Here is a 229156-nt window from a genome sequence, read left to right on the forward strand (position 1 = left end):
CGGGTTTGAGACGGATCGGCTTCGGGTGTTGGAGATCGAAAGATGGAAATGAAGTTCCCGACGCCGGGTGGAGCACCCACCCAAGAAGGTCGGCCGGGACATTTGCGGGACGAGCTGTATCGCCTGATCGGCTTCGTCCGGCGGCAGGCCCTGCTGGTTGCGATCGGCGCGGGCCTCGCGGCCCTGCTCGCCGCGCTGATCCTGTTCAACACCGTGCCGACCTACCGCTCGCAGATCCGGCTTCTGTTCTCCGAGCCGCCGAACTTCCTGCAGAACGAGCGGGAGCGCGACGCGCTGACGCAGGCCGACGAATATATCGCGACGCAGATGGCGCTGATCGAATCGCGCTCCATCGCCAATCGTGTCGCAAAGGACCTGAAGCTGACCGACCGCCTGGACGAGTTGAGCCAGCGCCATGGAATTGTCAGCTCCATCCGCTCGCTCTTTGCCGGTAGCGACGCGGAACCCGCCGATCCGAGCGTGCCCGACACGGCCGAAGAGCGCGCCATCAGCTATCTCCAGAACAATCTGACCGTTTTCCGAGTGGCGCGAAGCTACGTCATCGAGATCGGCTTCGATTCCCCCGACCCCGTCCTGTCCCGCGAAGTCGCGGACGCCTATGGCAGCGCCTTCCTGGCCGATCAGGTGGCAGGGCGGCTCGACGGGCTCAATCGCATCAGCAACTGGCTGGAAGTCCGAATCGAGGAGATCGGTCGCGGCTCGCGTCAGGCGGCCGAGGCAGTGGCGCGCTTTCGCGCCGAGAACGGGCTTGTGGCGGCTGACGGACGCCTTGTCACGGATCAGCAGCTCGAGGGCTTGAACCAGCAGCTCATCAATGCGCGCGCTAGCGTTTCGGCCGCCCAGGCGCAGGTCGAAATCTATTCCGCCGCGATGAAGGACGGCAATATCGAGACGCTGATCGGCCTGCGCCAGCGAGCCAACGGCTCCAACACGCCGGCCAACGGCGACATCGCCAGCGACTATCTCCTTGCCGCCGAGCGCGAGCGGGCGGTGGTAGCGCGCTGGGGCGCCGAGAACGAGCAGGCGCGCGCCATCACCGCCGAAAAGCAGCGGCTGGCGAACCAAGTGCGCGCGGAAGCGCAGCGCACGCTCGACGCCTATCAGTCGGAACTCGCCCGCGCGCAGTCCGAACTCGCCGCCATCAACACCAATCTGGAAGCGGCCGCGACCAAGAGCGAAGGCGTCGGCTCCACCATGGTAACGCTTCGCACGCTGGAGCAGCGCGCGCAGTCCTTCCAGTCGCTCTACCAGAACTATCTCGGCCGGTATCAGGAACTGATCCAACAGCGCTCGCTGCCGATCGACACCGCGCGCATCATCACGACGGCGGTGCAGCCGGATTCGCCGCTCTTCCCCAAATACAAGATCGTCATGGCCCTCTCGCTCATCCTGGGCGGGGCGATGGGGGCGGTGGTGGGCGTCGGCCGCGAGTTCTTCGACCGGTCGCTGCGCAGCCGCGCCGACATCGAGGCGCATGGCGTCCCGTTCCTGGGCTACATTCCCGCACGCGGCTCGCTGCGTCGCCTCGGCTCCGCCGGGCGGTTCTCCGAGCTTTCGGATCGCGTGGCCGAGGCGCGGCACCGGTGGCTTGGACAGCGCACCCCGTCTTCGGCGAAGAAGGCCGACCGTATTCTCAACGGCACGCTGCAGCGCGTGTTGCTGGCGACCGACGCGATGCGTCTGGAGCCGATGGTGATCGCGATCTCGCCCGTCGACGGGGATCGTGCGGAACAGCAATCCTTCATCGCCCGCGCCTATGCCGAACAGCTTGCTGCCCTCGGTCATGAGGTTCTTCTGATCGCCAAGACGGGAGAGCGCACGACGGCCGGCGGCGAATCCAGCGCTCTCATGCGCCGGGGCGTCGGCACTTCCGTCGCGCCAGAGGCGGGGCCGCAGAACCCGACCGTGGTTCAGGCGGGCAACCTGCCGATGTTCAGCCAATCCACCAACCGCAACGGCGTCCAGGCGCTGGGCTCGGGCGTCGCGGGCCTGTCGGGCCGCTTCGACCGCGTCGTGATCGAAGGCGCGTCGCTGGACCAGCCCTTGAACATCTCCGCGCTGATCTCTTCGATCGACCGCTTCGTTCTGGTGGCGCGCTGGGGCGCGGTGCCGCGTCAGTCTCTGGGCGAGGCCGTTCGCGCCATCCATGGGCTGCGCGCCAAATGCGCCGGCGTGATCCTGGACGAGGCGGAGGTCGGCAAGATCAACTGATCTCGCCCGTTTCAAGGCTCAATCCAAAGCCCGCGTGTTGCGAGACACGCGGGCTTTTTCGTGCGGGGTGTTCTTTTGGATAGAGCCTTTCGAGGCGTTTGCGAAAGGCTGCGTTCAGCAGCGTCTTGAGACGGCGACCCAAATAGAAACGCCCCGGCAAGTCGGCTTGCCGGGGCGTCGGGAAGTTGGGTTCAATGCCTGGCCGCCTTGCAGAGAGGGTCCGGGCGAACGGGCAAAACCCTTACCGGAAGAACGTCTCGCGCACCTGCTGCGAGAACATCTCGCGCTCGCCGGAGACGAAGTCGCGATAAGGCGCCTGGGCTGCGAAATGCGTGTCGAAATCCCCGAACACCTCGCCCACCAGCTTGCCGAAGCGCTGCTCGAGCGAAGGGTCGATGGCCAGCTTGTACTGGTCCTGCAGGGGCATGTCCTCGGCGAAGGCCGCCGAGCCGCGGCGTCCCGCGATCACCACCGTGCCGAGCGAGGCCGCCTCGCGCGGCAGGCGATCCTTGCCGGGATGCTCGCCGAAATCGATGTAGATCTTGGCGCGGGAGAAGGCGTCCTCCACCTCGGCCTTGGTCATGTTGATGATAGGCTTGAAGGTCAGCCCGGGATGGGCGTGCTGCAGCCGCTCGGTGATCGGCAGGCCCTTTTTGGGATTGTAGAGGATGATATCCTCGCGCGCCGGTCCGCCCGACTGCGGCGGCACCACGGACAGATAATCCGACAGGATGCCGCCCGACACGCCCCAGCGCTCCAGGCAATTGCGGGCATAGTGGGACTGGAAGAGATGGCGCGTGCCCGACAGGGTCTGCGCCTTGACGAGCGAGCGCTTGTAGGTGTTGGCGGCGATCCGCTTCGCGCCCGAACGCTGCGACAGGAAAAAGTCGAAGCTCAGCCACCAGATGAAGCGCTCGGCCTTGCTAAAGAGCGGGAACTGGCGAACCATCGTCTCGGGACCGACGAGACAGTCGTTCTTGCCGAGCTTCAGTTCCTTCATCGGCGGCGTGTCGTAGACGCGGTAGCGCTCGGGGACGGGCGCTTCCGGGTCGGGCACATAGTGGATATAGGCGTCGCCGCCCTGGCGCCGGATTTCGTGCACCAGCTGGTGAAGCAGTTCCGGGCCGCCCGTTTGAACGCCGGACGGCGCAAGAACCGCGATCTTGCCATAGGCGCAGGTGGTCATTCAGAAGCTCCGGGACGAGGGGTCGAGACAGAAGGCTTGGAAATCATCGTGCCGGCGGAGCCGGCGCGGCGGTGGTCGCCGTGTGGGCGTCCTTGGGCGTGATGGCGTCGACCGGCAGCCGGCAAACGCCGATCAGAAAATCCTTCAACAGCACGTTGCGGCCAAAGCCGGTCTCGCCGGCATAGGCTCTTTCGGCCTGAAGCCGGCGGAAGGTGGAAAGACGGTCGCCCAAGCGCGGCGCGCGGTAGATCCGGTCGCGATCGGCGTAGAGACGCGCCAAGCGGTCCCAGTACTGCGCAGCCGCATGGGCGTGCGAACGGATTGAGACGTCCTGCGCCGCGCTTTCCACCTCCCGCAGGAGGGCGGCGCGATGGGCGGCGATCGTGTGGTGCATCGCCATGATCTCGGCGGAGGCCACGAGCTTGCCGCGCAGGCGCAGCAGGAGGCCCTTGCGCAGGCCCCCATAGGCGTTCTTGCCATGCTGGCGGTAGCGCACGAGGCGAGCGGGCAGCGCCACGGTGGAGCCGAAGCTGTCGCCTAGGAAATGCGCCCAGCGGTCATGAGACAGGGGCGAGCCGACCGCGTGATTGTCGAGCCCACGTCGCTCGGACGGGATGAGATCGAGCAGATAGCGGCGGAACACCTGGGTCAGGCCGAAATACACGTCCCACGGGGGCAGCGAGAGGGAGGGACGCAGCTCGAACTGGGATATGCCCTGGTCGAACGTGCCGATCTCCCGCGACTCGCCGTCGATCAGCGAGGCGGCGTGAACGCAGAGAACGGCATTGTGCCGCTCCATCTCGTCGATGCAGGTCTTGAGCTTTTCCGGCAGCCACTCGTCGTCCTGATCGCAGAAGGCGACATAGTCGCCCCGGCACAGCTTGGTGGCGGAGAGGAAGTTCTCGCCATAGCCGAGCCGGGTCTGGTTCTGCTTGATGCGGACCTCGAAGGGCGCGGAGGCGGCGAAATCGCGCACGATGTCGAGCGTCTTATCGCTCGACCCGTCGTCCGCGACGATCAGCTCCATCGGCGTCAGCGTCTGCGCGCGCAGGCTCTCCAACTGGGCGCCGATATATCGAGCGCCGTTGTAGGTCGCCATCACGATCGAAACCGATGCCATCGAAGCGTCTCCGCGCGCCGCCGAACTCACGCCGCGCTGGCCGGCGCGAGCTGCTTCTCGAACAGGGCCAGGGCGCGGCCGCAGGCCTGGTCCATGTTGTAATAGGCATAGTCGCCGAGGCGCCCGGCGAACCAGACCTTGCCCGCCAGATCCCGCGCCATCTGCTGATAGGGCTGGAGCGCCTGCGAAGTGCCTTCGGTCGGGATGGGATAATAGGGCTCGTTGGTGCCCGGCACATAGGCTTCCGGGTATTCCTCGACCAGCACCGAGCCTTCGCCCTTCTGGCCGGTCAGATGCTTGAACTCGGTGATGCGCGTGAAGCCGAACTCGTTGGGGTAGTTCACCGTGCCGACGGCCTGGGCAAAACGCTCTTCCGATTCCACCAGACGGAAGCGCAGGCTGCGATAGGGCAGGGCGCCGTGCTCGTAGCGGAAATACTCGTCGATCGGCCCGGTGAAGACGGTCTTGGCATCGGGATAGGAAGCGCGCACGTCGTCATACTCCGTGCCGAGCGAAACGGTGATGTTGGGATGGTCGAGAATGCGCTTGAACATGGCGGTGTAGCCGTCCACCGGCATCGCCTGGAACCGGTCCTGAAAGTAGCGGTCGTCGCGGCTGACATGAATCGGCACGCGGGCGCTGACGGAGGGCGCCAGATCCTCCGGCTTCAAGCCCCATTGCTTGAACGTGTAGTTCTCGAAGACGCGGGAATAGACATAGTCGGCAAGGAAGGTCAGTTCCGGGTTGCCGTCCTGGCGCATCTTCAGGATCGGAACCTTAGTGCCGTAGCCATAGGCGTCGATCAGCGATTCGCTGAGGCGCTCCGCCATCTTGGCGGGGAAAAGGTCGACCAGCGTGTTCAAGTTGAACGGGATCGGCGTGTAGCGCCCGTCCACATGAGCCAGCACGTGGTGGAAATACGGCCGCCATTCCGTGAAGCGCGACAGATAGGTCCAGATCGCCTCGCTATTCGTATGGAAGATGTGGGGCCCATACTTGTGGACGAGAACGCCGTAGGCACCGGGGTAGTCATAGGCGTTGCCGGCAATGTGGTCGCGCCGGTCGATCACCAGAACCTTCTGGTCCAGGACGGAGGCGATCCGCTCGGCTAGGACCGCGCCGGTAAAACCCGCACCGACGATGACCCATTTGGGCTTGCTCAAGGATAGCATCTGTCCGCTCATATCGCTTCGATGGTGCAAGGCAACATCGTGGTTACTGTAAGTCAAGCAAGGATTATTTTTATTCCTGGTAAACAGGAAGACGAAACACTTCAGGCTGGTGAAATGCCGCCTCGATCGACCTGATTGTAGGAAAGGGAGTGCGTGCCGAGCGACGACATGTATGGCTCGGTGCGCGGCCGCCCGACGGCCAGCATCATGCCCAGCGTCATCGCCGTGATCGGCCCGAAATCGGGGCTCGTGCCGATCAGGATGCCGATCAGAAAGGTGGGCAGAAGCGCCCAGCGGCCAGAAGTGAGAAGCGCCGCGCCTTGCTTGTCCCCCAGGGGGCGCCGGCGCAGGTAGCAGCAGATCACGAAGGCCGCGAACAGGAAGGCGCCGAGATAGCCTGTGTTGCTGGCGAGCGCGACCCAGAAGTTGGAGGCGCGCGCGCTGCCGACGCCGATCCCCAAGCCCCAGGACGAGCCGAGCGCCTCCCAGGCCGTGCGCGTCCACATGCTGCGCTCCTCGAAGGAACTCGAGGTCGTCTTCGACACGAGAATGTCGTCGAGAACGAAGCCGATGCGATCGATCAGCGCCGGCTGAAACAGGACCAGCGCGACGACCACCACGACCGCCAGAAGCGCCACGATCGCCTCCACCGTCAGGTGGTCCATCGTGCCCGGATCGAAGCGCACCAGCCGCCAGAGCCATTCCAGCCCCACCGCGCCCATGAAGATGCCGAGCCCGGCATAGGCCGCCGAGGACGAGGACAGGACGGCGAAGACGGCGAGAATGGCGCAGGCCGGCAGCGCCAGGACCCGAAGCGGGTCGCCCGGCGAAAAGGCGCGGCGCGCGAAGAACAGGAGCGCCAGAAGCACGACGCAGGTGCTGCCGAAGGCCGAGGCCTCTGGCATCAGGCCGACGACGCGCCGCGCCCCGAGCACCTCGGCGTCCACCAGCAGCGCATAAGTCGCGGTGCGGAAGGCATCGAGCAGCGCATCCAGCGGAACGAAGCTGTTGGCGAAATCGAGAATGCCGGTGCCGATCGTGACCAGGCAGCCCATCAGGATGGCGCGCGGTAGAAGCGAGCGGCTGCGCGCGTCGCGAAGGCCGACCGAGACCGTCAGCGCCGTCACGATCGAGATCGTGAGATAGGCGAGCTGCGAGACGTTCTGCGTGCTGGGATAAAGCGGGGCGAGCGGCCCCTCGATGGCGCGGACCGGGACCACTAGGATTTCGCCCGCGAAAAGGCGTGGCATGATCAGAGTGGTCAGGATGCAGACGAGAAGAAACAGGAATAGGAAGGCCTGCGACCGGGGCCGCAGCATGAGATGGAGCAGGAAGCCGGTCTGCCCGGGCGCCATCAGGATGCGCAGGGACAGAAGCGCCGCGACGATCGGCAAGGGCGTGAAGGTCAGCCCCGCCGTCAGCGCCGGTGGAACGGCGGCAAGCGAGCCGAAGGGGATGGCGCAGAAGAACAGGGTGACCAGTGCCGGCACCCCGCGAACGAAGGCGATCGAGACGAGAAGCCAGAAGACGAGAAGAACGAGGGCCGCCATCGAACGCCGCGCTCCCTGTCAGGCCGAGGCCGTCGTCAGGCCTGCATGCCAGTGGCCTTTGAAATAGCCGGTCTTCAACACGTAGACCACCATGCACAACGAGACGAAGCCCTCCACGAGAAGCAGCGTCATCGCCGCGCCCTCGGCGCCGAAGGCGCGCGTCAGCGGCGCGATCAGGATCAGGCTGAGAACGCCGCCCGAGATCAGAATGATGTTGAAGGGCTTGGTGCGCTTGTTGGGCAGCAGGATCTGCAAGCCGAGGAAGGTGGAAAAGGACATGACGATCGGCAGCAGCGACAGCCAACGCAGAACATCCGCCGCCGGGGCGAACTGCTTGCCGCCGATGATGGTGACGAAATGCGGAGCGAAGAGCCAGAGCGCCGCGCTGATGCCGGCCGAGATCACCACGAGGCCGATGCCGGAGATCTTCAGGAGCGGCGCAGCCGCGCTGGGGTCCGAGGCCACGAGACGGCTGATCCGCGGAAAGAGGGCCGTGGAAACGGGCTGGAGAACCGACTGCGCGGCCTGCCGGATGCGGTCGGCAAGGGCGAACTGGCCGACGGCCACGGGACCGGCGAGGAAGCCGAGGATCACCGGCGTCAGATTGACATAGACGCCGATGGCCGTGGTCGACAGGAAGATGGTCGACCCTTCCTTCACCTCGACATAGATGTCGTGCAGCGTCGGACGGCGCCACATGAGGATGCCGTCGTGGTGCAGAAGCCAGACGCTGACGGAACCCGCGATGAGCGAGACCGCGCCCTGGATGGCGATGATGAGCGGAGCGTCGGCCGGGGAGTGGACGAAGAGCACGATGAAGACGAGCGTCAGGATGCGCCCGCCGATCTGGATGGCGGAGAAGGCGCGCATGCGCTCCAGCCCGGTCAGCAGCCAGTTCGGAAACAGGGCCGTGCCGGCGATCACCAGCAGCCCCCAGAAATAGAAGGGCGCGGCGTCCCGGAAGAAAGGAACGGTCGCGATCAAGGCGAGGAGCACGAGGCCCATCGCGCCGGCCAGGAGAACCTGACCGAGGATAGTCGCGATCGCCACCTTGGACACTTCCACCGGGTCGTCGCCGATCGCAGCGATCTTGCGGGTCGCGCTCCAGGAAAAACCCCAGGACACGAAGAGGCAGAAGAAGCCGAGCACGAGCTGCGTCATCGCAACGTGGCCCCAGTCCTCCAACCCGAGCACGCGAGTCGTGTAGGCCGCGATCGCAAGCGGGAGAACATAAGCGGAAATCTGCAGGAAGCCGAGAGCCGTGATGTTGCCGATCAGGCCGGCGCGCGCCGAATCGTCCCGCGAGGGCGCATCGGCCCCGGCGGGATCGGGCTGTTTGCGACGCAGAAAGGCCGGGCCGGGCATGCGGAATCTCCTCGCCGATCGGCAGGCAGGGTTCAGGACGAGTCGCCGATAGGTTTGCTGCGCTGCACGAAAAACCGGCAGTTCAAATCATTATGCATTGACTTTTGCGGCACGTCCAGCAAGAAAATCCAATTGTGGGTTACCGCACTGCGGAATCCGATAGTTAAGATCCTATCCATCCGAACCCGTTGCTTGCCTTATCTCGCTCTCGCATCTCCATATTGTGGCTGAAATGTGAGCGGGAGCGTCAGTATGCAGTTGTCATGGGGTGATGGGGCGGTTTCTTGTCGGGTTTCGTGGCGTAAATCAAATGTATGGGGCGGGCGTGGAGCGGATGTTGGACGGCGTATCGAAGTTTCCGGTCTTCGTGGCGATTGTTACCTCCGGTCGTGCGGCCGTTCTGAATGAAACGCTTCGCTATCTCGGGCGTCAGACCTCGCTGCCCGAGCGCGTGTTCGTCTGCCCCGCACAGCCGGCCGACTTCACCTTCCCCTCGGATGAGCGCTTGCCCTTCGCTGTGGAGGTCGTGACATCTCCGCAGGGCGCCTGCGTCCAGCGTAACGCGATTCTGGACCAGCTCACCGGGGAGACTTCGGGCGCGGTTCTGTTTCTCGACGACGACTTCTTTCCGCGCGCCGACTACGTCGCGGAAACGGCCGCGCTTTTCCAGCTTCATCCCGACATCGCCCTGGCGACGGGCACGGTTCTTGCCGACGGGGCGCCGGGGCCTGGGCTAACGGTCGCCGATGCGATCGAGACTCTGGCCGCCGACACGCTACACCCTGAGGAAGACCTGCAGCCCGTCTACAACGGCTATGGCTGCAACATGGCCGTGCGGCTCGACACGGTGAACCGCCGGACGTTGCGCTTCGACACCGAGCTTCCGCTTTACGCCTGGTTGGAGGATGTCGATTTCAGCCGTCGGCTGGCCACCGATGGTCGGCTGGTTCAATCGACGCGGCTGCGCGGCGTTCACATGGGCGTCAAGCGCGGGCGCAGTTCCGGGCTTCGCCTGGGCTATTCGCAGATCGCCAATCCCTGGTACCTCATGCGCAAGCGCACGATGCGCCCGGACCTTGCCGCCAAGCAGGCCCTGCGCAATATCGCAGCCAATCTCGCCAAGGTGGGGAAGCCGGAACCTTGGGTCGACCGTCGCGGTCGGGTGAAGGGCAATCTTCTGGCATTGCGCGATCTCCTTCGAGGCCGCCTCCACCCCAAAAATATCCTCATGCTCGGTTAGGGCGGTTCGGACCCGATCGCCAGAGGGCCGGTTATCCAGTCCGCCGGTAGCCAAGGAGACACGATGCCCATTTTCCGCTCCCTTCGTCTGACGACGTCGTTCGCCCTTCTCACCTTCGGCGCTCTCGCCGTTTTCGGTCCGCGCTTTGCCGCCGATGCCGAAGAGCAGAAGCTCGACCTCAGCGGCTACGAGGTCACCTTCGCCGACGAGTTCGACACGCTGGATGTCTCTGCCTGGGGGCCGCACACGCGCTGGATCGCCCACACGCCCTGGCATGGCGATTTCGGCGACGCGCAATTCGTCGATCCTCGTCCCGGCTTTCCCTTCACGGTGGAAGACGGAATGCTGACCATCACTGCCGCGCGCAACGAAAACGGCAAGTGGGAAGCCGGCCTCCTGTCGGGCCACGATCTGAAGGGCAACGGCTTTGCGCAGACCTACGGCTATTTCGAAGTGAGGGCCAAGCTGCCGGCCGGCGAGGGCGTCTGGCCGGCCTTCTGGCTGATGGGGACCGAGCGCTCGAAATACGCGGTGGAAGTGGATGTCATGGAATTCTACGGCCACGAGCCGACGAAATTCCAAAGCTACTACCATCTCTGGCAAATGGACGGAAAATCGCCGGAGAAGCACATCGGCCACATGCAGCAGACCGATATTGATCTGACGAAGGACTTCCATCGGTTCGGCGTCATGATCGAGAAGGACAAGACGACCTTCTATCTCGACGGCGTCGCCTATTGGTCCTTCGACACGCCGCCCGAATTTGAGCAGCCCTTGTTCCCTCTGGTCAATCTCGCGCTCGGCAGCGGCTTTTCCGTCGAAAACACGCCCGATCCTTCGAAACTCCTCGTGGACTATGTCCGCATCTACGCGCGAAAGCAGGGCTGATGCGCATCCTCCATCTCGCCAACCACTGCCGCATGGGCCATGGCAACGTTCATCTCGCCGTGGACCTTGCCTGCGTGCAGGCCGAGAAGGGGGATCACGTCTTCTATGGTGGGGAGGGCGGCGAGTTGGAGCCGACCCTTGCCGCTTCGGGCGTCACGCATGTGCCGCTGGTCCAGCGCACGCGCAGGCCGCAGGAGCTGCTGGGTTCTCTGGCGCGCCTTCGCGGCCTCATTCGTCGCCACCGCATCGACGTCGTCCATGCGCACATGATGTCCGGCGCGGTGCTGGGCTATGTCGCGACGCGCGCGAGCCGAGCCCGGCTCGTGACCACCGTGCACAATTCCTTCGATTCCCATTCGCGCATCATGCGCCTGGGCGATCGGGTCGTCGCCATCAGCCGGGCCGAGCATGCCACCCTGCGCGTCGCCGGGTTCTCCGAGCGGCAGCTTTCGATCATCGTCAACGCCACGCTCGGCGGCGCGCGCATGCGCATGTTCGGCACGAACGAGACGCTGACCCGCCCGGTTCCCATCCTCTGCACGGTCTGCGGGCTGCACGAGCGCAAGGGCGTCGCGACCTTGATCGATGCTTTCGCCTCCATCGCGGCCCTGTATGAGAGCGAGTTGCACATCGTCGGCGACGGTCCGGACCGCGCCGCACTGGAGGCGCGCGCGGCGCAGACCGGCTTCGGGAACCGGATCGTCTTCCACGGTTCGCTGGAAGATCCCGGCCGCGTCCTGCGAGGCGCCGCCATCTTCGCCCTGGCTTCGCATGCCGAACCCATGGGCCTCGTCAATATCGAGGCGCGTCAGGCGGGCTGCGCCATCGTCGCTTCCGATGTCGGCGGCATTCCGGAAGTCCTGGACGAAGGTCAGGCCGGCCTTCTCGTCCCCCCTCGCGACGTCGCCGCCTTTGCCGCAGCCTTCGACCGCCTCCTCGGAGATCCCGCCTATCTCGCCGAGATGCAGCGTCGCTCCGCCTCCAATCTCGAGCGCTTCGGCGTCGACCATCTCTGGTCCGAACACGATCGCCTCTACCGCGAACTGGTCGGAGCGCCAAAGTCGGTCTCGGCAGCGATCGCTTCCTGATCGAGCGATAAGCCTCAACTTTCGATCGCGTGCTTCGCCGAAACGCGAAGCCGACGATCTGAACAAACGCGATTGTTCTTGGGCTTGGACAATGCCTTCGCGGACGACGAGCAAGGGCATCTTCCGATCGTCACGCGATAGCAGACGGTAGGATTTCAACGTCTAATGTGCGTTTCCCAACCGCCGTTATGGGGCTAAGCTCGAAGCAAATTAAAATTTGCAAATTTGTATCTCAAGAAGAGATGGTGCCGCTTAGGTGACTCGAACACCTGACCCCATCATTACGAATGATGTGCTCTACCAACTGAGCTAAAGCGGCTTGGCTCGGCTATGGCAGCCGGCCGTGAGCGGGTTACTACTCAATTCTCCGGGGCCGCGCAACAGGAAAAATGCGCGGCTTTCGCCGGGAAGCGGAGCGGCGCCGGGTCGGCCTAGACGCGGCGGGATTGGACCGGTGTGGCGCCCAGTTTCGAACAAGCTTCGGCATACTCCCGGGCAAGGCGATCGATCAGGGCGGCGGCGGGGAGGACCGAATCGACCGCGCCGATGCCCTGGCCGGCGCCCCAGATATCCTTCCAGGCCTTGGCGGCTTTCTCGCCGCCGAAATCCATCTTCGACGGGTCGGACTGGGGCAGGTTGTCGGGGTCGAGACCGGCGGCCTGGATCGAGGCCTTGAGATAATTGCCGTGAACGCCGGTGAAGAGGTTGCTGTAGACGATGTCCGCCGCGTGGCCGGCAACCACCGCGTCCTTGTAGGCGGTGGCGGCATTGGCTTCGTCGGTGGCGATGAAGGCGGAGCCGATATAGGCGCCATCCGCGCCCATGGCCTCGGCCGCGAGCACGCCCGCGCCGGTGGCGATTGCGCCGGACAGGAAGAGCGGTCCGCCGAACCAGCGGCGGATCTCCGACACGAGGGCGAAGGGGGAGAGCGTGCCGGCATGCCCGCCGGCGCCGGCCGCCACGGCGATCAGCCCGTCGGCACCCTTTTCGATCGCCTTGTGGGCGAAGCGGTCGTTGATGACGTCGTGCAGCACCACGCCGCCATAGGAATGAACGGCCTGATTGACCTCCTCGACGGCGCCGAGCGACGTGATGACGATAGGAACCTTGTGATCGACGCAGACGCGTAGATCGGCGTCGAGGCGCGCATTGGAGCGATGGACGATCTGGTTGACCGCGAAGGGCGCGGCGGGCTGGTCTGGATGCGCCGCGACGTGTTCGGCGAGCGCGGCCTGGATCTGCTCCAGCCAGTTCGCCAGATTTTCCGCAGGCCGCGCGTTGAGCGCGGGGAAGGCGCCGACGATGCCCGAGCGACACTGCGCGATCGTCAGGGCAGGGTTCGAGATGATGAAGAGCGGCGCGGCGATGACCGGCAGCCGAAGGCGGCCCTGAAGGATCTCCGGCAGTGACATGGCACTCTCCTCTCTTTGACGTAAACGTAAGACAGAGTTAGCGCAGGTGGTGCGACCTGCCAAGCCGTTTTGGCGCTCAACCGGCCGATCCGGAAATCTGGATCTGCAAGAGGGCGCTGTCGCTCCAAAGGAATGTCATGCGTCCATGTTCGATCAGCTCGCCCGAGTCGCGCATATGGCCCGACCGCCGTCGCCTTGGCACGACGCGGGCGCGCCGGATTAACCATCGTTGCCGCTCTGCAACGCAGCAAGGGAATCGTCGAAGGGATGGCACCGGAAACGGCGGATTCGCGTTGGACTGGTTTGACGGTCGAATTCGGAAGGTGCCGCCCATGATGTCCCGGTCCACGCGCTTTGCTTTGGCGGCTCTCGGCACGCTTGGATTCTGCGGCCTCGGCGCGTTTTGGGGCGGAATGTCGATAGCGGCGGATGCCGACAGCCCGGCGGTCGGGGTCGTGGCGCCGCCCCCGTCCGAGGAAGTGGACCTGCCGGCGGTCCCCAAGACGCAGGATCTGGCCGCGCCCTTCGGTGGCAGCTGCTCGGAAGAATGCGAGACGAGCCTGTCGATGCTGTCGGACGGGGACCGCGAAGGGCTGATCGATCTGCCGGCGCGGGTGCAGCGCACGCTGGCCGCTATCGGTCCGATCAAGGGCGACGGGGGAACCAAGGCGGCGGCTGAAGTGGCGCGACGGCTGACCGACACCGACGCCACTGGCACGGTGGCGCAGCCGGGCGCCGAACAGACGCTGGCTGCGCCGATCGACGTGCAGACCGGCGAGGCCGACTGCACCTTGCGCTGGTTCGGCTTCATGGACGAGACGGTCAAGACCGTTGGCACGCATCGCTGCCGAATCGGCAAGGCGGCGGATGGAACGGTGACGATCGAGAAGCTGACGGGCGAGCGCATGCTGGTTCATCTCGCGCCGCTGAACGACCGATTTTCCGCCTATCTCGGGCGCTCCTTCCTGCCCGAGCAGGCGGAGCGCGAATATGACCTGAAGACCCCGCTCAACGCCGGGAACGGCAATTTCGGCAATGTTTCCGGCCTCGCGACCTTGAGCGGCGGGCAGATCGTGCTGATCGGCGGAGCGGAGCTTGGCATGTCGCCGGCCGACGACACGTTCTTCTCCGTGCTCACCATCTCGGGAAGCTGATCGGATTGCCGCATGGGGCTTGCGATGCGCGGCGCGCCGGACGATCTTGATCCCGCATGGATCCGCTCTTCCCCCATTCACCCGTTACCCCGCATCTGTTTCCCGAGGCCGCGCCCACGATCGTCCGTGTGATCGACACGGAGACGGCCGGTCATCGGCTGGAGGAGGACGCGGTGATTGAGATCGGCTCGGTCGATCTCGATCTCGCTACGGGTCGCATCTTCAACCCGATGCAGACCCTGGCCGATCCCGCCGGTATCGAGATCAACCCGCATGCGCGGCGCGTCCATAAGATCAGCGACGAGATGCTGGTGGGCGCACCGCCCTTCGGCGAGGCCGTGCAGCCTTTCGCGACGAGCCGTCTTTTCGCTGCCCAGCGCGCGAGCTTCGACCGCTCGCGGCTTCGCCTGGCTGGCACCTGGCTCTGCACCTACAAGCTGGCGCTGCGGGCATTCCCGGACGTGCGGGCACATGGGCTGCAGTCGCTGGTCAAATACGTGCCGCTCGACCTGGCCGACGTTGCCGCGGATCTCGAAGGGCTTCACCCGCACCGCGCTTTGTTCGATGCGCTCTGCACGGCGGTGCTCCTGCGCCGCATCACGGCCGAGCTGCTGCCCCGCTGCCGCGACCTTTCGGATTTTCTGGAGCGAGCCGAGCGCGTGTCGAACGAGCCGGCCCTCCTGGCGCGGCTTCGCTTCGGCCGGCATCGCAATGCCCTCCTGCGCGATGTGCCGACCGACTATCTGGAATGGCTGGTGCGCGAGCCCGGCATGGAGGCCGACGCCGTCTATAGCGCGCGCCATCACCTGCAGCAGCGCGCGGAGAAGGCGCTGTCGGCCTTCGCCCGGCCTTTGCCTGCGGCCTGCTAGGCTTCCGGGACGAGCCCTCGGCCCTAGTTAAAGCGGTCGACCAAGGGCCTTCCACCGGAGCGAGCCGCCTTGCAGCGCTTTGCCGAACTTCTCGACCGCCTCGTTCGCACGCCGTCGCGCAACGGCAAGCTGAAGCTGATGGTGGACTATTTCCGGGTCGTGCCCGACCCTGAGCGGGGCACGGCGCTGGCAGCGCTGACGGGCGAACTCGACATCCGGTCGGTGAAGCCGGCCATGCTGCGCGAACTCATGGCCAGTCGGATGGACGAAGTCCTGTTCGGCTATTCCTACGATTATGTCGGCGATCTCGCCGAGACTATCGCGCTCGTCTGGCCCTCGCCGCATGACGGCGAGGCGAGGGGGCGCAATGACATTCCCAGCCTCTCTGAGGTGGTAACAGTGCTGGATGCGGCGACGCGCGCGGAAGGGCCGAAGCTGGTGGAGGACTGGCTCGACCGGCTGGATTCCTCGGGCCGCTACGCGCTCTTGAAACTCGTCACCGGCTCGCTGCGCATCGGCGTCTCGTCCCGCCTCGCCAAGCAGGCCCTGGCCGATTTCGGCGCCAAGGAGATCGCCGAGATCGAGGAGCTCTGGCACGGGCTGCGCGCGCCCTACGCGGATCTTTTCGCCTGGTTGGAAGGCGAGGTCGATAAGCCGGTCTCGGCCGCCGCCGCGCCGTTTCGGCCCGTTATGCTGTCGCAGCCGCTGGAAGAGCCGGACTACGGCCGGATCGACCCCTTGACCTACGCCGCCGAATGGAAGTGGGACGGCATCCGCGTTCAGGCGACCGTCGAGCGCGGGGTGCGCCGGCTTTATTCTCGGACCGGCGACGACATTTCCGGCGCCTTTCCCGATCTTCTCGACTTCATGACCTATGATGGCTCGCTCGACGGGGAGCTTCTGGTGGCCCGCCCGGCCGATCGAGGGGGCGCGCCGAGGGTTGAGCCGCACGAGGACGCGGTGCGGGACGACATTGTGGTCGGCACCTTCTCGGACCTACAGCAGCGGCTCAACCGCAAGACCGTCTCGGCCGCGGTGCTGAAGAAGCATCCCGTCTTCTTGCGGACCTACGACCTCCTGCAGGATGGCGCGGAGGATTTGCGCAGCCTGCCTTTCGCGGAGCGGCGCCAGCGGTTGAACCGGTTCGTGGCGGCGCTGGAGCAGACGCGCTTCGACATCTCGCCGTTCGTCGCCTTCGACGATTTCGAGGCGCTGGCGGGGCTTCGCGCTTCGCCGCCCCATCCCGTGATCGAAGGCCTGATGCTGAAGCGCTGGGACTCGGCCTATGTGCCGGGCCGGCCCAAGGGCCCCTGGTTCAAGTGGAAGCAGGACCCGCATCTTATCGACGCGGTGCTGATGTATGCCCAGCGCGGCCACGGAAAGCGCTCCAGCTTCTATTCCGACTACACGTTCGGCGTCTGGACCGGGCCGGAGGACCAGCCGGAGCTGGTGCCGGTGGGCAAGGCCTATTTCGGGTTCACCGACGAGGAGTTGAAGCAGCTCGACAAATATATCCGCGACAACACGATCAGCCGCTTCGGCCCGGTGCGCTCCGTACGCGCCGAGCCCGACCATGGGCTTGTGCTGGAGGTCGCCTTCGAAGGACTGGCGCGCTCGACACGCCACAAGTCGGGCGTTGCCATGCGCTTTCCCCGCGTGTCCCGCCTGCGCTGGGACAAGCCGGCCTTCGAGGCGGACCGGCTGGAGACGTTGCAGGCCATGCTGGCCTGAGGAGACGGGGGCCAGCTACGAGCGAGACGATCGGGGCCACAGAGGCAGGACTTTCTCGCCGCGCGCTTGCAACGCCACAATCGCGCCTTTACCTCAACGGCCACGAAGCGGGTCGAGAAGAGGTGCCATGTCTGGTCGTATGACGAGTTTTCTGGGCGGTTCGCCACTGGGCGTCGCCGCGCGGCTCCTGGTCATCTCGCTACTTGTGGGTGTCGTCCTGTCCTGGCTCGACCTTCGCCCGGCGGAGATCCTCGACAGCCTCGGGAACCTTATCCATTGGGCCTGGGTCAGCGTGTTCGGCTCGCTCAACCGGGCGATCGACTATGTCCTGATGGGCGCGGCGATCGTGGTGCCGATCTTCCTGATCTCGCGTCTGATGAAGACGCGGGGCCGCTGACCGGTCTTCGCTTCAGATGAACTCCGCCGCCGTGCGATGCAGGATCGTGTGGCGGCGAGCGAGCCTTTCGATATCGCGGGAATAGCCGCCGCCGATGACGCCGACCACAGGAACGTCCCGCTCGCGGAAGAAACCGATGACGCGTCGGTCGCGCTCCGCGAGCCCGGCGTCGGAGAGCGACAGGCGACCCAATCGATCGTCGCGGTGCGGATCGACCCCGGCATTGTAGAAAACGAGATCGGGCCGGGCCGCCGAAAGGCCGTGGGCGAGAAGATCGGGGAGGAGGGCGAGATAGGCCTCGTCCTCCATCCCGTCCGGCAGCGGCACGTCGCAGTCCGAACGCGCCTTTTCCATCGGATAGTTGCGCTCGCCATGCATGGACAGCGTGTAGACCAGCGGATCGTCCGCGAAGATGCGGGCCGTGCCGTCGCCCTGGTGAACGTCGCAGTCGAAAACGAGGACGCGGCCGATCGTGCCTTCGTGCAGCAGCGTCGCGGCGGCGACGGCCACGTCGTTGAACACCGAGAATCCGGCGCCGCCTTCGCGGTTCGCGTGATGGCTGCCGCCCGCCGTGTTGCAGGCAAGGCCCCCGTCCAGCGCCAGCCGGGCGGCAAGCAGCGTGCCGCCGGTGGCGCAGCGTGAGCGGAGCGCCACGCGCGCGTCCACGGGAAAGCCGATGTTTTTCTCGATGGCTGGCGAGACGGTCTGCGTCAGCACCGCCTCGACATAGGCGGCGTCGTGCGCCAGCTCCAGCGCCTCTACCGGGGCCGGAGCGGGCACGTGGAAGCCGCCCTGCACCAGCCCGTCCTCGACCAGGATTTCCGCAAGCCGCGTGAACTTGCGCATGGGGAAGCGATGCGCCTCGTCGAACAGCGCGTCGAAGGCGGGATGGTGGACCAGAGGCAGGGGCATGGGGCGCGGCGCCGGGATCAGGCCCGCGCCTGCTCCCAGCCGACCGGCGGATCGCGGGCCAGGATTTCCTCGACCTTCGAGTCGCGCAGATGGCGGATCGTATCGAGGCCCGTCTTGTCGAGGAAGCGGATCATGTCCTTGAGGATGCGGATCGGCAGGTCCGGGCCGCCATAGACCATGGCCGAGTAGAGCTGCACGAGGTCGGCCCCGGCTTCGATCTTTCCGAGCGCGGTGCGCGCGTTTTCCACGCCGCCGGCGCCGATCAGCGGAAACTCGGGGCCGAGCGCCCTGCGGAAGGCGGCGAGCACATAGGTCGAGCGGCCATAGAGCGGCCTGCCCGACAGGCCGCCGATCTCGTTCACCAGCTTGTGCCCCTCGATGCCGTGGCGAGATAGCGTCGTGTTGGAGACGATCAGCCCGTCCACCTTGCGCCGCTTGGCGGTCTCGGCGATCGCCTCGACCTCGTCCAAGCTCAGGTCCGGCGCGACCTTCAGGAACAGGGGCTTGCGCTCGCTCGCCGTCAGCGCCGCCGCGCCGTCGCGCGCCGCCACCGCATGGGTCAGGAGATCGTCGAGATCCGACCCCTTTTGCAGATTGCGCAGGCCCGGCGTGTTGGGCGAGGAGATGTTGATGGTGAGGTAGCGGGCGAGCTCGGCGAAGCGATGAATGCCGGTGACGTAATCGGCGATCCGGTCCGCTGAATCCTTGTTGGCCCCGATATTGACGCCGACGATGCCGGGCTTGCGCGCGCGCTTCTCCAGCCGCTCGGCCACCTCGGCATGGCCCTCGTTGTTGAAGCCCAGCCGGTTGATGACGGCCAGGGCCTCGGGCAGGCGGAAGATGCGCGGCTTGGCGTTGCCCTCCTGCGGCAGCGGCGTCACCGTGCCGATCTCGACGAAGCCGAAGCCGAGCCGCAGCATGGCGTCCGGCACTTCGGCGTTCTTGTCGAACCCGGCGGCGAGCCCCAGCGGATTGCCGAAGGAAAGACCGACGAGATCGACGCGCAGGCGCGAGTCCAGCGGAATGTCCTGCCGCTTGACGAGGCCCCGCTTCAAAGCCTCGATGGCCAGTCCATGCGCGCGCTCCGCGTCCAGTCGGAAGACGAGCGGGCGCGCGAGATCGTAAAGGCTCATCGAATGCTTTCCGGAAAGAGATGCGTGCCGCCCTCTGAGAGCGGGATATCCTGCACGTAGAGAACCGCGTCGAGCGACAGCGGCGCGTAGAGATGGGGGAAGAGCGCGCCGCCGCGCGAGGGCTCCCAGCGCAAGGCGTCCCCCAGCGCGCCCGGGTCCACCGCCACCAGAAGCAGAGCGTCCTCGTTCGTGAAATGCTTGGCCGCCGTCTCGCGAACCTGCTCGCCGGTGGAGAAATGGATATAACCGTCGGCGAGGTCTACCGGCGCGCCATCGAAACGGCCTGCCACCTCGGCTTCGAGCCAGGCGCTTCGCGGGGTCAGCTTGTAGATGGGGGCTTGCGTGCTCATGATCGTTCCGCTGCCAGAGACGGCCAGCAAAATCAATTTCCCTCCCGTGCGCAATCCGCAAACGCATGGGAAAAGCCCCTTGCGCCGTCCTGCCGCGCCAGGCCGCTTCCCCTAGAACCCGCGCGACCTATCGTAGGCGAAGCAGCCAGCGAGGGGACGAGCATGCAGAAAGCGGACCAACAGTTCATCGAAACGCTGACCTTCGAGACGCGGGGGCGCGGTTTCACCGACATTTCTCGGCGCGTCGGCGAACGATTGAGTGCGCAAGGGGCGGGGGACGGTCTCGCCACCCTTTTCATCCGCCACACCTCGGCCTCCCTGACCATTCAGGAGAATGCCGACCCGGACGTGCGGACCGATCTCCTGGCGGCCTTCGACCGTCTGGCCCCCGAAAGCGCGCCCTATGTCCATACGATCGAAGGGCCGGACGACATGCCGGCCCATATCAAGACCGCGCTGACCGATACGAGCTTGTCCATCCCCGTCTCGCGCGGGCGGCTGATGCTCGGCACGTGGCAGGGCGTCTACCTCTTCGAGCATCGCGCCCGGCCGCATCGGCGCGAGATCGTGCTGCATTTCCTGGGGTCGAGCACGCAGTAGGCCGTTTCAGCCGCTGCGAACGAAACTGAAGGCATCTTGTCGCGCCGCGTGTTGGCCACACTTCTTCCGAGCGAAGGGTCAGCGTTGGGGGACGGGCATGCTCAAGGAATTTCGGGAATTCGCCCTGAAGGGCAACATGGTCGATCTCGCAATCGGCATCATCATCGGCGCGGCCTTTTCCGGCCTCGTCAATTCCGTGGTGGCCGATCTCTTCATGCCCCTGATCGGTCTCGTCACCGGCGGCGTCGACTTCACCAACAAGTTCCTTGCGCTCAGCTCCAACGTCACCGCGACGAGCTTGGCCCAGGCGCGCGAGCAGGGGCCGGTTCTCGCCTATGGCAACTTCCTGACGCTGACGATCAATTTCGTGATCGTCGCCTTCGTGCTCTTCCTCGTGGTGAAGGGCATGAACCGGCTGAAGCGTCGGGAAGACGCCAAGCCGGTGGAGGAAAAGAAGGTTCCGCGCGAGGAGGAGCTTCTGGAGGAGATCCGCGATCTCCTCGCCTCGGGCCACAATGTGCGGCCGGGACAGGTGCCGGGAACCGGGTTCTGAGCTTGGGTCTGGCTGCTTTGGCCACACGAAGGGGTTGACGCGCGAAGCGGAAAGATCGACTCCCCCGCTGTCGCCCGCATGATCGTCAGCGGCGCGGAGCAGTTGGGTGAGTTTCGCGAAGTGAGCCATCTTCATCGTCTTCGAGCGGGCGCGCTGGCCGCGCCCGAAAGCGGCATCGTGGCCGTGATCAATCATGCGCGCGGCCGCGAGGGGCTGATCCCGCTCTGGGCCGGCGAGGGAGACCTCGCGACCCCTGCCTTCATCGCGGAGGCGACGGCCGAGAGCCTGAAGGCAGGCGAGACCTTCTACACCTGGCAGCGCGGCATTCCCGAGCTGCGCACCGCACTCGCCGGCTATACCGAGCGCCTCTACGGCCGCCCGACCTCGCCCGAGCGAATTTTCGTCACCGGCTCCGGCATGCACGCGATCCAGACCGTGGTCGCGGCGCTGGTCGGCGAGGGAGACGAGATCGCCTTCATCGCGCCGCTTTGGCCCAATTTCGAGGCCGCCGCCGCCCTGTCTGGCGCCCGGCCCGTGCCGGTGGAGCTGCGCTTCGACGGAACGGACTGGCGCTTCGATGTCGAGCGGCTGCGCGCGGCGATCACGCCTCGCACCCGCGCCCTTTTCGTCAACACGCCCAACAACCCGACCGGCTGGGTGGCCGATCGCGAGACCATTCGCGCCATTCTCGAGGTCGCGCGCGAGGCGGGGATTTTCGTCATCGCCGACGAGATTTATTCCCGCTTCTTCTACGAGGGCGGCCGCGCGCCCTCGTTCCATGACGAGATGCGCGACGACGACCCGCTGATCTTCGTCAACTCCTTCTCCAAGAATTGGGCGATGACGGGCTGGCGCGTCGGCTGGATCGAGGCGCCCAAGGAGTTCGGCGCGCTGTTCGAGAACCTGATCCAATATTCCAACAGCGGCGTCGCGACCTTCATGCAGCGCGGCGCGGTCGCGGCCATCGAACGGGGCGAGAGCTTCGTCGAGGAGCAGGTGGCCCGTGCGCACAAGGCGCGGGATATCTTCACGCAGACCCTTCTCGCCACCAACCGCGTTCGGCTGGCCCCGCCCTCTGGCGCCTTCTATGCCTTCTTCGCGGTGGACGGGATCGACGACGGCTACAAGGCCGCCTTCCGCATCGCCGACGAGGCGGGCGTCGGGCTCGCGCCTGGCACCGCCTTCGGCAGCGGCACGCGATCCTACCTCCGGGCCTGTTTCCATCGCCGGCTGGACGAGGTGGAGGAGGCCGCCAAGCGGCTGGCGCATTGGATCGGAAACGAGGCTTGAGCCCGGCCGGGGCCGCCGCGAAACTGGCCCTGACCCTCGCGCTCGGAACACTCGGCGGCGCGATCGCCAATGCGGCCGGTCTGCCCGTCGCTTGGCTGCTCGGTGCCACGATCGCCATTGCCGCGGCCAGCCTCTCCGGCGTGCCGGTCACCATCCCAACGCGGCTGCGGGACGCGACCTTCTTCGTGCTCGGCATCCAGGCCGGCTCCGGCGTCACGCCGGAGGTGGTGAACCAGCTGGCGCTCTGGCCGCTCTCCTTTCTGATTCAGATGATCGGCGTCGTCTGCGTCGCCGCGACCACCAACCTGTTTCTCCAGCGCGCCTTCGGCTGGGATCGGGAAACCGCGCTCTTCGCCTCGCTGCCCGGCGCCTTGTCCTTCGTTCTGGCGGCGGCGTCCGAAACCAAGGCGGACATGACGCGCATCATCGTCGTCCAGTCCACGCGGCTGCTTCTCCTGATCGGCGCGCTGACGCCGCTGCTCGGCTGGCTGGAGGGGGGCGACGCCGTCAACACCGGGCTGCGCGGCGGCATCGTCGGCTCGCCGCTTCAATATGCTCTTCTGATCGGCTCGGCGCTGCTGCTGGCCTGGATCGGCATTCGTTCGCGCGTGCCGGGCGGGCTGATTCTCGGCGCACTGCTCGCCAGCGCTTTCATGCATGGCACCGAGATCGCGCCGGTCGCCATTCCCGCCTGGGTCGCGACGCCGGCTCTCGTTGTTCTCGGCTGCACCATCGGCGGGCGCCTGCGGCGGGAGGACAGGGACGCCATGTTCCAGCTCCTACCGGCCTCGCTCGGCGCCTTCGCCATCGGCATCGTCCTGTCGGGCCTTGCCGGTGTCGCGGCGCTCCTCCTGCTCGGCATGACCTTCGGCAAGATCGCGCTGGCCTACGCGCCGGGCGCGCTGGAAGCGCTGACGGTTCTGGCCTTCCAGTTCAATCTCGATCCGGCCTATGTCGCCGCGCATCACGTCGTGCGCTTCATGTGCCTGGCGATGATCGTGCCGATCCTCGCCCGTCAGCTGCCGCGCCAGCGGACCGAGCGCAACATCGTCGAGCGCGAGGCCGCGCCCGAGGCGGACGCGCACGACACGAGCGGACCGGACGCGCCGAAATAGGCGAGCACCACAACGCAAAACGCCGAGCATCGCGCCCGGCGTTTTGCGTTGTGAGCGAGCGTGAAAGTGTTCAGCCGCCCGCCTGGGCGACGAGCAGCGAAGTGATGTCCTCGCGCCGATCCTCGCTCGCCGGCTGGGAGGAGGCGAAGGGAATGCCGAGCGCCGTCCAGGTCTCGACTAGGGCGTCGCGAAGGCCGGCAATCAGCGCGTCGGTGTGAAGCGGCGTCGGCGTGATGCGCAGGCGCTCCGTGCCGCGCGGCACAGTCGGGTAGTTGATCGGCTGGATATAGATGCCATGCACCTTCAAGAGCCGGTCGCTCGCCTGCTTGCAAAGCTCGGCATCGCCCACCAGCACGGGCACGATATGCGTGTCGGACGGCATGACGGGCAGGTCGGCGGACGCGAACTCCGCCTTTGCCCGCGCGGCCTGGCGCTGCTGGCCATCGCGCTCGGCCTGCGAGGTCTTGAGATGGCGGATCGAGGCCGCCGCGGCCGCCGCCAGCGCGGGGGGCAGGGCGGTGGTGAAGATGAAGCCCGGCGCGTAGGAGCGAACGGCGTCGATCAGGGCGCGGCTCCCGGCGATGTAGCCGCCGAGAACGCCGAAGGCCTTGGCGAGCGTTCCCTCGATCACATCGAGCCGATGCGCCACGCCGTCGCGCTCGCAAATGCCACCGCCGCGATGGCCGTACATGCCGACCGCGTGAACCTCGTCGATATAGGTCATGGCGTTGTAGCGGTCGGCCAGATCGCAGATCGCGGCGATCGGCGCGATGTCGCCGTCCATGGAATAGACGCTCTCGAACACGATGAGCTTGGGGCGCTCCGGGTCGGCGGCCTTCAAAAGCTCTTCGAGATGCTGGAGATCGTTGTGCCGGAACACGTGCTTGCGCGAGCCGGACTTGCGCACGCCCTCGATCATCGAGGCATGGTTCAGCTCGTCGGAGAAGATCAGACAGTCCGGCAGGAGCTTGGCGATGGTCGAAATCGACGCCTCGTTGGACACGAAGCCCGAGGTGAAGACCAGTGCCGCTTCCTTGCCGTGCAGATCGGCAAGCTCGCGCTCCAGCTCGACCAGCGGATGATTGGTGCCGGAAATGTTGCGCGTGCCGCCGGCGCCCGAGCCCATGCTCGCGGCCGTCTGTGTCATCGCATCCAGCACGCTCGGGTGCTGGCCCATGCCGAGATAGTCGTTGGAGCACCAGACGGTGATCTCCCGCGCCGTTCCCTCGTTGCGCCAGATCGCAGTGGGGAAGCGTCCGACGATGCGCTCGAGATCGGCGAAGACCCGGTAGCGCCGTTCGGCGTGGAGAGCTTCGATCGCGGATTCAAAATGGGACTGATAGTCGATCATCCGGAACTCCTTCGTGAGAAGGTTTCTAAGGTTCCGGACCTTCAAAGTCCACCTGTCGAAGACCTGTCAGGGCGGACGAAACGGGACCGTCCCATGCACGAATGCATGGCCCGCCTTACTAACAATCGGAGTAGGATCTCACTCCTCCTCGTCGTCCTCGGTCTCCATGACGCCTGGCCGCGCCGGTGCCTCGCTGCGCGCGCGCGCCTGCGCCTTGCGGCGGCGCAGGTTCTCCTTCAGCGTTTCTTCCAACCGCTTCTGGCGTTCGATCTTGGCGGGGTCGACGGGGGTGTGGGCGCACATGCCGCACAGTCTACAGAAGGGCGCCCCCTCGCATCAAGGTCACGTCAGCCCCGGTCCGAGCCGGCGAGGAAGCGTCGCAGGCCTTCGTCCAGCGTTTCCGGCGGCGTCCATCCGGCGCGGCGCAGTTTGGCGCCGTCCACGGCCAAGCCGGCGAACAGGCGCTGATAGGTCGCGCCCTTGCCGAGCGCTCGCGCCAGCTTGGCCGCCAGCCCCTGCGGAAGATCGAGCACCCGCGCCCGCCGGCCTCGAAGCCTGCGCACGCGCGCTACGATCTCACCTAGCGAGAGTGCTTCGCTATCGGCGACGAGAAAGGTTTCGCCCGCAGCCCTGTCGCTGGCGAGGGCGAAGGCAAGAGCGCTGGCGGCATTGCCCAGCGACAGGAGGCTGCGGGGCGCGCCGCCGCCGAAGGGCAGCGGCAAGCCGCCTTGCGCCAGACGAAGCAGCGCCTGCACGCCGCCGCGCCCGCCCGGCCCATAGACGGGCGCAAGGCGCAGCACGCAAGGCTCGGTCCCTGTTTCGGCGAGCGCCCGGGCGAGGGCTTCCTCCGCCGCGAGCTTGGAGCCGGCATAGGCGTTCTGCGGCGCGGCCGCGTCGCTCTCGCGGATCGGGCGGGGGGAAAACGGGTGCACGAGCAGCGTGGAGGCCAGAACGAAGCGGCGCACGCCCTCGCGCGCGGCGCGCTCCGCCAGCGCCTTGGTGCCCGCGACATTCGCCCGCATCAGCGCCGCGTCGTCCTGCGCGGCAGCCGCGCCCCGCTCCGGGTTCAGCGCCGCCAGATGCACCACCGCATCGATGTCCACCGGCCAGCCGTCCCAGCTGCCCAGGGTCACCAGATCGGCAGGGAAGCCGTTTTCGCCCCGGCGCGGCGCGAAGACCTCGTGTCCCTGCGCCTCCAGAAGCGGGACGAGCGCCCGGCCGATGAAGCCCCGGCCGCCGGTGACGAGTATGCGCATGGGTTCGACTTTCCCTGGTGCTCCGCCGCGCGCCGCTTGCCCTGACGCGCAAGTTGCGGCAATCGCTGCGTCATGAAGCGTGTGTTCGACATTCTGGCAAGTCTCGCGGGTCTTCTCGCGCTCAGCTGGCTGATCGGTCTTCTCGTCATCCTGGTGCGCCGGGACAGCTCGGGGCCGGGCCTCTTCGCGCAGGAGCGGGTCGGGAGGCACGGCCGGCCCTTCATCTGCTACAAGCTGCGCACCATGCGCCAGGGCACGGCCTCGGTCGCCACGCATGAAATGTCGGCCTCCGCCGTGACGCCGCTCGGCGAGAACCTACGACGGTGGAAGCTGGACGAGTTGCCCCAACTCTGGAACGTCCTGCGCGGAGACATGAGCTTCGTTGGCCCGAGGCCGTGCCTGCCGATCCAGCACGAGGTGATCGAGGAGCGGCAAAAGCGCGGCGTCCTGGCGCTTCGGCCGGGCATCACGGGCCTTGCGCAGGTCAGCGACATCGACATGTCGACGCCGGTGCGGCTCGCCGAGGCGGACGCCGCCTATCTCGCCCAGCGCACGTTCGTCGGCGATCTCGTTTTGATCCTGAAGACGGTGACCGGCAGCGGGCAGGGGGATCATGTCCGATAGGGCCGCGCTGCGCGTCGCGACCTGGAACATTCACGGCTTCCTGGGCGAAGGCAAGCGGCCCGATTTCGAGCGCACGCTGCGCCTCTTACGCGTCATCGACGCCGATCTTCTGGCCTTGCAGGAGGTCGATGCCCGCACCCATTTCGGGCGCGAGCCCTTCGCCTTCGAGCGGCTGCGCGAGGCGCTCGGCGACCATTGCGTCGAGGCGCGCCTGTTCGGCCCGCCGGGCCGGGACTACGGCCATCTCCTCTGGTCGCGCTATCCGCTGGAGCAGGCGCAGGTCCGCCCGCTGCCGGGACCCGGCTTCGAGCCGCGTGCGGTGATCGACGCGATGGCCGCGACGCCGCTCGGCCCGGTGCGGGTCCTCGCCACGCATTTCGGCTTGCGTCCGGTCGCGCGCCGCCGGCAGGCCGCCCTCCTGGCCCAACTCGTGCGGCCGGGCGAGACGAGCCTCGCGATGGGAGACTTCAACGAATGGCGCCTATCCGGCATGGTCGACCGGACGCTTCGCGCCGTGCTGACGCTCGCGGTGCAGCCGGCGAGTTGGCCGGCCAAGCGACCCCTGGTGCCGATGGACCGGCTCTATGCGAGCGCGGACCTGGCTCTTGCCCGCGCCGATGCCTTCCGCGAAGCCGCGCCGGCCTCGGACCACCTGCCGGTGGTCGCCGAGTTCCGGCGCGCGGGTTGACTCCGTTTAGCGGACCCAGCGCACGTCCGTCAGGTCGTTGGCGGGGATCGGTTCATTGCGCCAGAGGCCTTGCAGATCGGCGTTCCAAAGGCCGAGCTTTGGCATGACGAAGAGAAACAGCGCGGGCAGATCGCGCGCCAGGATCTCCTGCGCCGTGCCGTAGAGCGCGAGGCGGGCCTTGTCGTCCATCGTGCGCTCGGCCTCGTGGATGACCTTGCTGAACTCCGGGCTGGCATAGCCGAAATAATAATCGGGCCGGGCGTAGATGCCGATGTCCAGCGGCTCGGCATGGGCGACGATCGTCATGTCGAAGTCGTGGCCCTTCAGCACCTGATCCACCCAGACGGCGGGAAATTCGGTGGGCACGATGCGAAGCGTGACGCCGATCTCGGCGAAGAAGGCCTGGAGGATTTCGGACGAGCGGGTGGCATAGCTCATCTGCGGCATGCGGATGGAAAGCTCGAACCCTTGGGGATAGCCGGCCTCGGCCAGAAGCACCTTGGCACCGGCGGGGTCGTAGGGCACTTCCGCCGACAGATCGCGATAGCCCGGATCGTTCGGTGTGTAATGGCTGCCGATCGGCGTGCCGAAGCCGCCCCAGGCGCCGTCGATCAGCGTCTTGCGATCCACCGCCATCATCAGAGCGCGCCGCACGCGCGCGTCGTTTAAGGGCGTGCGCCGGTTGTTGAGCCCGGCCACGACCTTCAGCTCCGTATTGCCCACGGCCTGTGTGAATTTCGGGTCGTCCTTGAAGCCGTCGTAAAGTTCCGGCGCGCCGAACTCGGGAAAGGCGTCGACATCGCCCGCGCGCAGCGCCGCCGCCTGCGCGCTCGGGTCGCTGATGAAGCGGAAGGTGGCGCTCGCCAGGGCGGGCCGGTCCTCGCTGTTCCAATAGGCGTCGAAGCGCTCCAGCCGCAACCGGTCGCCCGGGCGCCACTCGGCGAAGCGGAACGGGCCGGTGCCCACGGGCTTGGTCCGGTTTGTCTCCGCGCTGCCGGGTTCCACCATCACGGAGGACGGCCAGCCCAGCCAGTAGAGAAGATTGCCCGAGGGCTCTGCGAGCGTCACAACCAGCGTGGTCGGGTCGGGCGTTTCCACCCGTTCGATCACCGAGAAGAACGCCTTTTGGGGATTGGTCGAGCCTTCGCCACGCGCTCGGTCGAGCGAGAACTTCGCGGTGCCCGAATCGAAGGCCGCGCCGTTTTGGAAGCGCACGTTCGCCCGCAGCTTGAAGGTCAGCGTCCGTTGGTCCTCGCTCATGGTCCAGCTCGTGGCGAGCTGCGGCAGCACCTTGCCGGTCTCGTCGATCCGCGTCAGCCCTTCGAAGACGTTTTGCCAGACGACCTGGCCGATCGCCACCGGCGCGGCCACGGTCGGATCGAGGCCGGCGGGCTCGATGCCCATTCCAATGGTCACGTCGTCGCGTGGCGCGGCACTCGCCAGCCCGCCCGCGCCAAGTATGAGCGCGGCGGCGAGGAGGGCAGGCCGGAAGATCGGACGGCGCAGAGACATGAGGCGAGTTTCCCTCGTCTGAAAACGGACCACGAGGCCGCAGGCGGGGGCCCCGGCTTGGGCGTGCAACGCAACACAAACCGGCACGAAAGTCGAGCCGCGCGCCAGTTTAGAAACATGATAATCTAAGTCAGCTTTATTGACGAGGTGAGGCCGGGCGAGCTAGTCCAACCGCAGTTGAAACTCTGCGATCAACTTCGCGCATAACCCAGGCGCGAAGTCACGACGAGCGGGAGCCTTATGACATCAGCTCTTCTGGCGCGACTTTCCCTGCCCCTGGACGATCCGCACTGGTTCTGGGCGCAACTGTCCCGCCGCCTGCAGGACGACGTGCCGGAAACCTTCGATCCCGAAGGCGAGACCCTGTTGCCGGTCTACGGCTCGCTGGCCCGCATCCGCTTCGCGGACCGAGGCGTGACCATCGCGTTGGAGGGTGATGACGCTGCCCAGCACGGCGTCGCCAAGGGCATCGTCTCCTACTACATGCAGGCGGTGTTCGGCGCGGACTGCCCGCCGCTGGAATGGACAGGCGACGGCGCCGGCATGACGGAGCTGCCGCATTTTCGCGAGCTCCGCGTCGTCTCGGCCGAGAATATCTCCCCCAGCATGCGCCGCGTTCATCTGGCGGGCGAGAAGCTGGAGCGCTTCGCCAGCGGTGGGCTGCATGTGCGCCTCCTGCTTCCGCCCGAAGGCCGCGAACCGGTCTGGCCGAAGGCCGGCCCTGCCGCGCTGCCGATCTGGCCCGAGGGCGAGGATGCGTTGAAGACCCGCGTCTACACCGTTCGCAGCGTCGATCCCGCTGCGGGGCGTCTGGCGGTGGATGTCGTGCTGCACGATCCGCCGGGCGTCGGCTGCCGCTGGTCGCGCCTCGTGCAGCCGGGCGACCGGGTCGGGATGCTCGGCCCCGGCGGCGGGGATATTCCGCCGTCAGACTGGGTGCTGGTGCTCGGCGACGAAAGCGCGCTGCCCGCCATCGCCCGCTCGCTGGAAGAGATGCCGATCGAGGCGCGGGGGGAGGTGTTCATCGAGGTGGACGGCCCGTCCGACGAGCTGGCGCTCCAGAAGCCCGACGGCATCCGGCTTCATTGGCTGCATCGCACGGGCCGCCCGGCGGGCACGACCACGCTTCTGGTCGACGCGGCACGCGCCGTCACCTGGCCGGGTGGGCCGAATGTCTTCGTTTGGGCGGGGTCCGAGTTCAACTCCTTCAAGGACATCCGGCGCTTCTGCCGCAAGGAGCGCGGCCTGAAGCGCAACCAGCATCTCGTCGTCGCCTATTGGCGTCGCGGCCTGACGCAGGACGCCGAAAGCGAAGACACGCAGGAGAGCTGACGCGCCGATCGCGCGCTGGCCAAAAGACGCTTGTGGTCGGTCGGGGCAGGAGCTGTCGGGAAAGTGCGCTCGCCCGAAAGCCGCCGGCAATAGGCTTTGCGCTTCAAGACGTTGACAGGCGAAGTCCTGATTTCTACAGCCCGGTACGGGATGATTGCGCCTCCGGCGCCCATGTCGCCGAATGGCCCATCCATCCCCGATCATGCCGAAAGGACGAAGGCCGATGTTGTCGCGCTTCTTCAGCTATTACGCGCCCTGGCGCGGGCTGTTCATTCTCGATTTCTCCTGCGCGGTGCTGGCCGGCCTACTCGAACTCGGCTTTCCCGTCGCCGTGAAGGTTTTCGTCGACACGCTTCTGCCGAGCGGGCAGTGGGGCCTCATCGTCCTCGCCTCGCTGGGGCTTCTCGTGATCTATGTCCTCAACACCGGTCTCAACGCGATCGTGACCTATTGGGGGCACATGCTCGGGATCAACATCGAGACGGAGATGCGGGCCAAGGCCTTCGACCATCTGCAGAAACTTTCCTTCTCTTTCTTCGACAACCAGAAGACCGGCCATCTCGTCGGCAGGCTGACCAAGGACTTAGAGGAGATCGGCGAAGTCGCCCATCACGGGCCGGAGGATCTCTTCATCGCCGTCATGACCTTCGTCGGCGCCTTCCTGCTCATGCTCTGGGTGCATCCGCAGTTGGCTCTGATCACCGCCGTGATCGTGCCGATCGGCACCTGGGCGACGACCCATTACGGCGCGCGGATGACCCGCACTTGGCAGTCCATCTACATGAGCGTCGGCGACTTCAACGCCCGCATCGAGGAGAATGTCGGCGGCATTCGGGTGGTGAAGAGCTTCGCCAACGAGGCGCACGAGCGCTCGCTCTTCGCGGTCAACAATCAGGGATATCGCGCGCGCAAGCTCGATGCCTATCGCATCATGGCGGTCAGCCAGTCGCTGAACTACCTCTCGATGCGCCTGACGCAGATCGTCGTGATGGTGGCAGGCACCTGGTACGTCATCTCGGGCGATCTGTCCTATGGCGGCTTCGTCGGCTTCCTGCTGCTCGTGAACGTCTTCTTCCGCCCGGTGGAGAAGATCGCGGCCGTTCTGGAGTCCTATCCCAAGGGCATCGCGGGCTTTCGCCGCTATCTCGATTTCATCGACACGCAGCCCGACATCGCTGACGCGGCGGATGCCGTGCCCCTGCCGGCCGGCCCGGGCGCGGTGGAGTTCCGCAAGGTCGAATTCGGCTATCCCTCGCGCGGCGCTGTCCTGAAAGGCATCGATCTCAGCATTCGGCCGGGCGAGACGGTGGCCTTCGTCGGCCCCTCGGGCGCCGGCAAGACGACGATCTGCTCGCTCGTGCCCCGTTTCTACGACGTGTCCGCCGGCGCCATCCTGATCGACGGTCTGGACGTGCGCCAAACCACGCTGGATTCGCTGCGCCGGCGCGTCGGCGTCGTCAGCCAGGACGTGTTCCTGTTCGGCGGCACGGTGCGGGAGAACATCGCCTATGGCCGGCTCGGAGCCTCGGAGGAGGACATCGCGCGGGCCGTGGAGCGCGCCCATCTCGGCGACACGATCGCCGCCCTGCCACAGGGACTGGATACGGTGGTCGGCGAGCGCGGCGTCAAACTCTCCGGCGGCCAGAAGCAGCGCCTGTCAATCGCGCGCATGTTCCTGAAGAACCCGGACATTCTGATCCTGGACGAGGCGACCTCGGCGCTCGACACCGAGACCGAGCGCATGATCCAGGCCTCGCTCGGTGAACTGGCAGAAGGGCGCACGACAATGGTGATCGCCCATCGCCTGTCCACCATCCGCCATGCCGACCGGATCGTCGTCGTCTCCGACGGGCGCATTCTGGAGGAGGGGAGCCACGCGGCGCTGCTGGAGCGAAAGGGAGCCTATGCCAGGCTCGTGGAAGCGCAGAACGGCATTTTCAACGACGAGCGCGAAGCTGCCGAATGAAGGTCGGCTTGCGACGCTGGGGCAAGTCCTAAGCCGCCAGAGTGCAGACCGGCGGGGCGTCCATCGATGCGCCCGCTTGCGCGACGTCCGACGCTGTCGCCACGCGGTTTCGGCCGAGCTCCTTGGCGAGGTAGAGCGCTTTGTCCGCCTGGGCGAACAGGGCCGTCCGACTGGCCGTACCCGCACCATCGGAAATCGCGAGGCCGACGCTGGTCGAGACGATGATTGTTTCGCCCTTCCAGCGGATCTGCTGCGTGGACAAAGCCAATCTGATTTCCTCCGCTAGACGGAGCGCATGCTCCGTCCGACCGGGCGGAATGTAGAGAACGAACTCCTCTCCGCCGATCCGGGCCGGGATTTCGCCTTCGCCGACGAAGCGCTCTAACAGCCGGGCGAACGTGATCAGCACATGATCGCCGGCGGGATGCCCGTAGCGGTCATTGATCTGCTTGAACAGGTCAAGGTCGAACAGGGCGAGCGCCCCACCCGCCGGAATGGTGGAGGGAACCAGAACCCGGAACCCCTGCCGGTTCAGGGTGCCGGTCAGAGCGTCGGTCAGGGACGAGCGCCGATAGAGTTCCTCGCGGCGCTCACGCACGAAGGACACGACCAGGGCGGCGATAGCGAAGTTCAGCATCATCGTCGCGGCGAAGACGATGGAAATCGTGTCGGGCGTGGCGAGGCCCAGCGCGAGCAGGGGCATCTGACCGCCATACAAGGCGGCGCAGGTCAGGAAGGAAGCCGCCAGCGGCATTCGAGACGGCAAGGGTTCACTGCGGCGGTTGGTGAGAAGTCCCAGGCCGGCGAAGAGCGAGCCGGCGGCGGACGTGCCGTGAAAGATCAGGGCTCGGAACACGTCGTCCGCAAAAACGGAGGTCAGGAGGCCGACGCCCAGCATGAGAGGCGTGAGAAGGAAAGCCCAGCAAAGGGCGCCGACGCGCCGGTCGAGCCGCCGCGTTCCCAGGCAAAGGAGCGTGTAGGCGCAGACGCCGAGGGCAATGCTCGTGTCGCGCCAAAGGGTGGGGGGAATGAGATTGTGTTCGCCCAGCCCCGCTAGCAGGGCACCGATGGCGAGCGTGGCGAAGGCGGAGGCGATCATCGCCACGGCGGGAGGCCGATCCACCCGAAACCAGAGCAGAAGCAGCGTTCCGCTTCCCGCCAGCAGCGAGGTTTTGTGGAGGAGGATCACGGTCCCAAGGTCAAGCGATGTCAAAACGGCCCCGTCGCAATAGGACGTATGCGACCGACGGCAAGACCCGGGCTCGCATCAAGATGAGCGAGATATGATCGTTGTCTCCCTAAGAAAGCCCTAAGCGGCATAAACCGGAGATTGCGGCTGCGCCGAAAAGGCGAATGACGGCGCTGCAGAGCGCAGCCGCCGTCGCCTCCACAGTCTGTCCCTGGAGACCTTTCATGTCGCCGCGAAAGGAATTGGGATGGCCTCCGCCAGAGAGACGGAGACCACGCACTCAGAAGTTGAAGTGCGCCTTCAAGAGGCCCGAACGGCCTTCAGCATAGCCGCAGCTGGCGGAGGTTTGGCAGCCGGAGACGTATTTCTTGTCGAAGACGTTATTCACGTTCAGCGACAGGCCCCAATTCTCGCGGTCGTATCGCACGGCGGCGTCGAAGACAGTGGCGTCCGGCACTTTCAGCGTGTTGGCGTTGTCGGCGTAACTGTCGCCCTGGTAGCGGATGCCGCCGCCGAGCGAGAGTCCGTCGAGCTGGCCGCCCTTCACCGTGTAGTCGAGCCAGAGCGAGGCAAGGACTTCGGGGATGAGATAGGGGCGCTTGCCGATGACGGCCGAATCCGCATCGTCCTCGATCGTCAGATCGTAGGCGGTGAAGGCGCCGGTGACGCGCCAGTTCTGGTCGAGATTGACCTTGGCTTCCAGCTCGACGCCGCGCGAATTGATCTCGCCCACCGTCCGGGGCGTGAAGAGCGGGGCGACGGACTGGAGCGTGTTGCGGCGGGTCAGGTCGAAGAGCGAGGCGGTAAACACGCCGTCGATAAAGGTCGGGGCGTATTTGATGCCGACTTCGTACTGCTCGCCTTCCTCCGGCACCACGCCTTGGCCGCTGGCGTCCGTGCCGATCTGCGGGTTGAAGAAGCGCGAGGCGCTGACATAGGGCACGAGGCCGTTGGCGAACTCGTAGGCGAGACCGGCTCGGCCGCTGAGCGCGCCGTCGCGGTTGTCATAGTCCGAGTTGAAGCTCGAACGGTCGTCGCGGTCGATCCAGACGCCATCGTAACGTCCGTTCAGCGTCAGGATGAAACCGTCGCCGAACTTGGCCTGCTCCTGCGCGTAGACGCCGAGCTGGTTGAGATCGATGGTCTCGTTGAGATAGGGCGCGTAAAGCGCCGCCAGCTGGTTGGTATAGACCGGGTTGGTGGGGCTCAGCGGCGGCGCGGCGCCGACCGCCTGCACTTGGTCGATGCGGAAGAACTTATAGTCGATGCCGGCGAGCAGCGTGTGGTCGATCGCGCCCGTCGCGAATTCGAAGCTCGCGCGGTTGTCTGTCGTGAACGTGTCCACTTGCGTGTCGTGCGCGAAGTTCAGACGGTTCAGGAGATAGCTCGGGCCGATCGGCTTCTCGAAGCCGCCGAAGCCGGACGCGCTGTCGTACCATCCGAAGAAGTACGGGCCGTATTCGTTGCGCTGGGCGTGGCCGTAGCGCGTGTTCGACGTGAGCGTGACGCCGTCCTCGGTCTTGTGCTCGAACTCGTAGCCGAAAAGCACCTGGCGGTTCAGGAACTTGTCGAGATCGGGCTCGGAATAGAAGAGATGCTCGCTGATCCGGCCGAACGGCGCGGGCACGACGCTGCCGTAATAGGGCAGAAACCCGTTGACGTGGTTCTGGTCGTCATACTGGTAGTTGAGGTAAAGGTTCAGCCGCGTGTCGGCATCCGGCGCATAGGTGAGGTTCGGCGCGATCAGGCCGCGGAAGTTCTCGGCATAGTCCGTGTCGGTGTCGCCGCCCTTCACCTTGCCGAGCAGGCGATAGCTCCAGGCGCCATCGGCGCTCAGCTTGTCCGCGAGATCGAAGGCGACATAGCCGTTCGGATCGTTGTCGACGCCCGCTTCGAGGTAGCGGATGCGGTCACCCGTGGCGCGCTTGGATACGGAGTTGACGAGCCCGCCCGGATTGCTGCCGCCGTAGAGAACCGAGGCCGGCCCGCGCAGCACCTCGATCCGTTCCAGAAGGAACGGGTCGATGATGAAGCCGCCGAAGGCATAGGAATAAAGGTTCATCCCGTCGAGATAAACGCCGGTCTGCGTGGCGTTGAAGCCGCGAATGTAGATCCAATCCGTGTCGGTGTCCTTGCCGAAGGGCTGGGAGAAGACGCCGGGCGTATAGCGCAGGGCCTCGTCCACCTTCTGCACGCCGCGATCTGCGAGCTCTTCCTGGCCGAGCACGGAAACCGACTGCGGCACCTCGATCAGCGGCGTGTCGCTCTTCGATCCCGTCGCGGTCTCCTTGGCGACATAGCCGTTCACCGGGCCTGTCGCCGCGCTCGAGCCGCTGCCCGTTCCGCCGCCGCTACCCTCGACGGTCACGGTGTCGAGCACGACCGTATCCTGCGCAAGTGCTGAGGCTGGCAGATGAAACAGCGCGCAGCCGATCAGGAGCGCGCGGCGAAGAGGAAGCGGGGAACGCATGATGGACTCCGATGAAACTCGGAATTCTGCTTAGCGCGCTCAACATGATAGTTGGAGTCATGTTTTGCGCGCGACTTTTCTTCCCGCCTCCGATGTGACGAAATCAGCACGCGATTTCGAGCCGTTCCAAACTGTGATCGCGCCGGGCCGTTTTGATTCGGTTCGGCCCGCCGGGCATGATGCGAGGGTGGGCGAGGGACGGCGATGTCTAATCGGTTCGATCGCGACCCGCGCCGGGAGCGCGGCTAACCCAAACCGATTTTTGTGCCCTGCGAGCCGTTTTTCACGGTTTTCGTCATGGATCGGCAAGGTCAATCGCGCTAGTGCCTGCCCAGACCATGCGGTCCCCTATTCGGAGCGAAAGGTATTCCATGACGCAGCCCAAACGCATCGCCGTCACCGGCGCGGCCGGCCAGATCTGCTACTCCCTGCTGTTCCGCATCGCCAATGGCGACGTCTACGGCAAGGACACGCCCGTCGTGCTTCAGCTCCTCGACCTGCCCCAGGCCCAGAAGGCCGTGCAGGGCGTCGTCATGGAACTTGAGGACTGCGCCTTCCCGCTCCTGCAGGACGTCGTGATCACCGACGATCCGACCACCGCCTTCCGCGACATCGATGCCGGCTTCTTCGTCGGCTCGCGTCCGCGCACGCAGGGCATGGAGCGCCGCGATCTCCTGTCGGCCAATGCCGAAATTTTCCGCACGCAGGGCCGCGCTCTGAACGAGGCGGCCAAGCGCGACGCGAAGGTGATCGTGGTCGGCAACCCGGCCAACACCAACGCCATGATCCTGGCCGCCAACGCCAAGGATTTCCCGACCGAGAACGTCACGGCCATGCTGCGGCTCGACCACAACCGCGCCCTGACGCAGTTCGCCAAGAAGGCGGGCGTCTCGGTCGACGCGATCGAGAAGTTCGTGGTCTGGGGCAACCATTCGCCCACCATGTTCGCCGACTGGTCGAACGCCACCGCCAACGGCCAGCCGCTCGCGCAGGTGATCGGTGACGAGGCCTGGTACAAGGAAACGCTGATCCCGACCGTCGCCAAGCGCGGCACGGCGATCATCGAAGCGCGCGGCGCTTCCTCGGCGGCCTCTGCCGCCAACGCCGCGATCGACCACATGCGCGACTGGATCTCCGGTTCGGACGGCGACTGGGTCTCGATGGGCATCTCGTCCGACGGCTCCTACGGCATTCCCGAGGGCATCATGGCCGGCGTGCCGGTGATCTGCTCGAACGGTTCCTACGAGCGCGTCCAGGGCCTCAAGGTCGAGGGCTTCGCCCGCGAGATGCTCGATCGCACCGTGGCCGAGCTGGTGGAAGAGCGCGAGGCTGTGTCCGCGCTGCTCTAAACCGACCCGCCTTTTAAAGATGCCGAGGGCGCCCCGCCGAGCAGGGCGCCCTTTTTCGTGACGGGTTTGGATACGAAGCATTAAGCATGGGCTGCGAGAGTCGCGGCCAAGACCCACTGCCTTCGGACATGTCATGCCGTCCAGCCGCTTCGTTCTGACCTCCCTGGCGCTGGGAACCCTGGCCGTCGTGGGCGGCTGCGCCAGCGTGCCCCGCATGAGCTCGGAGGAATGCCTCGCCCGCGCGATGTATTTCGAGAGCAACCGTTCCAGCGAGGAGGGGATGCTCGCGGTCGGAACGGTGGTGATGAACCGACTGGAATCGGGACGCTATCCCAAGTCCGTCTGCGGCGTGGTCGGCCAGCCCAACCAGTTCGCGCCGGGCGTCCTGTCCAAGTCCATGGGCAAGGGGCGGGACCTCGCCGCCAAGACGGCGCGCCGCGTGCTACGCGGCGAGCGCCATCCCCGGGTGGAAAAGGCCATGTTCTTCCACACGGCCGGCTATTCCTATCCCTATTCCAACATGCAGTACCTCACCATCCAGGGCGGGAACGCCTTTTACGACAAGCGACGCGGCGCCACCGTGACGCAGCGCATGGTGGCGGAACGCGAGGAGGCCGAGCGGGCCGGGCGCTTGCCGTTCAACCCGCCCCAGCGCTCGGAAGCCGCCGCCCAGGCCGTACAGACCCCGGCTCCCGCCATTATGCGCACGCCCGTGCAGTCGAGCCGCATCGCGCGCCAGATGACCGGAGGGAAGGCTCCCAGCCTGCCGCCTCCGCCCGGCCGTCCGGCCGGGCTGGATTCGATGTCGATCGAGGACCTGATCCAGGAGAACGGCGGCTGACGGTTTACTCCGGGAAGTCGGCGGATAGGCTCTCGCTCTTCAGGCCTTCGATCTCGGCCAAACGCTCGCGCAGCTTCGCGGTGACGCCGTCATAGGCGATGCGCCCGAGCACGAGATGACGCGGCGGGTTTTCCATCTCTGTCACGCGGATCATCGCCTCGCCCGCGCGCACCGGATCGCCCGCCTGCTTGCCGCTGATGTCAGCCGTTCCCTTCAGCCGCACGCCAGCGGTCGGTGCATAGGCCTCGATCCGGTTCGGCGTCTGGCGAAGCGAGCGGCCCGCCCAGTCGGTGCGGAACGGGCCTGGAGCGACGCAGGTGACGTGAAGCCCGAGCGGCTTCACTTCGGCCAGCAGCGCGTCGGAGAAACCCTCCACGGCGTGTTTCGTCGCGGCATAGTAGCCCGAGCCGGGAAAGCCGACGAAGCCGGCCTGCGAGGTGAGGTTCAGAATATGGCCCTTGCCCTGGGCGCGCATGATCGGCAGCACGGCGCGGGTCATGGCGAAGAGGCCGAAGACATTGGCGTCGAACTGGTCGCGGATCTCGTTCTCGTCGCCTTCCTCGATTGCGGCCTGGTAGCCGTAGCCGGCATTGTTGACGAGCACGTCGATCCGGCCGAAGCGCGCGTCGGCTTGCCGGACCGCCGCGTCGATCTCGGGCTGCTCGGTCACGTCGAGCGAGACGGCGAGGGCTCGGTCCTCGTGGCCCGCCACCAGATCGTCGAGGCGCGATTTGTCGCGGGCGGTGACGACGGCCCGCCAGCCGCGCTCCAGAACCAGCTTGGCGAGGTCGTGTCCGAAGCCGGTGGAGCAGCCTGTGATGAACCAGACGGGCGTTTCTTGCGATGACATCGAGAAGTCCTTCTGCGGGTGGGCGAGCCTGTCGACGGTGTCCGACATACGCTATGGCTCCCTGCCCATCGTCCGGCTTAACTGGAACGAAACCAAGATGGGACCACCCTCCGGACCTATCGCGCCCCCTCGGCCACCGGGGTGCGGACCTTTTTTCGACGCGCGCCCTCGCAGCGCTTCTCAGGCATCGGACTGTTCCTCGTGTCGCTTTCCTTCCTCGCCTCGCGCTCGCGCGTCTCGTCCCGCATCCTCGCCGCGTTTCTGGCCCTCGGGCTGGCGGGTTGCCAGAGCGTCGACCTGTCGCGAAACGATCTGGCGGCGGGGCTGGCCTCGGGGACCAAGGCGCCGGCCTTTTCCGTTTCGAATGGCGAGATCGTGCCGGTGCGGGCGAGCGCGGCGATCGTGGTGGATGCCGATTCGGGGAACGTTCTTTATAGCGAGGACCCGGACGGGCTGCGCCATCCCGCCTCGCTGTCCAAGCTCCTGACGCTCTACCTCCTGTTCGAGGCGATCGACGGCAAGCGGGTGACGCTCGACACCGAGCTTGTCGTGTCCACCAACGCCGCCTCCAAGCCGCCTTCCAAGCTCGGCCTGCGGCCGGGCTCGACCATCCGCGTGCGCGACGCGATGTATGCCTTGGCGGTGAAGTCGGCCAACGACGTGGCGACGGTGGTTGCCGAAAATCTCGCCAACGGCTCCGAGGAAGCCTTCGCGCGGCAGATGAACTTGACCGCGCGCAAGCTCGGCATGAACCGCTCCAACTTCGTCACGCCCTCCGGCCTGCCGGATGATCTGCAGATCACCACGGCGCGCGACATGGCTGTGCTGGCGATCCAGATCCGCAGGCGCTTTCCCGGCTTCGTGCCGCTCTTCTCGACGGAGAGCTTCGACTATGCGGGCCGGCACTATGTCTCGACCAACAAGTTGCTCGGCCGCGTGCCGGGCGTGGACGGGATGAAGACCGGTTTCGTCAACGCCTCGGGCTTCAACCTCGTCGCTTCGGCGCGCCGCAACGGGCGCGGCGTCATCGTGGTGGTGATCGGCGGGCAGACGGGCCGGGCGCGAGACGCGCGGGTCGAGCAGTTGATCGACACCTATCTCGGCCCGGCCACGTAACGGCTGGGATCAGACGGTGCGCAGCATGCCGCCATCCACGAAATAGGTGGAACCGACGCTGTAGCTCGCCTTGTCCGAGCAGAGAAACACGAAGAAGTTGGCGAGTTCCTCCGGCGAGCCGAAGCGCTTGATCGCGGCGTGCTCGTCGGCGACGCCCTGGAGATAGCCCTCCCAGTCGCCGCCCGTGCCTTCCGTTAGCTGGCGGGCGGTCTTCTTCCAGTCGGGCGTCAGGATCAGGCCGGGATTGATGCAGTTGACCCGGATGTTGTCGGGGATCAGCTCAGTCGCCAGGCATTTGGAGAACATCATCAAGGCGGCCTTGGTGACGTTGTAGATCGGCTCGTACCAGAGCGGCTGGACGGCGCAGATCGAGGCATTGTGCAGGATCACCCCGCCGCCGCGCCGCTTCATCTGCGGCGCGAGACCCCGCGCCAGCCGCACGGCGGCCATGACATGCAGGTCCCAATAGCTCTGCCACTTCTCGTCCGGCGCCTCCATCACCGTCTCGTTGGAGCCGGTGCCGGCATTGTTGACGAGGATGTCGGCGCCGCCGAAGCGCGACTCGGCCGCCTCGATCACCGCCGCCGTTCCCTCCGGTGTCGCCACGTCCGCCGCCACCCCGACGGCTGTCACGCCGTATCGCGAGGCGAGGCGGGCGGCCTCTCCTTCCACCCGTTCGGCGCCGCGCGCTACGAGCACGAGATGCACGCCCTCGGCCGCCAGAGCTTCCGCCACCGCCAGCCCGATGCCCACCGAACCGCCCGTCACCACGGCGACCTTGCCGCCAAGACCCATGTCCATTCCGCGTCTTCCTCCCGAAGGCCGACTCTTTGGCCGGCCGGGAGGGAGTGTGGCGCGTGGGGCCGGCTCTGGCTAGCGCCGGATCAGTCGGAATAGCGCTCCTCGGCCCAGGGATCGCCGCGATTGTGATAGCCACGCACCTCCCAAAAGCCGGGCTGGTCGCGCGTGCGAAACTCGATGCCACGCAGCCATTTCGCGCTTTTCCAGAAATAGAGATGGGGCACCATCAGCCGCATCGGGCCGCCATGCTCGGGCGTCAGGGGCCGGCCCTCCCAGCTGTGAACGAGCATCGCGTCGTCAGCGGCGAAGTCCTCCAGCGCGAGATTGGTCGTGTAGCCGTCATAGGACGAGAGGACGACGAAGGCGGCGTCCGCGCGAGGCTGAACCAGCGCGAGGAGATCGCGCGTCGAGACCCCTTTCCAATGGTTGTCGTAGCGCGACCAAGTGGTGACGCAGTGAATGTCCGTCACCTCCTCGCTCTGCGGCTGCGCCTGGAAGGCCGACCAGTCGAAGCTCTGCGGGTGCTCCACCGCGCCTTTGACGTCGAGCCGCCACTGGCTTTCGCGGATCTCCGGCAGCAGGCCGAGATCGAGCACCGGCCAGTTTTTCACGAGATGCTGGCCCGGGGGCAGTCGCTCCTTGTCCAGCCGGCCATGGCGGCCGGTGAGGAAGCGGCCTTCGCGGGCCCAGCTTTTCTTGGTGCGGGTGAGCTTGGTGTCGGGATGGGCGGGATCGGTCGGGTCCGTCATGGCTCCAAATCTCCTGTTCGGCCCAGACGTGGCGATTTTCCGCTGTTAGGCAAGGGCCGAGGGACACGGCGCTTCGGTTACGAAGAGGCGTTTTCCGCCGGCCCGCTTGATCTTGGGAGGTGCGCTCGCATCTCTGTCGGCATGACGCGCGTCCGCCTCCAAAGCCGATCCCATCATACCCGCTTCGGCCTTGCCGCCCGGCTGCTGGTGCTCGGTCTTCTGCTGGCGCTCGGCCTGACGCTTGCCGGCGGCGTGCCGAGCGCCGAGGCGGCAATGTCCTCGGCCGCCCCCTGCGACCACGCCGCAATGGGGCTTTCGGGCAAGCACGGACAGAGGGGCAAGGCGCCCGAGGGCGGCCACCATGGCGACCTCTGCTGTTTGTTTCACTGCGTTCCGATCGCGCCGTTCGCGCTTGTCGGCGCGCCGCCCGTGGCGCGGACTTCCGAAGCGCTGCCGCTGACCCTTTCCGTCCTGGCGCAGGGCGTCACGCCGACGGTTCGCACGCCGCCGCCGCGAGCGGTCTGAACCTTAGGCATTCACACATAGTTGCGCAGCGAACAGCCGTTCCCGGTCCGCCTCCCTGCGCATTGCCGATAGACGCGAAAGGATCACCCATGGACACCATGCACCACGACATGCAGGCCTGCATTGATGCCTGCCTCGACTGCTACCGCACCTGTTTCTCCACGGCGGCGCAGCATTGCCTGGAGGCCGGCGGCAAGCACACCGAGCCCGCCCATTTCCGCCTGATGCTGGCCTGCGCCGAGATGTGCCGCGCGAGCGCCGCGATCATGCTGACCGGCTCTCCGGCCCATAAGCATTCCTGCGCGGCCTGCGCCGAAATCTGCGCGGCCTGCGCTGCCGATTGCGAACGGGTGGGCGATATGGAACGCTGCGTCGCGGCCTGCCATGCCTGCGCCGAGGAATGCCGGAAGATGGCGGCCTGACCCATGAAGCGCTTCACGTTTTCCCTTTTTGCTCTCGGCCTGCTGGTCGCTTCTCCCGCGCTCGCGCAGGACCATTCCGGCCATGCCGCCGGCATGGCGCATGACAAGACGTCGGCGGCCTACATGGAGGCCATGAAACGAATGGACGCCGCGATGGCGTCCGCGCCCATGTCCGGCAAGCCGGGCGTCGATTTCGCCGAGATGATGATCCCGCATCACCAAAGCGCCATCGATATGGCGAAGGCCTATCTCGAAAGCGGCGAAAACGATCCGACGATCACCAAGATCGCGCGCGATGTCGTGGCCTCGCAGGAGCGCGAGATCGCCGAACTGCGCGATTGGCTGAAGGCACACGGTGGGCAATAAGCGCAAGACGACGCCAAGGGGAAGCCGGCCGAAAGGCCGGCTTCCCCCTCGCCAGACTTTTGGCTGGCCATATATCGGCGGGAATGAGTGATCGACCGACCGACCGCCTCGCGGCGCCCGTTTCCCGTTTTCGCCGCCTGCCGATCCTCGGCCGCATCGAAGCGCAGCTTCTGCTCTGGCTCGTCGGCCTGTCCGGCGCGTTGCTGGGCTTCGTGTCCATCGCCGGCGAGGTGATGGAGGGCGACACGCACGCCTTCGACGACGCGATCCTTCTCGCCCTGCGCCAACCCGGCGATCCGCACGATCCGATCGGCCCGTTCTGGGTCGAGGCCGCGCTGCGCGACATCACGGCGCTCGGGGGCTATACCGTCCTCAGCCTCATTCTGGTGGCCGCAGTCGCCTATCTCCTGCTCAACGGCAAGCGTGTGTCCGCGCTGCTCGTCATCGGCGCCGTGGTGGGCGGCACGGCTTTGTCGAATGTTTTGAAGGTCTTCTTCGATCGGCAGAGACCGGATGTCGTCGGCCATCTCGTGGACGTGCACAGCCTGTCCTTCCCGAGTGGCCATGCCATGCTTTCGGCCGTGACCTATCTCACGCTCGGCGCGCTTCTGGCGCGAACGGAAAAGCGCTTCGTGATGCGCGCCTATTTCATCGGAGTGGCGGTGGCGCTGACGCTCCTGATCGGCGCGAGCCGGGTCTATCTCGGCGTGCATTACCCGACCGACGTTCTGGCCGGCTGGTGCGCCGGGGCGGCCTGGGCGTTTCTCTGCTTGCTCGTCGCACGCTGGCTTCAGCATCGCGGTGATGTCGAGCCGTCGGACTGAGCGGGGAACGGCGCGGCCCTAAAGAGCCGCGCCGCGTCTTGATTAGAAATCGAAATTGTTGATGTCGGCCTTGGTGAAGATCTTCGGCGCGCCGAGCAGGATCTGGCTCTGGTTGACGACCTGCAGGTCGCCTAGGCGCCCGGCCTTGAAGCTCGTATCCCCCGGCTTCAGCGTGCCGTCTGCGACCGCGCGCATGGCAAGACCGGCGGCATAGCCGAGATCGACGGTGGACCAGAGCACGGTGGACTTGATGCAGTCGCCGTTGATGTAGGGCTTCATCGCGTTGGGCAGGGCGAGGCCCACCACCGAGACCTTGCCGCAGAGCTTGTTCTGCTGAACCGCTTCGGCGGCGGCCGGCGTCGCCACCGAGGTCATGCCGAGAATGCCCTTCAGCTCGTCGCCATATTTATTGATGAGCGTCTGCGCCTGGTTGAAGGACAGGATGTTGTCTTCCTGCGCTTCCACCGTCTCCAGGAATTTCAGCTTCGGATGGCACTTCTCGGCATAGCCCTGCATCTCGCTGATCCAGCGGGACTGGTTGGGCGTCGTGAAGGTCGAGGTGACGATGGCGAAGGACGCGTCCTCGCCGACTTCCGAGGCGAGCTGGTCGAGCAGCGCCTTGGCGACGCCGTTCGGCTGCGCCTGGTTGACGAACCACTGGCGTGCGTCGGCTTCCGCGTCCGCGTCGTAGCCCACCACGTTGATGCCCGCTTCCAGCGCGCGCTTCAGAACCGGCGCGATGGCGACCGGGTCGTTGGCGGCGAACAGGATGCCGTCGACGCCCGACGTGATGTAGTTGTCGATGAAGGTGATCTGCTCGTCGATATTGGCCTTGGTCGGACCGTCCGTGGTGACGGTCATCGAACCCGTCTCCTTGGCCGCTTCCTGAATGCCCTGCGAGGTCGAGTTGAAATAGCCGACGCCGACGAGCTTCGGAATATCCACGACCTTGAGCGGCTTGCCCTTGCGGTCCGGCGCGCCGGTCGGCGAGCCGCCATTGTACTCGCCGGGCGGAACCGGCGTCACCGAGGCGTCGCAGGCCAGCGGATTGGCCGGGGCGCCGTCGCCGCCGGTCCAGGCGCTCTGCGCCATGGCCGGGGCCGAGAGAAGGCTGGTGCCCAGAAGAAGGGCGAGAAGCGTGCGCATGGGTTGAGTCCTCCCTGTTGATGTCATGGCTCCGACCCTTCTCCCAAAGGGCCGGCATTCGGTCTCTCAATCGCTGGAATAGCGCTTGAGGAGATTGGAGATCAGAACGGCGGCGATCAGCACGAAGCCTATGATGACGATCGTCCCGTCGCCCTTCACGCCCGAAAGTGCGAGGCCGTTCTTGAGAACCTGCACGAGGCACAGGCCGATCAGCGTACCGACCACGAGGCCGCGCCCGCCGAAGATCGAGGTGCCGCCCAGCACCACGGCGGTGATGACGTCGAGCTCGATGCCGGTGCCCATGTCCGAGCGCGTGGTGGAGACGCGCGAGACGAAGACGAGGGCGGCGAGCGCCGAGACGAAGCCCGAGGCCGAATAGATCAGGAGCTTGGTGCGGGTGACGTCGATGCCGGAAAACTCCGCGCCCATCTCGTTGTTGCCGATCGCGTAGGTCGCGCGGCCGAAGGCGGTGAAGCGCAGGATGAAGAAGCCGACGATCGCGACGAGGGCGAGGAGCCAGAGCTGCGTCGGGATGCCGAGAAAATTGCCCTGTCCCAGGACGAAGAACCAGGAGGGATAGCCCCGGATCGACTGCGCCTGGCTGATGCCCTCGGCAAGGCCGCGATAGAGCGCGAGCGTGGCCAGCGTCGCGATCAGCGGCGGCACGCGAAAGCGCGTGATGATCCAGCCGTTCAGAAAGCCCGCCACCGTGCCGACCACGAGGCAGAGCGCCATGGCGACCGGCAACGGCAGGCCCAGCGTCTTCCAGAACACGCCGACCAGGATGGCGCAAAGGCCGAGGATCGAGCCGACCGAGAGATCGATGCCTCCGGTGATGATGACGAAGGTCATCACGACGGCGATCAGCCCGACCTCCGTCATCAGCCGGCCCTGATTGAGGAGGTTGGCGGCGGTGAAGAAGCGCTCGTTGTCGATCGCCAGCACCGCGAGGGCGAGGGCGAGGATGAGCGCCAGAAGCGCTTCGTGGCGAAGAAGGGAGCGAAGGGTCATGATCGGTCCTCCTCAGCCGGTTCGCCCGCGCCGCGCCATGTCGATGAGCACGGTGCCGAGGATGAGAATGCCTTGAACGGCGCGCAGCCAGTAGGCCGAGACGTTGAGGAAGATCAGCGAGGAGCCGATCGCCGCGAACAGGATGGCGGCGAGCGTCGAGCCCGTCACCGTGCCGATGCCGCCCAGGATCGAAACGCCGCCGACGACGGACGCGGTGATGATGATGAGCTCCAGCCCGTTCGGCACGGTGGACTGGATGACCTGCAGCTGCGTTGCGAACAGGATGGCCGCGACGCCGGCGATCATTCCGTGGATCGTGAAGACCTTCACGATGGTCCGGTTGTAGGGAATGCCCTCGGCCTCCGCCGCCTCGCCATTGCCGCCGACCGCATAAATCGAGCGTCCGAAGGCGGTGCTGCGCAGGAGGAAGGCCGCGACGATCGTCATGCCCACCATGAACCAGACGGGGGAAGGAATGTCGAAAAGCCGGAACTGGGCGAGCTGGTAGCCCGGCGGCAGGCCGGAGATCCAGGCGCCGCCGGTGGCCGTGATGAGCCCGCCGCGCAGGATCGACAGCATGGCAAGCGTCGCGATGATCGATGGCACCTTGAGATAGGCGATCACCGCGCCGAGCACGGCGTTTACGGCGCCGCCGATCAGGACAGGCAGGAGCCACGCGAGCCAGATGGGATAGCCGTTGGTGACGAGAAGGCCGCTGATCGTCGCGAGAACGCCGATCAGCGCGCCGACCGACACGTCGATATGGCCGGAGATGATGACCATCGACATGCCGATCGCGGCCACCGCGATATAGGCGTTGCCGACGAAGATCGAGGTGAGGTTGTTCTGCGATACGAAGCGCGGGTTGACCCAGCCGACCACCAGAAACAGCACTACGATGGCGAGGAGCAGCAGGATTTCCTGGCCCGAGCCGGACAGGCGGCGCGACAGCGACGGCCCGTTCATGCCGCATGCCCTGTCATCATGGCCGCGCCCACGGTTTCGGGGGTGGCCTCGGCGCGCGGCAGGATGGCAGACATGCGCCCCCCGTTCATGACCAGGACCCGGTCGCTCATGCCCAGCACCTCGGGCAGTTCGCTGGAGATCATGACGATGGCGAGCCCTTGGGCGGCGAGTTGGTTCATCAACTTGTGAATCTCGGTCTTGGCGCCGACATCGACGCCGCGCGTCGGCTCGTCGAGAATGAGGATGCGCGGATCGGTGGCGAGCCATTTGGCGATCACCACCTTCTGCTGGTTGCCGCCCGACAGCTGGGCGACAATTTGGCCCGGGCCCCGCGCGCGGATGGCGAAGCGGCGAATGGCGTCGCTGGCGATCTCGGTCTCGCGCGCCGTGTCGACGATGCCCCGCCGCGTCAAGCGGTCGATGATCGCCATGGAGACGTTCTCGCGGATGGTCTGCGGGCGCACCAGCCCATGCTGCGCGCGGTCCTCCGGCACATAGGCGATGCGATGGGCGATGGCCTCGCGCACGTTGGAGACGGTGACGGGCTTGCCGTCGATCAGGATCTCGCCCGCCGTCGCAGGCGTCACGCCGAAGATGGTCTGGGCGAGTTCCGTCCGGCCCGAGCCGACGAGACCGGCAATGCCGAGGATTTCGCCCGCCCGGACAGAAAAGCTCACATCCTGGATCTTGCCGGCATGGGCGAGGTTGCGCACCTCCAGCACTGTCTCCCCGGGGATGATCGTGTCTTTTGGAAAGAGCTGATCGATGTCGCGGCCGACCATCATGGAGACGAGCGTGGCTTCCGTCGCCTCGCTGGCGGCGCGCGTGTCGATCGTCTTGCCGTCGCGCAGAACCGTGATGCGGTCAGCGATCTCGAAAATCTCGTTCATCCGGTGGCTGACATAGACGATGCCGACGCCTTCGCGGCGCAACGAGCGTACGACGTCGAGCAGGCGGCGCACGTCAGCCTCGGCCAGCGCCGCCGTCGGCTCGTCCATAATGAGGACGCGCGCGTCGCGCGACAGGGCGCGGGCGATCTCGACGCGCTGACGGTTGGCGACCGAGAGGCGCGAGACCTTTTCGTCCACGTCGAGATCGGGGCAGTCGAGCCGGTCGAGAAGGGCGCGGGCGCGCTGGCGCATCTCGTTCCAGTCGAGAAGCCCCGCCCTGGTGCGCGGCGCATGGCCGAGAAAGATGTTCTCCGCCACCGTCATGGCCGGGAAGAGGAGGAGTTCCTGGTGCACCACCGCGATGCCCGCCGCCTTGGCCTCGCCGGGGCCGGAAAAGCGCACCGGGGCGCCATCCACCTCCACGGTGCCCTTGTTGGGCTGGTGGGCGCCGGACATCAGCCGGATCATGGTGGACTTGCCGGCGCCGTTCTCGCCCATCAGCGCATGGACCTCGCCGGCGAAGAGGTCGAAATCGACCCCGCGCAACACGGCGACCGGGCCGAAGCTCTTCTCGATGCCGCGCAGCGCGACGATGGGGGAGGCCTCAGTTGGCAAGGAAGCCTCCGTCGATCGGCAGCGTCACGCCGGTCAGCATGGCGCTGGCATCGCTCAGGAGGAACAGGATCACCTCGGCGACGTCCCCCGTCTCGGCGAAGCGGCCGAGCGGCGTGCGCGCCAGCATGGGGCCGCCCTTTTCCGGCGCCTCCCAGGCGGCGCGGGCTAGATCGGTCAGCGTGATACCGGGCGCCACGGAATTGACGCGGATGCCGAGGGGGCCGAGCTCGTTGGCCATGACGCGCGTCAGCCCGTCCATCGCGCCCTTGGAAGCGCAATAGGCGGCATGGTCGCGAAAGCCGAGGAAGGATGAGATGGAGGAGACGTTGACGATCGCGCCCGGTGCCTTGCGGGCGACGAGGTCGCGCGCGAAGACCTGCGAGACGATGGCCGCCGCGCGCACGTTCACCGCCTGGACCGTGTCGAAGGACTCGTCCTTCATCTCCAGGAAGGGCTCGAGAATGTTGATGCCAGCGCAGTTGACGAGCAGGTCGGCCGGCAGAGCTTCGGCCAACGCAGCGCGCGTGGCAGTTGCGTCCGCCAGATCGACGACCAGACCCCGCGCGCCGGTCTCGGATGCGAGCCGATCGAGATCAGCCTGCGAGCGCGACAGGGCGACGACCTTGGCGCCGCGCTCTGTGAGAAGCTCCACGGTGCGCCGCCCGATGCCCTTGCCGGCCCCGGTGACGATCACCGTCTTTCCTTCGAAACCCATCCTTGCTCCTCCCAAAGCTTAGACATCCGATCGTGGTGGGAAAGCGCCCTATTCCCCGGGCAGGCCCATGGTGATCTGCATCTTCACCTGCCCCTTGGGGGCGGAGGCGGCGTCCTTGAAGGCTTCGACGCTCTGCTCGAACGGATAGGTCCGGGTGATCAGAGGCGACACGTCGATGGCGCCCGAGGCGAGCATGGCGACGCAGCGCGGGAAGACATGGGCGTAGCGGAAGACGTGCTCGACCCGCGCTTCCTTCAGCATCGCGGCCGACACGTCGTAACTCGCCGGCTTCAACGGGATGCCGACGAAGACCACCACGCCGCCGGGGCAGAGCGGCTCGAAAATGCTTGCGATGGCCCGTTCCGACCCCGCGCATTCATAGATCACGTCGGCACCCCAACCGTCGGTGCGCGCCTTCACCGCCTCTGCCAGATCCTCGCGCGCGACGTTCACGGTCGAGACCGAGCCGAGCGTGCGGGCGATGTCGAGCTTGGTGTCGTCGACGTCGGAGACGATCACATGGGCGCAGCCGCCGGCCAGCGCGGCCAGAACGGTGACGAGGCCGATCGGGCCCGCGCCGACGACCACCGCGACATGGCCCGGCGCGGCCTTGGCCTTGGTCACGGCGTGAACGCCGACGGCCAGCGGCTCCACCATCGCGGCGGCGGCGAAGGAGACATTGTCCGGCAGCTTGAAGGTGAAGGCTTCGGGGTGGACGACGCTCGGGCGCAGAACGCCATGGATCGGCGGCGTCGCCCAGAAACGCACGTCGGGGTCGAGATTGTAAAGGCCGAGGCGGGTCGCGCGGCCGTTCGGGTTCGGGATGCCGGGCTCCATGCAGACGCGGTCGCCGGCTTTCAGCGTCGTCACCGCCGAGCCGGTCTCGGTCACGATCCCGGACGCCTCGTGCCCGAGGATCATCGGCTCGCGCACAACGAAGGGGCCGATGGCGCCGTGCGTGAAGTAGTGAACGTCCGACCCGCAGATGCCGACAGTGTGGATCGCGATTCGCACGTCATGGGGCCCGAGCGGCTCGTCCACGGGAAAGTCGCGAAGCGACAGCCGGTCCTTCTCTTCGAGAACCAGCGCGCTGATGTTGGAAGGGTCGATCGTGGGAATGGAAGCGGCGGACGACATCCGAAGACCTCTCGCTGTCATGCGTTACTGGAATGGATGCTATGCAGTGATGGCGCAGCAGGCGACGCGGAATCCGGCGAAGTTCCAAACTTTCTTGGCATTTCTCGTATCATGCTGCCTCCGCCTCGCGAAACGAGGAGCGCTGGATGCGGCGTGCGCCGGCGCGGTAGGCGCTCGGCGTCTCGCCGCAGACCACAGCGAATCGGCGGTTGAAATTGGCCGTGTTGTTGAAGCCGGTCTCGAAGCAGATCTCGGTCACCGATTTGTCGGTGGCGGCCAGGAGCTGGCAGGCGGCCTGCACGCGGAGATGGTTCACATAGGCCGAAAAGTTGTGCCCGGTCTGATGCTTGAAGAAACGTGAGAAGGCCGTCGCCTCCATCGTGCAGATGTCGGCCGCTTCTGCCAGCGTGATGTCGCGGCGAAACTCCGTCGCCAAAAAACCGATCACCCGTTCCAACTTGCGGGAGGCCGGGGTGTGCAGCCCCAGCGCCGGGGCGCAGCGCGACAGGGTGCGCCGATCGCTTCGGCCTGTCGCAAGCGTCGCCATTAGATCGAGAAAAGCGAGAAGCCGACGCGGCCCGTCCAGCGTTCCGATCTCGCAAAGTTTCTTGCGCCCTAGCGTTGCCGTCTCGCCGGTGAACTCCACGCCGAAGGCTGCCTCCTCCAGAAGCGCGCCGACCTCTGCGAATTCTGGGAAGGCATGCGACAGCGTGTCGGCGATCTCGCCGGTGAACTGCACCAGCACGTCGCGCTCGCGCAGGCTGGCGCCCGGCTCGATGGCGCTCACCCAATTGTGCGGCAGGTTCGGTCCGGTCAGGATCAGGCTTCCGGGCTCGAATGCGCCGACATGGTCGCCGATCATCATCCGCCCGGTGCTTTCCCGGATCAGATGCAGCTCGTATTCGGGATGGCAGTGCCATTTGGCGAGGTGGTGGGGATAGTCGTGCGTTGCCCATCGAAAGGACTCGCGCGGGCCGCACAGGATGAGTTCCAATGCCGGTCCGCTGGCGGGCAGAGGCTCAGCCAAAAGAGGGCGCGGGCCGGGAGCGGGATGGGTCATGGCAGCGCGTCTCCCTGTTCGGCCAGTGCGTTTCGCCACTTGGCGACATAGGCCTCGAGGCCCATGATCGGGGCGAGATCGACGGGCTGCTCAGTGGGACGGCCAGCGACCGCGACCTCCGGCCCCAATGCAAGAAGCGCCGCGCCCGCGCTGGTGCCCGTGCCGTCGGTCGGCGCGAAGATCGGGCGGCCGGTCAGCTGCCCCAGCGCGCGAAGGAAGGGCAGGTTGCGCGCGAACGGACCTTCCACCACGATCGGCCCGTTCGCTCCGATCAGGGCCAGACTCTCCGTCGTCATCAGCGCCACGTAGAGGCTGGCCGCAGCCGTTCGCTCCATCGCCGAAAGATCTTCCGCCGGCTCGCTCCAGCCGCCTTGCTCTTCCGGAAACGGACCGGTGTTCGGCACGATGGGCGGCCGAACCATCAGCCCTTGCTCGATCACGCGAGCGAGGGCGGCTTCGTCCGGCGGCGCGGGCGCCCGGTTGGTCAGAATGTCAAACTCGCGGCCCCCCATGAACAGCGCCGATGGAACGGGCCGCCCGAACGCGTCGACATAGGCCAGCATGTTGCGTGAGGCATCCAGCGCGGTCTTGCGACCGCCGATCGAGAAGCTGACCACCCAGGTGCCGGTGGACACGACGGCGAAGGGTGCGGGCAGCGCGAGGAGATGCGGCAGAAGCGACGCGTTGGAATCGTGAATGCCGCAGAGCACGGGAATTTCGCGCCCGGCCAGTCCGATCTGCTCAGCCCATTCCGGCTTGAGGGGGCCGAGCACGTCGAACGGGCGGCGCACTGGCGCGAAGAGCTCTCGCCAGCCGGCCCGATCCGCGAGCGAGGAGAAGTCGCCTTGCTCCGGCGCCCAGAGATCGGTGTGGCAGCCGAGCGAGCTCGGCTCGCAGGAGGCGATGCCGGTCAGGCGGAAGGCCCAGTATTGAGGATAGGTGAGGATGTGCCGGGCCTCGGCGAAGCGCTCGGGAAAGCGCGCCTGGAGCCAGAAGAGTTGGCGGCCGACATTGAGCCCGTTCGCCATCGGCGGCGAAAGCGTTTCGGAGAACGGCGGCCGCAACGCCTCGTAGCCCTCCGCGCCTTCCAACGCCGCCTCGTAGTCCAGGACGGGGAGCGCGAGGTCGTGCTCGCCGATCAGCACGGCGGAGGCGCCGTGGGCCGTAATCGAGATCGCGTCGATCGGATGGGCCGCCGCGAACTCGGTCAGGCTCTCCAGGATAAAGGCGAAGAGAGCGTCCGTGTCGTAATGCGGATAGGGCCCGTCCCGGCGCGGCGCGTTGGCGAGCGAGCGCACGGTAAGGTCGTGCCGTTCGTTAAGATCGTGCAGGACCATCTTGGCATTGGTCTTGCCGATGTCGACCACGGCGATGAAACGGGGCACCTCGCTCATGGCTCAGTCCATATGGAACATGGCGACGAGCGGAACGCTGACCGGCTCGTTGCTGGGATGGGTGTCCATGATGTCGGCCATGCCCGCCCACCAGCGCTGCATCGCCGGATGGCTCGGCAGGTCCGCCATGCCATGGGTCTTCGGGCGCTTCAGGATGGCGAAGAGTGCATGGGACTCGGGGTCTAGGAAGATGGAATAGTCGCGGACCCCAGCCTCGCGCAGCAGCGCCACGAGGTCGGCCGGAATGGCGTCGTGCCGCGCGCGATAGGCCTCGGCCTTGCCCGGGTGGAGCTGCATTCGAAAGGCGTAGGTTTCGAGATCCGTTTCGCTCATGCCTCGGTCCTTGGCTCCAGTTGCGCGACCACGAGGCGAAGCCCAGCCGCTTCCACCATGGCGGCGGCGCGGTCGTCGATTCGCTCGTCGGTGATCAGGAGGTCGGCCCGCTCCAGCGGCGCGATGATGAAGCTCGACCGGTCGTCGAATTTCGAGGCGTCGGCAAGGATCACCAGTTCGTCCGCCTGTCGCATCAGCCGTTGCTCAGACTGGATGATGAGAGGGTCCGACTCGGCGAAGCCCAGCGGCGAGATGCCCTGCGCGCCCATGAACATGCGCCTCGCGCGAAAATGCGCGATCCCGTCCGCTTCGAAGGGCGAAAGGATCAGGCCTTGCTCGCGATAGACGGCTCCGGCCGGCAGCAGCACGCTCGCCTTGGAATGCTGGAGCAGGTGCTCGGCGATCGGGAAGGAGTTGGTCAGGATCTGAAGCCGCTGGCCGGTGAGATAGTGGACCATGCCGAAGGTCGTGGTGCCGCCGTTGATGATGATGGAATCATCGTCCGCGCAGAGTCGTGCGGCTTCGCGCGCGATGGCCAGTTTTTGCGGTGCGTTGCGCGCCTGGAGCGTGCCGAAGCTCTCGGCAGAGACGGCGCGCGGAAGCGGCGCCCGCAGCGCCTCGGCTCCGCCGCGCACGCGCCGCAGCTTCTTCTGCTCGTCGAGAAGCGCGATGTCGCGCCGGATCGTGGCCTCCGACGCCCCGGTGAGCGCCGCGAAGTCCTGAACGGTCGCGACCGAGCGCCCTTCGATGGCGCTCAGGATCATGCGGTGGCGTTCCCGCTCGTGCATTCCCGTTCCTCCTGAAACTGAAGTTCGAATGTTCCGATCCTCTTGTCAATCACGTTCGGTCAATTTCGCGCATTGTGCAATGCAATATGATTGAAGTTGATCGATTTGGTTGACAGGCTTCTCGCTTCGGCGGATGGTTCGCGCCGTCGCGACGGGCATCGCGATCGCCGGAGAGGAGGCCCCACCCATGACCATCACGCTTCTGGAAAACCGCTGGGACGACGCGAAGGCGGCCGGCATGAGCGAGCCCGAGCGGCTGCTCTATCGCTCCAACCTGCTGGGTTCCGACAAGCGAATCACCAATTACGGCGGCGGCAACACCTCGGCCAAGGTCGAAGAGCGCGACCCGCTGACGGGCGACACCGTCACGGTGCTTTGGGTCAAAGGCTCGGGCGGCGATGTCGGCACGATGAAGCTCGACGGCTTCGCGACGCTCTACCAGTCGAAGCTCGAACAGCTGCGCGGCCTCTACAAGGGTGAGGCGCAGGAGGACGAGATGGTGGGGCTGCTCAGCCACTGCACCTTCAACCTCAACCCGCGCGCCTCCTCGATCGACACGCCGCTGCACGCCTATCTTCCCTATGCCCATGTCGACCACATGCACCCTGACGCGGTGATCGCCATCGCCGCGACGGGGCGCTCGCGCGAGTTGACGCGGGAGATTTACGGCGAGGAGATCGGCTGGCTGCCCTGGCGCCGGCCCGGCTTCCAGCTCGGCCTCGACCTGTCGCGCTTTGCCTCCGAAAACCCCAAAGCCAAGGGCGTCGTGCTCGAAAGCCACGGGCTCTTTACCTGGGGCGATACGGCCAAGGACAGCTACGAGACGACGCTGCGCATCATCAATCGCGCCATCGAATGGTTCGACGGCAAGCTCACCGGCAAGCCGGCCTTCGGCGGCGAGAAGGTCGCCCCGCGCGAGGCGAGTGAGCGTCTGCGCGTCGCCGCGCGGCTGATGCCCGAAATTCGCGCCCGCATCGGCATCGAAGAGCGCAAGATCGGCCATTTCGACGATTCGCCCGCCGTGCTCGAATTCGTCGGCTCGCAGCGCTTGGAGGAACTGGCCGCGCTCGGCACGTCCTGCCCCGACCATTTCCTGCGCACGAAAATCCGCCCCCTCGTCCTGTCCTACGACGGCGATCTCGATGCCTTGGTCTCTAGCCTTGATGGGGCCGTCGACACCTATCGCGAGGGCTATCGTGCCTATTACGAGCGCTGCCGGCACGATAACAGCCCTGCCATTCGCGATCCCAACGCGGTGATCTATCTCGTGCCGGGCGTCGGCATGATTGCCTTCGCCAAGGACAAGGCGACCGCGCGCATCGCCTCGGAGTTCTACGTCAACGCCATCAACGTCATGCGCGGGGCATCCGGCGTCGATACCTATCAGGGTCTGCCCGAGCAGGAAGCCTTCGACATCGAATATTGGCTCTTGGAAGAGGCCAAGCTCCAGCGCATGCCCAAGCCCAAGTCGCTCGCCGGGCGCGTCGCATTCGTGACGGGCGGCGCCGGTGGCATCGGCCGCGCCACGGCCGAACGGCTGATGGGCGAGGGGGCTTGCGTGGTTCTCGCCGATATCGATGCCGGCGCGCTCGACCTGGCCAAGGCCGACTTCGCCAAGCGCTTCGGCGCCGATCAGGTGCGCGGAGTCCTGGCCAACGTGACGGACGAGAACGCCGTGGCCTCCGCCTTCGCTGAGGCCGTGACGGAGTTCGGCGGGCTGGACATTCTCGTCTCCAATGCCGGCATCGCCTCGGCCTCGCCGGTCGAGGACACGACGCTGGAGGTCTGGAACCGGAATATCGACATTCTGGCGACGGGCTATTTTCTCGTTTCGCGCGAGGCCTTCCGCTTGTTCCGGCGTCAGAAGCTCGGCGGCGCCATCGTCTTCATCGCCTCCAAGAACGGGCTCGCGGCCTCGGCCGGCGCCTCCGCCTATTGCACGGCGAAGGCGGCCGAGATCCACCTCGCCCGGTGCCTCGCGCTGGAGGGAGCGGATGCGGGCATTCGCGTGAACACGGTGAACCCCGACGCGGTGCTGCGCGGTTCCAAGATCTGGAACGGCGAATGGCGCGAGCAGCGCGCCGCCTCGTCCAAGATCGACGAGGCGCAGCTCGAGGAGCACTACCGCCAGCGCTCACTTCTGAAGCGCTCGGTCTTCCCCGAGGACATCGCGGAAGCCGTCTACTTCCTGTCGAGCGACCTGTCGGCCAAGTCCACGGGCAATATCGTTAACGTGGACGCGGGCAACCAGATCTCGTTCACACGCTGACGCAAACGGACAAGACGCATCCGGCGGTCGGAGGACGCCGCCGGATGCTTTCGCAACGGGGAGGACAGCGCATGGCTTCGCGCATCGATCGCGCCATTATCGACAAGAGCAACGAGACCCGCCGCCGGGCGCTCGACGAGGATTACGCCGCGCTTGGCGCGCGCCTCGACCGGCGCGGCATCTCCATCGACGAGGTGACGCGCAAGGTCTCGGCCTTCACGGTCGCCGTTCCCTCCTGGGGCGTCGGGACGGGCGGCACGCGCTTTGCCCGCTTCCCCGGCACCGGCGAGCCACGCGGCATTTTCGAGAAGCTGGACGACTGCGCGGTGATCAACGATCTCGGCCGCGCGACGCCGGCCGTCTCGCTCCACATTCCCTGGGACAAGCAGGACCCCGCCGATCTCCGCGCCAAGGCCGAGGAGCTGGGCCTCGGCTTCGACGCAATGAATTCTAATACGTTCCAGGATCATCCCGACGATCCGAACCAACCGCGCTCGTACAGATATGGTTCGCTGTCCCATACGGACGCGGCCGTACGACGACAAGCCGTCGAGCACAATTTAGAAACTGTAGGGATTGGCGAGGCGATCGGTTCCAAGGCTTTGACGGTGTGGATCGGCGACGGGTCCAACTTCCCCGGACAAAGCGATCTCGGTCGCGCTTTCGAGCGCTATCTCGGCGCGATGAAGGAGATCGTGTCCGGTCTACCTGCGGATTGGCGCATCTTTTCCGAGCACAAGATGTACGAGCCGGCCTTCTATTCCACGGTGGTGCAGGACTGGGGCACGAGCTATCTGACCGCCGTGGAGCTTGGCGAGAAGGCCTTCTGCCTCGTGGATCTCGGCCACCATGCGCCGAACGTGAACATCGAGCAGATCGTCTCGCGGCTCGTTCACACCGGCAAGCTCGGCGGCTTCCACTTCAACGATTCTAAATATGGCGACGACGATCTGGATGCGGGATCGATCGATCCGTTCCGCCTCTTCCTCGTCTTCAACGAACTGGTCGGGGCCGGCGCGCGGCTGGATGCCCTGCATCCATCCTACATGATCGACCAGTCGCACAACGTCACCGACCCGATCGAAAGCCTGATCCGCACGGCCGGGGAAATTCGCCGCGCCTATGCGCAGGCGCTTCTCGTGGATCGCGCGGCGCTCGCCGGCTTCCAGGACGAGAACGACGCCTTGATGGCCTCGGAAACGCTCAAGGACGGGTTCCGGCTCGATGTCGAACCCATCCTCGCCCGTGCACGACTGGAAGCCGGCGGCGCGATCGATCCGATCGCGGCCTATCGCGCCAGCGGTTATCGCGCCAAGGTCTCGGCCGAGCGCCCGGCGTCCCGGGGCTCCGGCGGCGGCATCGTCTAAGGGAGGAAGAGCATGACCGATCTTTATCGCACCGCGATCGACGAGCTGGCGGGCGCCGTTTCGCGGATCGACGACACGCAGGTCGATCAGGCCTGCCGCATGATCGCTGAGGCCCGGCATGTCTGCACCTATGCCGGCGGGCGCGAGGGGTTGCAGCTCAAGGGCTTCGCCATGCGCCTCTTCCATCTCGGACGCTCCGTGTCGGTAGTGGGCGACATGACCGTGCCACCGCTCGGGCCCGGCGACCTCTTTCTCGTCGTCTGCGGCCCCGGAGAGATCTCGACGTCAGTCGCCCTGATCGGCGTCGCCAAGGCGGCGGGTGCCAGGGTTCTCGTGGTGACCGCGCAGCCCATGGGCCGCGTGCCGGGCATGGCGGATTTCGTGCTGACAATCCCCGCCCAGACCATGGCGGACGATCAGGGAGAGACAGCCAGTTCCGTGCTGCCCATGGGCTCGCTCTTCGAGGGCGCGCTTTTCGTGCTCTTCGAGGTCATGGTGCTGAAGCTCAAGGGCCTGCTCCATGTCTCCAGCGAGACCATGCGCGGTCATCACACCAACATGGAATAGCCCCGCAAGCACCGGGCGGGAACCGAACCCGGCGGCCGTGGATTGTTCCTTTCAATTTGGCTTGAAAGGATGATATCCATGCCCCGGGGCGACAAGTCGAAATACACCGACAAGCAGGAGCGCAAGGCCGATCAGATCGCGGAGGGCTACGAGGCGCGCGGCGTTTCCGAGAAGGAAGCCGAACGCCGAGCCTGGGCGACGGTCAACAAGGAAAGCGGCGGGGGAAACAAAAGCGGCTCCGGCAGGGGCCATCCGGAAAATCACGACTCGTCCAAGAAGGGCGGCGAAAAGGGTGGCAAAGCTTCGGCTTCGCGCACCGCAGCCGAGCGTTCCGCCTCCGCCAAGAAGGCTGCCGAAACGCGCAAGCGAAACGCGGAGAAGGCCTCGCACGCCTCTCATTGACGATCGGTTTCGACTTCAAACTGCAGACACAAAAAAAGGGCGGCTAACGGGCCGCCCTTTTTCGTATAGGAATTTAGGCCTCAGCGAGCGGGCGTGGTGCTGTTCTCGCCAGCACTCGTGCCGGGAACCGGGTTGCTCGTGTCGCTCGGAACGGCGTTCGCATCCGTGCCGGTCACAGGCGGGCGAACTGGCTCGGTGCTGTCGATACCGGAGCCATTGCCGGGAACCGGAACTTTGCTGGCAGACTCCTTGGTATCGACGCTCGTTGCGTCCGTCGTGGTGGTCACCTTGCTAGCCGCACCGGCCGGCATCTTGCTTTCTTCGCCTGCACTCGTGCCCGGCACGGGATTGGTCGTCGTAGACGATTGGGCAAAGGCCGATCCGGCCAGGAGCAGCGTCAGCGAAGCGGCGGCGAAAAGGGTCTTCTTCATCCTGTCGGGCTCCAGTTCATCGGTGGGGTCGGAGCGTTCCTGCGCCGACTGTGACAAATAAACTCGTCGGCCCCGAAATGGTTGCGCCGGCGCCTTGCGGAAACGCTCAGGCTGACTGGCCGGACGCCCCTGTGTGCTCGGACATCGCGTACTCCAGCGTCCTGAGAAGGACGCGGCCGTCGCAGGGCTTGTTGCAGACCGCGACGCCGGGATAGCGCTTGGCCAGGATGCTCTGCTCGCCCTGGCCGGTGTGAAATACAAAGGGCACGTCGTTCGCGGCGAGATAGTCCGCCAGCGGGTACGACGTTTCGCCATGCAGGTTGAGATCGAGAACCACGGCGTCGAAGGCGCCGGATTTGGCGACACCCGTCGCCTGTCCCAGCGTGCTCGCGCAGGTCACCTCAGCGCCGGACTCTTCCAACTCGCATTCCAGATCCAGCGCGACCAGGAACTCGTCCTCGACCACGAGGACGCGTTTGCCCTGAAGACCGCCAGCATGCTGCATGTTCTACGCCCTTCCTGAATCCAGCCTGAGGAAAGGCCAGCTTCCATTCCGGCGATACGATGGGCCAAGGTGCTGATCGGAGCCCCATGCCCCGGCAACCTCCCGGTCCTTCGTATCGCGCCGCACCACATGATGAGCGGCGAAAGTTAATGTAGAAAGATTCCGGAGAGGGGAAGTTGTGAAATTGTCACGACGGCTCCCCATCGCCCGATCGCTCAAGCCAGAGCGGTTTGCGCGAGGCCTTTTCGCCACCGCGTCTCGAGAATCGCGAAGCGCGCGCTCATGAGAAGCGCGGCCACGAGCAGCCCCGCCGCGAGGCCCCACCAGACCCCGGTTCCGTTCCAGCCAAGGCCGAAGGCGAGGCCGTAGGCGATGGGCATTCCGACCAGCCAGTAGCTGGCGACCGCAATGAACATGGGAAGCCGCGTGTCCTTCATGCCGCGCAGGATGCCGCTGGCCGTGACTTGCAACGAATCGACGATCTGGAAGGCCGCGGCGACCGCCAGCAACGGCACGGCCGCGGCGAGAACGGCCTCCGCGTTCGGCAAGCTCATGTCGAGATAGAGGCCGATCAGAGCGGTCGGAATGGCCCAGAACAATGCGGCGGCGGTGCAGGAGATCACGCCTGCCACGATCAGCGACGTGCGCGCCGCGCGGGCGAGATTGGCCGCGTCGTGCCGGCCGAAGGCGGTGCCGACCCGCACCGTTGCGGCGCTGGCAAGACCCAGCGGGATCATGAACGAAATCGATGCGAGCTGCAGCGCGATGCCATGGGCGGCGAGTTCCAGCGTGCCGATCCAGCCCATCATGATGGACGCCGCGGTGAAGAGGCCGACCTCCGCCAGGATCGTCGCGCCGATCGGCCAGCCGAGCCGCAGCACCTCAAAGAACGCCGCCCAGTCCGGCGCGTAGAAGCGACGCCAGAGTTCGAAGACCTCGAGCCCGCGCGCGCGCCTCGTGTAGGCGACGAGAAGCAGGAGCGTGACGATGGACGTGCCGACCGAGGCGATGCCCGAACCGGTGAGCCCCAGCGCCGGGGCGCCTAAATGGCCGAAGATCAGGACATAGTTGAACAGGGCGTTGAGCCCGGCGCCGAGCAGCGTGATGCCCAGCACGACGCTCGGCCGCTCCAGCGCGCTGAGATAGGAGCGCAGCACGAAGGTGGAGAGATAGGGCAGCATCGACCATTGCAGCACCCGCACATAGGCGCCGGCCTCCGCCGCGATGCCGGGCTCCTGGCCGAGCGCTACGAGGATCGCCTCCGTGAACCAGAGGGGAACCATCACGAGGAGGCTGAACAGAGCCACGACCCACAGCCCCATGCGGACCGATCGGCGCACGGCCCGCGTGTCGCCATTGCCATGCGCGGCGGCGGCCAACGGCATGACGGCATAGGCGAAGCCCGAGCCGAACATCCAGAAGACGTAGAACGTTTGCGTCGCCAGTACGGCGGCGGCCAGTTCCGCCGCGCCGAGCTGGCCGATCATCACCGTGTTCGTGACGTTGATCGAGATTTGCGCGAGCTGCGCGCCGACCAGCGGCAGTCCGAGCGCGAAGGTCGCCTTCACATGCGTTCGCCACGACGCGAGCATGGGCTGGTAGAGGGCGACGGACTGCGGTTTCATCTCGGCTTGCCCGCTCTGGTCGAGGGATTGGATGGGTTGGTTACGGTGCCGGCCGGACCTTGTCCAGCGTCGCGCCCGAGACCGTCTTTCAGCCTCTTTTGCGGTGCAGCGACGAATTCTCCCTTGCCATCGGCGGAGCGGTGGTGCGTCTCATTGACAAGGATGGAACGGTTCGAAATAACGCAGACAATTGGCGCCGCGTTGGAGTGGGACACAGCGGTGCGAACTCGGCTACCTCCCGACCCAACGGATCGAACCGCGATGGCACTTCGACTTCTCCAGGTGAAACTCGGTGGCGCGCTGGCCGTCGTGGCAAGCGATGACGATGGCGCGGCCTATGTCGTTCCGGGATATGCCTCGGTCTACGATCTGGCGAACGCGGCCATCGGAAACGGCGCCACCCTGGCGGCCACGGTGAATGCCGCCGGACGAGGCGAGGCAGTGGATCTCGATGCCGCTCTGGCGGAAGGGCGCATCGGCCTGCCGATCCATCATGCCGACCCCGCGCATTTCATCGTAGCAGGGACGGGCCTTACGCATCTCGGCTCCGCCGACGGTCGCGACAAGATGCACAAGTCGGCGGCGGGCGAGCATGTCACCGATTCCATGAAGATGTTCCGGCTCGGCGTCGAGGGCGGCAAGCCGGCCGAGGGGCAGGTTGGGGCGCAGCCCGAATGGTTCTACAAGGGCGACGGCTCCTGCCTTGTCGGCCCCGGCGAGGCGCTGAGCTCGCCCGCCTTCGCGCTGGATGGCGGCGAGGAGCCCGAGCTTGCCGGCATCTACCTGATCGGCCCCGACGGCACGCCCTTCCGCCTCGGCTATTGCCTCGCCAACGAGTTCTCGGACCATGTGACCGAGCGCGGCAATTATCTCTGGCTCGCCCATTCCAAGCTGCGTCAGGCCTCGCTCGGCCCGGAGCTTCTGGTCGGCGAGTTGCCGGAAAGCGTCGAGGGCTCGTCGCGCATCCTGCGCGGAGAGGAAGTCGTGTTCGACAAGCCCTTCGTATCGGGCGAGGCGAACATGTCGCATTCGATCCGCAATCTCGAGCATCACCATTTCAAGTACGACCTGTTCCGCCGCCCTGGCGACCTGCACGTGCATTTCTTCGGCACGGCGACGCTCTCCGTCACCGACGGCGTGAAGACGCAGGACGGCGACCGGTTCGAGATCCAAGCGCGGCCCTTCCGCCTGCCGCTGGTCAACACGCTTGCCACGGCGGCCGAGACGTCGGTGTCGGTCAAGGCGCTCTGAGGGCCGATCAATGAAGCTTCGCACCGCCATTGTCGGCCTCGGCAAGATCGCCCGCGACCAGCACGTTCCCTCGATCGCCAAGGTCGAGGGCGTCGATCTCGTCGCCATCGCCAGCCGCAACGCCTCGATCGACGGCCTGCCGTCTTTCCCCGATGTCGACGCGCTGCTCGACGGCATGGGCTCCGAGATCGATGCCGTGTCGCTTTGCACCCCGCCGCAGGGCCGCAACGCCCAGGCCGAGGCCGCGCTGCGGGCCGGTAAGCATGTGATGCTGGAAAAGCCGCCGGGTGCGACGGTCAGCGAGATCGCGCCGCTCGTCTCCCTCGCCAAGCAGAAGGGTGTCACGCTGTTTGCCACCTGGCATTCGCGCGAGGCTTCGGCCGTGGCGCCGGCGCGCGCCTTTTTGGCGGACGCCGAAATCCGCTCGGTGCATGTCGAGTGGAAGGAAAACGTCCGCAAGTGGCACCCGAACCAGGACTGGATCTGGCAGCCCGGCGGCCTCGGCGTCTTCGATCCCGGCATCAACGCGCTGTCGATCGTGACCGCCATCCTGCCGCGCCCGATGTTTCTCCTGCGTTCGGACCTGTCCTTTCCCGAGAACCGCGCCGCGCCGATCGCCGCCGATCTCGAGTTCACCGATGCGGTCGGCACGCCGATCCGCGCCGAGTTCGACTGGCGCGAGACCGGCGGCGAAACCTGGAACATTCATGTCGAGACCGACATGGGCCGCCTCAGCCTGCGCGAAGGCGGCAAGAAGCTCTTCATCGACGACGCCCCGCAGGTGGACGAGGCGGATGCCGAATATGTCGGTCTCTACCGGCGCTTCGTGGAACTGACCAAGACCGGCGCGCTCGACGTCGACCTGTCGCCGCTTCAACACGTGGCGGACGCTTTCCTGCTCGGCCGCCGTCACGGCGTCGAAGCCTTCATCGAGGATTGAGCTCATGGCGGATGCGGTGTCTCGCGCGCCCTTCGGCGTGCTTGCCTCGGGCGAGACGGTCGAGATCGTCACGCTGCGGGCGGGCGGGCTGGAAGCGCGCGTCCTGACCTTTGGCGCGACGCTGCAGGCTCTGCACGTGCCGGATCGCGGCGGGACGATGGGCGACATCGTGATCGGCCATGACGATCTGGCCGGCTATGTCGAGCATCGCAGCTTCTTCGGCGCCACGATCGGCCGTTATGCCAACCGCATCGCCAAGGGGCGCTTCGATCTGGACGGCCACACCGTCGAAATTGCGCCGAACGACGGCGCCAACGCGCTGCATGGCGGCGCGGATGGGTTCGACCAGCGCGTCTGGCGGATCGAGGCGCTGGGTAACGAGGCCGATCCCTTCGTCACCTTCGCGCGGCAAAGCGCGGACGGCGAGGCCGGCTTCCCCGGCACGCTCGACACCCGCGTGACCTACCGGCTCCGCGCGGGTGAACTGGAACTCGACTTCGAGGCGGTGAGCGATCGCCCGACCGTCGTGAACCTCACCAACCACGCCTATTTCAACCTCGGCGGCGCCATCGAGCAAGCGAGCGTTCTCTCGCATCGCCTGCGCATCGCGGCCGAGACCTATCTGCCGATCGATGGCGGCTCTATTCCCGAGGGCGGTCCCGCGCCTGTCGAGGGCACGCCCTTCGACTTCCGGGCGCCGGCCGAGATCGGCGCGCGCGTTCGCGACGCCTCGCACCCGCAGATCCTGCGCGGCCGGGGATACGACCACAATTTCTGCCTCGATGGTGGGAAGATGGACGCGCCGCGCTTTGCCGCGCGGGTCGAGGACGAGGCGAGCGGCCGGGCGATGGAACTCTGGACCGACCAGCCGGGCGTCCAGTTCTATTCCGGCAATTTCCTCAACGGCACGGTGGCGGGCAAGAACGGACGCGCCTATCGCATGGGCGACGCTTTCTGCCTGGAGCCGCAACTCTATCCCGACACGCCGAACCGGCCCGACTTTCCGACGGCGCGTCTCGATGCGGGGGCGACCTACCGCCACCGCTCCATCTTCAAATTTTCGACGATCTGACCGATCGGCCGCCTGCGCCAGCGGAGCGGCCAGGGGCAAGGACCCCCAAGGGGAGAAGACCCAATGAGCACCGAACTCACCAGCCCGAACGGCAACGCCGCCCATGGCCGCGCGCACACCAAGCTGCGCTCGCGCGCCTGGTTCGACAATCCCGCCAATGCGGACATGACCGCGCTCTATCTCGAGCGCTACATGAATTTCGGGCTCAGCCAGGAAGAACTCCAGTCCGGCCGGCCTATCATTGGCATCGCGCAGACGGGCTCCGATCTCTCGCCCTGCAACCGCCATCATCTGGAACTGGCCAACCGCCTGCGCGAGGGCATTCGCGAAGCGGGCGGCATCGCCATCGAGTTTCCGGTTCATCCGATCCAAGAAACCGGCAAGCGGCCGACCGCCGGCCTCGACCGCAATCTAGCCTATCTCGGCCTCGTCGAGATCCTGTACGGCTATCCGCTCGACGGCGTCGTGCTCACCATCGGTTGCGACAAGACCACGCCCGCCTGCCTCATGGCGGCGGCGACCGTGAACATTCCCGCGATCGCCCTCTCGGTCGGCCCTATGCTGAATGGCTGGTTCCGCGGTCAGCGCACCGGCTCTGGCACCATCGTCTGGAAGGCCCGCGAGCTGATGGCCAAGGGCGAGATCGACTATGCCGGCTTCGTGAAGCTCGTCGCCTCCTCGGCGCCCTCCACCGGCTACTGCAACACGATGGGCACGGCGACGACGATGAACTCGCTGGCCGAGGCCCTGGGCATGCAGCTGCCGGGCTCGGCGGCGATCCCCGCGCCTTATCGTGACCGGCAGGAAGTCTCCTATCGCACGGGCCTTCGCATCGTCGACATGGTGCGCGAAGACCTGAAGCCCTCCGATATCCTGACGCGCGAAGCCTTCATCAACGCCATCCGCGTCAACTCCGCGATCGGCGGCTCCACCAACGCGCCTATCCACCTCAACGCGCTGGCCCGCCATATCGGCGTCGAGCTGTCGATCGACGACTGGCAGGAGTTCGGCGAGGAAATTCCGCTGCTCGTCAACCTGCAGCCGGCCGGCGAGTATCTCGGCGAGGACTATTACCATGCCGGCGGCGTGCCGGCCGTAGTGAACCAGCTGATGACGCAGGGGCTCATTCACGAGGGCGCCATCACCGCGAACGGCCGCACGATCGGCGACAATTGCCGTGGCGCGATCATCGAAGACGAAAACGTCATCCGCCCCTACGACAAGCCGCTGAAGGACAAGGCCGGCTTCCTCGTCCTGAAGGGCAATCTCTTCTCGTCCGCGATCATGAAGACCTCGGTGATCTCGCCGGAGTTCCGCGACCGTTACCTCGTCAACCCGGAAGACCCGAACGCCTTCGAGGGCCGGGCGGTGGTGTTCGACGGGCCGGAAGACTACCACCACCGAATCGACGATCCCGCGCTCGGGATCGACGCGCACACGATCCTCTTCATGCGCGGCGCCGGCCCGATCGGCTACCCCGGCGCGGCCGAGGTCGTGAACATGCGGGCGCCTGACTATCTCATCAAGCAGGGCGTCACCTCGCTCGCTTGCATCGGCGACGGTCGTCAGTCCGGCACCTCGGGCTCGCCGTCCATCCTCAACGCTTCGCCGGAAGCAGCGGCGGGCGGCAATCTCGCCGTGTTGAAGACAGGCGACCGGGTGCGCATCGATCTCGGTCGAGGTTCTGCCAATATCCTCATCTCCGACGAGGAGCTGGCCGAGCGCCGCGCGGCGCTGAAGGCCGAGGGCGGCTACAAGTATCCCGAGCACCAGACTCCCTGGCAGGAAATCCAGCGCACGCTGGTCGGCCAAATGGAGACTGGCGCCGTGCTCGAAAACGCGGTCCAGTACCAGCGCCTCGCGCAGACGCGCGGCGTGCCGCGCGACAACCACTAAGGCGCGGGCACTAAGATACGACCTCAATCAAGGTCAGGAAAGGAGCGCGGCTTGAGCGACGTTGCGATCGAGATTCTGTCGGACCATAGGTGCCATCTGGGCGAAGGTCCGTCCTATGACGGGCGGACCGACACGGCCTGGTGGTTCGACATTCTCGAACGCAAGCTGTTCGAAGCGCGCATCGCCGATCGCTCGGTCCGCGTGCACGACCTGCCGTCGATGGGCAGCGTGCTCGCGCCGATCGACGACGCTCGCCAGCTCGTGGCGACGGCCGACGGGCTGTTCGTACGCGATGTCGCGAGCGGACGCATGGAGCTGCACACCGCGCTCGAGTCCGACAATGCCGGAACGCGGTCGAACGACGGCCGCGTCCACCCGGCGGGCGCGCTCTGGATCGGCACGATGGGCCGCAAGGCGGAAGAAGGCGTCGGCTCGATCTACTGGTTTCGGGATGGCGAACTGCGCCGTCTTTATTCCGACATCACAATCCCGAACGGCATCTGCTTCTCGCCGGACGGGCGCACGGGCTATTTCACCGACACGCATGTCGGTCTTCTCCACCGCGTTCCGCTGGACCCCGACACCGGCCTGCCGATCGGCCAGCCATCCGTGCTCTACGATCATCGCGGCGGCGAGGGCGGCTTAGACGGCGCGGTGGTGGACGCGGACGGACGCATTTGGAGCGCGCGCTGGGGTGCCTCCTCAATCGACGTCTACTCGCCGGAAGGCGATCGAATCCGCACGATTCGCGTGCCCGCGACCCGGCCGAGCTGCCCCGCCTTCGTCGGCGCCGATCTCGACCGTCTCCTGGTAACCACGGCGCAGGAAGGCATGAGCGAGGCCGAGAGGCTGGCCGATCCGCAGTCGGGCAAGACCCTGCTTCTCGACGTGCATGCGCGCGGCATTCCCGATCCGCGCGTTCGGATTACCGCGCCATGATGCCGACCTATGCGGCCATCGACTGGGGCACGACCTCCTTTCGCGCCTGGGCGATGGACGGGGAGGGGCGCGTTCTTGCCGAGACCCGCGCCAAGGACGGGCTGACCACCGCTAGCGAGCGCGGCTTCGAAACCGTCCTGGAAACGCATCTTTCCCAGCTCGGCCTCGGCACTGACGCGCCGGCGGTTCTTTGCGGGATGGTCGGCTCACGCGCCGGCTGGCTTGAAGCGGCCTATCTCGAAACACCGCTGGAACTCGGCGATCTCGGCTCCCGCGCCGTCAAGGTGCCCGGCCTCGCACGCGATGTCTTCATCCTGCCCGGTCTCGCGCAGCGCGCTGCCTGGGAGCCGGACGTGATGCGCGGCGAGGAAACGCAGCTTCTCGGCGTCGTCGCCGAAGGCTATCGCAGCGGTCTCGTCTGCATGCCGGGCACCCATTCCAAATGGGTGTCGCTGTCGGACGGCGTGATCGAATCCTTTTCCACTTTCATGACCGGCGAATTGTTCCGGCTCCTGCGCACGCACTCCATCTTGCGGCAGGCGGTGGAAGGCGAGGCGGCTGTGGGTGCCACGCCCGCCTTTCTCGACGGCGTGCGCCGTGCCTTCGAGGCGCCTGCGCTGGCGACCAACATGCTCTTCTCGATTCGCGCCGGGTGGCTCCTGCATGGCACGGCGCCGGCCGAGCAGGCGGCGCGCCTGTCCGGCCTTCTTCTCGGCCTGGAACTGGCCGGCGCGGCCGAGCGGCACGGCTCATTGAAGGGGGCCGCGCTGCTGGCCTCCGGTCCGATCGCCGATCTCTATGCGGCCGCCTTCGAGGCCGTGGGCTTTGGAGCGTTCCGGCATCTCGACGCGGACGCCTGCGTCCGGCATGGCCTCGCGCAGGCCGCCCGATCCCTTTTTGCAGCGGAGAGCTGATCCCATGTCTTCGACCCGCGTTCCCTGGCCGCAGTTCCGCCGCTCGCTCGTCGCCATTCTGCGCGGTATCCGGCCGGAGGAGGCCGAGTCCGTCGTGTCGGAGCTGATCGAGGCGGGCTTCGAGGCAATCGAAATCCCGTTGAACTCGCCCGACGCCTTTCGCTCGATCGAAACAGCCGTGCGCCTCGGGTCGGACCGACACTGGATCGGGGCGGGCACCGTTCTTTCGGTGGAGAATGTCGATCGGCTGGCCGATGTCGGAGGACGTCTTCTGGTTTCGCCCAATGTCGACTCCGGCGTTCTGCGCAGGGCCGGCGAGCATGGCATGCTGACCATGCCTGGCGTCTTCACGCCCACCGAGGCGTTCCAAGCGCTCGCCGCCGGCGCCTCGGCACTGAAGTTCTTTCCCGCCAGCGTCCTTGGCCCGGCCGGCGTCTCCGCTATCCGCGCGGTGCTGCCGAAGGATTGCGAAGTCGGCGTGGTTGGCGGCGTGTCGGAGAAGGATTTCGAGGCCTTTTCGAAGGTCGGCGTGCGCTCCTTCGGCCTCGGTTCGTCGCTCTACAAGCCGGGAATGACCTCACAAGAAATACGTGTGCGCGCCGACGAGACCGTCTTGCTCTACGACCGAATATTCGGTTTAGGATAAATCAGACGGCTGGAAGAATTCCATTGTCGCTGAATTGACGATGGTTTAATCGTCAGACAATTCGATTTCGGGTGAGGAGAGACACCCGAGTCGGGTCACGCAGCGCGGGCATGACCCGCGGTTCCGGGGAAGGGCTGTCAGCCCGGCCTCGTTCGGGAGGGCTGAATGAAGATTTTGAAGACACTCTTGGTTGCGGCGTCGCTTGGTGCGATCGCTCTGGCGAGCGCCGCGTCCGCGCAGGACAAGGGCACGGTCGGCGTTTCGATGCCCGACAAGTCCGTCGCGCGCTGGATCGCGGACGGCGCCAACATGGTGAAGACGTTGAAGGACAAGGGCTACGCGGCCGACCTTCAATATGCCGAGGACGACGTCTCGACCCAGCTCTCGCAGATCGAGAACATGGTCACCAAGGGCGCCAAGGTTCTGGTGATCGCACCGGTCGACGGCACCACCATGACCGACATTCTCAAGCGCGCCCATGCGGACGGCATCAAGGTGATCGCCTACGATCGTCTGATCCGCAATTCGCCCGATGTCGACTACTACGCGACCTTCGACAATTTCCAGGTTGGCGTCTATCAGGCCAATTCGATCGTCGACGCGCTCGGTCTGAAGGACGGCAAGGGTCCGTTCAACATCGAGCTCTTCGGTGGCTCGCCGGACGACAACAACGCCTACTTCTTCTATGACGGCGCGATGAGCGTCCTGAAGCCTTATATCGACCAGGGCAAGCTCGTGATCCCGTCGGGCCAGACCGGCATGAACACGGTCGGCACCCTGCGTTGGGACGCTTCCACCGCGCAGTCGCGCATGGATAATCTCCTGTCGGCCCATTACACCGACAAGACTGTCGACGCCGTGCTGGCTCCCAACGACGTTCTCGCCATCGGCATTATCTCGTCGCTGAAGGGCGTAGGCTACGGTTCGGGCGGCAAGAAGATGCCGGTCATCACCGGCCAGGACGCCGAGCTGCCTTCGGTGAAGGCGATCCTCGCAGGCGACCAGACCTCGACCATCTTCAAGGACACGCGCGATCTCGCGAAGGTCACGGTCGACATGGTCGACGCCATGGCCGCCGGCAAGGAAGTCACGGTCAATGACACCAAGACCTACAACAACGGCGAGAAGATCGTTCCGGCCGAACTCCTGAAGCCGATCCTCGTCACCAAGGACAATGTCCAGAAGGTTCTGATCGACAGCGGCTACTACAAGGCCGACCAGATCAAGTAATCCATAAGGGCGGCGCCGGCAGAAACCCCGCGCCGCCGATCTTCGCCCGATCGGGTTCTCCTCACGGAGCGTGATTGGAGAAGGGAAGGCGAGCCCCTAAGCGGCTCGCGTCCGGCTGGAAATACGACTGTCTCCTGCCCTTTGTCCGGGAGTGCCGCGATGGCCGCGGATCGGACCGGGGTCACGCAGGACGGGGACGGTCGCGTAATCGCAGGCGAGGGATGCCCGTCTTGCGTCATCAAAGGGGAGAAGCATGAAGTCTCTGAAGATCCTGGCGGCGGGCGTCGCCCTCGGCCTCACGCTGATGTCGGGCGCCTTCGCGCAGGAAAAGGGCACCGTCGGCATCGCCATGCCCACCAAGTCCTCCACGCGTTGGATCGCCGACGGCGACAACATGGTGAAGGTGCTTCAGGAGCGCGGCTACAAGACCGATCTCCAGTACGCCGAAGACGACATCCCGACCCAGCTCTCGCAGATCGAGAACATGGTCACCAAGGGCGCCAAGGTGCTGGTGATCGCCTCGATCGACGGCACCACGCTGACCGACGTCCTGCAGCAGGCCGCCGACAGCGGTATCAAGGTCATCGCCTATGACCGCCTGATCCGCAATTCCGGCAATGTCGACTATTACGCGACCTTCGACAATTTCCAGGTGGGCGTTCTCCAGGCGTCCTCCATCGTCGACGGTCTCGGCCTGAAGGACGGCAAGGGCCCCTTCAACATCGAGCTCTTCGGCGGTTCGCCGGACGACAACAACGCCTTCTTCTTCTACAACGGCGCGATGAGCGTGCTTCAGCCCTATATCGACCAGGGCAAGCTCGTGATCCCGTCGGGCCAGAAAGGCATGGAGACGGTCGGCACGCTGCGTTGGGACCCCTCGGTCGCCCAGGCTCGCATGGACAACCTCCTGTCGGCCTACTACACCGACAAGAATGTCGATGCGGTTCTCTCGCCTTATGACGGCCTGTCGATCGGCATCATCTCGTCGCTCAAAGGCGTCGGCTATGGTTCCGGCAACAAAAAGATGCCGGTGATCTCCGGTCAGGACGCCGAGCTTCCGTCCGTGAAGTCCATCGTCGCGGGCGAGCAGACCTCGACGATCTTCAAGGACACGCGCGAACTCGCCAAGGTCACGGTCGACATGGTCGATGCCATGGCCGCCGGCAAGGAAGTCACCGTCAACGACAGCAAGACCTACGAGAACGGCGTCAAGGTCGTTCCGTCCTACCTCCTGAAGCCCGTCCTCGTGACGAAGGACAATGTGAAGCAGGCGCTGGTCGACAGCGGCTATTACACGGCTGACCAGGTCAAGTAACATCAGCATCGGGCAGGGCGAAGGCGGACCCTTCGCCCCTCCAGACATAACAGGGCCGGCCTCCTTCCAGGGGGATCCGGCCCGCCAGTTTCGAGGTCGCCGATGGCTCCCATTCTAGAAATGCGCGGCATCACCAAGACGTTTCCGGGCGTGAAAGCGCTGGACAACGTCAATCTTTCGGTCGAGGCCGGCGAAATCCATGCCATCTGCGGCGAGAACGGCGCGGGCAAGTCGACCCTCATGAAGGTCCTGTCGGGTGTCTACCCGCATGGCACCTACGAGGGCGACATCCACTTCGAGAACGAAGTGCGGTCCTTCAAGGACATTTCCGATTCCGAGAAGCTCGGCATCATCATCATTCACCAAGAGCTGGCGCTCGTGCCGCTCCTGTCGATCGCCGAGAACATGTTTCTCGGCAACGAGATGGCCCGCTGGGGCGTGATCGACTGGGACGCCGCGCATGCCCGCACGCGTGAGCTGCTGGCTCAGGTCGGCCTGCGCGAATCCCCGATGGCGCTGATCAAGGATCTCGGCATCGGTAAGCAGCAGCTGGTCGAGATCGCCAAGGCGCTGGCCAAGAAGGTGCGCCTTCTGATCCTGGACGAGCCGACCGCCAGCTTGAACGAAAGCGACAGCCAGGCGCTGCTCGACCTGCTTCTGGAATTCAAGAAGCAGGGCATGTCGTCCATCATCATCTCGCACAAGCTGAATGAGATCGCCCGCGTCGCCGACCGCATCACGGTCATTCGCGACGGGACGACGGTCTCGACCATCGACTGCGTTGCCGAGCCGATCTCGGAAGACCGCATCATCCGCGACATGGTCGGCCGCTCGCTGGAGGATCGCTATCCCAAGCGCGAGCCCAAGATCGGCGAGATGCTGTTCGAGGTGAAGGACTGGAACGCCTATCACCATCTCAATTCCAGCCGGCAGGTGCTCAAGAACGTCTCGCTGAACGTACGGCGGGGTGAGATCGTCGGCATCGCCGGTCTAATGGGCGCCGGGCGCACCGAACTCGCAATGAGCGTCTTTGGCCGTTCATACGGGCGCAACGTCTCGGGCGAAGTGCGCATGGGCGGCAAGGTGGTGGACGTGTCCACGATCAACCGCGCGATCGACGCCGGCATCGCCTATGTCACCGAGGACCGGAAGCATCTCGGCCTGATCCTCGACGACGACATCAAGCAGAACATCTCGCTGGCCAATCTCGACGGCATCAGCCAGGGCGGCGTGATCGACCCGCACAAGGAGCAGGAGGTGGCGGAGACCTATCGCCGCCAGCTCAAGATCCGCTCCTCCGGCATCCTGCAGAAGACGCTGAACCTCTCGGGCGGCAACCAGCAGAAGGTCGTCCTGTCGAAGTGGCTCTTCTCAAACCCCGATCTTCTGATCTTGGACGAGCCGACGCGCGGCATCGACGTCGGCGCCAAGTTCGAAATCTACTCGATCATCAACAAGCTGGCGGATGAGGGGAAGGCCGTTCTCATGATCTCGTCGGAAATGCCGGAACTCCTCGGCATGTGCGACCGAATCTACGTGATGAACGAAGGCCGGATCGTCGCAGAAATGACGGCGGCCGACGCCTCCCAGGAAAATATCATGCGTGCCATCATCCGCTCCGGAGCACAAACCCATGAGCATTAAGACCGTCGACGAGACCGAGCGGAGCGGAGGCAAGGGCGCCTCCTGGGGCTTCCTCAGCGGCCACATCCGCGAATACGGAATGCTGATGGCGCTCGTCGTCATCATGGCCTTCTTCCAGTTCATGACGGGCGGCGTTCTCATGCGCCCGCTGAACCTCACCAACCTCATCTTGCAGAACAGCTACATCGTCATCATGGCGATCGGCATGCTGCTCATCATCATCACCGGCCATATCGACCTGTCGGTCGGCTCGGTGGCCGGCTTCATCGGCGGCCTCGGCGCCGTGCTCATGGTGAACTACGGGTTCAACGGGCTGACGGCCGCGGGCATCGGTCTGCTCGTCGGCGCTGTGATCGGCGCCGCGCAGGGCTATCTCGTCGCCTATTTCAAGGTGCCGTCCTTCATCGTCACTCTAGCGGGCATGCTCGTCTTCCGCGGCCTGACGCTGAAGGTGCTGGGCTCGGCCTCGATCGGCCCGTTCCCGGAAAGCTTCCAGAAGCTGTCGAAGGGCTTCATCCCCGACTTCCTCGCCGGGACCGCCGGCCTGCACATGACAACGCTCCTGATCGGCGCGGTCGCGACGGCTGTGCTCGTCATCCTCTCCATGCGCAAGCGCGCCAAGCAGGCCAAGGCCGGTCATCTCGACGAGCCGATGGCGCTGTTTGCCGGCCGCAACATCTTCATTGCCGCCGCGATCATGCTCATCACCTATCTGATGGCATCCTATAACGGCTTCCCGAACGTCCTGATCGTCATGGCGCTGCTGATCGCGGTCTATGGATTCATGACGACGCGCACCACGGCGGGCCGCCGCATCTACGCCGTCGGCGGCAACGAGAAGGCCGCCAAGCTTTCGGGCATCCGCACCGAACGTCTGACCTTCTTCACCTTCGTCAACATGGGCGTCCTGGCCGCACTGGCCGGCCTGATCTTCGCCGCCCGCTTGAACTCGGCAACCCCGAAGGCCGGCGTCGGCTTCGAACTGGACGTTATCGCGGCCTGCTTCATCGGCGGCGCGTCGGCCTATGGCGGCGTCGGTAAGGTGATGGGCGCGGTGGTCGGCGCCTTCATCATGGGCGTCATGAACAACGGCATGTCGATCATGGGCATCGGAATCGATGACCAGCAGGTCATCAAGGGCCTCGTGCTTTTGGCCGCCGTCTGCTTCGACGTCTACAACCGCAACAAGGCCTGATCTCCGCCAGCAGGTGAGTGGCAGACATCGAAAGGCGCCGGGAGCGATCCCGGCGCCTTTCTTTTGCGCGTTGCCCTTTGTGACCCCAACTTTCGCGGACATCCCATCGATCCTCGTGTAGGACGCCTCCGAATAAGTGGATCTCTGAGGTCAAGATTATGAACGAGAGCCGAGCCGTCGTCCCCACCGCCCATGCAAGCCGCTATCTCCAGCAACTCTGCAAACATTGGGCCCACAAGTTTGCGGTTGAGTTCACGCCCGAGCATGGCGAGATCACACTTCCCTCGGGCGTGACCGTGCTGGACGCTAGCGGCGAGGCTCTGTCGATCAAGTTGCGCGCCGAGGAAACGGGCTCGCTGGATCAGTTGGAGCAGGTCGTCGCCGATCACATCGTCCGCTTCGCCTTCCGCGAGGATCTGGTCTTCGACTGGACGCGCGAGGCCTGACGGCCGCTTCGCTCAGAACATTTCCAGGAAAAGCGGATGCGCTTCGCCTCCGGTTGAGGCGGCGAAATGAGAGGCTTTAGGGGCGGGACTCCGAGCGCTGGAGCAGGCCGCGATAGATCTCCTCGTCGTCGCAGAGGCCAGCCAGCCGCCCGAGTTCGTCCACGAGCAGGATCGGATGGTTGGTCTGGCGCTTCAGGGCGATCGCGGCTCTCAGCTTGAGATAGACCGGCGCGACGATGACGTCGCAGGGATGATCGACCCGGCCTTCCTCACCATCGGCATGACCAAGCGTTCCGCCATTGCCCTGGATATGAACGCGGACCGGCCGATCCGACGCATCGACCTGAAGCCGCACGCCGCCGGCTTCATCGAGAAGCAACGCGCCGTCCTCGCGCTTCAGCGAGCGGACGGGCCGCATCACTGCCGAACCGCGCAGGACATTGAGCGGGTTCATGTGGCGCACGAACTCGGCGACATAGGGCGTTGCCGGCGCGAGCAAAATGTCCTCCGGCTGGCCGGACTGAACGATACGGCCGTCCTGCATGATGGCGATCCGGTTTCCGAGCTTCATCGCTTCGTCCAGATCGTGGCTGACGAAGAGGATCGTCTTGCGGATGGTCTTCTGCAGTTCGAGCAGCTCGTCTTGCAGCTTGGTGCGGATCAGCGGATCGAGCGCCGAGAAGGGCTCGTCCATCAGGAGAATGTCGGCATCCGTGGCGAAGGCCCGCGCGAGGCCCACGCGCTGCTGCATTCCGCCCGAAAGCTCATGGGCATATTTGTCGGCCCATTTGGTCAGGCCGACCATGGCGAGCTTCTCGTCCACGATGCGCGTGCGCTCGTCCAGCGAGACGCCTTGGAGCTCCAGGCCGAGACCGGCATTCTGCCGGACGGTGCGCCAGGGCAGGAGCGCGAATTGCTGGAACACCATGGAGACGGTGTGAGTGCGGATGTCGCGCAGCGTGACGTCGTCGCATTTCGCCACATCCACCGGGTGCTCGCGATGGCGCACCAGCACTTCGCCGCGCGCGACTTCGTTCAGGCGGTTGACCGCGCGCAGGATGGTGGACTTCCCCGAGCCGGACAGGCCCATAAGCACGCAGATCTCGCCGCGATGAACCGACAGGTTCACGTCAGCCGCGCCCAGGACCGAATCCGTCATCTTCAGGATTTCGTCGCGCGTGCGGCCCTGGTCGATCAGCTTGAGCGCCTGCGCCCGCCTTTCTCCGAAGACGATGTCGACATTTCGAAACTCGATCGCCGGGAGGTTGCTCGTCTCCATGGTCAACGTCCTTTCGCGCGGCGCGCTTCGGGCGCCTTGCAGATGCGATCGAGCAGAATGGCGAGGATGACGATGGCGAGACCCGCCTCGAAGCCCATGCCGATATTGACGGTGTTGAGCGCCCGCACCACCGGCTTGCCCAGCCCGTCCGCGCCCACCAGAGCCGCGATCACAACCATCGAAAGGCTCAGCATGATGCATTGGGTGATGCCGGCCATGATGGTCGGCAGCGCGTGCGGCAGTTCCACCTTGTAGAGGAGCTGGCGCTTCGTGGCACCGAAGGCGCTTGCGGCTTCGCGAAGGCTCAACGGCACGGCGGCGATGCCGAGATAGGTGAGGCGGATCGGCGCCGGAATGGCGAAGATCACCGTGGAGATGAGGCCGGGCACGGCGCCGAGGCCGAACAAGACGAGCGTCGGAATGAGATAAACGAAGGTCGGGATCGTCTGCATCAGATCGAGAAACGGGCGAAGCGCCGTATAGACCCAAGGGCGATGGGCCGCCGCGATGCCAAGCGGCACGCCGATCACCATGCAGACCAGCGTCGCGCAGAAGACCAGCGAAAGGGTCTGGATCGTCTCGGTCCAGTAGCCGAGATTGACGATCAAAAGCAGCGACAGAACCGCGAAGCCGGCCAGCGCCAGCGAGCGGTGGAGAAGCCAGGCGCCGCCCGCCACGAGCGCGATGAAGACGATGGGTGGGATCAGCGACAGGCCGGTGGTCAGCCCGTCGATCAACGAGCCCAGCACGAGCGAGATCGCGTCGAAGAAGCCCTGCGCGTTGGTGGTGAGCGCAGTGACGAAATCGCGCAGCCAGACCCCGAGCGGAATCTTATGGTCGGTGAGCCAGTCGAGCATTCCGGTCGATCCTCGGGGAAGAAAGGGCGGGCGGCGCCGGGAGTGTGGGGAGGGAGCGGCGGGGCCGCCCCGTTCGCGTCGCGAACGGGGCGCCAGTCAGCCTCGCGAGATCACTTCGCCAGGGCGGCGGTCATGGCTTCGTCCGCCGGCTTGCCGTCGAAGGTCGTCACACCCGCCAGCCATGGCTTCCAGGTGTCAGCATGGCCGGCGAGCCATGTCTTGGCGGCTGCCTCCGGCGCTTTGCCGTCGTTCAGGATGGCGCCCATGATCTCGTTTTCCATGGGTAGGGAAAACACGATGTTGGACAGGAGCTTGCCGAGATTGGGACACTCGGTGGACAGGCCCTTGCGGGTCAGAGTGTAGATCGTCGCGCCGCCGTAGTTCGGCCCGAACACCTCGTCGCCGCCCGAAAGGTAGGAAATCTTGAAGCTGCTGTTCATCGGATGGGGCTCCCAGCCGAGGAAGACGATCGGCTTGTCGCCCCGCGTCTGGCGCGCGACCTGCGCGAGCATGCCCTGTTCGGAGGATTCCACGAGTTCGAACTTGCCGAGATCGAACTTGTTGTCGGCGATCATTTTGAGGATCAGGCGGTTGCCGTCGTTGCCCGGCTCGATGCCGAAGATCTTGCCGCCGAGCTGGTCGTGAAACTTGGCGATGTCGGCGAAGCTCTTCAGGCCCTGGTCGTAGAGCGTGGTGGGAACGGCTAGCGTATACTTGGCGCCTTCCAGATTGATGCGGATCGTCTCGATCGACCCTTCCTTCTTATAGGGCGCGAGATCGGCTTCCATGGTCGGCATCCAATTGCCGAGGAAAACGTCGATATCGCCGTTCTTCAGCGACGCGAACGTGACGGGCAGGGCGAGAATATCCGTCTTCGGGGTGTAGCCCAGCGCCGAAAGGAGGGTGGAGACCGAGGCCGTGGTGGCGGTGATGTCCGTCCAGCCCACATCGGCGAGGCGAACCGCCTTGCAGGACGCCGGCTCCGCCGCCGTGGCGGGAAGGGCGATCGTCGCGAAAGCGAGGGCGACGCAGGCTTTTGTCATACGGGGGGACATCATCACTCGGTATGCTCCTGTCACGGGGAACCAAAGGGCTCGTCGGCGCAAAATACACGATGTCGGCGATTGATCGGTCGAACAATCGACCTATTGCGAACCATTCCAGATGCTATGAGGCAGCCTGTCAAGAGGATGATTGAACAAACGTTCAATTGTTCGGGTTCGTATGTCGCACTGCTCCAAGTCTGAGGCAGCTTGGTTTGTTTTTGTGCAGTGCGTGCTGAGTATTGAGAAGCTTGATGGCTTATCGTGCGGCTTGCTTATGGCCATCATTCGCCATTCCGCTTGATTGAACGAACGATCAATCTCTGCTATCGCCGAATGCGTTGCGGAGAGTGAAGCATGGCTCGAACTGACACTGTCACCCGATTCGCCGGCGAAGACCAGCGCCGCCGCCAACTCGTGGAAGCGACGATCGACGCGCTGGCCGATGTCGGTTTCGCCGCTTCCAGCCTGTCCGAGATCGCCGGCCGGGCCGGCGTCGCCCCCTCGCTCGTCGCGCATTATTTCGGCGACAAGGAAGGTCTGCTCGAAGCCACGCTACGGCATCTGGCAAGCCGCGTCTCCGACAGCGCGCGGCTTCGCCTCGCCCGGGCGGAGGGTCCGAGAGAGCGCATCCAGGCGGTGATCGACGCCAATCTGGCGCCCGAGGAGTTCGACGCGCGGACGTGTTCCGTCTGGCTGGCCTTCTGGGGGCAGGTGCTCCATTCGCCGCGATTGAAGCGGGTCCAGCGCGTCTATCAGCGCCGCATGCTGTCGAACCTGCGCTACGACCTGAAAGCTTTGTGCACCGATGCCGACGCCCAGCGCATCGCCGTCTCCATCGCCGCCGTGATCGACGGGCTCTGGCTGCGTTCCACCCTGTCGGACGTCGGCGAGACCGACAGTCTGGCGGCGCGTGCCATCGCCACGAGCTTTGCGGATTCGCAGATCGCCGGTGCCCGGCCGCGCAGCCCGGCGGAAAAGCCGAAACTGCCGCGCGCCCGGGGCGTGCGCGTCCTCACCAGTCATATCGGCGGCGACTATCTGCCGCTCGATCCCAATGCCGAAACCTTTGCCACGATCAACCCGGCGACCTCCGAGGTGCTGGCCGAGATCGTGATCGCCGGAGAGGCGGAGGTCGATAGCGCGGTCGCCCTGGCACGCGAGGCGCAGCGCGGCTGGGGCGCGATGACGGGCGCCGAGCGCGGCCGCATCCTCCAGCGCGTCGCCACGCGCCTTCGCGAACGCAACGGCGAACTGGCGCTCCTGGAAACCCGCGACACCGGCAAGCCCATCCAGGAGACGCAGGCCGTCGACGTCCTGTCGGGGGCGGACTGCATCGAATATTTCGCAGGTCTCGCGGCGGGCATCGCGGGCGAGCATGTCGATCTCGGGCCCCAGGCCTTCGGCTACACCCGCCGCGAGCCGCTCGGCGTCGTCGCCGGCATCGGCGCTTGGAACTACCCCCTGCAGATCGCGTGCTGGAAGGCCGCGCCCGCGCTGGCCGCCGGCAACAGCGTGATCTTCAAGCCGGCGGAGCTGACGCCTCTCACCGCGCTCAAGCTCGCCGAGATCATGGCCGAATGCGGCGTGCCGGCGGGCGTCTTCAATCTCGTGCAGGGCGACGGGCGCACCGGGCGCCTTCTGTCGCGCCATCCCGGCATCGCCAAGATTTCGCTGACCGGCGAGGTCGGCACCGGCAAGAAGGTGATGGCCGACGCCAGCGCAACCCTGAAGCAGGTGACGCTGGAACTCGGCGGCAAGTCGCCGCTGATCGTCTTCGCGGACGCCGATCTGGACGACGCGGTGGGCGGCGCGATGCTGGCCAATTTCTACTCCGCCGGCGAGGTCTGTTCCAACGGCACGCGCGTCTTCGTGCACGAGGACGTGCGCGAGGTCTTCCTGGAGAAGCTGGCGGCGCGCACCCGCGCCATGGTGGTGGGGGACCCGACCGATCCGGCGACGCAGGTCGGCGCGCTGATCTCGGAAGCGCATATGCACAAGGTCCTGTCCTATATCGAGGAAGGGCGGCGGGAGGGCGCGCGCCTCGTCGCAGGCGGCGAGCGCGTCGTCGAGGGGGCGCTCGGCAAAGGCTTCTTCGTGCGGCCGGCGATTTTCGACGCCTGTTCGGACGGAATGCGGATCGTGCGCGAGGAAATCTTCGGCCCGGTCATGACGGTCCTGTCCTTCCGCGACGAGGACGAGGTGATCGCCCGCGCCAACGACACGCGCTTCGGCCTCGCCGCCGGCGTCTTCACGCGCGATCTCGCGAGGGCGCACCGGACGGTGGCGTGCCTCGAAGCCGGCACGACTTGGATCAACACCTACAACATCACGCCGATCGAACTGCCCTTCGGCGGCACCAAGGAATCCGGCCTCGGCAGGGAGAATGGCCGCGCGGCGCTTCTGGTCCATACCGAGGCCAAGAGCGTCTACGTCAATCTCGGGCGCGTCGACGCGCCCTACTGATCGGGGATGGCGATGGAGATCGAACAGTTCGATTACGTGATCGTCGGCGCCGGTTCGGCGGGCTGCGTGCTCGCCAATCGCCTCACCGAGGATGGCAAGAGCACGGTTCTGCTTCTCGAATTCGGCGGCTCCGACCGCTCGCTTCTGATCCAGATGCCGAGCGCGCTGTCGATCCCAATGAACATGAAGAAGTACAATTGGGGCTACGCGTCCGAGCCCGAGCCGCATCTGGGCGGGCGCCGCATCAACTGCCCGCGCGGCAAGGTTCTGGGCGGCTCGTCCTCGATCAACGGCATGGTCTATGTCCGGGGCGCTCCCGCCGATTTCGATCGTTGGGAACGCGAGGGGGCAACGGGATGGAGCTATCCCGACGTTCTCCCGTATTTCCGCAAGGCTGAGCACCGCCGCGTCGGCGGCGATCCCTATCGCGGCGACGAGGGTGCGCTGCACACGACCTATGGCACGCTGGAGAATCCGCTCTACGAGGCCTTCGTGGAGGCGGCGGGGCAGGCCGGCCATGCGCTGAACCAAGACATCAACGGCGCGACGCAGGAAGGCTTCGGCCGGATGGACATGACGGTTCACGAGGGCCGCCGCTGGTCCACCGCCAACGCCTATCTCAAACCCGCGCTGGGGCGGTCCAACCTGAAGGTGGAAATTCACGCGCTGGTGGAGCGCATCCTGTTCGACGGGCGGAGCGCGTCCGGCGTCGCCTATCGCGTGGGCGGCACGGAGCGGCGGGCGCTCGCCCGGCGCGAGGTGATCCTGTCGGCCGGCTCCATCAACTCGCCCAAGCTCTTGAAGCTGTCCGGCGTCGGGCCGCGGGCGGAGCTCAGCCGGCACGGAATCGAGGTCGTGGCGGATCGATCGGGGGTCGGCGAGAACCTGCAGGACCATCTGGAATTCTATTTCCAGGTCGCCTGCCAACTGCCGATCACGCTCTTCTCCTCCATGACGCCCTTCGCCAAGGGGGCGATTGGGGCGCGCTGGCTCTTCACCAAGAAGGGGCTGGGGGCGACCAACCATTTCGAGAGCTGCGGCTTCATTCGCTCGCGGCCCGAGGTCGAGCACGCCGACATTCAGTATCACTTCCTGCCGCTGGCCGTGACCTATGACGGGCGCGGACTTGCCTCCGAGCACGGGTTCCAGGCCCATGTCGGGCCGATGCGCTCGAAATCGCGCGGCCATGTCCAGTTGGCGTCGGCCGATCCGGCCGCGCCGCCGAGCATCCTGTTCAACTATATGAGCCATCCCGACGACTGGGCGGAGATGAGAGCCTGCGTGCGGCTGACGCGCCAGATCTTTGCCCAGCCCGCCTTCGATCGTTATCGCGGCCGGGAGATCCAGCCGGGCGATGCGGTTCAGACCGACGCCGAGATCGACGCCTTCATCACCGAGCATGTGGAAAGCGCCTATCACCCGTCCTGCTCCTGCCGTATGGGCGCGGCGGAGGATGCGCTGGCGGTGGTCGATCCGCAGACGCGGGTGATCGGCGTCGACAGACTGCGCGTCGTCGATTCCTCGATCATGCCCTCGATCACCACCGGCAATCTCAACGCGCCGACCATCATGATCGCGGAAAAGGCCGCCGACATCATTCGCGACCGCGCGGCCCTTCCGCGCGCCGACGTGCCGTACCAGCGCGTCGCCTATCTGCCCGCGCCGGCGCAAGGGGTGATGTAGGCCGACGCTTGTGGTGCCGGCGACGGTCCTTCGCGCCGGCAGCAAACTTCATGATGCTCGATGTGCATCACCGACGAGTCATTGAGAAACAGGCCGCCGCATCGGGTTCACGCGGAGGCTCGAATCGTCGTGAACTTCAGGCCCTCGTCCGCTTGGCCGGCACGGCGCCGATGGCCCGTAGATGGTCGAGAATGGCCCGGGCGGCCATTTCGGGGTCGGGATCGACTAGCTTTTGACCCCCTTTAGCAGACGTTGTTTCGGTCGCGGCGCGCAGGCGATCGGCCGCGCTGCCTCCTGCCGCGACGGCCTTCACCTTGGCGCGAAGGCGCATCAGGCGCTCCACCGGGCGCTCCTCGGTAGCGGTCGTCGTCACCGCGTCCCGCGTTTCGATCCGACCCCGACGCTCCTGCGCGAACGCATAGGCGCGCGCGGCCGGAGCGGCGGGATGGAGCGTGAGGACGAGCGGTCCGCTCTGGCGGGTCATCAGGCGTTCGCCCTTGGGAAGCGCGCTCGCCACCTCGAACCCGTCCGATGTCGGCCGCAGATCGACCGCATCGGCTAAAATTGGCATGTCGAGCGCCTCGGCCAGCCGATAGGGCACGAGCCCCGTCTCGTCGCCGCCGACCGAGCGAGGCCCTGCCAAGACGAGGTCGGGCTGAAACCGGGCGAGTTCGGCGCCGAGCACCGGCACGGGATCGGCGCCCTCGGGCAAGGGCAGATGCACCAGACGCTGCAGACCGTGGCCGAGCGCGGCGCGCGCGGCGTCAAGGTTCGGCCCGGCATGAAAGCCGAAGAGTTCGCCCCTCAGTTCCAGACCCAGCGTCACGGCCTGCGCTTCCACGCGGGAGAGGGCGGGCTGGCCGGAAACGGGGTGCAGGCTCGCGGACAGAAGCACGGCGATCCTCATGCGTCCTCCTCCAGAAGCCGCAGCAGCGCCGCCATCACGGGATGGGCGTCCGCCACGATGGAAAGCTCCGCGCGCTCCACCATGGCGGCGTGCAGATCGGTGTTGACGGCCAGGACATGGGCGCAGCCGGCAATGCCCTGGAGATGCTGCGGCGCGCCGGCAATGCCGAAGGCGAGGTAGCAATCGGCGGCGAGCACCGTTCCGGACGCTCCGACCTGCGCGGCGCGAGGCATGTCACCGCTGTCGCAGACCACGCGGCTTGCGCCCGGCGTGCCGCCGAGCGCCTGCGCCAACGCGCGGAACAGGTCGAAATCCCGGATGCCGTTGCCGACGGAGACGACGAAGTCGGAATCGGCAAGGGCGAGCGAGCCGCGCGCCGGCCGCACCCGCTCCACCGTGCGATGGGACGGCGGAAGGTCGGGCATGGCGACCACCTTGCCCTCGCGCGGCCCCTCCGCCCGAAGCGGCACCATGTCGGGCACCAGGGTCAGGAGAGCGGGAAGCTCGGCACGCTCCTGATCGACCTTTCGGCCCCGCACGGCACGCATGAGCCCGCGCGCCCCGATCTGCTCGACGCCGGGAAAGAAGGGCAGCGCGAAGTGGGCGGCCAGGCGCCGGGCGAGATCGCCGCCCGCCGGCGTCTCGGCCAGCACGAGATGGGGCAGAGCAAGCGAGCGGTGCAGCGCGGCGACCTGTTCGAAGCGATCGGCCGGATGGGGCGTCGGGGCAAGGATCACGACACGGTCCGCTCCGGCGGCCCCGGCCTCCGGTGCCTCGCGGTCGATCGCCAACACCACGCCGCCCGCCTTGCCGGCGGCCAGACGCGCGGCGGCCAGAAGCTGGCGGTCGAGCATGGTAAGCGGACCGGAGCCGGGATCGGCGACCACGAGAATGCGCAGCGCCGCATCGTCCACCACGATCGCAGCCGGCGCGGCTTCGGGCGCGGAGACGAGCGGAACCTGCGCGGCGAAGGCGATCGGCGCATGCTGCTGCCGGTCGAGCCGAAGGCGAGGCTCGCGCCGCGCGATCTGAGCCCCCGCTTCCGCGCGCGGGTCGCGGCGCGGACGCCCGATCCGCTGGGTCCAGTCGTAGCGGGGACGGGGGCTGCTCGCGGCCAGGAGATGGGTCGCGCGCTCAGCGCGAGGGTCACGGCGTGCGCGCATCAGGCAAGCTCCGAAAGGCGCGCGCCTATCTGCATGGCCGGCGTCGCGTCAGCGGTGTCGAGGGCGCGCAGCACGAGTTCGGCGATGTCCAACACGTCCGGCCTTTCGCCGACGACGCCTTCCAGCATGGCCGTGCATTGCGGGCAGGCGACCGCGACGAGGGCGGCACCGGTCTCCTTTGCTTGCCCCATGCGAAGATCGGGAATGCGCCGCTCGCCCGCCACGTCCGTCACCGGCGCGCCGCCGCCGCCGCCGCAGCACATGGAGCGCTTGCCCGAGCGCGCCATCTCGCGCCGCTCCAGGCCGAGCCGGTCGAGCAGCCGACGCGGCGCGTCGAACTCGCCATTGTAGCGGCCGAGATAGCAGGGGTCGTGATAGGTGACGATTTGCGGCGCCTGCGCGCGCAGCCGCAGCCGCCCCGTCGCCGCGAGTTCATCCAGAAAGGCGGTGTGGTGAACCACGTCGTACTGGCCGCCGAAGGCGGAATATTCGTTGCGCAGAACATGCAGAGAGTGCGGATCGGCCGTCACGATTCGCCGGAAGCGATAGCGCGAAAGCGTTTCGACGTTCAGCCGTGCCAGCCGCTGGAAGCTCGCCTCGTCTCCCAGCCGGCGAGCGAGATCGCCGCAATCGCGCTCCTCCGCTCCGAGAATGGCGAAGTCCACATTGGCCGCCTGAAGAAGCTGGACCAAGGCACGCAAGGTCCGGCCCGTCCGCAGATCGAACGCGTTGGTGCCGAGCCAGAGCAGGATCTCGGCCTCGCCCTTGGCGGCCATCACGGGCACCGGCAAACCGGCGGCGAAGTCCGCGCGCGCGCTGAGCGGCGCGCCGCCCGGCTCGTCGGCGCCGCGAAGGTCGAGAAGCGCCTGTTCCGCCTTGAGCGGCACGGCGCCCTGTTCCAGCGTCTGGAAGCGACGCAGATCGACGATCGCATCGACATGCTCGATCATCATAGGGCATTCCTCCACGCAGGCGCGGCAGGTGGTGCAGCTCCACAGCGTGTCGGGATGGATCAAGGCGCCTTCGCCGATAATCGGCTGGTGAAAGCCGCTGACGCCGGCCACGGGCCGGGCCTGGGGATAGTCGCTGCCGGCATAGGCCGGGTTGCCGCCGGGCGTCATCGCGCTGGCGAGATCCTGCACGAGGCGCTTGGGGTTAAGCGGCTGGCCGGCGGCGAAGGCCGGGCAAGCGGCCTCGCAGCGGCCGCACTGGATGCAGGCGTCGAGGCCGAGAAGCCGGTTCCAGGCGAGATCGGCTGGGGCCTCCACGCCGAGCTTGGGCGCTTCGAGATCGAGCGGCCGGAGCGCAGTCTCCTGGCGTCCTTCGAACCGGCCGGGGCGGGGATGGGCGGCAAGATGCAGGGCGCCGGTCACCGCATGGCGCATCGGCCCGCCACCGGTCTGCCAGGCAAGGCCGAGACCGCCCGCCACCGCAAGCAGCAGGCCAAGAGCGAAAAGAGCCGTGGGGAGGGCGAGCGCGAGGCTCCCGGCGGTGAGGGCACCGCCGGTGGCATAGGCGAGAAGCAGAAACGGCAAGACCTGAAAGGCGCCGCCGGAAAGCCGCTTCGGCTTGGTCGGCACGCGCCGGGCGCCGACGGCGAGCGCCCCGGCGAGCATGGCAATAAAGAGCAGCGCGACGACGCCCCAGAACAGGCGGGACGCACCCAGCGGCGGCACGAGGCCGAGAAGCGCTAGACCCGTCGCGCCCAGCAGCCCGCCCGCGACGGCCGCGTGCATTCGGGCGGCGTAGGGATCGCGCGCCACGACATGATGAACGTCCACGAGATAACGGCGCGGCACGGCGGCGAGGCCTTGGGGCCAGTTCACACGCCCCGGGGCGCCCGCGCGCCAGAGGCGGATGCGGGGCGCGAGGCGAACGAGCGCCACGGCGACCATGACAAGAGCGAGAAGCGGAAGGGCGAGGCTCATTCTTCGGCTCCCCTGGCGCCGGCGCGGCGGGCGGCGCGGCCCATGGTCAGAGATCCTTGCAGAGGCGTAGGGCGTCGTAGAGCGCGGCGTGGATGTTGCGGCCCGCCACCGCGTCGCCCAGCCGGTAGAGCTGGAAGCCCTCGCCGCCATTGGGCTGCGGCCGACCCTCCACCAGCGCCTCCTGGTCGATCTGGCCGTGATTGGCCGACTGCGCCTTCAGGTCGAAGTAGAGCCTGTCCACCGGCAGCGTGCCGTAGTCCACCACGACACGGTCCACGACGCGCTCTTCTTCCGCGTCGGTATGCGTGTTGCGCAGGGCCGCCACCAGCCGGTTGCCCTCGGGATAGACCTCGATCAGCTCCATGTTGGGCGTCATCACCACGCCGAGCTTGTAGAGCTCACGGATATGGATCGGCTGGTTGGTGGTGCCGATCTCCTCGCCGATCATCCGGTCATGCGTGGCGATCTCGACCAGGCAGCCGCGCTTGGCCATGAACTCGGCCGTCGAGGACGCGTTGTGCTGGCCCTGCTCGTCATAGAGAAGGATCGAGCCGGTCGGCTCCACCTTGCCGGTGAGCACGTCCCAGGTCGAGATCGCGTGCTCCTCCGCACCCTTGGCATGGCCGAGATTGGGGAGGCCGCCGGTCGCGACGATCACCACGTCCGGCCGCTCGGCCAGAACGGCCGCCTCCGTCGCCTCTGTCCCGAGCCGGATATCGACGCCGAGCTTGGCCACCTGCGCGCCGAGCCAACGCGGAATGCCCGACAAGGCTTCGCGCCAAGTGCCCTTGGCCGCGATGGCGATCTGCCCGCCGAGGCTTGCCTGCTTTTCGAACAGGACGACGCGGTGCCCGCGCTCGGCCGAAACGCGCGCCGCCTCCAAGCCCGCCGGGCCGCCGCCGATCACGACCACGGTCTTATGCCGCCCGTCGGTCTTCGGAATGACGTGCGGCATCTTGGCCTCGCGGCCGGTCGCCGCGTTCTGGAGGCAGAGCGCGTCGCCGCCGACATAGATGCGGTCGATGCAGTAGCCCGCGCCCACGCATTGGCGGATGTCGTCGGCGCGCCCTTCCTGCAGCTTCTTGACGAGATGCGGATCGGCGATGTGCGCGCGCGTCATCGCCACCATGTCCACATGCCCTTCATGGACGGCGCGGGCGGCGGTGGCGAGGTCGGTCACGCGCTGCGCGTGGAAGACGGGAACGTCCACTTCGCGCTTCACCGCGCTCGGCAGGAACAGGAAGGGCGCGACGGGGAAGCTCATGTTGGGAAGCGAGATCGCGTGGGCGATGTGGTCGCGCGCCTGGCCGCCGATGATGTTCAGGAAGTCGACGAGCCCACGCCGGGAATATTCGGCGGCGATCGTCAGGAGATCGTCCTGCGACAGGCCATCAGCCACCATCTCGTCGCCTGACATGCGGATGCCGATCAGGAAGTCTTCGCCCGCGGCCTCGCGCATGGCTTCCAGCACCTCGATGCCGAAGCGCATCCGGTTCTCCAGCGAGCCACCATATTCGTCGGTGCGCCTGTTCACGGAGGGCGACCAGAACTGGTCCACGAGATGGCCATGCGCGGCGGAGATCTCGCAGCCGTCGAGCTGCCCCTCGCGCGCCCGCCGCGCAGCGTTCGCGAAGCCGCGCACGACGCGCTGGATGTCTTCCTTCTCCATCTCCTTGGGCGTGGAGCGCGAGGCCGGCTCGCGGCGCACGGAAGGCGCGATGGTCGGCATCCAGTTGTCGGTGTTGTCCTTGGTGCGCCGGCCCATATGCGTCAGCTGAATCATCAGCTTGGCGCCGTGCCGGTGGATGCGCTCGGCGAACTGTTGGAAGTGCGGCACGACGCTGTCGTCGGTCAGCGAGATCTGCGCCCAGGGCGTCGCCGGGCTGTCGATCGCCACGGAGGAGGAGCCGCCGAACATGGTGAGCCCGATGCCGCCCTTGGCCTTTTCCTCGTGATAGAGCTGGTAGCGCTCCTGCGGCTTGCCGTCCGACCCGTAGCCCGGCGCGTGGCTGGTGGACATGACGCGGTTGCGGAAGGTCACGCCCCGGATCGTCAGCGGTTTCAGAAGCGCTTCGGCGTGAGCGATCATGAAAGGGTCTCCGAAAGCGGAACGGACGAGAGGGGAAGGGGGACGGGCCGCGTGGGTCCGCGCTCGGCGCGCGGCGCATGGCCGAAACGACGGCGATAGGCGGCGGAGAAATGCGCCGAGGAAACGAACCCGGACGCGGCGCCGATGGCGGTGACGGCAAGGTCGGACTGGCGCAGAAGCTCGCGCGCATGGTCGAGCCGCAGCGTCATGGAGAATTCCGCCGGCCCCATGCCGGTGTGGTGTCGAAACAGGCGCTCCAACTGGCGCGGGGACAGGCCGACGCGCGCGGCGACTGCGGCGACCGTCAACGGCGCGCCGATCGTTCGGGCCATGAGGGCGCCGGCCTGTTCCAGCGCGGGATGGTGCAGGCGCTTGGAGCGGAGCGGCGCGTGCTGGGGCTCGGTGCCGCCGCGAAGGCGATCCAGCACGAACTGTTCCGACATGCGCTCGGCCGTCGGCCGGCCCAGCCGCGCCTCGATAAAGGCGCCCATCATGTCGATCGGCGCCGAGCCGCCCGAGCAGGTGAAGCGGTCGCGGTCGATCACGAAGAGATCGTCGGCGAAGTCCACCGCCTCGAACTCCTCGCGGATGGCGCCGAGGTTTTCCCAATGGATGGCGCAGCGATAGCCGTCGAGAAGCCCGGCCTCGGCCAGCGCGAAACTGCCGGTGCAAAGCGCGCCGAGCGGCAGGCCGCGCCGGGCGACGCGTCGCAGCTCCTCCAGCGTGCGCCGGTCCACCGCCTGGCGCACGTCGACGCCGCCGCACACGAACAGGACATCGAAGCCGGAGCCCGCGTTAAGCGCCTCGGTCGGCCCGAGCGTCAGGCCGCCGGAGGCCTTGGCCGGCGCGCCGTCCGGCGTCAGCACCTGCCAAGCATAGATCTCGCGGCCCGCCACGTAATTGGCCATGCGGCAGGCTTCGATCGCCGCCGAAACGGCGATCAGCGAATAGTTGGGCAGGGTCAGGAAGCCGAAGCGGGTGAGGCTGGAAAGCAGGGGTGCGCCGGCGCCCATGGCGTCACCGATCGATGACGACGTCGGAGCGCGGCCGGGCGCAGCAGATGAGAATTTGCCCGGCGTCGATCTCGCGTTGGCGAATGCCGCCCTGATGCGTCATCTCGACTTCGCCCGAGACCTTCTTCGACTTGCAGGTGCCGCAAAGCCCCTTGGTGCAGGACGACGGCAGGCGAAGGCCGGCGCGCTTGGCCGCCTCCAGGATCGGCATGTCCTCCGGGCATTCCACCACGCGTTTGGTCTTGGCGAACTCGATGCGGAAGGTGCGCGCGGCGGGCGCCATCTCGTCCGTCGCGACCTCCACCTCCTGCTTCTCGCCAGCGGACAGGTCCTCGAAGTTGAAGCTTTCCTCGTGGTGTCGGCCCATGTCGAAGCCACCACTCTCCAGCAGCGCGCGCACCGCCTTCATGAAGGGCGAGGGGCCGCAGACAAAGACCTCGCGCTCGCGAAAATCGGGCGCGACGGCCTCGATCATGCCGAGTGTCAGGCGGCCGCGCAGTCCCGACCAGCCGCGCCCCGGCGCATCCGCCTCGCAGACATGGGCGACGCGGATCGAGCGGTTGCGCCGGCTCATGACGGCGAGCTCGTCCTCGAACACGATGTCGGCCGGCGTGCGAGCAGCGTGAAGGAAGACCACGTCGCGGATCTCGGCGAGATCGTAGGCCGACCGGGTCATGGACATCATCGGCGTGACGCCGCTGCCGCCCGAGATCAGGAGATACTTGTTGCTTGCCGAGACCTGGCGTGTCCAAGAGAACTCGCCCATCGGCCCGGTGGCCTTCAGCATCATGCCGGGCTTGAACTCATCGTGCAGCCAGTTCGACACCGGCCCGTTCGGCACGCGCTTCACCGTGATGGCGCAAGTGTCGGGCCGGGTCGGTGAGGCCGAGATCGTGTAGCAGCGATGGATCGTCTCCCCAGCGATCTCGAACTCGAAGGTCAGGAACTGGCCTGGGTCGAAGACGAACTGCCGGCGGGTGCGCGGCGCGAAGACGAAGGTCTTCACATCGGCCGTTTCCTCCCGCACGGCGCGGCAGACGAGAACGTTGTCCTCTTCGGGGTCCCAAAGGCGAAAGCCGGTCGGCATGGCGGAGGCGGTCGTGTCCATCCTCGCGGCCTCAGAGCGCCGGCGTGGACGGGTCGAAGTGCTCGCGCATCCGGCCGATGTACCAGTTGCAGAACTTGTCCACGAGCATCTCGGTATGGGGGGAATAGGGACCGGGTTCGTAGGCCGTCGTGCGCGCGCCGTTCTGACAGAAGCCGACCAATTCGGAATCCTGCGCGTTGGTCGCCATCCAGACGCCGATGAGGTTTTCGAGGTCGTAGTCCACCCCTTCCACCGCGTCCTTGTGGACCAGCCACTTGGTGCGAAGAAGCGAGCGCTCGGCGTCGATCGGGATCACCGAGAAGGTGACGGCATGGTCGCCCATGAAATGATGCCAGGAATTGGGCTGCGTCCAGAAATGCAGCCCGCCCATCTTGGCGCTGGGAAAGCGCCCCATGGGAATGCGGCAGGCGGCCTTCGTGTCCATCGTGTGGGACTCGCCGTCGCCGTCGAGCGGCAGGCGCTCGGTGCGGTAGCCCGTCACCATGTCGTCGAGATGCTCCAGCATCCGGCTCGGGATGCCCGCCTTTTCCCACTCCGCATGGCTGTCATCGGTCAGGCAACCATAGCGCGCGGCCTGCTCGCGTTCGGCCTCGTCCAGCTCCTCGGGCGCGAAGCCGAACCCGTAGGCGAAAAGCGGCACAGTGAGTTCGGGATGGTTGGCCCCGCAATGGTAGCACTCGCGATTGTTCTCCATCGTGAGCTTCCAGTTGCCGGGCTCGATCAGATCGTGCTGGAAGGCCACCTTGCTGTTGCGAATGTCGTGCGGGGCGAGATAAGGGCCCATGGCCGCCGCCATCTCGTCGAAGTCGGCCGGCGGCTCATCGGCAAGGCAGATGAAGATCAGCCCTTCCAGCGAGCGCACATGCACGGGCTTCAGCCCATGGCACTTGCGGTCGAACTCCGAGCCCATGTGCTCGGCATGGATCAAGGCGCCGCTGAGGTCGTAGGTCCAGGAATGGTAGCGGCAGACGAGATTGCCGACCGTGGTCTTCTCCTCATGCACCAGCCGCGCGCCGCGATGGCGGCAGACATTGTGAAAGGCGCGCACCTGCATGTCGTCGTCGCGCACGATGAGAATCGCGTTGGCGCCGATATCCACCGTCATCGCATCGCCGGGCTCGGGCACGTCGGGCTCGACGCCGACGAAGAGCCAGGTCTGCTCGAAGATCGCTTCCAGATCGGCCGCGAAGATCTCGGGGCTGGTGTAGAACGGCGCTTCCAGCGAGTAGCCCGGCCGGCGGCGTCGAATCAGCGAAAGAAGCGGAGAGGCGGTTCGGTCCAACATGCGGGCATTCCCCCGAGGAAGGGTGGCGACGCCGGTCAGTCTGGAACCATTCCGAGTTCGCGACTTCCACGTTTGCGACACAAACTGTCAGAAACGCGACATGCCTCAACATAGTCAGATCGCCCGTTTATTGTGCGGAGCGAAGGGCTTAGCACCTGCAACAAAGCTAGAAACGAAGCACGACGCCGGCGGGGGAATGCCGGCGTCGTGCATAGCGTTGGTTGGACGTCTGGTGGATCAGCCGTAGGACCGCGCGGCCTCGATCAGATAGCCCAGCGTGTAGTTCGCAAAGGAGCGCCAAACGTCGAGTTGGAAACTTTCTCCGCCCGTGCGCTGCAAGATGATCTCGGTCTTCGCCAGCACCGTGCGTGTCGCCATGCCGATGGGAAAAGCGCGCTGGTCGAGATCGAGCGGGCAGCCGGCCGCAAGCACGCTCGCCGCCTCGCGCCCCGAAATCGCGTATCCCAACGAGCGGTGGCTGACCTCGACCAGCGAATGCGGGATCTCCGCGAGCGCCTGCTCCAGCCCGTCGAACAGGTGTCCCGCCTCCGCATAGGGGGCGACGAGCAGCCATTCGTCCGGCCCGAGCCAGATCGCCCGGCGCGATCCGTTCTCGGCAAAGCGGCAGGCCTCGCGCGGAAGGGCGACGCCCGACAGTTCCGCGACCTTGGGAAAGCCCGCGTCGTTTCGCAGGCGCAGCACGAAGCGCGCTTGCGGGGGCAGGGCCTCGATCAGCACCGGCGCGGATGGCCTGCCGAAGGGAAGGACGACCGGAGCCGGGCCGGCGGAAACGGTGACGGCGTCAAGCATCGAGGCGCTCATTGGCTTTGTCGTGGAACACGGGATCTACGATTTCGGCGGCGATGCGCCCGCCCGGCATGGGAATGTCCACGATCTCGCCGAACCGCGACCGGCCGCCCCGCACCAGGGCGAGGGCGATGGAGCGCCCGAGTGTCTGCGAGGCATAGCTCGACGTGACGTGGCCGAGAGCGGGAACGCTCGCCGGGGCGTTGCTGTCCGGCTTGTGGTCCACGACCTGCGCCCCTTCCTCCAGCACCACGGCGGGGTCCCGCGTCAGAAGGCCGACCATCTGCTTTCGATCGGCCGACGACAGGGCGGGGCGGGCAAGCGAGCGCATGCCGACGAAGTCGTGCTTCTTCTTGGCCACGGCCCAGTTCAGGCCGACATCGTCCGGCACGGCGGTCCCGTCGGTTTCCTGGCCGACGATGATATAGCCCTTCTCGGCGCGCAGGACGTGCATGGTCTCGGTGCCGTAGGGCGTGATGCCGAAGGGCTGGCCCGCCGCGAAGATGGCCTCCCAGACCTTGCGGCCCTCGCTTGCCGGCACGTTGATTTCGAAGCCGAGTTCGCCGGTGAAGGACACGCGCCAGAGCCGCATGGGCACGCCGACGATGCGCCCGGCCCGCCAGGTCATGTGCGGCATGGCCTGCTTGGAGAGATCGACGCCTTCGATCAGCGGCTCGATGACGCGGCGTGCGTCCGGGCCCTGCACCGCGATGGTCGCCCATTCCTCCGTGGTGGAGGTCAGCCAGACGTCGAGATGCGGCCATTCCGTCTGGAGATAGTCTTCCATGTGGTTGAGCACGCGCGGCGCGCCGCCCGTCGTGGTGGTGAGGTGGAAGCGGTCCTCCGCGATGCGGGCGACCACACCGTCATCCATCACGAACCCGTCCTCGCGCAGCATCACGCCATAGCGCAGGCTGCCCACGGCGAGCTTCTTGAACGGGTTGGTGTAGAGCCGGTCTACGAACTCTGCCGCGTCCGGCCCGACGACCTCGATCTTGCCGAGCGTCGAGGCGTCGAAGATGCCGACACCCGAGCGGACCGCGCGGCACTCGCGCGCCACCGCCGCGTGCAGATCCTCGCCGGCTTGGGGGAAGTAATGCGCGCGCTTCCAGATGCCGACATCCTCGAACCGGGCGCCGTGCTCCACCGCCCAACCGTGGATCGGCGTGGTGCGGATCGGATCGAAGAGCGGGCCGCGCGAGATGCCGGCGAAATTGCCGAAGGTCGTCGGCGTATAGGGCGGGCGGAAGGTGGTGAGGCCGATCGCGGTTTCCGGGCGCTTCAACTCTTGCGCGACGATGGCCAGCGCGTTGATGTTGGACAGGCGCCCCTGGTCGGTCGCCATGCCCGTCGTGGTGTAGCGCTTCACATGCTCGATGGAGCGGAAGCCCTCCTGCGTGGCGAGGCGCACGTCCTTCGCCGTCACGTCGTTCTGGAAGTCCACGAAGGCCTTCACCTTGCGCGGGTCGCGATCGTGGAAGGTCGCGCCCCGGAACGCGGCGTGACCGACGCTTTCTTCCTCGACACGGTAGGGCGATGCTCCGCCGCCGCCCGCGAGATGCCCGTCCGCCAGCGCGCCCTCGAGGTCAAAGACGCCCCGGCACGCGCCGGCCGAGCGCTCGTTCTCGACGGATTCGGCGGGCACGTAGGCTTCCACCGCCTCGTCCCAGCGCATCTTGCCGCGCGACTGAGAGAAGAGCGAAATGGTCGGCGTGAAGCCGCCCGACATGAGAAGGCAGTCGCACTCGATCGTCTCGCCGGAGTGCCAGCCCTTCCGGCTCAGTGTCGCGGAGCGGATGCGAAGGCGCCCCTGCGTCCCCGAGACCGAGGTGCCGGGATAGATGGGAATGCCGGCGGCGCGGGCCTTGTCGACATAAGGACCGCTCGGCGCCTCGCGCAGGTCGGCGATGGCGGCGATCTCGACGCCATGCGCCATCAGGTCGATCGCCGCGCGATAGGCGCTGTCGCCCGCCGTGAAGACGACCGCACGGCGGCCGGGAAGGACGCCGTAGCGCAGCGCGAACTGGCGCGCGGCCTCGGCCATCAGGATGCCCGGCCGGTCGTTGTCGGGAAATACGAGCGGGCGCTCGATCGAGCCGGTGGCGAAGACGACGCGGCCGGCCCGCACCTGCCACATCCGCTCGCGCGGTAGGTGCGGCGCGGGGTTGGAAAGATGCTCGGTGACCCGCTCGGCGAGGCCGATCAGATTGTGCGGGTAGAAGCCGAAGGCCGTGGTGCGCGGCAGCAGCGTCACGTTCGGGCGCGAGCGCAGCTCGTGCAGCATATGCATGGCCTGGATCGGCGCGGTGTGACCGTCGATCGCGGCCTGCGATTCGTGCAGGAGCCAGCCGCCCATCTCGCTCTGCTCGTCGCAGAGGATCACACGCTGCTCGGGGTTTTCCGAAGCGGCGAGGGCTGCGGCGAGGCCGGCCGGGCCAGCGCCGACCACCAGCACTTCGCAATGGGCGAACTGCTGGGCGTAGCGGTCGGGATCGGGCAGGGTCGAAGCGCGGCCGAGGCCCGCCGCGCGGCGGATGATCGGCTCGTAAAGCTTTTCCCAGGCCGAGCGCGGCCACATGAAGGTCTTGTAGTAGAAGCCGGCGGAGAAGAACTTGCCGAGAAGGTCGTTGCCAGCGCCGACATCGAAGGCGAGCGACGGCCAGCGGTTCTGGCTTTCCGCGCGCAGCTTGTCATAGAGCTCGACCTGCGTGGCGCGCAGATTCGGCGCGTAATGTGCCTCATCTCGGCCGATCGCGACCAAGGCGTTCGGTTCCTCGGAGCCGGCCGTCACGATGCCGCGCGGGCGGTGATACTTGAACGATCGGCCGACGAGATGCACGCCGTTGGCGAGCAGCGCCGAGGCCAGCGTGTCGCCCTGATAGCCCTGGTAGCTCTGGCCGTCGAAGGTGAAGGAGAGCGGGGCGGAGCGATCGATCCGCCCGCCAGTCGACGTGCGAAACCGGTTCATCGAGCGCTCTCCCCGGACCAGGTGCCGACATTGTCGCCGCTGAGAGCCGGCTTGTTCTCTTCGGTACCGGAGGGGCGCGGCTGGCCGACCTCGTAGGTCGCCTCGAAGAAGTCGGTTCGCGTGTCGCGCAGCGCGTTGAAGAAGCGGGCGCAGCCGTGAATGTGGCGCCAGCGCTCGGCGTGGAGACCGCGCGGATTGGCGCGCGTGTAGAGAAAGGCGCCCCACTCGTCCGCGCCGATCTCGGACGGCGTCTCGGCGCGCACGACATGCGCTTCGCCGGCATAGCGGAATTCGAGCTCGGGGCGGGGTCCGCAATAAGGGCAGGTGATCAGAAGCATGGGTCGGCCTCGCGAGGGAGGGAAGGTCGGGTCAGTGGGCGACGGCGGCGGCCGCTGCTTCGTCGATCAGCACGCCATCGCGGAAGCGCTCGATCGTGAAGGGCGCGTTGATCGGATGCGGCTCGTCGCGAGCGATCGTGTGGGCGAAGAGGTTGCCGGAGCCCGGCGTCGCCTTGAAGCCGCCGGTGCCCCACCCGCAATTGACGTAGAGACCGGGAACGGCGGTCTTGGCGACGATCGGCGAGCGATCGGGCGTCACGTCGACGATGCCGCCCCAGGAGCGCAGCATCCGCACTCGGCGGAACTCCGGGAAGAGATCGCAGATCGCATCCAGCGTGTGGTTGGCGATATGGAGCCCGCCGCGCTGGGTGTATGACGTGTAGGCGTCCGTGCCCGCGCCGATCACCAGCTCGCCCTTGTCGGACTGCGAGATATAGGCGTGGATCGTGTTCGACATGACGACGCAGGGCACGATCGGCTTCAGCGGCTCCGACACCAGCGCCTGCAGCGGATAGCTTTCCAGCGGCATGCGCAGCCCGGCCATGGCCATAACGACCGATGTATTGCCGGCCGCCACGACCCCGACCTTGCCGGCCTCAATCGGCCCGCGCGTCGTATCGACGCCGATGACCGCCCCGTTGGCCCCGCGCCGGATTGCCGTCACCTCGCAATTCTGGATGACATCGACGCCCAGCGCCGAGGCGGCGCGGGCGTAGCCCCATGCCACCGCGTCGTGCCGCGCCGTGCCGCCGCGCCGCTGAAGGGCGCCGCCCAGCACGGGGTAGCGCATGGTCGACGCGTCGATATTGAGCGGCGGGCAGAAGTCCTTGCACTCCTGCGGCGTCAGCCATTCGTTGTCGACGCCGGCCAGCCGGTTGGCGTGGACATGGCGCTTGAAGACCTGAATGTCGTGAATGTTATGGGCGAGCATGAGCACGCCGCGCGGCGAGAACATGACGTTGTAGTTGAGGTCCTGCGACAGGCCCTCCCACAGCTTCACCGCGTGGTCGTACATCGCGGCCGATTCCTCGAACAGGTAGTTCGAGCGGATGATCGTCGTGTTGCGGCCGGTGTTGCCGCCGCCGATCCAGCCTTTTTCCAGGATCGCGACATTGCGGATCCCATGCTCCTTGGCGAGGTAGTAGGCCGTCGCCAGCCCGTGCCCGCCGCCGCCGACGATGATGACGTCGTAGCGGCTTTTCGGAGAGGCGTCGCGCCATTGCGCTTGCCAGCCCTTGTTCGAGCCGAGCGCCTTGGCGATCACGGAAAGGGCGGAGAATCTCTGCATGGATCGTCCCGATCTGCGGTGTCGGACCCGACATTCGCACCCGCGAAACCCGGCTTGCGATGACGGAAGCGGCGTCGGGTTTGTACAAATCCGACATGTTTGCCGGATGCGACATGATGGGCCAAGCACCCTTTCCGTCGCGGGGCGCCACGTCGGGCGAAAAAGGGCAGGGCGCCCGCGTCTTTTATGCTGCATCCGGCGGCGCCATCGCCTAACACCGAAGGGCCACCTCGACACTGGAGTCGTTTCAAGCGCCGGGAGAATCCGACGATGCTGCACGAGATGCCGCTGATCGAAACCATCGTCGCGGGTCTGGTCCTCGCCTTTCTGCTCGGCACGATCGCGCATCGCATCGGCGCCTCGCCGATTGTCGGCTATCTCCTGGCGGGCGTCGTGGCCGGCCCTTTCACGCCCGGTTTCGTGGCCAACCAGGGGCTGGCGGGCGAGTTGTCCGAACTCGGCGTCATCCTCCTCATGTTCGGCGTCGGCCTGCATTTTTCGCTGCGTGATCTCCTGTCGGTGCGCGCCATCGCGCTGCCCGGCGCCATCGTGCAGATCGCCGCCGCCACGGGTTTCGGTATGGGTCTCGCCTGGTTGCTGGGCTGGAGCTTGGGAGCCGGCCTCGTCTTCGGACTCGCGCTATCGGTCGCCTCCACGGTCGTTCTCCTGCGCGCCATGCAGGAACGGCGGCTGATCGAAACGGGGCGGGGGCGCATCGCGGTCGGCTGGTTGATCGTGGAAGACCTCGCCATGGTTCTGGCGCTGGTCCTTCTGCCGGCCTTCGCCGGGCCGCTGGGCGGCGACGCCGCCAATGCCGGCCATGGCATGACCACCGATCTCGGATTCGGCGTGCCGGGCATTCTGCTCGTGACGATCTTCAAGCTCTGTATCTTCGTTGTTCTCATGCTCGTGGTCGGCCGCCGGGTCATCCCATGGCTGCTGCAACTCACGGCGGCTTCGGGCTCACGAGAGCTGTTCCGGCTCGCGGTGCTGGCCATCGCGCTGGGCGTCGCCTTCGGCGCGGCGACGCTGTTCGGCGTGTCGCTGGCGCTCGGCGCCTTCTTCGCCGGCATGATCATGAGCGAGTCCGATCTCAGCCACCGCGCGGCCGAGGATTCGCTGCCGCTGCGCGACGCCTTCGCCGTTCTCTTCTTCGTCTCGGTCGGCATGTTGTTCGATCCGCTATCGCTGATCGAGGACCCGCTGCCGATCCTGGCGACGCTGCTCATCATCGTCATCGGCAAGTCCGTGGTGGCCTTCGCCATCGTGCGCCTGTTCGGCCATCCGACGGCGACGGCCCTGACCATTTCGGTCTCGCTAGCGCAGATCGGCGAGTTCTCCTTCATCCTCGCGACGCTTGGGCTCAACCTTAAAATCCTGCCGCCCGAGGCGAAGAACCTCATTCTGGGCGGCGCCATCTTGTCGATCGTGCTCAACCCGTTTCTCTTTGCCTGGGTCGATCGATGGCGGCAGACGCAGGAGCGCTCCGCCCTCGGCGGCGCTTCGGAGGAACCCTCCGAACTCCCGGCGGCGGAAGCGCCGACCCATATTCCGAGCGGCAGCGTGGCGATCGAGGACGATCTCTTGCGCCCGACCGAACAAAAGGGCCATCTCATCCTCGTCGGCTTCGGCCGCGTCGGCTCCAAGATCGCGCGTCGGCTGGCCGATGCCGGTCGGTCCTTCGTGGTTATTGAGGATGCCGACAAGCGCGTGGCGCGGGTGCGCGCGAGCGGGTTCGAAACGGTGGTCGGCAACGCGGTGAAGCCCGAAGTGCTGGAAGCCGCCAACATCGCCGGGGCGCGCGATCTCGTGCTCGCCTTCCCCAACAGTTTCGAGGCCGTTGCGATGATCGCCGCCGCGAAGGCCGCCAATCCTGACATCCGCATCACGGCGCGCGTCCATTCCGGCGAGCAGCGCGAGCGGCTGATCCAGGCCGGAGCCGACATGGTGGTGAACGGCGACGAGGTGACGGCGCAGGCCATCGCAGACCATCTTCTCGACCTCGGTTCCGACGCGCCGGGCGCCCGGGGGCCGCTCCTGCCGGACGAGGCGCCGATCCTTCCCGAACTCACCGGCGCGGGCGAGGGCGAGTTGACACGCCCCACCGAACGCTTACCTTGAGGATAGTCCAGGGGGAGTTCCGCTAGCGGGAACTGAGAGGCCGACGCGATGTTCGGCGACCCCAAGAACCTGATCCAGTTCGCACTGGCGTAGGGATGGAGCGATCTCGACTCCGGCTGGCGCGGCGCTTCGAACCTCGATGGTTCGAAAGGGCTTCGCGCCGCTGGAACGCCCCGCCCACAGTCGCGCGCGCCGGGTCGAAATCGGCGGAAGACGAGGCATGCGCGCGACCCATCCTTCACCGACGCTTGCCTACGGGCGCATCGCGGCATGACCGTCCATATTCTAGGCGCCGGCGTCGCCGGGCTCACGACGGCCTCCAGGCTGACGGAGGCGGGGCGCCGCGTGGTGGTTCACGAGGCGGCCGGCGAACTCGGCCAGCGCGCGGCGTCCTGGCTCGCGGGCGGCATGCTCGCGCCCTATTGCGAAGCGGCGACGGCCGATCCCGCCATCATCGAGCCGGGTCTTCGCGGCATCGACTTCTGGGCCGAGCGGGCGCCGGTGAGCCGCAAGGGAACCCTGGTGCTCGCCGCGCCGCGCGACGGCGCCGACCTTCGTCAGTTCGCATCGCGAACGCGCGGGCACCGGATGCTCGACGCGGAAGGGGTGGCGGATCTCGAACCCGATCTCGCCGGCCGATTCCGTCAGGCGCTGTTCTATGCTGACGAAGCCCATCTCGACCCGCGCCAGGCGCTGGCGCTTCTGGTCCGCCGGATCGAGGAGGGCGGCGGCACGGTGCTGTTCGGCTCGCAGGCCGAGCCCGATGCCTTCGCGGACGAGCCGGTGGTGGACTGCCGGGGGCTCAACGCCGAGGCGCCCGGGCTTCGCGGAGTGCGCGGCGAGATGGTCATCATCCGCAGCCGCGATGTGCGCCTGGACCGCCCGGTGCGGCTGCTTCATCCCCGCTGGCCGATCTATGTCGTGCCGCGCGAGGATGGGGTCTTCATGGTCGGCGCGACCATGATCGAGAGCGAACGCGCCGGTCCGATCACCTTGCGCTCGACCGTGGAACTCCTTTCCGCCGTGTTCGCCCTGCACCCCGCTTTCGCCGAGGCCGAAATCTTGGAAACCGGCGCGGCCTGCCGGCCGGCCTTTGCCGACAATCTGCCGCGCGTCACCCGCACCGGCCGCGTCGTCAGCTTCACCGGGCTTTATCGCCACGGCTTCCTTCTGGCGCCGGCCCTGTCAGCCGAGGCCAGCCTTGAAATCCAGTCCCTCATGGAGGCGGCATGATCCTTCATCTCAACGGCGAGCGGCGCGAGGTCGCGTCCGCCACGCTCGATCGGCTTCTCGCTGAGCTCGGGGTCGAGCCCGAAACGGTGGCGACCGCGGTGAACCGCGAATTCGTGCCGCGCGCCGAGCGCGCCGAGATCCGGCTTTCGGAGGGCGACGCGGTGGAACTGCTCAGCCCCATGCAGGGAGGCTGACGCCATGCGCATCTACGATCGCGACTATGCCTCTCGCATGATGCTGGGCACCGCACTTTATCCATCCCCGGCCGTGATGCGGGATGCGATCCGCGCAGCTGAGCCCGCGCTGGTCACCGTCTCGCTTCGGCGCGAACAGAATCTCGGCGCGGCGCGGGGCCCGGGCTTCTGGGACGAGTTGCGCGATCTCGGCGCGGACTTCCTACCCAACACGGCCGGCTGCCACACGGTGAAGGAGGCGGTGACTACCGCACGGATGGGCCGCGAGCTGCTCGGCACCTCGTTGGTTAAGCTCGAGGTGATCGGCCATGCCGACACGCTGCAACCCGACGTCTTCGGCCTGGTGGAGGCCGCCCGCATCCTCACCGAGGACGGGTTCGAGGTTCTGCCCTACACGACCGAAGACCTCGTCGTGGCCGACCGGCTCTTGGAGGCGGGCTGCCGCGTTCTCATGCCCTGGGCCTCGCCGATCGGCTCGGGGCTCGGGCTGAACAATCGCTATGGGCTGCGCTCGCTGCGCGCGCAGTTTCCCGAGGTCACGCTGATCGTCGATGCCGGGCTCGGCCGTCCGAGCCACGCGGCGGAAGCGCTGGAACTCGGCTATGACGGCGTTCTCCTCAACACGGCCGTCGCCTCATCGGGCGATCCCGTCGCCATGGCGCGCGCCTTCCGCCTCGCGGTGGAAGCCGGTCGGCTGAGCTTCGAGGCCGGCGCCATGGAGCCCCGCGACATGGCCGCCCCCTCGACCCCCGTTTTCGGAAGGGCCGTTCTGTGAGCCCGAGCCCCTTGGTCCTCGACCCGTTCTATCCCGTGATGCCCGACGCCGTTTGGATCGAGCGCATCGTGCCGCTCGGCGTGCGGCTCGTTCAGCTGCGCGCCAAGGACAAGCCCGAGTCGGCGCTGCGAGGAGAAATCCGCCGCTCGCTCGCCGTGTGCCAAGCGCACGGGTGCCAGCTCGTCGTCAACGATCATTGGCGGCTGGCCGCCGATGAGGGGGCGGATTTCATCCATCTCGGCCAGGAGGATCTGGCCGAGGCCGATCTCTCCAGCATCCGCGCCGCCGGCTTGAAGCTCGGCCTCTCCACCCATGACGAGGCGGAACTCGACATCGCGCTCGCGGCCAAGCCTGGTTATGTCGCGCTGGGGCCGGTCTGGCCGACGATCCTCAAGCAGATGCCCTGGGCGCCGCAGACGCCCGAGCGCCTGCGCGTCTGGCGCGAGCGGATCGGAAACTTGCCGCTCGTTGCGATCGGCGGGCTGCGGCCGGAGCGCGCGGCGGAGGTTTTTCGGCATGGAGCTGACTGCGCCGCCGTCGTGACCGACATCACGCTGCATGCCGACCCGGAGGCGCGCGTGCGGGAGTGGATCGCGGTGACGCGCGGGGCGGGTGCAACCAGCTAAGCGAAGGCATGCAACCTTAAATCGGTGCACCGCAGCACTTTTAAGTTGCATTTATCTGCAACCCTAATAACGTTCTCCTGCGTAGGATATCAATCAGGGAACGTACATGTCGCTCGCGAAACCGTTCAACACGCGCCCGCTCTATCAGCAGGTTGCCGACGAGTTCGTGTCCCGAATCATCAATCGAACCTGGGCGCCGGGCCAGTTGATCGAGAACGAGGCGGAGATCGCCCGTTCGCTTGGGATCAGCCTTGGAACGGTGCGCAAGGCCTTCGATATCCTGACCGAGAACAAGCTGCTGGAGCGGCACCAAGGCAAGGGCACGATCGTCGTCGATTTTGAAGGCGACAAGATGCGCAGCCGCTTCTCCAACATCGCGGATCGGAGCGGCAACCGGGTTTCCGGCGAGGTCGTGATCGGGGAAGTCGATCTCGTTCTGCCTCGGCCGGACGTCGTCGAACGCCTGCAGGTGAACGAGCGCACGCCCGTCCTCGCCTTCGAGCGCAGGCGCACCCATCTTGGCCGGCTGTTCATGGTGGAGGACGTGTTCCTGCGCGTCCCCTCCCATCCGAGTACGATGGGCGCGGACGAGATGCGGCGCCTGGCCTCGGCGGGTTGGACCGGGCAGGACATCGCCACCTACAAGATCGAGAAGATCGGCAGCACGCTGGCCAGCGAGACCGACCGGCAAGCCTACGGGCTCGGCGGCGAGACAGCGCTTCTAACGCTCGATCGCGTCATCTACTCCTATCAGAACCGGGCGCTGGAACTGCGCATCGCCCGCTGCGACCTCGGCGACGATCTCGACTATCAAGCCGACTAAGATCGCCCTGGCAGGCATTGACCATTCTTCCGCCCATGGATCGGCGGAGGCTCCCTTCGCCTCAAAAACGGTCAGCCTTTCTGTCTGGCCGCGCAGGCTTCCACGAAGCGCAAGAGTTCGCCCATCGCTTCGCCCCGCATCGGTTCGGTCTCGTTCAGCGTCTCGTGCCGCGCGCCGGCCACGATATGGCAGTGGACGTCGAGGCTGCCGGCTTCCTCCAGACGCGCCGCGAGACGACGGACCGCTGTGCCCTTGCCTGTCGCCGGGTCCTCGGTGCCGCCGAGGCAGTGGACGGGGAGGCGGTGGGGCAGGTCGCCCAACATCGCCAGATCGGCGCCCGCGCGCTGCCATTCCAGAATGTCCTCCACCATGGAGATCGTCGGCGTCCAGCCGCAGAGCGGGTCCGCGCGGTAGCGATCCACGGCCGCATCGTCATGGCTCAGCCAGTCGAATTCGGTTCGCCGGGGATTGACCGATTTGCTCCACGCGTCGAAGCCCGCGCGCGCAAACAGTGCGCTCGCCACGTCCGACCCTTTCAGCGCTTTTTCCGCCTTGAAAGCGAGCGCGCCGATCCGCTCCGTGAGACCTCGCTCGAAACTGGCGTTCCAGAGAGCCAGACCCGCGAGACCTTCGCCGAAGACGCGCGCATGGTTCAGCGCGATATGGGCGCCCATGGAATGGCCGAAAACGATCACCGGCAGTCCGGGCAGGTCCGCCTCCGCCTGATGGCGCACGGCCTGCACGTCTCGCAGCACCTTGGCCCGGCCGCCGCGCCCGCCAAAGCGGCGCAGCGGCGCGTCCACCGCCGTGGTCGAGCCATGGCCGCGATGGTCGGGCGCATAGACGGCGATACTCTGCGCCGAGAGGTCCCGGCCGAGCCGATCGTAGCGCCCGGCATGCTCCGCCAAGCCGTGCAGCACGAGGAGAACGGCGCGCGGCGCTCTTTCGGGCATGAACCGGTAGAGGCGAAGCGCGGCGCCGGTCGGACTGTCGAGAACGGAAGAAGTGGCGGACAAGGTGATAAAGCCGATATGAGGGCAGGGACGTGCGAAAGACTTGGCGTATCCACGCGAAAACGCAATCGATACGCCCCAAATGGGAGACCGATCGGATGGGTCGATACGACTGGAGCCTTGCCGCCGGGTTCGCTCTCGTGCTGACGGGATCGCAAGCCTTCGCGCAAGTTCCGATGAGCGGGCAGTTCGTGGCCGAGGCGAGCTGTTTCGCGACTCCCTCCATCCGCTCCGACGCCAATCCCGGCCGCATCGTGACCGAGCCGGGCAGGAGCTACGATCTTCTCGGTCGCAACGCGATGCCGGGCAGCCACTATCTCATCCGCGTTCCCGGCGCCGATCCCGAGCGCCGCTGGGTGGCCTATGGCTGCGGCCGGGTCAATGACGGGAGCTCTTCGGCGGAGCGCGTGGTGCCCGGCGAGCCGGCGGGCTCGGCAGGTTCCAAGAGTGATTCCTATATTCTCGCGGCGAGCTGGCACCCGTCCTTCTGCGAAACGCGGCCGCGCCGGGCGGACTGCCGTGGCGGTGGCGAAGCCGCGCACGGCTTTTCGCTGCACGGGCTTTGGCCGCAGCCGCGCGGGCGGGAATATTGCGGCGTCTCGCCCGACCTTCGCGCCGCAGACGAGGCCGGCCGCTGGCGCGATCTGCCGGCGGTGGAGATCAGCGCGGAGACGCGGCGCGCGCTGGAGCGCGTCATGCCCGGCACCGTGTCGCAGCTCGAGCGGCACGAATACTGGACGCATGGCACCTGTTTCTCGGGCAGCGCGGAAGCTTACTTCGTCGAGTCGATCCGCCTGATCGACGAACTCAGCGCCTCGCCCGTCGGCGATCTCTTCGGCAAGGCCATCGGCCGCGAGGTGTCCGCGGCCGAAATCCGCGCGGCTTTCGACGCCGCCTTCGGAGATGGGGCGGGCAAGCGCGTCCTTCTCGATTGCGAAAGCGACGCGGCGGGCCGGCGCCTGGTGGGAGAGTTGCGCATATCGCTGCGCGGCGCGCTGGGCGAGGGGCCGAGCCTACCGGAGCTGATCCGGGCTGGCGATCCTGTCTCTTCCGGCTGCCGCGCCGGGCGGGTCGATGCGCCCGGCTTCGGCTGAGCGATCAGGCGCGGTCGGGCACTTCATAGTCGGCGGAATAGCGGATCTCGCGCAAGGGACGCACGGCCCTGGTCGAGGCGTCGTAGATCGGGTCGGCCTTGTAAGCGGCGAGCGCCTCGCGATCCTTGAACTCGGCATAGACCACGAGATCGACATCGTTGCCCATCGGATCGACGCGAGCGTTCTCGACCACCTCGAAATGCGTGTGGTGCCGGATGCCGCCCAGCGTCTCCAGACCGGCCTTGATGCGCGGCAGGTCGGCTTTGTCCTTGGCGCTGAAGAAGACGATATGCCGGATCATGTCGGCTCCGCTTTCGAAGGAATCGGGGATTGCTGCATCAGCTCTCCGGCCCGGCGCGTCAAGGCGGATATGCGGCGAGGGAAGGCGCCCGCGCGCCTCTGTCCGATCGCGGCGCGGCATTTTCCTCCGCCGGCTTTGTTGCTCATCGCGGCGCCATGGCTTACCTGTGCGCCAACTCTTGCCCATTCCTTACCTTGCGGAGACGCGCGCTCGATGGCTCGCCAATTCATCTACCATATGGCCGACCTGACCAAGGCCTACGGCAACAAGAAGGTCCTGGAGAACATCCACCTTTCTTTCTACCCCAACGCCAAGATCGGCATTCTCGGTCCGAACGGCGCGGGTAAGTCGACCCTGCTCAAGATCATGGCCGGCGTCGACAAGGACTACACGGGCGAGGCCTGGGCGGCGGACGGCGCGGTGGTCGGCTATCTCGCGCAGGAGCCCAAGCTCGACGAGACCAAGACCGTGTTCGAGAACGTCATGGAAGGCGTGGCGGACAAGAAGGCCATTCTCGACCGCTACAACCAGCTGATGATGGACTACAGCGACGAGACGGCCGAGGAGGGCGCCAAGCTCCAGGACGTCATCGACGCGCAGAACCTTTGGGACCTGGAGAACCAGGTCGAGATGGCGATGGACGCGCTGCGCTGCCCGCCGGGCGACTCGCAGGTCGCCCCGCTTTCGGGCGGCGAAAAACGCCGCGTCGCGCTCTGCAAACTGCTGCTCGCCAAGCCCGACATCCTGCTCCTCGACGAGCCGACCAACCATCTCGACGCCGAGACGATCGCCTGGCTCGAAAAGCACCTGCGTGAATACGAAGGCGCCGTGCTGATGATCACGCACGATCGCTACTTCCTCGACAACGTCACCGGCTGGATTCTCGAGCTCGATCGCGGCCGGGGCATTCCCTACGAGGGCAACTACTCCGCCTATCTTGAGAAGAAGAGCAAGCGCATGGTGCAGGAAGGCCGCGAGGACGACGCCCGTTCGCGCGCCATCACCCGCGAGCGCGAGTGGATCCAGCAAGGCGCCAAGGCCCGACAGACCAAGTCCAAGGCCCGCATCAAGGCCTATAACGAACTCGTGGAACTGGCCGAGCAGCGCCGTCCGGCCGATGGCAAGATCGTCATCCCGACCGGCGAGCGCCTGGGCAACAAGGTAATCGAGGTCGAGAAGCTCACGAAGAGCTTCGGCGATCGGGTGCTGATCGAGAACCTCTCGTTCAAGCTGCCGGCCGGCGGCATCGTCGGCATCATCGGGCCGAACGGCGCGGGCAAGTCGACGCTCTTCAAGATGATCACCGGGCAGGAAAAGCCCGACGACGGCGCGATCAACATCGGCGAGACCGTCGATCTCGGCTATGTCGACCAGAGCCGCGACCATCTCGACGCCAACAAGAACGTCTGGGAAGAGATCACCGGCGCCGTCGACATCATGAAGCTCGGCAAGTACGAGATGAACTCTCGCGCCTATGTCGGCAACTTCAACTTCAAGGGGCCGGACCAGCAGCAGAAGGTCGGCACCCTGTCGGGCGGCCAGCGCAACCGCGTCCACCTCGCCAAGATGCTGAAATCGGGCGCGAACGTCATCCTCCTGGACGAGCCGACCAACGATCTCGACACCGAAACGCTCGCCGCGCTCGAGGACGCGCTGGAGGAATACGCCGGCTGCGCCGTGGTCATCAGCCACGATCGCATGTTCCTCGATCGTCTCGCCACGCACATCCTGGCCTTCGAAGGCGACAGCCATGTCGAATGGTTCGAGGGCAACTTCGCCGACTACGAGGCCGACAAGATCCGTCGCCTCGGCCCGGACTCGGTGAACCCGAAGCGTCCGACCTACAAGCGCCTGACGCGCTGACATGAACGACGCGGGGAAGGCCACTTTCCAAAGCGGACTTCCCCGCTACACTTTGGGAACGGAGGGCACTGCGGCCCTCGCCTCGCGCAAGAAGGGCCACGAGTTGGATCGCATCAGCTTTCAACAGTTGTTCAATGCGCTACCCAGCCCGCACATGCTCCTCGACGCGCAGCTGCATTTCGTGGCCGTCAATCCGGCCTACGAGGCCGTCACGGATCATTCCGGCCAGACCTTGGTCGGACGTCATGTCTTCGAGGCCTTCCCGAATACGGGCGAGGCCGGTCGTCGTCTCCGGCATTCGCTCGACCGCGTTCGGGAGACGGGCAAGCCCGACACGCTGGCCTATATCGAGTACGACATTCCCATTCCGCCCGAGAAGGGCGGCGGTATGGCCAAGCGCTATTGGACGGCCATCCACACGCCGCTGAACGACGAGACCGGCGCGGTTCGCTACATCCTTCAGAACACTGTGGATATTACCGAACTCGTGCTTCTGCGCGAGGCGGCTTCCACTCCGAACTCCATCTTCTCCGGCGGCGTCGCCCTAGTACAGCGCGCTCGCGAGGCCGAGGAGGCCGTTCGCGACGACACCAAGCCGGCCCAACAGTTCCGCGCCCTGTTCGAGGAGGCGCCAGGCATGGTGGCGCTGCTGCATGGCGCGGATCATGTCTTCACCTATGCCAACCGAGCCTATCGCCACTTCGTCGGCCAACGCGAGGTTCTTGGTCTACCGGTGCGCGACGTCTTTCCCGAGATCGAGGGCGAGGGCTTTTTCGAGAAGTTGGACGAAGCCTATCGGACCGGCGAGGCCGCGCTCGGGTTTGAGAGCCGGATCATGCTGCGCGATCCCGAGAGCGGGCGTCTGCGCGAGTTCTTCATCGATTTCTCCTACCATCCCGTCGTAGCCTCCGACGGCACGACATCCGGCATCTTCGTCCAAGGCTATGATCGGACGGAAAGCGTTAGGGCCCAGCGCCGCCAGCGCCTTCTTCTGGACGAGCTCAATCATCGGGTGAAGAACACGCTCTCGACCGTGCAGTCTCTGGCGCGGCGCAGCTTCCGCGCAACGACCGACCGGGAAGAGGCTCGCCGCGTCTTCGAGGGGCGCATCTTGGCCCTGTCGAACGCCCACAATCTGCTAAGCGAGCAGCATTGGGAAGCGGCCGACCTTGCCACCATCGCCCGACTCGAACTGGCAGCCCTTGGCTCGGATCGGTTCGAGATGCAGGGCTGCCCTCTCAGCCTCAACCCGAAGGCGGCGATCGCGCTCGCCATGGTGTTTCACGAGTTGGCCTCCAACGCGGTGAAGTACGGCGTTCTTTCGGGGCGGGACGGGCGGCTGGCCGTGCGCTGGGACGTGCGGGACGACAATCTTCATCTCGTCTGGAACGAGGCGGGCGCGAGCCTGCCGCTGTCCGAGGGCGAATTGAAGCCCGGCTTCGGCATGCGCATGCTGGAGCGAATCGTTACCGGCGAACTGGAAGGGCGGCTGGAACTGGCCTTGGGGGGCAGCGGACTGACTTGGACCCTCTTTATTCCCATGGCTGAAGTCAGCGCGGCGAGGGGTCCGTCCCATGACTGATGCCCCCTCACATCAGGGCTTGCGCATCTTCGCGGTGGAAGACGAGTCCCTGGTCGCCATGCAACTGGAGGATATTCTGGACGATCTCGGCTGCGTGGTGGCGGGCTTCGCCATGCGCATCGACCGGGCGCAGGATATGCTCGATGCCAAGCCTGCGATCGACGCGGCCATTCTCGACATGAACATCGCCGGCACGAAGGTCTATCCCGTGGCGGAGCGTCTGCGCGGGATGGGCATTCCCATCGTCTTCGCGACTGGCTACGGGCTCGATGGGATCGACCCCGAATGGCGCGTCTATCCCGTGCTCCAGAAACCCTACACGACTGAACAGATCGCTCGCGCGCTTTCCCAAACGCTTGTGCTGACGAACAAGTGATCGCCGAGAGCGCTCCGCCCTCGGGGTGAGCGCGCGCCTCGCCGGCGCGGCGGTCATGCGCTGGCAGCGCGGGCGTGCTATGGCCCCCGCACTCATTCGAAAAACCCGAACAGTCAGGAAGCCTCCCGCATGGATCAGTTCGTTCAGGGTCTCATGCAGGATTTCGGCGTGCTCGGCATCGCCTTCCTGATGTTCCTCGAGAACATCTTTCCGCCGATCCCCTCCGAGATCATCATGCCGCTCGCCGGCTATCAGGCCGCCACCGGGCAGCATTCGATCTGGGCCGTGATCGTGGCGGGCACGATCGGCTCGCTTCTCGGCATTCTGCCCTGGTACTATCTCGGCCTCGTCGTGGGCGAGGAGCGCATCGTCAAGCTGGCGGATCGGTTCGGGCGCTGGATCACCATGACGGCGGAGGATGTCGAGGCCGCCGACCGCTGGTTCCGTCGCTACGGCATTCTCGCGGTTCTGTTCGGACGCCTTGTGCCGACCGTGCGCACTCTGATCTCGATTCCCGCCGGGCTGGCCCGCATGCCGATCGCGACTTTCCTCTTCTTCTCGGCCATCGGTACGCTCGCCTGGACGGCGGGCCTCGCCTTCGCCGGTTATCTCCTGGCTCAGCAATACGAGCTGGTGGACCAGTATGTCGGCCCGGTGTCGAACATCGTCATCGCCGCCGTGGTGGTGATCTATCTCTACCGCGTCATTACCTTCAAACCCACGCGCCGCACGCGTCCGATCGACCTGAAGTCGGACGAGCATCCGCACCGCCAGGGATGAGCCGCCTCATGCGCAAGCCCGCCAGCAAGCTCAAGGGAACGGTCGGCGGCCTTTACCGCACCGAGGGGAAGGGCTTCGTCACCACATCTGTCGAGACGCTCGAACTCGGCTTCGAAGGCATTGCCGGCGACGAGCATGGCGGGCCAACCCGAAGGACGGGCGGGCGCGAGCCCTGGTATCCCCGGGGCACGGAGATCCGTAACGAGCGCCAGCTTTCGATTCTCAGCGCCGCCGAACTCGGCGAGGTCGCCCGCGATCTCGACATTCCCGAGCTTCTGCCGGAATGGATCGGCGCCAATCTGGTGCTGGACGGCATCCCGCGCCTCAGCCACCTGCCGCCGCGAACGCTCCTTTTCTTCGAGAGCGGCGTGACGCTGAAGGTCGATGGCGACAACGGGCCGTGCCGTCTGTCGGGCCGCTCCATCGCCGCGCATCATCCTGGCCGTGAGGATATCGAGTTCAGCTTCGTGCGCGCAGCCAAGCACAAACGCGGCCTCGTCGCCTGGGTCGAAAAGCCGGGCCGCCTGAGTCAGGGCGAGGCCTTCGAGGCTCGGCTGCCCGAGCAGTGGATTTACGATCCGGCCTAAGCTTTTGGAGGTCGGTCAGTCCGCGTCCGGCCTCGGCCGGTGTTTGAGGGGCAGGGCGCTGGTCTCGCCATCCTCGGGCTCGTCCTCGTCGTCCCATTCCTCGTCGCTGTCGGGCTCCGAGACGAGATGGCGGGTGGCGCCCCATTGGTCGAGAACGGCGTTGACCGCGTCGACCACGAAGAAGCGCGCCTGGTCCTTCTCATAGCCCTCGTCCCGCAGCTCGTCATAGTCGGTGTGCTGGTGGCGGACATGCGCCAAGGTGGCGAGCCAGACAGCGCTGGCCGGCGAAAGATCGCGCATATGGCGCGACCCCGCCGCCGCGCGGATCGCCTCCGCATCAAGAAAGGGCACACGCGGGATCAGCAGCGTCAGGTTCTTGGCGATCGTCTTCTGCCGTTCCGTCGCCATCAGCGCTCCTCCGGCCGGTCCACCGAGGCGAAATAAGGTTTGATGTCGAGCAGCGGCGTTCCGTCGAGAACGTCGATCGCATCGATCACCAGCCTGCCGCTCGCCCGGTCGATCTCCAGAAGGCGCACGAGATGCAGGCCGATCGGATTGGGCCGCACCGGCGAGCGCAGCGCGAACGTACCGGACGCCGCCTCGGCATGGCGCGGCATCTGCAGCGCAAGGTCCCGCCGCGACTGGTGCAGCCAGGTCAGAAGATGGACATGGCTTTCCGGATCCAGCCGCTCCAGCGCCGGGCGAAAGGCGGGGTCGATTTCGACGCTCGCGCTCTGGCCGGTCTCGCGGGCCGCACGCATGTTCTTCGGGCAATCGCGCCGCTCCGTCCAAGGCGAGCGGATGCGGCCGATGAAGACGAGGCGCGCGTCGTCGGCCTGCGAACCATCGAAGGCAAGGCGGCTTTCGCCGGGGCGGATGGACGGTTCCTCAAGGCTCATTCTTTAAGCCTATAGGGGCTCGCCGCGCCACGCAAAGGCGCGGACCGGTCCCCCCTTGCATCCCATGCGCTGAACACATAAACATATCTTTATATGTTTCGCGTGTAGGAGGCGCGTCCATGAGCGCTTCGTTCGATGCAACGGTTGAGATTCTCAAGGCTTTGGGCGAGCCGACACGGCTTCGGCTGGTCATGCTCCTGTCCGGCCATGACCTCACCGTGTCCGACCTGACCTCGATTCTCGGCCAATCTCAGCCGCGCATCTCGCGCCATCTGAAGCTTCTGGTGGAATCAGGTGTCGTGCTTCGCCATCAGGAAGGCGCCTGGGCCTATTTCCGCCGTAGCGACGATCCGCTCGTGGCAACGCTCACCGACGCGCTGCTTGCGGGCGTCACGGACGAAGACGGGCGGCTTGCCGGCGATCGCGAGAAGCTGGAGGACGTCAGGCGAGAGCGTGCCGAGCGCGCGGCGCTCTACTTCAGCCGCAACGCCGAACAATGGGACCGCATCCGCTCGCTGCATGTTCCCGACGCCGAGGTCGAGGCCGCTTTGCTGTCGAGCCTCGGCGAAGAGAGCGTCGAGGCGATGCTGGATGTCGGCACGGGCACGGGGCGGCTGCTCGAACTTCTGGCGCCGCGCTCGGAGCGCGCGCTGGGCATCGACGCCTCGCGTGAGATGCTGTCGATCGCCCGCGCCAAGCTCGACGCGTCGGGCCTCAGCCGCGCCACGGTGCGGCAGGGCGACGCCTATCGCCTGCCGGTACCGCGCGGCAGTTTCGCGCTCGTCACCCTGCATCAGGTGCTTCACTATCTCGATGATCCCGCCGCGGCCGTGCGCGAGGCGGCGGGGGCGCTCGGCCCCGGCGGGCGGCTCGCCATCGTGGATTTCGCCCCGCATCGGCTGGAGGAACTGCGCGCCGAGCACGCGCATCTGCGCCTCGGCTTCAGCGAGGAGGCGCTTGGCGCCTATGTCCAGGCCGCCGGCCTCTGCGTCGAATCCATCCGCGCGCTGCCTCTGCAAGGCCGGCGGGCGGATGCGCTGACCGTTCTCATTCTCGTCGCCCGACGCCCGCGCGCGACCCCCTTTCTCGACCCGGCGCCGCGCCCGGTCGAAGCCGCTTGAAGGAAAGAGCCATGATCCAGCGTCGTTCGCAACGCGCGCCCTTCCGTGTGTCGTTCGAGTTCTTTCCGCCCAAGACGGAAGCGATGGAGACCGGCCTTTGGACCTCGATCCAGCGCCTTGCGCCGCTCTCGCCCGATTTCGTGTCCGTCACCTATGGCGCGGGCGGGTCGACTCGCGAGCGCACGCATCACACGGTGAAGCGTCTCTTGGCCGAGACGGACCTCAAGCCGGCGGCGCATCTCACCTGCGTCGATGCCACGCGCGAGGAGGTGGACGAAGTCGTGCGCCAGTATCGCGAGACCGGCGTGAAGCACTTCGTCGCGCTGCGCGGTGACGGGAAGGCGGGAGCGGGGGGTGCCTACGAATCCCATCCCGGTGGCTATCGCAACGCCGTGGATCTCGCCGCCGGCATCAAGGCCATCGACCCCGAGATCGAAATCTCCGTTTCGGCCTATCCCGAGAAGCACCCGGAAAGTTCGGACTTCGCCACCGACATCGACCTGCTGAAGCGCAAGGTCGACAATGGCGCGACGCGCGCGATCACCCAGTTCTTCTTCGACAATGATGTGTTCGAGCGTTATGTCGAGCGCGTTCGCCGGGCGGGCATTTACATCCCGATCGTGCCCGGCATCGTGCCGATCCACGATTTCACCAAGGTCGCCCGCTTCTCGGCGGCCACCGGCGCTTCCATTCCGCTCTGGCTGGCGGAGCGCTTCGAGGGGCTGGAGAAGGACGCCCATACCCACAGCCATGTGGCGGCGGCGGTCTGTGCCGAGCAGGTGCTGGATCTCGCCGAGCGCGGGATCGAGGATTTCCACTTCTATACGATGAACCGCGCCGACCTCGTTTATTCCATCTGTCACATTCTCGGCCTGCGTCCGAAGAACGCGGGCGGTGGGGACGATAAGGTCACCGAAGTCGAACAGGCCGCCTGACACGAAAAAGGGCCGGAATGACCGGCCCTTTTCCCGTTATGGGTCTGACGCCTGTTTCGCTCGGCGAAATCAGGAAATAAAGCCCACCACCATGGCGCCGACAAAGGCGAAGGCGGCGGTTGCCATCAGCAGATTGAGAGAGCGCACCCGTTCCAAAACGATCTCCTCCTCACCGGATATGTCCAGTCTTCATGATCCGTTTAACATCGTAAAGGCGGATTCGTTTCTCGCAGGCGTCACGAAATCCGTCGGATCGGGAAAAGCCAACGCATCCCGAGACTTGCGATAGTTAAAATTTGATAAAAACCTGGGGAGGAGATGGGGCACCGGATCGCTCAGTCTCTCAGACATGCCTCCAGAAGCGCGGCACCGGCCAGCGCGCGGGCGTCCTGCCCGAAGCGGGCGACGACGGAGAGGCCGAGCGGCAGCCCGCTCGAAGTCAGGCCGGCCGGCACGTTGACGCAAGGCGTGCCCGCCAGGGTCCAGAGCCGGTTGAAGGCGGGATCGCCCATCCCATCCTCGATACGCGGCGCCGGGCCGGGCGCGGAGGGCGCCAGCACGATATCGCACGTATCGAACAGCTTCGTCGTCTCGCGTCGTCCCGCTCGCGCGGCACGGCGAGCCAGGTCGTATTCGGCTGGCGGAATGGCGGCGCCCTCGTCCAGAATGGCGCGTAGGCCAGGGTTCATCTTGTCGCCGTTGTGATGCCGCTCGTGCAAGAGCGACACCGCGCCCTCATAGAGCTGGATGCGCTCCTGCGCCTGCCGCGCGGCCGCCAGCGTGTCCGGCTCCGCGATGTCGATGAGGGTGCAGCCGCTTTTCTCCAGCGCTCGCGCCGCCCGGTCCCAGGCGGGTTGCATGTCTGGATGGAGCATCCCGTCGATCCGCGAGCGGTAGAGGCCGACGCGCAGGACGGGCGTCTGCTCGCTCACCCGCATCGGGCGACTCGACAGGATCTCGGCCAGAAGCGCCACGTCGTGGATACCGGCAGCGAAAAGGCCTGCGGTGTCGAGCGACCAGGAAAAGCATTTCAGGCCCACCGTCGGCAGAAGGCGAAAGCTCGGCTTGAACCCGGCGACGCCGCAGAAGGCCGCTGGGCGGATCACCGAACCCGCCGTCTGCGAGCCCAGAGCCGCCGGCACCAGCCCCGCCGCCACCGCCGCCGCCGAACCCGCGGAGGATGCGCCGGGCGTGTGGGCGAGGTCGTGCGGATTGCGCGTCGGAACGGGGCTGGCAAAAGCATATTCCGTGGTCACGGTCTTGCCTATGATCGCCGCGCCGAGCCCTCGCGCCTGTGCCACGAGGGCCGCGTCGCTGGGCGGTCGGTGGTTCGCATGGATGGGGGAGCCGTAGTCCGTGACCATGTCGAACGTGTCGAACATGTCCTTCACGCCGAGCGCGACGCCCGCGAGCGGGCCTGACGGGCTGGCGCGAGAAAGCGACTCGGGCTCGGCCAGCCGACTGAAACTTCCGATCGCCTCATCGGCGGCAAGGATGCGCTCCCGCGCTTGTTCGATCTCCCGCGCCGGGGTCGAGCGACCCGACGCGATGCGCTCAGTCAAGGCTTCGAGCGAGATGAGGGGGAAGCCGGGCATGGGCGCGCCTTGGTGGGGGTCGTTCCATCTTGTGGCAGATGCTTCACAAGCCTGCCATCCGTTTGAGCTCATATCGCCGAACGGCTTTCGCCGGAATGGCTGGAGGTCTATGTCCAGCCCATAAGCGCCACGAAGGAGACGATTGTTGCAGAAGTTCGAAACGGCCCGCGACGCGGCCCTCTCGCTCCGCCCGGACGTTCCGGTCTACTGCTTCCGCCCCGACGTGCTGCGCGCCGACGCGCAGAGCTTCATGGCGTCTTTTCCCGGCGAGACCGCCTATGCCGTGAAGACCAACGGTGAGCCCATGGTGCTGGAGACGCTGGCCAAGGCCGGCGTGAAGGTCTTCGACGTCGCCTCGCCCGGCGAGTTCGCGGCCGTGCGCGCCGTCGCCCCGGATGCCGAGATGCTCTACATGCATCCGATCAAGGCGCAGTCCGACATTCGCCTGGCGCTCGAAACCTACGGCATCCGCACGCTCTCGCTCGACCACGAGGACGAGGTCGCCAAGATCCTGCGCATCGTGCGTGCGCTCGATCTCGATCCCGCAACGCTCACCATCTTCGTCCGGCTCCAGACCAAGGGCCATGCGATGTACGAGCTGTCCAAGAAGTTCGGCGCCGCGCCGGCCCATGCGGTGGAACTTCTCCAGCGCTGCCATCGCATCGGCTTCAAGGTCGGCCTCTGCTTCCATGTCGGCTCGCAGATCGAGGACCCCGACACCTATGAGCGCGCGCTCGCCTCGGCCGACTGGGTGCGCAACCGCGCCGACGTGCCCTTGGCGGGCCTGGATGTCGGCGGCGGCTTTCCCGCCGAGTACGGGCATGATCCGCGCCGCAAGAAGCCGACCATTCCCTCCATGGACGAGATCATGGCGCGGCTGCGCGGCGATATAAAGGAATGGGGCTTTTCCGACATGCCGCTGGTCGCCGAGCCCGGCCGCGTCGTCGTCGCACGCGCTTTCTCGCTGATCGTGCGCGTGCTCCTTCGCAAGGGGCGGCGGCTTTATATCAACGATGGGATCTGGGCTTCGCTGTCGGATTCATGGACGGGCAAGATCACGCTGCCGGCGCGCTTCATCCCTGATCCCGCGCGCATCTCGCGCAAGGGCGACCCGAAGAGTCTAAGCGCCTTCCGCGTCTGCGGCGCGACCTGCGATTCCGTCGATATTCTGTCGCGGCCCTTCTGGCTGCCGGAAACGGTTGATACGGGCGACTGGATCGAGATCGGCCATATCGGCGCCTACTCGCTGTCGCTGCGCACCCGCTTCAATGGCTTCTATCCCGACACGTTCGTGGAAGTCGCCCAGCCCTTCGACGAGGGCGGGGCGGCCGAAGGCTTCGCGAGCCTGGAGACAATGGCGGACTGAACCCGTCAGTGCCTGCGCGGCGTGACGTCCTTCAGGATGTCGCGCCGGTCCATCTCGAAATGATCCAGGATCAGCTGGATGTTTCGCTTGTGCGCCTTGAAGTAGACATCGAACAGGTCGCCCGCCAGCGGCACCGCGCCGAACGCGGCGTCCACGCCGAGATTGGCGATCATGCGGGCCAGCTTGCGCTTCGGCACGCCCATTCGCCGCGCCTCGTTGACGATGTAGAGCCCGATCAATGCGCCGCCCGCATCGCCGATGCCGGGCACGAGGCCGATCAGCGCGTCGGCGCCGAAGCGGATGTCGGTTCCGGGAACGCGAATGGCGGTGTCCATCAACCGGGCCAGCGTGTTCAGCCGGGCGAGGCGACGGGTCAGGTCCGGCGTCATCGTCTCGGCCTCGAAACCGGCGGCGTAAGCGGTGGCGATCATCGTCGTGGATCTCCTGAAGGCTGCCGATCGCAGCCTTTCCCTCTGAAAATGGTGAGCCGGCCTGCCTTCTGCGAGGGGCTCGTGCGCCGATCGCCATTCCCGACGCCGGTTGCCGGCCTATGTCCCGCTTCACGAAACCGTAGGCGGCAACCGGGAGACTTGTGATGGAATGGCGCGGGCGTCGCGAAAGCAGCAATATCGAGGACCAGCGTGGCAGCGGGGGCGGGGGTCTCGGCAGCGGGGGAATGCGCATTCCGATCCGCGCCGGGGGCGGCGGGATCGGTCTCATCATCCTGCTCGGCATTCTGTGGATCGGCTTCGGCATCAATCCGATGTCGGTGATCGGCATGGATGACGGCACGCAGACCACCCAGACCACGCGAAGTAGCGGCCAGGGCGTCAACGGCACGACCGACGAGACGGACGACTTCATCGCCGTGGTTCTCGGCGACACCGAGGATGTCTGGAACCGCCGCTTCCAGAGCATGGGCCAGCAATATCGCGAGCCCAAGCTGGTACTCTTCACCGACCGCGTCTCGTCGGCCTGCGGCAATGCCAGCTCGGCGTCCGGCCCGTTCTACTGCCCGAACGACCAGAAGCTCTATCTCGACACGAGTTTCTTCCGGCAGCTCGACAGCCAGCTCGGCGCGTCCGGCGACTTCGCCCAGGCCTATGTCATCGCGCACGAGGTCGGCCACCACGTGCAGAACATGACCGGCATTCTCCAGCGTACCACGGACATGCGCCAGCGCATGTCGGAGACCGACAGCAACGCCGTGTCGGTCCGGGTCGAGCTGCAGGCCGACTGTTATGCCGGCATCTGGGCGCACGACACCCAGCAGGCCGGCCTCCTGGAAACGGGCGACATGGAAGAAGCGCTGAACGCCGCCAGCAAGATCGGCGACGACACGTTGCAGCGTCGATCGCAGGGAACGGTGGTCCCCGACAGCTTCACCCACGGCACTTCGGCGCAGCGCGTCGAATGGTTCAAGCGCGGCGCCACAACGGGCGACATGGCGCAGTGCGACACGCTGAAGGGGCAGCTTTGATCCGAGGCTGAGCGCAATCGGCTTGCAATCGAAGGATCGGCATGGTGAGACGCGGCGAAGAGCGATCCAGCCGCGAAGCGAACCATGCCCGATCTTCTTCTTGAACTCCGCTCCGAGGAAATTCCCGCCCGCATGCAGCGCAAGGCGGCGGGAGATTTGCGCAAGGCGGTGACGGACGCGCTGGTGGAAGCGGGCCTGACCTACGAGGGCGCGCGGGAATACTGGACGCCGCGCCGCCTGACGCTCGACATTCGTGGCCTCGACGCACGCTCCAAAGATGTCCACGAGGAGCGCAAGGGACCGCGTACCGACGCGCCGGAAAAGGCCATCGAAGGCTTCCTGCGCTCGGCCGGCCTCGAGTCGATCGCGCAGGCGCACAAGCATTCCGATGGAAAGAAGGGCGAGTTCTACGTCGCCCATCTCCTCAAGCCCGGCCGCGCGGCGGAAGAGATCGTCGCCGAGATCATGCCCGGCATCATCCGCGAGTTCCCTTGGCCGAAGTCGATGCGCTGGGGCGCTGCCTCGCGCGAGCCGGGCTCGCTGCGCTGGGTCCGCCCGCTCCAGTCCATCCTTTGCCTGTTCGGCCCCGAGAACGGCGAGACCGTCGTGGTGGATTTCGAAGTCTCGGGCATTCGCTCGGGCAACGTGACCGTCGGCCATCGCTTCCATGCGCCGGGCGAAATCCGCGTGCGCCGCTTCGACGATTACATCCATAGCCTGGAGCGCGCCCGCGTCGTTCTCGACGCCGAGCGCCGCAAGGACATCATCCGCGCCGACGCTCAGAATCTGGCCTTCGCTCAGGGGCTCGAGGTGGTCGAGGACGAGGGGCTTCTGGAGGAGGTCTCGGGCCTCGTGGAATGGCCGGTCGTGCTCATGGGCACGTTCGAGGAGGACTTCCTCGCCATTCCGCCGGAGATGATCCAGCTCACCATCCGCACCAACCAGAAATGCTTCGTCACGCGCCGGCGCGGCGCAGGCGCGCTCGCCAACCGCTTTCTGCTCGTGTCCAATATCGAGGCAGTGGACGGCGGCGCCGAGATCGCGCGCGGCAACGGCAAGGTCGTGCGCGCCCGCCTGTCGGACGCGCTGTATTTCTGGCGCACCGACCAGAACGCCTTGCCCGATCTCGCCGCTTTGGAAGCCTCGGCCGCCCGCTTCGGGCTGGACCTTGCCAAGCCGCTGGACCAGCGCATGGCGAAGCTCGACGCGCTGGGCGTGACCTTCCACGCCAAGCTCGGCACGCAAGGCGAGCGCGTAGCCCGCATCGCCGATCTGGCAGCGGCCATCGCGCCGCTGGTCGGCGCCGATCCGACGCTGGCGCGACGCGCCGCGACGCTCGCCAAGGCGGACCTCACCACGGAAGCCGTGGGTGAGTTTCCCGAGCTTCAGGGCCTGATGGGCCGCAAATATGCGCGTCTGCAGAACGAGCACGCCTCGGTGCAGACCGCGATCGAAGATCACTACAAGCCGCAGGGACCGGGCGACCGCGTGCCGCAGGACAAGATCGCCATCGCCGTGGCGCTGGCCGACAAGCTGGACACGCTGGTCGGCTTCTGGGCGATCGATGAGAAGCCGACAGGCTCCAAGGACCCCTACGCCCTGCGTCGCGCGGCGCTCGGCGTCATCCGCATCATCCTGGAAAACGAGCTGCGCCCGCATCTCGGCCGTCTCATCACGTCCGGCGATCTCCTGGCCTTCTTCCATGACCGCTTGAAGGTGCAGCTGCGCGAGTCCGGCGCCCGGCACGATTGGGTCGATGCGGTTCTGGCCGGCGGCACGGACGGGGCGTCGAAGGACGATCTGCTCGATATTGCCCGCCGCGTCACCGAGCTCGGCCGCCTCCTGGAGACCGAGGACGGGCGCAACCTTCTGGCCGCCTATCGCCGCGCTGCCAACATTCTCGCCGCCGAGGAGAAGAAGGGCACGCGCATCGCCGAGAGCGTCGACCTCGCCCTGCTGCGGGAAGAGGAAGAGCGTGTTCTGGCCGGGGCGGTGGACCGCGCCGAACTGGAACTGGACGAGGCGCTGGCGGTCGAGAACTACGCCCATGCCGCGACGGCGCTCGGGCGTCTTCGCATTCCCGCCGACGCCTTCTTCGAGAAGGTTCTCGTGAATGTGGAGGATGAGGCTATCCGGGCCAACCGCTTGGCATTGCTCGCCCGCATTCGCGCCGCCACGCAGCGCGTCGCCGACTTCTCGAAGATCGCGGGCTGATCTTGGCCGCATGGAGCGACCGCCGCCGGATCGGCGAGATCCAGTGGTTGCGGGCCGTCGCCGCCCTCATGGTGGTGGCCGCCCATATCAAGATCGCTCTCGACCTTCGCTACTACGGGCTGAGCTTCGAGCAGTCGCCGCTCAGCCCCTTTCCTTTCGTCGCCGGGGTGGACGTGTTCTTCGTCATCTCCGGCTTCGTGATGGCGCATTCCTCGCAGAGCCTACATGGGCAGTCGGGGGCGTGGCGGACCTTTCTCCTGCGCCGTCTCGCCCGCGTCGCGCCGCTCTACTGGCTGATGACGGTTCTCCTGATCGTGCTTCTCATCGTCGCACGCGTGCCCGTCTGGGCGGAGACGACCCCGACGCAGATCGTGGCCTCCTTCCTGTTCTTTCCCGCTGCCAACCCGGACGGCGTGCCCCTGCCGCTGCTCGATATCGGTTGGAGCCTCAATTACGAGATGCTCTTCTATGCCGTCTTCGCTCTCTTCGTGGGGTGGCGACAGCGCATCGCCTTGGGCGCGACGTTTGCCGTTCTCATCATCGGGGTTGTCGCCGGCCGCTGGCTGACGCCGTCCAGCCTGGCGCTGCGCTTCTGGAGCGACCCGATCGTTCTCGAATTTCTGCTCGGGATCGCGATCTATCTCGTCGTCTCGCGCGGCTTTCGCCTGCCGGACGCCTTGCGCTGGCTGGTCGGCGGGGCGGGGCTTCTCCTGTTCTTCGCCTTCCCGCAGATCGACTTCACCTGGCGCTTCCTTCAATGGGGCATTCCGTCCGGACTGATGGTGTTGGCAGCCGTCTCCGGGCGCCGCGAGACGCGCTCAAGCGTCGCGGAATGGGCGGGGAATACGTCTTACGCCATCTATCTCTCGCATTTCTTCGTGATCCGAGCGCTGCTCTTCGGGCTCGAACATCTCGGCATTCGCGCGCCCGCCGTCTGGCTGGTCGGTTTTCCGATCGGCGTCGTGCTCGGTACGTTGATCGCGGCCAGCGTCCTCCATTACGGCTTCGAGCGCCCGGTTCTGCGCTGGATTCGGCGCCATCTCGACCGGGACGTGCTGCAGGGCGTCGGCGCGCCGAGCGGCCCCTGAAATCGCTTTTCGCTCGCGGCGTCAGGCTCGAGCAAGGCGCGAATCGTTTCCTAAAGACGGCCTGACGACGTGCCCGCCATGGGCCGGCCCAGGCGTTTCGCGGCGATGAGGCCGCGCGGCGTCAATGGGGTCCTCGCGCATGGTGGTTTCGCCTGTGGGGCGCCTTGAGGCCTCTTCCGGTGCCCGGCTCGCCGCCGCCGGCAGGTTGGATCAAGCTAAGTCATGAGAAAGCCTAGTTTTCTCATTTTATGACCGGCAATCACCAAGACGGAATTCCACGACCTCCGGCAGGCCGGACAGGCTGTGGACAACATCTCCGATTGGCGAAGGGGATGCCCCTTCAGGACTCGAGGGACAGGCGGCGCGCATACGGGGCGCCGCTTCACGGACATTGCATCGCCACCGCCGGTCCTTCGGGCCTTGCGCGGCGACGACGAGGGGACGAACCCGAATGCCTGACTTGAGCGCCGCTCGCGCGGCTGCCCTGCGCTGCTTGTGTGCGATTGCCGCCAGCGCGATCCTCTTCGGCGCGCTGCCCGCGAGCGCCGATTGGAACAAGCCTTGGAAGGACACGGACCGCGCTCTGGTGATCGACGCCTACGAGTTCAATCCGATCAACTGGAAGTCGCTGACCTCGGACAAGCGCGTCGCCGGTTTCATCAGCAAGGCCTCCGACGGGCTGCCGCCGGAATGGTCCTGCGCGAAGCTGTCGGGCGATCTCCTGAACCTGTGCAAGAACCGCTGGTGGAAATATTCCGTCACGCAGGAGCTTTACCTGACGCGCCGCGAGATGGCGAAGACGCTGGGTCTGAAATGGGGCGCCTATCATCTCGGCCGCCCCGGCAACCCGCGCGAGCAGGCCGATCATTTCGTCGACTTCGCCCAGCCCGAGGCGGACGACCTGATCGCCCTCGACATCGAGGACAACACATCGGACTGGATGTCGCTGGCCGATGCCGAGACCTTTGCCCGGCAGATCAAGATCCGCCTTGGCCGCTATCCCGTCCTCTACACCAACGGCAACACGGCCGACTACATCGCCCGGAACCAGGCGCAATATCCGCTCCTGTCGCGGCTGCAGCTTTGGTACGCCCGCTATCGCGACGACATCACCGGCGTCTTCCCGACAGGGAATTGGGACAATTATGCCCTCTGGCAGTTCTCCTCCATGCACAATTGCAGTGCCCGGTCCTGCCCCTACCGGGTGCCCGGCGCCAAAAACGACATCGATGTGAACGTCTCGCCCCTGACGGTCGCCGAACTGCGCGATGCCTGGCCCTTCAACGGCCTTGTCGGCGCGGACCCGGAAGCGACGCCTGACGCCGGCGCCCTGATCGCCTCGGTCTCCGACCAGTCCAAGCAGGCGATCGCCGACGCGGCGGTGACGGAGGTCGCCGAGGCGGAGCAGGCGCAGATCGTGCCCGGCACGCTGGCCGCCGCCTATGGCCCGAGCGGCGGGCGTCAACCGATCGACCCCTTGAAGCTTCTCACCGAAGCCGCTCGCCAGGAGCATGCTGGTAAGCCGGCTTCGCCCGTTCTTTCGGCGCTGACCGATACCCCGAAGGTCAACCCCGTGATCCCCGGCGACGCGGCGGCAAAAGCCGCGCTGCAGGCGCCGGAGGCGGCGAGCGTCATCGACGCCGTGAAGCAGCTAAAACAGGAAATGCAGGCGGTGCGCGAGATCCTGCGCGACACCGAGGCCGCCAGCCCGCCGCCCGAGCGGCGCAGCGAGGTGCGGGAGCATTTGAAATCCCGCATCGCGGAGCTGATGAAAAAGGCGGAGGCGACGATGACGCGCGTTCCCGCCGCTTCGGACGGAGGGAAGCAACCTGACGAGCGGGCGGATGCTGCGTCCTCGCGCGATCGCTGGACGTCCCTGGCCAGTCTGGCGACGGCCGATCTTCGTGTCGTGAAAGCGTTCGACGCCACGCGTTGACGCTGGGCGTTTGCCCTTCCGTCCTCTCGCTCGCGCGTCGCTGTTCGGGGGCCCTGCGTGTCCAGGCGGCCCTTTCCCGTTTCCCCATTTCACCACGTAAAGTTTATTCCAGGCTTGCGTCGCTCTCGCCGGAACGATCGAGCCTCGACCCTGTTCACTGCCCATTCGAAGCCCGGACGGGCTGGTGTAAAGGGTGAGTAATATGGGTAGAGCGTTGGGTTGGGTTCTCGGTCTCGTCGTCATCGTCGGTGTCGCTTGGTTTGCATACAACATGGTGAGCGTGCGCCAGACGCAGCAGGCAGTCCTGCCGAATGTCACGGTGACGGGCGGGCAGCTGCCCAAGGCCGATGTGGATGTCGGCAGCGTGTCGGTTGGCAGCGAAACGCGCACCGTGGAAGTGCCGACGTTGAACGTCACCCCGCCGGCTCAGAACGGCGCGACGTCGAACTGATTTCTCTGCAACGCGATATCAAGCGACGGCGCTCCTCTCGGGGCGCCGTCGTTTTTTCTTTTCGTGCCGCGCGCCGCGTCGTAGGTGTCACTCATGCGGGATACGAAACGGATCGATCTGAGGGACGATGGCGCGGGCGCGGCGGTGCTGATGTGCCTGCGCGAAGGCGGCCTTGCCGCCGTGCCGACTGAGACGGTCTACGGGCTTGCCGCCGACGCCGCCAACGGGCTGGCCGTTGCGGCGATTTTCGAAGCCAAGGGACGACCGCACTTCAACCCACTGATCTGCCATGTCAGCGATCTCGCCATGGCCGAGCGATACGCCCGGTTCGACCCGGTGTCTCGCCGTCTGGCCGACCGGTTCTGGCCGGGGCCGCTGACTCTGGTGCTCCCCGTCCTGCCGGGAGCCGAGCTGCATCCCCTGGTGCTGGGCGGCCTGGATACGGTGGCGCTGCGTCTGCCCCAAGGTCCGCTGCGCTCGGTGATCGCCTCGCTTGGCCGCCCGCTCGCCGCGCCAAGCGCCAACCGATCTGGACGCGTCAGCCCGACCACGGCCGAGCATGTCCTGCGCACCCTGCGCGGGCGGATCGATCTTGTGGCGGATGGCGGCGCGACGGAGCAGGGGCTGGAATCCACGATCGTCCGTGTTCTTGGCGATGAAATTCTGCTGCTGCGCCCCGGCACGTTGACGGCCGAGCGCATTGCCGAGGAAGCGGGGCTGCCCGTTCGGCGGCGGGCAGAGGGGGATGCGATCACCGCTCCCGGCCAGCTTCTGTCGCATTACGCGCCCGCCGGCCGCGTGCGTCTCGACGCCGCCGCGCCCGAGCCCGGTGAGCACTGGATCGGCTTCGGGCCGGAGCCGGTGCGCGGCCTGCAAAAGGCCGGCGGCACGTTCAATCTCAGCCCTGACGGCGATCTGCGCGAGGCCGCAAGCCGGCTCTTCGCCGCGCTCTCGGCCTTCGACGCGCCGGAGATCGAGCGGATCGCCGTTGCGCCCATTCCGCGCGAAGGGCTGGGCGAAGCGATCAACGACCGTTTGCGCCGCGCCGCCGCTGACCGATGATGTCAGCCCCTTGATCTCGACCTTAACCATGATCCGGTCTAGCGTTCGGGCATGGACACGTTCGATTCCCAGCTGCTTTCCGACGACCTTCTGAACCGCTTCGCGGCGCTTTTGCCGCCCGGGCGGGCGCTGACCGAGGGCGGCGACATCGCCCCCTTCGTTCACGAGGAGCGCGACAAGTTCAAAGGGCGCACGCGCCTCGTGCTGCGACCTTCGAGCGTCGAGGAGGTTTCTGCCATCCTCAAGCTCGCCTCGGAGACACGCACGCCGATCGTGCCGCAGGGCGGCAACACCGGGCTCGTCGGCGGCCAGATGCCGCGATCGGACGGGGAAATCGTCTTATCGCTGGGCAAGCTCGATCGCATTCGCGAGGTCGATCCGGTGGGGCGCACGATGACGCTGGACGCCGGTGTGATTCTCAAGCGCGTGCAGGAGGCGGCGGACGAAGCGGGGCTCTTCTTCCCGCTCTCGCTCGGCTCGGAAGGGTCCTGTCAGATCGGCGGCAATCTGGCTTCCAATGCCGGCGGAACGGCGGTGCTGGCCTATGGCAACACGCGGGATCTCTGTCTCGGCATCGAGGCCGTGCTGCCTTCGGGCGAGATCGTCCATGGTCTGCGACGGCTGAAGAAGGACAATCGCGGCTACGACCTGCGCCATCTCCTGATCGGCTCGGAGGGCACGCTCGGCATTATCACCGGCGCGGTGCTGAAACTCTTTCCCAAGCCGGCCGGGCGCGAAGTCGCCTATGTCGGGCTCGATAGCCCGGATGCGGCACTGAAACTGCTGACGCGGGCCGAGGCCTTGTCTGGCGGGCGCCTGACCGCGTTCGAGCTCATGCCGCGAATCGGCATCGAGTTCACCGTCCGGCATACGCAGGGCGCGCGCGATCCGCTGGCGGAGCCGCATACGTGGTACGTTCTGATCGAAATCTCCTCGCCCGTTTCGGGCGAGGACGCGCGAGCGGTTCTCGAAACCATTCTGGAAGGCGCGTTCGAAGCGGGGGAGATCGAGGACGCGGCCATCGCCCAGTCCATGGCCGATGCCACGACCTTCTGGCGCATGCGCGAGGAAATGAGCTGGGCGCAGAAGCCCGAGGGCGGCTCCATCAAGCACGACGTGTCCGTGCCGGTGGCGCTGGTTCCCGAATTCCTGGCGCGGGCCAACGCCCTGGTTCTGGACGCCATTCCGGGCTCGCGCATCGTTTCCTTCGGGCATCTGGGCGATGGAAACATCCACTACAACATCTCCCAGCCGATCGGCGCGGACAAGGAGGCTTTCCTGGCGCGCTGGGGGGAGATCAACGCGCTCGTCCACGGCGTGGTGGCCGATCTCGGTGGCAGCTTCTCGGCCGAGCACGGTATCGGTCAGCTGAAGCGCGACGAGCTGGCGCGCACCAAGGACCCGGCGGAACTGGCCTTGATGCGGGGGATCAAGGCCGTTTTCGATCCTTATGGGATTATGAATCCGGGCAAGCTCCTTTAAAGTTTTATTTGAAGTTACCTTTTGAACACCGTGTTGAAGGTCAGGAAGACTTAACTGCCTTTCTTAGGCAGCATGAAATAAGCCTCCTATAGTCTCCAAGCATCGAAAGCCGGGATACATCGGCAAAGGGGAAGTCTCTCGAACCCGGGAGCTTCCAGCAGAGAGACGAGAGGCGCGACCATGAGCCTGGTTACCAATCCGACGTCGTTGAAGCCCGAATGGGCGAGCATGCCGATCCGTCTGGACCCCGCTCTCGCCGGGCGTAAGCAGACCTTCGAGGTTCGTGAAGGGGAGGAGACGATCACCTATCGCGTCGACCGGCGCGGGGCGGTGATCCGTCGCAAGTTGGAAATGAGCGGCATTCCGGTGGCCATTGCCCTGGCGCCGCGCTCCTTCAAGGGCGTCGCCGCCCGCGCCATGGAGGATGGCGAAGGCGAGGTCACGGTGACGCTCGAACTGCATCACGAGAATCCCAAGCTCTCCGTGCCGCTCCTGGTCGCCTGCGACCTCTACGACGTGGCGGCCGACTGGCGCAGCTGGTCCGAACTCTTCGATCTTCCCATGCTGATGGTCGAGTCCGATGGCCGCGTCACGGCGCTGGAAGAGACCTTCGGCAAACTGCGCACCGGCGAGCCGGCCACGCGCCGCCGCTCCAGCCATCGCGGCCGCCGCCCGCGCTTCCTCGCCCGTCGCAAGCCGGGCGGCCTGGGCATGCGCATGGTCGTGGCGGGCGAAGAGATCATCGCCCGCAACTGAGGCTGGACCGGTCAGCCGAGCTGGGGGAAGGACAGAATCCAAAGGCTGGAGAAGACCAGCCCGAGGAAGATGATCCAACCGAACAGGCCGTTCGACTTGAACAGCTTCAGGCATTGCTCGCCGTCGTCGATGTCGAGCCGGCTGATCTGCCATTGCATCTGGACCGCGCCGATTGCGATGGCGGCATAGGCCGGCCACGCCGGACCGGAGGTCCCTGTGCCCGTCGCCACGAAGGCGAGGGTGAAGAGCGCCAGCGCGCCGCCATAGAGAAGGGTCAGCGCCCGCTTGGTGTGCCGGCCGAAGAGGCGCGCCGTGGAGCGAACGCCGACCAGTGTGTCGTCCTCGCGGTCCTGATGGGCGTAGATCGTGTCGTAGCCGATCGTCCACAGCACAGAGCCGAGATAAAGAAGCACGGGCGCGAGCGAGATCGTGCCCCAGAACGCCGCCCAACCCATCAGCGCGCCCCAGGAGAAGCAGAGGCCGAGGCCGAGCTGTGGCCAGTCCGTGACGCGTTTCAGAAACGGATAGGTCGCGACGATGGCGAGCGAGCTGAGGCCGAGGCCGATCGCGAAACTATTGAACTGCAGAAGCACCAGCAGGCCGACCAGCGCCTGAGCGACCAGGAAGAGCTTCGCCTGTCGGCTCGACACGCGTCCGGACGGCAAAGGCCGCGAGCGCGTGCGCGCGACCTTTGCGTCGATGTCCTGGTCCACGAGGTCGTTATAAGTGCAGCCGGCCCCGCGCATGGCGATGGCGCCGATGAAGAACAGCGCGAGATGGCGCAGATCCGGCAGGCCCGTGTGCACGGCCGAGGGCGCGGCCCAATGAGGCGCCAGCGCGGCCGACCAGAAACACGGCCACAACAGCAACTGCCAGCCGATCGGCCGATCCCAACGCGCCAACTGCGCATAGGGCCAGAGCGCGCGCGGAAGCACGCGGTAGACGAAATTGTCGGATGGAGCGTCCGAAACGCGGTCTGGCGAACCGTTGGATGAAGCGTCGGGTCTTTGCATGAAAAGGGGAGAAGCCCGGCAAGGCCCCGCCCGTCAAGCCCCAGGCATCGCTCCCCCAAGCCCTTGCCTTCGCGCCGCCGAGGCTTGACCCCGCCCTTGTCGGACCCGTAATCCCCGAGCCGAAGGCGCGGCCGCCCTGGCCGCCGATCGATTTCGGCCCTGCGGAGGCTAAGAGTGACCATGGACGTTCTTCTGATCGGCTCGGGTGGCCGCGAACATGCGCTGGCCTGGAAGCTCGCCCAGTCGCCGGAGCTCGACCGCCTCTACGCCGCGCCGGGAAATCCCGGCATCGCCGAGGTCGCGGAGTGCGTTCCGATCGACCCCGCCGATCACGATGCCGTCGTGGCCTTTTGTCGCGAGAGGAGCATCGGCTTCGTGGTGGTCGGTCCCGAGGTGCCCCTCGTTGCCGGTCTGGCCGACAGCCTTCGCGAGGCCGGCATCGCCGTGTTCGGGCCGAGCGCCGCCGCCGCGCGGCTGGAGGGCTCGAAAGGCTTCACCAAGGATCTCTGCACCCTCAAATCCATTCCGACCGCGCGCTACGAGCGCTTCTCTCAGGCCGACGCCGCCAGGGATTATGTCCGACGCGAAGGCGCGCCGATCGTGGTGAAGGCCGATGGGCTGGCGGCCGGCAAGGGCGTCACGGTCGCGTCCACCGTCGAGGAGGCGATCGCCGCGATCGACGATTGCTTCGGCGGCGATCTCGCAGCCGCCGGTGTGGAAGTGGTGATCGAGGAGTGCATGGTTGGGCCGGAAGCTTCGCTCTTCTGCCTCTGCGACGGCGATCGCGCCGTCGTGTTCGGCACCGCCGAGGATCACAAGCGCGTCTTCGACGGTGACAAGGGGCCGAACACCGGTGGCATGGGCGCCTATTCGCCCTCCTATCTCATGACGCCCGAGCTGATCGAGCGGGCCATGGCCGAGATCGTGCGCCCGACGCTGGAGGGCATGCGCGAAAAGGGTGCGCCTTTCCGGGGCGTTCTCTACGCCGGCCTGATGCTGACCCAGGACGGGCCGAAGCTCATCGAGTACAACGTGCGCTTCGGCGATCCCGAAACGCAGGTCCTGATGATGCGGCTGGAAAGCGATCTCCTGCCGGTTCTCTTCGCAGCCGGAACCGCGTCGCTGGATGCGGTCGATCTTCGCTGGTCGGCGGAGCCGGCGGTGACCGTGGTTCTCGCCTCCAATGGCTATCCCGGGAGCTACGCCAAGAACACGCCGATTGCGGCTCTGCCGGAAACCGGCGAGGGCGAGATGATCTTCCATGCCGGCACGAGCCTCATCGACGGCGCGCTGGTGGCCAGCGGCGGGCGCGTGCTCAACGTGACGGCGCGCGCACCCGATGTGGCGCAGGCGGTCGATAAGGCCTACGCTCTGGTGGACCGGGTGGAGTGGAGCGAGGGCTTCTGCCGCCGCGACATCGCTCATCGCGCCCGACGCTGACGAAGGCTTGAGCGCGCCGAGACCCACGGGAGGGTGGGAATCGGCGCATTGCCACTTACGTAAGATGTCTGACGATGCGAAGAGGGCGCATTTCGCGAAGGGAGGAAGCTTATGTCGTTCCGTAAGGATCGTTTGACCCGGCCGATCTACCGTTGGGCCAAGACGGCGATGCCCGCCATTTCCGAGACCGAGGAGAAGGCGATCGACGCCGGCACGGTCTGGTGGGACGGCGAGCTGTTCAGTGGCGCGCCCGATTGGGACAAGCTTCTGGCCATGGCGCCCGCGCGTCTGACCGACGAGGAGCGGGCCTTTCTCGACGGGCCCGTGGTCGAGCTCTGCACCAAGCTGGACGACTGGGCGATCACCTGGAAGGACCGGGACCTTTCTCCCGAGGTCTGGGACTTCATGAAGTCCCGCAAGTTCTTCGGCATGGTGGTCCCGAAGCAATATGGCGGCCTCGGCTTCTCCAACACCGCGCATTCGGAAGTGGTGCGCAAGGTCTCGTCCGCCAGCGTCGCCGCCGGCGTCACCGTCATGGTGCCCAATTCCCTCGGGCCCGGCGAGCTGATGCTGCATTTCGGCACGCAGGCGCAGCGCGATTACTGGATGCCGCGCTTGGCCGACGGGCGCGAGATCCCCTGTTTCGGCCTGACGTCGGCCGATGCCGGCTCCGATGCCGCCGCCATGAAGGACCACGGCGTGGTCGAATATGGCGAGCACGAGGGCCAGCGGGTGCTCGGCATCCGCCTGAACTTCGACAAGCGCTACATCACGCTCGCGCCCGTCGCCACCGTCATGGGCCTTGCCTTCAAGCTTCAGGACCCCGAAAACCATCTCGGGCGCGGCGAGCATCTCGGCATCACGGTCGCCCTCCTGCCGACTTCGACCCCCGGCGTGCGCCATGGCGACCGGCACATTCCGCAGTTCACCTTTTTCCAGAACGGGCCGATCTCGGGCCGCGACGTCTTCATTCCGCTGGACTGGGTGCTGGGCGGGCCGGAGCGGATCGGTGAGGGCTGGACCATGCTGATGACGGCGCTGGCCGCCGGTCGCGGCATTTCGCTGCCTTCGCAATCGGCCGCCGCCGCCGCCATGGCGGCCCGGCTCACCGGTGCCTATGCGCGCGTGCGCACGCAGTTCAACGTTCCGATCGGCCTGTTCGAGGGCATTCAGGAGCCCTTGGCAGAGCTGGCCGCCAACGCCTATCAGGTCGATGCCGCGCGGCGCCTGACGGTCGCGGCGTTGGACGAGGGGCACCGGCCCTCGGTGATCTCCGCCATCATGAAATACAACGCCACCGAGATGATGCGCCGCTCGGTCGAGAAGGCGATGGACGTGCATGGCGGCAAGGGCATCATCGACGGACCGATGAACATGCTCGGCGCCCAGCACAAGTCCGTGCCCATCGGCATCACGGTGGAAGGCGCCAACATCCTGACGCGCAATCTGATGATCTTCGGGCAGGGGGCGATCCGCGCCCATCCCTTCATGCTGTCCGAGATGCGCGCCCTGTCCGATCCTGACCAGGAGAAGGGCCTGGAAAGCTTCGACAAGGCCTTCTGGGGCCATGTCGGCCATTCGCTGACCAATGCCGCGCGCACCGCCCTGTTCGGCTGGACCGGCGGCCTCGCCGCGCCGGCGCCACGCGGCGCCGCCTTCCTCAGCCACTGGCGGCAACTGTCGCGCTATAGCGCGGCCTTCTCCATGCTGGCCGACTTCGCGCTTCTGACGCTCGGCGGCGCGTTGAAGCGGCGCGAGATGATCTCGGCGCGCCTCGGCGACATTCTCTCCGAGCTTTATCTCCTCGGCGCGACGCTGAAGCGCTACGAGACGGAAGGCCGGCCGGAGGTCGATCGCCCCATCGTCGAGTATATCATGCAGCGCGGCTACAACCGCATGGGCCTCGCTTTCAGCGGCGTCTTCGTCAACCTGCCGAGCCGCTGGGCGGCGGTGGCGTCGCGCCTCCTGTCCTTCCCACTCGGCGTTCCGCTGCGCCCGCCGGCGGACGAGCTGGTGCGCGAGGTCGCGGAGACTCTGATGCGCCCGTCCTCGCAGCGCGACCGGCTCTGCGCCGATCTTTATCTCGGCGAGGGCAAGCCGGACTATCCCGTCGCGATTCTGGAGCGCGCCTTCCGCCTCGTTGTGGAAGCGGCGCCGGTCGACAAACGGCTGCGCGAGGCCAAGCTGCGCGACATCGAGAAGGCGCACGGGGCAGGGCTGATTACCGATCAAGAAATCGCTCTCCTGCGAGAGCGGGACGAGGCGGTGACGCGCGTCGTGGCCGTGGACGCTTTCCCGATGGAGGAGGTGTCGCCGATCGCCGCTCAGCATCGCAAGCCTCCGGAAGACCGTCCGAACGCCGTGACGGCGGAGGCTGCCGAATGACCCGCGCCGTTTATCTCGTCGATGGCGCCCGAACGCCCTTCATCAAGGCGCGCGGCAAGCCCGGCCCGTTTACGCCGGTGGATCTCGCCGTGCAATGCGGCCGCCCGCTTCTTCTGCGCCAGCGCTTCGACCCGGCCCTGATCGATCTCGTTGTTCTCGGCTGCGTCAATGTCGTGGCCGAGGAGATGAACCCGGCTCGCGTCGCGGCCCTACGCCTCGGCCTGCCCGAAGCCGTGCCGGCCTACACCGTGCAGATCAATTGCGGCTCGGGCATGCTGTCGATTGATGAGGCCTTTCGCGCCGTCGAATCGGGTCGCTCGCAGATCGCGCTGGCCGGCGGGGCGGAAGCGCTCAGCCATTCTCCGCTCGTGCTCCGGCGCGGCGCGGTGGACTGGTTCGCGCGGCTGAACGGCGCGAAGTCGCCGGGCGAGCGGCTGAAGGTCGTCTCGTCCCTTCGTCCCGACTTCCTGAAGCCGGTGATCGGCCTGGAGCGCGGGCTGACCGATCCGATCACCTCGCTCAACATGGGCCAAACGGCGGAAAAGATCGGCCATCTCTTCGGCGTCACGCGCCGCGAGGCCGACGAATACGCCTCCGAGAGCCATCGGCGGCTCGCCCAAGCGCAAAGCGAGGGACTGCTCAAAGGCGAAGTGCTCACGGCCTTCGCGCGGGACGGGCGCGTCTACGATCACGACGACGGGGTGCGCCCCGATTCGACCGCCAAGGCCTTGTCCGGTTTGAAGCCCGTGTTCGAGCGCCCCTATGGCAATGTCACGGCCGGCAATTCCTCGCAGATCACCGATGGCGCCAGTTGGACCATCCTCGTCTCCGAAGAGGCGGTACGCGAGCACGGGCTTGAACCGCTGGCGCGGATCGTGGACGCCCATTGGGCGGGCCTCGACCCTTCGATCATGGGGCTTGGGCCTGTGGTCTCCATGGCGGGTCTCCTGAAGAAGCGCGGGCTTTCGCTCGCCGATATCGACCTGTTCGAGATCAACGAGGCCTTCGCGGCGCAGGTTCTGGCGTGTCTTCGGGCTCTTGAGGACGAAGGGGTGGGGCGCAAGGTTCTCGGCTTCGATGGAGCCTTGGGCAGCATCCCGCGCGATCGACTGAATGTCGATGGCGGGGCGATCGCGCTCGGCCATCCCGTCGGTACCAGCGGAAACCGCATCACGCTGCATCTAGCGCGAACGCTGCGCCGTCGCGGCGCGCGGTTCGGCCTTGCCTCGCAGTGCATCGGCGGCGGCCTCGGCGGCGCCATGCTTCTCGAAGCGGCCTGAGGAGACACGCTCATGGATACGATGCTCAACGCCCTGCAAAACCGCGCATTGGAGCTCTCGGCCGCTCGGGACGCCGCGCCGGAGGGGAACTGGCGTGTTTCGCGCGACGACGAGAACATCGCCTGGCTCGTGCTCGACAAGCCCGGCAAGTCCGTCAACACGATCGACCGCAGTGTGCTGGAAGAGCTGGACCGGCATCTCGCCGCGCTGGAGGCCGACCGCCCGCGCGGGCTGGTGATCCGCTCCGCCAAGCCGAACGGCTTCGCGGCGGGCGCCGATATCAACGGGTTCGTCGGGGCCTCCCAATCCGCCGTGCGCGAGATGCTGGAGGAGGGGCACCGCGTGCTCGACCGGCTGGCCGCGCTGCCCTGCGTCAGCGTTGCCGTGGTGCATGGCCATTGCCTCGGCGGAGGGCTGGAACTGGCGCTGGCCTGCCGGATGCGCATCGCCATGTCGAATGCTACGCTGGGCTTTCCCGAAGTGATGCTTGGCCTGCATCCCGGCCTCGGCGGTACGTTTCGCTCCGTCGCGCTGGCCGATCCTATCGAGGCCATGGGCCTGATGCTGACGGGCAAATCCATCTCCGCGCGCAAGGCCAAAGCGATCGGCCTCGTGGATGCGGTGGTGGAGGAGCGGCATGTTCTCAACGCCTCTCATGCCGCGATCTTCGGCGATCTCGTGCGCCCCGACCCGAGCCTGCGCTCCCGCGCCTTCTCGTTCAAGCCGGCGCGCAGCCTCGCCGCGCGGCAGATGCGGGCCAAGGCGTCGGAGAAGGCGCGCCCGGACACCTATCCCGCTCCCTTCGCGCTGATCGACCTTTGGGAGGCGCATGGCGGCCGGCCGGAGCGCATGCGCGAGGCCGAGTTGGAAAGCTTTGCCAAGCTCGTGGAGAGCCCGACCGCGCAGAACCTCGTGCGCGTCTTCTTCCTGCGCGAGACCATGCGCGGCCTTCGCAAGGGTCGGAGCGAGATCAAGCGCGTTCATGTGATCGGCGCCGGCGCGATGGGCGGCGACATCGCTGCCTGGGCCGCCAAGGAAGGTTTTGCCGTTACCTTGCAGGACATCGCGCTGGAGCCGATCGGCCGCGCGGTGAAGGCCGCCACGAAGATGCTGGAGGCCGTGCTCAAGGACCCGCTGAAGGTGCGCGACGCGCTGGATCGGCTGGTGCCGGACCCCGATGGTCAAGGCGTTGCCGGCGCCGACCTCGTGATCGAGGCCGCGCCGGAAAAGCTCGATCTCAAGCGGCGCATTCTGCGGGAGGCCGAAGGGCGGCTGAAGCCCGGCGCGACTCTCGCTACCAACACCTCGGCTCTGCCGCTCCCCGAATTGGCGGAAGGTCTCAGCGACCCGTCGCGCTTCGTCGGCATCCATTTCTTCAATCCCGTGTCGCGGATGCAGCTTGTCGAGATCGTGCGTCATGACGGCGTGTCGGACGAGACCCTACGCCGGGCGACGAGCTTCGTCGTGGAGCTTTCGCGCCTGCCGGCGCCGGTAAAGCCCAGCGCCGGCTTCCTCGTGAACCGGGCGCTGACGCCCTACATCGCCGAGGCGCTGAAACTCGTGGACGAGGGGGTGCCCAAGGAGCGCATCGACGCCAGGGCCGAGGCCTTCGGCATGCCGATGGGGCCGGTGGAACTGGCCGATCAGGTCGGGCTCGACATTGCGGTGGAGGTGGCCGACACGCTGCGCGAGCGGCTGAAGATGCCGCTGCCGGAAACGCCGGGCTGGATGCACGAGATGATCCGGGAAGGACGCCTCGGCCGGAAGACCGGGCGAGGGCTCTACGACTACGATGCGGACGGCAAGCCGAAGAAGATCGCGCTGGAAGCGCTGCCCGACGGCTCGCGCGACGACGAGGCGCTGATCGACCGGCTGATCTTGCCGATGCTGAACACGCTGGTCGCGGCCCTGCGCGAAGGCGTGGTGGACAGCGAGGAGATCGCGGACGGCGCCATGGTGTTCGGAACGGGCTTCGCGCCCTTCCGGGGCGGCCCCTTGCGCTACGCACGCGAGCGCGGCGTCGATCAGGTCGTCGCTCGTCTCACGGAACTCGAAATGTCGCACGGCGCGCGGTTCAAGCCGGACAAGGGTTGGGACCGATTCTAGAGCGTTTCCCGGCAAGGCGGACGCGCCTTGCCGTCCCATCTTGCAGTAAGAACGAAACCTTCGTCCCATTGCGGTGAATTCGACTTCACCGCAATGGGCACCCAGACGCCGAAGAGCCTTCGAAACTCAGCCTTGCATGCAGATGTAGTTTTGCTGGCCGAGTTCGTCGCAGCCGAGAACCATGCGATCGCCCGGGGCGAGGAAGCGCGGCGGGTCGTGGGAGAGGCCGACGCCGGCGGGCGTGCCGGTCATGATGACGTCGCCCGGCTCCAACCGCAGGAAGCGCGACACGTAGGAAATGAGATAGGGCACCTTGAAGATCATCCGGTTGGTTTCGCCGGACTGCACCCGTTCGCCGTTCACCTCGAGCCAAAGCGTCAGGTCGTGGTAGTTCGGCACCTCGTCTGGTGTCACGAGCCACGGCCCGACCGGCGCGAACGTGTCGTGCGACTTGCCCTTGAACCACTGGCCGCCGCGCTGAAGCTGGAAGTTGCGCTCGGTCAGGTCGTTCGACAAAGTGAAGCCGGCGACATGCTGCATGGCGGCTTCGACACTGACATATTTCGCGGTGCGCCCGATCACTACGGCCAGTTCCACGCCCCAGTCCGTGCGGGTGGAGAGGCGCGGAATCTCGATCGGGTCGTTTGGACCGTTGACGGCGGTCGCCGCCTTCATGAACAGGGTTGGCTCGGGATTGACCTTGAACCCCGCCAGCCGGGCGCTCTCATGGTAATTGGGGCCGACGCCGATGATCTTACGAATCTCGCTGACGGGGGCGCCGAGTCGACTGTCCTCCGGCGCCTCGGGAAAGGCGGAAAGATCCAGCGCGCGAAGCTCTGCCAGCGCCACAGGGTCGATGAACTGGTCCCGCCAGTCCGGCACATGGGAGGACAGGTCTCGAATCCGCCCGTCGCCGTCCACGATCCCCGGCTTCTCGGCCCCTCTCGCGCCGAACCGCACCAGCCGCATTCTCGCTACTCCTACACTGCCCTTGCTGCGGGAAATGGGACAGCGCTTTCGATCTTCCAACCTTTTGTTTTGACGTTTACGTTCAAGTTCCACATGAAGCCGTGTCGCCGGCTTCGGTCATGTTGGCCGCCTGGGAGGAGCAAAGCATGTATCGACCCCCGATCGAGGAGATCGCCTTCACCCTACGGCACATCGTGGACCTGGAACAGGCTATGGCGGATGGGCGCGCGGGTGATCTCACGGACGATCTCTTGGATGCCATCCTGGTCGAAGCCGGGCGCTTCGCCGAGCAGGAGATCGCGCCGCTCGCCGCTGGCGGCGACCGCGAGGGCGCGAGGTTTCAGGATGGGCGCGTCACTATGCCCGCCGGCTGGAAGGCGCTCTACACCGCTTGGCGCGAAGGCGGGTGGAATGGGCTTTCGGCGCCGGAAGAGCAGGGTGGGCAGGGCCTGCCGCTGTCGCTTGCCGTTGCCGCGTCCGAAATGTGGAACGGCGCGTCCATGGCTTTCGGCATCGGCCCGACGCTGACCGCCGGCGCGATCGAGGCGCTGGAGGCGCATGGATCGGACGAACTGAAGCAGCGCTATCTGCCCAAGCTCGTGTCCGGCGAATGGATGGGCACGATGAATCTCACCGAGCCGCAGGCCGGCTCGGACCTTTCGACGCTGCGCACGCGGGCCGAGCGGCGGGGGGACGGGACCTACCGGATCTTCGGCCAGAAGATCTACATCACCTATGGCGAACACGACCTGACGGACAACATCGTCCATCTCGTTCTCGCCCGCCTGCCGGACGCGCCGGAGGGCGTGAAGGGCATCTCGCTCTTCCTGGTGCCCAAATTCCTGCCGCACGATGACGGCACGCCCGGTGCCCGCAACGACACCTTCTGCCATGCGATCGAGCACAAGCTCGGCATCCACGCTTCGCCGACCTGCACCATGATCTTTGGCGACGGCCGTGGCGAAAGCGGCGAGGCCGGCGCGGTCGGCTGGCTGGTGGGCGAGGAGAATCGCGGTCTCGCCTGCATGTTTACGATGATGAACGCGGCGCGGCTTTTCGTCGGTGTTCAGGGCCTGGGCGTTGCGGAAGCGGCCTATGGGCAGGCGCTGGCCTATGCCAGGGAGCGCCGGCAGGGTCGCTCGACGCTGCTCGCCAAGGATCGCGCCGAACCGCCCTCGCGCGACATGGCGCCGATTATCGAACATCCCGACGTGGCGCGGATGCTGTTGTCCATGAAGGCCCAGGTCTCGGCCGCCCGTGCAATCGCCTATAGCTGCGGCCACGCGCTGGACCGGGCGAAGCACGCGGCAGGCGAGGACGAGGCGCGCTTCTGGCGCGAGCGAGCCAATCTGCTCACCCCGCTCGCCAAATCCTTCCCGACCGATGTCGGCGTCGACGTCGCCTCGCTGGGCATCCAGATCCATGGCGGCATGGGCTATGTCGAGGAAACCGGCGCCGCCCGCCTGCTGCGCGACGCGCGCATCGCGCCGATCTACGAGGGCACCAACGGCATCCAGGCCATCGACCTCGTGACGCGCAAACTGCCGCAGTCGGGCGGCGACTCGGTGCGCGCCTACCTCGGTGAGCTCGGCGAGACCGCTGCCGCCGCGCGGGGGCGCAACGAGCCAGGCTTCGCCGCTCTGGCTGAACGGCTGGAGGACGCGCTACGGGACCTCACCGAGGCCACCGACCGGCTTCTGAGCTGGCTCGGCGAGGGGCGGACGGGAGACGCGCTGGCGGGCGCGACGCCCTACCAGCGCCTTTTCGCTCTTGTCGCCGGCAATTGCTATCTCGCCAAAGGAGCTTTGGCGGAAAGCGGCGGGACGGCACGGCTGCATCTGGCGCGGTTCATGGCCGACTCGCTGCTCACCGAGGTCTCCGGTCTGAAACGGCAGGTGCTCACGGGTGGCGAAAGCCTGGAAGCGGCGCGGGAGTGCCTGCAATGAGCGAGACGAGCCTGATCGAGCGGCAGCTGGCGAGCGGCGTCCTGACGCTGCGCATGAACCGGCCGGAAAAGAAGAACGCCCTGAACCGCGCCATGTACGGCGCGCTGGCTGAGGCGCTGGAAGGCGCCAATGCAGACGAGGCGGTTCGCGCCGTCCTGCTGCTCGGTGGCGAGGGTCATTTCTCTTCGGGCAACGACATTGCCGATTTCGCCGGCTTCGACGCGAAGGCCGGCTTGGCCGAAGTGCTGCGCTTCCTCCATGCGCTGGTGGACCTGGAAAAGCCGTTGGTGGCTGGGGTGGATGGGCTGGCGGTCGGCATCGGAACCACGGTCCTGTTCCACTGTGATCTCGCCTATGCCACGCCGCGCTCCAGCTTCCGCACGCCCTTTCTCGATCTCGGTCTCGTGCCCGAGGCAGGCTCCAGCCTTCTGGCACCTGGCTTGATGGGACACCAGCGCGCCTTCGCGCTTCTTGTGCTGGGCGAGGCGCTGTCGGCGGAGGAAGCGCTAGCCACCGGTCTGCTCGTCGGCGTGGGCGATGAGGCGGAAGCGCTAGCGCGAGACGCTGTTGTGCGCCTCGCCGCCAAGCCGCCCGAGGCGCTGCGCATTGCCCGTCGCCTGATGCGCGGGGATGGCGCGGCGGTGCGCGCGCGCATCGAGGACGAGGCCGCCGCCTTTGCGGAGCGTCTTGTCTCAGCCGAGGCGCGGGCCGCCTTCGCCGCGTTCTTCGACCGAAGAGCGCGCTGAATCAGGCTCTTGTCGCAAGGTCTTCACGCTCTTGCGAAACTTGAAGATGGTCGTGGCCGTGAACAGGAGAAACACGGCCGCGATCGCGGCATAGGCCCAGGGGCTGCCGTGGAGATAGGTGTCGATCCGATCTCCCAGGATGTAGGAGCCGAACCCGTAGGCCCCTGACCAGAGCGCCGCGCCGAGAGCGTTGAAGAGAAGGAATTCCCACCAGGGAAAGCGCAGCGTGCCCGAGACGACGCCCGCCAGTTGCCGCAGAATCAGGATAAAGCGGGCGACCAGCACGATCGGCGGCCCGACCTTGCGGAACCGCTCCTCCACCATCTGGAACTTCTCGGGTGTGACATGGAAACGCTTGCCGTAGCGATCGACGAAGCGCCGGCCGAAGCGGTGGCCGAGATAATAGCCGAGATTGTCGCCCATCACGCCGCCGACAAAGGCCGAACCGACGACGCCCCAGATGTTCAATTCGCCATGGCCGGCCATGATGCCGGCCGCGATCAGGATGCTTTCGCCGGGAAAGGGCAGGCCGGTCGATTCCAGAAAGATCGAGACGAAAACAGCGACATAGCCGTAGGTCTGAAGAAAGCCGGTGAGCGTATCCCACATGACGCGATGTCCCCTTCGACCTCAGCGTTCGAACAGGGCCACGGCTTCCACATGGTGCGACCAAAGGAATTGGTCGATCGGCGTCACGGACAAGAGCTTGTAGCCCCCCTCGATCAGGATCGCAGCGTCGCGCGCCAGCGTCGTCGGGTTGCAGGATACGGCCGAGACGCGCTTCACGGTCGAGCGTGCCAGTTCGCGGCACTGCGTCTCGGCGCCGGCTCGGGGCGGGTCGAAGAGGACGCCGTCGAACTTGGCGAGTTCCTTCGCCGTCACCGGCCGCCGCATCAGGTCGCGACGCTCGGTCGTGATGGGCTTTAGACCCTGCGTGCCGCGCCGAACCGTCTCGATGGCGGCAAGAGCCGGCGCGTCGAACTCGACGCCGTGCACGGCCTGCCGGCGTGCCAGCCGCAGCGTGAACGTTCCGATGCCGCAAAAGAGATCGGCGACGCGCTTGGCCTTATCGAGATGCGGCAGCGCCACCTCGGCCATGGCGCGCTCTGCGGGCGCCACGGCCTGCAGGAAGGCGCCGGGCGGCAGCGGCACGGCGAAGCCGTCGACATCAACGCTCGGCGCCTGCGGCTCGACGATGGTCTCGCTGTTGACGGACAGGCGCGCGATACCGGGTGCGAGCGCCAGTTCCAGCGCCCGCTGGCGCAGTTGGGCATTGAGCTTCGCGGCGTCGGCAATGGCGATATCGAGCCCGGCGCGGGTCTGCGTCACCGTCATGCGCAGTTCGCGCTTGCGGTCGATCAGCGCGACCGCAAGCTTTTCCAAGAAGGCGAGGCGGCTGGCGATCTCCGGCACCACGACGAGGCAGGTGTGGATCGCGGCGATACGCGGGCTCAGCGCCTCGTGGAAGCCGAACAGGACGCGGTTGTCGATGCGCAGCGCCGAGAAGACCGCACGCCTGCGCGAGGCGGGGGCGCAAGGCGCGAGCTCGCCGACGGGCACGTCGAGGCCGGCGCGGCGAAAGGCCTCCACCACCGTGCCGCGCTTAAAGGCGCGATAGGTTTCCTCGCTCATGTGCTGCAGCTCGCAGCCGCCGCAGACGCCGAAATGCGGGCAGGGGGCGGCGACGCGCTCAGGCGAAGAAGCCTCGATGTCGAGGATGCGAGCGCGCGAGCCGTCGCGCTCGACGGTGACGATCTCGCCGGGCAACGCGAAGGGGACGAACACCGCCTCGCCCCCGAGATGGGCGATGCCGTCGCCCTTCTGGCCGAGCGTTTCGATGGAGAGCCGTTCGCTCATGCCTTGCGTCCTACCAGGAGAAATTCGCGGTTCCCGTCTCCACCTTCGATCGGTGACGGAATGGGGGGATGGGCGGGCCATCCCTGCTCGTCGGCGAGCCAAGTCGCCATGTCGGCAGCGATGCGCTCGCCAAGGCTCGGATCGCGCAGAAGGCCATTCTTGCCGATCGCGGCACGCCCGGCTTCGAACTGGGGCTTGACCAGAAACACGCCGTCGGCGCCGCTCTCGGCGAGGCTCAAAGCCGGGGGCAGCGCCAAACGCATGGAGATGAAGGACACATCGCAGACCACGAGATCGATCGCGTGGCCGCCGAGATGCTCCCTCGCGAGGTCCCGCGCGTTCAGCCCTTCGAGGCAGGTGACGCGCGGATCGTCCTTCAAGCTCGGATGCATCTGGTCGTGGCCGACATCGATCGCCACGACATGCCGCGCGCCGCGCTGGAGCAGCACTTCGGTAAAGCCCCCGGTCGAGGCGCCGACATCCAGCGCCGTGCGGCCATCGACGAGAAGGCCGAACGTATCGAGCCCGGCGACGAGCTTCAGCGCTGCGCGGGAGACGTAAGCCGATGCCGGATCGTCTTGGCTGATCGTGGCCTGCGGAGAGACAAGCTGCCCGGGCTTAGTGACTACAGCGCCGTCCACCCGCACATGGCCGCGCAGGATAGCGTCGCGCGCACGCGCCCGACTGGGGGCGATACCCGCTTCCGCCATCAGGACATCGAGCCTTGCGCGGCTTTCAGAGAGGGCCGGCGCCATCAGGCGCGAGCGCGAAGGGGTGAGTGCGGGCGCATCAGGCCTGCAACACGCGCCGCGCGCCGTCCCCAAGAGTACGGAACACGGCGTCCACAATCCCGGCGCGGTCAAGCCCCGAGCCTTTCATCATCGCATCCGGCGCGGCATGGTCCACGAACCGATCAGGCATGGTAAGCGGGCGCACCTTCAGCCCGTGGTCGAGGAGCCCGTTGCGCGCCAAGTGCTCGAGAACCTGCGCCGCGAAACCACCCGACGCGCCTTCCTCCAGGAGGATCAGCACCTCGTGATGACGCGCCAGCTGCGCGATCAGCGCGCCGTCGAGCGGCTTGGCGAAGCGCGCGTCCGCCACCGTCGTGGACAGGCCGAACCCGTCGAGATCCTCCGCCGCCGCCACCGCGTCCGACAGACGCGAGCCGAAGGAAAGGAGAGCGACCTTCGTGCCTTCCTTGACGATGCGGCCCTTGCCGATCGGCAGGATCGCGCCGCGCTCGGGGAGATCGACGCCCGTGCCGTTGCCGCGCGGGTAGCGGAAGGAGATCGGCCCGTCGTCATAGGCGGCGGCCGTGCGGACCATGTGGCGCAGTTCGGCCTCGTCCGCCGCTGCCATCACCACCATGTCCGGCAGCGGGCAGAGGAACCCGGTGTCGAAGGAACCGGCATGGGTCGGGCCGTCGGCGCCGACGAAGCCGGCGCGGTCGATGGCGAAGCGCACGGGAAGATGCTGGATCGCGACGTCATGGACGATCTGGTCGTAGGCGCGCTGAAGGAAGGTGGAATAGATGGCGACGAAGGGCTTGTAGCCCTCGGTTGCCAGCCCGGCCGCAAAGGTCACGGCATGCTGCTCGGCGATGCCGACGTCGAAGGTCCGCTTGGGAAAGGCCTGCCCGAAGAGATCCAGCCCCGTGCCGTCCGGCATGGCGGCGTGGATGGCGACGATCTTCTCGTCCTCGCGCGCTTCCTGCACGAGGCTTTCGGCGAAGATCTTGGTGTAGGTCGGCGCATTGGCCTTGGGCTTGGACTGCGCGCCCGTCACCACGTCGAATTTCGAGACGCCGTGATACTTGTCGGCGCTGGCCTCCGCCGGCGGATAGCCCTTGCCCTTCTTGGTCACGACATGGATCAACACCGGGCCGTCGATCGTGTCGCGCACGTTCTTCATGACCGGCAGAAGATGGTCGAGATCGTGTCCGTCGATCGGCCCGACATAGAAGAAGCCGAGTTCCTCGAACAGCGTGCCGCCGGTCAGAAGACCGCGCGTATATTCCTCGGTTCGCCGCGCGCGCTCGCGCACGAATTCCGGCAGATGACGAGTTACCGCCTTGGCCCGCTCGCGCAGCGAGCGATAGGCCTTGCCCGAGACGAGCCGCGCGAGATAGGCGCTCATCGCGCCGGTCGGCGGCGCGATCGACATGTCGTTGTCGTTGAGGATGACGACCAGCCGCGCGTCCAGCGCGCCGGCATTGTTCATCGCCTCGTAGGCCATGCCGGCGCTCATCGCGCCATCGCCGATCACCGCGATCACATTGTTGCGCCGTCCGTCGAGCTCGCTCGCCACCGCCATGCCGAGCCCGGCCGAAATCGAGGTGGAGGAATGGCCGGCGCCGAACGGGTCGTATTCGCTTTCCGTCCGCTTGGCGAAGCCGGACAGGCCGCCTTCCTGGCGCACGGTGCGCATGGCGTCTCGGCGCCCAGTCAGGATCTTGTGCGGATAAGCCTGATGGCCGACGTCCCAGATCAGCCGGTCGCGCGGCGTGTCGAACACGGCATGGATCGCCACCGTCAGTTCCACGACACCGAGGCCCGCTCCGAGATGGCCGCCCGTCTTCGACACGGCGTCGATCAAATCGGCGCGCAACTCGTCCGCCACCTGCCGCAGATCGGATTCGGGCAGCTGCCGAAGCTCTTCGGGAGAGGAGATGCGGTCGAGGAGCGGCGTCGAGAGGATGGGGGACAAAAAAGGTCTCCTGAGGAACGAACGCCTCGCAATAGCCCGTCCTGCGAAACGGGCAGAACAAGCGTCGGGAGCATTCGGCGGAATGCCCTTAGAGCCGTTTCAAATAGGGTTGTCCATCCGCAGGTTCCAGCGGGAAGCCTCCGCGGCTCAGGCGGGGTCCAGCGGCTCCGTGCCGCTCGGCTTGCCGGCGCGCGAGAGCTTGATCTTCTCGACCTTGTCCTCGGCCGCCGAAAGCAGGCGGTCGCAATGACTCTTCAGCTTCTCGCCCCGCTCGTAGATGCGGATCGACATCTCCAGCGGAACGTCGCCGCGCTCAAGGTCCGACACAATGCGCTCCAGCGCCGCCAGAGCCTCCTCGAAGCTGAGGCGCTTGATGTCGGAATCGTCAGCCGGGATCTGATGGGCAGTTTCGGACATGGATACTCCTTCTCTGGCGCGGCGGTCAGCCGACCATCAAGCGCTTCACATGGGCGGCGACCGATTGCGACAAGCCCTGCAGGTCGTAGCCGCCCTCCAGCACGCTGACGAGGCGGCGCTGGCTGAACCGGTCTGCGACATCGAGAAGCTTGCCGGTCGCCCAGTCGAAATCGGCCTCGATCAGGTTCAGCCCGCCCAGCGGGTCGCGGTGATGCGCGTCGAACCCGGCCGAGACGATCACGAGATCGGGGCGAAAGTTCTCCAGCGCGGGCAGCACGATCTCCGAGAAGGCCAGGCGAAACTCGTCGGTCCCGTCGTCCTCGCGCAGCGGCACGTTGACGATGTTGCCCGCCCCGGTTTCCGTGCGCGCGCCCGTGCCGGGATAGAGCGGCATCTGGTGCGTCGACACATAGAGGACGCTCGGGTCGCTCCAGAAAATGTCTTGCGTGCCGTTTCCGTGGTGAACGTCCCAGTCCACGATGGCGACGCGCTCCAGCCCATGAATGGCCTGGGCATGGCGCGCGGCGATGGCGGCTTGGTTGAAGAGGCAGAAGCCCATGGCGGTTTCGCGTTCGGCATGATGGCCGGGCGGGCGGGCGGCGACGAAGACGTTGCGGGCCGCGCCGCTCATCACGTCGTCCACCCCCGCGCAGGCGGCTCCGATCCCGTGCAGCGCGGCGCTGAAGCTCTTGGGGCTGACCATCGTGTCGCCGTCGATCCGCGCCATCCCTTCGTCCGGGATGGTGCGCGCGATGCGGCGGACGTAATCGACGCTGTGGCAGCGGTAAATTGCCTCCACCGAGCCTTCGGGCGCCAGAACGCGGTCGAGATTCTGGAAGGCTTCGGCCTCCAGCGCGGCCTCGACCGCCGCGATGCGCTCGGGCCGCTCCGGGTGCCCCGGCCCGGTCAGGTGCTCGCGAAAGACGGGATGGTGGTAGAGGCGCGTCATCATGGGCAGATCCCCGGCGAAAGGCGGCGCGAAGTTGAAGCGTCAGATGCGGCCGGTCTGGCCGCGATGCCGGAGGAAATGGTCCGCGACCGCGCAGGCGACCATGGCCTCGCCGATCGGCACCGCGCGAATTCCGACGCAGGGGTCGTGACGGCCCTTGGTCATGACATCGACTTCCCGCCCGTCGGCGTCGATCGAGCGGCGCGGCGTCAGGATGGAGGAGGTGGGCTTCACCGCGAAGCGCGCCACCACGGCCTGTCCGGTGCTGATGCCGCCGAGGATTCCGCCCGCATGATTCGACAGGAACTGTGGCTTGCCGTCGTTGCCGACGCGGATCTCGTCGGCATTCTCTTCGCCCGATAGGGTGGCGGAGGCGAAGCCGTCGCCGATCTCGACGCCCTTCACGGCGTTGATCGACATGAGATTGGCGGCGATGTCGGCGTCGAGCTTGCCATAGATCGGCGCTCCGAGGCCGGCGGGCACGCCCTCGGCGACGATCTCCACCACCGCGCCGATGGAGGAGCCGCTCTTGCGCGTTGCGTCCAGAAGCTCGGTCCAGCGCTCGGCCGTCTCGGCGTCCGGGCAGAAGAACGGGTTGCGGCGCGTTTCCTCCCAGTCGAAGCGGGAGCGATCGATCTTTATGTTGCCGATCTGCACGAGAGCGCCGCGCACGAGGAGGCCGGGCACGATCTGCCGCGCGATGGCCCCGGCGGCGACGCGCATTGCCGTCTCGCGCGCCGAAGAGCGCCCGCCGCCGCGATAGTCGCGGATGCCGTATTTGATGTCGTAGGTGATGTCGGCGTGACCCGGCCTGTAGCGGCGCGCGATGTCGCTATAGTCCTTGGAACGCTGGTCGACATTCTGGATCTCAATCGCGATCGGTGTGCCGGTGGCGATCAACTCGCCCTCGACCTCGCCCGGCATGGTGCCGGATAGAATCCGCACCTGATCCGGCTCCTGGCGCTGCGTGGTGTAGCGGGACTGCCCGGGTCGGCGCTCGTCCAGAAATTGCTGAATCCCCGCCTCGCTCAGCTTCGTTCCCGGCGGCGTGCCATCCACCACGCAGCCGATCGCAGGTCCGTGGCTTTCGCCCCAGGTCGTGACGCGGAACAGGTGGCCGAAGCTGTTGTGTGACATGAAGGATACGGGTCCGATGCAAAGACGGTGCGCTCGTTTACGACCTGCTAACCGGGCGCGTCAAATGGCGGTTTGAGGCTGGGAAGGCCGGCCGATAAAAACCACAATCGAGATCGAATTCTTCTAGATTGAACGGCGAATCGCCGTCGCCCGTCCGTCCGCCCGATGAGAGAGCTTTCGCCCATGACCCGACGCATCGTCGCCTTCTTCGCCTGCTCCGTGCTTTCGGTGTCCATGACCATCTCGGCACAGGCGGAAGAAACGGGCGGGGTGGTCGAGAAGGTGGACCGGGAACGAGAGGTGCTAAAACTGAGCGACGGGCAGATCTATCTCATGCCCAAGGATCTGCCGATCGAGGCGGTCCAGCCGGGCATGGAAGTTCACATCATCCACGAACCGCTGGCCTGAACCGACTGGCGGGGAGCGCCCGGATCAGACCCAGGCGATCTCGCCCTTCTCGATTCGCAGAATGCGATCTTGCGGCACGTCAATCGAAGCGGCGTCGTCTCGCGACATTCCCGTAAAGCGCTGGAGCACGGCACGCGTGACGCCGCCATGCGCGGTCACGATGGTCGGCCGGACCAAGGATTGGAAAAAGGGGGCAACGCGATCCGCCAAGCCTTCATAGGTCTCGGCGCCGAAGCCGGGCGGTTGGAAGTTCCACTTGTCGGTGCGGCGCTTCTCCAGAAGAACCGGCTCGGACGCTGCGAGCTCGCGCAGCGTGTGACCCTGCCAGTCCCCGAAATGGATTTCCCTTAAACGCTCGTCCGCCGCGAAGGCTTCGGGATCGAGACCCATCTCGCGCCGCAGGATTCGCATCGTGTCGGCGGCCCGCTGCATCGGGCTTGAGACAAAATCAAAATCCCAAGCCGTCCCTGCCAGCACGTTTCGGAGATAGCGCCCATTGCGGCGCGCCTGTCCGCGACCGTAGCTATTCAGCGGAATGTCGCTTTGGCCCTGCAGGCGACGTTCGGCGTTCCAGTCGGTCTGGCCGTGGCGGCAGAGATAGAGGAGGGGAGCGATCACGGCGCAGGCTTCGCCGATCAATCCTTCACCACCGAGATGTCCGGCGCGTCCACGGCCTTCATGCCGACGACATGGTAGCCCGAATCGGCGTGATGGACCTCGCCTGTCACCGAGCGCGACAAATCCGACAGGAGGTAGAGGCCGACATCGCCGACTTCCTCGATCGTCACGGTCCGGCGCAGCGGGGCGTTGTACTCGTTCCACTTCAAAATGTAGCGGAAATCGCCGATGCCGGACGCTGCGAGTGTCTTGATCGGCCCGGCCGAGATCGCGTTGACGCGGATGTTCTTGGGGCCGAGATCGACCGCCAGATACTTCACGCTCGCTTCGAGCGCGGCCTTGGCGACGCCCATGACGTTATAGTTCGGCATGACCTTCTCGGCGCCGTAATAGGTCAGCGTCAGCATCGCGCCGCCATCGGTCATCAGCTTCTCGGCGCGCTGGGCGACCGCCGTGAAGGAATAGACCGAGATCAGCATGGTCTTGGAGAAGTTCGCCTCGCTCGTGTCGACATAGCGACCGGTTAGCTCGTCCTTGTCGGAAAAGCCGATGGCATGCACGAGGAAGTCGAGCTTGCCCCACTTGTCTTCGAGCGCCTTGAAGCAGGCGTCGATCGTGGCGGCGTCGCCGACGTCGCAATGGCCGCACACAAAGGCGCCGAGCTCGGCCGCGAGCGGCTCGACGCGCTTGCGCAGCGCGTCGCCCTGGTAGGTAAAGGCAATTTCCGCGCCCTGGTCCGCCAGCGCCTTGGCGATGCCGTAGGCGATCGAGCGATTGTTCGCGACGCCCATGATGAGGCCGCGCTTGCCTTTCATGAGGCCGACCGATTCAACCATGGTGCCGCTCCTGCTCGATTTCGAGAGTCCGTATTGGGGCGGCGGTATGGCATAGCAGGCCGAGACCAGCAAGCTTACCGGACGATCCGTCCGCCGCCCGTCCCGGTTGCGCCCGGAAAAATGGTCACAGCCTGCCGTCGCGGCGCTTCTGCAGGAGGGCCACGAGATCGGCGTCCGGCGAGGCGGGCAGGGCGACGACAAGCGACACGAGAATGTCGCCGCGCCCGCCATCCTTGCGCGTCAGGCCCTTGCCCTTGAGGCGCAGGGTCTTGCCGGAATTCGTCCAAGGCTGGATCTTGGTGGCGACCCGTCCGTCCAGCGTGTCGATCGTGATTCGACCGCCGAGCACGGCGTCCTCCAGATCGACCGTCTGCTCGACGACGAGATCGCGGCCCTCGACGCTAAAGCGGGGATGATCGACGAATTGGATGGTCACCAACGCATCGCCCGGCTGGCTGCCGCTGATCGGCGCCGGCTGGCCCTGGCCGCGCAGGCGGATCACCTGTCCGTCCTCCACGCCTTCGGGAAGGCGGATCGCGAGTCGCTTGCCCGTCGGGAACACGGCCTCGACCTTCTCGTCCGAGATTACGTCCTCGAGCCGGACTTTCAGCGTGGCGTTGATATCCTCGCCCTTGGCGGCCGCGTTGCGCGCGGCGGTGAAGCCGGCCCCACCACGCGCGCCGGTCTTGCGGGCGCCGCCGAAGGCCTGGTCGAAGAAATCGGAGAAGATGCCGTCGCCGAACTCGGCCCCGTTGCCGCCGCCGCGAAAGTCGAACCCGCCGCCCGTGCCGCGCGTCTGGCCGAACGGATTGCCGCCCGACGCGCCACCACCGCCAAAGCCGCCGAACCCCTGGAACTTCGGCTTGCCTTCCGCGTCGATCTCGCCGTTGTCGAACTTCTCGCGCTTGTCCTTGTCACCCAGGATCTCGTAGGCCTGATTGGCCTCGTTGAAACGGGGCGCGGCCGCAGGATCGTCGGTATTGGCGTCGGGATGATATTTCTTGGCAAGCTTGCGGAAGGCGGACTTGATCTCGCTTTCCGTGGCGGTCTTGGCGACGCCGAGGACGGTATAGGGGTCGCGCATGGAGCGTCGGAATCCTGTCTGGAACGACGGAGCGCCGAACCAGACCGGCCCGGCGCAACCGGTTTGCGATTGGCTTTGAGCGCTATATGGCGAGACTCGGAACGGAAATGAAGTCCTTTGCGTCCGTCAAGACCCGTCGCCTGCCGGTTGGTTCGGCCGAGCGGCGCGTCAGCCCCCTTCGTTGAAGCGGGTCAGGGTCCATTCTCCGCTGCCACGCGTGCAGGTCTCGCCCTTGTAGACGGCGACTCCGTCGAAGCGCTGACGGGAGGTCTTGAAGCTGCGGCAGATCTGATCGCCGGCGCGGGTTTCCTCGATCGCGGTGATCGTGCCCGAGGCGCCGGTGTCGGTGTTGCTCCAGGCCAGCGGCTCGGCCTGCGTCCGGTCCAGATTGGCCGACGAGACCGCGTTTCGAACCGTCAGTCCGTCGGATTCGGTTTCGGGCGAAGGGGCGGGTTCGAGCGAGGCGGTCTGGATGGAATGATCGACCTTGGCTGCATCCTCCAAGGCCTTGCCGCTCATGACGGTGCAGCCACCGAGCACGGTGATGACGCAGCTTGCCGCCAGGGCCTTCCAAATCCCGTGCATGTCGCCGTTTAACCTTTGCCGTCCGCTTCGTTCGGTTCTACGAAGCCGAAAACGGGAACAGGAGTGTGCGCGAATGATGCTCAAAACGGCCTTAACGTTTGGTGAAACCGAGTTGCCATCCGATCCGTTCGCCGCGTTCCAGATCTGGCTGGGCGAAGCGGAACGCACGGAGATCAACGATCCCAATGCCATGGCGCTGGCGAGCGTGGACGCCGACGGTCTGCCGGACGTCAGAACCGTTCTCCTCAAGGGAGTCGATGCCAGCGGCTTCGTCTTCTACACGAATTTCGAAAGCCGAAAAGGGCAGGAACTGCTCGGCCAGCGCAAAGCCGCCTTATGTTTCCATTGGAAGTCGCTGCGGCGACAGGTGCGGGTTCGCGGCACGGTGGAGATGGTTACCGACGCCGAGGCCGACGCCTATTACGGCACCCGCGCCCGCGTCAGCCGGCTTGGCGCCTGGGCCTCGCAGCAGTCGCGCCCGCTCGCCTCGCGCGCCGAACTCGAAGCGCGCGTTGCCGAACTCGACGCGCGCTTTCCCGGCGACGACATTCCGCGCCCGCCGCACTGGTCGGGCTTCCGCGTCGTGCCGGTCCAGTTCGAGTTCTGGCAAGACGGCGCGTTCCGCCTGCACGACAGCTATCGTCTGGTGAAGGACGAGACAGGCGAGTGGATCGCCACGCGCCTGAATCCCTGACGGAAGAAGAAAGGGCGGAGGCTCAGGCCTCCGTCCCGCCCACCGTGATCTGGTCCATCCGCAGATGCGGCTGCCCGACCCCGACCGGCACCCACTGTCCGGCCTTGCCGCAATTGCCGATGCCGGTGTCGAGATCGGTGTCGTTGCCGATCATCGAGACGCGGTGCATCGCATCCGGCCCGTTGCCGATCAGCATGGCGCCCTTCAGCGGTTCGCTCACGACGCCGTCGCGGATACGATAGGCCTCGGTGCAGCCGAAGACGAACTTGCCCGACGTGATGTCCACCTGACCGCCACCGAAGCTCACGGCATAGACGCCGTCCTTCACCGAGGCGATGATCTCCTCGGGCGTGTGTTGGCCGTTCAGCATCATCGTGTTGGTCATGCGCGGCATGGGCGCATGAGCGTAGGACTGGCGGCGGCCATTGCCGGTCGCCTCCATACCCATCAGCCGGGCGTTCTGGCGATCCTGCATGTAGTTCACCAGCTTGCCGTCCTCGATCAGAACGGTGCGGTTGGTCGGCGTGCCCTCGTCGTCGATCGTCAGCGAGCCGCGTCGCTCGGTGATCGTGCCGTCGTCCACCACGGTGACGCCCTTGGCCGCCACCTGCTTGCCGAGCAGGCCGGAAAAGGCCGAGGTGCCCTTCCGGTTGAAATCGCCTTCCAGCCCGTGGCCCACCGCCTCGTGCAGCATGACGCCAGGCCAGCCTGAGGCCAAGACGATGTCGAAGCTTCCCGCCGGTGCTGGCACCGCTTCCAGATTGATCTTGGCGCGGCGCAGCGCTTCGTCGGCCAACGACTGCCAACGATCCACCGCGATGAAGCCGCCGAAATCGAGCCGCCCGCCGGCGCCGGATGAGCCGGTTTCCTGCCGGTTGCCACGACCGGCCACCACGGAAATATTGAGACGCACCATCGGGCGCACGTCTTGGATCCACTGGCCGTCGGCGCGCAGGATCTCGACCACCTGCCACTGGGCGGCGACGGAAACGCTGACCTGCCGGACCTCGTCGTCCTTGGCGCGCAAATAGCCGTCGATCTCCTGAAGCAGCTTGACCTTGGCCTCGAAGCTCGGCTCGCCGATCGGATTGCCGTCGCCATAAAGCCGGCTGTTGGTGCCGCGCGGGGCTTCGGCCGCCGTGCCGGCATGGCCGCTCCGCACGGCCGTTACCGTGCCGGCAGCCCGGCGAAGCGCGGCGTCCGACAGGTCGCCGGCATGGGCATAGCCCACCGCTTCGCCCGCCACGCAGCGGAGGCCGAAGCCTTGGTCGGTCGAGAAGTCGCCCGCCTTCAACCGACCATTGTCGAATAGGAGCGATTCCTGTTCGCGATATTCGAGAAACAGCTCGCCGTCGTCCGCCCCCTGCAGCGTATCGGACACAAGCGCTTCGAGCTGCGACCGGGACATGTCGAAGCGATCGACGAGAGAAAGGGACATGGGAGGCTCCGCTTGGGATTCGTGCGCCAGAGATAGGAGCCCGACGCCTCGCTGTCATCCGCCCCTTCGCTGGTCCGACCTAAGCGGGGAGGGGAGCAAGGTTCAGGGCAGCGCCGCGAAGCCTTCCGCGAATCCGTTCAGCTCCACGGGAATGCCGATTCCCTCTTCGGGCGTCTGGAAGACGATGAAGGTTGCGGCCTTGCCGCTCGACAGGGTCTGGCGCAGCGTTTCGTCCAGAATCACTTCGGCGTAGCAGCCGTCCTCGAAGCAGCGCACGAACTGCGCGCGGCCGATGTCCTTGCCGTCGACATAAAGACCGAGGCCGTTGGGAAGCAGGATGCCGAGCGGCGCCAGCACCCGCAGGATCTGCGCCTTGCCGTCCGCGGTCTTCAGCGCCAGCACGGACAAGCCGACCTCGGGCCGGTCCTCGGCCACGACATTCTGCAGCAAGGCGCATTGCTCGCCCGCCGCGCCGGCCGGCTGGTCGCAGACCACGGCCCAGGCGCCGTGCTGGGATTTGACGGTTCCGGTCTGCGCATTGGCCGCCCAGGGCTGCAGGACCAGAAAGGCGGCGGCGGCCGAGGCGAGGAGGGTCTTCATGAGGTCTTCCCGATGCGACGCCGTTCGGAATCGGCGTCAAGAACGAAGCCAAAGGTTAAAGCATGTCGGCGCGCGGCGTCGAGCCACACCAAGATAAGTCCGCGGCGAGGGAGGCAATGCGGCCACAGCCCCGTTTATGTCGCAACGAGGCATGGCGCGGTCGTGTTGCGAAGGCGGCGGTTTCGTGGTTGAACCGACCTCTAGCTGCACATTAGCGGCATTCGAAATCCCGGGAGGATCTGCCGCGGATCGAATGCCGATGATTCGTTCGGTCAGCCGGGTTCATTTGCTTCCACGAGGGGGAGAATCGTGAAGAGAACAGCCCTTGCCGCCCTGAGTCTCGCCGCTTCGCCCTTCGCGGCATCGGCGCAGGAGGCCGCGATTCATCCTGGGCAACCGCATCCCTGGCAGATGGGCCTGCAGGAAGCGCTTTCGCCCGTGGAAGCGCAGATCCACTGGTTCAGCGACTACACGCTGTGGTTCATCGTGCCCATCGTGATCTTCGTCGCGGCACTTCTTGCCTATGTCTCGTACCGTTACACCGAGGCGCGCAACCCGAACCCGTCGCGCACCAGCCACAACACGACGATCGAGATCATCTGGACCATCGCTCCGGTCCTCATTCTCCTTTGTCTCGCCATTCCCTCGTTCCAGCTGCTGACGGCGCAGTACAATCCGCCGCGCGAGCCGGAGCTGACGGTGAAGGCGACGGGCTACCAGTGGTACTGGGGCTATGAATATCAGCCGGCCAAGACCAATGCCGCTGCCGCTTCGCCCGCCGCAGGCACCGCCGCCAATCCCGCTGAGCCCGCTGCCCAGCCGGTGAGCTTCCTGTCGTACCCGCTGACCGAGGACGCCCGCGACGGCGCCGGAAAGCAGGACAAGGGCCTCTATCCCCGTCTTTTGGCGGTCGACAACGAGATGGTGATCCCGGTGAACACGGTGGTCCGTCTCCTGTCGACCGGCGGCGACGTCATCCATTCCTTCGCCATGCCTTCGCTGGGCGTGAAGGTGGACGCCGTTCCCGGCCGCCTTAACGAGTACTGGTTCGAGGTCAATCGCGAAGGCATCTTCTACGGCCAGTGCTCGGAGCTTTGCGGCTCCAGCCACTACAACATGCCGATCGCCGTTCGCGTCGTGAGCCAGCAGCAGTTCGACACGTGGCTCGCCAGCGCCGCCACCAATCTTCAGAACGCCAACGCCCAGCTTTCGGCCGAGATCGCCCAACAGGCGCCGGTCGTTGCCGCGCGCTGACAAGACAACCGGGGGGACGCCTTGATGGATCACGCCACACCGCATGATCACGCGCATGCCCATGCGCAACCGACCGGCTGGGTTCGTTGGGTCTATTCGACCAACAACAAGGATATCGGCATCCTCTATCTGATCTTCGCGATCTTCGCGGGCATCATCGGGGCCAGCCTGTCCATCGCCATCCGCGCCGAGCTCCAGCAGCCCGGCCTGCAGATCTTCGGCAATCCGCAGATCTTCAACGTCTTCACCACGGCGCACGGCCTGGTGATGGTGTTCTTCCTTGTCATGCCGGCGCTGATCGGCGGCTTCGGCAATTATTTCGTTCCCATCATGATCGGCGCGCCGGACACGGCGTTCCCGCGCATCAACAACATCGCGTTCTGGATGCTGCCGCCTTCGCTGCTGCTGCTCATCCTGTCGATGTTCGTGGAAGGCGCGCCGGGCTCCAATGGCGCAGGCACGGGCTGGACACTCTATCCGCCGCTGTCGACCGCCGGTCATCCGGGTCCCGCGGTGGATCTGGCGATCTTCGCGCTGCATCTCTCGGGCGCTTCGTCGATCCTCGGCGCGATCAACATGATCACGACGATCCTCAACATGCGTGCCCCCGGCATGACGCTGCACAAGATGCCGCTCTTCGCCTGGTCGCAGCTCGTCACCGCGTTCCTGCTGCTTCTGTCGCTGCCGGTCCTGGCGGGCGCCATCACCATGCTGCTGACGGACCGCAACTTCGGCACGACCTTCTTCGCGCCGGAGGGCGGCGGTGATCCGATCCTCTACCAGCACCTGTTCTGGTTCTTCGGCCATCCCGAAGTCTACATCATGATCCTGCCGGCCTTCGGCATCGTCAGCCACATCATCTCGACCTTCTCTAAGAAGCCCGTCTTCGGCTATCTAGGCATGGCCTACGCGATGGTGGCGATCGGCGTCGTCGGCTTCGTCGTGTGGGCGCACCACATGTACACGACCGGCATCTCGCTCAACACGCAGCGCTACTTCGTGTTCGCGACCATGGTCATCGCCATCCCGACCGGCATCAAGATCTTCTCCTGGATCGCGACCATGTGGGGCGGCTCGCTCCGCTTCGCGACGCCGATGCTCTGGTCGATCGGCTTCATCTTCCTGTTCACGGTCGGCGGCGTCACGGGCGTCAAGCTCGCCAATGCCGGCATGGACCGCGTGCTGCACGACACCTATTACGTCGTCGCACACTTCCATTACGTTCTCTCGCTCGGCGCGGTCTTCGCGATCTTCGCCGGCTGGTACTACTGGCTACCGAAGATGAGCGGCTACATGTACAACGAGACGATCGGGAAGCTGCATTTCTGGGTCATGTTCGTCGGCGTGAACCTCGTGTTCTTCCCGCAGCATTTCCTGGGCGCCGCCGGCATGCCGCGCCGCTACGCGGACTATCCCGATGCCTTCGCCGGCTGGAACTTCGTTTCCTCGATCGGCTCCTACATCTCGGGTGTCTCGGTCCTCATCTTCCTCTATGGTGTCTACGACACGTTCGCGAAGAAGCGTCTGGCGGGCGCCAATCCCTGGGGCGCGGGTGCGACCACGCTGGAATGGCAGCTGTCTTCGCCGCCGCCCTTCCACCAGTGGGAAGAACTGCCGCGCATCCGCTGATCCGCGTTCAAGCGATCGTCGATCCCGCCGCCTGGGCGGGATCGCCACGCCGGGCATGACGGCCGGCGCCGAGACCCAAATGGAGGCGCGGCTCGTCGCGCCTCGCGAATGGACAGGAACGTTTCATGAGTGCCATCGACGCGACGGCCATGCGGATCGCTCGTCCGGGGATCAGTCTCGCCGAACCTGGCGACTTCTTGGAACTCCTCAAGCCGCGCGTCATGTCGCTCGTGGTGCTGACGGCAGTGACCGGCTTCCTCGCTGCACCCGGCCATATACATCCGGTTCTCGGCTTCGTTTCGCTGCTGGCGATCGCGCTTGGCGCGGGCGGGTCCGGCGCGTTGAACATGTGGTACGACGCCGATATCGACCGGGTCATGAAGCGCACGGCCGGTCGGCCGGTGCCGTCGGGCCGCATCACCCCGGGCGGCGCGCTGGCCTTCGGCCTGTCGCTGTCCGTCCTTTCGGTGATGCTGCTGGGCCTTGCGTCCAACTGGTTCGCCGCCGGCTTTTTGGCTTTCACCATCGCCTTCTATGCCGTCTTCTACACGATGGGCCTCAAGCGCCGCACAGCGCAGAACATCGTGATCGGCGGCGCCGCCGGCGCTTTTCCGCCCATGGTCGCCTGGGCTGCGGTGACGGGCGGCGTCTCGGTTGAGAGTTTCGTCCTGTTCCTGATCATCTTCCTTTGGACACCGCCGCATTTCTGGGCGCTGGCGCTTTTCAAGATGAAGGACTACGGCGCAGCCGGCATTCCGATGCTGCCGAACGTGGCCGGTGAGCGCTCGACGCGCCGCCATATCTTCGCCTATTCGCTGATCCTCGCGCCTGTCGGCGTCCTTCCCTTCGCCATGGGCTTTGCCGGCCCGGTCTATGGCGCCGCCTCGCTGCTCCTGGGCGCCGAGTTCGTGCGCAGGGCCGTGCTCGTGCTGCGGATGCCCGACGGGGACGAGGCGATGGTGCCGGCCAAGAAGCTGTTCGGCTTCTCGATCGTCTATCTCTTCGCGCTCTTTGCCATTCTGCTTGGCGAAAGCGTCTTCGCTCTCGTGGTCGCCTGACATGGTGGGCGAGGGGGAAGAAGACCGGGTTCGGCTGACGAGCCAGGAGAAGCAGTCTCAGCGCCGCCGTTCGGTGGCCATCGCGCTGACGCTTATGGCGCTCGTGGTGCTGTTCTATGTCGTGACCTTGTTCAAGATGGTGGGTCAACATGCGTGACGGAGATCAGGCGGCGCGCCAGCGGCTTCGCCGCTTTCGCATTACGGCGTTCAGCTGCCTCGCCTTCGCCTGCGGCATGATCGGCGCGGCCTATGCCTCGGTTCCGCTTTACGATCTCTTCTGCAAGGTGACGGGTTACGGCGGCACGACGCAGCGGGCCGAGATGGGCGCATCGCGCGTGCTCGACCAGACCGTGAAGGTCCGGTTCGACAGCAATGCGGTTCCGAGCGTGCCCTGGACCTTCCAGCCGAACGAGCGCGAGGTCACGGTGCGTCTGGGCGAAACGCGCCAGATTTCCTACCGCGTGCGCAACGTCTCGGATCGCGAACTCACGGCTCGCGCGACGTTCAACGTGACACCGCTGTTGGCGGGCGCCTATTTCAACAAGATCCAGTGCTTCTGCTTTACGGATCAAACCTTGAAGCCGGGCGAGGAAGTGGACATGCCGGTGGTCTTCTTCGTGGACCCGGCGATTCTGGACGACGCGGATGTCGGCACCCTGCCGACCATCACGCTGTCCTACACGTTCTTTCCGGCCGAGCCGAAGAAGACGCCGGTCGCGGATGCGACCAAGGACGATCAAGCGCGCGGGCGTCTCTAGCTGAGGCGAAGCGTGAACAGGTAAGATCCGTCTGATAAGGACGGTTAGGGAAGGGCGCGAGGGGGAGAGCGATGGCCGACACGACACACACGAAGCATCACGACTATCACATGGTCGACCCCAGCCCCTGGCCGGCGCTGGCGTCTCTCGGGGCCTTCTTCCTGCTGTTCGGCGCGGTGGCGATGTTTCGCTTCCACAACGGGACGGCCTTCCAGATCTTCGGCGTGAATCTGGCGACGCCTTGGATCTTCTATTTCGGCCTCGCGATCGTCCTTTACACGATGTACGCGTGGTGGTCTGACACGATCCGCGAAAGCCGGCAGGGCGCCCACACACCCGTCGTCTCCATGCATCTGCGCTATGGAATGATCATGTTCATCGCCTCCGAGGTGATGTTCTTCGTAGCGTGGTTCTGGGCTTTCTTCGACGCCAGCCTGTTCCCTGGCGAGGCGATCCAGGCTGCGCGCGTTCAGGCGTTGGGTGGTGTCTGGCCGCCCAAAGGCATCGAGGTGCTCGACCCGCTGCACCTGCCGCTCTTCAACACCATTACCCTGCTTCTGTCGGGAACGACGGTGACCTGGGCGCACCATGCGATGTTGGAGGACGACCGCAAGTCGCTCATCACCGGCCTCGCGTTGACGGTCGCACTCGGCGCTATCTTCTCCTTCGTCCAGTATATCGAATACGCCCATGCCCCTTTCGCCTTCAAAGGCTCGATCTACGGCGCGACCTTCTTCATGGCGACGGGCTTCCACGGCTTCCATGTCTTCGTCGGCGTCGTCTTCCTCGCCGTCTGCCTTTTGCGCGCGGTGCGGGGCCACTTTACCCCGCACAAGCATTTCGGCTTCGAGGCGGCCGCTTGGTACTGGCATTTCGTCGACGTCGTCTGGCTCTTCCTCTTCTTCGCCATCTATGTCTGGGGCGGTTGGGGCGGTCAGATCCACGGCGCCTGACGCAGTCTTCGCGGCCATCCCATGAAAAGGAAGAAGGCGGCGCTGCCGCCTTTTTCGTCTGAAACCCCGCTCGATCGGAAAGGGGATCATGGACACTCCCAACCAGGCCTATCCAGGCGTCGATCCGCCGCGCGCGGGCATGTCCGGCCATTGTCCGCGCTGCGGCAAGGGACGGCTCTTCGCCGGCTATCTCCGGCTGGAGCCTGTCTGCTCTCGCTGCGGCCTCGATCTCGCCGCGCTGGATTCGGCTGACGGCCCCGCGTTTTTCGTCATGTCCATCGTCAGTTTCGTCGTGGTGGGGCTCGCGCTCTACACCGAGGTTGCGTGGAGCCCGCCGCTCTATGTCCACGTCCTGCTCTGGGTGCCGCTGGCCTTTATCCTCGCCGCGCCGCTGATGAGGATCGTGAAGGGTCTGATGGTCGGACTGCAGTTCCGGTCCAGCGCCGCGGAAGGCCGTCTTCAGTCCCATGACGACCAGTGAGCAGCCCGATACCTGCGAGAACGTGCCCGCTCTGCCACTCGGGCGCGGGCGTATCGTTGCGATACTCGTCGTCGGCTTTGCCGCGCTTGGCATCCTGATCGCCCTTGGCACCTGGCAACTCGAACGCAAGGCCTGGAAGGAGGCGATGCTCGCCTCGATCGATGCGCGCATCCACCAGCCAGCGCGCCCGGTCGAAGACGTGCTGTCGGCGCAAAATGCAGGGGAGCCGATCGATTACGTGCCTGTCACGGTCCGTGGCACGTTCGAGCATTCCGGGGAGCGCTATTTCCTCGCGACGCGAGAAGGCGAGGCCGGCTGGCATGTCTTCACGCCGCTGCGCCTGGACGGATCGGACCGCTGGATCTTCGTCAATCGCGGCTTCGTTCCCTATGCGATGAAAGACCCGGCCTTGCGATCCGTCGGCAATCCGGCCGGACCGGTGGAGATCACGGGATTGGCGCGAAGCGCGCCGGCGGATAAGCCGGGCTCCTTTCTGCCGGACAACGACCCCAGGCAGAACGTTTTCTTCTGGCGCAACATAGCCGATATGGCACAGGGCTTGGCCCTTCCCGCCGACCATGTCCTGCCGTTCTTCATCGACGCCGGGCCGGGCGCGGCAGCCGGAGGGCTGCCGATCGGTGGTGTGACCGTGATTGATCTTCCGAACGACCATCTTCAATACGCCATCACATGGTTCAGCTTGGCCTTGGCGTTGGCGGTGATGCTCGGTCTTTTCGTCAAGCACCTCGTTCAAAGGCGACGCGGCGCGGCGACGGGTTGACAGGAGGGGGCCCCATCCCCTCATTCGGACCTGAAACCGCCGACCGGAGACTGCCTTGTCCGCGCTCGTGACCAAGCCGCCCCTGACCATCCGCCTATGCGAACCGCGCGGCTTCTGCGCCGGGGTGGACCGTGCCATCCAGATCGTCGTCCTGGCGCTGAAGCGCTACGGCGCGCCTGTCTATGTTCGACACGAGATCGTGCACAACAAATATGTCGTGGACGGTCTGCGCCAGATGGGCGCCGTCTTCGTCAAAGAACTCGACGCCATTCCCGACGACGGGCAGCCGGTGGTCTTCTCCGCGCACGGCGTTCCCAAAACTGTCCCTGCCGAGGCCGAGCGGCGCGAGATGCTTTATCTCGACGCGACCTGCCCGCTGGTCTCAAAGGTTCACAAGCAAGCCATGAGGCATATGCGGCTGGGTAGGCAGGTGCTCCTGATAGGCCATCGCGGCCACCCCGAAGTGGTCGGCACGATGGGACAGCTGCCCGAAGGCGCGGTTGTGCTGATCGAGACCGAGGCGGATGTCGCGACCTTCGCGCCGGCGGACCCGTCCGCGCTCGGCTTCGTCACGCAGACGACGCTGTCGGTGGACGACACGGCCGGCATTCTGGCGGCGCTGCAGCGCAAGTTCCCGGAGCTGCACGCCCCGTCCTCGGAATCGATTTGCTATGCCACAACCAATCGGCAGGACGCCGTGAAGGCCTCGGCGCCGGGCACCGATCTGTTCCTCATCGTCGGCGCGCCCAATTCCAGCAATTCCCGGCGCCTCGTGGAAGTGGCGGAGAAGGCGGGCTCCAAGCGCGGGCTTCTCGTGCAGGGTTCGGCCGAACTGCCGCTGGACGAGCTGAAAGCCGGCGATCTCGTCGGCATGTCCGCCGGCGCCTCGGCGCCAGAAGTGCTGACCGACGGCATTCTCGATGCGCTCCGCGAGCGCTTCGAGGTGCGGATCGAATTGGTTCAGACCGCGATCGAGAACGAGAACTTCCCTGTGATGCGCTCGCTGCGCGACGTGCCTTTGACGGCTGAGGATATGGCCTTCGTCAACGGCAACCGGCCGCTCGCGGGCGAAAGGACGAACTGACATGGCCGTCTATACCGAAGTCGGCGAGGCCGAGCTCAGCGCCTTTCTCGCGCGCTACCATGTCGGGCGCCTCCTGTCCTACAAGGGCATCGCGGAAGGCGTGGAGAACTCCAACTTCCTGCTGCGCTCAGAGGGCGGAACGTTCATCCTGACGCTTTACGAAAAGCGTGTGAACCGGGCCGATCTGCCCTTCTTCGTCGGGTTGATGGAGCATCTGGCGGGCAAGGGTCTGTCCTGCCCACTGCCGGTTCAGCCGCGCGACGGCGACACGCTCGGGGAACTCGCGGGGCGCCCGGCGGCGCTCTTCACCTTCCTCGAGGGCATGTGGTCGCGCCGTCCCACCGCCGAGCAATGCGGCGCCGTGGGTCAGGCCATGGCGAGAATGCATCTGGCCACCGGCGACTTCGCTTTGCGGCGGGAGAACAGTCTCTCGGTCGGCGCGTGGCGCCCGCTTCTGGAGGCCTGCGGCGAGGATGCCGATAAGGTCGAGGCCGGGCTTCGCGCCGAGATCGACGACGAACTTGGTGCTTTGGAGAGCGCTTGGCCTTCGGGTCTGCCGAGCGGCGTGATCCATGCCGATCTGTTTCCCGACAATGTCTTCTTTCTGGAGGGGCAGCTGTCGGGCCTCATCGACTTCTATTTCGCCTGCAACGACATCCTCGCCTATGATCTGGCGATCTGTCTTTGCGCCTGGTGCTTCGAGCTGGACGGCGCGTTCAACGTCACCAAGGGCCGCCAGCTGATCGAGGGATACGAGAGCGTTCGCCCCTTGAGCGCGGCGGAGCGTGAGGCGCTGCCGATCCTGGCGCGGGGCGCGGCCGTGCGCTTCCTCCTGACGCGGCTCTACGACTGGATCAACACGCCGGCCAATTCCTTCGTGACCAAGAAGGACCCGAAGGAATATCTGCGCAAGTCCCGCTTCCATCGGCAGGTTCGCAGCCTGTCCGACTACGGCGTTCTCTCCAAGGCTCCCATCGCATGACCGACACGACCGACACGACAGACAAGACGCGCGTCGACATCTTCACCGACGGTGCCTGCTCCGGCAATCCGGGGCCGGGCGGCTGGGGCGCGATCCTGCGCAGCGGAGAGACGGAGCGGGAGCTGTCTGGCGGGGAGGCGCACACGACCAACAACCGGATGGAGCTTCTTGCCGCGATCGAAGGCTTGGGCGCGCTGAAACGCGGCTGCGCCGTGCATCTTCATTCCGACTCGCAATATCTACGCGACGGAATCACCAAGTGGATTCACGGCTGGAAGCGGAACGGCTGGCGGACGGCCGAAAAGAAGCCGGTGAAGAACGCCGAACTCTGGCAGCGGCTGGACGAGGAGCGCAACCGCCACGACGTGACGTTCCATTGGGTCAAGGGCCATGCCGGCCATGCCGAGAACGAGCGGGCGGACGAACTGGCCCGCGCGGGCATGGAGCCCTTCAAGCGCAAGCCGGCGAGGATCGCCTCGCCGGCCTGACGTCTCAATGGCGAATCAGAGCTGCTGCAGGAGCGCCGAGGCCGCCGAGACCTCGGCCTGACCGGGCGAGGTCTCGATGTTGAGGGCCGCCACCATTCCGTCCCGCACGATCATCGAATAGCGCTTGGAGCGCACGCCGAGTCCGCCAACCGAAAGATCGGCGTCGAGCCCGGCGGCGCGCGTGAACTCGGCGCTGCCATCCGCAAGGAACAGAATCCGATCGCCCGCCTCGGTCGCCTTGGCCCAGGCCTTCATGACGAAGACGTCGTTCACCGCGACGACGGCGATCGTGTCGACACCCTTGGCGCGGATCTCTTCGTTGAGCTCCAGAAAGCCGGGAAGGTGGTTCATCGTGCAGGTCGGCGTGAACGCGCCGGGAACGGCGAACAGAACCACGGTCTTTCCGCTGAAGACATCGTCCGTCGTGAGCGTCTTCGGGCCGTCCTCGCTGGGCGTGCGGAAGGTGGCGGCAGGCAGTTTGTCGCCGATCGATAGGGTCATGGCAGTCCTCTTGTCTCGTCGATTCGGTCAGTTCCGGCGGACCGGAAGCGCGCGGATTAGCTCGCCCTTGCCCCCGTCCGTCAACATGAGATCGACGCGCTCGAGAGCCGGCCCGGTGCCCGGCCGGGACAGCAAGGGAAGCTCGGCGTGGGCTTGGCCCGAAAGGGAGATCATCGACGGCTTGGCGAAGGCCCAGCCTTCCGGCCCGGACACGAAGAGATCGCTGGCGCTGGCGAGCGCGCCGGATGGCCCGCTGACCTTGAGCGCGGCTCCGTCCGTCGAGAGCGACGCTTGCCACCCGGCCGCCGGATTGGGCGCGGGGAGCGCGTCGAACGCACGGCGGACGGCAGCGCGCGCGCCGAGGCTGGTGCTCGGCTCCGTTTCCAATTGAAGTTGGACGGGCAGGCACAGCTCGCGGCAAAGTCCGATGAGAATTTGCGCGCGCAGGACTAAGCGAGGGCCGGGCGCGCGCTGCGCTTCGATCGCGATGCTTGCCGGCTCGACATAGCCGATGCTTTCGATGTCACCCTCCAGGAATCGAGTGGGCGCGGGATAGGAGAGTTCGACACCCGTGATACCCTCGCTGCCACCGAAGTCGATCCGAGGCGCGAGGCCGGCAGCACCGGGGGAGATCCAATAGGTCTTCCAGCCCGGCTTCAGATCAATGTCGAGCGCGGCGCGGATCGCACTCTCCGACTCGATCGCGGTGAGGGTGACATGCGCGCCCTCGACTTCGGCCTGCGAGGCGGCGGAGGCCGGCAGGACGGCCGCGAGAAAAAGGGGAAGCAGCGCCAAGGGGCGGAGCCAGCGAGCGACCGCCGCTCCGGCCGGAGAAATTTCGTGAGGCGGCATGTCTTCCCTCATGTCACAGGTGCAAATCGGCTCGGACATCTTTATCTTCAGCGTATGGACTTCGAAAACATCCGCAACCGATCCGACGAAGCCTCCTCGCTGGAGGGGCACTTCCTTATCGCCATGCCCGGCATGGAAGATGAGCGATTTGCCCGTTCCGTCGTCTATGTCTGCGCGCATTCATCCAGCGGAGCCATGGGCTTCATCGTCAACAAGGCGCAGCCGCTGAGCTTCGGCGCGCTGTTGACGCAGCTCGAGATCGTCAGCGACCCTGACGAGATCCGCCTGCCCGGCAAGGGGCAGGAAGTGCCGGTCTGCCACGGCGGGCCGGTGGAGCGCGGCCGCGGTTTCGTGCTGCATTCCGACGATTACGATTCCGATTCCACCGTCGTGGTGGAGCAGGGCATCGCGCTCACCCCGACGCTCGACATTTTGAAAGCCATGTCGAACGGCGCTGGCCCGTCCACCGCGCTGATGGTGCTGGGCTATGCCGGCTGGGGCGCCGGACAGCTGGAAGCCGAGATCGCCGCCAATGGTTGGCTCACCTGCCGGGCCGAACTCGACATCGTCTTCGACGCCGAGCTCGACAACAAATACTCGCGGGCGCTCGGCATTCTCGGCATCAACCCTGCCTTCTTGACCAGCGAAGCCGGCCACGCCTGACGCGCCTTTCGCGGCTTGGACGATCGGCTGCCGCTAGCTGGCAGCCGCCTTGCGCGGCTGGCGCTCCTGCAGCCGGCGTCGCGCTTCCTCGGCGCTGAGCGGCGGCGAGAACATGTAGCTCTGGACATACTCGCAGTTGAGCTGGCGTAGGCGCTGGGCGTCGGTCTCGTTGTCGACGCCCTCGGCCACGACCGCTAGACCCAGCTCATGCGCCATGGTTACGATCGATTGCACGATGATCGGCTTCTGCGGATGCGCCTCGCCGCGCAGGAAGGATTGGTCGATCTTCAGCGTGTCGAACGGGAAGCGCATGAGATAGGAGAGGGCGGAATAGCCCGTTCCGAAATCATCCAGCGACAGGCCGACGCCGATCTCCTTCAGACGCTCCAGAAGCTTGGCCGAACGCTCGGGATTGTCCATCACGAGCGACTCGGTGAGTTCCAGCTTCAGCGTTTCCGGCGGCAGGTTGTAGCGCTTCAGGATGTGACGCACGTCGTTGAGAAGGTCCTGACGGATCAGCTGGCGGCTCGAAATATTCACCGAGCAGAAGAGCTTCGACTGGCCCGGCAGCTTCTGCCAGTCCGACAGGCGCCGCGTTGCCTCGTCCAGCGCGAACTGCCCGAGTTGTACGATAAGGCCCGTGCTCTCGGCCATCGGAATGAACTCGACCGGTGAGACAGGCCCACGCTTGGCGTGGTTCCAGCGCAAGAGGGCCTCGAAACCCACGATCTCGCCCGACGAAAGCTTCACGATCGGCTGGAACATGAGCGAAAGCTCGTTCCGACCGAAGGCGCGGCGAAGGTCGGATTCCAGTTCCACGCGCCCGGAGGAATGCGTCTTGTAGGCCGGGCGGAAGGGCTCGATCCGGTCACCACCGAGCCGCTTGGCCTGATACATCGCCAGTTCCGCGTCGCGCAGCACTTCGTCTGCGCTGGCGCCTTCGGTCCAGCCCGTAAGGCCGACGGAGGCGGTCAGGATGATGTCGCGCTCGCCGAAGGCGATTGGTGCGCGCACCACTTCGCGCAGCGTCTCGGCAAAGGTACCGACCGCGCCGATCTCGGTTTCCGACATGAGGATCAGACCGAACTGATCGCCCGTCAGACGCGCCAGCGAATCCTGCGGCTTCAGCACCCGTTTCAGGCGGCGGCCGACGGTGAGCAGGATCGTGTCGCCCGTCGCCATGCCGAAATCGTCGTTCACCTGCTTGAAGCGGTCGAGATCGATCACGAAGAGGGTCGGCCGCACGTCGGCATGGCTCATGGCCAGTGCGGCGATGGAGTTCAGCCGGTCGATGAAGAGTTCGCGATTGGGAAGGCCTGTGAGCTGATCGTGCAGTGCGTCATGGAGCAGGCGCTCCTCGGCCTTCTTTCGGTCCGTCACGTCCTTGAGCGTGCCGACGCAGCGCACGACCTCGCCGTTGGAGCCGAGCACTGGTCGCGCCTGGAGGTTCATCCAGTGATAATGCCCATCGTCGCTGCGCACCCGGAAATCCTGCGAGATGCGTCCGCGCCGGTGCTCGAGGATTGTGTCGAGCGTGACCTTGAACCGGTCGCGGTCGTCGGGATGCAGAATCGGCAGCCAGTCGCGCGCCGGGCCGTTCATGGCGGCAACGGGCATGCCGGCGAGACCGTCCGTGTCCGACCCCGCGAAGATACGGTCGCGTGCCACGTCCCAATCCCAGATCGCATCACCCGTGCCGGCCAGCGCCAGGGCGCGGCGCTCCATGTCCGACAGAATGCCGCTGCCGAAGCTGCCGTTTCCGGCAAAGGCATGCTGCATCACCGTGAAGCCGATCAGAAGCACTATGAGCACGAGGCCGCCACCCAGCGCCGGCTGGATGATGTCGTTGTGGATTTGGCCGGTGATCGTCAGCCAGCCCGTGCCGAGCCAGGCGATGATGAGCAGCCATGTCGGGATCAGCATGATCGCGCGGTCATAGCGCACGGCGGAGAGGTAGAGGATCAGGAGGAGGCCAATGCCGGCGGTGGCTGTCATCGACATTCGGGCGATGCCCGAGGCCATGGGCGGATCGAAGGCGGCCAGCGCGCCGAGGCCGCCGAGGCCCATCAGCCAGAGCGCGGTGAAGGCGGAGAGAATGCCATGCCAGCGGTTGAGGTTGAGATAGGCGTAGAGAAACACGACGAGCGTGAAGGCGAGGGCGACCTCCGTACCCGCGCGCCAGATGCGCTCCTCGCCGGGCACGATGGGCACGAGCTTCTGCCAGAAGTCGAAGTCGATGCAGATATAGGCCAACACCGCCCAGGCGAGCGCGGCTGTGGCCGGGAACATGGGCGAGCCCTTCACCACGAAGAGAATGGTGAGGAAGACGGCGAGCAGGCCGGCGATGCCGAGCACGATGCCGCGATAGAGCGTGAAGGCGTTGACTGTGTCCTTATAGGCGTTCGGCTCCCACAGGCGGATTTCGGGCAGCTTGTCGCTCGCGAGTTCGGCCACGAAGGTGATGACCGAGCCGGGGTCGAGCGTGACGAGAAAGACGTCGGCCTCCGGGCTGTCCTGCCGGTCGAGCGCGAAGCCTTCCGACGGCGTGATGGCGACGACGCGCTGCGAGCCGAGATCGGGCCAGATGAGCCCCGAGCCCGACAGGCGGAAATGCGGCGCTACGACAAGACGGTCGATCTGCTCGTCCGTGTTGTTGGACAGGGCGAAGACCGCCCAGTTGCCCGAGGGGTTCGGCGAACTCGATTCCACCTCGATGCGCCGGACGATGCCGTCCGAGCCCGGAATAGTGGAAACCTGAAAATTGGCACCGCGTCCGCGATGCAGATCCACGGCGGGGGCGAGATCGATTGCCACGTCCTCCCGTCCGATGCTGACGGGCGAAAAGGCGTGTGCGGGCAGGGTGCCGCTGAGCGCGACCAGGAAACAGCCGAAAACCCAGAACAGGATGGCCGACAAGCGGGCGAGATGGGGCATGGAGAGCGTCAGGGCCTTGTCCCGGCGAGCGAAAGATCGGGCATCGAATCGGCATGATAGCCGCCACTGGCAGCCCAGTCTTCGGCCAGCAACGAATAGAGCAGGTGATCCTCCCAGACACCGGCGATTTTCAGGTATCGCCTGAGATGGCCCTCCCGACTGAAGCCACAGCTTTCCAGAAGGCCGATCGAGCGGGCATTGTTCGGCACGCAAGCCGCCTCCACTCGGTGCAGCCCCTCGATCTCGAAGGCGAAAACGGAGATCGTGCGCACGGCGCGTGTCATGATCCCGCGCCCGGCATGGCGTTCGCCCATCCAATAGCCGAGGGTGGCGGATTGGGCCACCCCCCTCTGGAGGCGCCCAAGTGTCAGCCCGCCATAGAGCGTGGCGCCGCTCGGGTCGAACACGAAGAACGTGTAGCTCGTGCGCTCCCGAGCGTCCTTGATATAGCGGTCCAGTCGCAGCCGGAAGGCCGATCGGCTCAACTCGTTGCCGGTCCAGCTGGGTTCCCAGGGCGTGAGAAAGGCCCGGCTGGCCTCGCGCAGCTCCCGCCAGCGCTCGTAGTCGCCCCGGCGGGGCATCCGAAGCAGGATGCCGGGTCCGCTCAGGACGGGCTGAGCGGAAGCTTGAACCCAATCCAGCCAACCCATGCCGGCTGGATCAGACGTTCGCCGCGGCCACGCGCGGCCGCCCGGAGAGGGCGGGGGTCGCCCCGCCCTGCATCAGTTGGTCGAGGGACGGCAGGCGCGACACCGGCCCTATCGCGGCGAGCGTCGGCACGGCATCGACGAAGGTCGTCTGCGCCAGACCCGCCAGCCGCTCCGCCGTGATGGCGGCGAGCCGGTCGAGAAGCTCCGTGTTGCTGATGATGGCGCCGTTGAACATGAGTTGACGGGCGATCTGCCCCGCGCGCGAAGCCGGGCTCTCCTGGCTCATCAGAAGGCTGGAGCGCATCTGCGCCCGAGCCCGCACGACTTCCTTCTCGGTGATGCCCTCGGCGGCACGGACCAGTTCTTCGACGATCACCGGCGCGAGCTCGGCAAGCTCTTCCTCGCCGGTCGCAGCATGGACGCCGAAGATGCCGCAGTCCGAAAAGCTCCAATGGAAGGCCGAGATGGCGTAGCAGAGGCCCCGCGTTTCCCGCACTTCTTGGAACAGGCGGGACGACATGCCGCCGCCTAGGATGATGGAGAGAACCTGTGCGGAATAGAAGTCGCGCTGGTAGTAGGGTCGGCCCTTGAAGCCGAGCACCATCTGCGCGTCGGACAGGTCGCGCTCCTCGCGGAACTCGCCGCCGGTATAAAGCGCGGGCGTGCGTTCGATCCCGCCAGGGCTGCTGGCGATCTCGGCGCCGAAGGCGGCGGAGACGCGATCCACGATGTCCTGATGCGACACCGCGCCGGCGGCCGAGACCACCATGCGATCCGGCCCGTAATGGCGCTTGAGATAGTTGCGCAGGTCTTCGGGCGTGAAGGAGCGCACGCTGTCGCGCGTGCCCAGGATCGGGCGGCCAATCACCTGCGATTCGAAGGCGCATTGCTGAAAATGGTCGAAAACGATGTCGTCCGGCGTATCCTCGGCGGCGCCGAGTTCTTGCAGCACGACCTGTTGCTCGCGCTCCAGCTCTTCCTCGTCGAAGCGCGAATCGAGAAGGATGTCCGACAGGATGTCGAGCGCCAGCGGCACGTCGTTCTTCATGACCCGGGCGTAGAACGCCGTGGTCTCGACGCTGGTGGAGGCGTTCAGCTCGCCCCCGACATCCTCGATTTCCTCGGCGATCTGGCGCGCCGTGCGGCGCGTCGTGCCCTTGAAGGCCATGTGTTCGAGGAGATGCGCGATGCCATGCTCGCGCTCCGTCTCGTCACGCGCCCCGGCCTTGACCCAGACGCCCAAGGCCGCGCTTTCCAGCGTCGGCATGGTTTCGGTCGCGACCGTCAGTCCGTTGGAAAGGCGCGTGATCTCGACGCTCATGCGGCGGCCCCGTGTCGAACGGCGCGGCTGCGCTCGCGGATGTAGGTCTGGACAGCGTCGAGATCGTTCGGCAGCACGTCGAACTTCTCGTCCCGCACCATCAGGTCGGCATGGCTCGGCGGCAGCGGCGGCTCGATGCCGCACGCCGCCTTGACGGAGGCCGGGAACTTGGCGGGATGAGCGGTGCCGAGCGTGATCATCGTGACATCGCCCATGTGCCGGTCGGCCACCGAGACACCGACCGCCGTGTGCGGGTCGAGGAGATAGGCCGTGGTGCCGAGATAGCGCTTGATGGTTTCGGCGGTCTTGGCCTCGTCCGTGCGGCCGGCGTCGAATTCGGCGCGGATCCTCGCGACCATATCCTCCGGCAACGTGAAAGCACCGGACTGGCGCAGCTGCTGCATGAGGCGGCGCACCGTCTCGGCATCGCGCCCGCTCGCCTCGAACAGGAGGCGCTCGAAATTGGAGGAAATCTCGATGTCCATGGAGGGCGACATGGTGGCGTGGACGCCCTCCATCTCGTAGCGCCCGGTCTGCATCGTGCGCTCCAGAATGTCGTTCTGGTTGGTCGCGATGATCAGGCGCTCCACCGGCAGGCCCATGCGCTTCGCGGCATAGCCGGCGAAAATGTCGCCGAAATTCCCCGTCGGTACGGTGAAGGACACCGGGCGACGCGGCGCGCCGACGCTGGCGGCGGCGGTGAAGTAGTAGACGATCTGAGCCATGATGCGGGCCCAGTTGATCGAGTTGACGCCCGATAAAGCCGACTCGGCGCGGAAGCCCGCGTCGTTGAACATGGCCTTCACCAGGGCCTGACAGTCGTCGAACGTGCCTTCAACCGCGACCGGATGGACATTCGCCATGCCGGCGGTCGTCATCTGACGCTGCTGGACGGGCGAGACGCGGCCCTTGGGAAAGAGAATGAACATGTCGGTGCGGTCGCTGCCGGCGAAGGCGGCGATGGCGGCGCCGCCCGTGTCGCCCGAGGTCGCGCCGACGATCGTGGCGCGCCGCTGCCGTTTGGCGAGGACATGGTCCATCAGCCGCGACAGGAGCTGCATGGCGACGTCCTTGAAGGCGAGCGTCGGCCCGTGAAAAAGCTCCAGCACGAAATGCCGGTCGCCGATCTGCACCAGCGGCGCGACGGCGGGGTGGCGGAAGGTCGCATAGGCCTCGCGCACCATGCGCTCCAGATCGGCCGGGGCGATGTCGTCGCCGACGAAGGGCGACAGAACCTCGAGCGCCACGTCGGCATAGGGGCGGCCGGCGAAGGATGCGATCGTCTCGGGCGAGAGGGTCGGCCAGGTTTCGGGCACGTAGAGTCCGCCGTCCGTCGCAAGACCCGCCAGAAGAACGTCGGCAAAACCAAGGGTCGGAGCTTCGCCCCGCGAACTCACATATCTCAAAGATGACTCCCGTCGGCCCTTGCGGGCGGCTGGTTCCGGCATGTCGGGACGTTCGCCCTTCCCATGCCGAGACTGGTCGCAACTCGGCTGGGTGCCTGATATAGACCGAGCGACCATCCTATGGGAAGAACCGGCCGATGCATATGTCGACACGCACCCCCTTCGATCGTCTCGCGATTCTCGCGCTGGCGGGCCTCGTCAGCGCCGGCTGCAGCACCTCGGGCAGGGGGCCCGCGCCAGCGCCCGCCTCCTCGGCCAGCCTGCCCGCCTCGGCCGCCCAGGTGGCGACGGCCGGCAGCGTGCCGGACTATTGCCCGCCCGTGGCGCTGCGTGAGGGGACGGCGATCCTGCGCAAGGGCGCGGGCGACTCGATCGACTATGTCGCCTCGATCACCGGCACGACGCGCTCCTGCCGCGAGCGGGATGGCCAGTATCTTCTGGAAGTCGCCGTGACGGGACGGGTCGTGCCGGGGCCGGCGGCCAAGGGCGGCACGGTGAACCTGCCGGTGCGCGTCGCGATCGTCGACAATGGGAAGCTGGTCTACAGCCAGCTCGGCCAGCAGGGCGTGCTTCTGGATTCCAGCGGCGGCGCGGTGAACTTCACCTATGTCGATCGCGCCGTCCGCTTCCCCAAGCCGACCGGTCGCACGCTCGTGATCTATGCCGGCTTCGACGAAGGCCCGGCACCCGCGGGAGCCAAGCCGGCCGGCGCCAAGACCGCGAGCCGCTGACCCCGAAATGGGGGCGGCCGGTCAGGCCGCTTCCCAGCTCGAAAACGCGTCCACCACGCTCGGAAATTCCGACAAGCGCTTGATCACGGTCTCCGCGCCGGCTTCCGCCAGCGCGTGGCCATGGCCGGAATAGCTGTGCTGCCCGCCGGTGAAGCCGACGACGCGGCAGCCCGCCGCGACGGCCGCGGCGACGCCGTGCACGGAGTCTTCCAGCACGATCGTCTCGCGCGGCTCGGTCTCGAACTGGCGGCAGCCGAAGAGATAGACGTCCGGCGCGGGCTTGGGGCGCTTGGTGCCGACCTCGCGCGCGGCGTAGACATAGGGGCGGAACCGGTCCCAGAGCTTGGTCGGCTCCAGCACGATCTTCAGCCGCTCGGACGAGGAGTTCGAGCAGATGGCGCGCGGCAGGTCGAGCCGGTCCAGCATCTCGTGCACGCCCGCGATCGGCGTGATCTCGGCGGCGAGGCGCCGGTCAAGTTCCGCCCGCTGCCGGTCGGCATAGTCTTCGGGAAAGCGGATGCCGGCCTCGGCCGTGAGAAGTTCGAGGATCCGATCCTGCGTCAGGCCGGCGAAGCGCTCCGCGATCTCTTCCGCCGAAATCTCGTAGCCGAGTTCGCCGAGCAGCGAAGCGTCGACCTTGGCCGAGATGATCTCGGAATCCACCAGCACGCCGTCGCAATCGAACAGGATCAGGGAGAGGGCCATCGGAGCTGCCTTTCAGACGTGTGCCCGGCCGATCGGCGGCGCGGCAAGGCACTGGGAAGAACGCCGTCGGCATCGAAGGCGCAAAACAAAGGGACGGACCCGGACGGTCCTTTGGCGCCTGGACTGCCGATGCGATTTCGGGCTGTCGGCGGTCAGACACGAGATGGGGCGCCTCTAGCACGGGAGGGCGGCGGTGGCCAATCGAGCGCGAGCTTCACCGGCCATTAACCCTCTTCGGTAACCATGTTGTCTGAGGGTCGGCGGCGGATATCGGCTGCCTTTCGTGTTTTGCGTTGATGAGTGGGGGACGCCATGTCCAGGGCTGGAACGGTTCGGGTTTCTCGTTCGGGGACTTTGGCAGAGACGGGCGTTGGGCCCAGCGCGGGGGCCGGGGTGACGGCTCGTGGCGCCGGGCCGCAGGCCCTTCGCGCGCCGGGGGCGCTGTCCCCCACTGGTGCGCCGGACTGGCTCGACACCATCATCAAGGGCGACTGCGTCTCGCGCATGGCCATGCTGCCCGCCGGCAGCGTCGACGCCATCTTCGCCGACCCTCCCTACAATCTCCAGCTCGGCGGCGATCTCACCCGCCCCGATCAGTCGCGCGTCGACGCGGTCACCGAAGACTGGGACCGGTTCGAGAGCTTCGAGGCCTATGACGCCTTCACGAGAGCCTGGCTGCTGGCCGCCCGCCGGCTGTTGAAGCCGAGCGGCACGATCTGGGTGATCGGCTCCTACCACAACATCTTCCGCGTCGGCGCCATCATGCAGGATCTGGGGTTCTGGATGCTGAACGACATCGTCTGGCGCAAGACCAACCCGATGCCGAACTTTCGCGGCCGGCGCTTCCAGAACGCCCACGAGACGATGATCTGGGCCTCGCGCTCGGCCGAGGCCAAGAGCTACACGTTCAACTACGACGCGATGAAGGCGGCCAACGACGACACGCAGATGCGCTCGGACTGGCTGTTTCCGATCTGCTCGGGGGCCGAGCGGTTGCGCGCCGAGGACGGGGTGAAGGTGCACCCGACGCAGAAGCCCGAAGCGCTTCTCGCCCGCGTGATCCTGTCCTCCACCAAGCCGGGCGACGTGGTGCTCGATCCGTTCTTCGGCACCGGCACGACCGGGGCGGTGGCCAAGCGCCTGGGCCGGCATTTCGTCGGCATCGAGCGCGAGGACAGCTATATCGAGGCGGCGGCCGAGCGCATTCTGGAGGTCGAGCCCTTGTCGCCGGAAGCCTTGGCGACCAACGCCGGCAAGCGGGCCGAGCCGCGCGTGCCGTTCGCGGCGCTGCTCGACATGGGGCTGGTGCAGCCGGGCGCGGAGCTGACCTGCGCCAAGGGTCGGCACCGGGCGCATGTGCAGGCGGACGGAACGGTGCGCTGCGCGGTGGGCGAGCCGGCCTCGATCCACAAGATCGGGGCACGGGTGCAGGGACTGGAGGCGTGCAACGGCTGGACCTTCTGGCATGTGCGCGAGGGCACGCGGCTCACCCCGATCGACGCGCTCAGGCAGACCGTGCGCGACGCCATGGCCAAGGCGGGGCTGTAGGATTCTAGAACTCGGGACAAATCCTTCCGGGGTCGGCTGGGCTTAGTCTTTCCACTGTTGACTTCGTCGCGAATGTTTGGCCCTGCCGCCGGCATCGACTGCGCCTCGCTCGTTGCCCCCAACGAAAACCCCTCAACCATCCTCCACCCAGAGGTTTTGTTAGGCGCCCTCAGCCCTGCGATCAGCGTGGCTTCCGAACCGGAGCGCCGCTGAGTGCGATCTCCACCGCCTTGCGCATCAGCGTCGGCAGGCCGGCCTTGTCCAGCCGATCGATTGTCACCCAGGCGCCGAACTCAGGCGGAGCTTCTTCTACGGTTGCTTGCCAGACCTCCAACGCGAGGTCGAAATGCGTGAAACCGTGGGCAACTTCACCCGCGAGCGTCCAGTCTGCCGCGAAGGGGGCGCCCTGGCGGCCCGTCGCGCCGTCGGCCTTGGCGCTCCAATCCGTCGTAAAGGGTTCCGCCATGCCGCCGAGCATGCCCGAACTCGGCCGCCGACGCAGGAGAATGGCGCCGTCGCCACGCCGTCTCGCCACGAAGGCCGCCCCGCGCCGGGCGCGCTTGGGCTTCTTGGCCGCCTTTTTCGGAAACTCCTCCTGCCGCCGTTCGATCCGCGCCTCGCAGTCCACGCCGATCGGGCAGAGAATGCAGGAGGGCGAGCGCGGCGTGCAGATCGTGGCGCCGAGATCCATCATAGCCTGCGCGAAATCCCCCGCGCGCCTCTGAGGCGTCATGGCGGCTACATGCACGCGGATCAGCTTTCTCGACGCGGGCAGGGGCGTCTCGATCGCATGGAGACGGCTCGTCACCCGCTCGATATTGCCGTCCACCACCGGGGCCGGCTCGTCGAAGGCAATCGCGGCGATCGCGGCGGAGGTGTAGTCGCCGATCCCCGGCAATTCGCTCAAGCCTGCGGCGGTGTCGGGAAAGCGGCCGTTGCGCCGGAGCGTCACTTCGCGGGCGCAAGCGAGAAGATTGCGGGCGCGGGCGTAGTAGCCGAGCCCGGCCCAGGCCGACATCACCGCCTCGTCCTCCGCTCCGGCAAGGGCCTGGACCGTCGGCCAACGCTCGGTGAAGGCGGCGAAATAGCTTTTCACGGCCGCGACCGTGGTCTGCTGAAGCATGACTTCGGACAGCCAGATGCGATAGGGATCGGGCCGGACGCCTTGCGCTCGGTCCGCCGGCGAAACGCGCCAGGGCAGGGTGCGGGCGTGGCGATCGTACCAAGCCAGAAGCCGCTCGGAGACGGGAAGCGCCGCGCTCATGCCGCGTGCTTCGCTTGACTTCGGGCATGGGGCCGTCCATCCGACGCCACCATTTGCAAAATGCAAACGGGCTTTAAGTGCCTCGCCGAATGGGATTTGTGTTTGAAGATCGATTTCTTCGTCATCAACCTGGATCGGTCCCCCGAGCGCCTTGAAGCCGTTCGGGCGGAAGCCGCCGCGCTGGGCATCGACCTGATACGGGTCCCGGCCGTGGATGGAAAGACCGTCTCCGAGGCCGAGCAGGGCGCGCTGGACCGGGCGGGCTTCCTGCGCCGCCATGGAAAGCGGCCGATGCCGGGCGAATATGGCTGCTATGTCAGCCATGTCGCGGCACTGCGCCGCATCGCCGCCGGAGAGGCGGAGGCCGGCGTCGTGTTCGAGGACGACGTGCGCCCGCTGCCCGAGCTCATGCCCGTTCTCCAATCACTGGGCGAGGCCGACGATTGGGACGTGGTGCGCTTCGCCCATCATCGCCGGGTTCGCCGCAAGGCGATCCGCAACCTCGCGCAAGGTCGGCAGCTCTTCGCCACCTATTTCGGCCCGACCGGCAGCGCCGCCGCCTATATCGTGCGACGCGAGGCGGCCGGGCGGCTGGCCGACGCGCTCGTTCCCATGCAGCTTCCCTTCGATGTCGCGCTGGAGCGCGGCTGGGCGACGGGCTGCCGCACGCTTGACATCTGGCCCGATCTCGTCGGCTTCGGCGCTCTGTCGAAGACCAGCCTGACGCGCGAGACCCGCCGCTACGGCGCGATGAAGCTGCCGGTCTGGCGCCGCTGGCCGACGCTCCTGTTTCGCGCCGGCGATCTCGCGCGCCGCATCGGGCGCACCGCGCGCCTGCCGAGGACGCCCGCATGATCTCCGTTCGCCGCATGCTCCTCGTCCGACGACGGATCGACCCTTTGATCCTCGGCGCGGGCATTCTCTCGCTCGCGCTGATGTTGGGCGCGGGCAAGGTCGCCTTTCTGTTTTTCGCCGCGTGCGGCCTCTATCTGGTTGCGATCCGCCACCGGGTCTCTCGCCAAGCGCCCAAGGCGTTCAGCGCGCTTCTGTTGGCCTGGGCGCTCTGGCAGATCGGCCTCAGCCTCGTGCGAGGGGAGCCGGTCTCGGGCAATCGCGTCCTGTCCTATGCCGCGATCGAGTTCGCCATGGTGTTCCTGCCGGTCGGGCTCTGCCTCGTGCCACGCCCGCTTGATGCGCTGGCGACCGGCGCGCGCCTGGGGCTTGTCCTGCTGCTCGTCGCAGCGCCTATCGACTATCTCCTGTCGGACGGGCGCGTCGGGCTCGGCGCCAATGAGGCGCTGTTTGCCTTCGTGGCGGGCGTCGTCGGCGTCGCGGCGCGGCTTCCCGCACGCCGGCCTTGGCGCTGGCTGCCGAACGGCACGGGCTGGACCTATCTCTCCGCCGTGCCGATCCTGCTTTCGGGAACGCGAGCCGCCTTCGTGATCGTCGGCCTCGCCGCCCTGGTCGATCTCGTTCGACTGTTCGGCCGAGGGTTCGGCAGGCCGTCGAAGCGTGTCGTGGCGCTGGCCTTGGTCGGCCTCGCGCTGCTCAGCTATCCGGCCGGGCTGATCGTCAGTGATCGGTTCGAGAGCGGGGTTACCGAGATGCGTTCCTTCGAGGAAACCGGCAAGGTCACCGGCTCGGTGGATGTGCGCATCGTCATGTGGCGCTCGGCGCTGGCGGTGATCGGCGAGCACCCGCTGCTGGGCGTCGGCGGAACGTCCAAGATGGCGGCGGCGGGCGAGAAGGCCGGCGCGAACGGCTACATGGTCACCTACTACCAGCATCTCCACAATCTGTTTCTGGACGAGGCCATATCGAGCGGGCTGATCGGACTGGCCCTTCTCCTGTCGGTCTTCGCGGCCTTTCTCGCCACCGTCTTTCGCGGAACGCGGGATCGGTCTTCGCGGGAAGCCGCCCTGCTTCTGGTCGGTTTCCTCTTCACCTTCGGCTCGTTTCACGGCGTGCTTCTGAACGAGTGGACCCTGATCGCGTTGTTCGGCACGATGGGAACCATGCTGGCGGCGATCGGCCGGAAACCCACGCTGTCCAGGCGGATCGAGAAGCGGACCATGCGATGAGCAACGACAAGGGCCCGAGTGACAAGGGCTTGGGCGAGAAGGGCAGCGGCGAGGGCAAGAAGCGGCCACGCGGCCCGCGCCCCTTGAGCGATCTCGTGGCCGATCTGGTGGACCCGATCGTTTCCAAGAAGGCGGGCATGACCTCAGGGCTCCTTTCTGCCTGGCCGGAGATCGCGGGCCTGCGACTGGAGCAGGGGTGCCGTCCGGAAAAACTGCTCTGGCCGGCCCGGCGTAGCGAGGACGATCCGTTCCAGGGCGCGACGCTGGTGGTGGCCTGCGAGGGGGCGTTCGTCCTGCGCCTGCAGCACGAGTCGCACGAGCTGATCGCCCGGGTGAACGGCTATTTCGGCTACCCCGCCGTCGCGCGGTTGAAGATCGTCCAGAAGCCCGTGGAGCATCACCGGATCAACCGGAAGATCCCCGTGAAGCCACTGACCCCGCGCGATCAGCGCACGATCGCCGAGGCCACGGCCCGAATCGAAAGCCCGCGCCTGCGCTCGGCTCTCGAGCGCTTCGGCGAGGCGATTCTCGGTCGCAACGCCGCGGATCGCGAAAGAAACGGCCGCTAAGGCGCTTTTCACCGCGAATTGCGTCGCTTTGCGCGGTGGGAATGTTGGATTTGCCACATTCGCTACGCTAGTTCGGGCTCGGCGAAGCCGTGGGGCTTCTTTCGCAAAGGGCCGAGTTCCGACCATGACCAACCCGAACGACACGAACCGCCTGTTTCTTCGCGGCGCGGCCCTGCGCCGGCGCTCGGTCATCCTGGGCGGCGCGGCCCTTTTGGCGGTTGGAACGGCGGGCAGCGTCTTCGCCCAGAGCGCGACCACCTCTGAGGTCCCCGCCGCAACGACCCAACCCGCGCAGCCGGCGGAGCGCGCCACCAACCCTTCGGCGGCAACCGCGCCCAAACCCGAAGGTATGGTCGACGTTGCCAAGCTGATGAGCCCGCAGGCGCTGCCGGACGTGGTGATCGGCAAGGCCGATGCCCCGGTCACCATCGTCGAATACGCTTCGATGACCTGCTCGCACTGCCGCGACTTCCACTCGGAGAGCTATCCCGCGATCAAGAAGGACTATCTCGACACCGGCAAGGCCAAGCTCATCCTGCGCGAGTTCCCGTTCGACCCGCGCGCTCTGGCCGCGTTCATGCTGGCTCGCTGCGCCGGAGACGAGCGCCGCACCGCCATGGTCGACGTGATGTTCGACCAGCAGCGCGAATGGGCCGCGGCCGAGAACGCCTCCGTCGCGCTTCTGAAGATCGCGCAGCTTGCGGGCCTATCGCAGGATCAGTTCAAGGCCTGCCTCCAGAACACCGAGCTTCAGGGCAAGGTCGTGGCCGTGCAGGAAGCCGGGCAGAAGGAATTCGGCGTATCCGCCACCCCGACCTTCTTCATCAATGGCGAGAAATATGCCGGCGCCTTGTCGGCGGACGAGATGGCGGCCATCATCGAGAAGCATCTCTGATACCGAATTGACGGCGCTTTCCCATCGGAAAGTGCCGTTTCCTAGTCTGGATTCGAAAGGAATGCCGCAGCGCAGCATTGGCGCGGCGTCGCAGTTTGCGTAAAGGTAGGAGTCCGAAAGGACTGCGGCACCACCGCCGCGCCGGGGTTCCAAGATATCCGATGGCCAAGAGACTGTTCACCTTCAAACGGGGCGCAGCCGACCGCACGGCCGATGCGACGGAAGCGCTCGGGCTGAAAGGCTCCAATCTCGCGCTGCTGGCCTCGCTGGATCTGCCCGTGCCCCCCGGCTTCACGATCTCGACCTCGGCTTGGCGCGAGGCGGCTTCCGGCCCTGATCTTCCGCCGGCCCTGCGCAACGAGACGCTGGCCGCCATCGAATGGCTGGAAGGCGTGACGGGCCGCCAGTTCGACGGCGCCGACAAGCCGCTGCTGCTCGCCGTGCGCACCAGCGCGCGCGCCATCATGCCGGGGCTGGCCGACACGGTTCTCGATGTCGGCCTCAACAGCCGAACCGTTGAGAAGCTCGCGGGCGAACTCGCCGATCTCGGCTTCGCCTTCCGCTGCTACCGCCGCTTCATCGAGAGCTATTGCTCGCTAGTCTACAGCATGGACCCCGGCGAGTTCGACGATGTGGCCGATGCCGAGCGCGCGCGCGCCGGCTGGCAGGGCGCCGAGCCGCACTCTCTGGTCGACTGGCGCGCGCTGATCGCGGCCTATCTCGCCTTCGTCGAGGACGAAGTGGGCGAGGCCATGCCGCAATCGCCGCTGGAACAGCTGTACCGGGTCGTGGAGGCGAGCTTCGCCAGCTGGCGCGGCCCGGTCGCGCGCGCCTTCCGCATCGTCCACGGCATCGGCGAGAACGCGGGCCTTGCCGTCACCGTCCATGCCATGATCTTCAACGAGCGGGGCGAAAAGTCCGGCACCGGGCGCGCCCTGTCGCGCGACCTCAAGACCGGCGAGCCCTGCCTGTCGGGCGAATTCGCTCTGGGCGGGCGTGGCGGCGACGAGATCGGGCCGCAGGTTCCCCCGATCGATCTCGGCGCGGCGGATGCGGGCGCTTTGTTCCCCGCCGATCTCAAGGCGCTGGCCGACCATGCTCGCCGCATCGAGGAGCATGTCGGCGACGCCAGCGAGATCGACTTCATGGTCGGCGACGGCGAGCTCTTTTTGCTGCAGTCGCGCGTTCTCAAGCGCAGCGTGGCGGAGGGCATCCGCATCGCCGTCACCATGACGCGTGAAGGGCTGATCCGCGAGGAAGACGCGATCCTGCGCATCGAACCTTCGGCGCTGGACCAACTCCTCCACCCGACGATCGAGCGGGGCGAAGAGGTGATCGTCATCGGCAAGGGCATGCCGGCCTCGCCGGGCGCCGCCAGCGGCCAGATCGTCTTCTCCTCCGAACAGGCGATCGCCCTGGCCGGGGAAGGGCGCAAGTCCATCATGGTGCGCAACGAGACCCTGCCGGAAGACGTGCACGGCATGCATGTGACCGAGGGCGTGCTGACCGTGCGCGGCGGGACCACCAGCCATGCGGCGGTGGTGGCGCGCGGCATCGGCAAGCCCTGCGTGACCGGCGCAGGTGCGCTGCGCGTCAACGCCGAGGCGGGCACGCTGACCGCCGCCGGGCGCGTCCTTCAATATGGCGACTGGCTGACCATCGACGGAACCACCGGCGAGGTGATCGCCGGCGCGCCCAAGCTCAAGCGCCCTTCGCTCACGGGCGATTTCGCCACGCTGATGGAGTTCTCGGACCGGGCGCGGCGCATGCGCGTGCGCACCAATGCCGAAACGCCGGCCGAGGCCCGCGCCGCCCGCGCCTTCGGCGCCGAGGGCATCGGCCTTTGCCGCACCGAGCACATGTTTTTTGAGGGCGAGCGCATTTCCATGATGCGTGAGATGATCCTGGCGCGGGACGAGGCGGGCCGGCGCGCGGCACTCGACAAGCTCTTGCCGATCCAGCGATCGGACTTCATCGAGCTGTTCGAGATCATGGCCGGCATGCCGGTGACGATCCGGCTTCTCGATCCGCCGCTGCACGAGTTCCTGCCCAAGGGTGAGCAGGAGATCGCTGAGACCGCTGCGTCGCTGGGCATCAGCATCGCCGTCGTCACCGAGCGGATCGACGCGCTGCACGAGTTCAATCCCATGCTCGGCCATCGCGGCTGCCGGCTCGCGATCTCGCATCCTGAGATTGTGGAGATGCAGGCGCGCGCCATCTTCGAAGCCGCGATCGAGGCGGGCGAGCGCAAGGGCAAGGCCGTGGTGCCGGAGATCATGGTGCCGCTGGTCGGGCTGCGCAAGGAGCTCGACTTCGTGAAGGCGCGGGTGGACGAGGTGGCGCAGCTCGTCATGGCCGAGCGCAAGCGCGAGATCACCTACCTCGTCGGCACGATGATCGAACTCCCGCGCGCCATCGTGCGCGCCGACACGATCGCCGAGGTGGCCGACTTCTTCTCCTTCGGCACCAACGACCTGACCCAAACCGTCTACGGCATCTCGCGCGACGATGCGGCGAACTTCCTGTCCTCCTACGAGCGGCAGGGCATCATTGAACGCGATCCGTTCCAGACGCTCGACATCGAGGGCGTCGGCGAACTGATCGCGCTGGGCGTCGAGAAGGCGCGCCGAACGCGGCCGGACATTCCGCTCGGCGTCTGCGGCGAGCAGGGGGGCGATCCCAATTCCATCGCCTTCTTCGAGCGCACCGGCCTCGACTACGTGTCCTGCTCGCCCTACCGCGTGCCTATCGCCCGCCTTGCGGCCGCGCAGGCCGCGATCCGCTTCGAGCGGGCGCTCCGCACCGCCGCCGCGCCCAAGACCCGCACGCGGTTCTGAGGGCGGCCTGCGGCTCGGCGCGTCAGGAGCCAGCCGCCGTCCTGTACCCGGCGTTGGCTCTTCCTAGCACTGCTCCTCCCGAGCTTGGGCTGGCCTGAGGTGACCTTAGGTTAGGTTGCCGGCAACCTGTACTTGATATTTCTATCATCGGGTACAGGCTGGAGATGTCCGATGTCGTCGGTGTCGCTGATTGGAAGTGTAGCGGTGCAGTTGCTGCAGGAAGGCGCCCTTCGCGCGACGATAGCGACGGGGGCCTCGCAGGCTCGGGATGGGGCGGGCGCTGCAAATGACCGGCAGCTCTCCGGCAATTCGATCTTCGACCCGGCCGCATCCAACGCCAAAGCCCGAGTTGCGGACGCGCTGTTCGACACCACGACGGACCAGACGCAGAGGAAGCTTGCCCTGTTCGAGAAGACGTGTGACGCCCTCGGCGTGCGGAAGGACGCCTTCGCGTCTGATGCGGACTATCGCGCCGCGATCAAGGACGCCTTTTCGAAGCTCAAACTCCAAGACGATTACCCCGAGATCGTCCAGGCGATTGAAGAAAACCTTGGGCTGACGAAGCTCGGCGTCTCGCTGGAGACGGTGGTCAACGCGATTCTCAATCCGAACGGTGAAGGGGACAAGGCTTTGACCTCCGCCCTTGCGATCTTCGATCAGCTTCATCCTCAAACCAAGCCTGCCGGGTCCCGAATTCGCACCCTGTCGATCGAGAGGCTCGGGCTCTACCGCATTGGCCGGTGAGGGCCGGCGTTTGAGCAAGTGACGATAACGCGAGCGTGCGGCTGACCTCTTCGCCTCACGCTGGACAAGACCCGCATTCTCCTCAACTCTCGGACTGCAGACGCCGGGCAACGGCGCGAATCTGGGGAGGAGAGGTCGATGCTGGGACTGATGCAGGACTGGCCGCTGCTGTGCACCAAGGTCATCGACCACGCGGCGGAGCATCATGGCGGGCGCGAGGTCGTGTCCCGCTCCGTGGAAGGGCCGATCCATCGTACGACCTATCGCGACGTTCGACGACGCTCGCTGCGACTCGCCAAGCGGCTGCAGCGGGACGGGGTGAAGCGCGGCGCGCGGATCGCGACGCTGGCCTGGAACACCTGGCGTCATCTCGAATGCTGGTACGGCATTCTGGGCGCAGGGGCGGTGTACCACACGCTGAACCCGCGCCTGTTCCCGGACCAGATCGCCTGGATCATGAACGATGCCGAGGACGAGATCGTCTTCGCCGACCTCACCTTCCTGCCGATCCTGGAGGCGATCGCGCCGCGCGTGTCGAGCCTGCGCCGCGTGGTCGTCCTGACCGACGCCGCGCATCTGCCGCTCAACACGCTGGACGCCGTCCCCTACGAGGAATGGCTGGCGGAAGCGGACGAGGACTTCGCCTGGGTTCCCGCCGAAGAGCGGGATGCCGCCGGCATGTGCTACACGTCGGGCACGACGGGCATGCCGAAGGGCGTCGTCTATTCCCATCGCTCCAATGTCCTTCATTCCATGATCGCGGTTCAGCCGGACGCGATGAACATTTCCGCGCGCGACCGCGTCATGCCAGTGGTGCCGCTCTTCCACGCCAATGGCTGGGGCATCGCCTTCTCCTGTCCCATGGTGGGCGCGGCGATGATCATGCCCGGGCCGAAGATGGACGGCGCCTCCATCCACGAACTTCTGACGAGCGAGCGCGTCAGCTTCAGCGCAGCGGTGCCGACGGTGTGGATGATGCTGCTTCAGCATCTGCAGGCGACGGGCGGCGCGGTGCCGGACCTGAAGCGCGTGGTGATCGGCGGCGCGGCCTGTCCGCGCGTGGTCTGCGAGGCGTTCGAGAAGCGCTACGGCGTCGAGGTCGTCCATGCCTGGGGCATGACCGAACTCAGCCCGCTCGGCACGCTGAACGTTCCGACTGCGGACTGGGAAGGGCTGGACGACGAGGCGCTCTATCGCCTGAAGGAGAAGCAAGGCCGCGTTCCCTTCGGTGTCGAGATGAAAGTGACCGACGACCAGGGCCACGATCTGCCGCGCGACGGCCGCAGCTTCGGCCGGCTCAAGGTGCGCGGGCCGGCGGTCTCCTCGGCCTATCACAAGGGCGCGGGGGCGGAGGCCTTCGAGGCGGACGGCTGGTTCGACACGGGCGACGTCGCCCATATCGACGCCAGCGGCACGATGCAGATCACCGACCGGGCCAAGGATGTCATCAAGTCCGGCGGCGAGTGGATCTCCACGATCGAGCTCGAAAATCTTGCCGTCGGCCATCCCGACGTGACCGAAGCGGCGGTGATCGGCGTTCCGCATCCCAAATGGGACGAGCGCCCGCTTCTGGTCGTGGTGCCGCGCGAAGGGGCTTCGCTCACGCGACAAGCCATGCTCGATTATCTCAGCGGGCGCGTGGCGCGCTGGTGGATGCCGGACGACGTGGTCTTCGTGGAGGCGATCCCGCACACGGCGACGGGCAAGATCCAGAAGATGGAGCTGCGCAAGAGTTTCGCGGACTATCGCCTGCCCAGCGCCGACCCGGTGGCGTGAACTGTTGCCGATCCCGGCGATCTGCTAGAAAGCCCGAGGATCGGCGGCGGACGGCAAGCGGGGCGAGCGTGTGGCGGGACATTATCTGAGGGGGCGCAGCCGGAGCGCGATCTGGGCCTGGAACCTCGCGGCCTTCGCCTTCGCGCTTCTGCCGATCTCGGTCGGCTTCTTCCGCCTGCATCTCCTCGACCAGTCGATCCTGTCGCTGTCGCTTCTCCTGGCCGGCGGCATCGCCGCATTGGGGCTTCTCCTGGCCGTGTTCGCCATCCTCATCATCTGGCGCAGCGGCGCGCGTGGGGGCGGTCGGGCCGTTGGGGCGCTTCTGGTGGGCGGGGTGGCGGCGGCGCCGTTTCTGGGCGCGGCCTATCTCTTCACCAAATATCCCGACGGGCATGCCGCCGAAACGACCGGCATGAGCGCGGCGCTGTCCGAGACCGCGCCCGCCACCGTCTCGACCCTCGACGGCGTTCTGGTCGGGCGGGATTTCCAGGCGACGGCCGCGACCGTCTACCAAGCTGCGCGCACCGCCATGGAAAAAAGCGGAATGACGATTGCGGACGTGCGCACGCCCGACATGGCGCGGCTGGACGGCCCCGATCTCGGCGTGTCCGGCACCGTTTCGGTCCCCATCCCGACCTTGCGCGATTCGCTCAATCTGGACGACGAGGAGGAGGATGACTCGAGCGAGCCCTTCGCCGATCTCGATTCCGACGATTACACGATTCAGGCCGTCGGCTACGCCCCGCTTTTCGCCTTTCCCAGCGACGTCACCATCCGCATCGTCGAAACCGACGGCACGACCTATGTCGATCTGCGCTCCGTGTCGCGAAGCTTGGAGCGCGACCTCGGGCAGAACCGCCGGCTCATCCAGGATTTTCTGGCTCGCCTGGACGAGGCGATGAAGGTGCTCGAAGGCGTCGCGCCGGAGAGCTAAGCCACTTCGTCAGACCGGCTCGAACCGGGCCGTCAGCTCCACCCCGCCGGTCGCTGCGACGAGGCCGCGCTCGCAGAGATCTTCCAGATGGGCGAGGACCGAGAGCGCCGCCGCGCCGTGCAGCGCCTTCGGCGTGCTGCGGTAGATGGCGGAGACCATGTCGGCGACGAAGCGATCCCCGGCGCGCACGCGCTCCAGAATCGTCTGCTCGCGCATCCGGCGGTGAGCCCGCGTGGCGCGCAGGAAGGCGGCCGGCCTCTCCACCGGGCCGCCATGGCCCGGCAGATAGAGCCTGTCCGCCCGGGCCGAGAGCTTGTCGAGAGAGGCCATGTAATCGGCCATGCGTCCGTCCGGCGGCGCGACGATCGTGGTGGACCACGCCATGACATGATCGCCGGAAAACAGAAGGCCCTGATCTTCCAGCGCGAAGCTCATGTGATTGGCGGTGTGGCCGGGCGTCGCGATGCCGACGATCCGCCCCGCCGCCGTTTCCAGCGCCTCGCCGTCGCCCAGCGTGATGTCGGGCCGAAAGCTGTGGTCGGCCGCTGCATCCAGAAGATTGATCTCGCCCGGCGCCAGCGGACGCGAGGTGCGATGCGGCCCCTCCGCCACGAGCGGCGCGCCGGTGGCGTCTCGCAGCGCCGCGTGAAGACCCGTATGGTCGAGATGCGTGTGAGTCGCGAGGATCGCCTCCACGCGCCGCCCGTCGATCGCCCGTAGCAACGCGCTTAAATGCGCCTCGTCCTGCGGGCCGGGGTCGATCACCACCAGCGTCTCCTGCCCCAGGAGATAGGTGTTGGTGCCGGTGAAGGTCATCGGGCCGGTGTTGGGCGCCGTCAGTCGCATCACACCCGACGCGACCGGGACGGGGCGCCCATGCTGAGGCTGGAAGGTCGTATCGAGATCGAGGCTCATCGGCTCATGAGGTCGGACCTCGCGGGGGCCAAGTCAAGCCGCGTTTGGGCAGGCGAGATTTGAAACGAGGGCGTCCAGGCGCTATAGGGCGCCATGACCTGGACCATCGTCGCCCTTTATCGTTTCGTCGCGATCCCTGACCTGCCGGCCCTGCGCGCGCATCTCTTCGACTTCGCCAAAGCGCGCGACATCTACGGCACGCTGCTCTTGGCCGGCGAGGGGATCAATGGGACCGTGGCGGGTACCCAGGGCGCCATCACTGATCTGGTGGATGAGTTGGATCGAACCCTCGGCGTTCGACAGGGCGAGGTGAAGTTCTCAACCGCCGACGCGCGCCCGTTCGCGCGGCTCAAGGTGCGCATCCGGCCCGAAATCATCACCATGCGCGCGCCGGAGGCCGATCCGACCAAGCAGGTCGGAACCTATGTCGAGCCGAAGGACTGGAACGCGCTTCTGGCCGATCCCGATGTAGTGGTGATCGACACGCGCAACCGCTACGAAACGCGGGTCGGCACGTTCGAGACGGCGGTCGATCCCGAGATCGACAGCTTCACCGAGTTCAAGAGTTTCGTTCACGAGAAGCTCGACCCCACGCGCCAGCCCAAGGTCGCCATGTTCTGCACCGGCGGCATCCGCTGCGAGAAGGCTTCCAGTTTCATGCTGGCGCACGGCTTCTCGGAAGTCTTTCATCTCAAAGGCGGCATTCTGCAGTATCTCGAAGACGTGCCGGCCAGCGAAAGCCGCTGGCAAGGGGAGTGCTACGTCTTCGATTCGCGCACGGCCGTCGGGCACGAGTTGGAGCAGACCGCCCAATGGGGCCGGTGCTTTGGATGCGGCGAACCCGTCACCGTCGAAGAGCAGGCCGATTCGGCCTATGAGCCCGGCGTTTCCTGCCCGCACTGCATCGACCGGCTGACGCCGGAGCGCGCATATGCTCTAAGGATGCGCCAATCCCAGATGACTCAGGGGAAATAGCAAGGCAGCCTTGTGGAAAGCGGTGGAATATCCGTCTTTTAGCTGCCGCAAGATTCGTTTTTCACTGCGCTGCAACAAATATCGATTAGATCGACTTCGATCCCCAACTGGTGAGCGGAGGCGTCTATGCAAGCGTTTCGTGATCGCAAAATGCACGTGGCCGGCGCAGCCGGTCTCTGTGCGACGGCAGCTTTTCTTCTCTACGACCGAATCGACATCATCCCCTTCGCGCGCGGCGCGACGGACATTCGGCACGAGATTTCCAGCCTTCAAGAAACACTTCCCGCCGAGCAGGGCGACGGCAGCGTTCTGGAGGAAGTGACCTTCGACGGGCGCGTCGTCACGCTGCAATTCGTGGCGGACGAACGGGTGGGCATGGATGCGTGGCGCACACGCGACGAGTCCCGTCGCTGCCAAATGTGGAAGAAGGCGCTTCGCGCGCGTCAGGTCACGTCGGTGGAATATCGCTACCGCGCGGCGGGCAGCGTTTCCTCGGTCTTCATCGACCGGGCCGTCTGCGGCTGACGAGAGTTAGACTATCCGGCCGGCGCTAGCGCCAGCCGGATGTGGATCGTTCGGGATCAACTCGTCTTCAACGCCTTGACGATCTCGTCCGCATTGTTGCGGAACATGTCGAGATAGGTCGAGGCCGGGCCGCCGGCGGGCGAGAGTGCGTCCGAGAACAAGGCGCCGCCGACCTTGGCGCCGGTCTCGCGGCTGATCTGATCGATCAGGCGCGTGTCGGAGATGTTCTCCACGAAGACGGCACGGATCTTCTGCGCGCGGATCTGGTCGATGATCTTGGCGACATCCTGGGCCGACGCCTCGGCTTCGGTCGAGACACCCTGCGGCGCCAGGAAGCGCACGTGATAGGCTTGGCCGAAATAGCCGAACGCGTCGTGCGAGGTGACGATCAGCCGCTGATCCTCGGGAACCGTGTCGATCTCCGCGCGGATCTTGCCGTCCAGCGCTTTGATCTCGGCGATGTAAGCCTCTCCACGCTTGCGATAATCGCTGGCATGGGCCGGGTCGGCCTTGGCGAGCCCGTCCGTGATGTTGCGCGCGTAGATCGCGCCGTTCGTCAGACTCTGCCAGGCATGCGGGTCGACCGACCCGTGGTCGTGCCCATGGTCATTTTCGTGCGCGGCCTCTGCCGTCTTCTCGCCGGCGTGCTCGTGCGCCTCTTCGGCTTCCTCGAGCGCCTGCTCCTCGGGCGTCAGTTCGCGAGGCTTCACGCCGGTAGAGGCGATGACCGCCTCCCCCGAGAAGTCCGAGGTCTTCACGAGGCGCGGCATCCAGCCTTCAAAGTTGAGGCCGTTCTCGACCAGAACCTTGGCCTCGCCCAGGGCCTTCGCGTCGCGCGGCGTCGGCTCGAACACATGCGCGTCGCCGTTCGGGCCGACCAGCGTCGTCACCGCGACGTCGTCGCCGCCGATGCGTTTGACCATGTCACCCAGAATCGAGAAGGAGGCGACGACCTTCAGCGGTTCCGCGAAGGCAGGCGAATAGGCCAGCGCCGAGGCGGCGAGCGCCAGCGCGAGGGAAAGCGAGCGAGTTGTCATCGATAGGTCCTCGAAGGACGGCCGGGTTCAGATGGGGCGGCGGAGCTGAATGCTTCTCGCCATGACGCTGTCGATCCGGCCGACAAGGACCGAAAGCGCGTAGATCACGCTGGCCGAAAGGATGATGGCCGGCGATGCGGGCAGGTTCTGATGGAAGGAGATCAGAAGCCCGACATAGGAGGAAACGATGCCGATGGCCGACGACATGATCATCTGGCCGGTGACGCTGGCGGACCAGAAGCGGCTCGCCGTCGCGGGCAGCATCATAATGCCGACCACCATCAAGGTTCCCAGCGCCTGGAACCCGCCCACGAGATTGAGCACCACGAGCGAGATGAAGGCCATGTGGACGAAGCCGCCGCTGCCGCCGACCGCGCGCAGGAACTGCGGGTCCAGGCATTCGGCGACGAGCGGTCGGTAGAGAAGGGCGAGAAGAACGAGCGTGGCGGTAGCAATGCCGGCGATCAGCAGGATCGCGGGATCGTCCAGCGCTAGGACCGTGCCGAACAGGACGTGAAGCAGGTCGACATTCGAGCCGTGGACGGACACCAGCAGCACGCCGATGCCGAGCGAGGCGAGGTAGAAGGCTGCAAAGCTCGCGTCCTCCCGCAAGGCAGTGAAGCGCGACACCATGCCAGCCAGGCCTGCCACGAGCAGCCCCGTCACGATGCCGCCGACCGTCATCGCGAACAGCGAGAAACCGGCGATCAGGAAGCCGACGGCCGCGCCCGGCAGGATCGCGTGGGACATCGCGTCGCCCACGAGGCTCATGCGCCGCAGAACCAGGAGGACGCCGAGCGGGCAGGCGCCGAGCGACAGCGCCAGACAGCCCACCATGGCGCGCCGCATGAAGCCGTAATCCGCGAAGGGGCTGGCGAAGAACTCGACGAGGGTCATGCCGCGACGCTCCCGAACGGATCGGCCCAGCGCTCCGACAGGTTGCGCGCTTCCCGCAAGCGCTCCTTGGTGAGCACCTCCGCCGTGCGCCCCCAGCCGATCAGCTCGCGGGCGATCAGCAGCGTTTCGGGGAAGTGCTCGCGCACCAGATCCATGTCGTGGAGGACGGCGATGATCGTGCGCCCTTCCGCATTCCAGTTGCGCACGATCTGCAGGAGATCGGCCGTCGTGCGCGCGTCGATCGCGGTAAAGGGCTCGTCCAGAAGCAGGAGCTTGGCGTCCTGCACCAGCATTCGGGCGAACAAGGCGCGCTGCAACTGGCCGCCGGACAGCGAGCCGATGGTGCGCGCTTCGAACCCTTCCAGGCCGACCGCGCGGATCGCCTCGCGGACTCGGTCGAGATAGCGCCCCGCGATGCTGCCGAAGAAGCCGACCTTGCGCCACGTGCCGAGCGAGACGAGATCGATGACGTCGATCGGGAAGCTGCGGTCGATTTCCGCGCTCTGCGGGAGATAGGCGACGTCGCGCCGCGAAATGCCGTCCAGCCGAATGCGCCCGCGCGAGACCGGCACGATGCCCATCAGGCCCTTGAGAAGCGTCGATTTTCCGGCGCCGTTCGGCCCGACGATCGCGGTGAGCGACCCCGGCGCGAAGCGGCCGGACACCTGGCTTACGGCCGGATGGCGGCGATAGGCCAATGTCAGATCGTCCAGCGAGACCGAAGCGTCCATTGCGATCAAGCCCAGAGAACCAGGGCGACCAGCACCCACAAGACGACGATCGGCCCGGCCAGGAACGCCAGACGCTGCGCGGCGGAGCGGCGCAGGGCGGAAGGGCGAAGTGTCGGGGAGGGAGTGGAGCGTTGCAACATGGGATCGGAGCCAGACATCGTGCTGAACTGTTATAACGTAACAACGCCGATTTCCAGTGGCCGCCTGACAGATTCTTGACCGCGCAGATCGAAACCCGCGATTTCCGGTTGTTCAACGAAAAAAGCCCGGGTGCGTGACCCGGGCTTTGAAAGTTTGGAACGCCAGCGCACCGCTTCTGGCCGCGCTTTGGCCGTCGTGTATCGCGACGCCTAGCGGGCGATCGCGCGGCTAGGAACGATTGGCCCGTTCAGGCCTTCGGCGGGCGCGGGCGGCGGGGCTTGGCGCCGGCGGGCGGCGGGCCGCGACGCTCGGGCCGGTCCCCACCCGCCGCCGGGCGACGGTCGGGCTTGCTGAAGCCGCCCGGCTTCTTGCCGGTGCGCGGGCGCTCCGGGGCGCGCTCGCCCTTCGGCGGGGCCTCGGCGGTCGAGATTGTGATGTCATCGTCCAGGCCTTCTGCGCTCGCGGCAAACCGCTTGGCGGCGGCCTCGACGATCTCGAACCGCGTCTCGCGATCGAAGATGCGGATCGCGCCGATATCTTCGCGCGTGATCTTGCCCCGGCGGCAGAGAAGCGGCAGCAGCCATTTCGGGTCGGCGTTGTTGCGCCGGCCGATATCCATGACAAACCACGAGGTCGGGCCGACGTCGCGGCTGCGCGGCGCGCGTTCCTCGCGCTCCGGCCGGTCGTCACGCCCGTCGTCATCGCGGCGCGGTTTCATGCCGCGCGGCTCGCCTGGATCGTAGACATCCTCCGGCGAGGGCAGGCGCTGATTGTAGAGCCGCGCGAAGGCGCCGGCGATCTGCTCGGGAGAGCAGCGAGAAACGAGCTCGCGGACCATGTCCTGGTCCTCCTCGCTCGGCTCTTCCGTGAGGATCGGGTCGGCCAGAAGCCGCTCGCGATCCAGCGCGCGGATTTCGTCCGCCGAAGGGGCGCCGCTCCAGACCGGCTTGATGCGTGCGTCCGCCAGGAGGCGCTCGGCCTTGCGGCGGCGCGACAGCGGCACGAGCATGACTGACACACCCTTGCGACCGGCGCGGCCGGTGCGCCCGCTGCGGTGCTGCAGCGTTTCGGCGTCGTTCGGCAGTTCGGCGTGGATGACCAGCGTCAGGCTCGGCAGGTCGATGCCGCGCGCGGCCACATCGGTCGCCACGCAGACGCGCGCCCGGCCGTCGCGCAGCGCCTGAAGCGCCTGGTTGCGCTCGGCCTGACCGAGTTCGCCAGACAGCGACACGGCGGCGAAGCCCCGATCCACCAGCCCGGTGTGGAGATGGCGAACCTGCTCGCGCGTGTTGCAGAAGACGATTGCGGCCGGCGCTTCGGCCTGCCGCAGAAGGTTGACCACGGCGAGTTCCGACTCGGTCGGCGCGATGCGCACGGCCCGGTATTCGATGTCGGCATGGCTCGAGTTGCGCGCGCTCGCCTCAATGCGCACCGCGTCGCGCTGGTAGCGCTTGGTCAGCGTGATGATCTGCTTGGGAAGCGTCGCGGAGAAGAGCAACGTGCGTCGCTCGTCCGGTGTCGCCTCCAGGATGAATTCGAGATCTTCGCGGAAGCCGAGATTGAGCATCTCGTCCGCCTCGTCCAGCACGACGACGCGCAGGCCGCCGATTAGGAGGCGACCGCGCTCCAAATGGTCGCGCAGGCGGCCGGGCGTGCCGACCACGATATGGGCGCCACGCTGCAGCGAGCGCTGCTCGGCGCGCGGATCCATGCCGCCGACGCAGGTGACGATGCGCGCGCCGAACCCGGCATATAGCCAGTCGAGCTCGCGCTGCACCTGCAGCGCCAGTTCGCGCGTCGGCGCGACGACGAGCGCCAGCGGGTCGCCCGCTTCGGGCAGCCTGTCCGCTCCGCGCAAGAGCGTCGAGGCGAAGGCGAGGCCGAAGGCGACGGTCTTGCCCGAGCCGGTCTGAGCGGACACGAGAAGATCGCGCTCGGCGACTTCGGGCGCGAGGACCGCGTCCTGAACGGGCGTCGGGTCCTGATAGCCGCGTTCTTCGAGAGCGGCGGAGAGGGCGGGGTGTGTCGGGCGGAAGGGCACCGGAATTCCTTGAAGATTGTGCCGTTCCATCGAACTGCGGTCAAACCGACCGCCGCCCCCTGTCATGGCTCCATTGTGGCATGGAACCGTGATCCCGCTCGGGGGCACACGATTCCATTCGCGGAGCGGGGCATGTGTTCCGGTGCGCAGGGCAAGCCAGAGTGTCGCCTCAACCGCGAGAATGCGCCGTCTATAAGCACAAACGCCAGGGAAAGGCGACCCCCGACTTGAAAGCCGGTAGGACTTGTCGAGCGCGCGAGAGAAGAGAGCTGGTTTCTACATCGCTAGGGCGATGTTCAAGGCCGTCAGCCAGAACAGGGACGACACCAACATACCGATGGTGAGGCCGCGGCCCATCGCAAGCGGATCGGTCATCTTTCGCATCGTGTCCCCCCGACAGAAAGCGCGCACGCTGGAGGTTTTCCTCATTGTCGAACGTCCGCGCATAAAGATTAAAATTGCATCTTTTTCTGCGAATGCAAAAATAAAATCGGGAAAAGCCTGCATTTTTCTGGGGGTTAGATCGGTTTCGCACCAGTTTCGTGGAACACACAGCTCCGTTTGAATGGTGGACTGGCGGAGCCAGAATCGGGTCCGAGCGGGCTTGCTAAGTCGAATTTTTCCCCGAAACCGTCTGCGGCAGCGGTTTCATTTCTCCTGCGAGGCCGAGGCCGGGACCAATTCGTCTTGTCGGAAACCCCACCTTAGAACAGGATCAATCCATATCTTCGATGGAGTATGGCCGTTCATGAAACGCTTCCGTTCCAGCCTTCTCGCGATCGGCCTTTCGCTGGCTGCGGTTCTTCCCGCCGCCGCGCAGACGACGCTGCTCAACGTTTCCTATGATCCGACTCGCGAACTGTATCGCGACTACAACGCCGAATTCTCGAAGTTCTGGGCCGCGCAGGGCCATGACGCCGTGACGATTCGCCAGTCGCATGGCGGCTCGGGCGCGCAGGCTCGCACGGTGATCGACGGTCTCGACGCCGATGTCGTGACGCTGGCGCTGGAAGCGGATATCGACGCCATCGCAAAGGGCACCAAGAAGATCCCGGCCGACTGGCGCGGTCGCCTTCCGCACAACTCGGCGCCCTACACGTCAACGATCGTCTTCCTTGTCCGCAAGGACAATCCGAAGGCGATCAAGGATTGGGGCGATCTGGTGAAGGAAGGGGTGCAGGTCATCACGCCGAACCCGAAGACCTCGGGCGGCGCGCGCTGGAATTATCTGGCTGCCTGGGCCTATGCCAATAAGGCCTTCGGCAACGACGCGGCCAAGACCAAGCAGTTCGTCGGCGACATCTATCGCCACGTGCCGGTTCTCGATACCGGCGCGCGCGGCTCCACCACGACCTTCGTGCAGCGCGGCATCGGCGATGTCCTGCTCGCCTGGGAGAACGAGGCCTTCCTGGCTCTGGAAGAGCTGGGCCCAGACCAGTTCGAGATCGTCGTGCCGTCGATCTCCATCCTCGCCGAGCCCCCGGTCGCGCTGGTGGACGGCAATGTGGACGCGAAGGGAACGCGCGAGGCCGCGACGGCCTATCTCCAGCATCTCTATAGCGACGTGGGCCAGACGATCGCCGCCAAGCACTACTACCGCCCCTCCGAGCCGGAGAAGGTCGCCGATAAGGCACTTCTGGAACGCTTCCCTAAGCTCGAACTCGTCTCGATCGACGACGCACAGTTCGGCGGCTGGGCCAAGGCGCAGCCGGAGCATTTCGGCGATGGCGGCGTGTTCGACCAGATCTATAAGCCCGCCAACTGAGCGGGCGCTCCCCAAGGCCTTCTCCTCCCAGAGGTTTGGGGACTTCACCCCGGCGGGACTTGTCCCGCCGGGTTCTTTCTACGCATGATGCCGGCTCACGGCAGGATCGAAGGGTTTCCAATGCTGCACCGGACCGGTTTCCGGCCGCAACCGCCCGCCCGCCGGGCCCGACGCGGGTTGCGCTGATCCATGGCGTCATCCGTTCTGCCGCGCTTTCGCGCGCCGAGCGTCATCCCAGGCTTCGGCCTCGCGCTCGGATTTACGCTGGCCTATATCGGCCTTCTCGTTCTCGTTCCCCTGTCGGCTTTGGCGATCCGCAGTTCCAGCCTGGGCTGGGACGAGTTCGTCCGGCTGGCGCTGGACCCGCGCGTTTTGGCCGCGCTGCGCCTGTCCTTCGGTGCCTCCTTCGTGGCCGCGCTGGTCAATGCCGTGTTCGGCCTTCTGATCGCCTGGGTGCTGGTTCGCTACGACTTTCCCGGCCGCCGACTGGTGGACGCGGTGATCGATCTGCCCTTCGCGCTGCCCACGGCCGTCGCCGGCATCGCCTTGACCGCGCTCTACGCGCCCAATGGCTGGGTCGGCCAGTTCCTGGCGCCGCTGGGGCTGAAGGTCGCCTATACGCCGCTCGGCATCGTGGTCGCGCTGGTCTTCGTGTCGCTGCCCTTCGTGGTGCGGACCGTCCAGCCGGTCCTGGAGGAGATCGACGCCGAGGTGGAGCAGGCCGCCGCGACGCTCGGCGCCAACCGCTTCCAGACCGTGACTCGCGTCGTGCTCCCCAGCATCATGCCGGCGCTGCTCACGGGCTTCGCGCTGGCGCTGGCCCGGTCCGTCGGCGAATACGGCTCGGTCATCTTCATTGCGGGCAACATTCCCTATGTCTCGGAGATCGCGCCGCTTCTGATCGTGATCCGCCTGGAGGAGTTCAACTATGGCGGCGCCACGGCGGTCGCGGCCGTGATGCTCATCATCTCCTTCCTCATGCTTCTCGCGATCAACCTCATTCAGGCCTGGAGCCGCCGGAGATACGGTCATGGTGCTTGAAGCTTCCCTGAACGCGGCGCCGCCTCTGGCCGTCCGCAAGCGCCGCCCGGTGACCACGGAAGGGCCGGCGGTGAAGTGGACGCTGATCGCGGTCGCGCTCGTGTTTCTCGGCTTCTTCCTATTCCTGCCGCTCGTCGCGGTGTTCGTGGAGGCGTTCCGCAACGGCGTCGCCATGTATTGGGCGGCGATCGTGGAGCCCGACGCGCTGGCGGCCATCCGGCTGACCCTGCTCGTGGCGGCCATAGCCGTGCCGCTCAACGTCGTGTTCGGCCTCGCCGCCGCCTGGGCGATCGCCAAGTTCGAGTTCAAGGGCAAGGCGCTCCTGATCACGCTGATCGATCTGCCGTTCTCGGTTTCCCCGGTGATCGCGGGCCTCGTCTACATCCTCCTGTTCGGGGCGCAGGGCTACTTCGCGCCGCTCTTGCAGGGGACAGGCATTCACATCGTCTTCGCCCTGCCGGGCATCGTGCTCGCCACCGTCTTCGTCACGCTGCCCTTCGTGGCGCGCGAACTGATCCCGCTCATGCAGGAGCAGGGTACGGGTGACGAGGAAGCGGCGATCTCGCTTGGGGCCACGGGCTGGAAGACCTTCTTCCGCGTCACGCTGCCCAATGTGAAATGGGCGCTGCTCTACGGCGTGCTCCTGTGCAACGCCCGCGCCATGGGCGAGTTCGGCGCGGTGTCCGTGGTCTCGGGCCGCATTCGCGGCCAGACCAGCACCATGCCGCTGCATGTCGAGATCCTCTACAACGAATACAGCTTCTCCGCCGCCTTCGCCGTTGCCTCCATCCTGGCCTTCCTCGCGCTCGTGACGCTGGGTCTGAAGGCCTTTCTGGAATGGCGCTATGCCGGCGACATCGCCTCCGCGCGCGGCGGCCACTGAGATCGAAGGACATTTCCCATGGACATTCGCGTTCGCAACATCCGCAAGGAATTCGATCTCTATCCCGCGCTCCACGATGTTTCGCTGGACATTCGCTCGGGCGAGCTGATCGCGCTGCTCGGCCCTTCGGGCTCGGGTAAGACGACGCTTTTGCGGCTTATCGCGGGACTGGAATTCCCGACCAGCGGCCAGATCTTCTTCGGCGAGGAGGATGCCTCGTCGAAGACGGTGCAGGAGCGCAATGTCGGCTTCATGTTCCAGCATTATGCGCTGTTCAAGCATATGACGGTGGCCGAGAATATCGGCTTCGGCCTCAGCGTGCGCGAGCGCGCCAGTCGGCCGGCCAAGGCCGAGATCCGCCGCAGGGCGAACGAGTTGCTCGATCTCGTGCAGCTTTCGGGCTTGGAGAAACGCTATCCCCAGCAGCTTTCGGGCGGTCAGCGGCAGCGGGTGGCGCTGGCCCGCGCGCTCGCCATCGAGCCCCGCGTGCTGCTGCTGGACGAACCCTTCGGCGCGCTGGACGCCAAGGTGCGAAAGGAGCTGCGCCGCTGGCTGCGCGAGTTGCACGACAAGATCGGCCTCACCACCGTCTTCGTCACGCACGATCAGGAAGAAGCGCTGGAGCTGGCGGACCGCGTCGTGGTCATGAGCCAGGGCCGGATCGAGCAGGTCGGTTCGGCCGACGACATCTACGACCGGCCGCGCACGCCTTTCGTCTTCTCCTTCATCGGCCAGTCCAACCTCGTGCCGGTCGAGGTGCGCTCGGGCGAGATTCGCCATGGCGACATTCTTCTCGGCCGGACGGAGGAGGCGGACGGGTGCTGGAACCTCTATGTCCGCCCGCATGATCTCGACATCGTGGAGCCGGGCAGCCCGGCGTTGAGCGGCACCGTCTCGCTGTCGCGCCGGGCCGGCGGCTCGCGCATTTCCGAGTTCGAACTAGGGCCGGATCGGCGCCGTATCGAAGTCGAAATGCCGGCCGACCGAGGCGGCGAGCCGGGGACCGAACTCCACGTGCGCCCACGCCGCTGGCAGCTTTATCGCGACGCGGCTTCCGTCTGATCGGCTCGCTGCCAAAGCAGCGGGGTTGGCAGAAATGCTTCGGCGCCTTGGGTTCGCGACACCCAAAGGCGCCGGATGCGGTTCAGTTGGACTTCAAACGGGCCGCCAGACGATCGATCTGGTCCTTTTCCGTAAGGCGCTCCTTGAAGAAGAGGTCGGCTTCGATTCCGAGAAGGGCAACGAGGGCTTGCGTTGCAGCCGCTTGTTTGGCGTCGAAGGGCGTGGACGGCTTCTTGCTATTGTAGAGAATGGACAGCGCGGCCTGTTCGCGGTGTTTGCCGCGCGTTCCACGAACATGTTTGAGCAGACCCTTGAGCTTGCGCTTGCCCTGGTCCAGCGCAGAAACACCCGTACTGAGAACCATGCCTGCGCCGTATCCCGCCGCGCCGCCGGCGATCGTGCCCGCAACTGGGACGATGGATCCGACCGTCGCGCCTGTAGCCGCGACGCCAACGGTGATCGCAACCTTCGCGCCGCCGATCACGAGCTTTCGCTGCGACTTCGTGCTTTTCTTACCGCGCGCGTGAAGGAGCGCCCGTTTCAGATCGTCGGGTTCGATATCCTTGCCATCGTAGACTTCGTCTCGCGCCTGAAAATACATCTGAAGAATGTCGCTCAGCTGCGTCGCCTTGTCCGCCGCTGCGGCGGCGGACATGAACTCTCCACCGCCGGGGACAAAATGTCCGACCACGCCTTTTCCGAGATTCCAGTTTCCCATCGCGAGTTGAGATTGCTTGACGGGCGATACGTTCGACATGACGGGTCTCCGGAAACGGCTCCTTCGCAGTTTGTACATGTCCGAAATCAAATCCGCATCTGGCCCGGACCTTACAAAGAGGATCAACGAAGATTATTTCGCCCGGCTCTTAACGGAGTCCCAACGTGCCATCAGCTGCACAAACCGTTAGGGACCTGACCGGCTGTTCAGCGCTCGCTCAGCGTTTTCATGACGAGGAACGTGGCCGTCGCGCGGTTTTCGACCCCAAGCTTGGCGAAGATCACTTCGAGGTGCTTGTTCACCGTGCGGGGGCTAAGGTCTAGGATCGCGGCGATGTCGCGGTTGGACTTGCCGCGCGCGAGCCAGAGAAGAACGTCGGCCTCGCGCATTGTGAGGCCGAAATGCTGGCGCAGGAGCGCTTCCTCACCCGCCGTGTCGTCCACGGTGAGGCGGAACAGATGTTCGTCGTCGCCGACCTTGCCGAGCGGGCTCAGCTGAAGCCGCATCCCGGCTTCCGAAACGAGTTCGCTCGCCACCGGAGCCTGCCCGGCCGCGCCGCCTTGAAGCCAGTCGCGAAAGGCAAGGGGCAGGGCGGGGCGCCCGTCGATCGGCTCCAGGACGCCGGCCAAAAGCCGCGTTGCCTGCGGCGTCGACCAGAGCACGACGCCGGCGCCGTCGCTTGCCAGAAGAAAGCGCCCGGCCGTGTCCAGAGCGGCGCGTGCGTTTTGCGCGGCGCGGGCATTGGCGAGGTGAACGCGCATGCGCGCCAGAAGCTCGTCCGGCACGATGGGTTTGGCGACGTAGTCGACGCCGCCGGCGTCCAGCCCGCGCACGACATGCTCGGTGTCGGCAAGGCCGGTCATGAAGATCACGGGAACATGGCGAAGCGCCGGGTCGGCCTTCAGGCGCCGCGTCGTCTCGAATCCGTCGAGTCCCGGCATGACCGCGTCCATCAGCACGATGTCGGGCGTGATCGCCTGGGCGATGCCGAGGGCCTGCTCGCCGTCGAGCGCGACCAGAACGGTCGAGCCGCCCTGTTCGATCGCGTCGGTCAGCATCCGCAGCGTGTCGGGCGAATCGTCCACCACGAGCACGATGTCGCGCTCCCGCTCGCCGGCCCCGGGGCGCGCCTCACTCACCGGGCGCGGCCTCCAGCGCGCTCACCATGCGGCGCAGGTCGAACCCGCCGATGTGAACTCGCATCGCGTCCACGAAGGGCTTCATGTCGGGGTCGTCCTCGATGGCTGCGAGCTTTTGTTCGATGCCCCTGACATAGCCGATCCGTCCGAACTGGAGAAGTTGTGCGATATCGGCCGGTGGCGGATAGCGAAGGGGCCGGGGCGGCTGACTCACCTTCGCCGGCGGCCTGCCTCGCGTCCATTGGAGGCCGAGCACGTCGCCGACTGTCGCCAGGAGTTGGCGCAGGTCGAAGGGCTTGGCCAGTTGCGCGGCGGCCTCCGGCGCCGTCTCGCCCGCGCCGGGCGCCTCCGCGAAGGTCGCCGACAGCATGATTACAGTGCCGGTCTGGCCACCCGCGCGCAACGCCTTTGCGAGGTCCCAGCCGTTCATGCCGGGCATCTGCACGTCGAGCAGGAAAAGATCGGGGCGCATTTCGGCGGTGACCGCTAGGGCGGCGGGGCCGTCCGGCGCGGTCAGCACGATGAAGCCGAGCGGGCGCAGAACCTCCACCATGAGATCGCGATGCGTCTCGTCGTCGTCCACCACGAGAACCATTCGCCGCGGCCCGGCATAGCCCTGGATTGCGCTGGCTGCGCCTCGCTCCGCGCCGGCCGGGATCGGCGAGACGCGCGCGTCGGGCACGGCCGAAAGCATGACGCGCACCTCGAACCGGCTTCCTTCGCCGGCCGTGGACGACACTTTGATGTCGCCGCCCATGAGATTGGCCAGAAGCCGGGTGATGGTGAGACCGAGGCCGAGGCCCGGCGTCTTTCCCTGCGCCGCGCTCCCCCGCTCGAACGGCTCGAAGATGCGGCCGAGCTCCGGCTCGGGAATGCCGGGGCCCGTGTCGGTGACGGTCAGGATCGCGACTTGGCTGCGATAGGCGACCTCGAAGGTGACCCGGCCGAACTCCGTGTATTTTACGGCGTTGGACAGGAGATTGATGAGGATCTGCCGCAGCCGCTTCTCGTCCGTGCGCACGACCTCGGGCAGGCGCTCGGGCCGGACGAAGCGGAAGTCGAGCCCCTTGGCGCTCGCCTGCAACTGGAACATGTCGACCAGCTGGGCCAGGAAATCGGCCAGCCGCACTTCGCCGCGCTGGAGTTGCAGCCGCCCGGTCTCGATCTTGGAAATGTCGAGGAGTCCGTCGATCAGGCCGGAGAGATGCTCGGCGGAGCGGCGGATGGTGCGGATGCCGCCCATCTTGGCCGAAGGAATGGCCGCGTCCTGCTCCAGAAGCTGGGCATAGCCGAGCACGGCGTTGAGCGGCGTGCGCAGCTCGTGGCTCATGCCCACGACATAGCGGCTCTTGGCAAGGCTCGCCGCCTCGGCCATTTCCTTGGCCCTCTGCAGGGCGGCGTCGGTGCGCTGGTGCGCCTCGATCTCTTTCAGGAGCAGCGTCGTCTGGCGCGCCGATTCCTCCTGCGCCACCCGCCGGCTTTCTTGCGCGAGGACGAAGAACCAAGTCGAAATGCCCGCGACGATCATCAGGACGAAGAAGGCGGCCCAGAGCGCCTTGGCGATGACCTCCGTATCGTCCGGGCTCGCCAGAACGGCCTGATAGTAGATCAGCGACAGGACCACCGAGATGACGCCCGCGAGCAGCGCGAGGCCGCCGAGATAGTGGCCGACCTTGGCGTCGATCCGCCGCCGAAGCCGCTCGGGCAGGGCGGTGGCGAGCGAGGCGACCTGCGCGGAGAAGCGCGCATGCGGCTTGCAGAGATCATGGCAGCGCGCGTCGAGCGAGCAGCAGAGCGAGCAGATCGGCGCGGAATAGGCTGGGCAATAGGCCATGTCCTCGGGCTCGAAGGGCAGCTCGCACACCCGGCAGGTGATCTCCGTCCGTTGTGCCCAGGCGGCGCGCGGTTTGCGGGCGAGATAGTAGCGCCCGTCCGTGGCATAGGCGATCGCCGGTGCCGTCACGAGCGCGACGCCGAGCGCGACGAAGGCCGAAAGCGCCTGCGCGGTTTCACCGAACAGACCTCCGAAGGCCAGAAGCGAGACGAGGGTCGCAAGTCCCATCGACCCGAGGCCCACCGGATTGAGATCGTAGAGATGGGCGCGCTTGAACTCGATGCCCTTAGGCGACAGGCCCAGCGGCTTGTTGATCGCGAGATCGGCGACGATCGCGCCGAGCCAGGCGACGGCCACATTGGCGAAGAGGCCGAGCGTCACCTCCAGCGCCTCGTAGATGCCGAGCTCCATGAGAAGCAGCGCGATCGCGACGTTGAAGATCAGCCAGACGACGCGGCCGGGATGGCTGTGGGTGAGGCGTGAGAAGAAGTTCGACCAGGCGAGCGAGCCCGCATAGGCGTTCATCACGTTGATCTTCAGCTGCGACACCACCACGAAGCCGGCGGTCAGCAGAGCGGCCGCCTCGGGCCAGGGCAGGACGAAGCCGAAGGCCACGTTGTACATGTAAGCTGGCTCCGCCGCGTGCTCGGGCGCGACGCCAGCGCGAAGCGCCAGGACGGCGAGGAATGAGCCGAAGAAGAGTTTCGGCGCGCCCAGCACGATCCAGCCCGGGCCGGCCGAGAGAAGCGCCAGCCACCACGAGCGGCCCGCGCTGTCGCGCAGCGAGGCGCGACGCTGCTCGGGCAGGAAACGTAGGATATCCACCTGCTCGCCGATCTGCGGCATCAGCGCCAGGATCACCGAGGCCGCCGCGCCGAACTTCACCAGGCTCAGCGCGTCGGTGCCCGGCGCTGCCTCGAGGCCAGGGAAGTTCACCCAGGCTTGGAGCGAACCCCAGTCGTGCCAAAGAATGAAGCCCACCGGCAGAATGTTGAGCCCGATCCAGAGCGGCTGGGTGGCGAGCTGAAACCGGCTGATCCAAGTGACGCCATGCGTCACCAGCGGCACGACCGCGAGGGCCGATACGATGTAGCCGAGCCAGAGCGGAACGCCGAAGGCAAGCTCCAGCGCCGCCGTCATGATCGAGGCCTCCACCGCGAAGAGGATGAAGGTGAAGGTCGCGTAGATCAGCGAGGTGACGGTGGAGCCGATATAGCCGAAGCCCGCGCCCCGCGTGAGAAGGTCGATATCGACGCCGTATCGCGCGGCATAGTAGCTGATCGGCAGGCCGGTAACGAGCAGCACGAGGCCGACCACCATGATCGCCAGCGCCGCGTTGGAAAAGCCGAAGGACAAGGTGATCGCCCCGCCCACCGCCTCCAGCGCCAGGAAGGATATGGCACCGATCGCCGTTTGCGACACGCGCGGCGCCGTCCAGCGCCGGGCGCGCTTGGCGGTGAAGCGTAGCGCATAGTCCTCCAACGTCTGGTTGGCGACCCAGCGATTGTATTCGCGGCGGATGGGAAGAATGCGTTGGCGCGCGGTCATGCCTGTTTTCTGGTTGTCAGTCCGCATTGACCGGGTTTTGAGCATTGTTTCCGGCCGAGGGCCGAAACGCAAGACCAGCGACCCCACCGCCCGACCTACGTCATTCGACGTATGTGCGAAGCGTCGCGCGCAACCGATAGTCCAATCCGAACGCGGCGGGCCCTGGGGTGCCAGTCGCTCGGGGAAGACGAAGAGGGGTTCGAATCATGACGTTCAAGGCCAGTTTCTTTGGCGCCGCGCTGGCTGCGGCCCTTTCCACCACCGCGCTTCATGGCGCCTTTGCAGCCGACGACACGATCAAGGTCGGCATTCTCCACTCTCTGTCGGGCACGATGGCGATTTCGGAGACGACGCTGAAGGACGCCATGCTCATGCTCATCGACGAGCAGAACAAGAAGGGTGGGCTCCTAGGCAAGAAGCTGGAAGCCGTCGTGGTCGATCCCGCGTCGGACTGGCCGCTCTTCGCTGAGAAGGCCCGCCAGCTCATCGCGCAGGACAAGGTCGCCGCGACCTTCGGCTGCTGGACCTCGGTGTCGCGCAAGTCGGTCCTGCCCGTGTTCAAGGAGCTGAACTCGATCCTGTTCTACCCCGTGCAGTACGAGGGCGAAGAGTCCGAGCGCAACGTCTTCTACACCGGCGCCGCCCCGAACCAGCAGGCCATCCCGGCGGTCGACTATCTCATGAACGAGGGCGTGCAGCGCTGGGTGCTGGAAGGCACGGACTATGTGTACCCGCGCACCACGAACAAGATCCTCGAAGCCTATTTGAAGTCCAAGGGCGTCGTCGCCGAGGACATCAAGGTGAACTACACGCCTTTCGGCTTCTCCGACTGGCAGACCGAGGTTTCGGCCATCAAGGAGTTCGGCGGCTCGGGCAAGAAGACCGCCGTCGTGTCGACCGTGAACGGCGACGCCAACGTGCCCTTCTACAAGGAACTGGCGAACCAGGGCGTTTCGGCCGAGACCACGCCGGTCATGGCCTTCTCGGTGGGCGAGGAAGAGCTCGCCGGCATCGACACTGCGCCGCTCGTCGGCCATCTCGCGGCCTGGAACTACTTCCAGTCGGTCGACACGCCGGAGAACGAAGACTTCATCGCCAAGTGGAAGACGTTCACCAAGAACACCGACCGCGTCACCAACGACCCGATGGAAGCTCATTACATCGGCTTCAACATGTGGGTGAAGGCCGTCGAGGCCGCCGGCACGACCGACCCGGACAAGGTGATCGACGCTATGGTCGGCGTCGCCGTGCCCAACCTGACGGGCGGCATGTCCTCGATGGGCCCCAACCACCACATCACCAAGCCTGTTCTGATCGGCGAGATCCAGGCCGACGGCCAGTTCGAGGTGGTGCACGAAACCTCGGGTCTAGTGCTGGGCGACGAGTGGTCGGACTACCTGCCGGAATCGGCGCCGCTCATCTCCGATTGGCGCAAGCCCATGAACTGCGGCAACTTCAACACGCAGACCGGCAAGTGCGGCGGCGCCGGCGCGCAGGCCGCTTCCAACTGATCTCGGCTTTCCCGCCCGTCGATGCGCGGCGGTCGGGAGCCTGCGAAACGGTCCCCCTCGCGGGGACCGTTTCCATCTCCGGTTCGCGCCGGGGCATTTTTCCCGCCTTACCCCCAATGTGGGACGTTTCGATGTTGACTGAGCTTCGAGCTGTGCTGACCGGCTTTCTGGAAGTGCTGGCCGTCGCCCTCGCGCTTCTGGCCGGCGCGTTTCTGGCGACCGGCGGCAAATCCTTTGCGCAAGGCGCCGACCCGGCCGCGATCATCGCGGGGTTCGCCGGCAAGAAGAGCTTCGAGGAGACGGAAGCCAATCTGCGCGCCCTGGCTGCGACGGGCGATCCCCGCGTCGCGCCGACGATGGACGCGCTCGCGTCTGGTGACCTCTACTATTCCAAGACCGACAACCGCGTGGTGATCGCGACGGGGCGAGGCGCGACGCTGGCGGCCATCGACCCCCTGACGTCGGTCCCGATCGGCGACCTGCCGAAGGCGAGCCTGGAGAAGGTGCGCGTCAAGAATTCCATCCGCTCGCTGGTGGCGGAGCTGAAAGGCGCGTTGACGCTCGGCTCCGACAATCCGGCCGAGCGCATGCGGGCCGCGAGCAGCCTGTTCGACAAGGCCGCGCCGGATCAGATTGGGGCGCTGGACGACGCCATCGCCAAGGAGAGCGAGCCGGCGATCCGCACGCGCTTCGAGGAGGCGAGGGCTGTCGCCGTCCTTCGCTCCGACCGGCCGGCCGCCGAGCGCGCCGAGGCGGTGAAGGTGCTTACCACGCGCGGAGACCGCACGGCGCAGAACGTTCTCACCACCTTCGCCAGCGACGCCGACCCCACCGTCGCCAAAGCCGCAACAAGCGGCGTCGCCGCCATTGCCGATACGATCGCTTTCTGGGGCCAGGCCCAGAACATCTGGTACGGTATCTCGCTCGGCTCGGTTCTGCTTCTGGCCGCCATCGGCCTCGCCATCACCTTCGGCGTCATGGGCGTCATCAACATGGCGCATGGCGAGATGGTGATGATCGGCGCCTACACGACCTTCGTCGTGCAGGAGGCGCTGCGGGTGAACGCGCCGCAATGGCTGGACTTCAGTCTCGCGCTGGCCCTGCCGTTGGCCTTTCTCGTCGCGGGCTTCGTCGGCTTCGTCATGGAGCGCGGCATCATCCGCTTCCTCTACGGCCGCCCGCTGGAAACGCTGCTCGCCACCTTCGGCGTTTCGCTGATCCTGCAGCAGGCCGTGCGCACGATCTTCGGACCGACCAATCGCGAGGTGTCCAATCCGTCCTGGATGTCGGGCTCCTTCGATGTCGGGCTGATGTCGGTGACCTGGAACCGGCTCTGGATCATCGTCTTCGCGCTCGCCGTCTTCGCCGCGCTGCTCTTCGCGCTGAATCGCACCTCGGCCGGCCTGAAGATGCGCGCCGTGACGCAGAACCGCCGCATGGCCGCCGCGATGGGCATCCGCACCCCGATGGTGGACGCCATGACCTTCGCGCTCGGCTCCGGCATCGCCGGCATGGCGGGCGTCGCGCTCAGCCAGGTCGACAACGTCTCGCCCGACCTCGGGCAGGGCTACATCATCGACAGTTTCATGGTGGTGGTGTTCGGCGGCGTCGGCAATCTCTGGGGCACGCTGGTCGGGGCCATGAGTCTCGGCATCCTGAACAAGTTCCTCGAGCCCTATGCCGGCGCTGTGCTCGGTAAGATCGTGGTGCTCGTTCTCATCATTCTCTTCATTCAGAAACGCCCGCGCGGCCTCTTCGCTCTCAAGGGAAGGTTCGTCGACGCATGATCACTGCCCGCTTTCTCGGACCCCGAGCCCTCTGGCTCGCCGCGATCCTGCTTCTCGTCGCGGTGCTGGTTCCCGTCTCGAACCTCGCGCTTCACGCCGGCCACCCCTTGCGCGTGCCGGACCATCTCGTTCCGCTCTTCGGCAAGTATCTGTCCTACGCGATCCTGGCGCTCAGCCTCGATCTCGTCTGGGGCTATGTCGGCATCCTGTCGCTCGGTCACGGCGCCTTCTTTGCGCTCGGCGGCTATGCGATGGGCATGTATCTCATGCGCCAGATCGGCAGCAGGGGCGTCTACGGCAATCCGCTCCTGCCGGACTTCATGGTCTTCCTGAACTACAAGGCGCTGCCCTGGTTCTGGCAAGGGTTCGACCAGTTCTGGTTCGCCGCGCTCATGGTGCTGCTGGTGCCGGGCCTCCTGGCCTTCCTGTTCGGCTACTTCGCCTTTCGCTCGCGCGTCACCGGCGTCTATCTCTCGATCATCACGCAGGCCCTGACATACGCCCTTTTGCTCGCTTTTTTCCGCAACGACATGGGCTTTGGCGGCAACAACGGGCTGACCGACTTCAAGGACATTCTCGGCTTCCCCATCCAGGCGGCCTCGACCCGCGCCGGCCTCTTCGCGGCGACGGCGGTGGCCCTGGCGCTCTTCGTCCTCGTCGTCTCCGCCGTCACGCGTTCCAAGCTCGGGCTGCTCATGGTCGCCGTGCGCGACGCCGAAAGCCGCACGCGCTTTCTCGGCTGGCGGGCGGAGCATGTGAAGCTCTTCGCCTTCACGCTCTCGGCGGTCATGGCCGGTGTCGCCGGCGCGCTCTACGTGCCGCAGGTCGGCATCATCAATCCCGGCGAGTTCGCACCGCTGAACTCGATCGAGGTCGTGGTCTGGACGGCGGTCGGCGGGCGCGGGACGATCCTCGGGCCGGTGCTCGGCGCGCTCCTCGTCAATGGCGGCAAGAGCTACTTCACCGCCGCAGCCCCCGAAAGCTGGCTCTTCGTGCTCGGCTCGCTCTTCGTGGTGGTCACGCTCTTCCTGCCGCGCGGCATCGTCGGCACGATCGACCATGGCTGGCGGGCGCTGAGCGAGCGACGCCGCGCCGCGCGCGCCGAAAAGGGCGTGGCCGGTGAGCCGGTCGCCAACCCCAGCCCGGCGGAGTGAGAGCCATGACCGAGACCACGACCCAGACCGCTCCGCGACTGTCGCCCCATCCCTACGCCACGCTTCTGGCCGAAGCGCGCGAAAGGGAGGACGCCGGCAAGCCGCCGCGCGGCGAGACGCTGCTCTATCTCAACGGCGTCACCAAGAGCTTCGACGGATTCAAGGCGATCAACGATCTGTCGCTTGTCGTCGCGCGCGGCGAGATGCGCGCCATCATCGGCCCGAACGGCGCCGGCAAGACGACGATGATGGACATCATCACCGGCAAGACCCGGCCCGATGCGGGCGAGGTTTATTTCGCCGGCGATACCGACCTTACCACGCACGATGAAGCCGAGATCGCCTCCATGGGCATCGGCCGAAAGTTCCAGAAGCCGACCGTCTTCGAAAGCCACACGGTGGAGGACAATCTGGTTCTGGCCCTGTCCGGCCGGCGCGGGGTTTTTGCGACGCTGTTCCACAAGCGCACGGGCGAGGAGCGGGCGCGGATCGACGGCATTCTGGAGACGGTGCGCCTCTCAGCCAAGCGGCATCTGCCGGCGGCCGATCTCAGCCACGGCCAGAAACAATGGCTGGAGATCGGCATGCTGCTGGCGCAGGACCCCGAGCTTCTTCTGGTGGACGAGCCGGTGGCGGGCATGACCGACGCCGAAACCGAGGAAACGGCGCGGCTCCTGCGCGAAATCGCGCAGACGCGCTCCGTCGTCGTGGTCGAGCACGACATGCATTTCGTGCGCGCGCTCGGCGTGAAGGTCACCTGTCTGCACGAGGGCCATGTGCTGGCCGAAGGACCGCTGGATCAGGTTTCGGCCGATCCGCGCGTCATCGAAGTCTATCTGGGGCGCTGAGCCATGCTGCGTGTTTCCAATGTCGATCTCTTCTATGGCGCGGCGCAGGCCCTGCGGGGCGTGTCGATGAGTGCGGAAAAGGGGCAGATCACCTGCGTCCTCGGGCGCAACGGCGTCGGCAAGACCTCGCTGATGCGCGCCATCGTCGGCCAGCAGGCGATCCGCGCGGGCGAGATCGCGCTGGCCGGCGCCGACCTCAAGGGTGCGGCGCCCTATGCGAGGGCGAGGGCCGGCATCGGCTTCGTGCCGCAGGGGCGCGAGGTGTTTCCGCTACTCACGGTGAAGGAAAACCTGCAGACGGGCTTCGCGCCGGTGAAGCGCGCTGAGCGCACGATTCCCGATCATGTCTTCGAGCTTTTCCCGGTGCTGAAATCCATGCTGGGCCGGCGCGGGGGCGACCTGTCGGGCGGCCAGCAGCAGCAGCTGGCGATCGGCCGGGCGCTGGTCACGCGCCCCAGCCTCCTGGTGCTGGACGAGCCGACCGAGGGCATCCAGCCCTCGATCATCAAGGACATCGGCCGAGCGATTCGCTACCTCAAGGACGAGGCCGGCATCGCCGTGCTCCTGGTCGAGCAGTATCTCGATTTCTGCCGCGAGCTGGCCGACAAGGTCTACATCATGGATCGCGGTCAGATCGTCTTCGAAGGCGTCGGGGCCGATCTCGACGACCCCGAGGTTCGCAGGCACCTGACCGTTTAAGCCCGCAGTTCCGGTCGGTCGCGATAGAGGTCGAGCGCGTCCGGGTTCGCCAACGCCTCCTTGTTCTTGACCTCGCGGCCATGCACCGTGTCGCGAACGGCGAGTTCCACGATCTTGCCGCTTTTAGTGCGTGGGATGTCGGAAACCGCGACGATCACCGCCGGCACATGGCGCGGCGAGGCGCCGGTTCGAATCGTGCGGCGGATCGTCTCCTTCAGCGCGTCGGTCAGTTCGGCGCCGTTACGCAGCGTGACGAAGAGCACGACGCGAACGTCGCCATCATATTGCTGCCCGATGCAGATTGCCTCGTTCACCTCGGGGATCGTCTCGACCTGTGCATAGATCTCGGCCGTGCCGATGCGCACACCGCCGGGATTCAGCGTCGCGTCCGAGCGTCCGTGGATGACGAGGCCCCCATGCTCCGTGGTTTCGGCAAAGTCGCCGTGGCACCAGACGCCGGGGAAGCGCTCGAAATAGGCGGCGCGATATTTCGCCCCGCTCTCGTCCGCAAAGAAGCCAAGTGGCATGGCGGGGAAGGGCCGGGTGCAGACCAGCTCGCCCTTCTCGCCGATCGGGGCGGGTTTGCCTTCGTCGGTCCAGACTTCCACCGCCATGCCGAGGCCCGGCCCCTGGATTTCGCCGGCATAGACGGGCCGCGTCGGGTCGCCCAGTACGAAGCAGGAGACGATGTCCGTGCCGCCCGAAATCGAGGCGAGGTGCAGGTCGGACTTGATCCCCTCGTAGACAAAGCGGAAACCTTCGATGCTGAGCGGCGAGCCGGTGGACATCATCGCGCGCAGCTTCGTCAGGTCGTGGCTCTCGGCGGGCCTCGTGCCGCTCTTGCGCAGCGCGTCGATATATTTGGCCGAGGTGCCGAAATGCGTCATGCCTTCCCGTTCGGCATAGTCGAACAGGACGGGCGCCGAAGGGTGGAAGGGGGAGCCGTCGAAGAGAAGCAGCGTCGCGCCGCGCGCCAGCCCCGAGACGAGCCAGTTCCACATCATCCAGCCGAGCGTGGTGAAGTAGAAGAGCCGATCGCCCGGCTTCACGTCCGTGTGCAGCCCATGCTCCTTCAGGTGCTGGAGCAGCACGCCGCCCGCCCGGTGCACGATGCATTTGGGTGCGCCCGTGGTGCCGGACGAGAAGAGAATGAAGAGCGGGTGGTCGAAAGGCAGGCGCTCGAACCGAAGCTCCTCCGGTTCGAAACCCGCCGTGAAGGTCTCAAGGCTCGTGCCGCCCGGCAGGCTCGCGGGGTCGAGATCGCTGCCGATGAGCGGCACGATCACGAGCTTCTTCAGCGTCGGAAGCTGCGGCAGAACCTCGGCCAGTTTCTCCCGCAGGTCGATGCGCTTGCCCGCGTACCAGTAGCCATCCACGGTCACGAGCAGCTTGGGTTCGATCTGGCCGAATCGATCGAGCACGCCGCGCGGTCCGAAATCGGGCGAGGCCGAGCACCAGACCGCGCCGAGCGAGGTGGCGGCCAGCATGGCGGCGATCGATTCGGGAATGTTGGGCAGGAGGCCGGCGACACGGTCGCCCGCCTCGATCCCGGCCGCCCGCATCGCCTGTTGAAGGCGAGAAACCTCGGCCCGAAGCCGGTTCCAGGACCAGCGGGTTTCCGCCTTGTCCTCACAGATGGAAACCAGCGCGTCGGCCTCGCCGTCGATCCCGGGAAGGGGCCGCAGCAGGTTCTCCGCGAAGTTCAGTCGCGCCTCGGGAAAGAAGCGCGCGCCCGGCATCCGGTCCCCATCCGCGATCAGCGCTCCGCCCTTATCGCCGACAACCTCGAAGAAGTCCCAGACGGCATCCCAGAAGAGGCCCGGCTCGGATAGCGACCATTCGTGCAAAGCCGTGCTGTCTGCCATGGCCGCTCCCCGCCGAAACTCGCAGAAGGCGCGGAAGGCGTTCATGCCGCTGGCGGCAGCGCGCTCGGGCGAAGGGGTCCAGAGCGGGGACGAATGGGACATGGACGCAAGACCTCGAAGGCGGGAATTCGAAAGGAGTGGAGACCGAAGCCCGGCCGAGCGTCAAGCACGGTCGAGGCGGCTTCGGCCTCAACGTGGCGTTCGCGCCCAGGCGCGCATTCCAAGGGTGTCCTTAAGATTTGGCGGTCATCATGCCGCCAGACGGAAGGATCGCTGCATGATGTCGACGATCGAGTATCTCGGGATGCGTTTTCTGGACGCCAATCCCTCGGGGGTGCGCGCCGCGTTTCGAGAGGCGCTGAAGGGCGGATTCGGCTATGTCGTCACGCCCAATGTCGATCATGTCGTGTCCTATCATCGTGGCGACGCCGCCCTGCGCGAGGTCTATGACGGCGCTCGTTTTCAGATTTGCGACAGCCAGGTTCTCGCGAAGCTCGCCGCTCTTTCCGGCGTGCATCTGACGCCCTATCCCGGTTCGGACCTGACGCGCGATCTTCTGGAACACCCGATTCAGCGCGGCGTGCGCATCGCGGTGATCGGGCCGGACGAGGCGGCCTTTCGCGATCTCGTGGCGCGCTTTCCCTCGATCGCCCTTCGTCATGTGCCTTGCGGCGCCCGGCTTGCCGTCGGTTCGGCCGAGTGGCGGGAGACGGTGGCGCGTGCCGTGGCGGCGGAATGGGACCTTCTCCTCGTCTGCCTGTCCTTTCCCAAGCAGGAACTCTTCGCCCGCGATCTCGGGCTTGCCGGGCGCCAGCGCGGCTTGGCGCTCTGCGTAGGCGCCAGCGTCGATTTTCTGACGCAGCGCCAGATCCGCGCGCCCGAGCCGATGCGACGCGCGGGCCTCGAATGGCTGCACCGCTTGGTGAGCAATCCCCGGCGCATGGCCGGGCGCTATCTCAAGCGCGGACCGGTGATCTTCGCTTTGGCGGCCGGCGCCTTTTTCAAGGCCAAGCCGGCGGAGCCGGTGGTGCCGGGTCGTCGCCGCGTTCTGTTCTTGACGACCGTTCTGCCTCATGGCCGCACCACCGGTGGCGAGATCGCCTCCATGAACTTCATCGACGGGTTGAAGGCTGCGGGCTGCGAGGTCGAGGTCGTCGGCTATCACCGGCAGGGGCAGGACACCAATCCGCCTCCGGGTTTCCTGTCGCCTTGCGACTGGCCGATCGAAAGCGCGGGCAGGCCGCTCCAGGCCGGGCTCTGGATGGGCAGCGCGCTACTGACCGGTCGGCCTTACTCCGTGCAGAAATATGTCGGCGCGGCGATGAAGCGCTTCGTGCGCCTTCGGCTTCGCACCCGGCCCGCCGATCTCGTCGTGGTCGACCATGCGCAGGCCAGCTGGCTTCTTCCCGCCTTGCCGCGCGAGCAATCGGTGGTGCTGATCGCGCACAATGTCGAGCATCGGCTCTATGGAAGCCATGGCGATGCGATCGCCGGCGCGGCCAAGCCGGGCCTACGGCAGCGGTTGAAAAGCGTGGTCTATCGGCGCGAGGCCGAGACGCTTCTGCGAATCGAACGGGCGGCGGTGGCCCGCGCAGGGCAGGTCTGGACCTTATCGGAGGACGACGGATCAGCCTTCGCCCAGCTGGAACCGGGCAGGGTGGTTCGAACCTTCGGCGTTCCCGGCCAGGCGTTTCGCGGGGCCTCGCAGCCGCTGCCGGACCCCAGCGTCGATGTCGGGCTTCTCGGTAGCTGGAACTGGGACGTGAACCGCGCCGGTCTCGACTGGTTCTTGGCGAACGTCGCGCCGCGCCTGCCGAGGCATCTTCGGATCGTCGTCGCCGGGCGAAGCCATCATGCGCCGGGAACGTCGCTCGGCCCGGTTCGCTTCGCCGGCTTCATGCCGGATGCCGGCGCCTTTCTACGAAGCTGCGCGGTGGTTGTGATCCCGAGCACCGTCGGCTCGGGCATTCAGATCAAGACGATCGAGACGTTGGGCCTCGGTGTGCCGACCGTCGCCACATCGATCGCCCTGCGCGGCATCGACGATCCGCCGCTGGACCTTCGCGTCGCCAATGGCGCCACCGACATGGTGAGTGCCATTTTGGAAGCGCTGAACACGCCGAGGCCGGACGGGCGCGACGGTGCGGCTTGGCGTCTTGCGCGCGAAAAAGCGTTCCAGGCGGATGTCGCCGCCGCGCTGGACGGGTTGCTCTGCCTGAAACGAGGGCCGGAAGTGCAAGCGAAGGAACCAGCCTGGGCTGCCTTCGAGGGCATGGTGGTCTGAAGAGCACCCTTTGGCCACGTCGACGCCAGGAATAGCACCTTTCAGCGGCCACTTGCATAGGAGCCATGCGCTGAAAGGGGTAGCTCACGCGGCTGGAATTTGGTTCAAGTGACTTGCAACACTTCCTCCCAGAACGTTGCATCGCTAGAGCCCGCTCTGTCCTCCCTAGAGCGGGCTCATTTGTGTCCGGCTCAGGCGGGCTTGGCCTTTCGCCAGTTGCGAGGCTTCAGCCTACGGAACAGGCCGCGCTTTTCGAACCCTTCGAACATCTCGTCCGGCCCTTCCGGGTCCAGAACCTCGTTGTCGGCCAGCCATTGCTCCATGCCCGTGAGCTCCGGGCGCTCATAGGGGCGCAGGGTCTTGCCTTCGCCGCGCAGCGCCTCGATCGTGGCGATCAGCGATCCGGTGCGTTCGATCTCGGCCGTTACGACCTCGCGCTTCACACCAAGATGCTCGGCGAGCAGATCGTCCCGCAGATGGAGGATCGTCGGCCCCTTGTCGAAATTGCCCGGCAGCGAGGTGTCGATCGTCACGTCGCATTCCGTGTCGAGGCGCATCGAGCGGTTGTTGAGGTTGGAGGAGCCGACGCGCAGAATGCGGTCGTCGACGATCAGGATCTTGGCGTGGACATAGATCGCGTCTCCCCCATCCGTGAACGGATGGTAGATGCGGAAGCGGCCATGCCTGTCGTGTTGTCGCAGAACCTCGTGCAGGCGCGCGCGTGCCGTGTCCATCGCCAGCGGTTCCAGCCAGCCCTGCGCGTTCAGAGGGTTGATGAGGACGATCTCCGGCCCGTCCTCCTCGTCCAGCCGCTTGGCGATCGCCTCGGCGATGCGGCGCGATGCGAAATATTGGCTCTCGGCGTAGATCGTCCGGCGTGCCGAAGCGATCTGATCGAGATAGAGCGTCTCGATCTCGGTGATCGGCCCATGGGTGTGCGAGGGCGGGCTCGATCGCGACACGGCCATGCGCACATTCTCGAAATGCGGCTTCAGTTTCTCGGGCCACGGGTCGTAGGTGCGGCCCAGCGGCTCCATCGGTCGCCCGCCGGCATCGTGCCAGCGGTCGCGTGCGACCTGCGCCAGCGCCAGCGCCATCGGGCCGTCCACGGCTGTCGTCGCGTCGTGCCAAGGTTTGTGCGGCTTGCCGCTGACCAGAAGCCGGCGAGGGTCGTGATGGACGTGCTCGCGCGTGTCCCAGCGCTCCTCCGTCACGTCGATGCCGCCGCAAAAGGCCAGGCTCTCGTCGATCACGACGATCTTCTGATGATGCGAGGCGCCGGGCGGATGGGTGCTGTCGAGCTTGGTGTGAATGCGCCGATGGCTCATCCACTTCATCACCGTGAAGAGGGTGGAGCCCCGCACCAGCGTCTTCAGGGCGCCGAGGTCCCAGCGCAGGAGATAAACCTCCAGGGCCGGGTTCTGGTCCACCAGCCAGTAGATGAAGTCGCCGACCTTCTCCGGCGCGTTGTCGCCTTCCGGCCGGCCAAGGCGAATGCGCGCGTCGAAATCCCAGCCCACCAGAACGATGCGGCGCTTGGCGCGCAGCATGGCCGCGCGCGCGTGAACGAAATACTCGTCCGCATCCACGATCAGCGCGGCTCGATGGGCCTCGGCCACGCAGAGGCAATTCCCGCCGGGACGAAATTGGACTCCCTTCGCTGCGTCGAGAGAGTGCGGGGAGGCGGATTTCGGTTCCGAGGCGCGACCGTGCATGACATCCTTCGGTGCTTCTTCATTATGGCCTGTCCTTAAGCGAGCGACGCCTCGCTGGGATGACAGGTCCGGACCCTCGCGGCTCCGTGAGCAAAGATGCGGCAAGATGCGCAAGGGACAAGCGGCAAAAGGAGGAGCGACTGATCTCCGCCTCCTGATCCCGCAGCTCATGCTTCGGTGATCCTTAACGCCTTCATCTCGTACGGCCCGATCTTCGGCGAAGTCTCGCCACGCTTATGTTGCAAGGCAACAGAAATGACTCCCCGACGTTTCCGACCATCTCGCCGCCGTACCAAGGCGAGAGGAGAGAGACCGACGACGCTCGGACCCGACCAAGCTCCCGAACTGCGCTTTTGCGTAGGGAGCCGGTTCGACGCGAAACCGAACGAGGACCTCTTGCTGAAACGACTTGTCGCGATCGCGGCCCTTTATGCCCTTGTCATCGCCGCGCTGCCGACCGCCGCGCTGGCCCAGATTCCGATGATCCCAGGCCTGACCACCGGGGCGGCGAAGACACCGCAGACCGAACCAACCGCTGCCGCGACCGATCCGCAGGCGGACCGCGAGGCCTTGCAACGGGTGATCGGCCTCCTCTCGGACGATGCGCGCCGCGCAGCCTTGCTGAACGAGCTGCGCTCGCTCGAGGGCGCTCTGCCCGCCGGCAAGGGGGAGGCCGCGAAGGCGGGTGCGGACGGGGCACAAGGGGCTCCGGCCGAACCGCCGGCAGGGGGCGAGAAAGCCCCCATCATCGGCGACAAAGGGTTGATCGGCGCCATCTCCTCGAGCCTTGCCGAAAGCGGCGAGGCGGCGCAGACGACATCCCTCGGCGCGCCTGTGGAGGAGAAGCTCACCCAGGCGGCCGACGAGCTTCAATCGCGCATCGACAGTTCGTTCGGCGGCAAGGCGACGCTCGATTTCTTGACCTGGGCGCTGCCCGGCGCCGTCGTGGTCGTCTGCCTCTACGTGTTCCTGTTTCGAAACCGCTGGCTGCGTCGGCGGCGCGAATTGCAGCAGCGCCCGATCGGCACGGCCTTCCAGATCGCGCGCCGGATTGCCCAATGCGTGCCCTTCGGCGTCGTGCCGCTCCTGATCGTGGTGGGCGCGGCCTCGGCCTGGGCCGCCGCCTTCGCGCCGACCTGGCGGGACGGGCGGCTCTTCGTCGCCCTGTTCTCGCCGCTCTTCGCCGCGCTCGTGACGCGCCAGCTTCTCTACTACATGCTGATCGCGCTTGGCCCGACGCGCGGCTGGCGGCTGATCGGCTATGCGCAACGCCGCCTCCTGCGCTGGGTTTCCACGCTGGCCGCCCTTGCTGCGACGGCGGCGATCCTTCGCGAGTTCAGCCTGCGGACCGTGGTCGGCTTCAACGTCGCCGACGTCGCCTCGCTGGTGATCGACCTGTGCCTTGCTGTTCTGACGGCGGCCTTCATCCTGCGCCACAGGCTGACCGTGCGCAGTCTTCTCATTCGCGGCCATCGCGAGGGGCGTGCGAAGGATCGCTCGTCCGGCGTCCTGTCCTCAGCCTTCCGGGGGCTCGCCACGTCCTGGCATCTCGTGGCGCTCGCCTTCGTGGTCGCCAATGTCGTCGCGCGTCTGACGGGGACGGGCAACGGCATGTTCATTCTCGAGAGCACGGCGGCGCTTCTCTACATTTTCGGCGGCTTGGCGCTGCTGGCTGTGGCCAATGCCGGCTTCCGGCGCCTATCCGGCAACATGAGCCGGGGGCGCATCACGTTGCGGAGCGCGGTGACGCGGCGCTATCTCGATATCTTCCATCTGCTCTTGCAGATCGCGGTCGCCGCCTTCGTGGTGGTGCAGGCGGTGGATGTCTGGGGCTTCGACCTCGCCGGCTGGCTCGGCTCCGAGCGAGGCCAGCGCTTCGTTCAGCCCATGCTCTCGCTCATCATCGTCCCGGCCGTGATTTACGCCATCTGGACGACGATCGACACGGCCGTGACCCATCTCTTGGAGCCGACCGACAGCCGGGGCCGGGCGCGCACGCGCTCGGGCCGCATTCGCACGCTCCTTCCGCTTCTGCGCAACCTCGTCTTTGTGGTCCTGTCGATCGTCACCGTCATCGCCATGCTGGCCAATATCGGCGTCGACGTCACGCCGCTCTTGGCCGGTGCCGGCGTCATCGGTCTGGCGTTCTCCTTCGGCGCGCAGCAATTGGTGCAGGACGTCATCACCGGCTTCTTCATCATCTTCGAGGACACGATCGCAGTCGGCGACGTGATCTCGACGGGCGATCGGACCGGAACGGTGGAGGGGTTGACGATTCGCACGGTGCGCATCCGCGACGGCAACGGCGCCTTGCACTCGGTTCCATTCAGCCAGATCAAGGCGCTGCAGAACAACTCGCGAGGCTTCGGCATCTTCCCCCTCAACGTGTCCATCGCCTTCGGCTCGGATGCGGACCGGACCATGGAGATTATGCAGGAGGTCGGCCGCCAGATTCTGACCGATCCCGTCTTCGGGGCAGACATGCTGGCCCCGCTGGAGATTTGGGGCGTCGACGGCTTCACGCGGGAGGGCGTCGTCATCAAAGGCGCGATTCGCTGCAAGCCGTTGCAGCAATGGAGCGTCGGGCGGGAGTTCAATCGCCGCCTGAAGCGGCGGTTGGATGAGGAGCAGATCCGCTTCTTCGCCGCCGAGCAGCGCATCGCCGTTCACGAGGACGGGCAGATCCGCCTTGCGACGAACTGAGGTCGAGCAAGCATGATGCGGCCAGCGATGCGCTTGACGCGAGTGAGGAGCCCAATCTTCCTTGCCTACGCGTCTTCGATACCGCTGTTGAACACGCCATCATCTCCTCTCCGGATTTGGGGTCCTTCCGCGATCGGCTTCGGCCGATCGCGGGTCGATTCCGTACCGATTGCGAAAGCGAAGGCTGACTGAGATTTTCCTGTATAATGGGCGTTCGGTCTGGACCGGCCTTTTCACCTGAGGTTACATGGCTCGAAGTTGCTGCGTCGAAGGGTGGACCTGTCCTTCCTTTGGGGCAGGGCGGTCAGAGCGAGGCTTGGGAAGGGCGGTTGAACCGCCATTCAATCCGACGGGGATTGCGGGTGACGGAATGTTATATCGCTCTTGCGTTCAAACCGCAGATCGGTGCCAATGTCGCTCGCACGGCATCAATTCGTTCGCGATGGAGTCGAGGCCATCGTGAGTCGCCAGCTGAGATGATCTCGGAACAAGGGCCCCGGACGGGGCGTCAGGGAGGAAAGTCGATATGCGCATGGGAAAGATGAACTGTTTCGTAGCGGCCGCGAGCTTGCTCGCGCTTGCCGGCAATGCCAATGCGCAGCAGCCGACGACGCTGACGATCGGCACCGTCAACAACAATGACATGATCGTCATGCAGAGCCTGACGGGTGAATTCACCAAGGCTCATCCGAACATTCAAGTGAACTGGGTGACGCTGGAGGAGAACGTCCTGCGTCAGCGCGTCACCACCGACATCGCGACCAATGGCGGCCAGTTCGACATCATGACGATCGGCACCTACGAGGTTCCGATTTGGTCCAAGAAGGGCTGGCTCGCGCCGCTCGACGCGCTCGGAACCGACTACGACGCCGACGACCTGCTGCCGCCGATCCGCGCGGCGCTCTCGACGGACGGCAAGCTCTTTGCGGCGCCGTTCTACGCCGAGAGCGTGATGACGATGTATCGCAAGGACTTGCTCGACAAGGCCGGCCTCAAGATGCCGGAGAAGCCGACCTGGAGCTTCATCGCCGAGGCGGCGGAGAAGATGACCGACAAGTCGGCCGGCGTGTATGGCATCTGCCTGCGCGGCAAGGCCGGCTGGGGCGAGAACATGGCCTTCCTCGGCAACATGGCCCGCTCCTTCGGCGCCAACTATTTCGACGCGACCTGGAAGCCGCAGTTTGAGAGCGAAGGCTGGAAGAAGGCCGTCGCCCTCTATGTCGACCTGATGACGAAGTACGGACCTCCGGGCGCCGCTTCCAACGGCTTCAACGAGACGCTGTCGCTCTTCGGCCAGGGCAAGTGCGGCATGTGGATGGATGCCACCGTCGCGGCGTCCTTCGTCACCGACCCGAAGCAGAGCCAGGTGCCGGATAAGGTCGGCTTCGCCCCGGCGCCTTGCGGCATCGACAACTGCCCGAACGACGGCGCGAACTGGCTCTGGGCCTGGTCGCTCGGCATTCCGGCTTCCTCTCAGAAGAAGGAAGCGGCCGAGACCTTCGTGTCCTGGGCGACTTCCAAGGCCTATCTCGACCTCGTCGCGAAGGAGAAGGGCCTCGCCAACGTTCCTCCGGGCACGCGTCAGTCGCTTTACAAGAACGCCGACTACCTGAAGGCCGCGCCTTTCGCGCAGCAGACGCTGAACTCCATCAATAAGGCCGATCCGTCCATGGGCGAGAACAAGCCTTATGTCGGTCTCCAGTTCGCCGCCATTCCTGAATTCCAGGGTCTCGGTACGGCTGTCGGCCAGCAGATGGCGTCCGCCCTGTCGGGCTCGACGACGGTCGATCAGGCGCTCGCCGCCGCGCAGGCGCAGGCCACGCGCGAGATGACACGCGCCGGCTACATCAAGTAAGCTCCGAATCTATCCTCCGGCCGGCCCTGTGCCGGCCGGAGGATTCATATGTCGTCGTCGGATGATCGGGAGACATTTGCCGGCCTGAGACCTGTTCGGCCGGCGCACGCGTGGCGCCGAGATCGCGCGCTATCCATCACCAGCCCGCACGGAAGAAGGCGGGCGCTTCGCCCGGGGGGAACTATGGCGACAACGCATACCAAATCGGTCGCGCGCTGGATGATGGCGCCTTCGGTGGTCGCACTGTTCATCTGGATGATCGTGCCGCTCGCCCTGACGCTCTACTTCTCGACCCTGCGATACACCTATTACGACCCGATTACGCCCTTCGTCGGCATCGAGAACTACACCTACTTCCTGTCCGATCCGCGCTTCATCAGCGCCTTCCAGAACACGCTGATCCTCGTCGCCGGGGTGCTCGCGATCACCATGATCGGCGGTGTTCTCATCGCGCTCCTTCTCGATCAGGCCTTTTACGGCCAGACGGTCGTGCGGCTTCTCGTGCTCGCCCCGTTCTTCGTCATGCCGACAGTCGCCGCGCTGGTCTGGAAGAACATGATCATGAACCCGGTGAATGGTGTGATCGCCTGGGCGCTGACCACCGTCGGGTTGCAGCCGATCAACTGGCTGACCGATCATCCGCTCCTGTCGATCATCATCATCGTCGCCTGGCAGTGGCTGCCCTTCGCCACGCTCATCCTCCTGACCGCGCTTCAGTCTCTCTCCGAAGAGCAGAAGGAAGCGGCCGAGATGGACGGTGCCGGCCCGATCTCCTCCTTCTTCTACATCACGCTGCCGCACATGAAGCGCGCCATCACCGTGGTGATCCTGATCCAGACGATCTTCCTTCTATCCATCTACGCCGAGATCTTCGTCACCACCGGCGGCGGCGAGGCGTCCTCGAACCTGCCCTTCCTGATCGCCTCGATTATCTCGCTGGAAGGGGATGTCGGAACGGCATCGGCTGGTGCCATCGTCGCGGTCGTCCTCGCCAATATCGTGTCGATCTTCCTCGTCCGCCTCGTTGGCAAGAATCTGGAGGCCTGATCCATGGCGCGCGCTGTTTCCAACCGTCGGAAGATCCTCACGACCGTGGTCGCCTGGGTCGTCGGATTCCTGATCTTCTTCCCGATCCTGTGGACGATCCTGACCTCGTTCAAGCCCGAGATTGAGGCGATCGCCATTCCGCCGAAGTTCCTGTTCTTCAACTGGACGACGGAGAACTACGCGGCCATTCAGGAGCAGAGAAACTACTTCTCCTTCCTGATGAACTCGATCTACCTCTCGCTCGGCTCGACCTTCCTCGGCCTCGTCTTCGCGATCCCGGCGGCCTGGGCCATGGCCTTCTCGCCGACCAAGCGCACCAAGGACGTGCTCTTGTGGATGCTGTCGACCAAGATGATGCCGGCCGTGGGCGCGCTCGTGCCGATCACCATCCTGTTCCGCACCCTCGGCCTGCTCGACAGCCGGCTCGGTCTGATCGTCGTCCTAACGCTGATCAATCTGCCGATCGTGGTCTGGATGCTCTACACATACTTCAAAGAGATCCCCGGCGAAATTCTGGAGGCGGCGCGCATGGACGGCGCCAACCTACGCCAGGAGTTGTTCCGCGTCCTGGCGCCGATGGCGGTGCCGGGCATCGCCTCGACCATTCTGCTGAACGTCATCCTGGCCTGGAACGAGGCGTTCTGGACGCTGCTGCTCACCACCACGAACGCCGCGCCGCTCAGCGCCTTCATCGCATCCTTCTCCAGCCCACAGGGGAATTTTTACGCCAAGCTTTCGGCGGCCTCGACGCTTGCAATCGCGCCCATTCTCATCATCGGATGGTTCTCGCAGAAGCAGCTCGTGCGTGGCCTGACCTTCGGCGCCGTCAAGTAAGGGAGTAGACGACATGGCATCGATCCAACTCAAGAACGTCAGCAAGCGCTTCGGCGAGGCCGTGATCATCCCGGACCTGAATCTGGATATTCGCGACGGCGAGTTCGTGGTCTTCGTCGGGCCGTCCGGCTGCGGCAAGTCCACCCTGCTGCGCCTGATCGCGGGCTTGGAGGACACGTCGGACGGCGTGATTTCGATCGACGGGCGGGACGTCACCAACGTGCCGCCGGCCGGGCGCGGCCTTGCCATGGTGTTCCAGTCCTACGCGCTCTATCCCCACATGAGCGTCGGCGCCAATATTGGCTTTCCCCTGAAGATGGCGGGCGAAAGCAAGGACGTGATCGATCGTAAGGTCCGGGCGGCAGCGGCCACCCTGAACTTGACCGACTATCTCCAGCGCAAGCCGCGCGAGCTTTCGGGCGGCCAGCGCCAGCGCGTGGCGATCGGCCGGGCGATCGTGCGCAGCCCCAAGGGCTTCCTGTTCGACGAGCCGCTGTCCAACCTCGACGCGGCGTTGCGCGTCAACATGCGCCTGGAGATTTCCGAGCTGCACGCGCAGCTGAAGACGACGATGATCTACGTCACGCACGATCAGGTCGAGGCCATGACCATGGCCGACAAGATCGTCGTCCTGAACCGGGGCAACATCGAGCAGGTCGGCTCGCCGCTCGAACTCTACAGCAACCCGCGCAACATGTTCGTGGCCGGCTTCATCGGCAGCCCGAAGATGAACTTCCTTTCGGGCGCGGCGGCCGCCAAGCACGGCGCCAACACGATCGGCGTGCGCCCCGAGCATCTTGCCATCTCAAAGGACGGCGGCGAGTTGAAGGGCACGGCGGGGGTGTCCGAGCATCTTGGCTCCGACACGTTCATTCACGTGCGTCTCGATAATGGCGAGCAGGTGACCGCACGCGGCTTGGGCGACTACCGGGTCAGCCATGGCGATCCCGTCTACCTCACGCCCGAAGCCAACCGCATCCATCGTTTCGACCAGTCCGGTCTCGCCGTCGCGGCTTGAACGGGGCGCATGATACGCCCGGACGAGTGGACGGGCTTGGACTTCGCAGAGATGATTCGGAGTTGATAGGGCGGCAGCGATGCCGCCTTACTTCATTTCCGAGGCGGGGTTCGGTCCGGCAAACGCGCCGCAGGGCGACGCCGTACCGCGCTCGGAGAAGGGTCGGACCGATGGTCACGGACAATCCATTGACGTTCTCGCTCCGGTGACATAGTCGGCCGCAAGCAGGAGAGGGACGACCATGGCCAACAGGCAGGATCGACGTTACGCGGCCAAGCTGGCGCGGCAGGCGGCGAAGGGGGATCGTTCACCCGCCGCCAAGGCTCTTCTCAAGGCGGCGGCCGATTTCATGGCGGACCAGCCCATCGAGATCGATTTCTCGATGGAGGATATGGATCGGGCCTGGGATCGTCTGAAGCCTGTGCTCTGGGATCAGCTCGAAGAGGATTTTCCGCTTTTCCGACGCGCGCTGTTCGACGACTCGGCATCGCTTCAGGTGACGGCGACTTCGGCGGAGGGCGAGGAGATCGCTCTCGACATTCAGACGGTTCTGTTCCCGGTCGTCGGAAAGCGCGCGACGCTTGAGGCCTTCGCCGCCGACCAGGCGAAGCTTGACGAACTCGCCCGATCCTTGCGCGAGTCCGGCGTCGTGCCGGAGCGCTCGTCCGTCGCGATCATGCCGTCCGTCATCGCAGCCTTCTCCGCTGATCTCGATCTGTCGGGTCCGGATCTCGTCCATATGCTGACGAAGTCTCTCGCCGAAACCCTGCTCACGCCGGACGGCGCGGACGGAGCGCTGACATTCGAGGAAAAGGCCGACATGGTTCTCGAATGGATGCCCTCGCTGATGCCGGAAACGGACGGCGAAGAGGAGGTGTCGGGTTTCCTCGTCGGCGTCGTGGCGGTGGAGATCGACACTACGGAATTGTCGGAGGACGAGCTCGAAGCGCAGGACCTCTCCCTTGCGGCCGCCGGACAGTCCTGGGCCGACACCTATGCTTCTGATCTTCCGTTCCGCTTGGGCGGGTTGTCGCTCTGGTCCGATGCCGGCGTCGCGAGCGCCTGGCACAAGGTAGCCTGCGACATCGACGCGGAGATCGAGCGCCGTGGGTTGCCACGCGAGATCGCCGAGGTCCACGCTTATCTCGAAGGTGGGGTTGAGGAGTCACTCCTCGCTGTGCGGTGCGGCGTGAGCATGCTGGGTCCGTTCAGGGTGTCGAACAGGCTCGTCTTTACGGATGTGGATGGTTTCGCGGCCGAGGCGGAAAGCCTCGGAGGCGAGCTCATCGAGTACGAGCGCGCCGAACCATTGCTGAAACTGATTGCGGCAACGGGGGCCCGGTAGAGGAAAACCAGAGCGCGATCTTGTCCGTCGATCCTCGTACGGCCTTTTTGGATCGACATTGTTCTCAGCGAACGGCGTGGGGGGCAGGCGAGAGACCTCGCCCCCCACGCCGAGACAAGCTTCCGGTTCAGAACTTCGCAGTCATAGGATCGGAACCGATGCGGCCGTCGCTTGCGTCCAGCGCGGCGATGGCCGACAGGTCATCCGCATTGAGCCGGAAGTCGAACACATCGAGATTTTCGGCGATGCGGCTCGGCGTCACCGATTTCGGGATGACCACGAGCCCATTGTCGATGTGCCAGCGAATGATGATTTGTGCAGGCGTCTTGCCGTGCCGCTGCGCGATTTTCGCGATCGTGCCGTCCGAGAGCAGCTGGCCTTGGCCGAGCGGACTCCAGGACTGGGTGGCGATGCCGCGCGCCGCATGGGCCTCGCGCAAGGCGCGCTGCTGAAAGCGCGGGTGAAGCTCGATCTGGTTCAGAACGGGCGCAACGCCGGTTTCGCCGATCAGCCTGTCGAGATGCTCGGCCGTGAAGTTGGAAACGCCGATGGATTTCGCCCGGCCTTCCTCCCTCAGGCGAATGAACGCCTTCCATGTGTCCACGAAGAGACCGCGCGCGGGCGAGGGCCAGTGGATGAGGTAGAGATCGACATGATCGGTGCCGAGCCGTGTCAGACTTTCCTCGAAGGCACGCAGCGTGCTGTCGAACCCCTGGTTCTCGTTCCAGAGCTTGGTGGTGAGGAAGACGTCGTCCCGCGTAACCGATCCCTTGCGTAGACCCGCGCCGACGCCGCGCTCGTTCTCGTAGATCGCGGCCGTGTCCACATGGCGATAGCCAACATTCAGGGCCTCGGCCACCGCACCCGTGGCCGTGTCGTCCGGCACCTGCCACACGCCGAGGCCGACCTGCGGGATGGCCCGGCCATCGTTCAGGGGGATCGAGGTCTGTTCGCTCATCGCATCGTCTCCAGTCGATCTGCTCGCTTTTTGCCTAGAATTGGTTAGGCGAACTTACGGCAGCTTCCGAGGCAGACAGTTCGGGCGGAACGGGGAAAAGTCGAGAGGGTCGGCTTGGCCTACCGGTCGATCTCAGGCGAGTTCGGCCGACCGGACGATGTGAAGACCGGGGCTGGCGGCGAGGGCCGCGTCTAGAAGCCGGCTGGCGATGCGCTCGGCCGGATTGATGCGCCAAGCCCTGGGTAGGATCGACCCGGCCGCGCCGGCGAGCGTAAGCGCGATGCGCTCCATCGCGCGATGCTCGGACCGCTCGCCGCCGATGAGCCCCGGCCGTAGGATCGTCGCGAACGAAAAGCCCAGTTCCTTCACCGCCTGTTCGGTCTCGCCCTTGACCCTTGGATAGAGAAAAGGCGAGCCGGCATTGGCGCCCGCTGCCGAAACGAGCGCAAGGGTCGGCGTGCCGTGCACACGTGCCAGCCGCAGCGCTCCGAGGGTGAGGTCGTGGTCGACATGCCGGGAAGCCGCTGCCGAACCCGCCTTTCGCCGCGTCGTTCCGAGCGCTGAGATCGCGGCGTCGGCTGCCCACCATTCCGCATGCTCGGGCAGGTTCTCGAAGTCGATTGGCATCACGCGCAGTTTCCCCTGCGCGGGAATGGCGCGGCGCACGGGAGCGATGACTTCGGTAACACGCGGATCGCGCAGCGCCTGCGTGAGAACCTCAGCGCCGACCAGACCCGTGGCGCCCAGCAAGAGAAGCCTCATTCCCCGTCTCTCCATCATCCAATTCCAACCCATCCCAGAGGGCGCCAAGCGATCCCTCGGGAACAATCGGGCGGTTGCATCTCTTGGCCTTTCATCACGAGGCGAGCCTCGTTTCTCAGCACGGAAGAGAGAATGTTCGGAAGTCATAAGAAGGTCCGTTACGCCGTCGTCGCGGGCGGCCAGATCTCGCAGCAGGCGTTCATGCCCGGCATCGCCCGCACCAGCAATTCGGAACTGACGGCTCTGGTCACGGGCGATCCGGTGAAGGCCGACAAGCTGGCCAAGCTCTACGGCATCAAGGCCTGGAGCTACGAACAGTATGGCGAACTGCTCGCCTCGGGCGAGGTGGACGCGGTTTATGTCGCGACGCCGAATTTCCTGCATCTCGCCTATGCCGTCCCGGCGCTCGAAGCCGGCGTCCACGTTCTTTTGGAAAAGCCCATGGCCGCCAGCGTCGAGGAGGCCGAGGCCATCCTCGCGGCGCAGCGGAAGGGCGGCGCCAAGCTGATGATCGCCTATCGCCTTCATCACGAGCCGGGAACGGTGGAGATGATCACCCGCGCCCGCAAGGGCGAGTTCGGCGAGTTGCGCAGCTTCGTTTCGACTTTCACCCAGAACATCCGCGAGGAGAATTCGCGCGGCCACAACGGCTATTGGTGCGGCCCGGTGCCAGACATGGGGACCTATCCCTTGAACGCCGTGCGCAACCTGTTCGGTCTGGAGCCGATCGCGGTGCATGCCGTCGGGACCAAGACGCCCAGCCGCGGTTTCAACTTTCACGATACGGTGGCGGTGACGCTACTTTTCCCCGGCGATCGCGTCGGGCAGTTCACGGTGAGCTACGCAACCGCGCCCTCGGAATCCTTCGACCTCGTCGGCCGCACGGCGAGCATCCATGCCTCGCCCTGCTTCATGTTCGGTCCGAGCACCGGCATCGCCTATGTCGAGAAAACCGACGCTGGCGAGACGAAACATAAGTTCGATCCGGTCGAGCAGTTCGGAAACGAAACCGAATATTTCTCCGAATGCATCCTGAACGACCGCCGGCCGGAAGCCGACGGCGAGGAGGGCCTCCTCGACATGCGCGTCCTCGCCGCCGTCGAACGCTCCCTGGAGACAGGCGAGACGGTGACGCTCCAGCCAAGGACGCGCGATCGCCATGTCGAGCCGGACCAGGCGCTCAAGCTGAAGCCGGCCAAGGCACCGAGCGAGGACGAAATGATCAACATCATTCCGCAGTCGGCCTAGGCAAGTTTTGAACAGGCGGCGCGCGCGGGGTGTTTCGTCGCCGCCCGTTCGCTGCCTGAAGCGCGCCTCAAACCGGAACGTAGGTCGAGGCTTTGACGCGCTTCAGGGTGAAACTCGTGCTGATGGAGCGCACGTTCGGCAGTTCCGTCAGCGCGTTCTTCACGGTCGCCTCGTAGTCGCGAACGCTGCGCGACACGACCTGGAGGAGATAGTCGTGCTCGCCGCTCAGCGAATAGCATTGGAGGATCTCGGGCACGTCGGCGACGGCCTTCTCGAACTCCTGCAGGCGCTCGCGTCTATGCTCGACTATCCTGACGAAACAGAACACCACGATATCGAAGCCCACCGCTTCGGGGTCCACGAGATATCGCTTCTCGCTGAGGATGCCGGCGTCCTGGAGCCTTTGGAGCCGGCGCCAACAGGGCGTATGGCTGAGCCCGGTCTGCTCGCCGAGCTCGCGCATGGTCAGATCGGGCTTCTGCTGGATGACCTGGAGTATGCGCCGGTCCGCGTCGTCGATCTCCATCGGCGGGGCCTCCCGTCCCCTCGGATCACAGCCTGTCACCTCTGGCGGGCGCTCGGGAGGATGCGGTCCTCGAAGAACGTATCATTCTGGGACAGAATCGCGAAATGAGTTTGAAACGGCTCTAAAAGAGGGACCGTGGCCTCTTCGGATCGTGCCAACGTCATGATGCTGGGAGGCACGTCATGACCAAGTTTCTGACGCTGGACGACAAGTACGCGGCGGACCAGGGCTCTGTTTTCCTGACCGGTATCCAAGCTCTGGTTCGCCTGCCGATGACGCAGATGCGGCGGGACCGGGCCGCCGGCCTCGACACCGGCACCTTCATTTCCGGCTATCGCGGCTCGCCGCTCGGCGGCTACGACCAGCAGCTGCTCAAAGCCCGCAAGTTCCTCGATCAGCATGACATCGTCTTCCAGCCCGGCCTGAACGAAGATCTCGCTGCAGCGGCCGTTTGGGGGAGCCAGCAGCTTCACCTCTCGCCAGGGGCCAGAAAGGACGGCCTTCTCGGCCTCTGGTACGGCAAGGGGCCGGGTGTCGACCGATGCGGCGACGTGTTCAAACACGCCAATGCCGCAGGCACCGCGCGCCATGGCGGCGTGCTGGCCATTGCCGGCGACGATCACACCTGCAAGTCCTCCTCGATCCCGCATCAGTCCGACCACGCCTTCATCTCGGCGGTGATGCCGGTTCTCTATCCCTCGTCGGTTCACGAATTCTTGGAACTCGGCCTGCTCGGCGTCGCCATGTCGCGCTACTCCGGCTGCTGGGTCGGCTTCAAGGTCATTTCCGAGACGGTGGAAACCTCGACTGTCGTCGATCTCGCGCAGGAGAAACGGCAGTTTGTGCTGCCCGGCGATTTCGACCTGCCGGAGGGCGGTCTGAACCTGCGCTGGCCCGACCCGCCGCTGCTGCAGGACGAGCGGTTGCAGGAACATAAGGCCTATGCCGCCATCGCCTTCGCGCGCGCCAATGGCGTGGACCAGGTTGTGGCGGACAGTCCGAACGCGCGCTTCGGCATCGTCGCCTCCGGCAAGGCCTATGAGGATGTGCGCCAAGCGCTGGCCGAGTTGGGCCTGCGCCAGCCCGAATGGGACGCGATCGGCCTGCGCTTCTACAAGGTGCGCATGCCCTGGCCGCTGGAGCCGCAAGGCATCAGGGCCTTCTCGCAAGGGCTGGAGGAGGTGCTGATCGTCGAGGAACGGCGCGAGATCATCGAAAACCAGATCAAGCAGCAGCTCTTCAACTGGCGCGCCGATGTGCGACCGCGCATCATCGGCAAGTTCGACCACGAGGACCATCCGTTCCTGTCGCTTTCGGCGGGGCTGACGGTCTCCACCGTCGCGCGGGCGATCGCCGATCGTGTGCTGCGGTTCGACCTGCCGGCCGATCTCGCCGCGCGCATTCGCAAGCGGCTGGCCTTGGTGGAAGCGGCCGAGGCGCGCGGCACGGCGCACACGGCGCCTGTGATCCGCCTTCCGCATTACTGCCCGGGCTGCCCGCACAACACCTCCACCCGCGTTCCGGAGGGGTCCAAGGCGATGGCCGGGATCGGCTGTCACTTCATGGTCCAGTGGATGGACCGCAACACCGAAACCTTCACCAATATGGGCGCGGAGGGCGTGCCCTGGACGGCGATCGGGCGCTTCACCGAGGAGCGTCACCGCTTCGTCAACCTGGGCGATGGGACTTACTTCCATTCCGGTCATCTGGCGATCCGCCAGTCCGTCGCCGCCGGGGCGAACATCACCTACAAGATCCTCTACAACGACGCCGTCGCCATGACGGGCGGCCAACCGATCGACGGCGTGCTGACACCTCAGCAGATCACGCATCAGATGCAATACGAGGGCGTCGCGCGGATCGTCCTCATGTCGGACCGGCCGGACGTCTACAGCCCGACCGACCTAGCGCCGGGGACCGAGATTCGACACCGCGACGAGATCGACGTCGTGATGCGTGAGTTGCGCGAGGTGCCGGGCGTCACGGTGATCGTCTACGAGCAGACTTGCGCCGCCGAGAAACGGCGTCGGCGCAAGCGCGGCACGGCTGTCGATCCCGACATCCGGCTCTGGATCAACCCCGCCGTCTGCGAGGGCTGCGGCGACTGCTCGCAGACCTCCAACTGTATCGCGGTGGAGCCGGAAGAAACCGAGATGGGGCGCAAGCGCCGCATCAACCAATCCGCCTGCAACAAGGACCTTTCCTGCGCCAAAGGCTTCTGCCCGTCCTTCGTCACCGTCCGCGGCGCCAAGCCGAAGCGGCGCGAGGCGCTGGGCCGCCCGGATGTCGCCGCGCTGCCCGAGCCGGCGCTGCCGCAGATCGACCGCGCCTGGAACATCGCCGTCACCGGCGTCGGCGGCAGCGGCGTCTTGACCATCGGCGCGCTGCTCGGCATGGCCGCGCATGTGGAAGGCAAGATCCCGATGATCCTCGACATGGCGGGTCTCGCCCAGAAGGGGGGCGCCGTTCTCAGCCATGTGCGCATCGCGCGGGCCGACCGCCCGGTTGCCGCGCCGCGCATCGCGGCGGGGGGCGCCGATCTGCTTCTGGCCGCCGACTCTGTCGTGGCGGCGTCGAAGGACAGCATCGTCCTTTGCGATCCCGCCCGCACCTATGCCGTTCTCAACACGCGGACCATGCCTGTCTCGGACTTCGTGCGGCAGCGCGACTTTGACTTCAAGGAAGCGGCGGTCGAGCGCACGGTGGAGCGGGCCGTCCGCCACCGCGAGAATTTCCGCAACTTCTCCGGGCTCGCCGTCGCTCTGTGTGGCGACGAGATCGGGGCCAACATGCTGATGCTGGGCTACGCCTGGCAGAAGGGCTTGGTGCCGCTGGAGCGCCAGTCAATTACCCAGGCGATCGAGATCAACGCGGTTTCGGTGCCCTTCAACCTCGCGGCCTTCGACTGGGGCCGGATTCTCGCCGACGATCCCGCCGCGATCGCGCATCTGATGGAGGATGAGGAGCGCCCGAAGCCTCTGGCGGAGATGACCACCGAGGAAATCATCGCCCATCGCAAGGCGCATCTCACCGCCTATCAGAATTCGGCTCTCGCGCGGCGCTACGGCAAGCGGGTGGAGCGCTTCGCACGCGCCTCTGCGCAATGGGACGAGAAGGGCGATCTCGCTCGCGCCGTCGCCATCGGCTACGCGAAGGTGCTGGCCTACAAGGACGAGTACGAGGTCGCGCGCCTTTATAGCGAACCAAGCTTTCGCGAAGGGCTCGGAAAGACGTTCGACGGCTCCTTGCGCCTATCCCTCAACCTCGCGCCGCCCATGCTGCCGGGCACGGACGCCGATGGGCGGCCGAAGAAGCGCGAGTTCGGCGCCTGGATACTGCCGGTCTTCGGCCTGCTCGCCCGCTTCAAGCGTCTGCGTGGCACAGCGTTCGATCCGTTCGGGCGCACGGCCGACCGCATGCTCGAGCGCCGGCTCATCGCGCTTTACGAGGCTGATCTCGATTTCGCCGAAGCGCACGTGTCTCCCCTGACCTTTGCCCCGACCAAGGCGCTGCTGGGGCAGGCCCAGGACATCCGCGGATTCGGCCCGGTGAAGGAGGCGGCCTTCGAAAAGGCCATGGCGAGGCGCGAGGCGCTGCGCGCCGAGATCGAGGCGGCGCGGGGGGCGCCGGTGGCGATCGCGGCGGAATGAGTTCGAGTTCGGGAGGACGCTGATGTTCAACAATTCCATGGTGTTCGACCTCGGCGACGAGGTGAACGCGCTGCGCGATATGGTTCACCACTGGTCGCAGGAGCGGCTGAAGCCGATCGCGGCCGAGATTGACCGCACCAACAGCTTTCCGAACGAGCTCTGGCGCGAGATGGGCGCGCTCGGGCTTCTCGGCATCACGGTTGAGGAGGAGTTCGGAGGCGCGGCCATGGGCTATCTCGCCCATGTCGTGGCGGTGGAGGAGATCGCCCGGGCCAGTGCCTCCGTCTCGCTTTCCTACGGCGCGCATTCCAATCTCTGCGTCAACCAGATCCGCTTGAACGGCTCGCCCGAACAGAGGGCGCGCACCCTGCCCAAGCTCGTTTCGGGCGAGCATGTCGGGGCGCTCGCCATGTCGGAGGTAGGGGCGGGGTCCGATGTCGTCTCCATGCAGCTCAGGGCCGAGAAGCGCGGCGACCGCTATGTCCTGAACGGCACCAAATATTGGATCACCAATGGCCCCGATGCGACGACGCTCGTGGTCTATGCCAAGACCGACCCGGCGGCGGGCTCGCGCGGCATCACCGCCTTCCTGATCGAACGCGGGATGCAGGGCTTTTCCTCCTCGCCGCATTTCGACAAGCTCGGCATGCGCGGCTCCAACACGGCTGAACTTCTGTTCGAGAATGTCGAAGTTCCCTTCGAGAACGTGCTGGGCGAGGAGGGGCGGGGC

The 229156-nt window shown here is 66.2% G+C and carries 203 protein-coding genes, 1 tRNA gene, 1 pseudogene and 1 riboswitch (2 of these 206 only partly in view); of the genes and pseudogenes, 116 read left to right on the top strand and 89 right to left on the bottom strand.

The window, feature by feature from the left end; genetic code table 11:
- A protein-coding gene (locus M673_RS08725) for a glycosyltransferase (RefSeq protein ID WP_148640003.1) crosses the window boundary here: on the top strand, positions 1-9 show its 3' end. The gene continues 1173 nt to the left of window position 1, outside the view; 9 of the gene's 1182 nt are visible here — the last part of the coding sequence; its start codon lies off the left edge, out of view; it ends in the stop codon at positions 7-9.
- A gap of 93 nt (positions 10-102) precedes the next feature.
- On the top strand, positions 103-2232 hold the full coding sequence (locus M673_RS08730) for an exopolysaccharide transport family protein (protein ID WP_061975393.1): 2130 nt from the start codon (positions 103-105) through the stop codon (positions 2230-2232).
- A 241-nt stretch (positions 2233-2473) separates the two neighbouring features.
- Here the strand turns inward: M673_RS08730 and M673_RS08735 are convergent, their stop codons facing one another.
- The 5 genes from M673_RS08735 to M673_RS08755 form a co-directional block, all read right to left on the bottom strand.
- The gene (locus M673_RS08735; protein WP_061975395.1) at positions 2474-3418 is read right to left on the bottom strand and encodes a hypothetical protein; all 945 of its coding nucleotides are present in this window, start codon (positions 3416-3418) and stop codon (positions 2474-2476) included.
- A 43-nt stretch (positions 3419-3461) separates the two neighbouring features.
- Positions 3462-4538: a glycosyltransferase gene (locus M673_RS08740; RefSeq protein ID WP_061975397.1), complete on the bottom strand. Its 1077-nt coding sequence runs from the start codon at positions 4536-4538 to the stop codon at positions 3462-3464.
- Between the two features lie 26 nt (positions 4539-4564).
- Positions 4565-5701 (bottom strand): UDP-galactopyranose mutase, encoded by a 1137-nt coding sequence (glf, locus tag M673_RS08745; protein ID WP_244493044.1) that lies wholly within the window; start codon positions 5699-5701, stop codon positions 4565-4567.
- 110 nt (positions 5702-5811) lie between these two features.
- The gene (locus M673_RS08750) at positions 5812-7260 is read right to left on the bottom strand and encodes a hypothetical protein (protein ID WP_061975399.1); all 1449 of its coding nucleotides are present in this window, start codon (positions 7258-7260) and stop codon (positions 5812-5814) included.
- Positions 7261-7278: 18 nt separating this feature from the next.
- Positions 7279-8625: a flippase gene (locus M673_RS08755; protein WP_061975401.1), complete on the bottom strand. Its 1347-nt coding sequence runs from the start codon at positions 8623-8625 to the stop codon at positions 7279-7281.
- 310 nt (positions 8626-8935) lie between these two features.
- On the opposite strand from M673_RS08755, the gene M673_RS08760 reads away from it, so the two are divergent.
- The 3 genes from M673_RS08760 to M673_RS08770 all read left to right on the top strand — a co-directional run bounded on the left by M673_RS08760 (position 8936) and on the right by M673_RS08770 (position 11841).
- Positions 8936-9865 carry a glycosyltransferase family 2 protein gene (locus tag M673_RS08760; protein ID WP_244493043.1) on the top strand — a complete coding sequence of 310 codons (930 nt, stop codon included), beginning with the start codon at positions 8936-8938 and terminating at the stop codon, positions 9863-9865.
- A gap of 63 nt (positions 9866-9928) precedes the next feature.
- Entirely contained in the window at positions 9929-10753 is an 825-nt protein-coding gene (locus M673_RS08765) for a glycoside hydrolase family 16 protein (RefSeq protein ID WP_061975405.1), read from the top strand.
- Positions 10753-11841: a glycosyltransferase gene (locus M673_RS08770; RefSeq protein ID WP_061975407.1), complete on the top strand. Its 1089-nt coding sequence runs from the start codon at positions 10753-10755 to the stop codon at positions 11839-11841. The genes M673_RS08765 and M673_RS08770 overlap by 1 nt, the downstream gene beginning before the upstream one ends.
- Before the next feature lie 243 nt (positions 11842-12084).
- Here M673_RS08770 and M673_RS08775 read toward each other — a convergent pair.
- Both M673_RS08775 and M673_RS08780 read right to left on the bottom strand, forming a co-directional pair.
- Positions 12085-12160: transfer RNA gene (locus M673_RS08775), tRNA-Thr, on the bottom strand.
- Between the two features lie 112 nt (positions 12161-12272).
- A complete protein-coding gene (locus M673_RS08780; RefSeq protein ID WP_061975409.1) occupies positions 12273-13253 on the bottom strand; it encodes an NAD(P)H-dependent flavin oxidoreductase in 981 nt (326 codons plus the stop codon).
- 332 nt (positions 13254-13585) lie between these two features.
- On the opposite strand from M673_RS08780, the gene M673_RS08785 reads away from it, so the two are divergent.
- From M673_RS08785 to M673_RS08800, 4 genes are all read left to right on the top strand, one after another.
- The gene (locus tag M673_RS08785) at positions 13586-14407 is read left to right on the top strand and encodes a hypothetical protein (protein WP_061975411.1); all 822 of its coding nucleotides are present in this window, start codon (positions 13586-13588) and stop codon (positions 14405-14407) included.
- A 56-nt stretch (positions 14408-14463) separates the two neighbouring features.
- Positions 14464-15276 carry an exonuclease domain-containing protein gene (locus M673_RS08790; protein ID WP_061975413.1) on the top strand — a complete coding sequence of 271 codons (813 nt, stop codon included), beginning with the start codon at positions 14464-14466 and terminating at the stop codon, positions 15274-15276.
- 69 nt (positions 15277-15345) lie between these two features.
- Positions 15346-17007, top strand: coding sequence for a cisplatin damage response ATP-dependent DNA ligase (locus tag M673_RS08795; protein WP_061975415.1), 1662 nt, complete (start codon positions 15346-15348; stop codon positions 17005-17007).
- Between the two features lie 127 nt (positions 17008-17134).
- Positions 17135-17404, top strand: coding sequence for a DUF6460 domain-containing protein (locus M673_RS08800; RefSeq protein WP_061975416.1), 270 nt, complete (start codon positions 17135-17137; stop codon positions 17402-17404).
- A gap of 12 nt (positions 17405-17416) precedes the next feature.
- Here the strand turns inward: M673_RS08800 and M673_RS08805 are convergent, their stop codons facing one another.
- From M673_RS08805 to M673_RS08815, 3 genes are read right to left on the bottom strand one after another with little or no spacing between them, the layout of a single operon-like run.
- Positions 17417-18316 carry a histone deacetylase family protein gene (locus M673_RS08805; RefSeq protein WP_061975418.1) on the bottom strand — a complete coding sequence of 300 codons (900 nt, stop codon included), beginning with the start codon at positions 18314-18316 and terminating at the stop codon, positions 17417-17419.
- 17 nt (positions 18317-18333) lie between these two features.
- Positions 18334-19449 carry a quinone-dependent dihydroorotate dehydrogenase gene (locus M673_RS08810; RefSeq protein ID WP_061975420.1) on the bottom strand — a complete coding sequence of 372 codons (1116 nt, stop codon included), beginning with the start codon at positions 19447-19449 and terminating at the stop codon, positions 18334-18336.
- The gene (locus M673_RS08815) at positions 19446-19799 is read right to left on the bottom strand and encodes a DUF952 domain-containing protein (protein WP_061977748.1); all 354 of its coding nucleotides are present in this window, start codon (positions 19797-19799) and stop codon (positions 19446-19448) included. The genes M673_RS08810 and M673_RS08815 overlap by 4 nt, the downstream gene beginning before the upstream one ends.
- Before the next feature lie 162 nt (positions 19800-19961).
- Here M673_RS08815 and M673_RS08820 point away from each other — a divergent pair, with 162 nt between their 5' ends.
- The 4 genes from M673_RS08820 to M673_RS08835 all read left to right on the top strand — a co-directional run bounded on the left by M673_RS08820 (position 19962) and on the right by M673_RS08835 (position 23357).
- Positions 19962-20399, top strand: coding sequence for a secondary thiamine-phosphate synthase enzyme YjbQ (locus M673_RS08820; RefSeq protein WP_061975422.1), 438 nt, complete (start codon positions 19962-19964; stop codon positions 20397-20399).
- Between the two features lie 97 nt (positions 20400-20496).
- On the top strand, positions 20497-20952 hold the full coding sequence (gene mscL, locus M673_RS08825) for a large conductance mechanosensitive channel protein MscL (RefSeq protein WP_061975424.1): 456 nt from the start codon (positions 20497-20499) through the stop codon (positions 20950-20952).
- Positions 20953-21030: 78 nt separating this feature from the next.
- The gene (locus M673_RS08830) at positions 21031-22242 is read left to right on the top strand and encodes a pyridoxal phosphate-dependent aminotransferase (RefSeq protein WP_187301244.1); all 1212 of its coding nucleotides are present in this window, start codon (positions 21031-21033) and stop codon (positions 22240-22242) included.
- Positions 22239-23357, top strand: a complete 1119-nt coding sequence (locus tag M673_RS08835; protein ID WP_061975426.1) for an AbrB family transcriptional regulator — start codon at positions 22239-22241, stop codon at positions 23355-23357. The genes M673_RS08830 and M673_RS08835 overlap by 4 nt, the downstream gene beginning before the upstream one ends.
- A gap of 70 nt (positions 23358-23427) precedes the next feature.
- Here the strand turns inward: M673_RS08835 and hemA are convergent, their stop codons facing one another.
- The 3 genes from hemA to M673_RS08845 all read right to left on the bottom strand — a co-directional run bounded on the left by hemA (position 23428) and on the right by M673_RS08845 (position 25964).
- The gene (hemA, locus tag M673_RS08840; protein WP_061977750.1) at positions 23428-24705 is read right to left on the bottom strand and encodes a 5-aminolevulinate synthase; all 1278 of its coding nucleotides are present in this window, start codon (positions 24703-24705) and stop codon (positions 23428-23430) included.
- A 141-nt stretch (positions 24706-24846) separates the two neighbouring features.
- Positions 24847-25011 (bottom strand): hypothetical protein, encoded by a 165-nt coding sequence (locus tag M673_RS24595; protein WP_187301245.1) that lies wholly within the window; start codon positions 25009-25011, stop codon positions 24847-24849.
- Between the two features lie 44 nt (positions 25012-25055).
- Positions 25056-25964, bottom strand: a complete 909-nt coding sequence (locus M673_RS08845; protein WP_061975428.1) for an NAD-dependent epimerase/dehydratase family protein — start codon at positions 25962-25964, stop codon at positions 25056-25058.
- A gap of 72 nt (positions 25965-26036) precedes the next feature.
- Here M673_RS08845 and M673_RS08850 point away from each other — a divergent pair, with 72 nt between their 5' ends.
- Together M673_RS08850 and M673_RS08855 are read left to right on the top strand one after the other, a co-directional pair.
- Positions 26037-26588 (top strand): sugar transferase, encoded by a 552-nt coding sequence (locus M673_RS08850; protein ID WP_061975430.1) that lies wholly within the window; start codon positions 26037-26039, stop codon positions 26586-26588.
- The gene (locus tag M673_RS08855; protein ID WP_061975432.1) at positions 26578-27276 is read left to right on the top strand and encodes an endonuclease/exonuclease/phosphatase family protein; all 699 of its coding nucleotides are present in this window, start codon (positions 26578-26580) and stop codon (positions 27274-27276) included. The genes M673_RS08850 and M673_RS08855 overlap by 11 nt, the downstream gene beginning before the upstream one ends.
- 6 nt (positions 27277-27282) lie before the next feature.
- Here M673_RS08855 and M673_RS08860 read toward each other — a convergent pair whose 3' ends face one another.
- Positions 27283-28788, bottom strand: a complete 1506-nt coding sequence (locus M673_RS08860; RefSeq protein ID WP_061975434.1) for an ABC transporter substrate-binding protein — start codon at positions 28786-28788, stop codon at positions 27283-27285.
- A 240-nt stretch (positions 28789-29028) separates the two neighbouring features.
- Here M673_RS08860 and M673_RS08865 point away from each other — a divergent pair, with 240 nt between their 5' ends.
- A complete protein-coding gene (locus M673_RS08865) occupies positions 29029-30120 on the top strand; it encodes a siderophore-interacting protein (RefSeq protein WP_061975436.1) in 1092 nt (363 codons plus the stop codon).
- Between the two features lie 223 nt (positions 30121-30343).
- On the top strand, positions 30344-32086 hold the full coding sequence (locus tag M673_RS08870; RefSeq protein WP_061975439.1) for an ABC transporter ATP-binding protein: 1743 nt from the start codon (positions 30344-30346) through the stop codon (positions 32084-32086).
- Between the two features lie 28 nt (positions 32087-32114).
- On the opposite strand, the gene M673_RS08875 is transcribed toward M673_RS08870, so the two are convergent.
- Entirely contained in the window at positions 32115-33299 is a 1185-nt protein-coding gene (locus M673_RS08875; RefSeq protein ID WP_148640004.1) for a GGDEF domain-containing protein, read from the bottom strand.
- 256 nt (positions 33300-33555) lie between these two features.
- Positions 33556-35745 (bottom strand): TonB-dependent siderophore receptor, encoded by a 2190-nt coding sequence (locus tag M673_RS08880; RefSeq protein WP_061975443.1) that lies wholly within the window; start codon positions 35743-35745, stop codon positions 33556-33558.
- Between the two features lie 371 nt (positions 35746-36116).
- On the opposite strand from M673_RS08880, the gene M673_RS08885 reads away from it, so the two are divergent.
- Both M673_RS08885 and M673_RS25155 read left to right on the top strand, forming a co-directional pair.
- Positions 36117-37094: a malate dehydrogenase gene (locus M673_RS08885; RefSeq protein WP_061975445.1), complete on the top strand. Its 978-nt coding sequence runs from the start codon at positions 36117-36119 to the stop codon at positions 37092-37094.
- A 133-nt stretch (positions 37095-37227) separates the two neighbouring features.
- Positions 37228-37935 carry a cell wall hydrolase gene (locus M673_RS25155; RefSeq protein WP_306302805.1) on the top strand — a complete coding sequence of 236 codons (708 nt, stop codon included), beginning with the start codon at positions 37228-37230 and terminating at the stop codon, positions 37933-37935.
- Between the two features lie 4 nt (positions 37936-37939).
- Here the strand turns inward: M673_RS25155 and M673_RS08895 are convergent, their stop codons facing one another.
- On the bottom strand, positions 37940-38785 hold the full coding sequence (locus M673_RS08895) for an oxidoreductase (RefSeq protein ID WP_061977752.1): 846 nt from the start codon (positions 38783-38785) through the stop codon (positions 37940-37942).
- A gap of 201 nt (positions 38786-38986) precedes the next feature.
- Between M673_RS08895 and M673_RS08900 the strand changes: the two genes are divergently transcribed.
- The gene (locus tag M673_RS08900) at positions 38987-39901 is read left to right on the top strand and encodes a D-alanyl-D-alanine carboxypeptidase family protein (RefSeq protein ID WP_061977753.1); all 915 of its coding nucleotides are present in this window, start codon (positions 38987-38989) and stop codon (positions 39899-39901) included.
- 9 nt (positions 39902-39910) lie between these two features.
- On the opposite strand, the gene M673_RS08905 is transcribed toward M673_RS08900, so the two are convergent.
- Together M673_RS08905 and M673_RS08910 are read right to left on the bottom strand one after the other, a co-directional pair.
- The gene (locus tag M673_RS08905; RefSeq protein WP_061975447.1) at positions 39911-40702 is read right to left on the bottom strand and encodes an SDR family NAD(P)-dependent oxidoreductase; all 792 of its coding nucleotides are present in this window, start codon (positions 40700-40702) and stop codon (positions 39911-39913) included.
- Positions 40703-40785: 83 nt separating this feature from the next.
- A complete protein-coding gene (locus M673_RS08910) occupies positions 40786-41451 on the bottom strand; it encodes a sulfite oxidase-like oxidoreductase (protein WP_061975450.1) in 666 nt (221 codons plus the stop codon).
- Positions 41452-41592: 141 nt separating this feature from the next.
- Here M673_RS08910 and M673_RS08915 point away from each other — a divergent pair, with 141 nt between their 5' ends.
- From M673_RS08915 to M673_RS08930, 4 genes are all read left to right on the top strand, one after another.
- Positions 41593-41976 carry a hypothetical protein gene (locus tag M673_RS08915; protein ID WP_061975452.1) on the top strand — a complete coding sequence of 128 codons (384 nt, stop codon included), beginning with the start codon at positions 41593-41595 and terminating at the stop codon, positions 41974-41976.
- 98 nt (positions 41977-42074) lie between these two features.
- On the top strand, positions 42075-42398 hold the full coding sequence (locus M673_RS08920; protein ID WP_061977754.1) for a hypothetical protein: 324 nt from the start codon (positions 42075-42077) through the stop codon (positions 42396-42398).
- Between the two features lie 3 nt (positions 42399-42401).
- The gene (locus M673_RS08925) at positions 42402-42764 is read left to right on the top strand and encodes a DUF305 domain-containing protein (RefSeq protein ID WP_061975454.1); all 363 of its coding nucleotides are present in this window, start codon (positions 42402-42404) and stop codon (positions 42762-42764) included.
- An 83-nt stretch (positions 42765-42847) separates the two neighbouring features.
- On the top strand, positions 42848-43588 hold the full coding sequence (locus tag M673_RS08930; RefSeq protein ID WP_082639275.1) for a phosphatase PAP2 family protein: 741 nt from the start codon (positions 42848-42850) through the stop codon (positions 43586-43588).
- A 42-nt stretch (positions 43589-43630) separates the two neighbouring features.
- Here the strand turns inward: M673_RS08930 and M673_RS08935 are convergent, their stop codons facing one another.
- The 10 genes from M673_RS08935 to M673_RS08980 all read right to left on the bottom strand — a co-directional run bounded on the left by M673_RS08935 (position 43631) and on the right by M673_RS08980 (position 53643).
- Positions 43631-44734, bottom strand: a complete 1104-nt coding sequence (locus M673_RS08935; protein WP_061975456.1) for an autoinducer 2 ABC transporter substrate-binding protein — start codon at positions 44732-44734, stop codon at positions 43631-43633.
- Positions 44735-44800: 66 nt separating this feature from the next.
- Positions 44801-45745 (bottom strand): ABC transporter permease, encoded by a 945-nt coding sequence (locus M673_RS08940; protein ID WP_061975458.1) that lies wholly within the window; start codon positions 45743-45745, stop codon positions 44801-44803.
- Between the two features lie 12 nt (positions 45746-45757).
- Entirely contained in the window at positions 45758-46711 is a 954-nt protein-coding gene (locus M673_RS08945; RefSeq protein ID WP_061975460.1) for an ABC transporter permease, read from the bottom strand.
- On the bottom strand, positions 46708-48216 hold the full coding sequence (locus M673_RS08950) for a sugar ABC transporter ATP-binding protein (RefSeq protein WP_061975462.1): 1509 nt from the start codon (positions 48214-48216) through the stop codon (positions 46708-46710). Before M673_RS08950 ends, M673_RS08945 begins: the two co-directional genes overlap by 4 nt.
- Positions 48206-48931, bottom strand: coding sequence for an SDR family oxidoreductase (locus tag M673_RS08955; RefSeq protein ID WP_061975464.1), 726 nt, complete (start codon positions 48929-48931; stop codon positions 48206-48208). The genes M673_RS08950 and M673_RS08955 overlap by 11 nt, the downstream gene beginning before the upstream one ends.
- Before the next feature lie 48 nt (positions 48932-48979).
- The gene (locus M673_RS08960) at positions 48980-50026 is read right to left on the bottom strand and encodes an NAD(P)-dependent alcohol dehydrogenase (protein ID WP_061977756.1); all 1047 of its coding nucleotides are present in this window, start codon (positions 50024-50026) and stop codon (positions 48980-48982) included.
- 151 nt (positions 50027-50177) lie between these two features.
- On the bottom strand, positions 50178-51128 hold the full coding sequence (locus M673_RS08965) for an AraC family transcriptional regulator (RefSeq protein WP_061975466.1): 951 nt from the start codon (positions 51126-51128) through the stop codon (positions 50178-50180).
- Complete coding sequence (locus M673_RS08970; RefSeq protein ID WP_061975468.1) at positions 51125-52522, bottom strand: FGGY-family carbohydrate kinase; 1398 nt, start codon at positions 52520-52522, stop codon at positions 51125-51127. The genes M673_RS08965 and M673_RS08970 overlap by 4 nt, the downstream gene beginning before the upstream one ends.
- Positions 52523-52525: 3 nt before the next feature.
- The gene (locus M673_RS08975) at positions 52526-52855 is read right to left on the bottom strand and encodes an L-rhamnose mutarotase (protein WP_061975470.1); all 330 of its coding nucleotides are present in this window, start codon (positions 52853-52855) and stop codon (positions 52526-52528) included.
- Positions 52852-53643 (bottom strand): DeoR/GlpR family DNA-binding transcription regulator, encoded by a 792-nt coding sequence (locus M673_RS08980; protein WP_061975471.1) that lies wholly within the window; start codon positions 53641-53643, stop codon positions 52852-52854. The genes M673_RS08975 and M673_RS08980 overlap by 4 nt, the downstream gene beginning before the upstream one ends.
- A 187-nt stretch (positions 53644-53830) precedes the next feature.
- On the opposite strand from M673_RS08980, the gene M673_RS08985 reads away from it, so the two are divergent.
- The 4 genes from M673_RS08985 (at position 53831) to M673_RS09000 (ending at position 58248) form a co-directional block, all read left to right on the top strand.
- Positions 53831-55912, top strand: a complete 2082-nt coding sequence (locus M673_RS08985; protein ID WP_061977757.1) for a bifunctional rhamnulose-1-phosphate aldolase/short-chain dehydrogenase — start codon at positions 53831-53833, stop codon at positions 55910-55912.
- Positions 55913-55983: 71 nt separating this feature from the next.
- Positions 55984-57279 carry an L-rhamnose catabolism isomerase gene (gene rhaI / locus M673_RS08990; protein ID WP_061975473.1) on the top strand — a complete coding sequence of 432 codons (1296 nt, stop codon included), beginning with the start codon at positions 55984-55986 and terminating at the stop codon, positions 57277-57279.
- A gap of 12 nt (positions 57280-57291) precedes the next feature.
- Positions 57292-57846: an SIS domain-containing protein gene (locus tag M673_RS08995; RefSeq protein WP_061975475.1), complete on the top strand. Its 555-nt coding sequence runs from the start codon at positions 57292-57294 to the stop codon at positions 57844-57846.
- Between the two features lie 78 nt (positions 57847-57924).
- On the top strand, positions 57925-58248 hold the full coding sequence (locus M673_RS09000) for a hypothetical protein (RefSeq protein ID WP_061975477.1): 324 nt from the start codon (positions 57925-57927) through the stop codon (positions 58246-58248).
- Between the two features lie 80 nt (positions 58249-58328).
- On the opposite strand, the gene M673_RS09005 is transcribed toward M673_RS09000, so the two are convergent.
- From M673_RS09005 to M673_RS09015, 3 genes are all read right to left on the bottom strand, one after another.
- Positions 58329-58679 carry a hypothetical protein gene (locus M673_RS09005; RefSeq protein ID WP_061975479.1) on the bottom strand — a complete coding sequence of 117 codons (351 nt, stop codon included), beginning with the start codon at positions 58677-58679 and terminating at the stop codon, positions 58329-58331.
- A gap of 106 nt (positions 58680-58785) precedes the next feature.
- The gene (locus M673_RS09010; protein WP_061975481.1) at positions 58786-59184 is read right to left on the bottom strand and encodes a response regulator; all 399 of its coding nucleotides are present in this window, start codon (positions 59182-59184) and stop codon (positions 58786-58788) included.
- A gap of 215 nt (positions 59185-59399) precedes the next feature.
- Positions 59400-60809 (bottom strand): MATE family efflux transporter, encoded by a 1410-nt coding sequence (locus M673_RS09015; RefSeq protein WP_082639276.1) that lies wholly within the window; start codon positions 60807-60809, stop codon positions 59400-59402.
- Between the two features lie 261 nt (positions 60810-61070).
- On the opposite strand from M673_RS09015, the gene araD1 reads away from it, so the two are divergent.
- The 12 genes from araD1 (at position 61071) to M673_RS09075 (ending at position 74297) form a co-directional block, all read left to right on the top strand.
- The gene (gene araD1, locus M673_RS09020; RefSeq protein WP_061975483.1) at positions 61071-62060 is read left to right on the top strand and encodes an AraD1 family protein; all 990 of its coding nucleotides are present in this window, start codon (positions 61071-61073) and stop codon (positions 62058-62060) included.
- Positions 62061-62070: 10 nt separating this feature from the next.
- Complete coding sequence (locus tag M673_RS09025) at positions 62071-63000, top strand: Gfo/Idh/MocA family protein (RefSeq protein ID WP_061975485.1); 930 nt, start codon at positions 62071-62073, stop codon at positions 62998-63000.
- Positions 63001-63004: 4 nt separating this feature from the next.
- On the top strand, positions 63005-64072 hold the full coding sequence (locus M673_RS09030; RefSeq protein WP_061975487.1) for an aldose epimerase family protein: 1068 nt from the start codon (positions 63005-63007) through the stop codon (positions 64070-64072).
- 63 nt (positions 64073-64135) lie between these two features.
- Entirely contained in the window at positions 64136-65968 is a 1833-nt protein-coding gene (locus tag M673_RS09035; RefSeq protein WP_061975489.1) for an IlvD/Edd family dehydratase, read from the top strand.
- A gap of 51 nt (positions 65969-66019) precedes the next feature.
- Positions 66020-66907: an SMP-30/gluconolactonase/LRE family protein gene (locus M673_RS09040; protein ID WP_061975491.1), complete on the top strand. Its 888-nt coding sequence runs from the start codon at positions 66020-66022 to the stop codon at positions 66905-66907.
- Entirely contained in the window at positions 66904-67821 is a 918-nt protein-coding gene (locus tag M673_RS09045; protein ID WP_374755542.1) for a 2-dehydro-3-deoxygalactonokinase, read from the top strand. The genes M673_RS09040 and M673_RS09045 overlap by 4 nt, the downstream gene beginning before the upstream one ends.
- Before the next feature lie 4 nt (positions 67822-67825).
- The gene (locus tag M673_RS09050; protein ID WP_061975493.1) at positions 67826-68467 is read left to right on the top strand and encodes a 2-dehydro-3-deoxy-6-phosphogalactonate aldolase; all 642 of its coding nucleotides are present in this window, start codon (positions 67826-67828) and stop codon (positions 68465-68467) included.
- Positions 68468-68632: 165 nt separating this feature from the next.
- Complete coding sequence (chvE, locus tag M673_RS09055) at positions 68633-69697, top strand: multiple monosaccharide ABC transporter substrate-binding protein (RefSeq protein WP_061975495.1); 1065 nt, start codon at positions 68633-68635, stop codon at positions 69695-69697.
- 253 nt (positions 69698-69950) lie between these two features.
- Positions 69951-71012, top strand: coding sequence for a multiple monosaccharide ABC transporter substrate-binding protein (gene chvE, locus M673_RS09060; protein WP_061975497.1), 1062 nt, complete (start codon positions 69951-69953; stop codon positions 71010-71012).
- 102 nt (positions 71013-71114) lie between these two features.
- Complete coding sequence (gene mmsA, locus M673_RS09065; protein WP_061975499.1) at positions 71115-72656, top strand: multiple monosaccharide ABC transporter ATP-binding protein; 1542 nt, start codon at positions 71115-71117, stop codon at positions 72654-72656.
- Positions 72646-73851, top strand: a complete 1206-nt coding sequence (gene mmsB / locus M673_RS09070; RefSeq protein ID WP_061975501.1) for a multiple monosaccharide ABC transporter permease — start codon at positions 72646-72648, stop codon at positions 73849-73851. Before mmsA ends, mmsB begins: the two co-directional genes overlap by 11 nt.
- Positions 73852-74009: 158 nt before the next feature.
- Positions 74010-74297 carry a DUF2218 domain-containing protein gene (locus tag M673_RS09075; RefSeq protein ID WP_061975503.1) on the top strand — a complete coding sequence of 96 codons (288 nt, stop codon included), beginning with the start codon at positions 74010-74012 and terminating at the stop codon, positions 74295-74297.
- 76 nt (positions 74298-74373) lie between these two features.
- Here the strand turns inward: M673_RS09075 and choV are convergent, their stop codons facing one another.
- The 3 genes from choV to M673_RS09090 form a co-directional block, all read right to left on the bottom strand.
- A complete protein-coding gene (choV, locus tag M673_RS09080) occupies positions 74374-75576 on the bottom strand; it encodes a choline ABC transporter ATP-binding protein (protein WP_061975505.1) in 1203 nt (400 codons plus the stop codon).
- Between the two features lie 2 nt (positions 75577-75578).
- The gene (gene choW, locus M673_RS09085) at positions 75579-76433 is read right to left on the bottom strand and encodes a choline ABC transporter permease subunit (RefSeq protein ID WP_061975507.1); all 855 of its coding nucleotides are present in this window, start codon (positions 76431-76433) and stop codon (positions 75579-75581) included.
- A 110-nt stretch (positions 76434-76543) separates the two neighbouring features.
- Entirely contained in the window at positions 76544-77491 is a 948-nt protein-coding gene (locus M673_RS09090; protein ID WP_374755541.1) for a choline ABC transporter substrate-binding protein, read from the bottom strand.
- 342 nt (positions 77492-77833) lie between these two features.
- Here M673_RS09090 and betB point away from each other — a divergent pair, with 342 nt between their 5' ends.
- Positions 77834-79942, top strand: a complete 2109-nt coding sequence (betB, locus tag M673_RS09095; RefSeq protein ID WP_061975511.1) for a betaine-aldehyde dehydrogenase — start codon at positions 77834-77836, stop codon at positions 79940-79942.
- Between the two features lie 12 nt (positions 79943-79954).
- Positions 79955-81625, top strand: coding sequence for a choline dehydrogenase (gene betA / locus M673_RS09100; protein ID WP_061975513.1), 1671 nt, complete (start codon positions 79955-79957; stop codon positions 81623-81625).
- A gap of 136 nt (positions 81626-81761) precedes the next feature.
- Here betA and M673_RS09105 read toward each other — a convergent pair whose 3' ends face one another.
- The 11 genes from M673_RS09105 to M673_RS09155 form a co-directional block, all read right to left on the bottom strand.
- Positions 81762-82532, bottom strand: a complete 771-nt coding sequence (locus M673_RS09105) for a hypothetical protein (protein WP_061975515.1) — start codon at positions 82530-82532, stop codon at positions 81762-81764.
- Positions 82529-83695, bottom strand: coding sequence for an FAD-binding protein (locus M673_RS09110; RefSeq protein WP_306302804.1), 1167 nt, complete (start codon positions 83693-83695; stop codon positions 82529-82531). The genes M673_RS09105 and M673_RS09110 overlap by 4 nt, the downstream gene beginning before the upstream one ends.
- Positions 83695-85623, bottom strand: a complete 1929-nt coding sequence (locus M673_RS09115) for a DUF3483 domain-containing protein (protein ID WP_061975520.1) — start codon at positions 85621-85623, stop codon at positions 83695-83697. Before M673_RS09115 ends, M673_RS09110 begins: the two co-directional genes overlap by 1 nt.
- Positions 85624-85669: 46 nt before the next feature.
- On the bottom strand, positions 85670-87712 hold the full coding sequence (locus M673_RS09120) for an oxidoreductase (protein WP_061975522.1): 2043 nt from the start codon (positions 87710-87712) through the stop codon (positions 85670-85672).
- Positions 87709-88725 carry a GlxA family transcriptional regulator gene (locus M673_RS09125; protein WP_061975524.1) on the bottom strand — a complete coding sequence of 339 codons (1017 nt, stop codon included), beginning with the start codon at positions 88723-88725 and terminating at the stop codon, positions 87709-87711. The genes M673_RS09120 and M673_RS09125 overlap by 4 nt, the downstream gene beginning before the upstream one ends.
- Before the next feature lie 4 nt (positions 88726-88729).
- A complete protein-coding gene (locus M673_RS09130; RefSeq protein ID WP_061975525.1) occupies positions 88730-89833 on the bottom strand; it encodes a hybrid-cluster NAD(P)-dependent oxidoreductase in 1104 nt (367 codons plus the stop codon).
- Between the two features lie 10 nt (positions 89834-89843).
- Positions 89844-91118, bottom strand: coding sequence for an aromatic ring-hydroxylating oxygenase subunit alpha (locus M673_RS09135; RefSeq protein WP_061975527.1), 1275 nt, complete (start codon positions 91116-91118; stop codon positions 89844-89846).
- Positions 91119-91355: 237 nt separating this feature from the next.
- The gene (locus tag M673_RS09140; RefSeq protein WP_082639672.1) at positions 91356-91928 is read right to left on the bottom strand and encodes a sarcosine oxidase subunit gamma; all 573 of its coding nucleotides are present in this window, start codon (positions 91926-91928) and stop codon (positions 91356-91358) included.
- Positions 91921-94893, bottom strand: coding sequence for a sarcosine oxidase subunit alpha family protein (locus tag M673_RS09145; RefSeq protein WP_061975531.1), 2973 nt, complete (start codon positions 94891-94893; stop codon positions 91921-91923). Before M673_RS09145 ends, M673_RS09140 begins: the two co-directional genes overlap by 8 nt.
- Entirely contained in the window at positions 94890-95231 is a 342-nt protein-coding gene (locus M673_RS09150) for a sarcosine oxidase subunit delta (RefSeq protein ID WP_061975533.1), read from the bottom strand. The genes M673_RS09145 and M673_RS09150 overlap by 4 nt, the downstream gene beginning before the upstream one ends.
- Before the next feature lie 31 nt (positions 95232-95262).
- Complete coding sequence (locus tag M673_RS09155) at positions 95263-96519, bottom strand: sarcosine oxidase subunit beta family protein (protein WP_061975535.1); 1257 nt, start codon at positions 96517-96519, stop codon at positions 95263-95265.
- A gap of 270 nt (positions 96520-96789) precedes the next feature.
- Here M673_RS09155 and ybaL point away from each other — a divergent pair, with 270 nt between their 5' ends.
- The 6 genes from ybaL (at position 96790) to M673_RS09185 (ending at position 102291) form a co-directional block, all read left to right on the top strand.
- On the top strand, positions 96790-98640 hold the full coding sequence (gene ybaL / locus M673_RS09160) for a YbaL family putative K(+) efflux transporter (RefSeq protein WP_061975537.1): 1851 nt from the start codon (positions 96790-96792) through the stop codon (positions 98638-98640).
- Positions 98641-98753: riboswitch (TPP riboswitch) on the top strand.
- A gap of 157 nt (positions 98754-98910) precedes the next feature.
- On the top strand, positions 98911-99873 hold the full coding sequence (locus M673_RS09165) for an FAD-dependent oxidoreductase (RefSeq protein ID WP_061975539.1): 963 nt from the start codon (positions 98911-98913) through the stop codon (positions 99871-99873).
- Positions 99870-100067: a sulfur carrier protein ThiS gene (thiS, locus tag M673_RS09170; RefSeq protein WP_061975541.1), complete on the top strand. Its 198-nt coding sequence runs from the start codon at positions 99870-99872 to the stop codon at positions 100065-100067. The genes M673_RS09165 and thiS overlap by 4 nt, the downstream gene beginning before the upstream one ends.
- Before the next feature lie 4 nt (positions 100068-100071).
- Positions 100072-100842, top strand: coding sequence for a thiazole synthase (locus M673_RS09175; protein WP_061975543.1), 771 nt, complete (start codon positions 100072-100074; stop codon positions 100840-100842).
- A gap of 11 nt (positions 100843-100853) precedes the next feature.
- A complete protein-coding gene (locus tag M673_RS09180) occupies positions 100854-101468 on the top strand; it encodes a thiamine phosphate synthase (RefSeq protein WP_061975545.1) in 615 nt (204 codons plus the stop codon).
- A gap of 106 nt (positions 101469-101574) precedes the next feature.
- On the top strand, positions 101575-102291 hold the full coding sequence (locus M673_RS09185; RefSeq protein WP_061975547.1) for a GntR family transcriptional regulator: 717 nt from the start codon (positions 101575-101577) through the stop codon (positions 102289-102291).
- 71 nt (positions 102292-102362) lie between these two features.
- Here M673_RS09185 and M673_RS09190 read toward each other — a convergent pair whose 3' ends face one another.
- Positions 102363-103307, bottom strand: a complete 945-nt coding sequence (locus M673_RS09190) for an alpha/beta fold hydrolase (RefSeq protein ID WP_061975549.1) — start codon at positions 103305-103307, stop codon at positions 102363-102365.
- A 95-nt stretch (positions 103308-103402) separates the two neighbouring features.
- Here M673_RS09190 and M673_RS09195 point away from each other — a divergent pair, with 95 nt between their 5' ends.
- Positions 103403-104398, top strand: coding sequence for a ribonuclease T2 family protein (locus M673_RS09195; RefSeq protein ID WP_061975551.1), 996 nt, complete (start codon positions 103403-103405; stop codon positions 104396-104398).
- A gap of 4 nt (positions 104399-104402) precedes the next feature.
- Here the strand turns inward: M673_RS09195 and M673_RS09200 are convergent, their stop codons facing one another.
- Complete coding sequence (locus tag M673_RS09200; protein ID WP_061975553.1) at positions 104403-104699, bottom strand: Dabb family protein; 297 nt, start codon at positions 104697-104699, stop codon at positions 104403-104405.
- 213 nt (positions 104700-104912) lie between these two features.
- Here M673_RS09200 and ettA point away from each other — a divergent pair, with 213 nt between their 5' ends.
- The 5 genes from ettA (at position 104913) to M673_RS09225 (ending at position 109887) form a co-directional block, all read left to right on the top strand.
- Positions 104913-106562: an energy-dependent translational throttle protein EttA gene (gene ettA, locus M673_RS09205; protein WP_061975556.1), complete on the top strand. Its 1650-nt coding sequence runs from the start codon at positions 104913-104915 to the stop codon at positions 106560-106562.
- Position 106563: 1 nt separating this feature from the next.
- Entirely contained in the window at positions 106564-108144 is a 1581-nt protein-coding gene (locus M673_RS09210) for a sensor histidine kinase (RefSeq protein ID WP_244493042.1), read from the top strand.
- Positions 108137-108520: a response regulator gene (locus M673_RS09215; protein ID WP_061975558.1), complete on the top strand. Its 384-nt coding sequence runs from the start codon at positions 108137-108139 to the stop codon at positions 108518-108520. The genes M673_RS09210 and M673_RS09215 overlap by 8 nt, the downstream gene beginning before the upstream one ends.
- 129 nt (positions 108521-108649) lie before the next feature.
- Complete coding sequence (locus M673_RS09220; RefSeq protein WP_061975560.1) at positions 108650-109300, top strand: DedA family protein; 651 nt, start codon at positions 108650-108652, stop codon at positions 109298-109300.
- Positions 109301-109308: 8 nt separating this feature from the next.
- Complete coding sequence (locus tag M673_RS09225; RefSeq protein WP_061977761.1) at positions 109309-109887, top strand: MOSC domain-containing protein; 579 nt, start codon at positions 109309-109311, stop codon at positions 109885-109887.
- 96 nt (positions 109888-109983) lie between these two features.
- Here the strand turns inward: M673_RS09225 and M673_RS09230 are convergent.
- Positions 109984-110295: pseudogene (locus M673_RS09230) on the bottom strand (DUF2293 domain-containing protein); the annotation flags it as partial.
- Positions 110295-110786 (bottom strand): tRNA (N6-threonylcarbamoyladenosine(37)-N6)-methyltransferase TrmO, encoded by a 492-nt coding sequence (gene tsaA / locus M673_RS09235; RefSeq protein ID WP_061975563.1) that lies wholly within the window; start codon positions 110784-110786, stop codon positions 110295-110297. The pseudogene M673_RS09230 and the gene tsaA, both read right to left, overlap by 1 nt.
- Before the next feature lie 119 nt (positions 110787-110905).
- Here tsaA and M673_RS09240 point away from each other — a divergent pair, with 119 nt between their 5' ends.
- On the top strand, positions 110906-111907 hold the full coding sequence (locus M673_RS09240) for an ArsR/SmtB family transcription factor (RefSeq protein ID WP_061975565.1): 1002 nt from the start codon (positions 110906-110908) through the stop codon (positions 111905-111907).
- Between the two features lie 11 nt (positions 111908-111918).
- The gene (metF, locus tag M673_RS09245) at positions 111919-112842 is read left to right on the top strand and encodes a methylenetetrahydrofolate reductase [NAD(P)H] (RefSeq protein WP_061975567.1); all 924 of its coding nucleotides are present in this window, start codon (positions 111919-111921) and stop codon (positions 112840-112842) included.
- Positions 112843-113177: 335 nt separating this feature from the next.
- On the opposite strand, the gene M673_RS09250 is transcribed toward metF, so the two are convergent.
- Positions 113178-114437 (bottom strand): amidase, encoded by a 1260-nt coding sequence (locus M673_RS09250; RefSeq protein WP_061975569.1) that lies wholly within the window; start codon positions 114435-114437, stop codon positions 113178-113180.
- Positions 114438-114582: 145 nt separating this feature from the next.
- Here M673_RS09250 and M673_RS09255 point away from each other — a divergent pair, with 145 nt between their 5' ends.
- Positions 114583-115803: an alanine racemase gene (locus M673_RS09255; RefSeq protein ID WP_061977762.1), complete on the top strand. Its 1221-nt coding sequence runs from the start codon at positions 114583-114585 to the stop codon at positions 115801-115803.
- Between the two features lie 5 nt (positions 115804-115808).
- Here M673_RS09255 and M673_RS09260 read toward each other — a convergent pair whose 3' ends face one another.
- Positions 115809-116234 carry a DUF4112 domain-containing protein gene (locus M673_RS09260; protein ID WP_061975571.1) on the bottom strand — a complete coding sequence of 142 codons (426 nt, stop codon included), beginning with the start codon at positions 116232-116234 and terminating at the stop codon, positions 115809-115811.
- A 164-nt stretch (positions 116235-116398) separates the two neighbouring features.
- Here M673_RS09260 and ypfJ point away from each other — a divergent pair, with 164 nt between their 5' ends.
- The 8 genes from ypfJ (at position 116399) to M673_RS09300 (ending at position 126272) form a co-directional block, all read left to right on the top strand.
- The gene (ypfJ, locus tag M673_RS09265) at positions 116399-117283 is read left to right on the top strand and encodes a KPN_02809 family neutral zinc metallopeptidase (protein WP_061975572.1); all 885 of its coding nucleotides are present in this window, start codon (positions 116399-116401) and stop codon (positions 117281-117283) included.
- Positions 117284-117367: 84 nt separating this feature from the next.
- A complete protein-coding gene (glyS, locus tag M673_RS09270; protein ID WP_061975574.1) occupies positions 117368-119497 on the top strand; it encodes a glycine--tRNA ligase subunit beta in 2130 nt (709 codons plus the stop codon).
- A 2-nt stretch (positions 119498-119499) separates the two neighbouring features.
- Positions 119500-120585, top strand: a complete 1086-nt coding sequence (locus tag M673_RS09275) for an acyltransferase family protein (RefSeq protein ID WP_061975576.1) — start codon at positions 119500-119502, stop codon at positions 120583-120585.
- A gap of 451 nt (positions 120586-121036) precedes the next feature.
- Positions 121037-122521: a glycoside hydrolase family 25 protein gene (locus M673_RS09280; protein ID WP_061975578.1), complete on the top strand. Its 1485-nt coding sequence runs from the start codon at positions 121037-121039 to the stop codon at positions 122519-122521.
- Positions 122522-122723: 202 nt separating this feature from the next.
- Positions 122724-122972 (top strand): hypothetical protein, encoded by a 249-nt coding sequence (locus M673_RS09285; protein WP_061975580.1) that lies wholly within the window; start codon positions 122724-122726, stop codon positions 122970-122972.
- A 93-nt stretch (positions 122973-123065) separates the two neighbouring features.
- A complete protein-coding gene (locus M673_RS09290) occupies positions 123066-124034 on the top strand; it encodes an L-threonylcarbamoyladenylate synthase (protein WP_061975582.1) in 969 nt (322 codons plus the stop codon).
- A gap of 51 nt (positions 124035-124085) precedes the next feature.
- Positions 124086-125516 carry an FAD-binding oxidoreductase gene (locus tag M673_RS09295; protein ID WP_148640007.1) on the top strand — a complete coding sequence of 477 codons (1431 nt, stop codon included), beginning with the start codon at positions 124086-124088 and terminating at the stop codon, positions 125514-125516.
- A 180-nt stretch (positions 125517-125696) separates the two neighbouring features.
- A complete protein-coding gene (locus tag M673_RS09300; protein ID WP_061975583.1) occupies positions 125697-126272 on the top strand; it encodes a DUF6101 family protein in 576 nt (191 codons plus the stop codon).
- A gap of 11 nt (positions 126273-126283) precedes the next feature.
- Here M673_RS09300 and ubiA read toward each other — a convergent pair whose 3' ends face one another.
- Positions 126284-127285, bottom strand: coding sequence for a 4-hydroxybenzoate octaprenyltransferase (ubiA, locus tag M673_RS09305; protein WP_061975585.1), 1002 nt, complete (start codon positions 127283-127285; stop codon positions 126284-126286).
- Positions 127286-127465: 180 nt separating this feature from the next.
- Between ubiA and purD the strand changes: the two genes are divergently transcribed.
- The 4 genes from purD (at position 127466) to M673_RS09325 (ending at position 134496) form a co-directional block, all read left to right on the top strand.
- Positions 127466-128725: a phosphoribosylamine--glycine ligase gene (purD, locus tag M673_RS09310; RefSeq protein WP_061975587.1), complete on the top strand. Its 1260-nt coding sequence runs from the start codon at positions 127466-127468 to the stop codon at positions 128723-128725.
- Between the two features lie 111 nt (positions 128726-128836).
- Entirely contained in the window at positions 128837-131110 is a 2274-nt protein-coding gene (locus tag M673_RS09315; protein WP_061975589.1) for an acyl-CoA dehydrogenase, read from the top strand.
- Positions 131107-132390, top strand: coding sequence for an acetyl-CoA C-acetyltransferase (locus M673_RS09320; protein WP_061975591.1), 1284 nt, complete (start codon positions 131107-131109; stop codon positions 132388-132390). Before M673_RS09315 ends, M673_RS09320 begins: the two co-directional genes overlap by 4 nt.
- 12 nt (positions 132391-132402) lie before the next feature.
- The gene (locus M673_RS09325) at positions 132403-134496 is read left to right on the top strand and encodes a 3-hydroxyacyl-CoA dehydrogenase NAD-binding domain-containing protein (protein WP_061975593.1); all 2094 of its coding nucleotides are present in this window, start codon (positions 132403-132405) and stop codon (positions 134494-134496) included.
- Positions 134497-134622: 126 nt separating this feature from the next.
- Here M673_RS09325 and M673_RS09330 read toward each other — a convergent pair whose 3' ends face one another.
- A complete protein-coding gene (locus M673_RS09330; RefSeq protein WP_061975595.1) occupies positions 134623-135465 on the bottom strand; it encodes a fumarylacetoacetate hydrolase family protein in 843 nt (280 codons plus the stop codon).
- Between the two features lie 146 nt (positions 135466-135611).
- Here M673_RS09330 and M673_RS09335 point away from each other — a divergent pair, with 146 nt between their 5' ends.
- Together M673_RS09335 and M673_RS09340 are read left to right on the top strand one after the other, a co-directional pair.
- Entirely contained in the window at positions 135612-137411 is a 1800-nt protein-coding gene (locus M673_RS09335) for an acyl-CoA dehydrogenase (RefSeq protein WP_061975597.1), read from the top strand.
- The gene (locus M673_RS09340; RefSeq protein ID WP_061975599.1) at positions 137408-138157 is read left to right on the top strand and encodes a crotonase/enoyl-CoA hydratase family protein; all 750 of its coding nucleotides are present in this window, start codon (positions 137408-137410) and stop codon (positions 138155-138157) included. The genes M673_RS09335 and M673_RS09340 overlap by 4 nt, the downstream gene beginning before the upstream one ends.
- Here the strand turns inward: M673_RS09340 and M673_RS09345 are convergent.
- From M673_RS09345 to aroC, 7 genes are all read right to left on the bottom strand, one after another.
- The gene (locus M673_RS09345) at positions 138104-138766 is read right to left on the bottom strand and encodes a DedA family protein (protein WP_061975601.1); all 663 of its coding nucleotides are present in this window, start codon (positions 138764-138766) and stop codon (positions 138104-138106) included. The genes M673_RS09340 and M673_RS09345 overlap by 54 nt on opposite strands.
- A 21-nt stretch (positions 138767-138787) precedes the next feature.
- Positions 138788-140014 carry a class I SAM-dependent RNA methyltransferase gene (locus tag M673_RS09350; protein WP_061975603.1) on the bottom strand — a complete coding sequence of 409 codons (1227 nt, stop codon included), beginning with the start codon at positions 140012-140014 and terminating at the stop codon, positions 138788-138790.
- A complete protein-coding gene (locus tag M673_RS09355) occupies positions 140011-140769 on the bottom strand; it encodes a TlyA family RNA methyltransferase (protein WP_061975605.1) in 759 nt (252 codons plus the stop codon). The genes M673_RS09350 and M673_RS09355 overlap by 4 nt, the downstream gene beginning before the upstream one ends.
- A gap of 34 nt (positions 140770-140803) precedes the next feature.
- Positions 140804-142720, bottom strand: a complete 1917-nt coding sequence (gene dxs / locus M673_RS09360; protein WP_187301246.1) for a 1-deoxy-D-xylulose-5-phosphate synthase — start codon at positions 142718-142720, stop codon at positions 140804-140806.
- A 147-nt stretch (positions 142721-142867) separates the two neighbouring features.
- Positions 142868-143137, bottom strand: a complete 270-nt coding sequence (locus M673_RS09365; RefSeq protein WP_061975607.1) for an exodeoxyribonuclease VII small subunit — start codon at positions 143135-143137, stop codon at positions 142868-142870.
- A 25-nt stretch (positions 143138-143162) separates the two neighbouring features.
- Positions 143163-144089: a histone deacetylase family protein gene (locus tag M673_RS09370; protein WP_061975609.1), complete on the bottom strand. Its 927-nt coding sequence runs from the start codon at positions 144087-144089 to the stop codon at positions 143163-143165.
- A 39-nt stretch (positions 144090-144128) separates the two neighbouring features.
- Positions 144129-145223 (bottom strand): chorismate synthase, encoded by a 1095-nt coding sequence (gene aroC / locus M673_RS09375; RefSeq protein WP_061975610.1) that lies wholly within the window; start codon positions 145221-145223, stop codon positions 144129-144131.
- A gap of 183 nt (positions 145224-145406) precedes the next feature.
- On the opposite strand from aroC, the gene M673_RS09380 reads away from it, so the two are divergent.
- Positions 145407-145631: a DUF1344 domain-containing protein gene (locus tag M673_RS09380; protein WP_061975612.1), complete on the top strand. Its 225-nt coding sequence runs from the start codon at positions 145407-145409 to the stop codon at positions 145629-145631.
- Positions 145632-145655: 24 nt separating this feature from the next.
- Here the strand turns inward: M673_RS09380 and M673_RS09385 are convergent, their stop codons facing one another.
- From M673_RS09385 to M673_RS09400, 4 genes are all read right to left on the bottom strand, one after another.
- Positions 145656-146249 (bottom strand): histidine phosphatase family protein, encoded by a 594-nt coding sequence (locus M673_RS09385; protein WP_148640008.1) that lies wholly within the window; start codon positions 146247-146249, stop codon positions 145656-145658.
- A 17-nt stretch (positions 146250-146266) separates the two neighbouring features.
- Positions 146267-147085 (bottom strand): enoyl-ACP reductase FabI, encoded by an 819-nt coding sequence (gene fabI, locus M673_RS09390; protein ID WP_061975614.1) that lies wholly within the window; start codon positions 147083-147085, stop codon positions 146267-146269.
- Between the two features lie 124 nt (positions 147086-147209).
- Entirely contained in the window at positions 147210-148169 is a 960-nt protein-coding gene (locus M673_RS09395; RefSeq protein ID WP_061975616.1) for a DnaJ C-terminal domain-containing protein, read from the bottom strand.
- 168 nt (positions 148170-148337) lie between these two features.
- Positions 148338-148754: an RT0821/Lpp0805 family surface protein gene (locus tag M673_RS09400; protein ID WP_061975618.1), complete on the bottom strand. Its 417-nt coding sequence runs from the start codon at positions 148752-148754 to the stop codon at positions 148338-148340.
- A gap of 76 nt (positions 148755-148830) precedes the next feature.
- On the opposite strand from M673_RS09400, the gene pdxH reads away from it, so the two are divergent.
- Positions 148831-149448, top strand: a complete 618-nt coding sequence (gene pdxH, locus M673_RS09405; protein ID WP_061977766.1) for a pyridoxamine 5'-phosphate oxidase — start codon at positions 148831-148833, stop codon at positions 149446-149448.
- Positions 149449-149470: 22 nt separating this feature from the next.
- Here pdxH and tldD read toward each other — a convergent pair whose 3' ends face one another.
- Positions 149471-150886 (bottom strand): metalloprotease TldD, encoded by a 1416-nt coding sequence (tldD, locus tag M673_RS09410; RefSeq protein ID WP_061975619.1) that lies wholly within the window; start codon positions 150884-150886, stop codon positions 149471-149473.
- Between the two features lie 102 nt (positions 150887-150988).
- The gene (locus tag M673_RS09415) at positions 150989-151486 is read right to left on the bottom strand and encodes an invasion associated locus B family protein (RefSeq protein ID WP_061975622.1); all 498 of its coding nucleotides are present in this window, start codon (positions 151484-151486) and stop codon (positions 150989-150991) included.
- A gap of 309 nt (positions 151487-151795) precedes the next feature.
- Between M673_RS09415 and coxB the strand changes: the two genes are divergently transcribed.
- The 11 genes from coxB to rnhA all read left to right on the top strand — a co-directional run bounded on the left by coxB (position 151796) and on the right by rnhA (position 160954).
- Positions 151796-152740 carry a cytochrome c oxidase subunit II gene (coxB, locus tag M673_RS09420; RefSeq protein ID WP_061975623.1) on the top strand — a complete coding sequence of 315 codons (945 nt, stop codon included), beginning with the start codon at positions 151796-151798 and terminating at the stop codon, positions 152738-152740.
- Between the two features lie 24 nt (positions 152741-152764).
- On the top strand, positions 152765-154369 hold the full coding sequence (gene ctaD, locus M673_RS09425) for a cytochrome c oxidase subunit I (RefSeq protein ID WP_061975625.1): 1605 nt from the start codon (positions 152765-152767) through the stop codon (positions 154367-154369).
- A gap of 125 nt (positions 154370-154494) precedes the next feature.
- Positions 154495-155427: a heme o synthase gene (locus M673_RS09430; RefSeq protein ID WP_061975627.1), complete on the top strand. Its 933-nt coding sequence runs from the start codon at positions 154495-154497 to the stop codon at positions 155425-155427.
- A gap of 1 nt (position 155428) precedes the next feature.
- A complete protein-coding gene (locus M673_RS09435) occupies positions 155429-155584 on the top strand; it encodes a hypothetical protein (protein WP_061975629.1) in 156 nt (51 codons plus the stop codon).
- Complete coding sequence (locus tag M673_RS09440; protein ID WP_061975631.1) at positions 155577-156185, top strand: cytochrome c oxidase assembly protein; 609 nt, start codon at positions 155577-155579, stop codon at positions 156183-156185. Before M673_RS09435 ends, M673_RS09440 begins: the two co-directional genes overlap by 8 nt.
- Positions 156186-156256: 71 nt before the next feature.
- On the top strand, positions 156257-157138 hold the full coding sequence (locus M673_RS09445) for a cytochrome c oxidase subunit 3 (protein WP_061975633.1): 882 nt from the start codon (positions 156257-156259) through the stop codon (positions 157136-157138).
- An 88-nt stretch (positions 157139-157226) separates the two neighbouring features.
- The gene (locus M673_RS09450; protein WP_061975635.1) at positions 157227-157619 is read left to right on the top strand and encodes a DUF983 domain-containing protein; all 393 of its coding nucleotides are present in this window, start codon (positions 157227-157229) and stop codon (positions 157617-157619) included.
- Positions 157606-158400, top strand: a complete 795-nt coding sequence (locus M673_RS09455) for an SURF1 family protein (RefSeq protein ID WP_082639280.1) — start codon at positions 157606-157608, stop codon at positions 158398-158400. The genes M673_RS09450 and M673_RS09455 overlap by 14 nt, the downstream gene beginning before the upstream one ends.
- Positions 158401-158455: 55 nt before the next feature.
- On the top strand, positions 158456-159484 hold the full coding sequence (gene ispH / locus M673_RS09460; RefSeq protein WP_061975637.1) for a 4-hydroxy-3-methylbut-2-enyl diphosphate reductase: 1029 nt from the start codon (positions 158456-158458) through the stop codon (positions 159482-159484).
- A gap of 1 nt (position 159485) precedes the next feature.
- Positions 159486-160466 (top strand): homoserine kinase, encoded by a 981-nt coding sequence (locus M673_RS09465; RefSeq protein ID WP_061975639.1) that lies wholly within the window; start codon positions 159486-159488, stop codon positions 160464-160466.
- Positions 160463-160954 (top strand): ribonuclease HI, encoded by a 492-nt coding sequence (gene rnhA / locus M673_RS09470; protein ID WP_061975641.1) that lies wholly within the window; start codon positions 160463-160465, stop codon positions 160952-160954. The genes M673_RS09465 and rnhA overlap by 4 nt, the downstream gene beginning before the upstream one ends.
- 15 nt (positions 160955-160969) lie before the next feature.
- Here rnhA and M673_RS09475 read toward each other — a convergent pair whose 3' ends face one another.
- Positions 160970-161455, bottom strand: a complete 486-nt coding sequence (locus tag M673_RS09475; RefSeq protein WP_061975643.1) for a peroxiredoxin — start codon at positions 161453-161455, stop codon at positions 160970-160972.
- Between the two features lie 27 nt (positions 161456-161482).
- Positions 161483-162307, bottom strand: coding sequence for a protein-disulfide reductase DsbD domain-containing protein (locus tag M673_RS09480; protein ID WP_062215098.1), 825 nt, complete (start codon positions 162305-162307; stop codon positions 161483-161485).
- A 54-nt stretch (positions 162308-162361) separates the two neighbouring features.
- Between M673_RS09480 and M673_RS09485 the strand changes: the two genes are divergently transcribed.
- Positions 162362-162970 carry a YqgE/AlgH family protein gene (locus tag M673_RS09485; RefSeq protein WP_061975647.1) on the top strand — a complete coding sequence of 203 codons (609 nt, stop codon included), beginning with the start codon at positions 162362-162364 and terminating at the stop codon, positions 162968-162970.
- A 33-nt stretch (positions 162971-163003) separates the two neighbouring features.
- Here the strand turns inward: M673_RS09485 and M673_RS09490 are convergent, their stop codons facing one another.
- From M673_RS09490 to thrC, 4 genes are read right to left on the bottom strand one after another with little or no spacing between them, the layout of a single operon-like run.
- Entirely contained in the window at positions 163004-165904 is a 2901-nt protein-coding gene (locus M673_RS09490; protein ID WP_061975649.1) for an EAL domain-containing protein, read from the bottom strand.
- An 8-nt stretch (positions 165905-165912) separates the two neighbouring features.
- Complete coding sequence (locus M673_RS09495; RefSeq protein ID WP_061975651.1) at positions 165913-166554, bottom strand: GNAT family N-acetyltransferase; 642 nt, start codon at positions 166552-166554, stop codon at positions 165913-165915.
- Positions 166555-166564: 10 nt separating this feature from the next.
- On the bottom strand, positions 166565-167875 hold the full coding sequence (locus tag M673_RS09500) for a M16 family metallopeptidase (RefSeq protein ID WP_061975653.1): 1311 nt from the start codon (positions 167873-167875) through the stop codon (positions 166565-166567).
- Positions 167872-169281 carry a threonine synthase gene (thrC, locus tag M673_RS09505; RefSeq protein ID WP_061975655.1) on the bottom strand — a complete coding sequence of 470 codons (1410 nt, stop codon included), beginning with the start codon at positions 169279-169281 and terminating at the stop codon, positions 167872-167874. Before thrC ends, M673_RS09500 begins: the two co-directional genes overlap by 4 nt.
- A gap of 143 nt (positions 169282-169424) precedes the next feature.
- Here thrC and M673_RS09510 point away from each other — a divergent pair, with 143 nt between their 5' ends.
- Positions 169425-170012 carry a hypothetical protein gene (locus tag M673_RS09510; RefSeq protein WP_148640011.1) on the top strand — a complete coding sequence of 196 codons (588 nt, stop codon included), beginning with the start codon at positions 169425-169427 and terminating at the stop codon, positions 170010-170012.
- Positions 170013-170033: 21 nt separating this feature from the next.
- Here M673_RS09510 and M673_RS09515 read toward each other — a convergent pair whose 3' ends face one another.
- A complete protein-coding gene (locus M673_RS09515) occupies positions 170034-170717 on the bottom strand; it encodes an HAD family hydrolase (protein ID WP_061975659.1) in 684 nt (227 codons plus the stop codon).
- 441 nt (positions 170718-171158) lie between these two features.
- Between M673_RS09515 and M673_RS09520 the strand changes: the two genes are divergently transcribed.
- A complete protein-coding gene (locus M673_RS09520) occupies positions 171159-172265 on the top strand; it encodes a site-specific DNA-methyltransferase (protein WP_061977768.1) in 1107 nt (368 codons plus the stop codon).
- Positions 172266-172446: 181 nt separating this feature from the next.
- Here the strand turns inward: M673_RS09520 and M673_RS09525 are convergent, their stop codons facing one another.
- Complete coding sequence (locus M673_RS09525; RefSeq protein WP_061975661.1) at positions 172447-173529, bottom strand: A/G-specific adenine glycosylase; 1083 nt, start codon at positions 173527-173529, stop codon at positions 172447-172449.
- A gap of 102 nt (positions 173530-173631) precedes the next feature.
- On the opposite strand from M673_RS09525, the gene M673_RS09530 reads away from it, so the two are divergent.
- The 8 genes from M673_RS09530 to M673_RS09565 all read left to right on the top strand — a co-directional run bounded on the left by M673_RS09530 (position 173632) and on the right by M673_RS09565 (position 183365).
- Positions 173632-174384 (top strand): glycosyltransferase family 25 protein, encoded by a 753-nt coding sequence (locus M673_RS09530; protein WP_061975663.1) that lies wholly within the window; start codon positions 173632-173634, stop codon positions 174382-174384.
- On the top strand, positions 174381-175610 hold the full coding sequence (locus M673_RS09535; RefSeq protein ID WP_061975665.1) for an O-antigen ligase family protein: 1230 nt from the start codon (positions 174381-174383) through the stop codon (positions 175608-175610). Before M673_RS09530 ends, M673_RS09535 begins: the two co-directional genes overlap by 4 nt.
- The gene (locus M673_RS09540) at positions 175607-176179 is read left to right on the top strand and encodes a DUF721 domain-containing protein (protein ID WP_061975667.1); all 573 of its coding nucleotides are present in this window, start codon (positions 175607-175609) and stop codon (positions 176177-176179) included. Before M673_RS09535 ends, M673_RS09540 begins: the two co-directional genes overlap by 4 nt.
- Before the next feature lie 124 nt (positions 176180-176303).
- Positions 176304-177074, top strand: coding sequence for a DsbA family protein (locus tag M673_RS09545; protein WP_061975669.1), 771 nt, complete (start codon positions 176304-176306; stop codon positions 177072-177074).
- 161 nt (positions 177075-177235) lie between these two features.
- Positions 177236-179911 carry a pyruvate, phosphate dikinase gene (gene ppdK / locus M673_RS09550; protein ID WP_061975671.1) on the top strand — a complete coding sequence of 892 codons (2676 nt, stop codon included), beginning with the start codon at positions 177236-177238 and terminating at the stop codon, positions 179909-179911.
- A 171-nt stretch (positions 179912-180082) separates the two neighbouring features.
- Positions 180083-180655: a hypothetical protein gene (locus M673_RS09555; RefSeq protein ID WP_061975673.1), complete on the top strand. Its 573-nt coding sequence runs from the start codon at positions 180083-180085 to the stop codon at positions 180653-180655.
- Between the two features lie 138 nt (positions 180656-180793).
- Positions 180794-182431 (top strand): long-chain-fatty-acid--CoA ligase, encoded by a 1638-nt coding sequence (locus M673_RS09560; protein WP_061975675.1) that lies wholly within the window; start codon positions 180794-180796, stop codon positions 182429-182431.
- A gap of 70 nt (positions 182432-182501) precedes the next feature.
- Positions 182502-183365, top strand: coding sequence for a DUF1499 domain-containing protein (locus M673_RS09565; protein ID WP_061975677.1), 864 nt, complete (start codon positions 182502-182504; stop codon positions 183363-183365).
- A gap of 9 nt (positions 183366-183374) precedes the next feature.
- Here the strand turns inward: M673_RS09565 and M673_RS09570 are convergent, their stop codons facing one another.
- Entirely contained in the window at positions 183375-184280 is a 906-nt protein-coding gene (locus tag M673_RS09570; protein ID WP_061975679.1) for an MBL fold metallo-hydrolase, read from the bottom strand.
- 93 nt (positions 184281-184373) lie between these two features.
- Here M673_RS09570 and trhO point away from each other — a divergent pair, with 93 nt between their 5' ends.
- Complete coding sequence (gene trhO / locus M673_RS09575) at positions 184374-185255, top strand: oxygen-dependent tRNA uridine(34) hydroxylase TrhO (protein WP_061975681.1); 882 nt, start codon at positions 184374-184376, stop codon at positions 185253-185255.
- 156 nt (positions 185256-185411) lie between these two features.
- Positions 185412-185780, top strand: a complete 369-nt coding sequence (locus tag M673_RS09580) for a hypothetical protein (RefSeq protein ID WP_148640012.1) — start codon at positions 185412-185414, stop codon at positions 185778-185780.
- A gap of 56 nt (positions 185781-185836) precedes the next feature.
- Here M673_RS09580 and M673_RS09585 read toward each other — a convergent pair whose 3' ends face one another.
- From M673_RS09585 to M673_RS09600, 5 genes are all read right to left on the bottom strand, one after another.
- Positions 185837-186817: a metal ABC transporter substrate-binding protein gene (locus tag M673_RS09585; protein WP_061975684.1), complete on the bottom strand. Its 981-nt coding sequence runs from the start codon at positions 186815-186817 to the stop codon at positions 185837-185839.
- A 27-nt stretch (positions 186818-186844) separates the two neighbouring features.
- On the bottom strand, positions 186845-187714 hold the full coding sequence (locus tag M673_RS09590; RefSeq protein WP_061975686.1) for a metal ABC transporter permease: 870 nt from the start codon (positions 187712-187714) through the stop codon (positions 186845-186847).
- Positions 187711-188445, bottom strand: coding sequence for a metal ABC transporter ATP-binding protein (locus M673_RS09595; protein WP_061975688.1), 735 nt, complete (start codon positions 188443-188445; stop codon positions 187711-187713). Before M673_RS09595 ends, M673_RS09590 begins: the two co-directional genes overlap by 4 nt.
- A gap of 5 nt (positions 188446-188450) precedes the next feature.
- Positions 188451-188603 carry a hypothetical protein gene (locus M673_RS24600; RefSeq protein WP_156421083.1) on the bottom strand — a complete coding sequence of 51 codons (153 nt, stop codon included), beginning with the start codon at positions 188601-188603 and terminating at the stop codon, positions 188451-188453.
- Between the two features lie 230 nt (positions 188604-188833).
- A complete protein-coding gene (locus M673_RS09600; protein WP_443111183.1) occupies positions 188834-190627 on the bottom strand; it encodes a DEAD/DEAH box helicase in 1794 nt (597 codons plus the stop codon).
- A gap of 748 nt (positions 190628-191375) precedes the next feature.
- Between M673_RS09600 and M673_RS09610 the strand changes: the two genes are divergently transcribed.
- The 4 genes from M673_RS09610 (at position 191376) to M673_RS09625 (ending at position 195378) form a co-directional block, all read left to right on the top strand.
- Entirely contained in the window at positions 191376-192392 is a 1017-nt protein-coding gene (locus M673_RS09610; RefSeq protein ID WP_061975694.1) for a sulfate ABC transporter substrate-binding protein, read from the top strand.
- A gap of 189 nt (positions 192393-192581) precedes the next feature.
- The gene (cysT, locus tag M673_RS09615; RefSeq protein WP_061975695.1) at positions 192582-193433 is read left to right on the top strand and encodes a sulfate ABC transporter permease subunit CysT; all 852 of its coding nucleotides are present in this window, start codon (positions 192582-192584) and stop codon (positions 193431-193433) included.
- Positions 193423-194316 (top strand): sulfate ABC transporter permease subunit CysW, encoded by an 894-nt coding sequence (gene cysW / locus M673_RS09620; protein WP_061975697.1) that lies wholly within the window; start codon positions 193423-193425, stop codon positions 194314-194316. The genes cysT and cysW overlap by 11 nt, the downstream gene beginning before the upstream one ends.
- Before the next feature lie 18 nt (positions 194317-194334).
- Complete coding sequence (locus tag M673_RS09625) at positions 194335-195378, top strand: sulfate/molybdate ABC transporter ATP-binding protein (protein ID WP_061975698.1); 1044 nt, start codon at positions 194335-194337, stop codon at positions 195376-195378.
- 82 nt (positions 195379-195460) lie between these two features.
- On the opposite strand, the gene M673_RS09630 is transcribed toward M673_RS09625, so the two are convergent.
- From M673_RS09630 to M673_RS09640, 3 genes are all read right to left on the bottom strand, one after another.
- Entirely contained in the window at positions 195461-196135 is a 675-nt protein-coding gene (locus M673_RS09630) for a hypothetical protein (RefSeq protein ID WP_148640013.1), read from the bottom strand.
- Positions 196136-196302: 167 nt separating this feature from the next.
- Positions 196303-197235, bottom strand: a complete 933-nt coding sequence (locus M673_RS09635) for a response regulator transcription factor (protein WP_082639288.1) — start codon at positions 197233-197235, stop codon at positions 196303-196305.
- Complete coding sequence (locus M673_RS09640) at positions 197228-200617, bottom strand: hybrid sensor histidine kinase/response regulator (protein ID WP_061975702.1); 3390 nt, start codon at positions 200615-200617, stop codon at positions 197228-197230. Before M673_RS09640 ends, M673_RS09635 begins: the two co-directional genes overlap by 8 nt.
- 206 nt (positions 200618-200823) lie before the next feature.
- Between M673_RS09640 and urtA the strand changes: the two genes are divergently transcribed.
- The 5 genes from urtA to urtE all read left to right on the top strand — a co-directional run bounded on the left by urtA (position 200824) and on the right by urtE (position 206616).
- Entirely contained in the window at positions 200824-202128 is a 1305-nt protein-coding gene (gene urtA, locus M673_RS09645; RefSeq protein WP_061975704.1) for an urea ABC transporter substrate-binding protein, read from the top strand.
- A gap of 131 nt (positions 202129-202259) precedes the next feature.
- Complete coding sequence (urtB, locus tag M673_RS09650; protein WP_061975706.1) at positions 202260-203915, top strand: urea ABC transporter permease subunit UrtB; 1656 nt, start codon at positions 202260-202262, stop codon at positions 203913-203915.
- Complete coding sequence (gene urtC / locus M673_RS09655) at positions 203912-205069, top strand: urea ABC transporter permease subunit UrtC (protein WP_061975708.1); 1158 nt, start codon at positions 203912-203914, stop codon at positions 205067-205069. Before urtB ends, urtC begins: the two co-directional genes overlap by 4 nt.
- Positions 205070-205074: 5 nt before the next feature.
- Positions 205075-205917 carry an urea ABC transporter ATP-binding protein UrtD gene (gene urtD, locus M673_RS09660; RefSeq protein ID WP_244493040.1) on the top strand — a complete coding sequence of 281 codons (843 nt, stop codon included), beginning with the start codon at positions 205075-205077 and terminating at the stop codon, positions 205915-205917.
- Positions 205918-205920: 3 nt separating this feature from the next.
- Entirely contained in the window at positions 205921-206616 is a 696-nt protein-coding gene (urtE, locus tag M673_RS09665) for an urea ABC transporter ATP-binding subunit UrtE (RefSeq protein WP_061975710.1), read from the top strand.
- Here the strand turns inward: urtE and M673_RS09670 are convergent.
- Positions 206613-208583 carry an acetoacetate--CoA ligase gene (locus M673_RS09670; RefSeq protein ID WP_061975712.1) on the bottom strand — a complete coding sequence of 657 codons (1971 nt, stop codon included), beginning with the start codon at positions 208581-208583 and terminating at the stop codon, positions 206613-206615. The two genes, urtE and M673_RS09670, sit on opposite strands and share 4 nt — an antisense overlap.
- Before the next feature lie 175 nt (positions 208584-208758).
- Here M673_RS09670 and M673_RS09675 point away from each other — a divergent pair, with 175 nt between their 5' ends.
- Positions 208759-210765: a WecB/TagA/CpsF family glycosyltransferase gene (locus M673_RS09675; protein ID WP_061975714.1), complete on the top strand. Its 2007-nt coding sequence runs from the start codon at positions 208759-208761 to the stop codon at positions 210763-210765.
- Positions 210766-210956: 191 nt separating this feature from the next.
- Here M673_RS09675 and M673_RS09680 read toward each other — a convergent pair whose 3' ends face one another.
- Positions 210957-212384, bottom strand: a complete 1428-nt coding sequence (locus M673_RS09680) for a phospholipase D-like domain-containing protein (protein ID WP_061975717.1) — start codon at positions 212382-212384, stop codon at positions 210957-210959.
- A gap of 492 nt (positions 212385-212876) precedes the next feature.
- Here M673_RS09680 and M673_RS09685 point away from each other — a divergent pair, with 492 nt between their 5' ends.
- The 6 genes from M673_RS09685 (at position 212877) to M673_RS09710 (ending at position 221282) form a co-directional block, all read left to right on the top strand.
- Complete coding sequence (locus tag M673_RS09685) at positions 212877-215183, top strand: mechanosensitive ion channel domain-containing protein (RefSeq protein WP_061975718.1); 2307 nt, start codon at positions 212877-212879, stop codon at positions 215181-215183.
- A gap of 526 nt (positions 215184-215709) precedes the next feature.
- Positions 215710-217038, top strand: coding sequence for an ABC transporter substrate-binding protein (locus M673_RS09690; protein ID WP_374755540.1), 1329 nt, complete (start codon positions 215710-215712; stop codon positions 217036-217038).
- Between the two features lie 183 nt (positions 217039-217221).
- Positions 217222-218085: a carbohydrate ABC transporter permease gene (locus tag M673_RS09695; RefSeq protein ID WP_061975720.1), complete on the top strand. Its 864-nt coding sequence runs from the start codon at positions 217222-217224 to the stop codon at positions 218083-218085.
- Between the two features lie 3 nt (positions 218086-218088).
- The gene (locus tag M673_RS09700; protein ID WP_061975722.1) at positions 218089-218919 is read left to right on the top strand and encodes a carbohydrate ABC transporter permease; all 831 of its coding nucleotides are present in this window, start codon (positions 218089-218091) and stop codon (positions 218917-218919) included.
- Between the two features lie 13 nt (positions 218920-218932).
- Positions 218933-219937 (top strand): ABC transporter ATP-binding protein, encoded by a 1005-nt coding sequence (locus M673_RS09705; protein WP_061975724.1) that lies wholly within the window; start codon positions 218933-218935, stop codon positions 219935-219937.
- A gap of 241 nt (positions 219938-220178) precedes the next feature.
- Complete coding sequence (locus tag M673_RS09710; protein ID WP_061975726.1) at positions 220179-221282, top strand: hypothetical protein; 1104 nt, start codon at positions 220179-220181, stop codon at positions 221280-221282.
- A 127-nt stretch (positions 221283-221409) separates the two neighbouring features.
- On the opposite strand, the gene M673_RS09715 is transcribed toward M673_RS09710, so the two are convergent.
- Positions 221410-222240, bottom strand: a complete 831-nt coding sequence (locus M673_RS09715) for an aldo/keto reductase (protein ID WP_061975728.1) — start codon at positions 222238-222240, stop codon at positions 221410-221412.
- A 132-nt stretch (positions 222241-222372) separates the two neighbouring features.
- Positions 222373-223002 carry an NAD(P)H-binding protein gene (locus tag M673_RS09720; protein ID WP_061975730.1) on the bottom strand — a complete coding sequence of 210 codons (630 nt, stop codon included), beginning with the start codon at positions 223000-223002 and terminating at the stop codon, positions 222373-222375.
- 132 nt (positions 223003-223134) lie between these two features.
- On the opposite strand from M673_RS09720, the gene M673_RS09725 reads away from it, so the two are divergent.
- Positions 223135-224250 carry a Gfo/Idh/MocA family protein gene (locus M673_RS09725; RefSeq protein ID WP_061975731.1) on the top strand — a complete coding sequence of 372 codons (1116 nt, stop codon included), beginning with the start codon at positions 223135-223137 and terminating at the stop codon, positions 224248-224250.
- 67 nt (positions 224251-224317) lie between these two features.
- Here M673_RS09725 and M673_RS09730 read toward each other — a convergent pair whose 3' ends face one another.
- The gene (locus tag M673_RS09730) at positions 224318-224776 is read right to left on the bottom strand and encodes an Lrp/AsnC family transcriptional regulator (RefSeq protein ID WP_061975733.1); all 459 of its coding nucleotides are present in this window, start codon (positions 224774-224776) and stop codon (positions 224318-224320) included.
- A gap of 182 nt (positions 224777-224958) precedes the next feature.
- On the opposite strand from M673_RS09730, the gene M673_RS09735 reads away from it, so the two are divergent.
- Both M673_RS09735 and M673_RS09740 read left to right on the top strand, forming a co-directional pair.
- Positions 224959-228426, top strand: coding sequence for an indolepyruvate ferredoxin oxidoreductase family protein (locus M673_RS09735; protein WP_061975736.1), 3468 nt, complete (start codon positions 224959-224961; stop codon positions 228424-228426).
- A 22-nt stretch (positions 228427-228448) separates the two neighbouring features.
- Positions 228449-229156, top strand: the 5' portion of a protein-coding gene (locus tag M673_RS09740) for an isovaleryl-CoA dehydrogenase (RefSeq protein WP_061975737.1). Its footprint extends 456 nt past the window's final position; 708 of the gene's 1164 nt are visible here — the first part of the coding sequence; the start codon lies at positions 228449-228451; its stop codon lies beyond the right edge, outside the window.

Source organism: Aureimonas sp. AU20, assembly GCF_001442755.1.
Taxonomy (GTDB): domain Bacteria; phylum Pseudomonadota; class Alphaproteobacteria; order Rhizobiales; family Rhizobiaceae; genus Aureimonas.

Coding starts and splice junctions, on each gene's coding strand:
- urtC (WP_061975708.1), top strand. CDS start 203,912: ATGATCACTGCCCGCTTTCTCGGACCCCGAGCCCTCTGGCTCGCCGCG.
- M673_RS08935 (WP_061975456.1), bottom strand. CDS start 44,734: ATGCGCACGCTTCTCGCCCTTCTTCTGGGCACCAGCCTTCTCTCGGCC.
- ypfJ (WP_061975572.1), top strand. CDS start 116,399: ATGGAATGGCGCGGGCGTCGCGAAAGCAGCAATATCGAGGACCAGCGT.
- M673_RS25155 (WP_306302805.1), top strand. CDS start 37,228: ATGCCGTCCAGCCGCTTCGTTCTGACCTCCCTGGCGCTGGGAACCCTG.
- ctaD (WP_061975625.1), top strand. CDS start 152,765: ATGGATCACGCCACACCGCATGATCACGCGCATGCCCATGCGCAACCG.
- M673_RS09545 (WP_061975669.1), top strand. CDS start 176,304: ATGACCAACCCGAACGACACGAACCGCCTGTTTCTTCGCGGCGCGGCC.
- mmsA (WP_061975499.1), top strand. CDS start 71,115: ATGGCTCCCATTCTAGAAATGCGCGGCATCACCAAGACGTTTCCGGGC.
- ettA (WP_061975556.1), top strand. CDS start 104,913: ATGGCTCGCCAATTCATCTACCATATGGCCGACCTGACCAAGGCCTAC.
- choV (WP_061975505.1), bottom strand. CDS start 75,576: ATGGAGACGAGCAACCTCCCGGCGATCGAGTTTCGAAATGTCGACATC.
- urtE (WP_061975710.1), top strand. CDS start 205,921: ATGCTGCGTGTTTCCAATGTCGATCTCTTCTATGGCGCGGCGCAGGCC.
- M673_RS08940 (WP_061975458.1), bottom strand. CDS start 45,745: ATGACCCTTCGCTCCCTTCTTCGCCACGAAGCGCTTCTGGCGCTCATC.
- M673_RS08805 (WP_061975418.1), bottom strand. CDS start 18,316: ATGCCCCTGCCTCTGGTCCACCATCCCGCCTTCGACGCGCTGTTCGAC.
- M673_RS08895 (WP_061977752.1), bottom strand. CDS start 38,785: ATGTCATCGCAAGAAACGCCCGTCTGGTTCATCACAGGCTGCTCCACC.
- M673_RS09595 (WP_061975688.1), bottom strand. CDS start 188,445: ATGGACGCTTCGGTCTCGCTGGACGATCTGACATTGGCCTATCGCCGC.
- M673_RS08915 (WP_061975452.1), top strand. CDS start 41,593: ATGACGCGCGTCCGCCTCCAAAGCCGATCCCATCATACCCGCTTCGGC.
- M673_RS09210 (WP_244493042.1), top strand. CDS start 106,564: ATGAACGACGCGGGGAAGGCCACTTTCCAAAGCGGACTTCCCCGCTAC.
- M673_RS09145 (WP_061975531.1), bottom strand. CDS start 94,893: ATGAACCGGTTTCGCACGTCGACTGGCGGGCGGATCGATCGCTCCGCC.
- M673_RS09570 (WP_061975679.1), bottom strand. CDS start 184,280: ATGAGCCTCGATCTCGATACGACCTTCCAGCCTCAGCATGGGCGCCCC.
- M673_RS08845 (WP_061975428.1), bottom strand. CDS start 25,964: ATGCGCATACTCGTCACCGGCGGCCGGGGCTTCATCGGCCGGGCGCTC.
- M673_RS09435 (WP_061975629.1), top strand. CDS start 155,429: ATGGTGGGCGAGGGGGAAGAAGACCGGGTTCGGCTGACGAGCCAGGAG.
- M673_RS08790 (WP_061975413.1), top strand. CDS start 14,464: ATGGATCCGCTCTTCCCCCATTCACCCGTTACCCCGCATCTGTTTCCC.
- M673_RS08850 (WP_061975430.1), top strand. CDS start 26,037: ATGAAGCGTGTGTTCGACATTCTGGCAAGTCTCGCGGGTCTTCTCGCG.
- trhO (WP_061975681.1), top strand. CDS start 184,374: ATGACCTGGACCATCGTCGCCCTTTATCGTTTCGTCGCGATCCCTGAC.
- M673_RS09005 (WP_061975479.1), bottom strand. CDS start 58,679: ATGAAGAAGACCCTTTTCGCCGCCGCTTCGCTGACGCTGCTCCTGGCC.
- M673_RS09695 (WP_061975720.1), top strand. CDS start 217,222: ATGGCGACAACGCATACCAAATCGGTCGCGCGCTGGATGATGGCGCCT.
- M673_RS09715 (WP_061975728.1), bottom strand. CDS start 222,240: ATGAGCGAACAGACCTCGATCCCCCTGAACGATGGCCGGGCCATCCCG.
- M673_RS08810 (WP_061975420.1), bottom strand. CDS start 19,449: ATGAGCCTTTACGATCTCGCGCGCCCGCTCGTCTTCCGACTGGACGCG.
- M673_RS08770 (WP_061975407.1), top strand. CDS start 10,753: ATGCGCATCCTCCATCTCGCCAACCACTGCCGCATGGGCCATGGCAAC.
- M673_RS09500 (WP_061975653.1), bottom strand. CDS start 167,875: ATGAGCGTCGAGATCACGCGCCTTTCCAACGGACTGACGGTCGCGACC.
- M673_RS24595 (WP_187301245.1), bottom strand. CDS start 25,011: ATGTGCGCCCACACCCCCGTCGACCCCGCCAAGATCGAACGCCAGAAG.
- ybaL (WP_061975537.1), top strand. CDS start 96,790: ATGCTGCACGAGATGCCGCTGATCGAAACCATCGTCGCGGGTCTGGTC.
- urtB (WP_061975706.1), top strand. CDS start 202,260: ATGTTGACTGAGCTTCGAGCTGTGCTGACCGGCTTTCTGGAAGTGCTG.
- M673_RS09150 (WP_061975533.1), bottom strand. CDS start 95,231: ATGCTTCTGATCACCTGCCCTTATTGCGGACCCCGCCCCGAGCTCGAA.
- cysW (WP_061975697.1), top strand. CDS start 193,423: ATGGTGCTTGAAGCTTCCCTGAACGCGGCGCCGCCTCTGGCCGTCCGC.
- M673_RS09320 (WP_061975591.1), top strand. CDS start 131,107: ATGACCCGCGCCGTTTATCTCGTCGATGGCGCCCGAACGCCCTTCATC.
- M673_RS09345 (WP_061975601.1), bottom strand. CDS start 138,766: ATGTGGGATACGCTCACCGGCTTTCTTCAGACCTACGGCTATGTCGCT.
- M673_RS08800 (WP_061975416.1), top strand. CDS start 17,135: ATGTCTGGTCGTATGACGAGTTTTCTGGGCGGTTCGCCACTGGGCGTC.
- M673_RS08765 (WP_061975405.1), top strand. CDS start 9,929: ATGCCCATTTTCCGCTCCCTTCGTCTGACGACGTCGTTCGCCCTTCTC.
- M673_RS09110 (WP_306302804.1), bottom strand. CDS start 83,695: ATGCGCGCACGCCGTGACCCTCGCGCTGAGCGCGCGACCCATCTCCTG.
- chvE (WP_061975495.1), top strand. CDS start 68,633: ATGAAGATTTTGAAGACACTCTTGGTTGCGGCGTCGCTTGGTGCGATC.
- urtA (WP_061975704.1), top strand. CDS start 200,824: ATGACGTTCAAGGCCAGTTTCTTTGGCGCCGCGCTGGCTGCGGCCCTT.
- M673_RS09260 (WP_061975571.1), bottom strand. CDS start 116,234: ATGATCGCCACCGCTTACGCCGCCGGTTTCGAGGCCGAGACGATGACG.
- urtD (WP_244493040.1), top strand. CDS start 205,075: ATGACCGAGACCACGACCCAGACCGCTCCGCGACTGTCGCCCCATCCC.
- M673_RS08885 (WP_061975445.1), top strand. CDS start 36,117: ATGACGCAGCCCAAACGCATCGCCGTCACCGGCGCGGCCGGCCAGATC.
- M673_RS08865 (WP_061975436.1), top strand. CDS start 29,029: ATGACATCAGCTCTTCTGGCGCGACTTTCCCTGCCCCTGGACGATCCG.
- M673_RS09625 (WP_061975698.1), top strand. CDS start 194,335: ATGGACATTCGCGTTCGCAACATCCGCAAGGAATTCGATCTCTATCCC.
- M673_RS09000 (WP_061975477.1), top strand. CDS start 57,925: ATGCCCCGGGGCGACAAGTCGAAATACACCGACAAGCAGGAGCGCAAG.
- pdxH (WP_061977766.1), top strand. CDS start 148,831: ATGCTCAAAACGGCCTTAACGTTTGGTGAAACCGAGTTGCCATCCGAT.
- M673_RS09195 (WP_061975551.1), top strand. CDS start 103,403: ATGGGTCGATACGACTGGAGCCTTGCCGCCGGGTTCGCTCTCGTGCTG.
- M673_RS09735 (WP_061975736.1), top strand. CDS start 224,959: ATGACCAAGTTTCTGACGCTGGACGACAAGTACGCGGCGGACCAGGGC.
- M673_RS09675 (WP_061975714.1), top strand. CDS start 208,759: ATGATGTCGACGATCGAGTATCTCGGGATGCGTTTTCTGGACGCCAAT.
- M673_RS09710 (WP_061975726.1), top strand. CDS start 220,179: ATGGCCAACAGGCAGGATCGACGTTACGCGGCCAAGCTGGCGCGGCAG.
- M673_RS09555 (WP_061975673.1), top strand. CDS start 180,083: ATGTCGTCGGTGTCGCTGATTGGAAGTGTAGCGGTGCAGTTGCTGCAG.
- M673_RS08905 (WP_061975447.1), bottom strand. CDS start 40,702: ATGGACATGGGTCTTGGCGGCAAGGTCGCCGTGGTGACGGGCGGTTCG.
- M673_RS09120 (WP_061975522.1), bottom strand. CDS start 87,712: ATGATCGCTCACGCCGAAGCGCTTCTGAAACCGCTGACGATCCGGGGC.
- M673_RS09050 (WP_061975493.1), top strand. CDS start 67,826: ATGTCTTCGACCCGCGTTCCCTGGCCGCAGTTCCGCCGCTCGCTCGTC.
- M673_RS09510 (WP_148640011.1), top strand. CDS start 169,425: ATGTCGACACGCACCCCCTTCGATCGTCTCGCGATTCTCGCGCTGGCG.
- M673_RS09250 (WP_061975569.1), bottom strand. CDS start 114,437: ATGCCCGGCTTCCCCCTCATCTCGCTCGAAGCCTTGACTGAGCGCATC.
- M673_RS09130 (WP_061975525.1), bottom strand. CDS start 89,833: ATGGACACGACCGCCTCCGCCATGCCGACCGGCTTTCGCCTTTGGGAC.
- M673_RS09590 (WP_061975686.1), bottom strand. CDS start 187,714: ATGACCCTCGTCGAGTTCTTCGCCAGCCCCTTCGCGGATTACGGCTTC.
- M673_RS09105 (WP_061975515.1), bottom strand. CDS start 82,532: ATGAGGATCGCCGTGCTTCTGTCCGCGAGCCTGCACCCCGTTTCCGGC.
- M673_RS08780 (WP_061975409.1), bottom strand. CDS start 13,253: ATGTCACTGCCGGAGATCCTTCAGGGCCGCCTTCGGCTGCCGGTCATC.
- M673_RS09415 (WP_061975622.1), bottom strand. CDS start 151,486: ATGAAGACCCTCCTCGCCTCGGCCGCCGCCGCCTTTCTGGTCCTGCAG.
- M673_RS09355 (WP_061975605.1), bottom strand. CDS start 140,769: ATGGCGCCGGCCCTCTCTGAAAGCCGCGCAAGGCTCGATGTCCTGATG.
- M673_RS09295 (WP_148640007.1), top strand. CDS start 124,086: ATGGACACGTTCGATTCCCAGCTGCTTTCCGACGACCTTCTGAACCGC.
- aroC (WP_061975610.1), bottom strand. CDS start 145,223: ATGTCACACAACAGCTTCGGCCACCTGTTCCGCGTCACGACCTGGGGC.
- M673_RS08785 (WP_061975411.1), top strand. CDS start 13,586: ATGATGTCCCGGTCCACGCGCTTTGCTTTGGCGGCTCTCGGCACGCTT.
- M673_RS09280 (WP_061975578.1), top strand. CDS start 121,037: ATGCCTGACTTGAGCGCCGCTCGCGCGGCTGCCCTGCGCTGCTTGTGT.
- thiS (WP_061975541.1), top strand. CDS start 99,870: ATGATCCTTCATCTCAACGGCGAGCGGCGCGAGGTCGCGTCCGCCACG.
- ubiA (WP_061975585.1), bottom strand. CDS start 127,285: ATGCAAAGACCCGACGCTTCATCCAACGGTTCGCCAGACCGCGTTTCG.
- M673_RS09125 (WP_061975524.1), bottom strand. CDS start 88,725: ATGGGCGCCGGCGCACCCCTGCTTTCCAGCCTCACCCGCTTCGGCTTC.
- M673_RS08830 (WP_187301244.1), top strand. CDS start 21,031: ATGATCGTCAGCGGCGCGGAGCAGTTGGGTGAGTTTCGCGAAGTGAGC.
- M673_RS09640 (WP_061975702.1), bottom strand. CDS start 200,617: ATGACCGCGCGCCAACGCATTCTTCCCATCCGCCGCGAATACAATCGC.
- M673_RS08955 (WP_061975464.1), bottom strand. CDS start 48,931: ATGGGTTTCGAAGGAAAGACGGTGATCGTCACCGGGGCCGGCAAGGGC.
- M673_RS09200 (WP_061975553.1), bottom strand. CDS start 104,699: ATGATCCGGCATATCGTCTTCTTCAGCGCCAAGGACAAAGCCGACCTG.
- M673_RS09485 (WP_061975647.1), top strand. CDS start 162,362: ATGGACTTCGAAAACATCCGCAACCGATCCGACGAAGCCTCCTCGCTG.
- tldD (WP_061975619.1), bottom strand. CDS start 150,886: ATGTCCCTTTCTCTCGTCGATCGCTTCGACATGTCCCGGTCGCAGCTC.
- M673_RS09535 (WP_061975665.1), top strand. CDS start 174,381: ATGATCTCCGTTCGCCGCATGCTCCTCGTCCGACGACGGATCGACCCT.
- M673_RS09475 (WP_061975643.1), bottom strand. CDS start 161,455: ATGACCCTATCGATCGGCGACAAACTGCCTGCCGCCACCTTCCGCACG.
- M673_RS09350 (WP_061975603.1), bottom strand. CDS start 140,014: ATGAGCGAACGGCTCTCCATCGAAACGCTCGGCCAGAAGGGCGACGGC.
- M673_RS09140 (WP_082639672.1), bottom strand. CDS start 91,928: ATGCTTGACGCCGTCACCGTTTCCGCCGGCCCGGCTCCGGTCGTCCTT.
- M673_RS09325 (WP_061975593.1), top strand. CDS start 132,403: ATGGATACGATGCTCAACGCCCTGCAAAACCGCGCATTGGAGCTCTCG.
- M673_RS09445 (WP_061975633.1), top strand. CDS start 156,257: ATGGCCGACACGACACACACGAAGCATCACGACTATCACATGGTCGAC.
- M673_RS08760 (WP_244493043.1), top strand. CDS start 8,936: ATGTATGGGGCGGGCGTGGAGCGGATGTTGGACGGCGTATCGAAGTTT.
- M673_RS09290 (WP_061975582.1), top strand. CDS start 123,066: ATGCGGGATACGAAACGGATCGATCTGAGGGACGATGGCGCGGGCGCG.
- M673_RS09720 (WP_061975730.1), bottom strand. CDS start 223,002: ATGAGGCTTCTCTTGCTGGGCGCCACGGGTCTGGTCGGCGCTGAGGTT.
- araD1 (WP_061975483.1), top strand. CDS start 61,071: ATGGCACTTCGACTTCTCCAGGTGAAACTCGGTGGCGCGCTGGCCGTC.
- M673_RS09585 (WP_061975684.1), bottom strand. CDS start 186,817: ATGACAACTCGCTCGCTTTCCCTCGCGCTGGCGCTCGCCGCCTCGGCG.
- M673_RS09315 (WP_061975589.1), top strand. CDS start 128,837: ATGTCGTTCCGTAAGGATCGTTTGACCCGGCCGATCTACCGTTGGGCC.
- M673_RS09450 (WP_061975635.1), top strand. CDS start 157,227: ATGGACACTCCCAACCAGGCCTATCCAGGCGTCGATCCGCCGCGCGCG.
- M673_RS09075 (WP_061975503.1), top strand. CDS start 74,010: ATGAACGAGAGCCGAGCCGTCGTCCCCACCGCCCATGCAAGCCGCTAT.
- M673_RS09285 (WP_061975580.1), top strand. CDS start 122,724: ATGGGTAGAGCGTTGGGTTGGGTTCTCGGTCTCGTCGTCATCGTCGGT.
- M673_RS09025 (WP_061975485.1), top strand. CDS start 62,071: ATGAAGCTTCGCACCGCCATTGTCGGCCTCGGCAAGATCGCCCGCGAC.
- M673_RS09610 (WP_061975694.1), top strand. CDS start 191,376: ATGAAACGCTTCCGTTCCAGCCTTCTCGCGATCGGCCTTTCGCTGGCT.
- mmsB (WP_061975501.1), top strand. CDS start 72,646: ATGAGCATTAAGACCGTCGACGAGACCGAGCGGAGCGGAGGCAAGGGC.
- M673_RS08750 (WP_061975399.1), bottom strand. CDS start 7,260: ATGGCGGCCCTCGTTCTTCTCGTCTTCTGGCTTCTCGTCTCGATCGCC.
- M673_RS09300 (WP_061975583.1), top strand. CDS start 125,697: ATGAGCCTGGTTACCAATCCGACGTCGTTGAAGCCCGAATGGGCGAGC.
- M673_RS09440 (WP_061975631.1), top strand. CDS start 155,577: ATGCGTGACGGAGATCAGGCGGCGCGCCAGCGGCTTCGCCGCTTTCGC.
- tsaA (WP_061975563.1), bottom strand. CDS start 110,786: ATGAGCCTTGAGGAACCGTCCATCCGCCCCGGCGAAAGCCGCCTTGCC.
- M673_RS24600 (WP_156421083.1), bottom strand. CDS start 188,603: ATGTCTGGCTCCGATCCCATGTTGCAACGCTCCACTCCCTCCCCGACA.
- M673_RS08945 (WP_061975460.1), bottom strand. CDS start 46,711: ATGAACGGGCCGTCGCTGTCGCGCCGCCTGTCCGGCTCGGGCCAGGAA.
- M673_RS09370 (WP_061975609.1), bottom strand. CDS start 144,089: ATGATGACGCGCCTCTACCACCATCCCGTCTTTCGCGAGCACCTGACC.
- M673_RS09165 (WP_061975539.1), top strand. CDS start 98,911: ATGACCGTCCATATTCTAGGCGCCGGCGTCGCCGGGCTCACGACGGCC.
- M673_RS09330 (WP_061975595.1), bottom strand. CDS start 135,465: ATGCGGCTGGTGCGGTTCGGCGCGAGAGGGGCCGAGAAGCCGGGGATC.
- M673_RS09015 (WP_082639276.1), bottom strand. CDS start 60,809: ATGAAACCGCAGTCCGTCGCCCTCTACCAGCCCATGCTCGCGTCGTGG.
- M673_RS09690 (WP_374755540.1), top strand. CDS start 215,710: ATGCGCATGGGAAAGATGAACTGTTTCGTAGCGGCCGCGAGCTTGCTC.
- M673_RS09705 (WP_061975724.1), top strand. CDS start 218,933: ATGGCATCGATCCAACTCAAGAACGTCAGCAAGCGCTTCGGCGAGGCC.
- M673_RS08870 (WP_061975439.1), top strand. CDS start 30,344: ATGTTGTCGCGCTTCTTCAGCTATTACGCGCCCTGGCGCGGGCTGTTC.
- M673_RS09135 (WP_061975527.1), bottom strand. CDS start 91,118: ATGTTGGACCGAACCGCCTCTCCGCTTCTTTCGCTGATTCGACGCCGC.
- betB (WP_061975511.1), top strand. CDS start 77,834: ATGGCTCGAACTGACACTGTCACCCGATTCGCCGGCGAAGACCAGCGC.
- M673_RS08920 (WP_061977754.1), top strand. CDS start 42,075: ATGCACCACGACATGCAGGCCTGCATTGATGCCTGCCTCGACTGCTAC.
- M673_RS08855 (WP_061975432.1), top strand. CDS start 26,578: ATGTCCGATAGGGCCGCGCTGCGCGTCGCGACCTGGAACATTCACGGC.
- M673_RS08735 (WP_061975395.1), bottom strand. CDS start 3,418: ATGACCACCTGCGCCTATGGCAAGATCGCGGTTCTTGCGCCGTCCGGC.
- M673_RS09380 (WP_061975612.1), top strand. CDS start 145,407: ATGACCCGACGCATCGTCGCCTTCTTCGCCTGCTCCGTGCTTTCGGTG.
- M673_RS08910 (WP_061975450.1), bottom strand. CDS start 41,451: ATGACGGACCCGACCGATCCCGCCCATCCCGACACCAAGCTCACCCGC.
- M673_RS08740 (WP_061975397.1), bottom strand. CDS start 4,538: ATGGCATCGGTTTCGATCGTGATGGCGACCTACAACGGCGCTCGATAT.
- rhaI (WP_061975473.1), top strand. CDS start 55,984: ATGGCTTCGCGCATCGATCGCGCCATTATCGACAAGAGCAACGAGACC.
- M673_RS09225 (WP_061977761.1), top strand. CDS start 109,309: ATGCGCAAGCCCGCCAGCAAGCTCAAGGGAACGGTCGGCGGCCTTTAC.
- M673_RS08995 (WP_061975475.1), top strand. CDS start 57,292: ATGACCGATCTTTATCGCACCGCGATCGACGAGCTGGCGGGCGCCGTT.
- fabI (WP_061975614.1), bottom strand. CDS start 147,085: ATGGTTGAATCGGTCGGCCTCATGAAAGGCAAGCGCGGCCTCATCATG.
- chvE (WP_061975497.1), top strand. CDS start 69,951: ATGAAGTCTCTGAAGATCCTGGCGGCGGGCGTCGCCCTCGGCCTCACG.
- M673_RS08820 (WP_061975422.1), top strand. CDS start 19,962: ATGCAGAAAGCGGACCAACAGTTCATCGAAACGCTGACCTTCGAGACG.
- M673_RS09240 (WP_061975565.1), top strand. CDS start 110,906: ATGAGCGCTTCGTTCGATGCAACGGTTGAGATTCTCAAGGCTTTGGGC.
- M673_RS09220 (WP_061975560.1), top strand. CDS start 108,650: ATGGATCAGTTCGTTCAGGGTCTCATGCAGGATTTCGGCGTGCTCGGC.
- metF (WP_061975567.1), top strand. CDS start 111,919: ATGATCCAGCGTCGTTCGCAACGCGCGCCCTTCCGTGTGTCGTTCGAG.
- M673_RS09010 (WP_061975481.1), bottom strand. CDS start 59,184: ATGCAGCATGCTGGCGGTCTTCAGGGCAAACGCGTCCTCGTGGTCGAG.
- glyS (WP_061975574.1), top strand. CDS start 117,368: ATGCCCGATCTTCTTCTTGAACTCCGCTCCGAGGAAATTCCCGCCCGC.
- M673_RS09215 (WP_061975558.1), top strand. CDS start 108,137: ATGACTGATGCCCCCTCACATCAGGGCTTGCGCATCTTCGCGGTGGAA.
- M673_RS08975 (WP_061975470.1), bottom strand. CDS start 52,855: ATGAGCGAAACGGATCTCGAAACCTACGCCTTTCGAATGCAGCTCCAC.
- M673_RS09525 (WP_061975661.1), bottom strand. CDS start 173,529: ATGAGCGCGGCGCTTCCCGTCTCCGAGCGGCTTCTGGCTTGGTACGAT.
- M673_RS09630 (WP_148640013.1), bottom strand. CDS start 196,135: ATGTCGAACGTATCGCCCGTCAAGCAATCTCAACTCGCGATGGGAAAC.
- rnhA (WP_061975641.1), top strand. CDS start 160,463: ATGACCGACACGACCGACACGACAGACAAGACGCGCGTCGACATCTTC.
- M673_RS09115 (WP_061975520.1), bottom strand. CDS start 85,623: ATGAGCCTCGCCCTTCCGCTTCTCGCTCTTGTCATGGTCGCCGTGGCG.
- M673_RS08925 (WP_061975454.1), top strand. CDS start 42,402: ATGAAGCGCTTCACGTTTTCCCTTTTTGCTCTCGGCCTGCTGGTCGCT.
- M673_RS09495 (WP_061975651.1), bottom strand. CDS start 166,554: ATGGGTTGGCTGGATTGGGTTCAAGCTTCCGCTCAGCCCGTCCTGAGC.
- betA (WP_061975513.1), top strand. CDS start 79,955: ATGGAGATCGAACAGTTCGATTACGTGATCGTCGGCGCCGGTTCGGCG.
- M673_RS09700 (WP_061975722.1), top strand. CDS start 218,089: ATGGCGCGCGCTGTTTCCAACCGTCGGAAGATCCTCACGACCGTGGTC.
- M673_RS09455 (WP_082639280.1), top strand. CDS start 157,606: ATGACGACCAGTGAGCAGCCCGATACCTGCGAGAACGTGCCCGCTCTG.
- M673_RS09030 (WP_061975487.1), top strand. CDS start 63,005: ATGGCGGATGCGGTGTCTCGCGCGCCCTTCGGCGTGCTTGCCTCGGGC.
- M673_RS09515 (WP_061975659.1), bottom strand. CDS start 170,717: ATGGCCCTCTCCCTGATCCTGTTCGATTGCGACGGCGTGCTGGTGGAT.
- M673_RS09560 (WP_061975675.1), top strand. CDS start 180,794: ATGCTGGGACTGATGCAGGACTGGCCGCTGCTGTGCACCAAGGTCATC.
- M673_RS08985 (WP_061977757.1), top strand. CDS start 53,831: ATGACCATCACGCTTCTGGAAAACCGCTGGGACGACGCGAAGGCGGCC.
- M673_RS09185 (WP_061975547.1), top strand. CDS start 101,575: ATGTCGCTCGCGAAACCGTTCAACACGCGCCCGCTCTATCAGCAGGTT.
- M673_RS09365 (WP_061975607.1), bottom strand. CDS start 143,137: ATGTCCGAAACTGCCCATCAGATCCCGGCTGACGATTCCGACATCAAG.
- M673_RS09400 (WP_061975618.1), bottom strand. CDS start 148,754: ATGCACGGGATTTGGAAGGCCCTGGCGGCAAGCTGCGTCATCACCGTG.
- M673_RS09045 (WP_374755542.1), top strand. CDS start 66,904: ATGATGCCGACCTATGCGGCCATCGACTGGGGCACGACCTCCTTTCGC.
- ppdK (WP_061975671.1), top strand. CDS start 177,236: ATGGCCAAGAGACTGTTCACCTTCAAACGGGGCGCAGCCGACCGCACG.
- M673_RS09335 (WP_061975597.1), top strand. CDS start 135,612: ATGTATCGACCCCCGATCGAGGAGATCGCCTTCACCCTACGGCACATC.
- M673_RS09090 (WP_374755541.1), bottom strand. CDS start 77,491: ATGATGTCCCCCCGTATGACAAAAGCCTGCGTCGCCCTCGCTTTCGCG.
- M673_RS09725 (WP_061975731.1), top strand. CDS start 223,135: ATGTTCGGAAGTCATAAGAAGGTCCGTTACGCCGTCGTCGCGGGCGGC.
- M673_RS09490 (WP_061975649.1), bottom strand. CDS start 165,904: ATGCCCCATCTCGCCCGCTTGTCGGCCATCCTGTTCTGGGTTTTCGGC.
- M673_RS08755 (WP_061975401.1), bottom strand. CDS start 8,625: ATGCCCGGCCCGGCCTTTCTGCGTCGCAAACAGCCCGATCCCGCCGGG.
- M673_RS09480 (WP_062215098.1), bottom strand. CDS start 162,307: ATGCCGCCTCACGAAATTTCTCCGGCCGGAGCGGCGGTCGCTCGCTGG.
- M673_RS09340 (WP_061975599.1), top strand. CDS start 137,408: ATGAGCGAGACGAGCCTGATCGAGCGGCAGCTGGCGAGCGGCGTCCTG.
- choW (WP_061975507.1), bottom strand. CDS start 76,433: ATGCTCGACTGGCTCACCGACCATAAGATTCCGCTCGGGGTCTGGCTG.
- M673_RS09670 (WP_061975712.1), bottom strand. CDS start 208,583: ATGTCCCATTCGTCCCCGCTCTGGACCCCTTCGCCCGAGCGCGCTGCC.
- M673_RS09540 (WP_061975667.1), top strand. CDS start 175,607: ATGAGCAACGACAAGGGCCCGAGTGACAAGGGCTTGGGCGAGAAGGGC.
- M673_RS09155 (WP_061975535.1), bottom strand. CDS start 96,519: ATGCAGAGATTCTCCGCCCTTTCCGTGATCGCCAAGGCGCTCGGCTCG.
- cysT (WP_061975695.1), top strand. CDS start 192,582: ATGGCGTCATCCGTTCTGCCGCGCTTTCGCGCGCCGAGCGTCATCCCA.
- M673_RS09175 (WP_061975543.1), top strand. CDS start 100,072: ATGCGCATCTACGATCGCGACTATGCCTCTCGCATGATGCTGGGCACC.
- M673_RS09395 (WP_061975616.1), bottom strand. CDS start 148,169: ATGCGCGACCCCTATACCGTCCTCGGCGTCGCCAAGACCGCCACGGAA.
- M673_RS09730 (WP_061975733.1), bottom strand. CDS start 224,776: ATGGAGATCGACGACGCGGACCGGCGCATACTCCAGGTCATCCAGCAG.
- M673_RS09465 (WP_061975639.1), top strand. CDS start 159,486: ATGGCCGTCTATACCGAAGTCGGCGAGGCCGAGCTCAGCGCCTTTCTC.
- M673_RS08815 (WP_061977748.1), bottom strand. CDS start 19,799: ATGAGCACGCAAGCCCCCATCTACAAGCTGACCCCGCGAAGCGCCTGG.
- mscL (WP_061975424.1), top strand. CDS start 20,497: ATGCTCAAGGAATTTCGGGAATTCGCCCTGAAGGGCAACATGGTCGAT.
- M673_RS08930 (WP_082639275.1), top strand. CDS start 42,848: ATGAGTGATCGACCGACCGACCGCCTCGCGGCGCCCGTTTCCCGTTTT.
- M673_RS08980 (WP_061975471.1), bottom strand. CDS start 53,643: ATGCACGAGCGGGAACGCCACCGCATGATCCTGAGCGCCATCGAAGGG.
- M673_RS08965 (WP_061975466.1), bottom strand. CDS start 51,128: ATGACCCATCCCGCTCCCGGCCCGCGCCCTCTTTTGGCTGAGCCTCTG.
- M673_RS08970 (WP_061975468.1), bottom strand. CDS start 52,522: ATGAGCGAGGTGCCCCGTTTCATCGCCGTGGTCGACATCGGCAAGACC.
- M673_RS09035 (WP_061975489.1), top strand. CDS start 64,136: ATGAGCACCGAACTCACCAGCCCGAACGGCAACGCCGCCCATGGCCGC.
- purD (WP_061975587.1), top strand. CDS start 127,466: ATGGACGTTCTTCTGATCGGCTCGGGTGGCCGCGAACATGCGCTGGCC.
- M673_RS08880 (WP_061975443.1), bottom strand. CDS start 35,745: ATGCGTTCCCCGCTTCCTCTTCGCCGCGCGCTCCTGATCGGCTGCGCG.
- M673_RS09430 (WP_061975627.1), top strand. CDS start 154,495: ATGAGTGCCATCGACGCGACGGCCATGCGGATCGCTCGTCCGGGGATC.
- M673_RS08860 (WP_061975434.1), bottom strand. CDS start 28,788: ATGTCTCTGCGCCGTCCGATCTTCCGGCCTGCCCTCCTCGCCGCCGCG.